The sequence below is a fragment of the Streptomyces djakartensis genome (assembly GCF_014651075.1).
Classification (GTDB): Bacteria; Actinomycetota; Actinomycetes; order Streptomycetales; family Streptomycetaceae; genus Streptomyces; species Streptomyces djakartensis.
In genome coordinates this window covers 114,547-304,555 of sequence record NZ_BMWE01000010.1, presented here as the reverse complement: position 1 = coordinate 304,555, position 190,009 = coordinate 114,547, and the positions used below count along the sequence as shown (strand labels likewise).

Here is a 190,009-nt window from a genome sequence, read left to right as displayed (position 1 = left end):
TTCGGTGGTTATAGCGTAGGGGAAACGCCCGGTTACATTCCGAACCCGGAAGCTAAGCCTTACAGCGCCGATGGTACTGCAGGGGGGACCCTGTGGGAGAGTAGGACGCCGCCGAACAAATATTGAAAAAGGCCCACACCTTAAAGGTGTGGGCCTTTTTGTTTTCTCCGACTACCGTGGCCCGCATGACCTATGTGATCCGGTCCGTCCGTGCTGATGAGTGGCCCGCGGCGAGGGAACTGCGGCTCGTGGCGCTGCAGGACCCGGTGGCGCACCTTGCCTTCCTGGAGACGTACGAGGAGGCGGTGGGCAGGCCGGATTCCTTCTGGCAGGAGCGGACGGCCGGTGCCGCGGAAGGGGCGGACGCGGCTCAGCAGATCATCGCCGAAGGGCCGGACGGGCAGTGGGTGGCGACGCTGACGGTGCTCGTGGAGGAGCCCGGGACGACGGACTGGGCCGGCTTTCCCGTGGAGCGGAAGCAGGGCCATCTGGTCGGCGTGTTCGTACGGCCCGAGGACCGGGGGAGCGGCCTGACCGAGGTGCTGTTCGACGCGGCACTGGAATGGGCGTGGGGGCGGGGTCTCGAGCGGGTGCGGCTCATCGTGCACGAGGAGAACGGGCGGGCGCAGCGGTTCTATCGGCGGGTGGGGTTTGTGCCCAGTGGAGTGATCGTGCCGCTCGGGGACTCCGGTGAGCGGGAGTTGGAGTTCGTGCTCGAGCGGGAGTGACGGCCGCGAGGGCCTAGACCGGCAGTTCGTCGTGCGGCCAGCGGGCGCGGCCCTGCTCGCGGGACCGGAGCAGGGCCAGGGTCGGCATGCCCCGGTCCGCTCCGGTGGCCAGCAGCTCCGGGAGCTGGGGAAGCGGGGCCACGGCCGCGACGTCGTCCAGGACGAGCGTCAGTGGTGGGTCGAGGCGACCGGCCGATGACCGTTCGGCCATGTGCCGGCCGCGCTCGACCACGCTGGAGACGAGGGCCGTCAGGAGGGGCATCGCGCCCGGGCTCGTCCTGGGGTCCTCGATGGATTCCCCCACTACGTAAAGCGTTCCCCCTTCGTGGAGGAAGGAATCCAAGGTGAGGGCATCAGTTCGGTTGGGAGTGCAGGCCTCGCGTACGTTGACCGTGGAGAGGGCCGCCAGGGCGCGGGTCGTCAGCTGCTGGGCCATGTCCCGGCGTTCGGGGTGGGCGGTGAGGGCTCCTTCGAGTTCGCCCGCGGAGCCGGGAGCCGCCTTGGGGTTCGTACGGAGGATGCGTACGGCGTCCTGGATCTGGGTTCCCTGGGACCAGCGGTGGACGTGGCGGATGGTGCGGCCGTCGACGGCCGCGGCGTGCAGGTAGCTTCGCAGGAGCAGCTGGGCCGTGTCGCTGAGGGCCTGGTCGAGTTTGGCGGTGGGGCGGACCGGGGTGAGGAGGGCTGCTGCCCTGGCGGTTGCCGTCTTCTTGTCCTCGCAGCCTTCGGTCGGCGACCAGTGGAGGCGGGACGGGGTGTCGCAGAGGTGGGTGGGGTCGAAGAGCAGGGCGGGGCCCAGTTTGGCTCTTCCGTCTTTGGTGTCCTGCCAGAGTGCCGGGTTCGAGGTGACGACGAGGGCCGGCCCCTCCGCGTCGCGTACGGCCTGGGCGGCCGTGCTCTGGCGGGTTTCCATGGGGGCCACCACGACCTTTTCCCGCCCGCCCGCCTGTTCCTGGCCCGACGGGGAAGCCGGGGCCGTGGGCTGGGGGGCTTGGCGGGGTGTCGGTACGTCGCGTGGCACGGCTGTGGACCCAGGGTCCGGTGCCGGTGTCGGGGCCTCGTGTGTGGTTCCGGCCGGTGACGTCGGCGGTTGCTCCTGCGCCGTGGCCTTTTCCGTCCGGCGTCCGGCGCGGACCGCTCGCCATCGGGCCAGTGTGCCCATCACGAACACCACCAGGACGACCAGGACCATCAGCTGCCCGATGAACAGGCCCCAGAACAGGCCGTAGCCGGAGAGTTCGCCGGCGGGTGTGTCGGGCCAGGCGCCGGGGATGTCGTGGGGCTGCGCCACGAGGCCCCGCATCGCCAGGGGGGTGCGGGTGAAGGTGACGCCGGACGGCCAGGAGCCGTGGGCGAACCAGGCGGCCAGGCCGGTGGCCGTCCACACCAGCAGGGTCATGCCGAGGAGGAACACGAGGAGGCCGACGAGCAGGCCGTCGGGGATGCCGCCCTGGTGGTCGCGATGGGTGCGGCGGTCGTCCGGTCTCACGCGTCTTCCTTCCCCTGCGCCTTACGCCACCGTCGACTCGGAGTCGCCCAGGTGGTGCTCCACGAAGGCCGCCGCTCGTTCCTCCGCCTCGATTTCGGCGGCGCGCAGGGCGTCGTCGGCGAGGTCGGCTGAGGACTCGGTCATCGCGCGGTCGGTGAAGACCAGGGGGCGTTCGGTCTCGGTGACCAGGTGTTTGACGACCTGGACGTTGCCGTTGACGTCCCACACGGCGATGCCGGGGGTGAGCGTCGGGATGATCTCGACCGCCCAGCGGGGCAGGCCCAGGACGCGGCCGGTCGCCCGTGCCTCGTCGGCTTTCTGGGCGTAGATCGTCCTCGTGGAGGCCATCTTCAGGATCGCGGCCGCCTCTTTCGCCGCCGCCCCGTCCACGACGTCCGACAGGTGGTGGACGACCGCCACGAACGACAGACCCAGTCGTCGGCCGAACTTCAGCAGGCGCTGGAACAGCTGGGCGACGAAGGGGCTGTTGATGATGTGCCAGGCCTCCTCGACCAGGAAGATGCGCTTCTTCCGGTCGGGGCGGATCCAGGTGTGCTCCAGCCACACGCCGACGATCGCCATGAGGATCGGCATGGCGATGGAGTTGCGGTCGATGTGGGACAGGTCGAAGACGATCAGCGGGGCGTCCAGGTCGATGCCGACCGTCGTCGGGCCGTCGAACATGCCGCGCAGGTCACCGTCGACGAGCCGGTCCAGGACCAGGGCGACGTCCAGGCCCCAGGCCCGTACGTCGTCTATGGCGACGTTCATGGCCTCGGCCGACTCGGGCTCGGGGTGGCGCAGTCGCTCGACGATGTCGGTGAGGACCGGCTGGCGTTCGACGATGGTCTCGTTGACGTGGGCGTGGGCGACCTTCAGGGCGAAGCCGGAGCGCTCGTCGAGGCCGTGGCCCATCGCGACCTCGATGATGGTCCGGAGCAGCGCCAGCTGGCCCGTGGTGGTGATCGCGGGGTCCAGCGGGTTGAGGCGGATCCCCATGTCCAGGGCGGCCGTCGGGTCCAGGCGGATGGGCGTGATGCCCAGCTCCTGGGCGACGAGGTTCCACTCGCCGACGCCGTCCTCGCCCTGGGCGTCCAGGACGACGACCTGGCGGTCGCGGAAGCGGAGCTGGCGCAGGACGTACGTCTTCTCCAGCGCCGACTTGCCGTTGCCGGACTCGCCGAGGACCAGCCAGTGGGGGGCGGGGAGCTGCTGGCCGTAGAGCTGGAAGGGGTCGTAGATGTAGCCCTTGCCGGAGTACACCTCGCGGCCGATGATGACGCCGGAGTCGCCGAGGCCCGGGGCGGCGGTCGGGAGGTAGACCGCCTGTGCCTGGCCCGTGGACGTGCGCACCGGGAGCCGGGTCGTCTCGACCTTTCCGAAGAGGAAGGACGTGAAGGCGTCGGTGAGGACGGACAGCGGGTCCCGCATCAGGTCCTACCTCCGAATGCCGGTGGCGAAGGGAAGGGTGTTCACGAAGGCGCGGTGGTGCTCACGGTCGCACCACTCCAGCTTGAGGTACGACTTGCCGGCCGAGGCCCTTATCGTCCGCTTGTCGCGGGCGAGGGCGTCGGGGGAGCGTGAGGAGACGGTGATGTAGCCGACGAGGTTGACGCCGGCGGCGCCGCTGGCGAGGTCCTCGCCGCGCTGGTCGAGCCGGGAGTTGGCGGCGACGTCGCGCGGGTCGACGGTGCGGTTCATCTTGGCGGCGCGGGACGCCTCGGCCTCGTCGTTGGTCTTCTCGGTCAGCATGCGCTCGATGGCGACCTCGGTGGGTTCGAGGTCCATGGTGACGGCCACCGTGCGGATGACGTCCGGGGTGTGGACGAGGAGCGGGGCGAGGAAGTTGACGCCGACGGGGGTCATCGGCCACTCCTTCACCCAGGCCGTGGCGTGGCACCAGGGGGCGCGGGTGGAGGACTCGCGGGTCTTGGCCTGGAGGTAGGTGGGCTCCATGGCGTCCAGCTCGGCCGGCCAGGCGTTGCGTTTCGTCATCGCCTGGATGTGGTCGATGGGGTGGTCCGGGTCGTACATGGAGTGGATCAGCGAGGACAGCCGGCCCTGACCGAGGGGCTGCCGGACGCGGATGTCGGCCTCCTGCAGGCGTGAGCAGATGTCGGTGAGCTCGCGGGCCATGACGACGGCGAGTCCGGCGTCCCGGTCGACCTTGCCGCCGTGGGCGCGGGCGGCGCGGGCCATGGCGTTCGCCTCGGCGGCGAGTTCGCGGGTGTAGTGCATGCAGGCGACGAGGTAGGCGCGGTGCTGCTCGCTGCTGGTGGACACCATCGACTGGAGCTGGTCGTAGGAGTGCTGCAGCCACGCCGGTGATTTGTCGTCGCCGCGTACGGCCACGTCCTTGGCGTGGGCGTCCGGGTCGGCGGGGAGGGTGCGGGCGAGCATCTGGAGGCGGGTGACGAAGCCGTCGCCGTTGGCCACGTGCTTGAGCAGGGTGCCGAAGCGGTCGACGAGGGCCTCCTGGTCCTCGCTGTCGCGCAGGCCGACGCCGGGGCCCTCGATCTCGATGGCGGCGGTGACGGTCTTGCGGTCGGCGTGCAGCAGTACGGCGATCTCGTCCGGGCCGAAGGGTGCGGACAGCCAGGTGATGCGGCCGATGCCCGGGGGCGGGCCGACCTCGATTTCCCTGCCGTCGAGGCGGGTGCCGGCCTCCACCGCGGTGGAGCGGTAGGTGGCGCCCTGCTTGAGGGTGCGCTTGTAGCTGCGGTTGATCTCGAACCACTTGTAGAAGGTGCGGTGCTTGTACGGCACGTACACGGCGGCCAGCGCCAGCATCGGGAACCCGGCGAGCAGCACGATGCGCAGGGACAGCACGGGGACGAGGAGCCCGCACATCATGCCGAGGAACGCGCCCACGACGATGAGGGCGATCTCGCCGCTCTCGCGGTTGCGGCCGATGATCGCGTTCGGCCGGGCGCGGCCGATCAGATACGTACGGCGGGGCGTGACCGGATGGGACACGTGGGACTCGGTCGTCAACGCCCTTCACCTCCCGTGCGGTTGGTACTGCTGTTGCGGGTGCTGCTGGCGTGCGGGGTGTTGACGGGGCTGCTCGAACGGGGTGCGGGTGCGGCGGAGGGGACAGATCCGCCGCCGCCGTTCGAGGTGCGCCCGCTGTGTGCGGCGACTCCGCCGGAGGCGGGGTTGCTGGGGCGGGGAGCGGAGGACTGGCTGCCTCCGCTGTTGTTGTCGGCGCGGGAACTGTGGGTCTTGATGCCCTGCGCGACGAGGGTGGCGGGGGAGCTGATGACCGCGGCGGCCTTGCTCTCGGCGCCTTGCATGAGGCGGTTGTTGCGGGAGCCGGCGATCTCGTCGCCGAAGCCGGGGACGAAGCGGTAGATCATCGCGCTGGCGAAGATGGCGAGCAGGATGATGGCGAGGCCGGAGACGACGGCGGAGAAGGCGTCGGGGCCGTCGCCGGTGGACAGGGCGCCCGCGAGGCCGAGGACGATGACGATCACCGGCTTGATGAGGATGACCGCGATCATGATGCCCGCCCAGCGGCGGACGTGGCCCCAGAGGTTCTTGTCGACGAGGCCGGCGTAGACGACGGTGCCGAGGAGGGCGCCGACGTAGAGGAGGGCGGCTCGGATGACGAGCTCCAGCCAGAGGACGCCGGCGGCGAGGATGCTGACCAGGGAGACGACGATCAGCATGATGGGGCCGCCGCCGATGTCCTCGCCTTTCTTGAGGGCCTCGGAGAAGGTGCCGAAGAACGCGTCGGTCTGGTCGCCGGTGGCCTTTGCCAGGACCTCGGTGACGCCGTCCGTCGCCGATACGACGGTGTAGAGGATCAGGGGGGTGAAGGCGGAGGCCAGGACGGTGAGCCAGAGGAAGCCGATGGCCTCGGAGAGGGCGGTGGTCAGGGGCACGCCGCGGACGGCTCGCTTGGCGACGGCGAGCAGCCAGAGCAGCAGCGTGAGGATCGTCGACGCGGCGAAGACGACGGCGTACTGCTGGAGGAACTTGGGGTTCGTGAAGTCGACGTTCGCGGTCTCCTTCACGGCGTCGCTGAGCTTGTCGACGGTCCAGGAGGCGGCTTCGGCGCAGCCCTTGGCGAGGGAGGAGAGGGGGTCGAGGGTGGAGGTGGGGTCGAGGGAGGGCCTGCCTCCGCCGGTACCGCTGCCGGTGTCTCCCTCGCACCTTTCCCTGACTTCGCCCCCTAGCAGGTCGCACGCGTTGTTGCTCGGCGACGGGGAGGGCGTGGGGGCGGCGAGGGCACGGGTGGCCAGCAGGACCGTGGCCGCCTGCAGTGCTGTGACCGCGGCGCCGAGCTTGAGTACGTGATGCCTAGCGGGCATAGGTGAAACCTCCGTACTCCTCGACGGCCTTGGTCATGTCCTCCGCGGTGGAGGCTCTTTGGTCCCGCCCGACCGGGACCGGACCGTCCTTCTGGGTGAAGTCGGTGACCTTCCAGTCCCCATCGACCCACTTCAACTGGTAGGTCGTCGTATACCAACTCTCGGTCACGGGGTTCTTGGAACCCTCGCCCGACAGACCGAAGAGGGATGTGTACCAGAGCTCGACGGCGGCGGTGCTGCCGCTGTAGGACGTGACTTTGGTACCGACGGGGATGACGCGCGAGACGAAGGTCTGACCGCTGGGCGCGACGCCGTCCTTGTTCAGGCCGATCTTCTCGAGGAAGCTCTCTCGGGAGTACACCTGGTCGAACGCCGGCAGCTGGGCGGCAGCGACGTCGGGTGCGTACACCGTGTTGACGATGGCATGCCGCTTCTGGGCGTCGTACATGTCAGCCGACCCGAGGGCGGTGCCGTAGTTGGTGGCTGCGGACTGGGCGCCCTGCTCGTTGTGGGCGTAGCCCGTGGGGATGTTGTCCGTCTTCGCCTGCACCGGCCGCTCCCCCGAAGGTGCTGTCGCCGCCGTCTCCGGTTTGTCGGCGCTGCTGTTGGAGGAGGAGTCGTCGTCACCCCGGTTCGCGAAGGCGATGGCTGCGATCAGGAGGACGACGACGCCGACCACCGAGACCAGGCTGCGGGAGGACGAGCGGGGGGCGCGGCGGGACGTGCCGTCGGTGTCGGGCAGGCGGGTGCGGGTCTGGCCCGTGCCGCCGTAGCCGCCGGACGGCTCGTGCTCGTCACCGAGACTCATGCCGCGTACGCCCCCTCGACGTCGTGCGGAGACACTTCGTACTCCTCGTACGACGGTAGCCGTGCTGGTTCCCGCGCGGGCGCGGTGTGGTGACTCGACATCAGGGAAACGCAACCTCAGCCGGTGGGCACGACGGGCGGGTGGGACAAGGGGGAGGAGCCGGGCGCGCCCGGCCGGTGCGGACGGCGCCCGGCCTACACGGCCATGCCGTACACGATGGTGAAGAGCGTGCCGAGGGAGCCGATGATGAAGACTCCTGTGAGGCCGGCGATGATGAGGCCTTTGCCCTGTTCCGCGCTGAAGGTGTCGCGCAGGGCGGTCGCGCCGATGCGCTGCTTGGCAGCGCCCCAGATGGCGATGCCGAGGCAGAGCAGGATGGCCACCGCCATCACGACCTCGATCATCACCTTGGCCTCGTTGCCCAGGCTGCCGAAGGGGCCCCAGTCCGGAGCGATCCCGCCGATGATGGTGTTGATGTCTCCCTTGTCGGCCGCAAAGAGCATGTAAGTCACCGCCCCTGTTGGGTAGTTCCGCACCCTCTGCGGTGGTGCAGAGGTCAGGCCTCATTCTCGCCGACGATGACGCTGTCGGATGTCGACTTGGCGTCATTGATTGGCGGGTTTCGTACGAATACCTTGCCACCGTTCCGCTCCGGCCCCTAAGGGAGGCGACGGACGGTGCGCGAAGGATCGTATGGTAACTCTGTGTATCACGGCAGGTCACGCCGGGCAATGAGGCCTGAGCGGAACCTGGTGTGTGGTTCCGTCGTTGTGCCCTCTGTGGCTTTTCTCACCTTTTCGGGCGTTTTCCGGCGGCCGGTCGGGTGAGGGGCCGCGCCGGTGTTCCCGGGTGAAGGCTACCTGGGATGGGGAACCGGCCCGCTGAGCCGGGTATCCCCGCAGCGGGATATCCCCTTGGCTCCCGGCCCGATTGCGGCGGGCCGGGAGCCGAGTAGGCGGGCAGCGGGGCGTGTGGCCCGGTCGCCTGCGGGGGGCTCAGTAGCGGTGCTTCTCGAGCACTCGGAAGCTTCCTACGAGCGCGAACGGCACCGTGGTCCCGTCGAGGACGATGGTGCCGGGGATCGCGTTGCTGGAGCTGTGGGGCCCGACGGTCGATACGGCGGCGCCGTTGTCGCAGGTGATCCCGTTGAAGAACTCGATGGTCCGGTTGCTCTCGTTCCGGACGTTGAAGGTGGTGGCGGGGCTGCTGATCACGGCGGTGCACCGACCAGGGTCGGCCGAGTAGGTCCGCTCGTTCACGTGGACCTGGCCGTTGTCGTTGTCGTGACCGTTGTCGTTGTGGTCGAAGTGCGTCTGGCCGTCACCGCCGAAGGGGGCAGAAGCCGCAGCATCCTGCATGGCCGGGGTGGACTGCGGGACGGAACTGGAAGCCGAGGCGTAGGTCACGCCGGTTGCGGCCAGGGCCGCGATGCCCACCGATGCCACGATCGCGACGGCGACACGCTTCCGCGTTCCACTTCTCCTTCTCTCAGCCATTCCTTTTCTCCATCTCTGAGGGATGTCAGCCGAGCAGCCGACCATGAATGAACATACTTGTGCCGATTTCTGTCGCAACCTCAGAAATGTCGGGGGGTGACGGGCGGGAGCCGATCGGGTGGCCGCAGTCCTGAGTGGCGTGCTGTGATGTCGAGTCAAATGGCTTGTGAGTCAAGGGAATTCGGCGGACGCACTGGGCCGGGCGGGAGTGGCCTGACGGACTTTCACTCCGCCGCTGGCGCGTCGTTCGTTGATAAGGCCTCAGGCATCGGCTACCGAGGGTCTCGCGGTGGGGCGTCGAGGGGGCGCGCCGTGCGTTTCGGCCGTTCTCCGTCTGCCCCGACTCTCCTCTTCGTGATCATTCCTGAGGCCGGGCGCCGCCTCTACACTGACGAAGCGTTGGACTCCGGGGCGGCGAGGGGCGGTTGACGGTGCGTAAGGCCTGGATCGTGGCGAGTGTTGCGATCAGCTCCGCGCTGGCCTTCGTGATGCTGCTCGTCGTGGGGGTCTACCTCGTCGCCGGGAACCTGGTCAACGGCATGGGCGGCGGAGCGAAAGCGCTGGCCAAGGGGTCGGTGCCCGCCGCGTACGCGGCCCTCGTGCAGAAGTGGGGCAACCTGTGTCCCGCCATCAGCCCGGCCCTGCTCGCCGCCCAGCTGTACCAGGAGAGCGGATTCAATCCGAGGGCCCAGAGCCATGCCGCGGCGCAGGGGATAGCGCAGTTCATCCCCGGCACGTGGGCCTCGCACGGCATCGACGGGGACGGGGACGGGGACCGGGACGTGTGGGATCCGAAGGACGCGATCCCCTCCGCCGCCTCGTACGACTGTGAGCTCGCCTCGTACGTGAAGCACGTTGGCGGAAATCAGACGGAGAACATGCTGGCCGCGTACAACGCGGGGGCGTACGCGGTGATCAAGTACAGCGGCGTGCCGCCGTACAGCGAGACGCGGAACTACGTGAAGAGGATCACCACCCTCTCGGAGAGTTTCGCGGCGCCCGTGGGGCGGGTCGATCCCTCCCAGCAGGCCGCCGGCGCCATCGAGTACGCGCAGTCGAAGCTCGGCACGCCCTACCTCTGGGGCGGTACCGGCACCGCTGAGCAGGGCGGACGGTTCGACTGCTCGGGGCTGACCCAGGCGGCGTACGCGAGCGTGGGCATCAAGCTGCCGCGTGTGGCCAACGACCAGTACAACGCCGGGCCGCATCCCTCGAGGGGCGAACTGCTGCCGGGAGACCTCGTGTTCTTCTCGGACGACCTCACCAATTCCCGGGCCATCCGGCATGTCGGCATTTATGTCGGTGGTGGGTACATGATCGACGCGCCGCGAACAGGCGCCGTGATCCGGTTCGACCCGATCGACACCCCCGACTACTTCGGGGCCACCCGGGTCACCGAAGATGGCGCGAAAGCGCTCCCCACGACGGTGTGAGCCGAGCGTGTGCCTACCCGCTGAGCTGCGAAGACGTATCTCTCTTCGATAACGTCTACGTGATCATTCGGTGGAGTGTGGAACGCATCAGCGGGGACCGTGCGTTCCTGGTGACGTAGCCGAGCGGACGTCAGTACGGAAGCGGGTCTACAGCCACGGGGGTGGCAGAAGCGGCGCACACACCGGTGCGCCATGAGAGACGACGAAGGGGCCGCAGCACCATGGCTGGACTCGCCGAATCCGGGTCGAACCCCGACGTCGACCTGCTGTACGACATCAATGGCCTGGCCAAGGACGCGCCGCCGTGGTTCGACCGGGTCATGGAGTTCGTGGGCGAGTACGGGCTGTTGCTCGCCATCGTCCTGCTCGTGCTGTGGTGCTGGTGGACCGTGCGGCGCCGTGGGGACGAGGACGCGGCGTCGTCCGTCGCGGCGCTGGTCTGGGCGCCGCTCGCGGCGGGCATCGCCGTGCTGGTCAACGTGCCGATACGGGGGTTCGTGGAGCGGCCCCGGCCGTTCCTGGACCACCAGGGGCTCGAAGTGCTCGTCAGTGGCAAGACCGACTACTCGTTCGTGAGCGACCACGCGACGCTCGTCATGGCGATGGCGGTCGGGCTGTTCGTGGCCAACCGGAAGTTCGGGTTGGTCGCGCTGGTCCTTGCGGTGTTCGGCGGGTTCATCCGGGTGTACATGGGTGTGCACTATCCGACGGATGTCGTGGGTGGGTTCGCGCTCGGTACGGCTGTGGCGCTGCTGCTGTCGCCGGTGGCCATGGCTCTGCTGACGCCGGTTGTGCGGGCGGTGGAGCGGTCGCCTCGGGTGGGGTGGGTCGTTCGGGCCGGAGGGCGGCGTGGAGGAGAGGGAGACGCGGTGATTCCTGGAGCTCGGAGTGAGCGGGCGCCGGAGGCGTCTGAGAGGGACCTTGCCGCTTAGCTGGTGCTGGGTTGTTGGTGCTGGGGGGTGGGTGCGCAGCTCGGCGGTGCGAGGTGCCGCTGCGCCCACCCTCCCCCAAGCTCTCGGCTTCGCTCGAGCAGGGGGACCCCCATCGCCCCAGCGGCACGACTGCCCGCAGCGGCGGCGGTCTCTACAGGGCCTGTGGGTAGGTGAAGAAGCGGTTCGGGTCGTACTGGTGCTTCAGTTTGGTCAGGCGGGTGGCGGCGTCGCCGTAGTACGCCTTGCGCCAGTCGGTCAGGGTGGGGTCCGTGTAGTTCTGGTAGGCCGCGCCCGAGGCGTAGGGGCGCATGGACTTGTGGGTCGAGGCCAGCCAGTCGCGGGCGGTGGAGCCCGTCGTGCCCGGGCGCCAGGCGGCGATGTACTGGGCCAGCATGCGGGAACGGCGGTGCACGAACGCCGTGGCGGTCGGGGCGACGCGGTTGACCGCTCCGCCCAGGGCGGTGAGCGCGATGCTGCCCGTGCCGCCGCGTACCGACTTGATCTGTGACAGCAGGGTGCGGATGCCGGCCGCGGAGAGGGAGCGGTCGTAGAAGTCCGACGCCGCGGCGTACGTCTCGCGGCCCAGCGCGCCCTTCGGGGAACGGCCCGGGGTCGAGCCGGGCAGGTGGCACTGGGCGTCCGTCGGGAACGACGAGCAGCCGGCGTACACCTCCATCGACTCCTCGTACGAGCGGCGCTTCAGGGAGACGCTGCTCGCCGGGGCGCCGACGCGGTCGGCGAGGCGGTCGACCGCGTTCTGGAGTTCGCCGTAGGTGCCGAGCGAGAAGGCCGCGACGGAGACGGTCGGGTTGGTGCCGGGAGCGCTCGCGAGGTGGAGGGACGACCAGATCTCGTCGGGCTGTGCCGGTCCCCACTCCTGCCAGGCCTTCAGCACCGCGGTCGCCTTCGACCAGGGCCAGGACAGGTACGCCGAGACGCCCTGGGGGGCCGGGTGGGTCTTGAAGCGCAGTTCCGTCACCACACCGAAGTTGCCGTTGCCGGCGCCGCGCAGGGCCCAGAAGAGGTCCTTGTTCTCGCGGGCGTCGGCGGTGAGCTGCTTGCCGTCCGCGGTGATCAGGGTGGCCTGGGTGAGACTGTCGCAGGTCAGGCCGTAGGCGCGGGAGACCACGCCGTGTCCGCCGCCGAGGGTGAGGCCGGAGACGCCGACGGTGGGGCAGGAACCGGCGGGGATGGTGACGCCCTTGGCCGCGAGGGCGCGGTAGACGTCGATGAGTTTGGAGCCGGCGCCGATCACCGCGGTGCTGCCGGTGGCCCGGACGCGGTTGAGCTTCGAGACGTCGATGATCAGACGGCCGTCGCCGGAGGACCAGCCGGCGTAGGAGTGGCCGCCGTTGCGGATGGCCACGCGCAGGGCGTGGGCGCGGGCGTAGGCCAGGGCCGTGCGGATGTCGTCCGAATGTGACACGTAGGCGACCGCCGCGGGCTTGAGGCCGTCGAAGCGGGTGTTGTACAGCTGGCGGGCTGTCTGCCAGGCGGCGTCGCCCGGGCGGACCAGGGGGCCGTCGAGGTCGCGGGCCAGGGCGGACCAGTTGGCGGCGGAGGCCTTCGTGTGCGCGACCGTGGCGGCTGTTCTGGTGGTGGGAGAGGTCCCCGAGCGGGTGTCCGACTGCGTGCAGGCGGTGGTGAAGGGGGTCGCGGCCGCGGCGATGCCCGCCGTGCCCGCGGTGAGGAATGTACGCCGTTCCATGGGGCCTCCCGGTGGTTCCGTCCTGGGAGACGGGATGGTGCGGGCAAGGGTTCCACGGGGCGGGCGGGGGTTCCATGGGGCGGCCTGACGAGCGGCGCGGGGTGACGGACCGGTGGTCAGCCCGCCCGGTGCTTCTCCGCGTCCGTGCGGGCCTGGCTTCTCGCCCGTCTCGCCGGGCCGCGCCAGCCGCAGGTGCACAGGGCCATGCAGAAGCGCCCCTTCTCCGCTGTCGTCGTGCGGTGTTCCGGCCCGTCGTGCTGCGCCACGCCGACAACGTTACCCAGCGCGGGTGAAGGCTTCGGCTCCGGCTCTCGCGGGCTCGCGTGACGGGCGCAGATACCGGTCGTTAACCGGGCAACAAGGGGGCCCGTGACGGACGTACCGGCTGGGGGGTAGGCAGGCGATGACTGGGCGGCAGCGGGAACGGCGGCGCGGGCGGACCGGTGCGGCGGTCGTCGCAGCCGGGGTCATGGCGGTGGTGGGGCTGGGAGCCGGCGGGTGTGCCGGGGGCGACGCCGTCGCCGGGGATTCCGGTCGTGGGGACGCCGTCGCCGTGCTGCGCCAGGCAGCCGACCGGCTGGTGGAGGCGGGGAGTTCGAAGGCCCGGACGTCGATGGAGATGGCCACCGGCGGGACCCGGGTGACCATCCGCGGCGCGGGGGTCTACGACTACCGCAAGCGGATGGGGAAGCTGCGGGTGCTGCTGCCGCAGGACCCCGCGGGCGCCACCGAGCACCGGCCCATCACCGAACTGCTCACCCCCGGGGCGCTCTTCATGAAGAACCGGGGTGCCGGAGTGCCGCCGGACAAGTGGGTGCGGGTGGAGACGCGGTCCCTTTCGGACGGCAACCTGGTCACCGGCGGGGCCACCGATCCGTTCGCGGCGGCCGAGGTGCTGCGCGGGACCCGGTCGGCGACGTTCGTCGGAAGGACCGAGGTGGCGGGCACCGGGGTGCGGCACTATCGGGGGACGGCCGATCTCCAAGCCGCCGCCAAGAGGGCCTCCGACGGCAACAAGCCCTCCCTGAACGCGGCGGCCAGGGGGTTCGCCACGGCCGAAGTGCCCTTCGACGTCTACCTCGACGACCAGGGCCGCATCCGCAAGCTGCGGCACCGGTTCAGTTTCGTGGGCGGCCAGCAGAAGAACCCGGTCGCCGTCGCCTCGACCACGCTGCTCTACCATTTCGGGGCCCCGGCGCGGGTACGGCTGCCGCACGACGACGACATCTACGCGGGCAGGATCGCCGAGGAGTGACCGGCGTGAACTAGCCCGTCCGTGCCATGCGCGGTGCGTTGGCGGCTCCCTACCCTAGGAAGTCGGTAACGGCAGAGATGAGGTGACGCACGTGGCTCCGGTCGGCGGTACGGCAGTTCAGGACCACGTGGCCCTCGCCGAGATCGAGCTGTGCGGAGAGCTGATCATCGCCGCCTCGGCCGCCCGGGAGCGGCTCAGCCTGGAGAGCATCGACGAGGTGCTGAAGGTGGCCGAGGAGCGGGACCCCTCCAGACGCTGAAGCTCCCGGCTCACGTCCGCAGCATGCGGGCGATGGCCTGGGTCGCCTCCTTGACCTTCGCGTCGATCTCGTCACCGCCCTTGAGGGCCCCCTGAGCGGAGCTCTCAATGGCTGCCGTCGCGACACAGTGCCGCAGGTGCTCCTCCAGCAGTTGCAGGGCGAAGGACTGCAGGGCCTTGGTGGAGGCGGAGACCTGCGTGAGTATGTCGATGCAGTAGACGTCCTCGTCGACCATGCGCTGCAGGCCGCGGATCTGGCCCTCGATGCGGCGCAGGCGCTTGAGGTGTTCGTCCTTCTGCTTGTGATACCCGTGTACGCCGTGGTCGTGGGCGGTCATGGTGTCCGTACGGGCATCCGCGGCATCTCCGGCGTTCGTTACGTCGGTCACGTCCGTCATCGCGTCCTCCTGGTGGGCAGTGAGCCGACATATACCCCTGCCGGGTATATGGTACCGAACTTTGCTGGGTATACGCCCCTTGGCCTGAGCCTTGCGTGACGGCCGGATCCAGTCCCTGGACCGCCCCCGTGCTCACCACCGTGAAGGATGGGTGACACTGGTGGGCGGCCCGATAGCCGTGGCCGGATGATGCGCCTAGCATCAGCCTGACCGAAACCGATGCACCCCGAGGACCCCACGTGCGCTTTCGTCTGACCCCCAGGGAGACGAGCTTCTACGACATGTTCGCCGCCTCCGCGGACAACATCGTCACAGGCTCGAAACTCCTGATGGAACTGCTCGGGGCGGACTCATCCGCCAGGGCCGAGATCGCAGAGCGTATGCGGGCAGCGGAACACGCAGGTGACGACGCCACGCATGCGATCTTCCACCAGCTGAACTCCTCGTTCATCACGCCGTTCGACCGCGAGGACATCTACTCCCTCGCCTCGTCCCTCGACGACATCATGGACTTCATGGAGGAGGCCGTCGACCTGGTCGTCCTCTACAACGTCGAGGAACTGCCCAAGGGCGTCGACCAGCAGATCGAGGTGCTGGCGCGCGCGGCGGAACTGACGGCCGAGGCGATGCCGCACCTGCGGACGATGGAGAACCTCACCGAGTACTGGATCGAGGTCAACCGCCTGGAGAACCAGGCCGACCAGATCCACCGCAAGCTGCTGGCGCACCTCTTCAACGGCAAGTACGACGCCATGGAGGTCCTCAAGCTCAAGCAGATCGTGGATGTGCTGGAGGAAGCGGCGGACGCGTTCGAGCACGTGGCGAACACGGTGGAGACCATCGCCGTCAAGGAGTCCTGAGCCCTACATGGACACCTTTGCTCTGGTCGTGACCATCGGGGTCGCGCTCTTCTTCACGTACACCAACGGATTCCACGACTCGGCGAACGCGATCGCCACGTCCGTTTCGACGCGGGCGCTGACGCCGAAGGCCGCGCTGGCCATGGCCGCGGTGATGAACCTCGCCGGCGCTTTCATGGGCTCCGGAGTCGCCAAGACGGTCAGCGAGGGGCTGATCCAGACACCCGTGGGGTCGAAGGGGATGGGGATCCTCTTCGCCGCTCTGGTGGGGGCGATCGTCTGGAACCTCATCACCTGGTACTTCGGGTTGCCCTCGTCCTCCTCGCACGCCCTGTTCGGCGGCATGGTGGGGGCGGCGCTGGCCGGTGGGACGACGGTCTACTGGCACGGGGTGCTGGAGAAGGTCGTCATCCCGATGTTCGTGTCGCCGTTCGTCGGTCTCATCGCCGGTTATCTGGTGATGACCGCGATCATGTGGATCTTCCGGAAGGCCAACCCGCACAAGGCAAAGCGCGGGTTCCGCATAGCCCAGACCGTGTCCGCGGCCGGAATGGCGCTGGGGCACGGTCTGCAGGACGCGCAGAAGACGATGGGCATCGTGGTGATGGCTCTGGTCATCGCGGATGTCGAGGACTACGGCGATCCGATTCCGGTGTGGGTGAAGATCGCCTGTGCGGTGATGCTGTCGCTGGGCACCTACGCCGGTGGCTGGCGGATCATGCGGACGCTGGGGCGGAAGATCATCGAGCTCGATCCGCCGCAGGGGTTCGCCGCGGAGACGACGGGGGCGACGATCATGTTCACGACGGCGTTCATCTTCAAGGCGCCGATCTCGACGACGCACGTCATCACGTCGGCGATCATGGGCGTGGGGGCCACCAAGCGTGTGAACGCGGTGCGGTGGGGTGTCGCCAAGAACATCATTCTGGGGTGGTTCATCACGATGCCGGCGGCGGCGACGGTGGCCGCTGTGTCGTTCTGGATCGTGAACCTGGCGTTTCTGTAGCTGAGCTGGGTTTGTGCTGAGGGCTGGGGGTTGCGCAGCCCGGCGTGGCGGGGTGCCGCTGCGCCCACCCGTGCCGCCCTTAGCGGCACGACTGCCCGCAGCTAGGCTGGATGCGATGCGAAAAGGCCCGCCCCTGGGAGAGGGGCGGGCCCTTTTTCGGCCTCGCGGTGGCACCGCCATGCAGCACCGCGAGGAGTCTCGCGTGCGGATCAGCCGAAGCGGCCGGAGATGTAGTCCTCCGTGGCCTGGACCGACGGGTTGGAGAAGATGCGCTCCGTGTCGTCGATCTCTATGAGCTTGCCGGGCTGGCCCACCGCCGAGAGGTTGAAGAACGCCGTGCGGTCGGAGACGCGGGCCGCCTGCTGCATGTTGTGCGTCACGATGACGATCGTGAAGCGCTCCTTCAGCTCACCGATCAGGTCCTCGATCGCCAGGGTGGAGATGGGGTCGAGCGCCGAGCAGGGCTCGTCCATCAGCAGGACGTTCGGCTCCACCGCGATCGCCCGCGCGATGCACAGCCGCTGCTGCTGACCACCGGAGAGGCCGGAACCCGGCTTGTTCAGGCGGTCCTTCACCTCGTTCCAGAGGTTCGCGCCCTTGAGCGACCGCTCGACGATGTCGGACAGCTCGCTCTTCTTGTAGTTGCCGTTCAGCCGGAGGCCCGCCGCCACGTTGTCGAAGATCGACATGGTGGGGAACGGGTTCGGCCGCTGGAACACCATGCCGACCTCGCGGCGCACCGACACCGGGTCGATGCCCGAGCCGTAGAGGTCCTCGTCGTCCAGCAGGACCTTGCCCTCGACCCGGCCGCCCGAGGTCACCTCGTGCATACGGTTCAGCGTGCGCAGGAACGTCGACTTGCCGCAGCCGGACGGGCCGATGAACGCCGTCACCGAGCGCGGCTCGACGGTCATCGAGATGTCCTCGATCGCCTTGTGGGAGCCGTAGTAGGCGGTCAGTCCGCTTACGTCGATTCGCTTGGCCATTACTACTTCACTTCCAAAAAGTCTGGGGGTCGCTGTGTGGCCCCGCGCGGGGGTAGCCGCAGATTGACGCTTCAGCGACCGGTCTTCGGGGCCTTCCAGCGGGCGATGCCGCGGGCCACCAGGTTGAGGACCATCACGAAGGCGATCAGGGTGAGTGATGCCGCCCAGGCGCGGTCGTACGCCGTCGCCTCGCCCGATCCGTACTGCTGGTAGATGTACAGCGGGAGCGACGCCTGCGCACCGTCGAAGGGGTTGGCGTTAATGAACTTGCTGCCGAAGACCAGCAGCAGCACGGGCGCGGTCTCACCGGCGATGCGGGCGATGGCCAGCATGATGCCGGTGGTGATGCCGCCGATCGAGGTCGGCAGGACCACCTTCAGGATGGTGCGCCACTTGGGCACGCCGAGCGCCAGGGACGCCTCACGCAGCTCGTTCGGGACGAGCTTGAGCATCTCCTCCGTGGACCGGACGACGACCGGCATCATCAGGATCGCCAGGGCCAGCGAGCCGGCGAAGCCGAAGGGCTCCATGTCGAACATCAGCATGATGCTGAGGATGAACAGGCCCGCGACGATGGACGGGATGCCCGTCATGACGTCGACGAAGAAGGTGACGGACCGAGCGAGGTTGCCGCGCCCGTACTCCACCAGGTAGATCGCGGTGAGTACGCCGATCGGCGCGGCGATCAGCGTGGCGAGGCCGACCTGCTGCAGCGTGCCGAGGATGGCGTGGTAGATGCCGCCGCCCGTCTCGGAGTCGGCGACCACGCCCATCGAGTGGGTCAGGAAGTAGACGTCGAGGACCTTCACGCCGCGCTGGACGGTCGACCACACCAGCGAGGCCAGCGGTACCACGGCGAGCAGGAACGCGACCCACACCAGCGAGGTGACCACGCGGTCCTTGGCCTGCCGGCGGTTCTCCACCCGGGCCGCGATGACGTACGTACCGAAGACGTGGAGGAGCGCGGCGATCAGCGCCCACTGGATGCTGCTGTGCAGGCCGGCCGCGGCACTGATGCCGAGTCCCAGCGCGACGGACCCGGCGGCGATGGCCCACGGGGCCCACTTGGGCAGGCGGGCGCCCCGCAGGGTGCTGGGGCGCTTCGGGGTGGTGGTTGCGGTGCTCATGCGTTGGCCCCCGAGTACTCCTTGCGGCGGGCGATGATCGCGCGGGCCGCGCCGTTGACCAGCAGGGTGATGACGAACAGGACCAGACCGGAGGCGATCAGCGCGTCACGGCCGAACTCGGTGGCCTCGCTGAACTTGCTGGCGATGTTCTGGGCGAAGGTGCCGCCGCCCGGGTCGAGCAGGCTGGTGTGGATCAGGAAGTCCGGGGAGAGCACGGTGGCGACGGCCATCGTCTCGCCGAGGGCACGGCCGAGGCCGAGCATCGAGGCGGAGATCACGCCGGAGCGGCCGAAGGGGAGGACCGACATGCGGATCACTTCCCAGCGGGTGGCGCCGAGCGCCAGGGCCGCCTCCTCGTGCATCTGCGGGACCTGGCGGAAGACCTCGCGGCTCACGTTGGTGATGATCGGCAGGATCATGATCGCGAGCAGGATGCCCACGGTGAGCATGGAGCGGGCGGCGCCGCCCTGCCAGGAGAAGATGCCGGTCCAGCCCAGGTAGTCGTTCAGCCAGCCGAAGAGGCCGTTCATGTGCGGAACGAGGATGAGGGCGCCCCAGAGGCCGTACACGATGGACGGCACGGCGGCGAGCAGGTCGATCACGTAGGCGATGGGGCCGCTCAGCCTGCGGGGGGCGTAGTGCGTGAGGAACAGGGCGATGGCGACGGCGACCGGGACCGCGATGATCATGGCGATGATCGAGGAGACGATCGTGCCGTAGGCCAGGACCGCGATACCGAAGACCGGCGGGTTGGCGCCGGTGTTCCACGCGAAGGTGGTCAGGAAGTTTCCGTCGTCCTTGCTGATGGCGAGGAAGGCGCGGTAGGTGAGGAAGCCCGCGATCGCGGCCATGATCACCAGCAGCAGGATGCCCGACCCGCGCGAGAGACCGAGGAAGATCCGGTCTCCGGGCCGGGTGGCCCCACGGGCGGCGCGCTTCTGCTCGGCCGGTGGCGTCTGGGGGGTGGGGGGAGGTGCGTCAGCTATCTGTGTGGTGTCCATCGGGTTCTCCGGTCTGCGGAACCACACGCGCTGTGCGGCTCCTGGCGGCGGTGCACCGGACGGTGCGGCCCGGTCCCCGGTGGGGGGCCGGGCCGCACGCTCAGGTCAGCTCAGGCTCTCGACGGTGGTCCGAACCTTGGCGATGATGTCCTCGGGCATGGGCGCGTAGTCGTTCTCGGCGAGGATCTTCTGGCCGTCCTCCGAGGCCGCGTAGCGCAGGAACGCCTTGACCGCGGGCAGGGTGTCGGCCTTGTTGCCCTTGTCGCAGACGATCTCGTAGGTCACGAGGACCATCGGGTAGGCGCCGTCGGCCTTGGTCCCGTAGTTCAGCTCCAGCGCGAGGTCCTTGCCGGTGCCGACGACCTTGGCGTCCGAGATGGCCTTGGTGGCGTTCTCGACGGTCGCCTCGACCGGCTGGGCGGCGCCGGTGTCGACGGCGACGGTCTTGATGCCGTCCTTGGCGTACGACAGCTCGAAGTAGCCGATCGCGCCCGGGGTCTGCTTGACCTGCGCGGCGACGCCGGAGGACTGCGGAGCGGACTGGCCGCCCTTGGCCTGCCAGGCCTTGCCGCCCTCGTACGGGAAGTCCTTCTTGGCGGTGGCGATCAGGTACTTGGTGAAGTTGTCCGTGGTGCCGGACTCGTCCGAGCGGTGGAACGCCTGGATCTTGAGGTTGGGCAGCTTCGCGTCGGGGTTCAGCTTCGCGATCGCCGGGTCGTTCCACTTGGTGATCTTGCTGTCGAAGATCTTGGCGATCGTGGAGGCGTCCAGGACGAGCTTGTCGACGCCCGGGACGTTGTAACCGACGGCGATCGGACCGCCGACCATCGGCAGGTCGATGCCCTGACCGCCGGAGCAGATCTTCTTCGAGGCCGCGACCTCGTCGGGCTTCAGGGCCGAGTCCGAACCGGCCCACGGGACCTGGCCCTGGGTGAACGCGGTGACACCCGCACCGGAACCGCCGGCCTTGTAGTTGATCTCCACCTTGCAGGCCGCCGAGAACTGCTTGACCCACGCGTCGACGGCGTTCTTCTGCGCCGAGGAGCCGTCGGCGAGCACCTGGCCCGAGGCGTCGTCGCACTTGACGTTGCTGGGCGCGGCGGCGCCGGACGAGCCGCTGCCGGGGTCACCGGTTTCGTCGGAGCCGCACGCCGTGAGGGCCAGGGCGCCGGAGACGGCGAGAGCACCGAGAGCGAGGGCCCGCCGGTTCATGCGCTGAAGCTTCACTTGAGTTCCTTCCAGGAGCCGCCGTCCTGATCGGCGGCGTGCGAGGTCTGGCTGCCACGGACGCGGGACTCGCGGCAGGCGCGGCTCGCGTCGTTAAGGCTGAAATTAGGCAGATCAGGTGAAGCGGCCGATGGGCGCAAATGAACGGGGGGTGAACCCCTGCCGTCGGTTTGGTTAGGTCACGGAATGCTCACGGGGAGAGCACGTGAGCATTCCGCTTTGCGCGCGGGGCGCGCCGCCGGGCGGCGGACGGCGTTATTCCGGTCTACCGGCGGGGTGTGGCCGGTTCAGTACGGCGAGCAGCGCGTCGACCAAGGGCCGGTCGTGCGGCTGGGTGAGGCGGGCGCGGGCAGCGACAGGAGTGAGCCACAGCACCCGGTCCACCTCGTCCGTGGGGGAGAACGCGCAGCCGGTCGCCTCGGCGGCCCAGTAGCGGACCTGCTTGGGGCGGCCGTTCGCCACGTAACGCAGGGTGTGCAGCTCGGGTCCCGGCACGGCCTGGCAGCCCGTCTCCTCCGCCACCTCGCGCAGGGCGCCGGCGAGCGCCTCCTCGTCGCGCTTCAGCTTGCCCTTCGGCCAGGACCAGTCGTCGTATTTCGGCCGGTGGACGAGGCAGAGCTCCAGCTCGCCGGTGACGGGGGAGCGGCGCCACAGGACGCAGCCGGCCGCCTGGACGGTGGTGTCGTCGGGGGAGTCGGCGTTCACGGAGTCGGGGTTCACGGAGTCGCGGTTCACCGGGTGCTCACCGCCTCCTGCTGCCAGGACTGGTGGAACGCGAAGCGCGCCGCCTCCACCTCGTGCCGCTGGTCGGCGTGGAGCACGCCCAGGGCGTACGCCGTGGCCGGGGCGATACGCGGGGTGCGGGCCGCCTGGGCGGCGGCCGCGGCGGCCTCGGAGGCGTCGCGGTGCTGGTTGAGGGCCCGGCCGGCGGAGCGCAGGCGCAGGTCGGCGGGGGCGTCGGGCTGGTTGAGGACGACCTCGCGGGCGTAGCGGTGCAGGCGCAGCAGGAGGCGGACCTGGTGCCACGGGGCGTCCTGCGGGTGCGGGACGGTGTCCGGGGACAGGCCGTGGACGAGGGCCGCGGCGTTGTAGGGGTGGCCGGCGGTGATCAGGGGGAGGGCGGTCACGGCGTCGGTGAGGCGGTCGTGGGCGGCGGCGGCCAGGGGGCGGAGGTCGGTGGTGGTGGCGCCCTTGGTGAGGGGGACCTCGCTGGCCAGGACGGCGACCTTGTCGGCGATGGCGTGGAAGCGGCTGGAGCCCATGGCTTGCAGGGCTGTGGAGTGGGCCCGGGTGCGGGCGAGTGTGAGCTGGCGGTCCAGGAGGGCCCCGGCTTTTGCTGCTCCCACTGTGAGGTTGCTGCGTTCCGGTGTCGAGGTCGGGGGGTTTCGCAGCCCGGCGTCGCGGGGTGCCGCTGCGCCCACCCGTGCCGCCCCAGCGGCACGACTGCCCGCAGCGGTGGCGGTCCGACTGTCCGCAGCGGTGGCGGTCCGACTGTCCGCGGCGGGGTCCGGCCCGGTTCCGGAGAGGCGGTGGAGGGCTGTCAGGAGGCGTTCCAGGCGGGCGGTGTAGGCGTGTTCCATGGCCAGGGTTCCGGAGACCCAGGCCAGTTCGGGGCGCATGGCCTCGCACCAGTCCGTGTCGAGGAGGGCCTGGAAGGTGTGCAGGCTGGAGCTGATGCGGCGGGCCGAGCGGCGCAGGGCCCGGGCCGCGTCGACGGACCCCTCCGAGCCGCTCGCGCCCGCACCGTTCTCCCGGTGCAGACGCAGCGCTCGGAGAAACTCGGTGGCCTGGGCCCTCAGGTAGCCCGCGAGGGCGTCCCCGGTGGGGGCGGGACCGGCCAGGGAATCCGCCGGGTCAAGGTGTCGCTGTGCCACGCCGGCGCCTCCGGGCGTCTATGAGCATCTCCTGGATGTTGCGCAGGGGCTGGCCGTCCGCGTCGGTGGAGTGCCGGGTCCAGTCGCCGTCCGGGCCGAGGTGCCAGGAGGCGGTGGAGTCGGACATGCCGGTCTCCAGCAGCCGGTTCAGAGCTGCCCGGTGGGCCGGGTCGGTGACCCGGACCAGGGCTTCTATCCGGCGGTCAAGGTTGCGGTGCATCATGTCGGCGCTGCCGATCCACACCTCGGGCTCGCCGCCGTTGCCGAAGGCGAACACCCGGGAGTGCTCGAGGAAACGGCCGAGGATCGAGCGGACCCTGATGTTCTCCGACAGGCCCGCCACGCCCGGGCGCACCGCGCAGATGCCGCGCACCCACACGTCCACCGGCACGCCGGCCTGGGCCGCGCGGTAGCAGGCGTCGATGACGGCCTCGTCGACCATCGAGTTGACCTTGATACGGACGTACGCGGGCCGTCCGGCGCGGTGGTGCTGGATCTCCTTCATGATCCGCGAGACCAGGCCGTCGCGCAGCGACTTGGGGGCGACCAGCAGACGGCGGTAGGTCTCCCGGCGGGAGTAGCCGGAGAGGCGGTTGAAGAGGTCCGAGAGGTCCGCGCCGACCTGCGGGTCGGCCGTGAGCAGGCCGAGGTCCTCGTAGAGGCGGGCCGTCTTCGGGTGGTAGTTGCCGGTGCCGACGTGGCTGTAGCGGCGGAGCGTCTCGCCCTCCTGGCGGACCACCAGCGACAGCTTGCAGTGGGTCTTCAGGCCGACCAGGCCGTAGACCACGTGGCAGCCGGACTCCTCCAGCTTGCGGGCCCACTTGATGTTGGCGTGCTCGTCGAAGCGGGCCTTGATCTCGACCAGGACCAGGACCTGCTTGCCGGACTCGGCGGCCTCGATGAGCGCGTCGACTATCGGGGAGTCGCCCGAGGTGCGGTACAGGGTCTGCTTGATGGCGAGGACGTCCGGGTCGCCGGCCGCCTGCTCCAGGAAGGCCTGCACGGAGGTGGAGAACGAGTCGTACGGGTGGTGCAGCAGCACGTCCCGCTCGCGCAGCGCGGCGAAGATGTCCGGCGGGGACGCCGACTCGACCTCGGCGAGGTCGCGGTGGGTGCCGGCGACGAACTTGCGGTACTTCAGCTCCGGCCGGTCCAGGGAGGCGATCCGGAACAGGCCCGTGAGGTCCAGCGGGCCCGGCAGCGGGTACACCTCGGCCTCGCTGATCTTCAGCTCGCGCACCAGCAGGTCCAGGACCTCGCGGTCGATGGACTCCTCGACCTCCAGACGCACCGGCGGCCCGAAGCGGCGCCGCATGAGCTCCTTCTCCAGGGCCTGGAGCAGGTTCTCCGCGTCGTCCTCCTCGACCTCCAGGTCCTCGTTGCGGGTGAGGCGGAAGGCGTGGTGCTCCAGCACCTCCATGCCCGGGAACAGCTCTTCCAGGTGGGCGGCGATGACGTCCTCGATGGGGACGTAGCGGCCCGGGGAGCTCTCCAGGAACCTCGACAGCAGCGGCGGCACCTTCACGCGGGCGAAGTGCTTGTGGCCCGTGACCGGGTTGCGCACGACGACGGCCAGGTTCAGCGACAGGCCGGAGATGTACGGGAAGGGGTGCGCCGGGTCGACCGCCAGCGGGGTCAGGACGGGGAAGATCTGGTGCCGGAACAGGGTGAAGAGGCGGGCCTGCTCCTTCTCCTGCAGCTCGCTCCAGCGGACCAGGTGGATGCCCTCCTCCGCGAGTGCGGGGGCGACGTCCTCGTGGTAGCAGGCGGCGTGCCGGGCCATCAGCTCACGGGAGCGGGCCCAGATCATCTCCAGCACCTCGCGGGGCTGCAGGCCGGAGGCGGAGCGGGTGGCCACGCCGGTGGCGATGCGGCGCTTCAGACCGGCCACCCGGACCATGAAGAACTCGTCCAGGTTGCTGGCGAAGATCGCCAGGAAGTTGGCCCGCTCCAGCAGCGGCGTGTTCGGGTCCTCGGCGAGTTCGAGCACGCGCTCGTTGAACGCGAGCCAGCTGCGCTCCCGGTCGAGGAAACGTCCCTGTGGCAGGGAGACGCCGTCGACCTGCGACTCCTCGTACGCGTCGAGGTCGGCGTCGATGTCGGGTTCCAGGTCGGAGACGGCCGCCGCCACGGTGTGCGGGCGGTGCGCCGCGATGGAGCCCACGGAGGGCTGCGCGTGCTGGACCTGTGCCTGGGTGTTCGGCTGGCTCATGGACCCATTGTTCCGCGCCGCGAGCATCACGGGCGCGTCGGAAAGCGCGAGCGGGAGCGGGGGCGCCACATGAGTGCTCCCGTTCCTCCCGTGCCCCTCTGGGGGCGGCGAAGGCTCTGGCGCGGCGGGATTCATTCACCGAGCGTCGCAAGCCCGTCTGAATCGATGGTTAAGGAGACATGACGTGTGGGATAGCGGGGGGCGGCTCGCGGGGGTCCGCGAGGTGCGGGACGGTTGCCCACAGGCTGTGGACGGCCCTCACCGGCCCGGGAGTTGCGGTCCGCGCGTCCATCCCCCCGTGGAAGGACGCGCGGACCGGTTCAGGGCCCGGACCGGTTCAGGGCAGGCGGCGGGCCAGGAGGGCGAAGGCGGTGGCCGTCGCGGCGGCCGCCACGGCCAGGAGGAGGCCGGTTTCCACGTACTGCAGGGGCCAGTAGTGGGACTGCGGGTGGAACGTGGCGCGGGTGATGTGGACGCCGTTCGGCGTGGCGGTGTCCCAGGAGACCTGGAAGGCCGAGCGGGGCAGTTCGATGCTGCCGGCCGCGACGCGGGTGACGGCGGGCCACAGCTCCTCCCGGTGGCGTTCCAGCAGGGTGTGGAGGAGCAGGGAGGCGGCGAGACCCATTCCGGCCGCCGGCAGGGCGCGGCGCCACACGAGGCCGGCGAGCGCGCCGAAGGCCAGGCCGGCAAGGGGGTAGGCCACGGCCACCGGGCCGGTCGAGACGAAGACGTCCGGGTAGTACCAGTCGCCTGCCAGGTCGGGGTCGCCGTCCCCGCGTGCCCAGACGTTCAACAGGACGGTCCCGCTCGTGCCCGCGGTGAGCAGCGCGGCGGGAACGGCCAGTTTCGCGGCCAGCCAGCGGGCCGGGCCGACCGACTGGGTCCACGCCAACTGCGCGGTGCCGTTCTCCAGTTCACGCCCGATGAGCGCGCCGCCGGCCCAGGCGGCGACGGGGAACACGGCGTAGGACAGCACGGTGGCGATCACGGCCAGGCCGTTCGCGTACGTCTCGTCGGCGGTGATCGCCTCGACCGCCGCGCAGGACGGCAGACGGTCGGTCGGGGGCGTGGCGCAGGCGCTGTCGCCGGCGCGGGCCTCGCCGCCGAGGCCGTGCAGCCAGACCAGGGCGACCGTCGTGGCGGCCAGGGCCAGGGCCGACAGGACGAGGGCCGGGCGATGCGTCCGCGCCACCGTCCGGAGCAGGCCGCCCGGGCGGGGAGCGGGCCGGGTCAGGGGTGTGGCCGCCGAGGCCAGGGCGCTCATACGGCGGCTCCCGTCCGGCGGCGCAGCAGCCGGAAGGCGGCCACGACGGCCAGGGCCGCGACGGCGAGGGCGATACCGGACTCCATGAGCTGGAGGGGCCAGAAGTGGGAGGACGGGTGGTAGACGGCGTAGTAGCCGGTGATGCCGGACTCGGCGGGACAGTCGAGTTCACCCCAGCACTCGGGGACGGGTACGCGGGCTCCGGTGGCGGTGAGGGCGCCTTCCTCGACGACGAGGCCGGGGGGGTTGGGAGTGCTGCCGGCCGACGTCACCGTCGCCGTCGTGGGCCACAGGCGCGGGCGCAGCTCGTCGAGCACCCACACGAGGGACACGACCGCCAGGACCGCCACGCCGAGGGCGGGCAGGGCCCGGCGCAGCAGCAGGCCCGCCAGGACGCCGAGGGCCAGGGCGGCGAGGGTGTGGGCGGTGGCGACCGGCCCGTTGATCTCGAAGACGCGGTCGTCATGCCACTCGTACCAGCCCATGAGGCGGTCCAGGGAGTTCTTCGGCGATGACCAGAGCATGCGGTGCAGCAGGGTGACCGCGAAGGTGCCGGCCACGAGGAGCACGGCCGGTACCGCGAGCTTGGCCGCCAGCCAGCGGGCCGGGCTGACCGACTGGGTCCAGGCCAGCTCGGCCGTGCCGTTCTCCATCTCACGCCCGGTCAGGGCACCGCCCGCCCAGGCGGCGGTGAGCACCGGCAGGAGGGTGACGAGTCCGGAGGCGATCGCCACGGCCAGCTGGTGACGGCCGACGGCGGAGCCGGAGAAGTGGCAGTCCGGGCCCGGCCCCGGCCGGTCGCAGCCCAGCGCCCGGTACTCGGCCAGGGCGGCGTCGGCGCCCGGGCCGGCCGCCCAGAGCAGCGCCCCCAGGCACACGGCCGTCAGCATCAGCCAGAACAGGAACGCCGAGCGGTGCACGCGGAGCAACGCCGGTACCAGGCCGTGCGGTGCCCGGGACTCCTTGACGGCGGCGGAGGCCCCGGCGGTCACGGCGCTCACGCGGCGGCCTCCTGCTCGGTGTCCAGCACGAGCGGCGGGGCCTCGGGGGAGCGCAGATGGGCGAGGACGAGTTCCTCCAGGGAGGGACGGTCGGTCCGCCGTCCCTCGCCGAGCGGGCCCGCGGGCCGGACCAGCGCGGTCAGCTGGCGGCCGGTGGTGCGGGACTCGACCACGGTGTGCGGCTCCAGGGTGTCGCCGGACCGGCCCGTGACCAGGGTGTGCGCGGCGAGCAGATCGTCCAGCGGTCCGGCGAGCCGGACCCGTCCGCCGCCGAGCAGCAGCAGGTGGTCGCAGGAGCCCTCCAGCTCCGCCACGACATGCGAGGACATGACAACCGTGGTGCCGTGGTCGGCGGCGTCGGCCATCAGGGTCGCCATCAGCTGGTGCCGGGCGAGGGGGTCCAGGTCGGCCATCGGTTCGTCCAGGAGCAGGAGTTCGGGGCGCTTGCCGAGGGCCAGGGCGAGCGCGACGCGGGTCCGCTGGCCGCCGGAGAGCGAGCGGATCCTCGCCCCCGGGTCCAGGTCGCCCTCCGCGATGATCCGCTCGGGGACCCGGGCGTCCCAGCGGCGGGGGTTGAGGTCGCGGCCTAGGCGCAGGGTGCCGGCGATGGTGAGCTGGGGGTGGAGGGGCTTGTTCTGGGCGACGTAGGCGAGGCGCTCGCGGGCCGCGGCCGGAGTGCGGCCGAGCACGGCGATCGAGCCCTCGGTCGGCCGGAGCAGTCCGGCCGCGAGGGCGAGGAGGGTGGACTTGCCGGCGCCGTTCGGGCCGGTGAGGGCGCACACGCGGCCCGCTGGGAGCCGGAAGGAACAGCCTTCCAGGGCCTGCCTGCGACGTCGCCCGAAACTCCTGCCCAGTGCCGCCGCCTCTATGGCGGTGTCGGTCATGCGTCCCCCTTGGATTGTGCGAAGTGTGCGTCGAGTACGGATGTGAAGAGGGCGTCCACGTCGTCGCGCTCCAGCCCGGCCGCGCGGGCCCGGGCCGCCCATGCCTCCAGCTCCGCGCGGAGCGGCGAGTCGGCGGGGGCGGTGCCCAGGGACCTGCGGACGAACGTGCCGAGCCCGCGCCGGGCCTCGACCAGGCCCTCTCGCTCCAGCTCCCGGTAGGCCTTGAGGACGGTGTTCGGGTTGATGGCGGTGGCCTCGACGACCTCGCGGGCCGTGGGCAGCTTGTCGCCCTCCTCGAGGAGGCCCAGGCGCAGGGCCTGCTTGGTCTGCTGGACGATCTGGACGTAGGTGGCCACGCCGCTGCGCCGGTCGATGCGGTACTCGACCACTGCTGCACCACCCTTTCACTAATTGAGTAGTGAAAGGGTGGTGCTAAGGGGTCGCAAAGTCAAGCTTGTTCTCGTGAACCGTTCGCACCGGGCGGTCCGATGAAAAGACGTGAGCGAAACGAGAAGCGACGGGGAGCTGCTGCGGGCCGTGGCCGCGGACGCCGACCGGCGCGCCTTCGAGGAGCTGTACCGGCGCTACGCGCCGTGGCTCCGGGCCCGGCTGCGGGGCCGGTGCGCCGACCTGGGCGTCGTCGACGACGTCGTGCAGGAGACGTTCCTCGCCGTGTGGCGCGGCAAGGCCCGCTACCGCGAGGAGGGCGATGTCGCCGGATGGCTGTGGCGCATCGGGTCACGGCGGCTGGTGGACGCGCTGCGCGGTGACGGGGCGCGGGGACGGCTGCGGCAGGCGCTGGCACGGCTGCGGCACCGGGACGAGGCGTCGGCGGAGGAACGCGTGCTCGCGGGGGTGGAGCACGGGGACCTCGCCGGCGCCCTGGTGCGGCTGTCACCGGAGCTGCGGGCGGTGCTGCAGGCGACCGTGATCGACGGGCTGACGACCCGGGAGGCGGCCGTACTCCTCGGCATTCCGCCGGGGACGGTCAAGACGCGGGCGATGCGGGCCCGGAAGCAGTTGCGGGAGGCGTTGGCATGAGTTGGCACGTGCCTGAAGAAGATCTGCGCGCTTACGCGCGGGGGGAGTTGGCCGCGCCCGCGCTGTGGTCGGCCGACTCCCACCTGACGTCGTGCGCCCGGTGCCGGGGTGTGCTCGCCGAGGTCGGTGATCCCGCCGTGCTCGACACCGGATGGGAGCGGCTCGACGCCGAGCTCGACGCGCCCCGGACGGGGGTGCTGGAGTCGCTGCTGGTGCGACTCGGCGTGGCCGGGCACACCGCGCGGCTGCTGGCCGCGACGCCCGTGCTGCGGCGCTCCTGGCTGGGGGCCGTCGCCGCCGTGCTGCTGCTGAGCGTCGGAGCGGCGCATGCCGTGCGGGGCGGGGACTTCCCGACGCTGTTCCTCGCCCTCGCCCCGCTGCTGCCGCTGGCCGGGGTGGCGCTGTCGTACGGGCCGGCGCTGGATCCGACGTACGAGATGGCCGTCGTGGCGCCGATGCACGGCTTCCGGCTGCTGATGATCCGGACGGTGGCGGTACTGGGCGTGGCGCTGGGGCTGAACGGGCTGGCGACGCTGGCGCTGCCCGGGTACGGGCTGCGGGCCCTGGCCTGGCTGCTGCCCGCGCTCGCACTGACCGCGACCGGGCTGGCGCTGACGCCCCGGCTGGGACCGGTGCTCGCACCGTCGCTGGTGGGCGGGGCGTGGATCGGCCTGCTGGTTGCGGCCGACGCGCTGCGGGCCGGGGCCGGGGCGCCGCTCGCGCCGTTCACCGTGGCCGGGCAGGGCGTGGCGGCGGCGGTCGCCGCGCTCGCCGCCGGGCTGCTCTTCCTCCTTCGTGACCGCTTCGACCTCTTCCAGGGACGTGCCGTATGACCACGACCGTGTCCGCCTCCGGGATCGGCCTCCGCTACGGCGGCACCCGTGCCCTCGACGACGTGTCGCTGCGGCTGACCACCGGCGTCACCGGGCTGCTCGGGCCCAACGGCGCGGGCAAGACCACCCTGCTGCGGGTCCTCGCCACGGCCCTGCCCGCCGACCGGGGCTCCTTCACCGTCCTCGGACACGACCCGGGCACCGCGAGGGGCAGGCAGGAGGTACGCCGCCGCCTGGGCTATCTGCCGCAGACACCGGGGTTCCACCCGGACTTCACGGCCTTCGAGTTCGTCGACTACGTGGCGATCCTGAAGGAGATGACCGGCCGGGCCGCCCGGCACCGGGAGGTGCGGCGGGTGCTCGACGAGGTGGGACTGGCCGAGGTGCGGGGGAAGCGGATCCGCAAGCTGTCCGGCGGGATGCGGCAGCGTGTCGCGCTGGGAGCCGCCCTCGTCGGCGACCCCGGCTTCCTGGTGCTCGACGAGCCGACCGTCGGGCTGGACCCCGAACAGCGCATGCGCTTCCGCGAGTTGATCGCCGGAGCCGGGGAGGGGCGTACGGTGCTGCTGTCCACCCACCAGACCGAGGACGTGGCGATGCTCTGCCACCGGGTGCTGGTCATGGCCGGCGGCCGGGTCCGCTTCGAGGGAACCCCGGCCGAGCTGACGGCCCGGGCCGCCGGGAGGGTGTGGAGCAGCACGGAACGCGACCCGGGCGCCAGGGCGGGATGGCGCACGGGGACCGGATCCTTCCGCAACGTCGGTGACCCCCCGGACGGCGCCGAACTGCTCGAACCCACCCTGGAGGACGGCTACCTGCTCACCCTCGACGGAGCCGGAACGGGTGCCGGAGCGATTGCCGGAGAGGGGGTGTCCGCGTGACCGCCGTGGTGGAGAAGCCGGTCCAGCCTTCCGCCCGGACCGAGCCGGGCGGGGCGTGGGCCGCCGTGCTCGCCCTGGCCCTGCTCGAGACGCGTCGGCTGCTGACCAGGCTGCCCGTGATCATCGCCTTTCTCGTCTACGTCGGCTGGACCGTGTGGCGCGACGGCAAGGCCTGGGGCGACTTTCCGGCCCTCCAGGACGCCGACCGCGCCACCCAGGGCGCGCCGACGCTGGTCGGCCTCGCCGTGCTGCTGTGCGTCAACCACGCCGCGCTGCGCTCGCGCCGCCACGGGACGGAGCGGCACTTCGCGGTGCTGGTGCTCCAGCCGTGGCGGCGCACGGTCGCCCACGCCCTGTCGGCCCTGGCCGTGGCCCTGCTGGTCGCCGTGTGCGTGGCCGCGCAGTTCGGCCGGGAGGCGCTCAGGCCCGGCGCGATCGGGCAGGGGTCGGTGGGCGAGCTGCTCGTCGGGCCGCTGACCGTGCTGTTGCTCGGCCTGGCCGGGCTGCTCATCGCAGGGCTGGTGAGGTCCGCCCTCGCCGCACCGCTGCTGGTCGTGTTCTCCCTCTTCCTGTTCCTCTTCTTCTGGGGCACGAGCGACGCCGCGAACCGCTGGCTGCTGCCGATCGTCACCGAGGCGAGCAGCAACACACTGCCGTCCGACCTGATGGGCCGGCCCGCCGCCTGGCACGCCCTGTACCTGGCCGGGCTGGCGCTGTGCGTGGGCCTGGTCGCGGTGCTGGTCGCCGGAGGCCGTAAGCCGCTGGTGTCGGCGGGCCTCGCCGGGGCGGTGGCGATGACCCTGGCGGGAGGCGTGGCCCAGACGCGCGGCGACTCACCCGAACTGGTCCGGGCCCGCGAACGGGCCACGGTGAACCCGGAGCAGGCGCAGTCCTGCGTCCGGCGGGACGGATCGACGTACTGCGCCTTCCCCGAGTGGGGACCACGGGTCGACGACTGGGCCCGGGTGGTGGACCGCGTCCGGTCCCTGGCCGGAGGCGGCGCGCACGAACGGGACGTCGCCGTACGCCAGCGGATCGAGGCCCGCTACGGCCTCAGCGGCGACGGTGCGCTGGCGCCGCTGGAGCGTCCGCACGAGGTGACCGTGGGCACCCGGTGGGGTGGCAACCGCGTCCCCGAGTTCTCCGCCGCCGTCGCCGGAGTGCTGGTCGCGGGGAGCGAGAAGGCGTCCACGTCGATGTGCGACGGGCGCATGGTCACCGTCATGTGGCTGACCGTGGGCTGGGAGTCCGACCCGCTGGCGGCACTGCGCCGGGTCCGCCTCGACGACAGCGTGACCGGCTCGGCCCTCGTGCTCCAGCCGACGGACGGTCTCTACATGACGGACGCCCAGACGGAGGTGCTGCGCGAACTGCTGGACCGGCCCCGTGGCGAGGTCACCGCGCGCGTCAAGGCCCACTGGGACGAGCTGACCGCACCGAAGGTGACGGCCGCCCGGGCGGCGGAGCTGCTGGGCGTCAAGGCACCCAAGGGGGACGACAAGTGCCTGGACTGAGGAGCGAGTTGGTCGTAGCCGTCAGCCGGACCCTGCCGTGGGGTGTGGTCGGGGCCGCCGGTGCGGCGGGGCTGCTGATCGCCGCGATGTCCCGGACAGCCGGCGAGGCTGGGGAGTGGCTCGCCCTGCCCCTGCTGCGCGCGGCGATTCTGGCCTTCGCGATGGGCCTGGTGTTCCTCCTCGACGACCCGGCCCGGCACACCACGTCGACCGTGCCGACCCCGCGCCCGGTCCGCACCGTGCTGCGGGTGGCCCTCGTCGTCCCGGCCGTGGCGGCCTGGTGGACGGTGGCCCTGCTGCTCGTGCCGCCGGGCATACGGCCGCCGGCCGCCGACCTGACCCTGGAAGCCGGGGCGGCGTTCGTGCTCGCCGTGGCCGGTGCGGTGGCCGCGGTGCGCTTCAGCGAGGAGCCCCGGCCCGGGCCGCGGGTGGCGGCGGGTCTGCTGACTGCTTCTCTCCTGGCCTTGTTGTTCTGGCCCGGGAAGTGGGCGCTGTTCGTGCCGGTGGAGGACGAGCGGTGGGCGGCGGCGCACGACCGGTGGGCGGTGGTGCTGGTGGCGGGCGTGGTCGTGGGAGTGCTGGGGGCGGTGGAGCCGGTGCGGAGGCGGGTGTGGGGGCGGGTGTGGGGTCGGGCGTGAGGCCGGGTGTGGGGTCGGGCGTGAGGTCGGGTGTGGGGTCGGGCGTGAGGTCGGGTGTGGGGTCGGGCGTGGGGGTGGTCCGGGGGCAAGCACCGGTTGGATCACTAGAGTGCCGCCGTGGACCTCAAAGCGGTGAAGGCATTCGTGGCGATCGCCGATGCCGGGCAGTTCCAGAAGGCCGCAGTCGATCTCTCCCTCACCCAGCAGGCCGTGTCCAAGCGGATCGCCGCGCTGGAGAAGGACCTCGGAGTGCGGCTTCTGGTCCGTACGCCGCGTGGAGCGGAGCTCACCATCGACGGACAGGCGCTCCTGCCCCACGCCCGGGCCCTGCTCCAGGCGGAGGAGCGGGCGGTGGCGGCCGTACGCCCCGGGGACCGTGCGCTGCGCGTGGACGTCGTGGGACGCAGGGCCGCCACGGCCGGCCTGGTACGGGACTTCCACCGCGCGCATCCGGAGATCGCGCTGGACGTCATCGCGCTGTTCGGCGCGGACGCGGCCGTGACGGCTGTGCGGGACGGGGCGGTCGACGCCACCTTCCGCGCGGTGACCATGCCGGGGCACCGGCTGCCCGACGACGTCTCGGCCGTCCCGGTGCTGGACGAACCACTCCGGCTCTGCGTCGGACCCGACCACGAGTTCGCCCGCGCCCCTTGGATCACTCCGGCGCAGCTGGCCGGGCAACGGATCTGGATGCCGGGCAACACGCCGGGGACGGAGTGGTCCGTCTACTACGACGACCTCGCCACGGCCTTCGGCCCGACCATCGACACCATCGGCCCGAACTTCGGCATCGAAGCCCTCCTGGACACCATCGCGGACTCCCCCACCCTCGCGACCTTCCTGAGTGAACGCACTCCCCTGGTCTGGCCTGCCGACCACGACCTGCGCCTCGTCCCCGTGATCGACCCGACCCCGGTCTACCCGCACTCACTGCTCTGGCGAACGGACAATCCGCATCCCGGCCTGGCGGCACTGCGCGACCACATGGTGGCTACGCGGCCACGGTTGGCGGAGGGGGAGGTGTGGAAGCCGAGTTGGGCGGGGTGAGGTCGGGTGGGGCGAGGTGAGGGGTCGGGTGGGGCGAGGTGAGCCGAGAGGAACTGTCGGGGCCGCCCGCTTCTTTGCCAGTGTCGTGCTTCCACGGCCTGCCTCAAGGGCGCTGCACTCCGCTGCGCTGCGTTCCGCGTCGCCTTCGGCGATGGCCCTGCGGGCCACCCTTGACCCAGTCCGCTCCAGCACGCGAGAGAAGCGAGCGGGCGGCCCGGGGAAAGCGGGGTCCCAGGTTCCTGCCCCCTTAGGTCGGCTGCGTGGCCGCCCGGCGATTGGGGGCGCGGTCGCACCTCGCCAGCACGCCGGGTGGGCTCAGCGGCCATCCGTGGGTGGGTGGTGTGGCGCTTCGGGGTGGGATCAGCGGCTATCGGTGGGTGGGCTTGGCTGCTGTCGGTGGGGCGGTGGGGGGGGCTTCGCGAGGTTCGTTGGTGATGTGGGGTGCTGATGGGTCGGGAAGTGGCATGAAGTGGGGGATTGGAGCATCTGGGTCACGGGGCTTCTCCCCGACCTGCGGTTTTGCACCAGTCCTTGGCACAAACGCTCCACTTGCTACTCCAGACCCCCGAAAGGGCCTCGGCCGTGCCGAGCCGACGCACCCACCGTCCGAACACGGTGGGCCGAACCCCCCACTCACGGTGCGCCGCTGAGCGCACCCGGCGTGCTGGCGAGGCGCGGTCGCGCCCCTCCTCGCCGAGCGGCTACGCAGCCGACCGAGGGGGGCGACGTGCCTTGGCCACCCGTTCCTCCCCGGGCCGCTCGCTCGCTTCTCTCCCGTGCTGGAGCGGACTGGGTCAAGGGTGGCCCGCAGGGCCATCGCCGAAGGCGACGCGAAGCGCCCTTGAGGCAGGCCGTGGAAGCACGACACTGGCAAAGAAGCGAGTGGCCCCGACAGTTACTTCGTGACGTGCATGAGGAACGACGCCCACGGGCCCGACCGGAACACGAGCACGGGGCCGTGCTGCAGCTTGCTGTCGCGGACGGGGACCAGGCCAGGGCAGTTGTCGGCGACCTCGACGCAGTTCGTGCCACCCCCATCGCTGTAGGACGACTTGCGCCATACGGCGGTGCTGAGGTCGAGGCTTCGGATCATGATCTGCACTCCTCCAAGAGGCGCTCGATGAACGCTGTCGACTCCTCCGGAGTCAGCGCCGCGTCCCTGACGAGATCGTAGGACCAGCGGAATGACAAGACCTTGTCCGGATCGTCGATCAACTCGCCGAAGCTGTTGCCCTCCACATAGGCAACAGGATCACCGACTCGTTGCCACAACAGTGTGAGGTGGCTGTTCATGAGGTCGTGCACACCCGCTGTGTAGGGCAGTACCTGTGGTGCGACGGAAGGCAGTTCGGCAGCGTCCAGCAAGCGTGACAACTGCGTACTTGTCTTTGACGACCTCCTTGCGCGCGTCCCGCCACAGGCGAACCAACAGGTCACCGGACTCGTAGTAGCTGTCCAGGACCTCCATCACCGTTCGTTTGGTCGCTGTCGTTTCGCGCTCACCAGGGCGGTCGAGTCGCTGGGGGACGTGCTGTGGATCGCGTGTGGGAGGGCGGCAACCTTTCCGCGCGGGGCGGCGACCAACCGTCGGATCATCCCCCCACACGGAACGGATTCGCCGCATGAGTGAGCTGCGCAGCAAGCCCCGGCATCGAAGAGGCCGCACGGCTCTGGTGGTCGGGGTCCCGCTGGCCCTGACGGCCGCCGGCACCCTCGCCTACGGCTCCACCGACCTCGGGATGCTCGGACAGGCCTCGGCCGCACAGGCCGCCGCTCCGGCCTGGGTCGCGGCCGCGGCGACCACCCTCACCGTCGCCCAGGACGGCAGCGGTCAGTACCGCACCGTGCAGGCCGCCGTGAACGCCGTACCGGCGAACAATGCGTCGCGGGTCGTGATCGCCGTGAAGCCGGGGACGTACCGGGAACTCGTCAAGGTGCCGTCCAGCAAGCCGCACGTCACCATCCAGGGCACGGGCGGGAGTCGTAAGGACACGACGATCGTCTACAACAACGCGTCCGGTACGCCGAAGCCGGGCGGTGGTACGTACGGCACCAGCGGAAGCGCGACCGTCGCCGTCGAGGCCGATGACTTCCAGGCGCGGAACCTGACCATCTCCAACGACTTCGACGAGAAGGCCAACCAGGGCATCAAGGACCAGCAGGCCGTGGCGCTCCGGACCGCGGCCGACAGGGTGTTCCTGGACGGGATCATCGTCAGTGGGGACCAGGACACGCTGCTGCTCGACACCGCCGGGAAGGGCCGGCTCGGCCGGGTCTACGTCGGCAACTCCTACGTGATCGGCAACGTCGACTTCATCTTCGGCCGGGCCACGGCCGTCGTCGACAAGTCCGTCATCACGCTGAAGAAGCGCTGGAACGGCACCTCGGCCGGGTACGTCACCGCACCGAGCACCGCGGCGAACCGCAAGGGCATCCTGATCGCCAACTCCACGGTGAACGGCGACGTGTCGGCCGGGAGCTTCTACCTCGGCCGGCCCTGGCACGCGGGCGGGGACGCGTCCCTCGATCCGCAGACCACCGTCCGCAACACCAACCTCAGCTCCGCGATCAAGTCCACGCCGTGGACCGACATGAGCGGCTTCTCCTGGAAGGACGACCGGTTCGCCGAGTACGGCAACTACGGCGCCGGTGCGGGCCCGGCGAGCAGTGACCGACCCCAGCTGAGCGACGCGCAGGCCGCGAACCAGGAGGTCGGGGACTGGCTCGAGGGTTGGACGCCTTCGGCGTCCTGACGGCTCCCTTCCGGGTTCGGCTGACGTCGGCGCCGAACCCGGAAGGGTCACCAACGCTGTCGTTACTGGTTCCAGGCGTAGTGCAGCCGGTCGAGGCCGCTCTGGTTGTTCACCGTCAGGCTCAGGTTGGTGCCCGTGCCCTGGAGCGTGGTGAGGGAGTAGGTGTCGCCGTTGCGCAGGCCGGGCCAGTAGACGGAGCCCAGGCCCAGCTCACGGATGGTGTCGGTGGCGGCCTGGATGTAGGCGACCTCGTTGGAGCCGTTGACGGGGCCGTTGTAGTCCAGGCCGGTGGTCATCGAGGCGCCGAACTCGTCGAGGACGGTGCGCGAGGCGCAGTCGCCGATGCGCTGCTTGAAGTCGGCCTTCCACTGGTCGACGCTGGTCCAGTCGGTGTGCCAGAAGCCGTAGTTGTGCAGGGCGAGGCGGGTGCCCTTGAGGCGCGGGTCGGCGCAGACGGGCTTGACGTCCTCGCTGTACTTGTAGCCGCCGATCAGGACCCGGTCGCGGGGTATGAAGCGGTGCTTGGTGACCCAGCGGGCGGCGACGTCGGTCCACTCCTGCGCGGTGTAGCCGAAGGGTTCGTTCATCGGCTCGAAGTACACCTTGGAGTTGCCGGCGTAGGCGGAGGTGAGCCGCGCCCACATCTGGTCCCAGGCGGCCTGGTCGTCGATCTTGCCGTCCTTGGCGTTGTCGGCCTCCCAGTAGCCCAGGATGACCTTGAAGCCCTTGGCGGTGGCGGCGTCGATCGCGCCCCGGTACGACTTCCAGAACGGGCCGTTCACGGAGGTCGGGTTGACCGGGAGGCGGACGGTGTTGGCGCCGAGCTTGCCGAAGCCGCTGATGATCGCCTTGGACTTGGCGTAGGTGGTGGCGTAGCTGTCGGAGGTGGACAGGCCCGAGGGCACGACCGCGTCGTGGGCGTAGTTGTCGCGCGGGTCGGCCCAGTTGACGCCCTTGAAGTCACTGACGGGCGGTGGTGTGGCGGTGTCGGAGGCGGCCGCGGGGGAGGCGAGCGCTCCGCCGAATGCCGTGACGCAGGCCAGCAGCGCCCCCACGCAAGCTGTCCCACGGTGGTTCTTTTGTGACACGACATCCCCTTCTGAGCAGTGCGAAGGTGAGCGGCCCGGAGATGGAACGCTCAGTGGGGCACGAAACTAGAAGGGGACTCGAACAGAGGTCAACACATCTGCACACCAAGTTTCATTCACGTCCCAGGCCCAGAGCCCAGTCCCAGGCCCAGAGCCCAGTCCCAGGGCTCAGCCGCCCACCGACAGCCCCGAGCCCGACACCCGGACCCGGATGCCGTCCTCCTCCACCCGTACGTCCTGCAGCCGCACGTCGCCCTGCTCCGGCTTCGGCAGTTCGAAGGCCAGCGCCAGCCGGTCGGCGAGGACCGGGCGGGTCAGGCGGGACAGCTCGTCGAGGAGGTCCGGGTCGAGACCCAGGCGGCGCATCACGTCGGGGTTGCTCAGGGCCAGGTCGATGAGGTTGAGGCGTTCGGCCTGGCGGGCGAAGCGCGGGGAGCCGGTCAGTTCGGTGAGTTTGCCGTCGTCGGCGAGGGCCTCGCTGACCGTTGTCTCGGGCACTCCCATCCGCTGCACGATGGCCGGTACGGACAGCAGTGCCCTGGCCTTCCGCGTCTCGCGGGCGAGGTCGGCGCTGGCCTTGGGCGTCAGGTGCAGGCCCTCGGAGGCGCGGGTGCCGGGCCGGTAGGTGGCGAGGTCGCCGATGTCGAGCCGCATGCCGCCGATCTCGGTGGCGATGCCCCGCTCGCCCTGCCGCTGGATCCGGGCCTCGGCGCGCAGCCGCAGGTCGTGCCCGGCGACCGGCAGGGTGCCGTCGGCCCGGACCCGGTCGTGGCGCTCGCCGGTGAACTTCACCTGGGAGGCGCCGAGTTCGCGGTTGAGGTCCTCGAAGGAGAGCAGGACGTCCCCGTCGAAGCGGGGGATGTCGGCGCCGCGCACGGACGTCAGGCCGTCGGCGTTCAGCCGGATGTCATGGGCGGTGGCCGACACCTTGGCGAGGGACACCCGGTCGGCGGCGACGTCGGGGACGGTCAGCTTCACCGAGTCCAGCCGCTTCTTGGCGAGCTGGGTGAGGAAGGGGAAGCCGCCGATCTCCACCTCGGGTGCCGCCGCCAGGTCGAGGCGGTCCTTGAGGGTGTCCGCGGCGCGGTGTTCGGCGTACAGCACGGCCCAGCGGTCGCCGAGGGCGAGGAAGGCGGCGAGCACGAGGAGGGCGACCACGGCCTTCACGGCGAGAGGCAGCCCGGCGAAACGGTTCTTCTTGCGCCGGCCGCCTCGGCGGTGGTCGGGCGGCGACCACTGGGGTTCCCGCGCGTCCCGCTGCTCGGCGTCCTCGCCGAGGAACTCCTCCAGAGGGGTCTCCTCCAGTGGGCCGTCGTCGAGGGCGCCGAGTTCGTCGTAGGGGCTGCGGGGCCCCTCGGAGCGGTCGTCAGGCTGGTGGTGCGTGTCTATGCGGTGGGGGGTACGCATCGATCCATCCGACCATGCGCACCGCCCACGCCCCAACTCGAACCACTGCTATGCGATTTACTTCACGATCGTGATCCGGTCCGCCTTCGGCGGCGCGATCGGGTTCGTGGCCGACGAGTTGGCCGTCAGGTACTGCTCCAGCGCGGTCAGGTCATCGGCGCCCACGACGTCGTCGGTGCCCTGGCCCAGCGTGGGGAAGCCGTCGCCGCCGCCCGCGAGGAAGCTGTTCGTCGCGACGCGGTAGGTGGCCCCCGGGTCGATGGCCGTGCCGTTGAGCCTGATGCTGTCCGTGACCACGCGGTCCGCGCCGGACTTGGTGAGGTCCAGCGTGTAGGTCAGGCCGGAGGAGACCTGGAGGACCTTCGGCGCCGCCGCGTTCGCGCCGGACACCTGCTCCTTCAGCACCTGGATCAGCTGGGCGCCCGTGAAGTTCTGGAGGTTCACGGTGTTGGCGAACGGCTGGACCGTGAAGCCCTCGGCGTACGTCACGACACCGTCGCCCTCACCGGCCTTGGCCGCGTACGTCAGCGGGGCCCGGATGCCTCCGGGGTTCATCAGCGCCAGGTCGGTCTCCGGGTCGAGCTGCTTGCCGTGGGCGAGCTGCGCGTCGGCGATGAGGTCGCCGAGCGGGGACTCGGTGCCGGTGTTGCCGATGTCGCCGGAGATGTGGCCGATCGCGCGGTTGCCGATGGGCGCGGCCAGGGTGTTCCACTTGCTGATCAGCTCGGTCATGTCGGGCGCCTTGGGGACGTCCCGGGTGACCACGTGGTTCGCCGACTTGACGGCCGTACGGGCGATGTCGCCGGTCAGGCGGTCGTACGTGAGCGTGGTGTCGGTGTAGAGGCGGCCGAAGGACGCGGCCGAGGTGACCATGCGGGGCTTGCCCGCCGGGTCGGGGATGGTGCACACGTACGCGCTGTGGGTGTGGCCGGTGACCAGCGCGTCCACCTGCGGCGTGATGTTCTTGGCGATGTCGACGATCGGGCCGGAGACGCCGTCGCCGGCGCCCGGGGCGTCACAGTCGTAGTTGTACGACGTCGACGCCGGGAAGCCGCCCTCGTGGATGAGCGCGACGATCGACTTCACGCCCTGCCGCTCCAGCACCTTGGCGTACTTGTTGATCGTCTCGACCTCGTCCTTGAAGGAGAGGCCCTTGACGCCGTCGGCGGAGACGATGTCCGGGGTGCCCTCCAGCGTCACGCCGATGAAGCCGACCTTGACGCCGTTCTTCTTCCACACCCAGTAGGGCTTGAGGATCGGCTTCTTCGTCTTCTCGTCGAGGACGTTGGCGGCCAGGTAGGGGAAGTCGGCGCCCTCGAACTCCTCGTCCGTGTAGCAGCCGTCCTTGGGGTGGCAGCCGCCGTTCTGGAGGCGGGCCAGCTCCTTGGCGCCCTCGTCGAACTCGTGGTTGCCGACGGAGGTGACGTCGAGGTCGAGCTTGTTCAGCGCCTCGATGGTCGGCTCGTCGTGGAAGAGGCCGGAGATCAGCGGGGAGGCGCCGACCATGTCGCCGCCGGCCGCGGTGATGGAGTACTTCTCGCCCTCGCGGGCCTGACGCAGATGCGTGGCGAGGTACTCCGCGCCGCCCGCGTCGATGGTCTTCGTCGTGCCGTCGTGCTGGAGTTCGGTGACCCGCCCGGAGGAGCCGGTGGGCGGCTCCAGGTTGCCGTGCAGGTCGTTGAAGGACAGCAGTTGGACGTCCTGGTAGCGGCCGGGCCACTGGCCGGGCTGGTTCTCACCGGCCGACGCCGACCCGGGCACCATCGCCGCGGCCAGCGCGCCGACGGCGGCGACCCCTGCGGTGAGGGCGACGAGGCGGGTGTTACGACGTCTGCGGCGCTCCTGGTGCGCCGGTGCCGCTGCGGGTGTGGTGGCTGGCATTCGCCCCCCTGGGTGTCTGCTGGACAGTGATGTCGTCCGGCGCAGCCTAGAGTCAACGCGCGTAGCGCGACAGGTGTTTCGTGGTTACATCCTGGTGTCGTCTTTGCCTCCGATTTGCCGGTGGCGCCCCGTACCCTCTTACGCATGACCAGCGACGACACCGTACGGCCCGGCCGCAGCCGCTCGATCGACACGTACGCCGCGCTCTCCGCGGAGCAGACCGAGGCCGTCCTCGGGCTCCTCGGCGAGGCCGCCGCCACCGACGGGCAGCAGGCGGTGTCCGAACAGGGCCGGTTGCAGCTGCGGGGCGGCGAACGCGAGGGCGTGTCCCATCTGCTGCTCACCGTCGACGGCGAACTCCTCGGCTACGCCCAGTTGGAGGACACGGACGTGGTGGAGCCGCCGGCGGCCGAGCTGGTCGTCCACCCGGCGCACCGCGGCCACGGGCACGGCCGGGCGCTCGGCTCGGCCCTGCTGGCCGCGTCCGGCAAGCGGCTGCGGGTCTGGGCGCACGGCGGCCATTCCGCCGCCCGGCATCTCGCCCAGGTCCTGGGGCTGACCCTGTTCCGTGAACTGCGTCAGATGCGCCGCCCGTTGACCGGCTTCGACGCGCCCGAGCCGGTCCTCCCCGAGGGTGTCACGGTCCGCACCTTCGTCCCCGGGCAGGACGACGCGGCCTGGCTCGCCGTGAACGCGGCCGCCTTCGCCCACCACCCCGAGCAGGGTTCCCTCACCCAGCGCGACCTCGACGACCGCAAGGCCGAGCCGTGGTTCGACCCGGCGGGGTTCTTCCTGGCCTTCCGCGGTGACGAACTCGTCGGCTTCCACTGGACGAAGGTCCACGCCCAGGAGGGCCTCGGCGAGGTCTACGTCCTGGGCGTCGGCCCCGGCGCCCAGGGCGGCGGTCTCGGCAAGGCCCTCACCACGATCGGACTGCGGCACCTGGCGGGGCAGGGGCTGCCGACGGCGATGCTGTACGTCGACGCCGACAACAAGGCGGCGGTGTCGGTGTACGAGCGGCTGGGGTTCGTCACCCACGAGGTGGATCTGATGTACCGGACGGAGACGTGACGGCGACCGGCCCCGCGTAGTGGCGGATGCCGTCCTATTCGCCGGTGAGGGCGGGGCTGTCGGGCGGCGGTACCGCCGCCCCCGGCAGCCGTACCGTCGCCACCGTGCCCCCGCCCTCGGCGCGGGACAGCGACACCTCACCCCCGGCCTGCTGCACCGTGCGCGCCACGATCGACAGGCCGAGTCCCGAGCCCGGCAACGCCCGCGCGCTCGGGGAGCGCCAGAAGCGGTCGAAGACGTGGGGGAGTTCCTCGGCGGCGATGCCCGGGCCGTGGTCGCGGACCGTGAGGGTGCCCTCGGTCAGGCGCACCTCGATCGTGCCGCCCTCCGGACTGAACTTCACCGCGTTGTCCAGGATGTTCACCACCGCCCGCTCCAGCGCGGAGGGCTCCGCCCGGACGAACCAGGGCCGCACGTCCGCCGTGATCGACAGCTCCGGGCCGCGCAGCCGGGCCCGCCGCAGCGCCGACTCGACGGTGTCGTGCCAGGCGACGATCTGGGCCCGGCCCGAGTGCTGGCCGATGTCCGGACGCGACAGCTCCTGGAGGTCGCCGATGAGCGCGGCCAGCTCCGTCATCTGCGCCTTCACCGACGCGAGCAGCGCCTTGCGGTCCCCCTCGGGGATGGGTCGGCCGGTTTCCTCGCTGCGGGTGAGGAGTTCGATGTTGGTGCGCAGTGAGGTGAGCGGCGTACGGAGTTCGTGGCCGGCGTCCGCGATGAGCTGTTGCTGGAGTTCGCGGGAGCTGGCGAGGGCCGAGGTCATGGAGTTGAAGGAGTGGGAGAGGCGGGCCACCTCGTCCTCGCTGTCGTCGTCCACCGGGATGCGGACGCCCAGGTCTTCCGTGCGGGCCACGTGTTCGACGGCTTCGGTGAGTTTGTCGATCGGGCGCAGACCGGCCCGGGCGACCGCCAGTCCGGCGGCTCCGGCGCCCAGCACCCCCACGCCCGAGACCAGCAGCAGGATCAGGGCGAGATCGTTCAGTGTGGCCTTGGTGTTCTTCAGCGGCACGGCGAGGATCAGCGCGGCGTTGGGCGCGTCGGGCTGCTCCGAGGCCAGGCGCAGGGTCACCACGCGAAGGGCGTTGCCGTGCTCGTCGGTGCCGTCGCGGACGATGCCGCGACCGACGGGGGAGTTCTCGATCACTTCCCTGTCGGCCCCGGTGACCTTGACCAGGCCCACGGAGCTGGAGTGGACGCAGATCTCCCCGTCCGCCTTGACGACCTCGAAGTAGGAGCTGTTCCGGAAGCTGATGCCGCCCTGAGGAGTTTGCGTGCAGTGGTCCACGGCCTCCTGAATGGCGATGTTCTGGCCCTCCTTCTGGAGCATCCTCTCCAGGTCGTTGTCCACCTGGTCGTACAGCTTCCCCTGCACGATGAACCAGCACGTCACCGACACCGCCGCGACCGCGAACGCCACCGCCGCCGCCACCAGCAGCGCCAGGCGCGAGCGGATCGGCAGGGAACGGAAGCGGCGGACGACCTTGTTCACTCCGCGCCGCCCTGCCGCAACACGTAGCCGACACCCCGCACCGTGTGGACGAGGCGCGGCTCACCGCCGGCCTCCGTCTTGCGGCGCAGGTACATGACGTACACGTCGAGGGAGTTCGACGACGGTTCGAAGTCGAATCCCCACACCGACTTGAGGATCTGCTCCCGCGTGAGCACCTGGCGCGGGTGTGCCATGAACATCTCCAGAAGTGTGAACTCCGTGCGGGTCAGCTCCACCCGGCGGCCGCCCCGCGTGACCTCGCGCGTCGCCAGGTCCATGCGCAGGTCGGCGAAGGTGAGGGCGTCCTCGTCGGCCGGGCTGCCCGCGCCCACGGCCGCCGCGTACGAACTGCGGCGCAGCAGGGCGCGGATACGGGCGAAGAGCTCGTCGAGTTCGAAGGGCTTGACCAGGTAGTCGTCGGCGCCCGCGTCGAGGCCCGTGACCCGGTCGCCGACCGTGTCGCGGGCCGTGAGCATCAGGATGGGCGTCGTGTCGCCGGTGGCGCGGATGCGGCGGGCGGCGGTCAGGCCGTCCATACGGGGCATCTGGATGTCGAGGACGACGAGGTCGGGCCGGTACGCCGCGGCCTTGTCCAGGGCGTCCGCGCCGTCGACGGCGACCTCCGTCCCGTACCCCTCGAAGGCGAGGCTGCGCTGGAGTGCTTCGCGTACCGCCGGCTCGTCGTCGACGATCAGGATGCGCTGGGGGTCACGGTCGCCGTCTGCGGGGCTCATGGGTCGGGGTTCCTCGGGTGTGATGGGGCGGGCCTGGAGTTCTGACGCCCTCAGCGTCGCATGTCGGCGGGGCGGGCCGGGAGGAGCCGATCGCCGCTGCGACCGGCGGCCCGCTCAGCCGGTGGAACCGGCCCGCAGCTTGGCGAGGTCGGCCTTGACGGTGTTGATCGGGATGGCGAAGCCCAGGCCGACGCTGCCCGCGTCGGAGGAGGACGAGGCCGCGCCCGTCGGCGAGTACATCGCGGAGTTGATGCCGATGATGTTGCCGTTCATGTCGATCAGCGCACCGCCGGAGTTGCCCGGGTTGAGGGACGCGTCGGTCTGGAGCGCCTTGTACGTGGTGGTGTCCGAGCCGGTGTCGCCGTTGAACTGCCGCCCGCCGAACTCGAACGGCCACTGGTCGCCCTGCCCCTGGCCCCACTGGTCCTGGCCCTGGCCCTGGCCCTGGTCCTCCTCCGTCGGGACCGTGACATCACGGTCGAGGGCCGAGATGATGCCGCTGGTGACGGTGCCGGACAGCCCCTCGGGTGAGCCGATCGCCACGACCTGGTCACCGACCTGGAGGCCGGAGGAGTCGCCGAGCGTCGCCGCCTTCAGGCCGGAGGCGTTCCGCAGCTTGATCAGCGCGAGGTCCTTCTTGCTGTCGGTGCCGACGACCTTCGCGGAGTACGACTTGCCGTCGTCGGTCGTCACCTTGATCTGCGAGGCGCCGGAGACGACGTGGTTGTTGGTGACGATCTCGCCGTCGCCCGTGATGATCACGCCGGAGCCGGTGGACGACCCGGCGCCCGAGTCGGCGCTGATCTCGACGATGCTCGGGCTGACCGCCCTGGCGACCCCGGCGACCTTGCCCTTCTGGCTGGAGGGCACCACGTTGGTGCTGGTGGAGCTGGAGGCGACGGGGTCGTTGCCGGTCAGCTCCTGGATGCCGTAGGCGGTGCCGCCGCCGATCGCCGCGGCGACGATCGCCACGGCGGCTATCAGGGCCATGGGTCCACGGCCGCGCTTCTTGTGAGCCTGTGCCGGGGTGTACGCCGGCGGGGGCGGCCACTCGGGGTTCACCGGGGCCTGCTGCTGACCCTCGTAAGGGTTCTGGTTCTCGCCACTGCGGTGGAAGCTCTCGGTCATGTGTCAGAGCTTGTCGCCCGACCATGAGAGCTTCCTGAGTGCATCCTGAGAAGCCCGACAGAACCTCGTATGCCCGATATAAAGACGCTTCAGCGGGCGTCGTACGGGCGCTTCGGGAGGCGCTACTCGCAGCCGCAGGAGTGCCGGACGACCAGTCGCGACGGGAACACCTTCAGCCGTTCCCGCCGCGCCCCCGCCACCCGCAGCCCGTCGTCGAGGACGAGGTCCACGGCCGCGCGGGCCATGGCCGGACGGTCGGAGGCGATCGTCGTCAGCGGCGGGTCGGTCAGCGCCGCCTCCTTGATGTCGTCGAAGCCGGCCACCGCCAGTTCGCCGGGGACGTCGATCCGCAGTTCGCGCGCCGCCCGCAGCAGGCCGATGGCCTGGTCGTCGGTGGAGCAGAAGATGGCCGGCGGGCGGTCGGGGCCGGAGAGGATCTTCAGGGCGGCCTGGTAGGCGTCGTAGCGGTTGTAGAGGGCCTCGAAGAGGCGGCCCTCCGTGGAGATGCCGGCCTCGTCCATCGCGCGCCGCCAGCCCTCGACGTGGTCGGAGACCGGGTCGCCGACCGCGGGGGTCTCCGCGATGCCGCCCATGCAGGCCACGTACGGGTGGCCGTGCTCCAGCAGGTGCCGCACGGCGAGCTGGGCGCCGCCCAGGTCGTCCGTGACCACGGCGACGTCGTCGATCGCCTCGGGCCGCTCGTGCAGCAGCACGACCCGGGCGTCCCAGGCCTCGATCTCGGCGGCGGCCAGGTCGTTGAGCGCGTGGCTGACGAGGATCAGGCCCGAGACCCGCATGCCGAGGAAGGCACGCAGATAGTGGACCTCTCGCTCGCCCACGTAGTCCGTGTTGCCGACGAGCACCATCTTCCCGCGCTCGGAGGCTGCCTGCTCGACCGCGTGCGCCATCTCCCCGAAGAAGGGCTGGCGGGCGTCCGGGATGATCAGACCTATGAGATCCGTGCGCCGGGACGCCATCGCCTGGGCGACCCGGTCGGGCCGGTACCCCAGCTCCTTGATCGCGGCGAGGACACGCTCGCGCGTGGCCGGGGCGACCGGCCGGGGTCCGTTGTTGATGACATAGCTGACCACGGCAGTGGAAGTCCCTGCCAGCCGCGCCACATCATCCCGAGTCACCTTGGCCACGCGCGGAGTCTACGCGGATATACCGGCCCTGGGCAGGGCGTAAAGGAGGTTCCTGGGATTACCCGACTGTTTCCGATCGTCGTCCGACCCCTCTGGCGGGATTTCCACGTCCCTTTACGCCTTGGCTTACGTCTCGGCTAGGCCTTGGCGCCGGATTTCGTGGTGTCCAGGGCGGCCGACTCGTCCGCGTCGTCCCGCTTCGCCGTGGCGGCGGCCTTGGCCTTCGCCTCCTCGGCGGCGCGCTCCATCTTCTCCGGCTTCTCCGGCGTAACGAATCGATAACCGACGTTCCGGACGGTGCCGATCAGCGATTCGTGCTCGGGTCCGAGCTTGGCGCGCAGGCGCCGTACGTGCACGTCGACCGTGCGGGTGCCGCCGAAGTAGTCGTAGCCCCAGACCTCCTGGAGCAGCTGGGCGCGCGTGAAGACGCGGCCGGGGTGCTGCGCCAGGTACTTCAGCAGCTCGAACTCCTTGAAGGTCAGGTCGAGGACCCGGCCCTTGAGCTTCGCGGAGTACGTCGCCTCGTCGACCGACAGGTCGCCGTTGCGGATCTCCATCGGGGAGTCGTCGCTGACGATCTGCTGCCGTCCCATGGCCAGCCGCAGCCGCGCCTCGACCTCCGCCGGGCCGGCGGTGTCGAGCAGGACGTCGTCGATGCCCCAGTCGGCGGTGACGGCGGCGAGACCGCCTTCCGTGACGATCAGGACGAGCGGACAGCCGGGCCCGGTGGAGCGCAGCAGCTGGCACAGGCTGCGGACCTGCGGCAGGTCGCGCCGGCCGTCGACGAGGATGACGTCGGCGCCCGGGGTGTCGACGAGCGCGGGGCCCTCCGCGGGGGCCACTCGCACGTTGTGCAGGAGCAGTCCGAGGGCGGGGAGCACCTCCGTCGACGGCTGGAGGGCGTTGGTCAGGAGCAGCAGAGAACTCATACGTCTGGTTCCTCCTCGGTCCCTGCGAGGACGTTTGTTGGTACAGCACTGGCTCTGCGATCCCGAAGGCCCCGTACACCTGCGGTTTCCCGCTTCGTATACAACGCTTCCGAAAGCACAAAAGGACCCGGGGGCTACGTTGCCCGAGTCCTCTGCCCAGCAGAATAGCCCACATGAGCTCTGGTTCGGCAGGTCATGTGGCGCGATCCACGGTTCGTCCGCACTCTGAGACGACCGGCAGAACGCCTTTGCGAACGCCTTCGCGGACTTTTCTGCGTGCCTCCGACGGCGTGACGATCGACGCCGTATACGACCCGGGTGCGGCCGTGTACGACGCCTCCCGGACACCTGGCGATCATCCCGTGTTCGTCGTCGCCCACGGCTTCACCGGCGCGGTGGACCGGCCGCACGTGCGGCGGGTGGCGCGGGCCTTCGCTCGGTACGGGGCCGTCGTCACCTTCTCCTTCCGGGGGCACGGGGCGTCCGGCGGACGGTCCACGGTCGGGGACCGCGAGGTGCTCGACCTGGCGGCGGCCGTGCGGTGGGCGCGGGAGCTGGGGCACGCGCGGGTGGCGACGGTGGGGTTCTCCATGGGGGGCTCGGTGGCGCTGCGGCACGCCGCTTTGTACGAGCGGGGCGGGGCGGACGGGGAGGGCGGCGAAGGCGGCGAGGGCGGCGAGGGTACGGACGCGGTGGTGTCCGTGAGTGCCCCCGCCCGCTGGTACTACCGGGGGACCGCCCCGATGCGGCGGCTGCACTGGCTGGTGACGCGGCCCGAGGGGCGGGTGGTGGGCCGGTACGGCTTCCGTACCCGGATCCACCACCGGGACTGGAACCCGGTGCCGCTCTCGCCGGTGGAGGCGGTGCCGAGGATCGCTCCGACGCCGCTGCTGATCGTGCACGGCGACGCCGACGGCTACTTTCCCCTCGACCATCCGCGCATGCTGGCCGCGGCCGCGGGTGACCAGGGCGAACTGTGGCTAGAGCCGGGCATGGGGCATGCCGAGAACGCGGCGAGCGACGATCTGCTGGGCCGGATCGGGGAGTGGGTCGTGGGCCGGGCGGGCTAGCCTTGCGGGGTTCACCGACAAGCGATTGAGGAAGCAGATGCCAAAGGTCACGGTGCGCTACTGGGCCGCCGCCAAGGCCGCGGCCGGGGTGGCCGAGGAGCCGTACGAGGCGGCCACGCTCGCCGAGGCGCTCGACGGGGTGCGCGAGCGGCACCCCGGTGAGCTGGAGCGCGTGCTGCGGCGATGCTCGTTCCTCGTGGACGGTGACCCCGTGGGCACCCGCGGACATGAGACGGTACGGCTGGCCGACGGCGGCACGGTCGAGGTGCTCCCGCCGTTCGCAGGAGGGTGACGATGACCGACCAGCCCGATCAGCCGTACGAGGGCTACGACCCGTACGGGCAGCAGCGACAGACGCCGCAGGCGTGGCCCTACCAGCAGGGGTATCAGGGGCAGCAGGGGCATCAGGGGTACGACGATCCGTACGCCGCCCAGCAGTACACGCAGCAGTGGCAGGGGCAGACCTGGGAGACGCAGACGCACGCGCAGGTGCCGGCGGCGGAGGAGACGGCGTATCTGCCGCCGCAGGGGTACGAGGTGCCGCCTCCCGCCGCTGCTGAGGTCGCCGGTGCTTCTGCCTCTGCTTCCTCTTCCGAGTACGGCCCCGCCACTCTCGCCGGGAACGCGCGTCTCACGGAGGCCCAGCGGGCGCGGGCGGAGGGGCGTTCGCCGATCATCGAGCCCGGGTTGCAGCCGGCCGCGCTGACGGCCCTGCTGGGGCTGCTGCTGGCGGGCGCGGCGGCGGTCGGGACGTACGCGCTCCTGGTGCCGCTCGTGGTGCTCCAGGCCGTCACCGCCGCGGGCTGGTTCCGGCTGAACGGGATGTGGCCGGCGCGGCAGGGCATCGCGCTGGGCTTCGCGGGGGCGCTGGTCGCGGACGTGGCACTGCTGGTGTCGGACCGCTCGACGTCCGCGATCCTGGGGACGCTCGGGGTGTGGGTGCTGCTGGCGCTGGTGCTGCAGCTGCGCTCGCACGCCGACCCGGACGAGCGGATGTACGGCCTGATGGCGACGGTCGCGGCGTCGGCGCTGGCGATCGTCGCGGGCGGGTACCTCGCGGCGGAGGCGGACGCGGTGACCGTGGGCGCGATCGGGGTGGCGGTCGCGATCCTGGCCCGTGCCGTGCCGCTGCCGACGACGGCGTCGGTGGTGGTGGCGCTGCTCGCGGGGGCCGGTGCGGGCGTCGCGGCCGGTGCGCTGACCGACGTGGGCACGTCGGGCGCCCTGCTCGGCGCGGGCGCCGCGGCGTGTGCCCTGATCGGGCACCGGGTCGCGAGCTACGACTATCCGTCGCGCTTCGTCCACTTCACCGCGGGCGTGGCCCTGCCGCTGGCGGCGGCTGCTCCGGTGGTCTACGTCCTGGGGCGGGCGCTGGTGTAAGCCCGGAACAGCTGCTCGCGGCGGCCCGGAAAAAAAGTCGAAGAAAGTTGTCGCCGGATGTCGAGGACCTGCTTCCCGCTCCGACTGAAGGGTGAGAGCGCGCCGAGGGGGCGGGCGATACGGGGAGGACACCCGAGATGAAGTACGTCGCGATGATCTACGGCAACCAGGCCAAGTGGGACTCCTTCCCGGCCGAGGCGTGGCCGGAGGCGATCGCCAAGCAGGAGGCGTTCAACAGGAAGTACCGGGACAGCGGCGAGCTGGTGGGCGCCTATGGCCTCGCGGATGCCGCCGCCGCCCAGCTGGTGCGCCGTGAGGACGGGGCCCCGGCCGTCACCGACGGGCCGTACCTCGAGACCAAGGAGTACATCGCCAGCTTCTACCTGCTGGACTGCGAGAGCCTGGAGCGGGCGCAGCAGATCGCCGCGGACATGCCGTTCGCCGATGTCGAGCCGGTGGAGCTGTGGCCGGTGCTGCACGAATCCGCGGCGGACATGTGAGCACCCCGAACCACGGGGCCGAGGACCTGCTGCGCGAGCTGGCGCCGCAGGTCCTCGGCGTGCTCGTCCGCCGGTACGGCGCCTTCGACGCGTGTGAGGACGCCGTCCAGGAGGCGCTGCTGGCCGCTGCCCTGCGGTGGCCCGGGGAGGGGGTGCCGGACAGTCCGCGCGGCTGGCTGGTGACCGTCGCGTCCCGCAAGCTGGTCGACCAGGTGCGCAGCGAGGCGGCACGTCGCCGCCGTGAGGACGCTCTCGCGCTGGCCACTCCGCAATCCGCGCTGCTGGCACATTCCGCCGACGCCGTGCCCGCCTCGGACCAGGACGACTCCCTGGCCCTGCTGTTCCTGTGCTGTCATCCCTCACTGTCCGCACCGAGCCAGATCGCGCTGACCCTGCGTGCGGTCGGCGGACTGACCACCGCGCAGATCGCCGCGGCCTTCCTGGTTCCCGAGGCGACGATGGCCCAGCGCATCAGCCGCGCCAAGCAGGCCATCAAGACGGCCGGCACCACCCTGTCCCTGCCGGAGGGCTCCGACGGTGTCGAGCGGCTGGCCGCCGTCCGCCACGTGCTCTACCTCACCTTCAACGAGGGTTACAGCACCACCGGCGGCACCGACCTGACCGCTCCGGAGCTGTCCGCCGAGGCGATCCGGCTCACCCGGCTGCTGCACCGCCTCGTGCCCGAGGACCCCGAGACCGCGGGGCTGCTCGCCCTGATGCTGCTGACCGAGGCACGCCGCCCGGCACGTACCGGACCCCACGGCGAGCTGGTGCCCCTGGCGGAACAGGACCGTGCCGACTGGGACCGGGCGCTCATCGCGGAAGGCGTGGACCTGATCAGCCGCACCCTGCCCCGCGGGCAGGTAGGGCCCTACCAGCTGCAAGCCGCCATAGCCGCCGTGCACGACGAGGCCGAGCACACCGACGCCACCGACTGGCCCCAGATCCTCGCCCTGTACGACCTTCTGGAGCGGTTCGGGCCGAACCCGGTGGTGAGCCTCAACCGCGTCGTCGCGGTCGCCATGGTCCAGGGCCCGGCCGCCGGCCTCGACCTGCTGGCGCGGCTGGAGAGCGACAAACGCCTGGCGCGCCACCACCGGCTGCTCGCCACCCGTGCCCACCTGCTGGAGATGCTCGGCCGGCACCAAGCCGCCGCGTGCGCCTACCGGGAGGCCGCCGGCCGCTCCGCCAGCGGCCCCGAGCGCCGCCACCTCACGCAGCGCGCCCAACGCCTTGAGAACCCGGCATGACCTTGGGTGCGACCCACTCGGCCCCGGCGACAGCGTCGAGCACTCGCCCTGTCACAGGTGATCGACAATCCCCGGCTCTCACTCCTCACGGAGTTACGCTCACGCAAGGGACGGCCACCGGGTCGTCGAAACTCCGGACCGGTGGGGGATACACCGCATGCGCGCACTGCGAATACTGCTGATCTTCGTCGTGATCCTGGGCGGACTGTTCGTGATCGCCGACCGCCTCGCCGTCAACTTCGCCGAGGACGAGGCCGCGGACCGCCTGAAGACCACCGAGAACCTCGCCACCACCCCGGACGTGTCCATCAAGGGCTTCCCGTTCCTCACCCAGGTCGTCGGCGGTTCCCTCGACGACATCGAGGTGGGCATCAGGAACTACGAGGCGGCCACGGGCAGCGGCGAAGGTGCCCGGAAGATCCGTATCGACGACCTCCGCGCCGACATGAAGGGCGTCGAGTTCTCCGGCGACTACAGCTCCGCGACGGCCACCAGCGCCACCGGCACGGCCACCATCGCCTACGACGAGCTGCTGAAGACGGCGAAGTCGGAGCCCACTCAGATCGCCCCGGGCGTCACCGCCAACGTCGTCGGCCTCTCCGACGGCGGCAACGGCAAGATCAAGGTCGCGGTCGAGGCGACCGTCCTCGGCACCAAGCTGCCGGAGCCCGTCTCCGCGCTCGGCTCGGTGACCGTCGTCGACGGCGACACGGTACGGGTGAAGGCGGACGGCCTGCCCAAGTTCGCCGGGGTGGACCTCGCCGAGAACCGGGTCCGGTCCATCACCGACTTCCAGCAGAAGATCGACGGCCTTCCCGGCGGCATCCAGCTCGACCGGGTCCAGGCCGCACCGGACGGTGTCGAGATCGCGGTGAAGGGTTCCAACGTCCGCCTGGCCGGGTAGGAACGCGCGAGGTGGTGGACCAGCAGTGTCCGGTGGGTGAGACGGTGGCGTCCGGGCCTCAGTTGTGACGGCCGAAACGTTGGGTCAGGGTTCTCTTCCTGAGGCTCCGCCACCCCTCTGAATCCCATATTGCGGATTATCTCGTCTCAGTATGCGACACGCCGGTGACACGCGCACCCTGCCGTCCTTACGATCGACGACATGAAGCGACAGGCGGATCTCACGAAGCGGCGGGCAGTAGACCTGTGCCGCGTCGCCGCCATGCTCTGTCGCACCTTCTGAGCGACCGCGTCGGCCGTGCCGCCGGCGCGCGCATCCCCGCCGCCCTGCATCAAGGGCACCCGTGCGCCGCCCTGTCATGGGCGCGTGCCCGCAGACCTCGTATGCCCCGCCGTAACTGCCCCGGAGGAGAAAGAGCATGAGCCGCAGCGACGTCCTGGTCGACGCCGACTGGCTCCAGGAGCACCTGGACGACCCGACCATCGCCATCGTCGAGGTGGACGAGGACACGTCCGCCTACGAGAAGAACCACATCAAGAACGCCATCCGGATCGACTGGACCCAGGACCTGCAGGACCCGGTCCGCCGTGACTTCGTCGACCAGGAGGGCTTCGAGAAGCTCCTGTCGGAGAAGGGCATCGCCAACGACCACACGGTGGTCCTGTACGGCGGCAACAACAACTGGTTCGCCTCGTACGCGTACTGGTACTTCAAGCTGTACGGCCACGAGAACGTCAAGCTCCTCGACGGCGGCCGCAAGAAGTGGGAGCTCGACGCCCGCGAGCTGGTCGCCGGCGACGAGGTGCCGGACCGCCCGAAGACGGACTACAAGGCCAAGGCCCAGGACACGTCCATCCGCGCCTTCCGCGATGACGTGGTGGCCGCCATCGGTTCGCAGAACCTGGTCGACGTGCGCTCGCCCGACGAGTTCTCCGGCAAGCTGCTCGCCCCGGCCCACCTGCCGCAGGAGCAGTCGCAGCGCCCCGGCCACGTGCCGAGCGCCCGCAACATCCCGTGGTCCAAGAACGCCAACGACGACGGCACCTTCAAGTCGGACGAGGAGCTCAAGGCCCTCTACGAGGAGGAGAGCGTCGACCTGGCGAAGGACACCATCGCCTACTGCCGCATCGGTGAGCGCTCCGCGCTGACCTGGTTCGTGCTGCACGAGCTGCTGGGTGTGGAGAACGTCAAGAACTACGACGGCTCCTGGACCGAGTACGGCTCCCTGGTGGGCGTGCCGATCGAGCTCGGCGCCAACAAGTAAGCAACCCGACCGACCTTTCCAGACTTCCTCAGGAGTACGACATGTGTGGTGCGAAGGCCGGCGGCCCCGACGCCTCGACGATCAAGCCCGGTGAGACCACGATCCAGGGCCAGGTGACCAAGGACGGCGAGCCCGTGGTCGGTTACGTCCGCCTGCTGGACTCGACCGGCGAGTTCACGGCCGAGGTGCCGACCTCGGCGACCGGACAGTTCCGCTTCTACGCGGCCGAGGGCACCTGGACCGTCCGCGCCCTCGTGCCCGGCGCCACCGCCGACCGCACGGTCGTCGCCCAGCAGGGCGGGCTGGCGGAGGTCGCGATCGCCGTCTGACGGCGAGAGGGCCAGTAGGGGCCGCACCCCCCGGGTTGGACGCCTGGGGTGCGGCCCTTCGCCGTTCCCGGACCTACGCTGGACGTATGTACGCACGGCGGCGGCGGAGCTACTTCGTGATGATGGGCTGCTGCATCGCGCTGTTCGTCCTGGCGTGGGGTGTCGTGCGGCTGTGGTCGGTCCCGGTGGCGGTGGGGATGTGTGTCGTCGCCATGGTCATCCCGCCCGTCGCGGCGATGGTCGCCAACCGGCGGGGGCCGGAGGACCGCTGGTGGGACGACCCGTCCGGGGATCCGCAGTCCGACGAGTGGTGGGACGAACTGGACGGCAAGAAGCGGCCGCGGTGAGCGTCGCGTCCTTTCGTCCGCGGGGTATCCGGGCCCCATGAGGCTGACAGCGGCGGTTCTGGACGCACCCGACGCCCGGGAGCTGGCCGCCTTCTATCTGCGGCTGCTGCCCGGCTGGCGTGTGTGGCGGGACGAGGACGGCCCTGACTGGGTGCACATCCGCCCGCCCGACGGCGGCACGGGGCTGTCCTTCCAGACCGAGCCCGCCTATCTGCCGCCCGTCTGGCCGAGCCGTGCGGACCGGCAGCGGATGATGGTCCACCTGGACATCGAGGTCGACGACCTGGCCGCGGAGACGGCCCGTGCCATCGCGGAGGGTGCGCGTCTCGCCGAGTTCCAGCCTCAGGCCGGCGTGCGGGTGCTGCTGGACCCGGCGGGGCACCCCTTCTGCCTTTACACGGGGACGTCTCAGTAGACGAGCGCCTGTGTCCCGTCCGCCAGCGCCTCCTGGACGAAGACCTGCGCACCGGCGATGCGGACGCCGTCGATGACGTCCTTCTCCGTGATCTCGCGGCGGGCCGCGCACTGGGTGCACAGGGTGATGCGGCCGGCCGCCAGGACCGAGTCCAGCAGGTCGGGAAGCGGGGCCGCGTGCGGCAGTTCGAACTCGGCTGCCCGGCCGGGCAGCGCGAACCAGGACGACTCACCGGTCAGCCACAGGGAGACGTCCACGCCGCTGGCGACCGCCACCGCCGCCACCGTGAACGCCTGCGAGCACCGCTCGGGGGCGTCGGCCCCCGCCGTCACCTTGATCACCAGCTTCTTCGCCATAGCCGGAATCGTAGTGCCGAAGGGGTCCGCGTAAGCTGGGCCAGGCCCTGCGCACACATCCGCACCCCGCTCAAGGAGCACCCCGTGGAGCTTTTCTTCGAAATCCTGTTGGTCCTGGTCGCCGTCGGCGTCATCGCCTTCGCCGGACTGACCGTGAAGAAGCTGTACCAGGGCCAGCGCTGACCCACGTCTAGGAAGTTCTGATGATCGAGATCCCGTCCGACCTCCACAAGGACCTCGTCCCGCTCGCCTTCCTGCTGGGCAACTGGGCCGGCGCCGGGGTGCACGACTTCCCCGGCTCCGAGAAGTGCAACTTCGGCCAGGAGGTCACCTTCACCCACGACGGCCGGGACTTCCTTGAGTACCACTCCCACTCCTGGGTGCTGGACAAGGACGGCAACAAGGTCCGGCCGCTGGAGTCCGAGCACGGCTTCTGGCGCATCGACGCCGACCGCAAGGTCGAGGTGACGATGACCCGCGACGACGGCGTCATCGAGATCTGGTACGGCGAGCTGGCCGACCAGAAGCCGCAGATCGACCTGGTGACGGACGCCGTGGCCCGGACGGCCGCGTCCCAGCCCTACAGCGGCGGCAAGCGGCTGTACGGCTACGTCAAGAGCGACCTGATGTGGGTCGGCGAGAAGCAGACCCCCGAGGTCGAGCTGCGCCCCTACATGTCGGCCCACCTGAAGAAGGTCGTGACGCCGGAGGAGGTCGAGCGCTGGGCCAAGGCCCTGCCCGACGACATGCCGGACGACGGCATCGCCTTCTTCAAGTAGTCCCCGCCCGCGCTCTTCAGGGCCCCGCCGATGCCGCGGGGCCCTGTCAGCTGGCGGCGATCGGCGCCACGCTCGCCGCCCTCGACGACAAGATCCAGGCACACACCGAGATCGCCCGCGCGACCCGCGAATACCGCAGCGAGCTCGCCGACGCCCAGATGAACGGTGTTCTGTCGGCCGAGCCGTGACCCGGCCCGCATCGGCCTAGACTGGACGCCGTGGTGAGCACCGACTGGAAGAGCGATCTGCGGCAGCGCGGCTACCGGCTGACCCCGCAGCGGCAACTCGTGCTCGAAGCCGTGGACACCCTGGAGCACGCGACCCCCGACGACATTCTCGCGGAAGTGAGGAAGACGGCGTCGGGGGTCAACATTTCCACGGTGTACCGGACGCTGGAGCTCCTGGAGGAGCTCGGGCTGGTCAGCCACGCGCACCTGGGGCACGGGGCGCCGACGTACCACCTCGCGGACCGGCACCACCACCTGCACCTGGTGTGCCGTGACTGCCAGAACGTCATCGAGGCGGACGTCTCCGTGGCCGCGGAGTTCACCGCCAAGCTGCGGCAGACGTTCGGGTTCGACACCGACATGAAGCACTTCGCGATCTTCGGCCGGTGCGAGGACTGCACGCTCAAGGCTTCAACTACCGAGTCGTAGGCTTAGGGATATGAAGAGCCCCCTGCTGACCCTGCCCGGCGCCGTCCCAGCCGAGGGCGCGGACGAAGGTGTCGCCGCCCACTACGGCGACCTGTTCCGCGAGCAGCGTGCCCTCGCCGACGGCACCGGCTTCGTGGACCTCTCGCACCGGGGGGTCGTCACCGTCACCGGCGAGGACCGGCTCGCCTGGCTGCATCTGCTGCTCACCCAGCACGTCAGCGAGCTCCCGGCGGGCCGGGCGACCGAGGCGCTGATCCTCTCCGCCAACGGCCACATCGAGCACGCGCTGTACCTCGTCGACGACGGCGAGACGGTCTGGGCCCATGTGGAGCCGGGCACCCAGGACGCGCTGGTCGCGTACCTGGAGTCGATGAAGTTCTTCTACCGGGTCGAGGTTCTCGACCGGACGGCCGACACCGCGGTGGTGCACCTGCCGGCCGGTTCGATCGCCGAGGTGCCGAAGGGCGTCGTCGTACGGGAGACGCCGTACGGCCGCGACCTGTTCCTGCCGCGCGCCGAGCTGGAGACGTACGCGGAGCAGGCGGGGCCGCCCGCCGGGATCCTGGCCTACGAGGCGCTGCGCGTCGAGCAGCACCGGCCCCGGCTCGGTTTCGAGACCGACCACCGGACGATTCCGCACGAGCTGGGCTGGATCGGCTCGGCGGTGCACCTGCAGAAGGGCTGCTACCGGGGGCAGGAGACGGTCGCCCGGGTGCAGAACCTGGGCAAGCCGCCGCGCCGGCTGGTCTTCCTGCACCTGGACGGCAGCGAGGTCCACCTGCCGGCCGCCGGCACCGAGCTCCGGCTCGCGGACGACGGCCCCGACGGCCGGAAGATCGGCTTCATCACGACCTCCGCACGCCACCACGAACTCGGGCCGGTCGCCCTGGCCCTGGTGAAGCGGAACGTGGCCGTGGACGCCCCGCTGATGGCCGGGGACACGGCCGCCGCCCAGGAAGTCGTCGTCGAGCCGTAAGGCCTGTTCTACGGCTTTGACGCTTGTAGACCTTTCGGGTCAGATTTCGATCTGCACGGTGAACGGGCCGTCGTTCGTCAGCGATACCCTCATCGCCGCGCCGAAGCGGCCCGTCGCCACCGTCGCCCCGAGGGAGCGCAGCTGGGCGACCACCTCGTCGACGAGGGGTTCGGCGACGTCACCGGGGGCGGCGGCGTTCCAGGTGGGGCGGCGGCCCTTGCGGGCGTCTCCGTAGAGGGTGAACTGGCTGATCACCAGGAGCGGGGCGTCGATGTCGCTGCAGGACTTCTCGTCGTGCAGCATGCGGATCGACCAGAGCTTGCGGGCCAGCTGGGCCGCCTTCTCCTTGGTGTCCTCATGGGTCACGCCGACCAGGACGCACAGCCCCTCGCCCTCGATCGCGCCCACCGTCTCGCCGTCCACGACGACGCTCGCGCCGTCCACCCTCTGCACCACTGCTCGCATACGTCCATCATGCAGGGCGGTGAACGCGAGGCCGCGGGCGGTTCGCCCGTGGCACGAACGGGTGGTTTGCATCGGACCTCAACGGGCCGCCCACGGACGTATTTTGCTGCCTATCCGCCCATCTGGGGTCTATCGGGGGCACTCGTTCCCATAGCGGCCACTTGGGGTGGCACGATGCTTTCACACACCGGTCGAGGGGACGGTTGAGGCACATGAGCACATCCAGCACCGGGCAGCAGTCGGGGGCTGTCTGGTCGACGTACACGGGGATCGCGGCGACGGAGTACCACCGGCCGCCCACCCAGCGCACCGACAGCCCGCCGCTGCCCTCGGACGCTCCCGAGCGGGAGCCGGCCGCGCTGAACCTGCCCGAGCTGCGTGCGCTGCGCCGCGACGCCCAGCGGGACGAGGCCGACCTCAGTTACGTCCGGCGGCTGCTCCAGGGGCGGATCGACATCCTGCGGGCCGAGCTGGCGCGACGTGCTCCGGCGGATCCGGTCCGCGTCGACGAGCCCGCGGACGCGTCAGTGGTCCAGCGGCTGGCGGAGATCCTTCAGGACGCTCCCGCCCGGAGCCGCTCCTCCGCACGTCATGTGACCCTGGGTACGCCGCAGGGCGAGGAGTACCGGCGGCTGGCCGCGGAGATGCTCGCCGACATCGAGCTGTCCGACCTCCCCTCGCGCTCGGACGCCGAGCTGACCGCGGCGATGGGGCGCCTCGTGCGCTGCGAGCAGCAGATCTCCCGGCGGCGGCAGCGGCTCCAGCGCACCGCTGACGAGTGCGGTGCGGAGATCGCGCGCCGGTACCGGGAAGGGGAGGCGCAGGTCGACGACCTGCTCGTGTGACCGCCTGGCGGGGATGAGAGGGGGTCCGGTCGGAGATTCACGCGACACCGACCGGGCCTCCGCCTACGTTGAGTCAATGACCCCCGCCCCCCGAGCCGACAGCGTCGACGTACGCCCGATCACCGAGGCCGAGCGGCTTCCGGGCGCCCGATGACCTGCTGCCGCACTTCCTGCCGGATCCGAGGGCGGCCAGGACGTACGAGAGTGGGGGGACGCTGGTGCTGGAGGTCGCCGGCGTGGACGGTGTGACCGGCGGGCGCTACCGGCTGGACGCCTCGGCCGGCGGGGCGCCCTGTGCGCCGACCACCGAGAGCGCGGACATCACGGTGGGGCTGGGCGACCTGGGGGCGCTGTGGCTCGGGGACGAGTCGGCGGTGCGGCTGGCGGCGCTGGGGCGGGTGCGGGAAGAACGAGCGGGCGCCGCCCGGAAGGCCGACGCCCTGCTGCGTACGTCCAGGCGGCCTTGGTGCCCGGACATGTTCTGAGCCGCTCCCTTCCGCCGGTGGGCAGGAACCCGCGTCCGCAGCGAGCTGTCGGGACTCCCGGCTCCCCTCCGGAGGGGAGCCCCGTGGCGGGTGGCCAACCCCGTGAAGACCTTCACCATGCTGCTTGAGTTGGCGACCAACTTCACTGTACTTATCTCCGCTTGGAGGCGTCTCATAACCACCTGACCCGTAACTCCCGGAAGATGGCGGTGAGTTGTACTGTTCACGTGGTGGCGTGATGACTCACAGGGCGGGCCCTGTCATCAGCAGCGCGAGCACGACCGCTCCGGCGGAGCTGACCGCCGGGCTCTTGGCCTTGATGCCCACGGTGAGAAGGATGAGGCCGACGATGCCGGCGGGGCCGTACTTCCACTCGACGACCTGCTCGAAGGCGACGACGAACGCGGCGGAGAGGAGAGCGAGGGCGGGCATGGGCGTTCCCCCTTCGGAAGCAAAACTTCCGCCAACTCTGGAAGTTGGCAGCCAACTCTGATTTAGTTGTCCCCACTTGGTGGGTGATAACAAACAACTTTCAAACAACTCTCGTCAGATGGATCAAAGTTGTAGCGTTTGGTCGTGACCCAGGGGAGCGTGGCGGAGAACGTGGCAGTGAACGGCAGCAGAAGGCTCTCGCCCCAGGAGATCGCCGACAGCCTGCGGGAACGCATCCGGGCCGGCGATCTCAAGCCCGGCGACCGTCTGCCCACCCAGGCCGAACTCGCGGAGGAGTTCGGAGTGGAACGCGGCACCGTCCGCCAGGCCCTGCGGGCCCTCCAGGAGGACGGCCTCCTCACCGACGTCAGCAAGGGCAGCCCGCCGAGGATCGCGGCTCCCGCCCCGGCGCGGCGCGGGCCGCAGCCGACGATGGTGGGTCTGGCGCCGCGGTTGACCGAGGCGTTCTCGGCGACGGACGTACGCGTCGACGTCGTCTGCCACACGTCCGAGACGCTGATGGTGGCGCTGGGCGAACCGGTGCGCCTCATCCACGAGGGCAGCATCCGCCCCGCCTCGATCGACCTGCGCATCCTGCTTCCCTCCCGGGACATCGAGCTCGCCTTCCCCCGCCTGGTCGAGGAGCAGGGCGCAGGAGACCCCGTCCACGAGCGGTGGCTGGAGATGCGCAACGCCCAGCTCCGTGTCCTCCAGCACAACCTCCAGGCCCTGCGCTCCACCCACGGCATGGACGTGCGGGTCCGCTTCCGCGCGCTGCCCTTCACGCCGCCCGTGAAGCTGTACCTCCTGAACGGGGAGGAGGCGCTGTTCGGCTACTACACGCTGGTCCGGCGCGAGGAGGAGTGGGGCAGCCGGACCCTCGACATGTACGACGCCCTCGGCTCCCAGTCCCTGCTGTTCTCGTTCGTGAAGCGGGTGGGGGACCGGGATGCGGTGTTCGTGGAGGAAACCCAGAAGTGGTTCGACGCCCTCTGGGAAACCATCACGACGGACCTGACACTTCCCTAGTGACTTCTGATACGACGCAGACCGAAGTGGCGGCATCCGGGATTGAGACCGACCCGGAGCGGCTGCTGGATTTGATCAGACCTGCCCGCGTGGTGCTCTGGGACTTCGACGGGCCGATCTGCCGGCTCTTCGCCGTCCGCAAGGCCGAGCAGGTGGCGGGTGAACTGGTGGAGTGGCTCGAGGCGCGGGGCCTGCACGGCCTGATGTCGGGGCCCGAGCGCGAGTCACTGGACCCGCATGTCGTGCTGCGTGCCGTCGACCGCCGGCAGCCGGGCAGCGACCTGGCCGCGGAACTGGAGGAGCGCCTCACCCAGGAGGAGTTGCGCGCCGCGGCCACGGCGTGGCCCACCGCCTACGCCGACCCCTTGATACGCACCTGGACGGCTGTCGGGTCCCGCCTGGCCATCGCCAGCAACAACTCCCCGCGGGTGATCCGTGAGTACCTCACGGGCCGGGGTCTCCTCTCCTGCTTCTCCCCCCACGTCTACGGCCGGACCGGGAACCTCCGGCAGCTCAAGCCGGATCCGCACTGCCTCAACCGCGCGCTGAACGCCATGGGCGCCGCCCCGGCCTCCGCCCTGATGATCGGCGACACGCCGTCCGACTTCCGGGCCGCACGGCTCGCGGGCGTGCCGTTCCTGGGCTTCGCGCGGGGCGACCGGCACGCCAAGCTGCTGCGGGAGGCCGGCGCCGGGGTCGTCGTGCAGTCGCTGGAGCCGCTGCTGGAGCTTCTGCGGGCCGGGGCGGGACCGCGGTTCAGCGGCCCGGGAACGTGACCGGTTCCATTCGGCTTGGGACGTTCTGAGTTCAACGGCACGTCGGGAAAGTCAAAGGCCCGAGCACTCAGAGTGAAGAGTGCTGTCCAAATAGTGACACGCGGTGAGTCACTCCAGTCGCCGTACTACTCTGTGCGCCCATGTCGTCCCCTCTGCCCCGCAGAGCGTTCCATTCGCTGGCACGCCGACTCGCGGAGGCGCGGCGCCGCAGCCCCGATGGGGAGGTGGTTTCCGGCCATCACAACACCAACCTCGTCATGCCCCTGGGGACTCCGCTGGCCCTCCTGCTGCGGCAGCGGTCCGGGGACGTTCTCGCCAAGTTCCGCACGCCCCTGCCGGCGATCGAGGTGGTGCCGCGGATCTGGCGACGGGAGTCCGAGCTGCTGCGGGTGCTCGACGGCCGGGTGCGTCATGTGCCGCGCTGCCTGGCGGACTTCGGGGAATGGTCCCTGCACGAGTACCTGCCGGGCCCCACCCTCGCCGAGGCGGCGCCCGCGGGACAGCGGATCGGACCGGGCCGGATGGCCCGGCTGGCCGGGTTCTTCGCGGAACTGGCCGGGGTGGCCGGCCGCGAGCTGCCGGCGCTGCCCGCGGACTGGCCGGACGACGGCGACAGCGAGGGCTTCCTGGGCTGGCTGGCCTGCTTCGCCGAGCAGCGGGTGCACCAGGCCAACCGGCCGCGGTTCGGCATGCTCTTCGACGCCGTCGGCATCCCCCGCGACGCCGTCGAACGGTTCGTCAGCACCCTGCCCACGGCGGCCCAGCGCCCCTTCGCCCTGCTGCACACGGACGTACACCGGGCCAACGTGCTGGTCCTGCCGGCGCCGGACGGCGAGCGGCTCGCGGTGATCGACTGGGAACTCGCCCTGTACGGAGACCCGTTGCACGACCTCGCGACGCACCTGGTCCGGACGGAGTACGACAAGGACGAGCGCGAGCTGATGATCGACCTGTGGACGCAGGCGATGCGCCGCGCGGGACACGGTGAGATGACCGCCGACCTGGACCGCGGCCTGCGCGCCTACCGCGACTTCGAGTACGTCCAGTCGCTGTACCCGGACGTGATGCGGGCCGCGCTCCACCTCCCCGAGCATCCCGGTGAGCGCGAACTGTCCGAGGCGGCCGGCCGGGTGTGCCGGGCGTTGCGGCGGGCCTGGCGGCCGCTGCGGCTGACGGGCGACCCGCGGGACGAGCAGGAGATCCGTGCGGCGCTGCGGCGGTGGCGTGCCGCGGACCGGGAGTGGCGCACCCGGCCGGTCGCGGACGCGCCGGGCGGCGCCGCGCCGGGCGGCGACCGGGGGCGGCCGGAGGGCATAACCCGGCTCGCCCGGACGCAGTGGCGGCGTACCCTGCGGCCACGTCCCGCGGCGGCGGAACCCAGGGAGCCGACAGGCGCGCGGAGCTGAGACGGGGCCGAGCGGGGAAGGCGGGCGGTACGGCATGGCTGTCACCATCGACGCGTTCACGGACGTACGCAGACTGCTGGCCGGTGCCCGTTGTGTGCTCTTCGACTTCGACGGGCCGATCTGCCGGCTCTTCCCCGAGGGCAGCTCCGCGCCGATCGCCGACCGACTCCGCAAGGAGGTGGACGCGTTCGGCGCCGGACACGTCCTCGACGAGGCCGAGCGCGCCGACAAGGATCCGCACGTGGTCCTGCGCGCGGTGCACGAGCGGGGCGGGCCCGGTCTGCGAGGACTGCTGAGCGTCCTGGAGGCACGGGTCACGGCGGGCGAGATCAGTGCCGCCGAACGCGTCGCCGCGCACGAGGAGTGGCACACCCCGTACGTGGACGCCCTCATCCACAGGCTGGCGCGGCGGCACGTCCCCCTGGCCGTGGTCACCAACAACTCCGCCCTCGCGGCCGAGGCGTACCTCGGCAGGCGCGGACTGCTCCGGTACTTCACCACGGTCCAGGGCCGCCGCCCGGGCGACCCGGGCCTGATGAAGCCCCACCCCGACGTCCTTCTCCGGGCCCTGCGCGTCCTGCGCCTCGGCCCCGAGGGCGCGGTGATGATCGGCGACACGGGCACGGACGTGGAGGCGGCGGCACGGGCGGGCGTGGCCTTCGTCGGCTACGGCCGCGACGAACGGAAGATCCGCGGGCTCAGCCGAGCCGGGGCCGGGGCGGTGGTCACCACGTACGGGCCGCTGGCCGAGGGTGAGTGGGAGGGCGGGCCGTAGGCTCGCCGCATGAGCGAGATCGGGCTGCGCGAGCGCAAGAGGCAGCGGATGTACCAGGTCGTGTCGGACGTCGCGATCCGGCTCTTCCTGGAGAAGGGGTTCGACGCGGTGTCCGTCGCCGAGGTGGCGGCGGCGGCCGAGATCTCCAAGCCGACGCTGTTCCGGTACTTCCCGGCCAAGGAGGACCTGGTGCTGCACCGGATCGCCGACCATGAGGGTGAGGCCGCGCGGGTGGTGACCCAGGCCAGGGGCGCGCCCGTGGAGGCGTTGCGGCGGCACTTCCTGGCGGGGCTGGAGCGGTGTGATCCGGTGACCGGCCTCAACGACGATCCCCGGGTGCTCGCCTTCCACGGCCTGCTCTACGAGACGCCCTCCCTGGTCGCCCGGGCGTACACGCACCAGGAACGGTCCGAGGCCGCGCTCGCCGAGGCGCTCGGGGGTGACCTCGACGCGCGGCTCGCGGCGGGGCAGATCATGGCCGTGCAGCGGATCCTGGCGATGGAGAACTGGCGGCGGATCGCCGCTGGTGAGCGGGCGGCGGACGTACGGGCGGACGCGGTGGCGGCGGCGGAGCGGGCCTTCGGGTGGCTGGCGGCCGGGCTGCCGCCGGGCCTGCGGGCCGGTACCCGGACCGGCTGATTCGCGACTGCTGACACAAGGTTGATACGGGGTAATAAATTTAACTCGGTTACGTTTTCGCGTACGCTCGCTGGAATGACGTCGACCGAACCTGCCCTCCAGCACGTACTCGACCGGGAACGCGCCCATCACGAGCGCTGCCGGGACGCCCTCGCCGCGATGGTCGCGGGCGCCGGTGAACAGGTCGTCACCGGTGAGGACGTCTCCGCGTCCGGTGCCGATGCCGAGGTCCTCGGCTACCGCCTGCGCAGCCGGGCCAAGGCGCTGCGGGAACTGCCCGAGGGGCCGTTGTTCTTCGGGGCACTGCGGGGCGAGGAGGGGGAGTTGCACATCGGGCGGCTGCGGGTCTCCGAGCACCCGGCCGAGCCGCCCCTCGTCGTCGACTGGCGCGCACCCGTCTCGCGGGCCTTCTACCAGGCCTCCGCGCGTGACCCGCAGGGCGTCGCCGTGCGCCGGCGGTTCGGGTGGGCGCCCGGCAGCCGGGGTGATTCCGCCGACCTCACCGGCCTGGAGGACGAGTACCTGGGCCGGGGGGAGGCCCGGGCCAGCGAGATCGTCGCCCGCGAGATCGAACGGCCCCGCGTGGGGCCCATGCGGGACATCGCCGCGACCATCCAGCCCGAACAGGACGACCTGGTACGAGGAGACCTGGCGATGTCGGTGTGCGTGCAGGGCGCGCCGGGCACCGGCAAGACCGCCGTGGGCCTGCACCGGGCCGCGTACCTCCTCTACACCCACCCGCAGCGCATCCGGCGCGGCGGTCTGCTGATCCTCGGCCCCAACCGCACGTTCCTGTCGTACATCGCGGAGGTCCTGCCCGCCCTCGGGGAGACGGGTGTGCGGCAGTCGACGCTCGCCGAGGAGATCGCCCGGTGGCCGGTCCGCGGTGCCGACGACGAGTCCGCCGCCGTCGTCAAACACGACGCCCGGATGGCGCGGGTGCTGCGGCGGGCGCTGTACGCGCGGGTGCGCACCGAGGGTGCCGGCCCGCTGGTCGTGCCGGACGGGTCGTACCGCTGGCGGGTGCCGGAGGCCCAACTCGCGAGGATCGTCGCGGATGTTCGTGAGGAGGAACCGCCGTACGGGGTCGGGCGGGAGCGGGTGCGGGCACGGATCGTGCGGTGTCTGCGGGAGCAGGCGGAGCGGCGGGCCGGGCCGCCCCCGAACGCCTGGGTGCGACGGGTCGAGCGGGCCCGGCCGGTGTCCGCGTACGTCGACGCCGTCTGGCCCCGGGTCCGGCCCGAGGAGGTCGTGGCCGGCCTGCTCGCCGACGAGGGGGCGCTGGCGGAGGCCGCCGACGGGCTGCTGGACCGTACTGAGCAGCGGGCGCTGCTGTGGCGGAAACCGCCCCGGTCGTGGAAGTCGGCGCGCTGGTCGGAGGCCGATCTGGTGCTCCTCGACGAGGCGGCCGGGCTGATCGAGCACCCGGCAGGGTACGGGCACGTCGTCGTCGACGAGGCCCAGGACCTGTCGCCGATGGAGTGCCGGGCCATCGCCCGCCGGGCCTCCTTCGGCTCACTGACGGTGCTCGGCGACCTGGCCCAGGGAACGACGCCGTGGGCGGCCCGGTCGTGGCCGGCGCTCCTCGCGCACCTCGGCAAGCCGGACGCGGCCATGGTCGCGCTGAGCACCGGCTTCCGCGTGCCGCAGGCGGTGGTCGGGCTGGCCAACCGGCTGCTGGAGCGGCTGGACGTGGACGTACCGGCGGCCCGTTCGCTGCGCGGGGGCGGGGAGTTGCGGGTGCGGGAGACGACCGCGGGCGGGGTGCCCGCGGCCGTCGTGGAGGCCGTACGGGAGGCCCTGGGGCGCGAGGGCTCGGTCGGGGTCGTCGCGGCGGACACGGACGTGCCCCGGGTGCGGGCGGCGCTGGAGGCGGCCGGCATCCAGGCGGCGGGCCCGCAGGAGCTCGGCGCGCGGCTGTCCCTGGTCCCGGCGAGCATGGTCAAGGGACTCGAGTACGACCATGTCGTGGCCGTCGAGCCGGCGGCCATCGCCGAGGCGGAGGAACGGGGCCTGCACCGGCTGTACGTGGTGCTGACCCGGGCGGTGTCGCGGCTGGAGGTGGTGCACGGGAGGCCGTTGCCGTTCTGACCGGTGCCCTGCCCGTCAGCTCCCGGCCCGTGGCGCGAAGGCCCCTCCCTCGCCGAAGGCCAGGTCGCCGAAGCGTTCGCCGATGCGGCGGTGCGTGGCGGCGTCCGGGTGGACGTTGTCGGGCAGCGGGAGTTCGGCCGCGTCGGACTCGCCGTACAGTTCGAGGCCGTCGAGGTAGTGGAGGTTCGGGTCGTCGGCGGCGCGCTGCCGCACGATCCGGGAGAGTTCCTCCCGGATGACGCCGAGCGTGAGCTTGCCGGTGGCCTTCTCCGCCGGGTCGCCCATGGCGGCGAAGAGCAGCCGGCCCTCGCCGAGGGCGCCGCGGTCCGGGGCGGTGGGCCCGGGCGTGTCCTCGTGGATCGCGCAGTGGATGGGGGAGACGAGCAGCAGGGGGGTGTCGGGGTGGCCCTCGCGGATCGTGTCGAGGAACCCGTGCACGGCCGGGGTGAAGGCGCGCAGCCGCATCGCGTCCTGGTTGACGATGTTGATGCCCATCTTGACGCTGATCAGGTCGGCCGGGGTGTCCCGCATGGCGCGCGCGGTGAACGGGTCGAGCATGGCGCTGCCGCCCAGTCCGAGGTTGACCAGCTCCACCTCGCCGCGGAACGCGGCGATCACGGGCCAGATGGCCGTGGGGCCCGCGGCGTCCGAGCCGTGGCTGATGGAGCTGCCGTGGTGCAGCCACACCCGGCGCCCCCGGTCCGGCACGGGTGCCACGGGAGCGTCCGTGCGCAGGGCGACCAGCTCGGTGGTCTCGTTGTGCGGCAGCCAGATCTCGACGTCCTTGTCACGGGCGGGCAGGCCGGTGAAGCGGACGGTGCCGACCGGGCCGGGCGTGACCTCCCCGTTGAAGGTGGCCAGGTCGACGGTGAGGACGTTGCCGCCGTTCCCGGCGGCCTGACCGGCCGGGAGGCCGTCGACGCGCAGGTCGTACAGGCCGTCCGGGCGCGGCGGGAAACCGGCGTAGTCGCGCTTGGTGCGCAGCGTGTCCAGTTCGACCGCGGTCGCGGCGGTGCGGAAGGCCAGGCGTACGCCGGAGGGCTGCGCCTCGGCCATCGCCAGCTGCGCGTTGGTGTTCTGCGCTCGGGCCCGGGCGGGGAGCCGGTGGGGGAGCAGACCGTGTTCGGTGCGCTCCACGTCGAGGGCGCCGCGCAGTAGCTCCGCCGTGAGGGGGGTGGTGATCCAGTCGTGCTCGGTGTGCATGGGGGTCAGCCTCGGGGGTCGGTCGGGGCCGCGGGCCAGTTCCGCAGCAGCGTGTCGAGGGCGTCGAGGATCCGGGCCCAGGTCTCCTCGGTGTCCGGTGCGCTGTGGCTGAAACCGCCGCCCAGCTCCAGGCTGACGTAGCCGTGGAAGACGCTGCCGAGCAGCCGGACCGCGTGGGTCTGGTCCGGTTCGGTCAGGTCGTAGCCGCGCAGCAGCGCCCGGGTCATCCGCGCGTGCCGGACACCGGCGCTCGCGGCCGCCGTCTCCGGGGCGAGCCGCAGCTGGGCCGCGGCGTAACGGCCGGGGTGTTCCCGGGCGTAGTCGCGGTAGACGTTCGCGAGCGCGGCCAGGGCGTCCTTGCCGGCCCGTCCGGCCAGGGCCTCGGCGGCCCGGTCGGCGAGTTCGGTGAGCGCGAGCAGGGCGATGCGGGTCCTGAGGTCCTGGGAGTTCTTCACGTGCGAGTACAGGCTCGCGACCCTGACGTCGAACCGGCGGGCCAGTGCCGAGACGGTGACCTGGTCGAAGCCGACCTCGTCGGCGAGCTCGGCGCCCGCCCGGGTGAGACGTTCCGCCGTCAGTCCGACGCGTGGCATCGAGCTTCTCACTTCTTCCATAAGGGTTTGTGTATCTGCCTAAATCTTATAGGTAACGATCTCGTACGGTCCGCCGGCGCGGGGCCGGTGGCCGACGTGGGGTGCGGTCCGGGCAAGGTGACGGCGTATCTGGCCGCCCTGGAAGTGCTCGTGTTCGGTGTGGACGTCTCGCCGCGGGTGATCGAGCTGGCGCGGGCGGCGTACCCGGAACTCCGCTTCACCGTCGGCTCGATGACCGAGCTGGAGATCGGCAGCGGCGAACTCGGCGGCATCCTGGCCTACTACGCCACCCACCACACTCCACCGGAGTGGCTGCCGACCGTGTTCGCCGAGTTCCACCGCGCCCTCGCCCCCCGGCGGCGTGCTGATGCTGGCCGGGCACGTGGGCAACGGCGAGCACGTGCGTCCGACCCGCGCCTACGGCGACCACCCGGTCTCCTTCGAGTCGTACCTGCTGCCGCCGGACCGGATCGCCGAACTCCTCGACCGGGCCGGGCTGGTCGTCATGACGCGGGTGGTGCCGAAGCCCGAGGAGGGAGCCAAGCGGCGGACGGGCACGTTTCTGGCGTGCAAGCCGAAGTAGGAGCGGTCGGCGCCCGATGGTTGGCCACCCCTGGTGCGGCCACACCCGCAGCCCGCCCACCGGCTCGGAGCCGTACGGGACGGGCGCCGCCAGGTCGTCGCCCTGCTCGTGGCCGACCACGGGCGGCGGGGGAAAGAGCCAGCCGGGCGCCCGCAGTACCATCGGCCAGGCCGCGTCCGGCCCGAGGCTGCTCGCCATGCCGTGAGCCCGGCACATCGCCGCACACCACTCGGCGTTGTCACGGGCGGCGGACGCGGACCAGGGCGTGCCGCGAAGTCGTCATGAGAGTGGATCAAATCGATGGCAGGTCCGGTCCGTCCATCGATTTGATGGTGGCCGGCCCCGAACACCGCCGGAAGGACACCAGCCTGTGCCCGTCTCCCCTGCCACCCCCGGCCCGGCCCTCGCGCTCCTGCGGGAGCTCGGCGCGGCGGACATCGCCCATCCCGGCGGCACCCTCCTCGCCCATCTCCAGCGCGTGCAGAGGCAACTCGCCGCATGGGGTGCCCGCCCAGCCCTCCAACTCGCGGGCCTGTGCCACGCGTTCTACGGAACCGACGGCTTCCCCGGCGCCCTGCTGCCCCTGGACCGCCGTGGTGAACTCGCGGCGGCGACAGGTCCCGAGGCCGAGTCCCTGGTGTACCTGTACGCGTCGTGTGATCGCCGGGCCACCTATCCGACGCTCGCGGACACCGACGGACCCTTCCACGACCGGTTCACCGGCCTGAGCCACACCCCGCAGCCGCAGTCGCGGCGGGACTTCGCCGAGTTGTCCGCGGCCAACGAGCTCGACCTCGCCCGCACCGACCCCGCCTTCCGCGACCGGTGGGGCCCCGAACTCCTCAGCCTCTTCACCCGCGTCCGCCCCCTGCTCAGCCAACCCGCCTGGTCCGACTGCCAGGAGGTGCTCGCCGCATGAAGCTGAGCGCGATAACCCTGGACTGCGCCGACCCGCTCGCCCTCGCGGCCTTCTACCAGCAGGCCACCGGGCTCGAACCGCATCCCAGGTCGAACGCCGACTTCGCCTCCCTGGGCGGCGGTGAGGGCGGGCTCGCCATCGGCTTCCAGCGGGTCGACGGCTACCGGGCGCCGAGCTGGCCCGACCAGGAGGTACCTCAGCAACTGCACTGCTGCTTCAGGGTCGTGGACCTGGACGAGGCCGAGGCGCGGCTGCTGGAGCTGGGTGCGCGCAGGCCGGAGTATCAGCCGAACGCGGACAGATGGCGGGTGCTCGTGGATCCGGCGGGCCATCCCTTCTGCATCGTCGCAACGCCCGGTCCGACGGTGTGAACGGAGCCGCTCCAGCCGGCGCAGATGTGGGCCCTCGCACGATGAACGCCCGATCCCGCCGGGCATCGCGCAAGGGCCCCTCGGTGCGTCAACCGGCGAGGAAACCGGTCAGTCGCCGCAGACCGCCGCGGCGTCGCCGCCCGCGCCCCCGTCGCCGCCGATCACGGTGAGGCTGGCCTCGTTCGACTGGGCGACCGCCCCTTCGCCGTCGACAACGGCTATGTTCACCTGGGCGAAGTCGCTGTCACTGATGGTGGCCGAGCCACCCTCGCCGCCTTCGCCACCGACGGCGGCGACGGAGCACTCGGTCGGGGTCGTCACGTTGGTGACTTCGGGCGTGTCGCCGGCCTGGGCGGTGCCCGCGCCCAGGACGCCGACCGAGCCGAGCATGGTGACCACGACGAACGCCTTCTGAAGCTTGCGCATTTGGTCTCCTACTTGTGCGATGAGGATCGGAGTGATCCACATACGGGGTTGCAAAGTCGACAATATGGGCGATTCGGGCGGTAGGTAATCGCAAGTACTCCATTCGGGCACCCCACGGCGGCAGGCCGCACGAACACCCTTGCCGGGCAGTCCAGTCGGCCCGGGTGTGACGCCGGAGCAGGCAGCGACAGTGGCCCGCAGGCTCAGGACGGCGGCGCGTAGCGGGCGGCGAGTGCGGTGGCGCGGTCGTGCAGGGAGGTGCGCAGCCACTGCGGGGTCAGGACTTCCGCGCGGGTGGCGTACTGCCACATGGCCCATTCGGCGTGCCGCGCGTCCTGGAAGATCACGCGCAGCCGCAACCAGCCGTCCGCGTCGGATTCCTCGGAGCAGACGGCCAGGGCGGTGTCGACCAGGTGCTCCCGCTGCGCCGGGGCCACCCGAACCAGCACGGTGACCTTGTCGCCGCCGGTCCGGAAGCGCGCGTTGCGTTCCTGCCAGGCTCGGTCCAGGTCGACGCTGTCCGGTCGCTGCGCGGGTTCGTCGAGTTCCTCGGCGGCCAGCACCCGGGACAGCCGGTAGGTGCGGTCCTCACCGGCGTTCTTGGCCAGCAGGTAAGCGTGTTCGCGAACGGTGACCAGGCCGACCGGGTCCACCGTGCGCCACTTGGGGGTCTGGTCCACGGCCGCGTAGTGGATGCGCAGCCGGTGTCCCGCGAACACCGCGCGCCGGACCTCCGCCACGACGGCGTCGGGCGCCTCCTCGACGGTCACGCGACGCGAGAGGAGGTCGGTCTCCGGGTCGATGAGTAATCGCTGCGCCGCGCCGGCCGCGGTGTCCCGTAGGCCCTCGGGCAGTGCGTCCACCACCTTGAGCATGGCGGAGGCGAGCGCCGAACCGAGGCCGAACAGCTGTGCGCCGCGCCGTGATCCGGCCACGAGCAGGGCGAGCGCCTCGTCGTGATTCAGTCCGGTGAGCGACGTCTGGAAATCGGGCAGCAGCGCGAAACCGCCGCGCCGGCCGCGCTCCGCGTAGACCGGGACGCCGGCCGCGGACAGCGCCTCGATGTCGCGCAGCACCGTGCGGGTGGACACCTCCAGCTCACGAGCGAGTGTCTCCGCGGTCATGCGACCGCGCTGACGCAGCAGGAGCACCAGGGAAACCAGCCGGTCGGCGCGCATGCGGAAACCCTAACGAAATACATGACTGAGGATGTCACGTTTTGCTGGGAGGCTCTTTCCCGCGACGTCGAAGCACGGCGGATGCCGAGTCGCTGAACGCATGCAATGTCGGTGAACCGAATGGAGCCAGTCGGTAATGGAACGCAACGCGGTCAACCCGGTGACGTGGTCGGTCGATATGGGCTTCAACCAGGGTGAGGTCGTCTCCGGGCACTCGCGGACCCTGTACATCTCGGGGCAGACCGCGATGAGCAAGGAGGGCAAGCCCGAGCACGACGGTGACATGGCGGCGCAGCTGGCGCTGAGCATCGACAACATCGAGGCGGTGCTCGCCGAGGCGGGCATGTCCCTTTCGAACCTCGTCCGGCTCAACGTCTACACGACCGACGTCGACCTGCTCTTCCAGCACTACGGTGTGCTGGCGGGCCGGCTGGGCGCCGCCGGTGTCGCGCCGACCACCACCATGCTCGGTGTGACGCGCCTGGCGATCCCCGGCCAGATGGTCGAGCTCGAGGGCACCGCCGTCGGGTGATGTGACCCCGCCTCGTCCGCTGCTCGGGCCCGGGAACCGGCACGAGCGGCGGGCATGCGGGCCGCGGGTCCCACGCGCTTTCAGGGCTGTCCCTCCTCGCCGCGGACGGCACGGCGGAGCCGGATGAGGCGCTCGTGCAGGGCGCGTTCCCCGCCGTGCCGCGTGGGGCGGTAGTAGTCCGTCCCCACCAGATCGTCCGGTGGGTACTGCTGATTCAGGACTCCCTCGGGGGTCCTGTGCGGGTACCGGTAGCCGATCGCGTTGCCCAGTTCCCTGGCGCCCGTGTAGCGGCCGTACCGCAGGTGGGCGGGGATCTCGCCGACGGCGCCCGCCCGGACGTCGGCCATGGCCTCGTCGATCCCGACGATCACCGAGTTCGACTTCGGCGCCATGGCCAGGTGCACGGTGGCCTGCGCCAGGGCGAGACGGGCCTCGGGCATGCCGATGAGCTGGACCGTCTGCGCCGCCGCCACGGCTGCCTGCAGTGCCGTGGGGTCGGCCAGCCCGACATCCTCACTGGCGTGCACCACCAGCCGCCGGGCGATGAACCGCGGATCCTCCCCGGCCACGAGCATGCGCGCCAGGTAGTGCAGGGCCGCGTCGGGATCCGAGCCGCGGATCGACTTGATGAACGCGCTGACGACGTCGTGGTGCTGGTCGCCCTGCCGGTCGTAGCGGACGGTCGTCTCGGCGACGGCCCGCTCCACCGCGGCCACGTCGATCACCGTGCCGCCGACGTCGGTCACCCCGTCGGCGCTCACCTCCAGCGCGGTCAGCGCACTCCGGCCGTCGCCCGCCGCGAGGCGTACGAGGGCGTCCTCGGCCTCGGCGGACAGGGTGACCGCACCACCGAGGCCGCGCTCCTCCTTCACGGCCCGGCGCAGCAACTCGCGGACCTCGTCCTCGGTCAGGGCTCGCAGCTGCAGCACCAGCAGGCGGGAGAGCAGCGGGGACACCACCGAGAACGACGGGTTCTCGGTGGTCGCCGCGACGAGCAGCACGAGCCTGTCCTCGACGGCGCCGAGGAGCGCGTCCTGCTGGGTTTTCGAGAAGCGGTGCACCTCGTCGACGAACAGCACGGTCTGCCGGTTCTGGCGGTCGTGGCGGCGGCGCGCGTCGTTCATCACGTCGCGCAGTTCCTTGACCCCGCTGGACAGCGCCGAGAGGGCGACGAAGTGCCGGGTGGCGATATGGGCGAGCAACCGCGCGAGGGTCGTCTTCCCGGTGCCGGGCGGCCCGTAGAGCAGCACCGACGCCGCCTCCCCGCCCTCCGCCAACCGCCGCAGAGGAGCGCCGGGGCGCAGCAGGTGTGCCTGGCCGACGACCTCGGCGAGTGTGCGCGGCCGCATCCGCACGGCCAGCGGCGCGCCGGCCCGTGCGGGCTCGGCGGGCACGGTGCCGGCGGGCACGGTGCCGGCGGGCACGGTGTCGTCCGAAGCCGGTAACGCGAACAGCCCGTCGTCCTCGGCGGCCATCACTGCACGCGTCCTTCATCGAGGGACGATGCTCTGCTGGACACGTGCGGCGGCCCTTCCTCGGTGGACAGGTCACTCATACGTTCGCGGCGGCTACACGTACAGGGTGCCCCGGGCGACGACCACGGCGGATCCCGCCACCTGGACCGAATCGATCCGTTCCGGCGTCCCCGTCGCACGAGCGCGCATCGTCGAAGGACGGCCCATCTCCACCCCCTGGCGGATCTCGATCCACTCCCCGAACGGGATCAGTCCGTGCCGCGCCAAGTGTACCGGGAGCGAGCCCGCGGCTGAGCCGGTCGCCGCGTCCTCCACCACGCCGTAGGCGGGCGAGAACATGCGCAGCCGCCACCGGGTCCCCGAGCCCGCGAAGCAGTTGGCGGCCATGTCGGGCAGCCTCGCGAGAATCCTCTGGTCCGGTTCCACGGCGGAGAGCGCGGCCACGCTGTCGAGGCCGACGAACACGTGCCGCGGCCCGTTGTCGTAGACCTCGACCGGCAGGGTGCTGCCGGTGGTCACCAGGTCGAGTCCGGCGAGCAGTTCGTCCGCGCGGTCGTAGGGCTCCCACGCCGGGAGCGGTTGCCACATGCCGGCCGCGACGGTCCGGCCGTCGTCGTCACGCTCCAGTTCGAACGCCACGGTGCCCCTGGCGGTCTCCATCCGGAGTTCCTTCGCCTTGTGCGACTCACCGAGCACCACGGCCGTGCCCAGGGTGGGATGTCCGGCGAAGGGCAGCTCGTTCACCGGCGTGAAGATGCGGACCCGCACGTCACCGTCGTCCTGCGCGGGAAGGACGAAGACGGTCTCGGACAGGTGCATCTCCCGCGCGATCTGCTGCATGCGCTCGGCGGAGAGGCCGGAGGCGTCCAGGAAGACCGCGGTCGGGTTTCCTTCCAGCGGGACGTCGGTGAAGACGTCGGCCACCACGTACTCGTACGTACCCATGGGTTCCGTTTCTCGAAGGGGGCGTCGGGAACCGTCCGCCGGCGCCCGGGAGGGGACCGTGCCGTCATCGCCGTCGGCTCGTCGTCCCGCGGGTCAGTGGGTGTCGAACAGAGCCTGGTACTGGGCGACCGCCTTCTCGGTGGCCGCGCGCTCGTCGAGGGTCGGGTTGAAGGGGTCCGCGGCCGGGGGCAGCGCGCCGAACTTGAGCAGTGCGGCCATGAGGAGCAGGCGCGCCTTGGTGGCCGTGAGGTTGTTGCCCGCGATGAACACCGGGTCGGTGCGGTACGCCATGCCCCCGGTGTTGCCGCGACCCGTGCGGACCACCGGCATGCCGGCGAAGACGGCGACGCCCAGCGCCGCGTTCCTCGTCGGGTCGGCCATCCCGAACGGCGACATGCCCTCGCACACGAAGCCGGACAGCGGCGCGCCCGCGAGGTTGGCGTCGATGCGGGCGAGGATCTCGACCTCCTCCTCGGCGACGGGCGGGTTGTCGGTGCCGGTTCCCGTCGCCGCGTACCGGCTGTACTTGGTGATGGAGACGTGCGGCATGGCGGTGGGTACGAGTCCGTCGGCGTCCTTCGTCGCGACGTCGACCGGGTGCACGCCCGACTTCAGGCTCCCGGCGACGCCGGCCACCCCTTCGGGGAGCACCGTCAGGCGCAGTTCCGAGCGGTGGGTGTGCCTGCGGGCGGGGAGGTAGGTGAGCTGCGGGGGGCCGTAGCCGCCGAGGTCGGCGACCACCCCTCCGTGGCCGCCGGTGACCTCGTATCCGCCCGGCCGGGCGTCGACCTTGGTCACGTCCCGGGCCGAGTAGACGAGTTCGTCCACGATCACGCAGGCACCGACGCGGTCCTCGCCCCGTTCGTCCAGGGCGACGCCGGACGCGATGAACTTCACGCCGTCCACCACGTTGCGGTCTCCGTCCGCGCTCAGGGACTGGTGGCGGCGCTGCGCCGCGTGTCCGACGAGCGGCACCTTGGTGTCGACCACCAGTCCGAGCCAGTACAAGGTCTCGTCGACGGTCGGGCTCCCCTCGAGCCACTGGACGCCGGCGAACTCCCCCGTGTCGAGGACGGCCTGGACCTGGTTGGTCGCCTGGGCGAGGTTCGCCAGGCCGGGCTCGCTCTGGAGGTGGTACGGGTAGTAGACGAAGAAGTCCCGCCCGAGGCGCTCGGAATCGGGGCCCGTGGTGTATCCGCCGGACGGAGCGGCGCGGAAGAACTCGAAATCGGCGAGGGACCGCAGCTCCACCGGAGTGCCGTGGTCGGCCAGGCCGAACCGCTCGATCTCCTCGTAGAGGCGGCGGGCGTCGGGGTAGAACGTCTGCCGGGCGGCTCCCGCCGGTGCGTAGGGTGCGGTCGAGGTCTCCTCCCAGGCGGATCCGTCCGCCTGCCTCCCCATGTAGGGGAGGGGGTAGAGACCGTCGGCGGGGTCGAGTTCGACGACGTACACGGGGGTGGCGTCGTCGGACGGCTGCCCGGCGTGGAACGTGCCGTCCCCGTCGAGCCAGCCGTCCGGCGGGGCGTACAGGTCTGCCGCGTCCCTTTCGAGCGGATGCGCGCTGAACGCCTCGACGTACATCGTCACGGGCGCCGCGAGCCGTTGGGGACGCAGGACGTCGAACCGGGCGGGGCGGAGCGGCAGACCGTGGCGTGCGCGGGCCTTGTTCGACGTGACCAGGTCCGGTGTGTTCAGGATCGTCGCGGTCGGTCCGGCGAACACCGCGATGCGCGGTCGCGGCGTGCCGGGCGGCGGCATGTCATCGATCACAGCGGCCTCAGATGTTCGACGGTGATGTGGTGCTGCTCGGCCAGTCGCCGGGCGACCAGCGACCGGTGGCACGCCTCGGGGTCGCGCTCGACGCAGAACAGCGTCGCGATGCCGCCGCTCGGCAGCGCCGCCACGATCGGATCGAGGTCGACCGGGTCGAGGATCTCGGCGGTGTAGCGGCGGGTGTACTCGGCGGCGAGCTCGCGGCGGGAGCGCTTGCCGACCCCTTGGCGGGCGTCTTCGGCGTACTGCAGGTGGCGCAGTTCGGTGGTCGGGGCGAGTTCGCGGTGGTGCCGGTACTCGATCCCGGCCTCGGCGAGGGCCGCCTGCAGCCTGAGTGAGTTCGCCCAGGCGTAGTCCGGTCCGCGGACCCCGCGGCGCTGCCGTACGTCGAGCAGCAGACGCACGTCCGCCTGCCGTAGTCGTTCGAGGAAGGAATCGCCGTCGAAGCCGTAGACGCCGATCGTTGCCAACTTGGCCACCGAAGATCTCCTGTCGCGCTGTCGCTGGTGCCCACCCGACGGTTGTGTCCGCCCCCGGGCCGTGGCGCCGCCCGGGAGGCGTCCTCTGTGTGTCTCTCGTGCCGCTACGAGGTGCGCGGCGCGGCGATCAGGGCGGTGGTCTCCATGGGGAGCTCCGCGGTCCCGGCGACCTCCAGGCCGGCGCGGTTCAGCAGCCGCGTGATCCGGTCGACGGTGCGGTGCTCACCGCCCGTCGTCATCAGCAGGTGCAGGTCCCACAGGGCGGGCAGCACCGTCGGGTTCTCGTCCTCGACGAACCGGTCGAGGACCAGCAGCCGCGAGGAGGAGTCCGCCATGGCGCGGCGGCAGTGCTCGAAGACACCGACGACGGCGTCGTCGTCGTGACCGGCCAGCACCCGGCAGAGGATGTAGACGTCCCCGCCCGGCGGGACGCCCTGGAACATGTCGCCACCGACCAGTTCGGCCCGGTCCGGGCCCACCGTGGCGGACAGGTGCTCACGCGCCTTGGGCATCATGTGCTCGCGGTCGAAGAGCGTGCCCTTCGCGTCCGGCGTGGCACCGAGAATCGTGGCGAGCAGGTGCCCGCCGCCGCCACCGACGTCCACGACCTTCTTGCCGGAGAAGTCGAAGACCTCCGGCACTCGGTGGAAGAACATGCTGGCGGCGTTCATGGTGCGCTGGAACCGGCGGGCGGTGGCCGCGTCCTTCCCCAGGTACTCGTAGAACGGCACGTCGTAGGCGATCTCGAATCCCGAGCTCCTCGTGCTGATGGCGTGGTGGGCGTGCCCCCACGCGGAGTAGAACTCCTCGCCGTACAGCAGGCACATGTCGCTCAGGGAGTGCGGGCCTTCGAGGAGGGCAGCGCTCACCCGGGTACCGCGGTAGCCGGTGGACGCACTGCCCTCGAATATCCCCATGGCCACCAGCAGGCGCATCAGACGGTGAATGCCCTGCTCGTCCGCCCCGGTGGCCTTGGCCAGTTCGCCGTCGGTGTCCCGGCCGGCCTCGACGTGGTCGGGCAGTCCCAGCTTCACCGCCGTGTAGAGCGCCTGCGCCTTCCATCCCCCCGTGATGATGTCGACCACGTCCCGAGTGGCCTGCACGTCGACTGTCATTGAGCCCTCACCATCCCGACCTCCGGGCCAACGCCGGTCGGCCCACTTCGCCGCGGTCCTCCACGGCACGTCATAGCGCTTCGTGACACGACTTGCCTCTCCGCCACCCTCCCGGCCCGCGGTGAGGCCTTCGACCTGGTCACGGCGGCGGGTGTCCGGGGGCGTACTGCCTCACGATCCACCGGCAGATCACCTCCACGACGTATGCGCGCTCGTCATCCCGGAGTGCGTGGCCGGCGGGGATGCCGTGCCAGCGCGCGAGGCACGTACGGCAGCACGTCGCGGTGGCGTGCTGGGCGACGAAGACGGGATGCCCCCGGTAGGGCGTCTGCCGGCCGTCGTTGCGCGGTTCGGCCGGTGCCAGCCTGCGACCGATCAGATCCTCGGCGTGCTTGGCCACGGTCCTCATCCCGCGCAGGTCGACCACCGCGCGGTCCCTTCCGCGCAGCCGGAACCTCGCGCGGAAGGGGTGCCGCCCGATCCGGTCCAGCCTGGCGTCCAGCTCGTCCGTCATCGGTTCCCGGCTCCTTCGAACGCAGTAGCCCCGTGGCCGGTCAGGACTGCCGCTGAGTGATGTTGAACATCCAGGTGATCCCGAACCGGTCCACGAGCGTGCCGGCCTCGTCGCCCCAGATCTGCTGCTTGAGGGGCATCGCCACGGTGCCCCCGACGGACAGTTTCCCGAAGATGTCGCGGAGGCCGGCGTCATCGCCGCCGAGGTAGAGCGCGACGTTGGTGCCCGGGTTGTAGGGGACCCGCTCCGGGACGTCCCACGCCATCACCGTGAAGCCGTCCGCCGTGCTGAGCGTGGCGTGCATGATCCTGTCCGCGTCGGGCGACTCCGACGAGCCGAAATCGGCGAAGGTGCCCAGCTCCAGCTTGCCACCGAGGACTTCGTGGTAGAACTCCATCGCCTGCCGGGCGTTGCCGTCGAAGGCGATGTACGGGTTGAGCTGAGATCCCACCTGATGCTCCTTGCTGCCAGTGCGACCGGTTCCTGGAAGGCGGGCGGAAGTCCCTAGGTGGGGATCCCGCCGCGATTGATCTTCGGCACCTCGATGCCCAGCGCACGCAGCTGCTGGAACGGGTTCATGAACTCGCGTTGCTGCTTGATCCTGCCGTCTTCCAGCAGGAACGAGTGGATGAAGTGGTTCCGGTAGTAGCCGGGCGGGTAGTCCGGGTAGAGGATCTGTCCCTCTCCGTCGCACTCGACCCAGAACCTGTTGGGGTCCTGTGTCTCGAAGATCTCGACGTTCTTCCACTCCCAGTCGGGGAACATGCGCAGCGACCACTCGCCGTGCGCCTTGAGCTTCTCGTGTCCCTGGGAGCTGACCGGGTGGCCCGTGTCGCTGGTCCACAGGCCGGCGCTGCCGTCCTCGGTGAAGAGCAGGTAGCGCGTCAGTCGGTTCTCGCCCTTGCGGCTCATGTAGTCCGCGACGACGGCACGGTGCCGAGCGCGCAGGTCGGCGTCGGCTCCGGGCTCCTTGGGCTGGGCGTCTTCCGTTCCCATCTCGTACTCCTCAATCGATTTCCCTGCGACATTCACGCGGTGTGCCCGGCCGGCCCCCGGCGCTGACCGGAGCCGGCCGGCGACCGTGTCAGAGCCGGAGCTCGGGCCGGTAGATGTCCAGCCAGGCGCTCAGGTCGAGTACGCGCTCCATGCCGTTGCGGACGTCGATGGGCATGGTGGCCGAGTCCCGCCGCGTGATGTCCTCCAGCCAGCTTCGATCGACCAGATCGAAGACCGGGTCGTCGGTGGTGAGCAGCTCCTTGGACTGCTGCAGCAGCGCGCTGGTGTAGTGCGGGTCCAGCGTGGCGGGGTAGGGAGCCTTCACCCGGTCCAGTACCGACCGCGGCAGCAGGTCCGCGGTCGCGGCGCGCAGCAGGCTCTTCTCCCTGCCGTCGAAGGTCTTCAGCGACCACGGGGTGTTGTAGACGTACTCGACGAGGCGGTGGTCGCAGAACGGGACCCGGACCTCCAGCCCGACGGCCATGCTGATCCGGTCCTTGCGTTCCAGGAGCATCCGGACGAAGCGGGTCAGGTGCAGGTAGCACATCACCCGCATCCGCATCTCGTGGTCGCTCTCGCCCTCTGCCCGCTCGACCTCGCCGACCGCGTCGGAGTACCGGTCGCGAATGTAGGTGGGCAGGTCGAGGGCCGCGGTGATGTCGGCGTTGAACCGATCGGACACCTGGGCCCGCGCGCCGCTGACGAAGACCGCCATCCAGGGGAAGGTCTGCGCGGCCTGGACCTCCGGCTGGTGGAACCACCGGTACCCACCGAAGACCTCGTCGGCGGACTCACCGGACAGGGCGACCGTGGAGTGCTCCCGGATGGCCTTGAACAGCAGGTACAGCGAGTTGTCCATGTCACCGAGGCTGAGCGGACTGTCCCGCGCGGTGATGACGGCCCGGCGCACGTCCGGGTCGGCGATCGCGGCGTGGTCGAGCACGATGGCCTCGTGCCGGGAGCCGACGTGCGCGGCCACCTCGAGCGCGTACGGGGCGTCCGTCGTGCCCCGCAGTTCGTCGGCGACGAAGTCGTTCTCCCGTCCGACGAAGTCCACCGCGAAGCTGCGCACCCGCTCGCCGGGCTCGCCGTGTTCCCCGGGCCGGCCCAGCTTGGCGGCGGCCAGCGCGGTGATCACGCTGGAGTCCAGGCCGCCGGAGAGCAGGGTGCAGCGCGGGACGTCGGAGACCAGCTGGCGGCTGACGATGTCCTCGAGCAGCTCGCGCACGGTGGCGACGGTCGTCTTCCGGTCGTCGGTGTGCGGACGGGTGGGCAGCGTCCAGTAGCGGTGCTCGCGCAGGCCGGAGCGGTCGACGGTGACCAGGCCGCCCGGGACCACCTCGTTCATCCCGCACCACACGGCGCTGCCCGGCGTCTGGGTGAAGCTGACCAGCTCGCGCAGTCCGGCGAGGTCGACGGCGCGGTCCGCCAGCGGGTTGGCCAGGATCGCCTTCGGCTCGGAGCCGAACAGCACCCCGTCGTCGGTGCTGGAGTAGTAGAGCGGCTTGACGCCCAGCCGGTCGCGGATCATCACGAGCTTCTCGACCCTGGAATCCCAGACGGCGAACGCGAACATGCCGTTGAGCCGTTCGGCGACCCCTTCGCCCCACTCCAGGTAGCCGTGGAGCACCACCTCGGTGTCGCTGCGGGTCTGGAACCGATGACCCCGGCGAATCAACTCGGCCCTGAGCTCGGTGTAGTTGTAGACCTCACCGGTGTAGGTGATCGTGACTGGGCCGTCGTCGGTGGGCACCACCATGGGCTGGGTGCCGCCTTCGAGGTCGATGACCGCCAGCCTTCGATGGCCGATCGCCGCATGCCGGTCGAGCCAGGCGCCGGCGGCGTCCGGTCCCCGGCAGGCCATGGTCCGCGTCATCGCGTCCAGCTGCGCGCGCTGCTGAGTCAGATCCCGGTCGAACGAGACCCAGCCCGTCATTCCACACATCGACTTGCCCTTCTTCCTGTCGAGTCCACGATCCAGAGCACGGTCAGGGTTGGAGCCGGCCCGTACGCCAGCCGGAACCGTCGCGCTCGTAACGCAGCCTCCGGTGCAACCGGTCCTCCGGGTCGGCCTGCCAGAACTCCACCGACGCCGGCTCCAGCAGATAGCCCAGCCAGCGGTCCGGGCGGGGCAGCGCCGAGCCGTCCCGGCCCAGCTCCCTGGCCTGCTTGCGCAGCGCGTCCTCGTCCAGCAGCGGCGCGCTCTGGTGCGCCGCCACGGACATCGGGTGCGTACTGGCGGGCCGGGCCGCCCACAGGGCCTCGGACTCCTCGTCGGGCAGCGGACCGGCCGGGCCGCTCACGCTCACCTGGCGGCCGGCCTCGCGCCAGTAGAACACCCCGGACGCCCAGCCCCTCCCGGCCAGGTCACGGCCCTTGCGGCTGTCGGAGTGGCTGGCGAACACCAGCCCCGTCGTGCGGATCCCGAGAACCTGGACGATCCGGTTGGAGGCGTGGCCGTGGGCGTCGACGGTGGCCAGCGCCAGCGCGCCCGGCTCGCGGACGGCGTCCGCGACGGCGCTGTCGAACCAGGCCTGGAGCAGCTCCATCGGTTCGGCGGGCGGGGCGGTGAACTCGTCGGCGGTCCGGGGCTCGGCCGACGCGCTCACGACGACTCCCCGATCGGCTCGAAGGCCAGTCCCCGTTCGGCCGGCCGGCCGGAGTGGACACCTTCGACGATGGCCTCGACGTCGGACATCAGCCGCACGGTCGGCGGGTATCCGATGAGTTCGGTGGCCCGGTTCGGCGGCAGCGGTGCCGTCAGGTCGGCGTCGGAGTCCCACAGCATCACGGCGCCCCAGCGGTTGGTCTCCCGGTCGGAGATCCAGAACTTCAACCGCATCCCGTGGATCCCCGTCCACGGGTCCACACCCTCTTCGCGCAGGTAGACGCGTAAGGAGTCGATGGTCTGGCCGGACCCGGTGAGGTCCCACCAGGAGATGGTGGCCTTCATACGTTCACTACCTCCGCGGTCTTCATCAGCGGTACGAGCAGCCCGGCCAGGACGCGCCCGCTGTCCTGGGTGAGCACGGACTCGAGGTGGAACTGCACCGAGCCGAAGTGCGGCCCGCGCAGGGCGTGCACCTCGTCCGTGCCGGCGTCGCGGCAGACCTCCACCTCGCCGACGCCGGGGCACTGGAGCCGGTCGGCTCGCGCGCGGGCCGAGTAGGAGTTGTAGAACCCCACTCGCTCGCGCGAGCCGAACAGGTCGATCTCACGCTGTGTGCCCTGGTTGGGCACCTCCCGGCGCCGCAGTTCGAGCCCGAGGTGCCGGCAGAGCAACTGATGGCTCAGGCAGACGGCCAGGAACGGGGTGCGCCGGGACAGCAACTCCTCGATGGCCGAGGTGAGCCGGGCCATCCTGGGGTGGTCGGTCTCCCGCGGGTCGCCGGGTCCGGGGCCCATGACGACGAGGTCGTGGTCGTCGAAGCGGTGGGACGCGTCGAAACCGCTCAGCTCCACGGTCAGGCCGATGGCGCGCAGCTGGTGGGCCAGCATGGCGCTGAAGGTGTCCTCGGCGTCGACGACCAGCGCCCGGCGGCCGTCCAGCACCGGATGGGGCCGTGTGCGCTGTTCGGCATCGCTGAGCCAGAAGTCCGCGATCGTCTCGTTGCGCCTTCCCAGAGCCTCCCGGATCAGCGGGTGTGCGTCGAGCCGCTCGTCGGCACCCAGCGCCGCGAGCACGCCCGCGGCCTTGGTGCGGGTCTCGGCGACCTCGGCGTCGGGATCGGAGTGCCGGACCAGGGTCGCGCCCACGCCGACCTCGACGTGACCGGTGCCGTCGGCGGCGGAGGTCCGGATGTCGGCGGTACGGATGAGGATGGCCGAGTCCAGGGTGCGTGCACCGGCGGCGTCGCGGCCGATGAGGGCCGCGACGCCCCCGTAGTATCCGCGGCCGCGGGGCTCGTGGCGGGCGATCACCCGGCAGGCGTTCTCGAGCGGGCTGCCGGTCACGGTAGGGGCGAACATCGTCTCCCGCAGGATGTCCCGGGGGTCGAGGTCGCTGCGCCCTTCGATGACGTACTCGGTGTGCGCCAGCCAGGCCATCTCCCGCAGGAAGGGCCCCCTCACGCGGCCGCCGCCCCGGCAGACCCGGGCCATCATCTTGAGTTCCTCGTCGAGGACCATGTACAGCTCGTCGGTCTCCTTGCCGTCGGTGAGGAACTCCATGACCTCCGACAGGACGGGCCCGGTGGCCGGGTAGCGGTAGGTGCCGCTGATCGGGGTCATCGCCGCGACGCCGTCGCGCAGGCTGACGTGGCGTTCCGGTGTGGCACCCACGAAGGTGCGTGGGCCGGTGTGCACGATGAAGGTCCAGTAGGCGCCGCTCTCCCTGGTGAGCAGCCGGCGGAACAGGCTCAGCGCGCTGCGTGTCGAGTAGCCGGTGATGCTGGTGAGGAACGAACGCCTGATGACGAAGTTCGAGCCCTCTCCGGTGCCTATCTCGTTGTCGAGCACGGCGCGGACCGTGTCCGCGTACGCCTCGTCGTCGGTGTCGAAGCGACCGCCGGTCAGGGAGATCGGCTCGTCCGGCAGGGCCCTCAGCGCGTCGGACGTGCGGACCTGCCCGTGGTCGGTCACCTCCATCGCGAGCAGCGGTGAGCCGTCCTCGGCGGCGGCGAAGCCTCGCTCGGTGATCTGCCGGTGGGGCACCAGGACCAGCGTCTCGTGCCGCGCCTCCCCGGGCCGCCCGGTCTGTCCGGCCACCGGGATGTCGGCGAGCCGGGCCGGGGTGCTGACCCGGCCCAGCAGGATCTCCACGTGCTCCGGGCCCACGGTCTCGGGGCGGTGCAGCAGGGCGAAAGCTCCCGCATCGGGGCCCAGCACGTGCTCGAGCAGCCGCGTCGAGTTCATCGGAAGACCTCCTCGGTGGTGGTGACCACCGAGCAGCGAGCGGCCGCGTAGTCGAGGGCCAGCCGGTGGTACTCGGCGGAGAAGTCGCCGACCGCGTCGGCGACCAGGAACGGCTGGATGTCGTTGGTGAAAGCCTCGATGGCCGTCACCAGTACACCGACGTGTGCGTAGACACCGCAGATGATCAGCTGGTCGCGGTTCTGCTCGCGCATCCGCGCCAGCAGATCCGAGCGGAAGAACGCGCTGTAGCGCCACTTGGTGAGCATCTGGTCCGCCGGCCGGGGCGTGAGCTCCGGGACGATGCGGCGGTCCGCGGGGTCGACCTTCATGCCCGGACCCCAGAAGTCCTTCAGCAGGCCGCGTTCCTCGTCCGTCATGCCACCGGGCTGCGCGCTGTAGAACACCGGGACGTCGAGCGCGGCGCAGCGCTCCCGCAGCAGCGCGCAGTTGCGCACCAGCGGGTCACGCACCGACGAGGGAAACGGCGCGAGGAAATAGCGCTGCATGTCATGTACGAGCAGCACCGCCCGGCGCGAGTCGGGTGTCCACCGCGCGGTGCTGACGGGCAGTTCGGCCGTCGTCGGCAGTGGGTAGGCTGGGATCGGCGCTAAGCCCGGCACGGTTCTCCCTCGGCCCGGTCCGTCGTCATCTGCGTCTGCCAGGCCGAGACCACGGACACCGCCTGGCGGGGGTTGAGTCGTGGGTCGCACAACGTCGTGTAGTTGCGGCCGATCCGGTCGGTGCCGTGGTCGGCGTAGACGCATTCGGTCACGTCATCGGGCGTGGTCTCCAGGTGTATGCCGCCCGGTATTCCGCCGGCCGTGCGCACGGCGGTCTGGAACGCCCTGACCTCCCGGATGATCGTCTCCACGACTCGGGTCTTGCGTCCTTCGGCGGTGCTCACGGTGTTGGCGTGCATGGGGTCGACCAGCCAGACCACCGGGTGCCCGGCGGCGCGCACGGCGTGGACCAGCGGCGGCAGGACATCCATCGCCGCGTCCGCCCCCATCCGGGCGATCAAGGTCAATCGGCCCGGTTCCCGGCCGGGATCGAGCCGCGCGCACAGTCCGAGCAGCTCGGCGACCGTCGTACGCGGCCCGATCTTGCACGCGACCGGGTTGACCACGTCCGCCAGCAGCGTGACGTGGGCCCCCTCGAGCTGGCGGGTCCGCTCGCCGATCCACGGCCAATGGGTGGAGGTGAGCGCGACCCGCCCCTCCCGGTCCCGGCGCAGCATCGGGATCTCGTAGTCGAGCAGCAGAGCCTCGTGGCTGGTCCACACGGCCGGCTCGACGCGGGCCCGTGCCGTCGGGGCGAGGTTGGCCATGACCTGGCTCGCCGCACGGTAGCCCGCCAGTAAGCGCCGGGGGTCAGGCCGCCGCATTTCCGGAACGGGCTCCGGGCCGTTCACCATGTGCCCCCGGTACACCGGGAGTTCGACGCCGCCGACCCACTCGGTGCGCGCCGACCGGGGTTTGGCGTACTGGCCTGCGATCCGGCCCACCCGCACCACCGGCTGATGAGTGATCGCGCTCATGACGCCGGCGAGCACGTTGAGGAGTCCCACTTTTCGCCCCACGTCACCCGCGGTGCATTCCGCCGGATCCTCCGCGCAGTCACCCGCCTGCACCACCTGTGCCCGCCCGGCGGCGACTCCTGCGAGCAACCCCCGCAGGCGGACCAGCGATTCGGCCTCCACGAGCGGGGGAAGGGCCGCCAGTTCCTCCCTGACCTGCTTGACCTGTACCGGATCCCCCCACTGAGGCTGCTGACGCGCAACCGGGGCCGGTGAAACGTCGAGCGAGGTGACGTTCAAGCTTCTCTCCAGACCTCGAACATGTCGGCAACTCGCTATCCGTGCGTGAAGCGACCGGCCATCGGTGGTCGATGGCCGGGTCGATCAGTGATGGGCCGCTGTCACGCCGCCGTGGGGCGGGTAAGGGTTGTCCTGGACATACAGCCACGTGCCGTTCGGCTGCTCCTGCACGGTGTCGCAGAAATTCCCAGTGAATTTCTCGCGACTTCCGTCCGCTGCGGTCTGTTCCAGAGAATAGTCGCCCATTATGGCCGCCGTGCGGTTGCGTATCTTGTCACCTGTGCGTTTCCCTCCCGCCATCACGGTCTGGCGAGGGTTGACAGTGAGCACCGGATCGGACTTGAACCACTCGACGTAGAAGGCTCGTATGTCCTTGTGACCCCGGATGATCGATCCGTCGTAATTGACGATCGCCGCTTCGGGCTCATGGAGCGCGATGATTCCGTCCACGTCCTTGGCCTTGATCCGCTCACCCAGGAGCTGCAGCAACTCCCCCGGTGTGCGGGGGGACTTCAGCGTTTCCTTGGCTTCGGTCGGGTTCGCGGCAGCGGCTGATGTGGTCGCATCCGCCGCTGTGTTCGTCATCTCGGTCTGGATGAAGGCAGGTCCTGCGATGCTCGCGGCCGTGAACGCGATGGCCGAGGTGGCGATCGACAGGGTGAGTTTGATTCGACTCATGGCATCTCCCCCGAATGGAGATGGCAGCAGGTCAATAGAACGCCTTTTCGGCGCCGGCCCCTCCGAATGGCCCCCGTTTGCCATCCCGCCCCGTTGATGACGTCATGCAACATTCCAGAACTGGCCCTGTCAACCCTTCTGAAAATACAGAGGGAGTCAATCCGCTTTTCCGTCCTCCCCAGGTGTTGAAGCGGAACACCGGCGGCATTAAGAGGAGCTGGGGATATCGCTGTTTCCGGAACATCATCCGGCAGGGGGCGCCAAGTGGCGGGGTCGAGGTGGCCGGCCGCCGGGAATCGCCGATTCCGGGGCTCCAGGGGTCAATTTGCGCCATGTCCGCAGCGGCGTCGTTGGCGGATCTCGAGTGGTTTGCGTCACATCAGCGGCATCTAGGGGGTGGTGTACTGCGGCCGCCCTCGTGGGCGCGACACACTCCTGCAAGCAGGTGCTTGCAATAGTTAGCGGGGTGCGGCACTGTGGAGGCATGGCAACCCTCAACGTCGGCAACCTCGGTGACTATCTGCGCGAGCAGCGGCGCAACGCCCAGCTGTCGCTGCGGCAGCTCGCCGACGCCGCCGGGGTGTCCAATCCGTACCTGAGCCAGATCGAGCGCGGGCTGCGCAAGCCGAGCGCGGAGGTGTTGCAGCAGGTCGCCAAGGCCCTGCGGATCTCCGCCGAGACGCTGTACGTCAGGGCCGGCATCCTCGACGCCGAGCGGGGCCGGGACGAGGTGGAGACGCGTGCCGTCATACTCGCCGACCCGACGCTCACCGAGCGGCAGAAGCAGGTGCTGCTCCAGATCTACGAGTCCTTCCGCAAGGAGAACGGGTTCGGGGACGGGTACGGCGACGGTGAGGTGGACGCCCCGGAAGGTGCCACCGGCAGCGTCGCCGGTGCCGAGATACGTCCGGTCCGCACGGCCGGCGACGGCCAGCCCGTCGAGCGCCGTGTCCGTGACGCCGACGGCGGTACGTCCGCCACCCGCCGCACCCGCAAGGGCGGCGGCCGCAGTGACACAGACCCGCAGCAGACGGCCGGCTGAGCCGGACCAGGGCACCGGCCGCGCTGCCGCGGATCACACAAAACCCTCAGCCGAAAAAGAACCCGGGAGGACCATCACCATGGCCATCACCGACGACCTGCGCAAGACCCTCAGCGACCCGACTCCGCTCTACTTCGCCGCAGGCACCGCCGACCTCGCCCTCCAGCAGGCCAAGAAGGTGCCGGGCCTGGTGGAGCAGCTGCGCAACGAGGCCCCGGCGCGGTTCGAGGCCGTGCGCAACACCGACCCCAGGGCCGTGCAGGAGAAGGCCTCCGCCCGCGTCAAGGAGACCCAGGAGACCCTGCAGACCAAGGTCACCGAGTTCATCGGCTCCATCGACGTCGACATCAAGAAGCTCGGCAGCACGATCGACGCGGACCTGAAGAAGATCGGCGAGAGCGCTCAGGACCTCGCGCTGCGCGGGGTCGGCGTGGCCGCCGAGTACGCCGTCAAGGCCCGGGAGACCTACGAGAAGGTCGCCGAGCACGGTGAGCAGGCCGTGCGGACCTGGCGCGGCGAGGCCGCCGAGAGCATCGAGGACGTCGCCGAGGGCGTCGAGGAGCTGGCCATCGCCGTCGAGCCGAAGGCCGAGCCGGCCCAGGTCAGGACGGAGCCCGTGAAGCCCGCCGCCGGCTCCGCGGCGGCGAAGCCCGCCGCCACGCAGGCCGCCCCGGCGAAGCCCGCCGCCACCCAGGCCGCGGCCGCGAAGAAGGCGCCCGCCAAGAAGGCCCCGGCGAGCAAGCCCGCGGGCGGCAAGACCACCGGCAGCCCCGCCACCGCGAAGAAGCCCACCCCGCCGGCGAAGTAGGACGGCGCAGGGCGAAGACGCGGTCGAACGGGCCGGGCACCCTGGGGGTGCCCGGCCCGTTGTACGGGTACGGTGACCGCGTAGGACGAGCCGAGTCAGGTGGTGGACGTTGTGCTGATGCAGGGCTTCGCAGGGTTGATGTGGCTTCTGAGCATGGCCCTGATCGTTTTCAGCGGCTTCGCGTTGATCGACGCGGCCGTCCGCCGCGAGGACGCGTACCGCGCGGCGGACAAGAAGACCAAGCCGTTCTGGCTGATCATCCTCGGGCTCGCCTTCGTGGTGAACCTGCTCTTCCCGATCCTGTCGTTCCTGCCGATCATCGGGCTCATCGCGACGATCGTCTACATGGTCGACGTACGTCCCGCCATCCGCGCGCTCCCCGGCGGAGGCCGCAGCCGGCGCGGCTCCAGCAGCGACGGGCCGTACGGGCCCTGGAACGGCGGCCGGTAAGCGCCGCCGCCCGCTCCGCCGGGCCGTGCGCCGGGAGGTGGCTACGGCACCCGGTCCAGCAGCAGTACCGCCACATCGTCCGTCAGCTCGCCACCGTTGAGGTTACGCACCTCGTTCACCGCCGCCCGCAGCAGCGCCTCGCCCCGCAGGCCCTCGGCGAACTGGCGGCGGACCATCTCCGTCATGCCCTCCTGGCCGAGCCGCTCGCGGCCCTGGCCGATGCGGCCCTCGATCAGGCCGTCGGTGTAGAGCATCAGGCTCCACTCGGCCCCCAGCTCCACCTGCATCCGCGGCCAGCGCGCGCCCGGCAGCAGTCCGAGGGCCGGACCGTTGTTGTCGTACGGCAGCAGACGGGCCGGTCTGCCCGGGCTGGCCAGCAGCGGCGACGGGTGCCCGGCAAGGCACAGGCCGGCGCGGCGGCCGTCCGGCGCGATGTCCACCGTGCACAGGGTCGCGAAGATCTCGTCGTCTGCCCGCTCGTGCTCCAGCACCTGCTGGAGCGTGTTCAGCAGCTGGTCGCCGCACAGGCCGGCCAGGGTCAGGGCGCGCCAGGCGATCCGCAGTTCCACACCGAGGGCGGCCTCGTCCGGGCCGTGCCCGCAGACGTCACCGATCATGGCGTGCACGGTGCCGTCCGGAGTGCGCACGACGTCGTAGAAGTCACCGCCGAGCAGGGCGCGTGAGCGGCCCGGGCGGTAGCGGGCGGCGAACCGGAGCGGGGAGCCGTCCAGCAGCGGGGTCGGCAGCAGACCGCGCTCCAGGCGGCGGTTCTCCTGGGCCCGCAGCCGCCCCTCGGCGAGGCGGCGCTCGGCGGACTCGGAGCGCTTGCGCTCCACCGCGTAGCGGATCGCGCGGCTCAGCAGCCGGCCGTCCAGCTCGTCGCGGAAGAGGTAGTCCTGGGCGCCCACCCGCACCGCCTCCGCGCCGCGCTCGGCGTCGCCCGAGGCGGTCAGCGCCAGCACGGCATGCCGCGGCGCGAGCTTCAGCACGTGCCTGAGCACGGCGAGCTCGTCATCGCTGTCGTCACGGCCCGGCGCCGGCAGCGCGAGGTCCAGCAGGATGCAGTGGACGTCGTCGGTCAGCAGCCGCCCGGCCTCGGTCAGATTGCGGGCCGTGCGGACGCGGATCGGCTTGCCCGCCTGGTCGAGCATGTCCGGCACGATCGGCGAACCGGCCGGGTCGTCCTCGATCAGCAGCAGCGTCAGGTTGGTGTGGGTGGTGTTGTTCTCCGCCTTGTCCGTGGTGTTCACGGCGGTGTCCGGCGTGCGCCGGGCCGTTGCCGAGGCGTCCGTGGCGGATTCCTCGGCCGGGCCGCCGCCGCTTGCGGAGGCGGCCTGCGCCTGACCACTCTCCGCGGCCGGGATCGCTCTCTGCCGCGGTATGGGTACGGGCATCGTCTTGGGTTCCTTCCCTCCCCCCGAGGGCACGGTGGGGCGAGGGACCTCGACCCACCGACGGGGACCATAGCGGGTGTCGGCGCCGCATTGGAATGGTGTGAGCCACGCCGCTGCGCCACCAGCCAGTGTCATATGCCGCGATATGTGCCCCAGTTGGACATGGTCCGGATGTCGCGGGGATGACGAACGTCACGCCCGCGCATGGTTTGCCGGGGGGTTCGGGGTGGGACGCGTCACGTGGTCCAGGTCACCGGCGAGTCTCGCCGCCCCGGGGCGTCATGACGCGCTGTCCGATATCCGGTGCCCGCTCAGCCGCGATCGGTGCCGGCGCCGGTGTCGGCACGGGCGTCGGCGTCCGGGCGCACCACCCCGAGGATGGGCATCGAACCGGCCCCCGCGAGTGTCACCGTGCGCCCGGGGCGTGGGGCGTGCACGATCGCCCCGTCCCCCACGTACATCGCGACATGACTGGCGTCGTCGAAGTAGATGACGAGGTCGCCGGGACGCATGTCCCGGACGTCGATGTGGCGCAGCCGCTTCCACTGCTCCTGCGAGGTGCGCGGGATGCCGCGCCCCGCGGAGATCCAGGCCTGTGAGGTGAGCCCGGAGCAGTCGTAGGTCTTCGGGCCCTCGGCGCCCCACTGGTACGGCTTGCCGATCTGCGCCGTGGCGTACGCGACCGCCTTCTTGCCCTGCCCGGACGCCTCTGAGGTGATCTCGTCGAGAATGCCGGAGCCGAGCCAGGCGGTCTGCGCCTTGTGCGCGGCCTCCTTCTCCAGCTCGGCGAGGCGCTCCTGCTCCTCTTCGCGCAGCTCGGACTCGAGCTTCTCGGCCTGCGCGATCTGTTTCTCGATCTTCTTCTGTGCGGCGGCCTTGGCCTTGCGGCCCGCCTCCAGCTTCCTCCACTGCGCGGAGGCGTCCTTCGCGTACTGCTCCAAGTCCTGTTGCGTGCGCGCCAGTTCGCCGAGCAGGCCCTTGGCCGCGTGCTGGCCCTGGCGCACCCGGCCCGCTCCGTCGAGGAACTCCTGCGGGTCGTCGCTCAGCATCAGATGCGCCTCGGGCGGCAGTCCGCCGCCGCGGTACTGGGCGGCGGCCGCGGCGCCCGCGCGGGCCTTCAGTTCGGCCATGCGCTTCTTGCCCTTGGCGATCTTCCTGGTCAGTTCGGCGACCTCGGCGGACTGCCGGTCGGCCTTCTCCTCGGCGGCGTTGTACTCGTCGGTGGCGCGGGCCGCCGCGCGGTAGAGCCGGTCGAGTTTCCGGCGTACGGCTTCGAGGTCCTTGCCGGGTGCGGGTGCCGGGCCCGCGCTCGGTGCGGGTGGCGTGGGGCTCGGGCTCGGACTCGCGAACGCCGTGCCCGGTGCGGCCAGCAGGGTGACCGCGCAGACGACCGTCATGGCCGTCACGATCAGGCCGCGCTTGCCCGTCCCCATATCTCAGCCCCCACCTGATTAATCATCAGTAACATCCGGCACGCCAGGGATGCTGCCACGTCGGCGCGCGAAACGACAGAGGTAGTGCTTCCCGTCGCCCGCGCACCGGCATGCCCCGGCATGACGATCTCCCCGCATGTGTGACGAACGACTCAAAGAGATCGTTCCCAGCGGGTCCAGGACTGCAGGGCCGGCAGTACCGCCAGTACCGCCAGTACCGCCAGTACCGTCAGGGCCGGACGCGCGGCGCCAGTGCCTCCCACCGCACCGTCACTTCGCCCTGCCGCCACCGCGCCGGCCCGTCCGTCACCGGCCAGTCGGCCGTCAGGTCCCGGACCGCACGGATCCAGCGCTGACGGGCCCCGTAGGAGGCGTAGGGCGCGGCAGCGGCCCAGGCGCGGTCGAAGTCGCGCAGGAAGGCGTGCACCGGCTCGCCCGGGACGTTGCGGTGGATCAGCGCCTTCGGCAGGCGTTCGGCCAGGTCCGAAGGGCGGTCCAGGGAGCCGAGCCGGGTCGCGAAGGTGACCGTGCGCGGGCCCTCGGGGCCGAGCGCGACCCACACGTGCCGGCGGCCGATCTCGTCGCAGGTCCCCTCCACCAGCAGCCCGCCGCGCGAGCCGGTCGCCGGGTCGGCCGGTGCGAGCCGGGCGCACAACCGCTCCCACACCGCCGCGACCGCGCCCTCCTCGTACTGCCGCAGCACGTTCGCCGCCCGGACGAGCAGCGGGCGCTGCGGGATGGGGATCTCGAAACCGCCGTGCCGGAAGACCAGCCCCGCCCGCTCGTACGGCAGCGCCGCGGCGACCCGGGCCGGCTCGATCTCGACGCCCACCACACGCGCGCGCGAGGCGACCGTACGGAGGCGGTGCAGCAGCTCCACGGCGGTCCAGGGCGCGGCGCCGTACCCGAGGTCGACCGCCACGGGGTCGGCGGCACGGCGGAGCTCCGCGCCGTGCGTGGCCGCGATCCAGCGGTCCATACGGCGCAGGCGGTTGGGGTTGGTCGTCCCGCGCGTCACCGTTCCCACGACGGCGCCCGCCCCGCTCGGGCGAAGCCGGGAGCGGGGGAGGGGCGCTGCGCGGGATGTCATGGATACGAGGGTAGGCGGCCCGCGGCGCCCCTCCCCGGCCTCGTCGCGGCCCGCGCCCGCAGGTCTCCCCATATCGAACGGCTGAGCGAGGGGCGGTAATGATTCGGTAAAAGTCGCGAAGGGGGAAATGGAGTGCCACGTTCCGGTGTTCCACCCCTGGAGGGCACGTGCGCCCTGCGGAAGGCATGCCCGAAGCGAGGAGGAACGCCACGTGAGCCACTACATCGGCAGGCTCGGGCGGCGCTCCGCGTCGGCTCCCGCGCGCCTGAGGCTGCACCGCAGGCCCCGCCGGGTGGCCATGCTCTCCGTGCACACCTCGCCGCTCCACCAGCCGGGCACCGGAGACGCCGGCGGCATGAACGTCTACATCGTGGAGCTCGCGCAGCGCCTCGCCGCGATCAACGTCGAGGTCGAGATCTTCACGCGCGCGACCGCCGCCGCCCTTCCGCCCACCGTCGAACTGGCCCCCGGCGTCCTCGTCCGGCACATCGACGCGGGACCCTACGAGGGCCTCAACAAGGAGGACCTCCCCGCCCAGCTCTGCGCCTTCACGCACGGCGTCATGCAGGCCTGGGCGGGCCACCGCCCCGGCCACTACGACCTGGTGCACTCCCACTACTGGCTCTCCGGCCACGTCGGCTGGCTCGCCGCCCAGCGCTGGGGCGTCCCCCTGGTGCACGCCATGCACACCATGGCCAAGGTCAAGAACGCCAACCTGGCCGCCGGCGACACCCCCGAACCGGCCGCCCGCGTCATCGGCGAGACCCAGATCGTCGCCGCGGCCGACCGCCTCATCGCCAACACCACCGAAGAGGCCGACGAACTCGTACGGCACTACGCGGCCGACACCGACAAGGTCGCCGTGGTCCACCCCGGCGTGAACCTCGACCGCTTCTCGCCCGCCGACGGCCGCGCCGCCGCCCGGGCCCGTCTCGGCCTGCCGGGGGACGCCCTCATCCCGCTCTTCGCGGGCCGCATCCAGCCCCTGAAGGCACCGGACGTGCTGCTGCGGGCCGTCGCCGTCCTCCTCGACGAGCGCCCCGAGCTGCGCTCGCGCATCCTCGTCCCCGTCGTCGGCGGCCCCAGCGGCAGCGGCCTCGCCAAGCCCGAGGGCCTGCAGAAGCTGGCCGCCCGGCTCGGCATCGCGGACGTCGTGCGGTTCCACCCGCCGGTCGGCCAGGACCAGCTCGCGGACTGGTTCCGCGCCGCCTCTCTCCTGGTCATGCCCTCCTACAGCGAGTCCTTCGGCCTGGTCGCCATAGAGGCACAGGCGGCCGGCACCCCGGTGCTGGCGGCATCGGTCGGCGGACTGCCGGTCGCCGTGCGCGACGGACACACCGGCTTCCTCGTGCAGGGCCACGACCCCGCCCACTACGCGCGGGTGCTGGGCCGCTTCGCCGACGACCCGCACCTGTCGCCCCGGCTCGGCGCGCAGGCCGCCCGGCACGCCCAGTCCTTCGGCTGGGACACCGCGGCCGCCGCCACGGCGGACGTCTACACGGCCGCGATGCAGGCGCACCGCCGTCGCGTACGCTCGCACCATGGGTGACGCGGCGAAGACGGAAGCGGAAAAGACGGCGGCACAGGTCATCGAAAGCGCGCTGAAGGACGCGGACCTGGAGTGGGAGAGCCCGGAGCCCGGCGCCTACGTCGCGCAGCTGCCCGGCACGCGCAAGCTCAAGACGACGGTCTCCCTGATCGTCGGCCGGCACTCCCTCTCGCTGAACGCCTTCGTCATCCGCCACCCCGACGAGAACGAGCAGGCCGTCCACCGCTGGCTCCTGGAGCGCAACCTCAAGCTGTACGGCGTGAGTTACGCCGTCGACCGGCACGGCGACGTCTACGTCACCAGCAGGCTTCCCCTGTCCGCCGTCACCGCGGACGAGATCGACCGCCTGCTCGGCCAGGTGCTGGAAGCCGCGGACGGCAGCTTCAACACCCTCCTGGAACTCGGCTTCGCCTCCGCGATCCGCAAGGAGTACGAGTGGCGGACCTCCCGGGGCGAGTCCACCCGCAACCTGGACGCCTTCGCCCACCTGACGCAACGCCCGGAGCGCTAGGGGGACACCCCCTCAGGGGTCCTTTCACTGTGCCCGCCCCGGAAAGCCCCTCGGTAACGCCCTGGCGGCACACCCACCAGCTTCCTGAAGTGCCGGGTGAGATGGGCCTGGTCGTAGAACCCGGTCGCCACCGCCACCTCGCTCGGTGACCGCCCGTCCAGCAGCAGCCGCCGGGCGCGGCCCACCCGCAGGGACGTCAGATACTGGTGCGGGGCGATGCCGTACGCGGCACTGAACGCCCGTACCAGGTGGGCGGGATGGGCTCCCACGAGTCCGGCCGCCTCCCGCAGCCCGACACCCTCGACGACCCGCTCGTCCAGCAACTCGCGCAACCGGCGCGCGAGTACGGGATCGGCCGGCCGAGGGGCCACGGAGTCACCCCGCAGATGCCCGCGCAACCGCTCTCCGACGAACAACAGCCTGCTCTCCGCCTCCAGCTCCTCACCGGGCCGCACCAGCGCGCGGTGCACCTGCCCCACGCGCCGCCGCAGCAGCGGATCACGCAGATCGGGCCGGTCGACGGCGGCCCCGATCAGCTCGTCACCGAGATACGTCCCGTCGAGATACAGCACCCGCTTGCCAAAGCCCTCCGGGGTGACGGGGGAGCCGTTGTGCGGCACGTGCGGCGGCAGCAGCGACACGGTGTCGTGCGGGGTGCCGTGCTCATGCCGGTCGAGGTCGTACCGCACGGCGCCGGTGTCGACGATCAGCAGCGTCCAGGCCTCGTGGACGTGCATCGGATACGCGTACCCGGTGAAACGGGCATGGAAGACCTCGACGACACCCGGGACCGCGGGCCGCCAGGCGGAGACGACCCGGGCGGGCTGTGAGGCCATGCAAAGAACGTACAAGACCCCGGCGAGGGCTGCCGGGCACGCTCGGATCATGAACACGCACACCGAACCGCCGGCGGCGGAACCGATCCGCTTCGACACGAAGATCGCCGTACTGCTGCGCGACGACCTCGAGCCCTGGCAACGCCTCAACGTGACGTCGTTCCTGGTCAGCGGCCTGGGAACGCAGATCCCCGAGGTGATCGGCGAACCGTACGAGGACGCGGACGGCGTGCCCTACCTGCCGATGTTCCGCCAGCCGGTCCTGGTCTTCGAGGCCGCGAAGGAGACCCTGACCACGGCCCACGCCCGCGCCCTGTCCCGGTCGCTGCCCCGCGCGCTCTTCACCTCCGATCTGTTCGCCACGGGCAACGACCGTGACAACCGCGCGGCCGTACGGGCGGTGCCCACGGCGGAGCTCGATCTGGCCGGCCTCGCGGTCTACGGCCCGAGGAACGCGGTGGACAAGGTGGTGAAGGGGGCGCGGATGCATCCCTGAGACCAAAGTCGGTGGCCTGTAGACCAACGGCTGATGACAGGGCGGACGGCCCTTCCCGAGACTCGTGCCATGGAGGAAGCCAGGAAGGTCCCCATGGGGAAGACGCCCGTTCCGCCTCCGCCGACGGACCGGGCCACAGAGCTCGCGGAACCGGCGTGGGCCATCGTGCTCTTCTGCGTGGCCTGTGGTGCCGTCGGCGGCGCGCTGCTGCCGCTCCTCGCCCGCTGGCTGCTCACCCTGCCGTGGGCGCCGCTCGAAGGGCCGGCCGAACTGCTGACGTCGGTCCCGGAACCCGCCCTCACCCTCGGCACGGTCGCCGTGGGCGCCCTCGGCGGCCTGTTGCTCGGTTTCACGGCGGTGCACGATTCGCTGTCGGTCGGCGTTTCCGCCACCCATGTGACCCTCACCATCAGGGACGGTTCCCAGCAGTTCGCCCGCGAGGAGATCTCCGTGCTGTTCCGGGACGGCAAGCACCTCGTCCTGCTCGGGCCCGGCAGCCTGGAACTGGCGAGGGAACGCTGCGGCCTGCCCTGGCAGCGCCTCGCGGAGGCCCTGGAGGCGCACGGCTACGCGTGGGTGGAGGAGGACCCGTACCGCGCCGAGTTCCGCCGCTGGGTCCCCGGCACCCCCGGACTGCCCGAGGGCGCTGACGCCCTGCTGAGCGCACGCGCACGGGCCCGGAAACACGACGACGCCGCGGACGCCCGGGAGTTGCGGGGCGAGCTGCTGCGGCTCGGGGTGGTCGTACGGGACGAGGAGAAGCGGCAGTACTGGCGTCTGGTGCGGCGGGACTGACGTTCCGGCGCGGAGCCCGCGCGGTCGGCACCGGCGGCTGGAATCCGGGCGGGTCCCCGCGACCGTGCCCCGGTCAGCGGGGCGCGGTCACGGGGCGCAGGCCTCGGCGATCGACAGGCTGTTCTCGTAGAGGTGGTGCCGGGTGATCCGCCCGTCCTCGACGGTGAGCCGCAGCGCGAACGGCCCCTCGAAGGACTTCCCCGTCGCCCGTACCGTCCCCGAGAGGTGCCCCATCAGGACGGCGTCAGCGCCGTCGACGAGGAAGGCGTCGACGGACGCACGGGCATCCTCCGGCACCGTGTACCGCATCAACTCGGCGCCTTGCGCGGCGCATTCGGCGGCGGTCGACCGGGGCCGGATCCACGGCACCCCGGGGTTCTCGGCGAGCACCCAGTCGACTTCGTCGGCGAAGAGCGCGGTGAGTCCCTCCGTGTCCCCGGCGAGCCGGAGTTCGAGGAACTTCTGAACGGTGGCGCGGGTGGCTTCCGCGGTGGTGGTCTGCGTCATGAGGCCCAGCTTGCCGTGACACGGCGGGAGCGTCGATTACTTCAGGGGTAAGGAAGCCCGCGCTTCTCCCTCTCTCCGCGCTTCGGTGCCCGTACTGTCGGATTCGTCACCGAGGAGGGCTTCTGATGCGCAGCGTGACCTATTCGATGGGCGTCTCGCTCGACGGCTACATCGTCGGGCCGGACGGCGACTTCGGCTGGACGGTGCCCGACGAGGACGTCTTCCGCTTCTGGATCGACGAGATCCGAGGGGTCGGTGTCCACCTGCTGGGCCGGCGGCTGTACGAGACGATGCTGTACTGGGAGACCGCCGAGCAGGATCAATCGCTCGACGACGCGGAGCTCGAGTGGGCAGCGCTGTGGAAGCCGCTCCCGAAGGTGGTCTTCTCGACCACGCTGTCGGCGGTGCGGGGTCATGCCCGTCTGGCCTCCGGCGGCCTCGCGGAGGAGATCGAGCGGTTGCGAGCCGAGCCGGGGGAGGGCGACATCGCGATCGGCGGCGCTACCCTCGCCGCCGAGGCGGCCGCGTCGGGCCTGATCGACGAGTACCGGGTCATGGTCCACCCGGTGCTCGTCGGCGGCGGCATCCCGTACTTTCCCCACCGCGAGCGCCGGGTGGATCTCGAACTCGTCGAGACCCGCACCTTCAACTCGGGAGTCGTCTACCTCCGCTACCGCGTGGCGCGCTAGCGGCTCGTTCCGCGCTCCCGCTCAGAACACGGTGTTGTCGTTCCCGGAGGTGGGCGGGACGAGCCGGAAGGACGTTCCCGCTGGGCTGCTCGGCCCGCACCCTCTCCCGCGCGACGCTCGCCGCCGCCGGTATCGGCGCCGAAGGAATTCATCGACCGCCGCGCCGGCCAGGAGGCCAAGCGCCTCCTGGCCGACAGCGACCGGAGCGCCGCCCGCATCGCCGGCCGCCTCGGCTTCTCCGGCGCGAACCACTTCAGCAGGTACTTCCACTACCGCACAGGTACTTCCACCAACCACCCCACCGGCCGGACCCCGATCACGTTCCGTGAGACGGTGGGCACCCCGCGAAGTGACCCGTCTCCCGCGGCGCCGGAAGGCCGGTCGCGGCGGCCGGCGCGGAGCCAGGGGCGTCAGTGATCCATGGGGCCGCTGTTCAGTCGCCGGCTCCGACGGCTCCCAGGCTCTGCGCGGTGGTGCGCCTCAGAGCGAGGGCCGCGATGTCGTCCTCGAGTCTTCCCTCGCTGTGCCGCAGCAGATCCCGGTGCAGCTGGTCGAGCAGCTCGCGGGGGTGCTCCCGGTCCCGCCGCCGCATCCAGTCCGGCAACGGGAAGAACCGGCCCGTGTGGTCCCGGGCCTCCGATACGCCGTCCGTGTAGAGCAGCAGCTCCTCACCCGGGGCGAAGGCGACCATGTCGACCCAGTAGCGGTCGCCGATGAGCGAGGCGAGATTGAGGGGCGGGGAGGGGATGGTCGGCTCCAGGACCCGGACCTTCCCGTCACGCGCGATCAGCGGCGGGGGATGCCCGCAGTTGAGAAGCAGCAGCCGGTCGCCGCCGTGCGGGATCTCGGCGAGGAGAGCGGTGGCGAAGTGCTCGGACTGGTCCTGGACGGGAAACGCGGCGCTGTGGCGTATGACGCTGGTCTCCAGGCGGTGGATGATGCCCTGCAGGTCGGGCTCGTCGTAGGCGGCCTCCCGGAAGCAGCTGATCACCGCCGCGGCCGCCCCCACGGCGGACAGGCCCTTGCCCCGTACGTCGCCGATGAGCAGCCGGACCCCGTGCGGTGTGCCGATCGCCTCGTAGAAGTCGCCACCGATCCTGGCCTGTTCCTGGGCCGCCAGATACAGCGATTCGATCTCGACGCCCCCGATGCGGCGCGGCAGCGGGCGCAGCAGCACCGTCTGGGCCGCGTCGGCGACGAGCCGGATCTGGAAGAGCGCCTCCTCCCGCTGAAGCCGGACATGACTTCCGTACGCGGCCGCCAAGGTGACCGCGATGATCGCGGCGGATGTGTAGGGCGTCCCCAGATCGGCGTAGAAGAAGCTGAGGACGATCATGAGCAGCAGGCAGAACGCCCCCAGCAACACCGTCGGGACCACGGGCCACATCGCGGCCGCGAGGGCGGGCGCGGCCGGCAGCAGGCGGCTGAAGGCGATCTCCCTGGGTGTGGAGAACGCCAGGGCGGCGATGACGACGGTCAGGACCAGGGGTGACAGCCGGGCAGCTTCCCATCGACCGCGGTAGGCGGGACGGCGGCGCCACAGCCGTTCAGACGTGACCACAAAATCATCATATCGACCATAGTGGCCATATCGGGTGCCGGGCCTGGAAGGATCGGGCCGCCCCTGGCCCCTCGGGATCACCGGTGTTACAAAGGTCACATGGCGAGTCTTTTCGCCCGTCTTCAACGCCTGTCGGTCAATCGCCTGATCAGCAAGAGCACGCGGAGCGTAGCCGGGCAGGTGATGGTCTTCCAGGTGGCACTGGTGGTGCTGCTCGTAGCCTGCGGCGTCATCGCTCTCATCCTGCAGTCGGAGCGTGACACCAGCGCCGAGGCCAAGCGTCGCTCCACGGCCGTGGCACAGACCTTCGCGCACTCGCCAGGCGTCCTCGCGGCATTGCGGACCCCGGACCCGAGCAGGATTCTCCAGCCGCTCACCGAGGCGGCACGCCGGGCCGCCGACGTGGACTTCATCGTGGTCATGGACACCAAGGGCATCCGGTACACGCACCCCCTGCCGGACCGCATCGGAAAGCGGTTCGTCGGCGAGATCGAGCCGTCGCTGGCCGGGAAGGTCTTCGTGGAGAGCGTCGACGGCCCGCTCGGCCGCGAGGTGCAGGCCACCGTCCCGATCAAGAACGTGGACAGCAAGGTGGTGGCCCTCGTCTCGGCCGGGATGAAGGTCAAGAACGTCGAAAGTCAGTTGACCAGGCAACTGCCGATCGTCCTGGGCGCCGGGGCCGGTGCGCTCGTGCTGTCCACGGGTGTGACAGCGCTGGTGGGAAGGCGGCTGCGGCGGCAGACGCACAGCCTCGCCCCGGACGAGATGGACCTGATGTACGAACACCACGACACAGTGCTCCACTCCGTTCGCGAAGGGGTGCTGATCGTGTCCGCCGACGGGCGGCTGATGCTGGCGAACGACGAGGCCAGACGACTGCTGGAACTGCCCCCGGACATCGAGGGGCGGCTCGTCTCGGAGCTGCCGGGCCTCGATCCCGAGATGAAGGCGCTGCTGGCCTCCGGGCGCGAGGCCACCGACGAGGTGCACCTCACGGGGGAGCGGCTGATCGCGGTCAACCAGCGACCCACGGGGCGCGCGGAAGGCCCCCAGGAAACGGTGGTGACGCTACGCGACTCCACCGAGCTGCAGGCGGTGACGGGCAGGGCGGAGGTGGCCCGGGAGCGGCTCAGGCTGCTGTACGACGCCGGACTCCACATCGGTACCACCCTGGACGTGCTGCGCACCGCCGACGAGCTGGCGCGCGTCCCCATTCCCCGCTTCGCGGACTTCGTCACCGTGGATCTGGCCGACGCCGTCCTGCACGGCGAGGAGCCGGCCCCCACGGCGACCCACATGCGGCGCGCGGCCGTCTCCGGCATCGCGGACAACCATCCGCTCTCCGAGCAGGGCCGGCTTTTCGACTACCTCCCCTCCACGCCGCAGGCGCGCGGCTACGGCAGCGGCCGCTCCCAGCTGGTGAGCGATCTGCCGTCCGCCACGGGCTGGCGCGTGCAGGACCCGGAGCGGGCCAAGGCGATCATCGACTACGGCATCCGCTCCCTCATCACCGCCCCCATCCAGGCCCGTGGCGTCGTGCTGGGCATGGCCAGCTTCTGGCGCACGGGGCAGCATGAGCGGTTCAACGACGAGGACGTGTCGCTGGCCGAGGAGCTGGTGGCCCGCGCCGCGATCAGCATCGACAACGCCCGCCGCTACACCCGGGAGCACGCCCTGGCGGTCACCCTGCAGCGCAGCCTGCTGCCGCAGGCCATGCCCGAGCAGAACGCCCTCGACATCGCCTACCGCTACCTCCCCGCACAGTCGGGCGTGGGCGGAGACTGGTTCGACGTCATTCCCATGCCGGGCAGCCGGGTGGCACTGGCCGTCGGCGATGTGGTCGGCCACGGCCTCCACGCCGCCGCCACGATGGGACGGCTGCGCACCGCGGTGCACAACTTCTCCGCCCTCGACCTGCCCCCCGACGAGCTGCTGAGCCATCTGGACGACCTGGTCGGCAGCATCGACCAGAACGAGACGGCCGAGAGCGCGGCGGGCGTCGTGGGCGCCACCTGCCTGTACGGGATCTACGACCCCGTGACGCGCCGCTACGTCATGGCGCGGGCGGGGCATCTGGCGCCCGCCCTGGTACGGCCCGACGGAACCGTCACTTTCCCGGACCTGCCCGCCGGCCCGCCCCTGGGCCTCGGCGGCATGCCCTTCCAGACCGCGGAGCTGTGCCTCGCCGAGGGAACCCAGCTCGTCCTGTACACCGACGGCCTCATCGAGGACCGCAGGCGCGACCTGGACGTGGGGATGGAGCTGCTGCGCGAGGCGCTCACCGGCCATCCCGGCCGGCCGCCCGAGGAGACCTGCCAGGACGTGCTGGACCGTGTGCTCCCCGGGCGCCCCAAGGACGACGTCGCCCTGCTCGTCGCCCGCACGCGGCAACTGCCGCCCGACCGGATCGCCGACTGGGACGTACCACCGGACCCCGCCGCCGTCTCGGGTATGCGCGACGCCGTGTCCCAGAAGCTCGAGGCATGGGGCCTGTCGGAGTTCGGCTTCACCATGGAGCTCATCCTGAGCGAGCTCATCACCAACGCCATCCGCTACGGCGCCGGGCCGATCCACGTGCGGCTGATCCGCGACCGTGCGCTGATCTGCGAGGTGGCCGACGGCAGCAGCACCTCACCGCATCTGCGGTACGCCGCGACGACGGACGAGGGCGGCCGGGGCCTGTTCCTGGTGTCGCAGATGGCTGAGCGCTGGGGCACCCGGTACACCCCGCAGGGCAAGGTGATCTGGGCCGAACAGGCCTTGCCGGAAGGCGCCCCGGACGCATGAAGAAGCCCCCTCCTTCCAGGCGACTTCGTCTGCGGCCATGACGAGTGCTGGGCCGGCTTCTACTCGTGAGGGTGTGACTGGATCACCCCAGGTCGAACGCGTTCGGCAGGCCGGCCTTGAAGCGGAAGTGGTCGTGGCGCTTGAGGCTCTCGAGCTCCGGCGGCCTGAACAGCGGGGTGACTGTGCAGCGCGGCGCACTCGAACCTGCCTGATCCAGAAGGGCATTGACCGCCTGACGGGCCGAGGCGTTCGCGCCCTCCATGGTGGCGAGGTCGATGTCCACGGCGACGTAATCCCCGGACAGGAAGAAGTTCGGGACCGTGGTCCTGGCCGAAGGGCGGTTGTGCAGCGTGCCCACGGGGTGGATCAGCAGCTCGTCCTGGTTGGTCGGGTGCGGGGTGCCGATCCCGTCCACTCCGGGGTCCAGGAACCACGAGTGCAGCGTGCCGTCGCGCAGCACTGTCTTGCCGGTGTCGTTGAGTGCGTCCTTGAGCTGTGCCCACACCTCGCGTGCGACCTCTTCGCGGGTGCACTGTTTGGCTGTTTTGCCGTACAGAACGCCGGGCTTGTCCCACTCGGAGATATCCACCGACAGACACTCCTTGGCCACGCCGTCGCCGTAGTCGGCGGCGAAGTCACGCCCTGGCCAGTGCCGGGCCTGGGCGATCGCAGTCAGCGACCATGGCGAGTCGATGCAGTTGAAGTGGCCCTGTACCACGGGCGGCGTCTCGGTCAGGTAGAACTGAAGGCCCGTCATCCAGTCCGTCCGCAGCTTGTCGCAGCGTGCCAACTGTGGGTCGGCGGCGCGTAATCCGGCACTCCAGGTGCGCCGCGCGTGCTCCACCGGCATGGCGGAGACATAGTGATCGGCGGTTATGGAGCGACGGACGCCGTCCGCATCCTCGATGACGGCCTCGGAGACCCGCCCGTCTCCGCCCAGCCTCACCTCGTGCACGGTCCAGCCGATACGGAACTTCACGCCCAGGGAAGTGAGATGAGCCACCCAGGGGTCGATCCAGGCCTCATTGGTGGGTGCGTTGAGGATCCGGTCGGGTGGGCCGTCCGCCCCCCGGCCGAGCGCGTTGAAAACGAAGGCCTCGCCGAGGGTGCCGACCGTGCGGGTGCTGGCCTCCTCGGCCTTGGTGGCGACGATGTTGCGGGTGACGCCGATCGCGAGGATGCGCTGGTACTCCTTGGACATCTGCCCGGCGCGTACGAAAGTCCACCAAGGGACGGCTTCCCAGGTGGAGTTGCGGCGCGCGTCGCAACTGGTCAGGAAGACGACGGCGCGGTTCACGAAGTACGCGATCTCATGGAGAGGAAGGTTGAATCCCGTCTCCAGAAGACCGGTGAGGGCGCGTCTGATGTCGTCGAGGGTGAGCTCGGCGGGCTTCTTCTCCCCGGGGATGGGTATCCGCAGATCCTCGCGGCCGTCGTTCCGCGCGAACATCATCTCCTTGGGTGCGATCAGGTTGTCCCAGACGCCGCCTGCGTTCCCGGGAAAGGGGATGCGCCGCATCGTGTCGGGGAGGTTGTGGTAGATCCCCGGGATGAAGCGGAACCCGTGCTCCGCGGGCAGTGGCTTGCGGTTTCCCTTCGCGCTGTCCGGTACGTCCATGGAGCGGGCCTTGCCGCCGAGCGCCCGGCGCTCGTAGACGGTCACCGCGAAGCCCCGCTCGGCGAGTTCATGCGCCGCGGTCAGCCCCGCGACGCCACCGCCGAGCACGGCGACGGCCTGCTGTCGCCCCTTTACCGGTGCCGCTGAAGCCGCCGCGCCGGTGCCCAGCGCCACCGCCCCGCCTGTGACCGCGGCCCCCACGACAAAGGTGCGTCGCGTGCTGCCCGTTCGCCCCATGACCGGTCTCCCTTACCGTCGGTAACGCCTGCGGCCCGGCGGGGGAGCCTAAGGGAGCACCGCTCGACGCGGAAGGCATGGGCGTGACTGACATGGGCATGCCCTCGAATATGGCGCGTTCGCGTTGGAAGTACGCACGACCTGTAGGGCCGCCCCGGACCGAGCCTCTGAGGTTCCTCAAGCCGCTTGGCAGGTAGAGAAATTGACCATCACGATGACTCGCATGACAGGAATTGCGGGACTGAACAAGAAGCACGACTTCGTGCTGCTCGTCCGGGATGCGGACGTGATCGCGTCGGCCCTGCGTCAGGCGCTGCTCGAAGCCTCACCCGAGGAACGCCCGGGCCTGGAGCTCGCCGCTTCACTCGTCGAGTCCACCGCCGCCGCCACCGAAACCCAGCTGCGTGCCCGCTGGGTGCGCTCCCGGCTGGCAGCCGTCGGCTTCACGGGGGACATAGCCTCAGTCGCGGCGGTGAAGGCGCTGCGCCAGGCGGAGCCGAAACTGAGCCTGCTGGCGGCGGTGGAACTGCAGAAGGAGGCAGCGGCCCACCCGGAGTGATCCCTGCCCAAGCCCGGGACCTGACGGCCCAGGCAGGGCCCAGGCGCATCGAAGAGCCCCCTCCTGGCAGGAAAACTGCAGGTAGGGGGCTCATTCGGGTGTGTCTGCTACTTCTTCTTGCCCTGGTTCTTGACCGCCTCGATGGCCGCCGCGGCCGCCTCGGGGTCCAGGTACGTGCCGCCCGGGTTCAGCGGCTTAAAGTCGGCGTCGAGCTGGTAGGACAGCGGGATGCCCGTCGGGATGTTGAGGCCCGCGATGTCCGCGTCGGAGATGCCGTCCAGGTGCTTGACCAGGGCGCGCAGCGAGTTGCCGTGGGCCGCGACCAGGACCGTCCTGCCCGTCAGCAGGTCCGGGACGATGCCGTCGAACCAGTACGGGAGCATGCGGACGACGACGTCCTTCAGGCACTCGGTGCGCGGGCGCAGCTCCGGCGGGAGGGTCGCGTAGCGCGGGTCGGAGAACTGGGAGTACTCGGCGTCGACGTCCAGCGGCGGCGGCGGGGTGTCGTACGAACGGCGCCACAGCATGAACTGCTCCTCGCCGAACTCGGCGAGCGTCTGGGCCTTGTCCTTGCCCTGGAGGGCGCCGTAGTGGCGCTCGTTGAGGCGCCAGCTGCGGTGGACCGGGATCCAGTGGCGGTCAGCGGCCTCCAGGGCCAGCTGGGCCGTGCGGATCGCGCGCTTCTGGAGGGAGGTGTGGACCACGTCGGGGAGGAGATCGGCGTCCTTCAGGAGCTCGCCACCGCGGACTGCCTCCTTCTCGCCCTTCTCGTTGAGGTTCACGTCCACCCAGCCGGTGAACAGGTTCTTCGCGTTCCACTCGCTCTCGCCGTGGCGGAGGAGGATCAGCTTGTACGGTGCGTCGGCCATGCCCCAGAGCGTAATCCACGCATTCGCCCGTTCGCGTGGCTGCCCGGCAGGCGGACGTTTGACGGGTCCTGTTAATCGAGTGGCCCCCGGCAAGCGCCGAATCGTAATGTGCGGCTACTGCCTGCGCCGCTTACATCGCTTCCGGGGGATTCCATGCCGTACGCCGTGCGTGCCCGACGTGCCGTCCAGGAGACCGTCTCAGGGCTTCCCCGTGAGTTCTGGTGGCTGTGGACCAGCACGCTGGTCAACCGGCTCGGCGCCTTCGTCGCCACCTTCATGGCGCTGTACCTGACACTCGATCGCGGCTACTCCGCCACGTACGCCGGTCTGGTCGCCGCCCTGCACGGCCTCGGTGGTGTCGTCTCCTCGCTGGGCGGCGGAGTGATGGCCGACCGGTTGGGCAGGCGGCCGACGCTGCTGATCGCGCAGGCGTCCACCGCCGTGTCCGTCGCGCTGCTCGGCTTCGTGCGGGACCCGGTCGCGATCGCCGGCGTCGCCTTCCTGGTCGGCGCGGCGAGCAACGCGTCGCGGCCGGCCGTGCAGGCGATGATGGCGGACATCGTGCGGCCCCAGGACCGTATCCGCGCCTTCTCCCTCAACTACTGGGCCATCAACCTCGGCTTCGCGGTCTCCTCCGTGGCCGCCGGGTTCATCGCCGAGGCCAGCTACGCCGCCGGGTTCCTGATCGAGGCGGGGATGACGATGGTCTGCGCGATCGTCGTCTTCCTGAAGCTGCCGGAGTCCAAGCCCGCCGAGGCCGCGAGCACGACCGCCCGGGACGACTCCGTCAGCCTCGGCACCGTGCTGCGCGACGGGCGCTTCATGAGCGTCGTCGGGCTGTCCTTCCTCGTCGCGCTGATCTTCCAGCAGGGGTCGGTGGGGCTGCCGGTGGCGATGGGCGAGGCTGGGTTCACGCCGGCCGAGTACGGCATGGCGATCGCCGTCAACGGCGTGCTGATCGTCGTCCTCCAGATCCCGGTCACGCGCTTCATCGAGCACCTGGATCCGCGGCGGCTGCTCGTCGTCTCGTCCGTCCTCGCGGGGTACGGCTTCGGGCTGACCGCCTTCGCCGGGTCGGTCGGCGTCATCGCCCTCACGGTGTGCGTGTGGACACTGGCGGAGATCGTCAACGCGCCGACGCAGACGGGCCTCGTCGTCCGGCTGTCCCCGCTGCACGGCCGTGGGCGCTACCAGGGCATGTACACCATGTCGTGGTCGGTCGCGGCCCTGGTCGCCCCGCTGCTGTCCGGGGTCGTCATCGACCGGTTGGGCGCGCGGTGGCTGTGGGGGCTGTGCGCGGTGGTGGGCACGGTGGCCGGACTCGGGTACGGGGTGCTGATGCGGCGGCTGCCGGATGAGGGGGCGGCGGTGGTCGAGCCCGACCTGGGCGTGCGGTCGCAGCCGGAGGTCGGCGCGGGCTGAGCCGAGCCGGAGGCGCGGCGGCCGCCGGTCGCGCCCGGCGTCAGTGGCGGGCGCGACCGGCGGCCGCGGGGCGTGGGTGACGTCCTCAGGCTCGGCGCTCGGCCTCGGCGTCGGCGACGGCGATCGTGATGCCGAGGGCCTTGGCGATGTTGCCCGCCGCCGTCATGACGCGGGCGGTGCCCACGATCGGGGCGATGGCGACGAGGACGTCCTGCACCTGCTCGGCGGTCAGACCGGCCTGGACGGCGGGGTCGATGTGGGCGATGTACGAGATCGGCGGGGCGTCCGAAGCGGCCAGGGCCGCGATACGGGTGAGCATGAACGTGTCCGGGGCCAACCCGCACCGTTCGACCGAGTCGACCGTCATCGCGGCGATGGTGTCCAGTACCGGGGTGTCGGATGCAGTGGCCATAACGAGGCGTCTCCTGTCGGTCGGGGGGAGAGTCGACGGGCGTCGCGGCGTGTGCGGTCCGTTCGACGCGGCGCCCTCGGCTCGACCGTAGGTTCGCTTGCCGGGGATCGCCCGCCGGGGGAACCGTCCGGGCGAACCGCGCACGCGTGGACAAGAACGTTGACCAGACCTCCTGGAGCACCGCTCCAGGAGGCAGTCCGAGCCGGGAATCTCCCTCCACTCAGGGAGACGGAAAATTCACTGCACGACCAGCGGCACCGGATGGATCTCGTCCGCCTTGTGTCCGGCGCGTTCGTGAATGCGCTGGACCGCCTCCGCCGAGGGGGCCTCCGACAGGCAGTAGACGAGGCCGGACTCCGGGTCCGCCCAGGCCCTCTCGAAGTGGACCCGCTCGTCTCCCTCTATGGCGAGGTCCGCGTTGTGGGCCTCACGCAGCTGCTCCTCCGTGATGCCCTTCATGCTGTGGTGGACGTCCATGAACTTGGCCATGACCCAGCGCCTCCTTCCCACTACGGCGCTGCATGCCTTCCGTACCTCCATGGTCCGCCCGTACGGGCACGGAGGCGACCACAGCACGGCGGGCAGGGCCCCGGCGGCGAAGCACCGGAGCCCTGCCACTGCCGAGGGTCGTGCGCGGGTGCCGGCGTCAGCCGCACTGGCAAGGGCTGCCCGACTGACACCCGCAGCCGCAGCCCGAGCCGCAGCCGCACGCGGCGATCAGGGGCAGGCTCCTGATCTCGGCGGGCTGCTCGGTCTCGGTCTGCCGCGTGGGGTCGGGCGTGAAGCTGGGGGAATCGGCCATGGGTCCCTCCTCGGGCTGGTGCCTGTGCCCATTGGACGCCCGTTCCGCTGGGCGCATCAACGGCGCACTGAGGCGCCCGCGCGCCCAGCGGAGTCCCGGCCGAATCCCACCCGGTCCGATCAGGCGTTCTCCGGCCCCGTCACCGCCTGGATCTCCGGCTGCACGTCCGCCTGGAGCTCGTCGGCGTGCTCGCCCGTCACCAGGTACACCACCCGCTTGGCGACGGAGACCGCGTGGTCGGCGAAGCGCTCGTAGTAGCGGCCCAGCAGCGTGACGTCCACGGCCGTCTCGATGCCGTGCTTCCAGCGGTCGTCCATCAGGTGCTGGAAGAGGGTGCGGTGCAGCAGGTCCATCTCGTCGTCGTCCTGCTCCAGCTGGAGCGCGAGGTCGACGTCCTTGGTGATGATCACTTCGGCGGCCTTGGCCATCAGGCGCTGGGCGAGCTGGCCCATCTCCAGGATGGTGGCGTGCAGGTCGCTCGGGACCGCGCGCTCCGGGTAGCGCAGGCGCGCGAGCTTCGCCACGTGCTGGGCGAGGTCACCGGAGCGCTCCAGGTCGGCCGACATGCGCAGCGACGTGACGACGATCCGCAGGTCCGTCGCCACCGGCTGCTGCCGCGCCAGCAGGGCTATGGCCCGGGCCTCCAGTTCGTGCTGGAGGTCGTCGACCCTCTGGTCGGCCTCGATGACGTTCTCGGCCAGCTTCAGGTCGGAGTCGAGGATGGCGGTCGTGGCGCGTCCGATCGCCGACCCGACCAGCCGGGCCATTTCCACCAGACTGTCGCTGATCGAGTCCAGTTCCTCGTGGTACGCGTCCCGCATCAGGTGTCCCTCTCGTGCGTTCATGTCGGGGGTTCAAGGGCCGGGTACCGCCGGGCGGCCGGCGGCACGCCCACCGGAGAACCAGCGGTACGACCGTCGTGTCACCAACGGTCCGCACCCCACGCTCCCACGTTCCGCCCCGTACGCGTCCGTTTCCGGCATCCCAAATGAACCAGTACTGGCTCCAAGGTGAACTCTGGGCGACGAGTGTTCGAGCTCGCCGTCCGACGGCTGTGGCGGGTGCCCGGCCCATGCCTAACCTGGGTGCATGGACGTGAACGCGGCGGTCGCCGCAGCGGCAGCGATCGCCGGGGTGCTCACCGGCGTCATCGCCATGCTGGCGTTCCGCTGGAGCGAGCGCGAGCAGAAACGCCCCACACGGGCCTCCCTGCACATGGATCCGGTGCTGCCACCGGGCGTGGACACCGTCCTGTCGGTCCTCAGGTCCTCCGCCGTCGTACTCGACGAGGCGGACGCCGTGGTCAAGGCCAGCTCGGCGGCGTACGCCCTCGGCCTGGTCCGCGGCGGCAAGCTCGCCGTCGAGCCGATGCTGCAGATGGCCCGGGACACCCGGCGCGACGGGGAGATACGCCAGGTCGAGCTGGACCTGCCACGGCGCGGCACCGGTCGCGGAGAGGCCCTGGCCGTCTCCGCGCGGGTCGCGCCGCTCGGCTCCCGGCTGGTGCTGCTGCTCGTGGAGGACCTGACCGAGGCCCGCCGCATAGAGGCGGTCCGCCGCGACTTCGTCGCCAACGTGAGCCATGAGCTGAAGACACCGGTCGGCGCCCTCTCGCTGCTCTCCGAGGCCGTCATGGACGCCTCCGACGACCCCGAGGCCGTGCAGCGGTTCGCCGGGCGCATGCAGATCGAGGCCACCCGGCTCACCAGCCTGGTGCAGGAGCTCATCGACCTGTCGCGGGTGCAGAACGACGACCCGCTGGAGGACGCCGAGCCCGTCCGGGTCGACGAACTGGTCGCCGAGGCCATCGACCGCTGCCGCCACCAGGCCGGTACCAAGCAGATCACCATGACCTCGAATGTGTGGACGCCCGAAGGGCCCGATCAGAGCCGTGGCGGGCGGCAGGCGGGCGGAACCGCCGGCCTGCACGTGTGGGGAAACCGCGGCCAGCTCGCCGCCGCGCTCGGCAACCTCGTCGAGAACGCGGTCAACTACTCGCCCGCCCGCACCCGCGTCGGCATAGCGGCCCGCAGGGTGAACGCCCCCGGCGGCGAACACATCGAGATCGCCGTCACCGACCAGGGCATCGGCATCTCCGACAAGGACAAGGAGCGCATCTTCGAGCGCTTCTACCGCGTCGACCCGGCCCGCTCCCGTGCCACCGGCGGTACGGGACTGGGACTGGCGATCGTGAAGCACGTGGCCGCCTCGCACGGCGGGGAGGTCACGGTGTGGAGCGCCGAAGGCCAGGGATCCACCTTCACCCTGCGGCTGCCGGAGGCCGGTGCGGCCCGCGACCGCGGACATCAGCAGCCCGCCCGGGACGAACGCGCAGGGAGCGCGGGCCTCGACGACGAGGCCGGGCGGTCCACCCCTCAATCCCCCGAATCGAACGCGTACGAAACGCTTCCCGCCCCGGAGGTCCTTCCGTGACCCGTGTGCTCGTCGTCGAGGACGAGGAGTCCTTCTCCGACGCCCTGTCGTACATGCTCCGCAAGGAGGGCTTCGAGGTCGCCGTCGCGACCACCGGGCCCGACGGACTCGACGAGTTCGAGCGCAACGGCGCCGACCTCGTCCTCCTCGACCTGATGCTGCCCGGCCTGCCGGGCACGGAGGTCTGCCGCCAGCTGCGCGGCCGCTCCAACGTCCCCGTCATCATGGTGACCGCCAAGGACAGCGAGATCGACAAGGTCGTCGGGCTGGAGATAGGCGCCGACGACTACGTCACCAAGCCGTTCTCCTCGCGCGAGCTGGTCGCCCGGATCCGGGCCGTGCTGCGTCGCCGCGGCGAGCCGGAGGAGGTGACCCCGGCGGCGCTGGAGGCCGGCCCGGTCCGGATGGACGTGGACCGGCACGTGGTCACCGTCGGCGGCACCAAGATCGACCTGCCGCTGAAGGAGTTCGACCTGCTGGAGATGCTGCTGCGCAACGCCGGCCGCGTCCTGACCCGCATGCAGCTCATCGACCGCGTCTGGGGTGCCGACTACGTCGGTGACACCAAGACCCTCGACGTCCACGTCAAGCGCCTGCGCGCCAAGATCGAGCCGGACCCGGGCGCCCCGCGCTACCTGGTGACGGTCCGCGGTCTCGGCTACAAGTTCGAGCCGTAGGCCGACGCCGCACGACGCGACGTACGACGGCGACGGGAAAGGGCGGGACCCCTCCGAGGGGGCCCCGCCCTTTCCCGTCGCTCGACGGCTCAGTGACCGGCGTCGCCCGGCGCGCTCGCGGAGGCCGCGTCGGTCGGCGTGGCCGACGACTCGTGGCCGCCCGGTGCCTCGCCGCCCTCTGGGCTCTCCGTGCCGGCCGGCGATTCAGAGGCGCCCTCGGCCGGGGAGCCGGACGGAGTGCCCGACGCGCCCGGCGCGGCCGGGACCTCGGCCGGGCCCCACTCCTTGAAGTAGTGCTCGGCGGGGACGACGAACGCCTTCAGGCTCACGTCACCGGTCTTGCTGAAGGTGAAGGTGACCTTCTGGGCGTTGCCGTCCTGGACGGCCTCGCGGCTGCTCGGCAGCATGGCCGTGGCGTTGTCCTTGCCGCCGAGGACCAGCGAACCGCCGGCCGGAATGCTCAGGCTGCCGCCCTCGGCGGGCTTGAGCTCGGCCTTCTTGCCCGTGCCGGGGAGGGTGATGGACTCCAGCGTCTCGGCGGTGCCGCCGGAGTTGAAGAAGGTGGCGGAGATCGCGGCCGGGCCGGTCGACTCGAGGTCGGGCTGCGTGATCACGACGGCGTTCTGGATCTTGATGTCGCCGACGCTCGTCGCCGCGTTGTCCGGCTTGATCTGCAGGGTCTGGGCGTCGTTGCCGGCACCGCACGCGGCGAGCGAGGCGATCGAGAACGCGATGGCGGCCGCGGCGAGGGCGCCGCGTCGAAGGCTGCTGCTCACGGCGGCGGCAACTCCTTGACTCGAGCGGAGCGGCCATGAAGCCGCCCTAAGTGTCTGTCAGCGTGCCTCAGGTTACCGAGCCGTCCCCGCACGGCCGCACCCGACCCCCCGGCACCTGGGATCCCACCCGTGTACAACTGCCCCGGCACCGCATTGGCGGGTGCCCGTGCGGCATTCGGATAAGAGCCGGGACGGCGGCGCAGATTTTCCGTGAAGGAATGCGCGGCCCCCCGGGAATTGATCACCGGGGGCTCCCGGCACCGTGTCGTGATCAATTCCGGATTCGGCCGGAAGCCGGACCGTGGCCGCCGAACGGAGTAGCGGAAGTCGATCACACGGAACCGGACATATGTGGATCTTTCGCCCGTTGGGCGGGGTCCCGGATGCGTGTAACGTACGCGTTTCTTTCGCCCCGGAGAGCCGCTCCGACCTGCGAATACCTTCTTCCACTCCCTGTCCGAAGCACGTTCCTGTCGGAGTTGTCAAGCCCCGAGATATGCCCTGACCTGCGAAAACGCCATTCAGAACCCGCAGTATCCGTGTTACCCTGGATAGCCACGGAAGGGGTACCTGTCACATGACGTTCAAGGTTGGCGACACCGTGGTCTATCCCCATCACGGGGCCGCGCTGATCGAGGCTATCGAAACTCGTCAGATCAAAGGCGTGGACAAGACCTACTTGGTGCTGAAGGTCGCCCAGGGCGACCTGACGGTGCGTGTGCCAGCGGACAATGCGGAGTTCGTCGGCGTGCGTGATGTGGTCGGTCAGGACGGGCTGGACCGGGTCTTCGAGGTGCTGCGCGCACCGTACGCCGAGGAGCCCACGAACTGGTCCCGTCGGTACAAGGCAAACCTGGAGAAGCTCGCGTCCGGTGATGTCATCAAGGTCGCGGAAGTAGTGCGTGACCTGTGGCGTCGTGAGCGTGAGCGCGGACTCTCCGCAGGTGAGAAGCGCATGCTCGCCAAGGCCCGCCAGATTTTGGTGAGCGAGCTCGCCCTCGCGGAAAACACCAACGAGGACAAGGCGGAGGCTCTGCTCGACGAGGTTCTCGCCTCCTGAGGCGAAAACCCGTCGCTCAGCACTCTGCTGATCAACGCTGATCAGCTCCGCACATCGAAATGCCGCGGTGCCCGATGACGATTCTTCTGTCGCCGGGCGCTGCGGCATGTTCGTACCCGGACGCCGAATGCGCCGTCCACGCCGGATGTGTTATCACTCACGATCCGGTACTTGGCGTGCCGGGCCCGGGCAGCCGGCTCGACCAGCGTCACGGAAGGGTCCGGTCGAGCGCGTCGCGCCCGGCACTCCTCCAGGCCATACCCACGCCAGGCCAGCACACAAACCTGACAGGAACCGATGTCTGACGATTCGCGTCCCTCGCCACCGGCCGGCCCCCCGGCGGCCCGCACGGCGGCGGTGATCCCGGCCGCAGGCCGTGGTGTACGGCTCGGCCCGGGCGCCCCCAAGGCGCTCCGCGCGCTGGGCGGCACCCCCATGCTCATCCACGCGGTCCGCGCCATGGCGGCCTCCCGTGCGGTCTCCCTGGTCGTCGTCGTGGCACCCCCGGAGGGCGCCGCCGAGGTCAGGTCCCTGCTCGACGCGCACGCGCTGCCCGAGCGGACCGACTTCGTCGTCGTACCGGGCGGGCAGAGCCGCCAGGAGTCCGTGAGGCTCGGCCTGGACGCGCTGCCGCCAGGCCACGACATCGTGCTGGTGCACGACGCGGCCCGGCCGCTGGTGCCGGTGGACACCGTCGACGCCGTGATCGAGGCCGTCCGCGAGGGCGCCCCCGCCGTGGTCCCGGCGCTGCCGCTCGCCGACACCGTCAAGCAGGTCGAGCCCGCCCGGGCGCCCGGCGAGCCCGAGCCGGTCGTCGCCACACCGGAGCGCGCGCGGCTGCGGGCGGTGCAGACGCCGCAGGGCTTCGACCGGGAGACACTGGTACGCGCACACCGGACGGTCACCGGGGACGTCACCGACGACGCCGGCATGGTCGAACAGCTCGGCCTCACGGTCGTCGCCGTCCCCGGCCACGAGGAGGCCTTCAAGGTCACCCGCCCGCTGGACCTGGTCCTCGCCGAGGCGGTCCTGGCCCGCAGGAGGCTCAACGATGGCTTCTGACGAGTTCCCGCTGCCCCAGGTCGGCATCGGCACCGACATCCACGCCTTCGAGGAAGGCCGCGAGCTGTGGTGCGCCGGCCTGAAGTGGGAGGGCGAGGGCCCGGGCCTGGCCGGCCACTCCGACGCGGACGTCGTCGCGCACGCCGCCTGCAACGCGCTCTTCTCCGCGGCCGGACTGGGTGACCTCGGACAGCACTTCGGCACGGGGCGGCCCGAATGGTCGGGCGCGTCCGGCGTCACGCTCCTGACGGAGGCCGCCCGCATCGTCCGCGAGGCCGGATTCCGCATCGGCAACATCGCCGTACAGGTGGTGGGCCCGAGGCCGAAGATCGGGAAACGCCGCGACGAGGCGCAGAAGCTCTTGTCGGAGGCGGCCGGAGCACCGGTGTCGGTATCGGGGGCGACCACGGACGGCCTGGGCTTCCCGGGCCGCGACGAGGGCCTCATGGCGGTGGCAACGGCCTTGGTCGTGAAGGTGCGGTGACCGGTCCGGCCTTTTCGGGGGCGCGGGGCCGTCTGTGACATGCGGCTCCGCCGCGCGGGCGCGATCAGCCCCCACAACCCGCACCCGACAACGCGGGCACTGCCCCACGCACCCCCCACCGCCTACTACCCTGGTCCCGTGACTATTCGCCTGTACGACACCAGCGCCCGGCAGATCCGTGACTTCACCCCGCTCATCCCGGGCTGTGTCTCGATCTACCTGTGCGGCGCCACCGTGCAGGCGGCCCCGCACATCGGGCACATCCGCTCCGGCCTGAACTTCGACATCCTGCGCCGCTGGTTCGAGTACCGCGGCTACGACGTCACGTTCGTGCGGAACGTCACGGACATCGACGACAAGATCATCGCCAAGTCGGCCGACCAGAACCGCCCCTGGTGGGCCATCGGCTACGAGAACGAGCGCGCGTTCAACGACGGCTACCACGCGCTCGGCTGCCTGCCGCCCACCTACGAGCCGCGTGCCACCGGGCACGTGACCGAGATGGTCGAGATGATGCGCGGCCTCATCGAGCGCGGGCACGCCTACGAGGCCGACGGCAACGTCTACTTCGACGTGCGCTCCTTGCCCGAGTACCTGCAGCTGTCCAACCAGGAGCTGGACAACCTCCAGCAGCCCTCCGGCGCCGGCGAGACCGGCAAGCGCGACCCCCGCGACTTCGCCATGTGGAAGGCGGCGAAGCCGGGGGAGCCCAGTTGGGAGACGCCGTGGGGCCGGGGCCGCCCCGGCTGGCACCTGGAGTGCTCGGCGATGGCGCACAAGTACCTGGGCACCGCCTTCGACATCCACGGCGGCGGCCTGGACCTGATCTTCCCGCACCACGAGAACGAGATCGCGCAGGCCAAGGCCTACGGCGACGACTTCGCCCAGTACTGGGTGCACAACGCCTGGGTCACCATGAGCGGCGAGAAGATGTCCAAGTCGCTCGGCAACTCGGTCCTGGTCAGCGAGATGGTCAAGCGCTGGCGGCCCATCGTGCTGCGCTACTACCTCGGCACCCCGCACTACCGCTCGATGATCGAGTACAGCGAGGAGGCCCTGCGCGAGGCCGAGTCGGCGTTCGCGCGGATCGAGGGCTTCGTGCAGCGCGTGGTCGAGAAGGCCGGCGCCGTCGAACCCGCCCCCGAGGTGCCGCTCGCCTTCGCCGAGGCCATGGACGACGACCTGGGCGTGCCGCAGGCGCTGGCCGTCGTGCACACCACGGTCCGGCAGGGCAACAGCGCGCTGGCCGCCGACGACAAGGAAGCCGCGGTGGCCCGGCTCGCCGAGGTCCGCGCCATGCTCGCGGTCCTGGGCCTGGACCCGCTCGACCCCCACTGGGCCGGGGAGAACGACCGCGGCGAGGACCTGCACGGCGTGGTCGACACGCTCGTGCGCATGGTCCTCGACCAGCGCGAGGCCGCCCGGGCCCGCAAGGACTGGCCGACCGCGGACGCCATCCGCGACCAGCTGAGCCAGTCCGGCCTGGTCATCGAGGACAGCCCGCAGGGCCCGCGCTGGAGTCTCGGCCCCCGCTGAGGCCGGTGCCACCGGTGATCGATTGTGCCGCCCGGGCCTTCGGGCGGCACACTGCATAGACGTACGTACGAACGCTCACACAGACAGGTAGGTCATGGCCGCAAACAACCGCCGCATGTCCGGCAAGAAGGGCGCGCAGGTCGGCAGTGGCGGCCAGCGGCGCCGGGGCCTGGAAGGCAAGGGCCCCACCCCGCCCGCCGAGATGCGCAAGGGGCACAAGAAGAACCGCGTCGCCAACGCCAAGGCCAAGCAGGCCGTGCGCCGACCCACGGCCCGCGGCCGCGGCGGCAAGGGCACGTCCGAGCTGGTCGTCGGACGCAACCCGGTGCTCGAGGCGCTGCGCGAGGGCGTCCCGGCCTCCACCCTCTACGTCCAGCAGTTCATCGACAACGACGAGCGGGTGCGCGAGGCCCTCCAGGTCGCCGCCGAGCGCGGCGGCATCAACCTCATGGAGGCCCCGCGTCCCGAGCTGGACCGCATGACCAACGGCCTCAACCACCAGGGCCTGGTCCTGCAGGTCCCGCCGTACGAGTACGCGCACCCCGAGGACCTGGCGTCCGCCGCCTACGACGACGGTGAGGACCCGCTGATCGTCGCCCTCGACGGCGTCACCGACCCGCGCAACCTCGGCGCTGTCGTCCGCTCCGTCTCCGCGTTCGGCGGCCACGGCGTGGTCGTCCCCGAGCGCCGTGCGGCGGGCATGACAGCCGGTGCCTGGAAGACGTCCGCCGGTACGGCGGCCCGCACCCCGGTGGCCCGCGCCACCAACCTCACCCGCGCCCTTGAGGCCTACAAGAAGGCCGGCATCGTGGTCGTCGGCCTGGCCGCGGACGGCGAGTCCGAGATCGGTGAGCTTCAGGCGCTGGACGGTCCGGTCGTCATCGTCGTCGGCAGTGAGGGCAAGGGGCTGTCCCGGCTGGTCGGGGAGACCTGCGACTTCCGGGTGCGGATCCCGATGCCGGGCGGCGCCGAGTCGCTCAACGCCGGTGTGGCGGCGGGCATCGTGCTGTACGAGGCGGCCCGCCGGCGCCGCTGAACAGGCGTCCTCCACCTCACCCTTACGGGCTAATTCCGAGGACGTCGGGGCGACAAGGGCAAGCTTGACGGGGTCCGGACACTTCCGGCGGGTCAAGGCAGTGTCCTATCCCGACGTCACTCGGTTAGATGAGTGTGGACACCAGAACACCCCGCACACCCACGGGGGACCGCTCGTCGGGACTCGACGACGCTCCCGCGCTGAGCATGGTGAAGGTGCCGAGCGACCCGGCGCAGGTCATCGTCAATCACGCGAGCTTCCGCGTGCAGTTGGGCGGCTCGACGCGTCGCGTCCAGTCCCCACGGGTCGCACGGCACATGACCGCCACCGAGGACACCGCCCGTATCCCCGCCGCCGCCGGGGGCGTGGCGGACGGGGCCGCCGCCCGTCGCCGTCCCGTCATCTGGAGCGGCAGATCCGCGCCCGACGACACCGGCGCCCACCGGCTGCTCCAAGCCGTGCGGCACGAGAGCGTCCGCCACCCCGACGATCCCGCCTCCGACGCCGGAGCCACCCAGGTCATCTCCCGCGTGGGCACCGCCCCGCAGGACGCCGGCTACGGCACCGGGTACGACCACGAGGGGTACGGCGGCCCCGGGTACCAGAGCGGCGGCTACGAGGACGACCTGGCCCAGACCGTCGAGACCCCCGTCGTCGGCCGTCAGCGCACCCACGAACAGGCCGACGGCACCCGCCTGTTGCCCCCCATGCGCACCGTCGGCAGCGCCTATGACGAAGCCGGCTACGACGAACCCGCCTACACGGAGGAGGACTTCGAGGACCTCACCGACGCGGCGGACGAGAGGGGCCGGCTCGCCCGACGCCATGGCGACGACCCGGCCCGGCACGCCTACTACCCGGGCCGCCGGATGAACCTCGGCGTCGTCCTGCTTCCGCTGCGCGTCTTCCTCGGCTGCATCTCCATCTACGCCGGCATGGGCAAGCTGTGCGACCCCGTCTACTTCGACGGCGGCGAGCGCGGCTCCATGGTCAAGTGGCTCAACACCCTGCACCCCTGGGAAGTCGCCGAGCCGCTGCGGCAGTTCGCGTTCGAGCACCCGATCGGCTCCGGGCTGGTGATCGCCTTCGCGCAGGTCGTCGTCGGCGTCCTGACGGTCCTCGGCTGCTGGCAGCGCGTCGCCGCCGCCTTCGGCGCCCTGCTCTCCGCCGCACTGCTGGTCACCGTCAGCTGGAAGAGCGTCCCCGCCTACGAGACGCCCGACATCATCTACCTCGCCGCGTGGTCCCCGCTGATCATCGCCGGCGCACCCGTCTACTCCATCGACGGCCGTCTGGCCGGCCGGGCCTGGCGCCGCCTCGGACCCCGCGCCGACATCTGGGACCTGCGCCGCTACGTGCTGCGCCGGGGCGCCCTCGTCACCGCCGTCGCCACCGGCCTCACGCTGCTCGTCGGCTCGCTGCTCGGCGGCGCCGTCCGTGATGCCGACCGGGTCGTCGTCCCCGGCCCCGGCGAGGCCCCGCGCAACGAGCTGCCCGGCTCGCCGCTCCCCGACAAGCCCGGCAAGCGCAAGGCGAAGCGCACCCCGTCGGCCTCCTCCCCGCCCACCCAGGACGCCACGACCGGCTCACCCGGTCCCAGCGAGGGCACCACGTCCCAGCCGGGCGCCACCCAGGACGCCGGTACCGTCACCGGCGGCCGGCCCAGCCAGACCCAGGGCAGCACGGGCCAGGCCCCGCCCCGGCAGTCCTCGCCGGCCCGCCAGGCCCCGAGCACCACGTCCGGTCCCACCTCCGGCGGCGCGGCAACGGGTGGCACGGGCTCGACCGGCGGCACGGGCGACGACTCCTCCGACTCCGGACGCCCGGGCCTGGTCGGCGGCCTCCTGGGCTAGCCGGCCGACCCGAGCGACAAAGGGGCCCCGCACCTTCGAGGTGCGGGGCCCCTCTGTCGGGGGTGGGGGAGCCGTCTCCTGAGGGGCGCGGGGCTGTATTCGATATGCGGCTCCGCCGCGCGGTCGCGACAAGCCACACACCACCCGCACCCGCACGACGCCACAAGCCCCCGAGCTCTCAGCGCAAGCCCCCGAGCTCTCGGCGCAGGCCCCCCGGCGCTCTCAACGCCCCGACGCCGCCAGTTCCTTCGCGGCCTCCGTCAGATCCTTCGCCGTGTCGATGGCCCGCCAGTACGCCCCCTGCGGAATGGTGAACCCGGCCAGCCGCTGTTCCCGGGCCAGCCGGGGAAACGTCGTGCGCTCGTGGTCTCCCCGGTCCGGCAGCAACTCCGTGAACTCGGGGGAGAACACATAGACACCCGCGTTGATCTCGAACGTCGACGGCGGGGCCTCGATGAAGTCGGTGATGTGCCCGAACCCGTCGGTCTTCACCGCTCCCCACGGCAGCCGCGGCCGCGCCAGCGCCACCGTCGCGATCGCGTCCCGTTCGGTGTGGAAGTCCGCCATGTCGCGCAGTGAGAACCGGGTCCAGATGTCACCGTTCGTGGCGTACCAGGGCCGGTCCGGGTGGGGCAGATGGGTGGCGGCGTACTTCAGGCCGCCGCCGCGGCCGAGGGGCTCGGACTCCACGACGGTGGTGACGGAGAGGGGCAGATCGGCCGTCTCCAGCCACTTCTGGAGCACCTCGGCGAGATGGCCGCAGGAGACCACCACGTCCGTCACGCCTTCGTCGGCGAGCCAGGAAAGCTGATGGCCGATGATCGGAGTCCCCGTCCCGGGGATCTCGACCATCGGCTTGGGCCGGTCGTCGGTGTACGGACGCAGCCGGGAGCCCTGGCCGCCGGCCAGTACCACGGCTTGCACAGGGCGGGACGCGGCGCTCGGATCGTTCATGGGACCGAACTGTACGGGGCGTCCCGCCCCGGCGTGCGGCGTCGGGCGTGCGCTCAGCTCCGGGTGGGGAACTCAGCTCTGCGCGGGCGCTCAGCCGTGCGCCGCCGCGACACCCGTGGCGAAGGCGGTGTCGCACACGGGGCGGGCGTAGGACTGGGCGCGCGTCGGGCCGTAGACCCGGACGGCGGCCTGGCCGAGGGCGCGGGCGATGGAGGTGCAGTGCTTGGCGAGGGACGGGCGGCCGTTGACCGCCTCCTGGAGGTGCGTGAGGGCGACGCCCGGGTTCTCCTCCTGGAGCTCGGTCAGCAGCTTGTCGCGCAGGACGTCCTGCGGGGCGCGCCTGGCGGCCCGCGGGGTGCCGGTGGACGTGGTGGTGTCCGCGGCGGTGAGCACCGGGTCGGAGGGGCTTCCCGACCAGTTGACTCGGGTGACCGCGAGGGTCCCGGAGAGCACCAGGACGACGGGCAGGACGAAAGCGAGGGTGCGGCCGATCCGGCGGGCGGGGCCCCGGCCGCGTCGCGTCTGTTGGGTGTTGGAGTGCTTCACGCGTGTGAGGGTAGCGCGCAGTAGTGGTTTGTAGACAATTAGTCACCGGTTCGGGGGATGAGGAACCACTCCTTTTTGGATAGGGCGTTGACGCCTGTGCTCGAAATGTCTGGTCTGCCGGGGTATTGGGTGACAACACGGAGGGCCCCGCGGCGTCGGCCGCGGGGCCCTCCTCGTCGAGCTGTGCCGAATCAGTCGGACAGGCGCTCGCCGGTCGACGTCGAGAACACGTGGGTCTCGCCGGAGCGGGGCACGATGTGCAGCTGGCTGCCCTTCTCCGGGACGTCACGGCCGCTGACGCGGACCACGAGGTCCTTGGACTCGTCGCCGACCCTGGCGGTGCCGTAGACGTAGGCGTCGGCACCGAGTTCCTCGACCACGTTGACGGTGACCGCGAGGCCCAGCTCGGCGTCCGGGCCGGCCACGTCGAAGTGCTCGGGGCGGACACCGACGGTGACCGTCTTGTCGGTGGTGGCGGTGAGCGCGTCACGCTGCACCGGCACGACCGACTTGCCGAACTTCACGCCGCCGTCGGTGACCGGCACCTCGACGAGGTTCATCGCCGGGGAGCCGATGAAGCCGGCCACGAAGAGGTTGGCAGGCTTGTCGTACATGTTGCGCGGGGTGTCGATCTGCTGGAGCAGACCGTCCTTGAGGACCGCCACACGGTCGCCCATCGTCATGGCCTCGACCTGGTCGTGGGTGACGTACACGGTGGTGATGCCGAGACGGCGCTGGAGCGAGGCGATCTGCGTACGGGTCGACACACGGAGCTTGGCGTCCAGGTTGGACAGCGGCTCGTCCATGAGGAACACCTGCGGCTCACGCACGATGGCGCGGCCCATGGCGACACGCTGGCGCTGACCGCCGGAGAGCGCCTTGGGCTTGCGGTCCAGGTACTCGGTGAGGTCGAGGATCTTCGCGGCCTCCTCGACCTTCTGCCGGATCTCCGCCTTGTTGACGCCGGCGATCTTGAGCGCGAAGCCCATGTTGTCGGCGACGGTCATGTGCGGGTAGAGCGCGTAGTTCTGGAACACCATGGCGATGTCCCGGTCCTTCGGCGGCAGGTGGGTGACGTCGCGGTCGCCGATGCGGATGGCGCCGGCGTTGACGTCCTCGAGCCCCGCGAGCATGCGGAGCGAGGTGGACTTGCCGCAGCCGGACGGGCCGACGAGGACGAGGAACTCGCCGTCCTCGATGTCGATGTCGAGCGCGTCAACAGCGGGCTTGTCGGAGCCCGGGTAGATCCGGGTCGCCTTGTCGAACGAGACAGTGGCCATGGTGAGTGAACCCCTTCTACCGGCAGGAACGTGCCGGACGATCCGAGTAGGAAGGTGGTGCCACGACGGTTTTCCGTTGTGGTGTAGTCCACACGTGTGAACTGGCTCAGGACGGTACCTGGCGTTCACCTGGTCTGTCAGTACCTCCGGGCCTGTGAACTTCGCGGAAATTCTCGGAGCCCTGGTAGCGGCCCGCCAGCGCCGCCACCGCCGCCATGACGGCCCGCCGCAGGTCAGGAGGACCGAGCACCTCCGCCTCCGCCCCCAGCCGGAGCAGGTCGCCGACCGCCACGGCCTCCCCCTCCACGGCCAGCTCCACCTCCACCCAGCCCTCCTCGTCCGGCGTGCCCGCCCCGCGCAGCGCCTCGGCCCCCGCCGCCCCGAACTGCATCGGCAGCAGCCGCTGGGCCCGCGGGGAGATCCGCAACCGTGCGACGCCCTGCCGCAGGGCGGCTTCCAGGCGCCGGGAGGACTCCTCCCAGTAGGCGGCCAGGTCGAACCCGGCCGGGCGGTCGAAGACCTCCCCGGTTCCCTCCACGGCCAGCAGACGCGACACCCGGTATGTGCGAACGGTCTCGTCGGCCAGGCCCACGAGGTACCAGATGCCGCCCTTCAGGACGAGCCCCAGCGGCCGCACCTCCCGGCGCACCTCGCCCCGCCACCGCCGGTAGTGCACCCGCAGCACCCGCTGTTCCCACACGGCCGCCGCGACCGCCTCCAGGCACGGCACCGGATCGGCCTCACGGAACCAGGCCGGCGCGTCCAGATGGAACCGCTCCTGCACCCGCCGCGCCTGCCCGGCGAGCTCCGCGGGCAGGGCCGCCTGCACCTTCAGCTGGGCACTCGCCAGCACCGCCCCCAGCCCGAGATCCCGCGCCGGGCCGGGCATCCCGGCGAGGAACAGCGAACCGGCCTCGGCGTCGGTCAGCCCCGTCAGCCGCGTCCGGTACCCGTCCACCAGCCGGTAACCGCCCTCCGGTCCCCGGTCGGCACACACCGGCACACCGGCCGCCCCGAGTGCCTCGACGTCCCGGTACACGGTCCGCACCGACACCTCCAGTTCCGCGGCGAGTTCGGACGCGGTCATGCGTCCGCGGTTCTGCAGCAGCAGGAGCAGGGAGAGGAGCCGGTCGGCGCGCATGGGGCCATTCTCTGGCTCATCCGCCGTACCTGACAGGAGATGTCAGGTACGGCGCCCAGAGTCTTCGACGAGCCGACGAGCCGACGAGCCGACGACCGCGACCAGCGGCACGACCGAGAGGACACACCCATGCCCGGAACACGGACCACGACCGGCCACTTCACCTTCGCCGACTGGCAGGAAAAGGTGATCGGCCCGGGCGAGGACGCGAACCCCCGCCTCGCCCACGCCTCCGTCCGCAACACCTTCAGCGGCGGAATCGAGGCGGCCGGGACGATCTGCGAGTACTCCATCGTCTACGTCACCGCGAAGACCGGCTCCTTCACCGGCATGGAGCTGATCACCGGCCGGCTGGACGGGCGGGAGGGCGGCTTCGCCGTCGAGGAGCGGGGCTGGTTCGGGGAGGACGGCACGGTGCACTGCACGTTCGAGGTCGTGGAGGACTCGGGCAGCGGGGACCTGGCGGGACTGCGGGGCAAGGGCGGGTTCACCGCGCGCCACGGGGAGACCTCTGTGGCCTACAGCTTCGAGTACGAGGTGGAGTGAGACCGGGCGGAGCGGAACTTCGCAGGTACTGCTCTGCGGGCCCGCCGTCGAGGTCGTCAAAGCCGAGGCTGCTTGGACGAAAGCCAGAACGGCGCGGTCCTTGAGACAGAGCCCGGACAGGCCCTCGCTGTCGAGGCGGAGCGTGCCGGGCATCAGGCCGCGGCACTGCCGGAGGGGCGCTGATCACGTCGCAGAACGGCCCTGGCTGCTTCGATCTCTTCCCGGGACAGCGGGTCGTTGTCGGTCTCGAAGTCGGCGACGATCTCACGAAGCTTGTCCATGGCCACGCGTTGCTCAAGGGCCTCGGCAACGTGGGTGGAGAAGCCGCCCGGGCCTACATGGGTACGTACGGTCTGAAGGCGGCGGGAACCGGGCGGACTGCGGGGCATGGGCTGGTAGGGAACTTCGTGGCCCGGGGTAACGGGCTCTGTGTACAGTGGTGCAGCCTTCGCGCGCGGCTTCGTAGTGCGCGGCGCCTCCTTAGCTCAGCTGGCCAGAGCAACGCACTTGTAATGCGTAGGTCGTCGGTTCGAATCCGACAGGGGGCTCTGAGATGAAGCGGCAGGTCACAGGCCGCTTACCTACTGCTCGTCCGGGGAGGACCCCGGGCGGGCAGTACGCATTCTGTACGCATGGTTTCCCCTACGCGGCTTCCGTGAGGGACGCACGGAGCTTGTCCAGTGCGCGCGCTCGCCCGACGTCCAGGCGCTCTGCCACCTCGTCCAGCCGGTCCGGGAACAGGTGGCCGTAGATGTTCAGCGTCATCGCCGCGTCCTTGTGCCCCAGCATCGTCTGCACGACCTTCACGTCTGCGCCGGCCGCGATGGCCAATGAGGCCGCGGTGTGGCGCAGCTTGTGCGGGGTGATGCCCATGCCCTCCAGGCCCGCCGCCTTCACCGCGGGGTCGAAGACCCTCGAGCGGAAGTTGGCGTAGCGCAGGGGGCCTCCCCCGGGTGCGACGAACAGCAGCTCGTCAGCCTTCCGGCCGTGGGCGAGGGCGCCCAGCTCGTCGGCGAACGACCGGGGGACAGGCACGGAGCGCTTCTCGTGGTTCTTCACCGGCCCCAGCGCCAGGACGCCGCCGACGTCGGTGTAGTTCTGCACGATCCGGATGCGCCGCTGGGCGACGGACAAGCGGCCGGCCTTCACCGCGGACGCTTCCGCCCACCGGATCCCGCAGTACCCCAGGGTCAGGATCAGCAGCCGGTACTCACCGGCCGCGGCCGCCAGCTGCTCCAGCTGCTCGAAGGTGAGGTAGACGTGCTCGTCCTCGTCGTCCGGCCGGGGAAGTTCGTGGTCGTGGCACGGGCTGACGCTGATCCGCTTCGAGAAGACGGCGTGCTTCATGACCATGGCCAGCACGCGGTAGGCCTTGATGATGCGGGCCGCGCCGATCGTCCGGCCGGACTTCCCCGGGCCGGTCTCCAGCTCGGTCACCCAGGCGTCGACGTCCTCCCACTGCACGGCCGCGACCTGCCAGTCACCCCAGCGCGGGATCACGTAGTTGTCGAGCAGGTCTCGGTAGTCCCGCTTCGTGGTCCGCCCGATCTTCCGCTTCGACGTGAACCACTCCTCGGCCACGACCTTCACGGCCGCCTTGCCTGACGCCGGGTCTCGGTAAGAGCCCTTGTCCAGCCGGGCCGCGAGCGCGTCGCGCTCGGCTTCGGCCTGGGGGAGCTTCCCGAACGTCTTCGCCTTGCCCTTGCCGTCCGGTCCGTACCAGCGCACCCGCCAGCGCCCAGGCGCCCGCCGCTTCGAGCCTTCCCGCTTCGCCGCCTGCCAGCACTCCAGCGCTTCCTGGTAGTCGGCGTGGTTCGCCCGATCCTCGATCCAGACCCTAGCCATCGTCCCCCCCGTCCTTCGGTGTCCCGTCCGCGTTGAAGCCGGTCAGACCCAAGATCTGCTCGTAGTCCTGGCGGGCCTGCTCCGCGTCCCACTGCGCGTAGGTCGCCGCCGGCATACCGCGCCACCCCTCGGGGAGCGCTGCGTAGGAGAACTGGAGCCAAGCTTTCTCCGGGTCGCCCTGCCCGGGCAGGGGGCGCATCCCGTGCGCCCACTCCCACGCCACTCGCGCCGGGACCTTTCCCGCGCCGGTGACGGGGACGGTCACGGGCTCCCCGTTGCTCTCGGCGATGCGAGCGGTCGGCGGGAGCAACAGGGCAGCAGGGTGTACACCCAGGGCGACGGCGAGCGCAGTCAAGTCGTCGACATCGACGCGCCGGACCTGCCGCGGCTCTTCACTCGCGCCATTCTCAATCTTGTTGAGGGCGTCGGCACTGAGCGGCCGGCCCATCTCCTTGAGCCGCGCTGACAGTGATCGCAGCGTCATCCGCTGCGCCTCCCGCAAGCGCTTCACATTGGCGGCCACAGTCCGCCCGGTCGATGCCAACTCAATGCGTCCCGTCGTCATGATCCGCACCCTATCCGTCGCTATTTTCTCGACAAACAAGGGATCTTGCGGATCGGCTTCATCCTGTTTACTCTCACATCATCACCGCAACACAGGGATGATGCAAGCCTTGTCGAGAAAAAGCAGACAGGATGCTGGGATGGCACAGCAGAAGCTGACACCGCGGGATCTGGCGGAAGAGCTGGGCGTAAGCACTCAGACGCTGGCTAACTGGCGCTGGACGGGCGTCGGGCCTCGCTACACCAAGTTGGGTGACGGCCGCACGTCGCCCGTCCGCTACCGACGTGCGGACGTCGACGCGTGGCTACAGGCCCGGGAGAACGGGGCCGCGGCATGACCACTGGAAAGACGAACGCCCCCGCGGCAACGGGGGCGAACGAAGACGGCCAGCTGAGGACCGGACCAGCAAGCAGAGTAGCGCGGCAGACAACCGGCGTCACCGGCGACTGGGCGAACGCCCTCGACGGCGCCCTCGACACCGCCGGCATGCTCGGCTTCCACGTCATCCCCCTGTCCGTGCGGAAGCTGCCCGCTATCCGCTCGCCCCACGACAAGGGGCACAGCTGCAAAGGCGAGTGCGGGCAGCTCGGGCACGGCATCCACGACGCCAGCAACGACCCCGACCGCATCCGGGCCATGTTCGACGTCGCCCGGCACGCCACCGGCTACGGCATCGCCTGCGGCCGGGCACCGCACCACCTGATCGGCCTGGACCTCGACCGGAAGAACGGCGTAGACGGCGTGTGGGAGTTGCGGAAGCTGGCCGCCCGGAACGGCATCGCGGTCCCGCGCACGGTCATCATCGCCACCCCGTCCGGCGGCTATCACGCCTGGTGGTCCGGCCCGGCCGACGTGAAGGTCCCCAACCGAGCCGGACACCTCGCCCCCGGCGTCGACGTCCGCGGCAGCGGCGGCTACCTGGTCGGCCCCGGGTCCCGCAGCGCGGCCGGCCTCTACACCCTCGCCTCCGACCCGAACGAGGTCGTGGTGGAGCCAATCCCGGGGCGGCTGCTGCAGCTGATGACGGCCGACACCACCCCGCCCCGGCCGGCCCGACCCTTCACCGGGCGCGTGACCGGCGGCCGGACCCTGGTCGGCCTGGTCCGCGTCGTCCTTGACGCACCCCAGGGGCAGCGCAACAGCCGCTTGTACTGGGCCGCCTGCCGGGCGTTCGAGCACGCGGGCGCTGGCCTCTTCCCCGCCGACTCCGCGCACGACGCGCTTACTCAGGCCGCCGCCGCGATCGACCTGCCCGACAACGAAGCCGCCGCCACCATCGCCTCAGCCCGGCGCGCCGTACTGGGAGCCACCACGTGACCGACAGCAAGGACAAGGCCCGCGAGATCGTCGAGAGCACGGGCACCGAGGTGGAGAAGGGCCGCGGGCCCTCCCAGGCGTCCCTCCTCGTCGCGCTGGCCCGCGAGCGGTACGAGCTGTTCATGTCGGAGGACGGCCGCCCCTACGGGGTGAAGGTCGACGGTGCGAACATCGCCCTGCCGCTGCGCGGGAAGGCCGGCCTGCGCTCGCAGCTGGCCCGCATCTTCACCGACGAGCACGACGGTTCGGTGCCCTCCCAGTCGGCGCTCGCCGACGCGATGACCGTGCTGGAAGGCGTCGCCCAGGACGCCGACCCGCGCGTGCCGCACGTCCGCGTGGCCCGTTCGGACGGCGGCATCGTCGTCGACCTGGGCGACGCTGACGGACGGTGCGTCATCATCCGCCCCACCGGGTGGGAGCGTGCCGCACGCTCACCCGTCCTGTTCCGCCGATCGGGTGCCATGAAGCCGCTGCCTGAACCGGTCCGTGACGGTGACGGCTTGGCCAAGCTGCGGGCGATGCTCAACACCGATGACGAGGGATTCCAGCTGCTCGTCGCGTGGCTCGTCGCCGCGTTCATCCCCGATCTGCCGCACCCGATCCTGACGTTCCGCGGCGAGCAGGGCACCGGCAAGTCGTACTCCGCGAAGATGGTCATCGGCATCGTCGACCCGTCCGGCGCACCGAAACGGACCGCCCCCCGGGACATCAAGTCGTGGGCCACGCAGGCGTTCAACTCCTGGGCCCTGTGCCTGGACAACGTCTCTGTGATCGCTGATTGGCTGTCCGACGCCCTGTGCCGCGCGGTCACCGGGGACGGCATCGTCGACCGCGCGCTCTACACCGACGATGACGTCGTCGTCCTCGAGTTCCGCCGTGTCCTGGCGATGACCACCATCGACGCGGGAGCGCTCGCCGGGGACCTCGCCGAGCGGCTGCTGACCATCGAACTGCACACAATCCCGGACCGTCGGCGCCGCGAGGAAGCCGAGTTGGACGCGGCCTACGCCGACGCGCACGCGTCGATCCTGGCCTCCCTGTTCGATCTGCTCGCCGACGTCCTGGCCGTCCTGCCCGACGTGCAGCTGGAGGAGCGGCCCCGCATGGCCGACTTCGCGCGCGTCCTGGCCGCGGTCGACAAGGTGAAGGGCTGGCACACCCTCGACAGCTACAAGGCCACCGCCCGCGACGCGGTCGCCGACGTCCTCGAGGGCGAGCCGTTCGCCCAGGCCGTCGTCGCGCTCGTCGACCGGGCCGGACCCGAGGGCGTCACCCTCACCGCCTCGGAACTGCTGGAGCGGGTGGCCGCCCCGGACAAGCTTCCGCGGAAGTGGCCGAAGGACCCGACTCGCGCGGGCGGCCAGCTCAAGCGGCTCGCCCCGGCGCTGCGGACCATCGGCATCGAGGTCGACGACAGCAAGCGCGGACCGAAGCCGAAGAAGCAGCGTCTCTACACCCTGACAGCCTCAGCAGAGAGAAGGTACGAAACAGCGTCCCCAGCGTCCCCCGGAGCGATCGGCACCACCCCTGAGCAGGGAGAACAGGGGGGACGCTACAGGGGGGACGCTAGCGGTCCCCCCAGCGCCCAGGGGGACGCTGGGGACGCTGCGGGGAACGCTGGACTCTTCCCAGCGTCCCCCCAGGGCACCGCCCTTGACCTGCACGGACACGGCAGGGGGGACGCTGGGACCGCTGGGGACGCTGAAATGCACCCACTCTCTAATGGCGTCCGCCCCAAGACGCCGTGCGCCCAGTGCTCCAGGCCCCAGTGGAACGCAGAAGGCTCGCCCTTCTGCCTGGACTGCCGCACCGCGGCGTAGGAGTCGCCAGATGCCTCGCCAGCAGCCGATCACCACGTACTGCCCTGCCTGCCGCCGCATCCGGGGAGTCCGCATCGTCGGGCACACCGAAGTCAGCGGCACACCCCTCGACCTCGCACGCTGCGCAGACACCAGCTGCGAACTCATCTGGGCCATGAGGCCCGCCACCCGGACCACCTGACGAGAGGTCACACCATGACGACGCACCAGAACCTCCCCGCCGATCTCACCCCCGAGCGGCGGGCCCACCTCCTCCGCAACCGGGCCGACAACTACAGCCCGAAACCGGAGTACGACCAGGCTCTCGAGCAGATGGCCAAGGACCCCGCCTACGCCGACAGCCTCACCCCCACCATGCGAATGTCGCTCGCCTACTACGCCGACGACAAGGCCGCCCACGAAGACCTCAACAGCTGAAGGGACCACCATGACCGACACCATCGCCACCCTCGAAGCCCGCGCGGAGAAGCTGCGCACCCAGGCCGCCAAGCCCGCCGCCGAACTCGACCAGGTCACCGCCGAGCTCGAGGCCGCACGCGCGGCCGAAGCCGAACGGCAGGCCGGCCGCGGCGCGGACTGGGACCGCGGACTCCTCGCCGCGTGGCAGGACCAGGACGAGCAGCTGCGCGCCGAAGAGCAGCGGGCCCGCGCCGACTTCCTGAAGGCCCTGCAGAACGACCCCGTATGGTCCGCCTGGACCCGCATGCGCGCCACCTGGCACCGCCGCAACGCCATCCGCTCCACCGCCGACGCGGTCCGGTACCGGGAGGACCCCCAGGGCTCCCAGGTCCCCCTCCTCAGCTACCGGGAACCCACGATCCTGTGGGACACCATCATCGGGGCCATCGAGGACCTGGGGCAGGACGCCGCCGCCGCAGAGACTCAGCGCCTGCACGACGAGCGCGAGGCATACGCCAGGGCGGATGACTGATGGCCACCGACGCGCTCGACCCGGGCGAGGACGGAACCTACCCGTACTTCCCGAGGGACAAGGCAGGCAGGCCGCTGTGGTCCGACAGCGCCATGACCGACGGCCAGGCCGTCGACGGCCAGGCGCCCATGCCGCGAGGACGGCGACTCAAGGCCGGACCGAACGGCGATGTCATCACCATCGACCTCACGCCGACCGGACCGGACGGACAGCCCATCGACCCGCCGGACCTTCCGCCGGCCGCATGACCAACCACCGCGGCGTCAAAGCCACCCCGTGACGAGCGGGGAGCCATGGCCGGAGAGCGGGGCCAAACCCTAGCGGGCCTCCTTCCCCGCACAGACCCGACCAGCGCCACCCACAGGCCCGCCGGCCACCTCGCAACCGGCGGGCCTTGGTCATGCCCGAGCAGCTGCACGGCGGCCACAGGAACGGCCCAATCAGCCGCCGCGAGCGTTGCCCTCCTCGACGGACGAGCGGCCCGCCCCTGGGGGGTGACTCCCCCCGGGGCCTGGAGGTCACCCGCCGGGGAGGGAAAATCCTGTGCCCGCGAATTCGGACGTTTTGATCAGGCCGCCGCGAGGATGCGGCGCCTACTCGCCAGTGTCGGGAGCGACGACAAACGTGCCCTTGTTCGGCAGGGTGACGACCAGGCCGCGATCGCGGAGTTCCTGTACGGCGCGGCGGGCGGTGCCCGGGGCTACTCCGTACTGGGCGCCCATGTCCCGCTCGTTCGGCAGGCGTGCGCCGTGCGGAAGTCGACCGGAGCGGATCTCGGATTCCACTTGGTTGGCGACGCGCACGTAGACGTAGACGAACGGGTCTTCGCTCATGCTCCGGAACGTAGGGCGCCACCCCACGACCGGCACCCGTAGGTGGCTCCATGTGGTCGTATGGGGTGCCCTGTAGTGGCCTGTAGCGGTACGGTCCGACCAGCGGAAAGCCCCCGCAGCCTGGCCGGGCTCGGGGGCGTGGACGACTGGTGAGGAGTCGACGTGAACGAGAGTACGCAGACCGAGGCCGCCGCGGGCACCCCCACGAGCTACGGCTTCTGCAGCTGGCACAACCGCTTCGCCGACGACGTTCGGCTCATCGACGTCATCGAGCAGGGCTCCGGGTCGGGGGGCGTGCAGTACGCGTGCGGGCCGTGCCGCGAGGAACACCGCCTGGTGCCGTTCGCCGACCGGCCGTGACCTGGAAGCCGAAGCCGCCTGACGCCACCGAGCTGACACGCGCTCAGTACGCCGGTTGGGCATGCTGCTGGTGCGGGGCCTCACTGGCGCAAGGCGGCCGGGCGGCCGGCCGGGCGCGGGGCCGGGTGGGTGCGCACGTCCTGGACGTGGACGTGTACGAGTGTGGGCCGCGCTGCCCCGCGCGGCCCTGTAGGCCCCGGCGGGGCAGCTGAAGCCCGCGCCGGACAGCGCAACGGCCCCCGTCCTCGAGGACGGGGGCCGTTGCCGTGCGCGGACTACACACAGGGGAAGTGCGAAGGCGGGTAGTGCCCGGCGCAGTTGGGGCAGTAGTCGAGCGGCGGCTGCTCGTAGCGCAGGACCGCGGCGAGGAGTCGACGGATCATCGCGGGTTCACCTCCTCGACGATGTGGATGTGGGTGTGGTTGGGCCGGTCGGGAGGCGCGGACTTGTAGATCAACATCCCCTTCTGAGTCTCAGAAGGGGTCACGTCGATAAGCTCGTGACCTGCGCATTCGCGGCAGGAGGGGCGCCCCTCCTGCGGTGGGGGAGTGGCGGACGAATCGGGCACCCGGCGACGGGCCGACCACCACACAGCCGCCACCGCGGCCACCCAGACGGCGAGCACGCCGGCCTCCACCGCGAGGGCGAACACGACGGCCAGGGCGCCGCCGCCGAGGGCGGCCAGAACGACGGCCCCGGCCACCCACGAGGGCTCTTCCTGCTCGAGGTGGTCCGCCATCACAGCGCCTCGTAGAGGTTGCCGCCGAGCCAGTTCGCTGCCTGGGCGAGGGGCACCGCGGCGAACCCGGCGACGCCGGCGGAAGTGCCGAGGGTGATGCCGCACCAGGCGCCGAGCTTCAGCGTCTTGGATGTGTCGCCGCTGGCTTTCTTCACGGCCGCGATGAACACGCACGTGGCGATGAGGACGAGGGCCGCGCCGGGGCCGGTCAGAGGGGTGAAGGTCTTCGCCCCGGCCAGTTGGCCGCCGGACTCGCCGACCCCCCAGACGAGGGCCGCGTCACCGAGCCAGTTGGAGATGCCGAGAACGGCGCTGGACGCGGTGCCAATGAGGCCGCCGATGCCGAGGGTGGTCAGGCAGCCGTAGGCCCAGGAGGCGAGGAAGGGCAGGAGCCGGGAGGCGTGCTTGACGATGTCCTTCATCAGGGGCTTGCGGCCGGGCCACCAGATCATGAGCTGGTAGCCGAGGATCATCAGGCCGACGGTCACGCCGCCGAACGTCACGTAGTTCATGGTGTCCTTCAGCGGTACACGGCCACGCCGAGCGCGGCGAGGGTGAGGATCAGGGCGCACGTGCCGCTCACGGGGGGCACGGTGCGGGTGTCGACCAGGGCGAGGCCGACGAGGGCCGCGAGCGCGGCGAGCGCGAAACAGGCGGCGAGGATCACGAGCCGTCCCGGGCGGTGCGCAGCAGGCGCCGGCCGTAGCCGTCGGAGATGCCGAGCCGGTTGCCGATCTCGGTTCCGGTGAGTTCCGGTTCGCTCTCCAGCCAGTGCCGCACGGTGGCCACGCGCGCCTCGAACGTCGTGTTCTGGCTGTCGATGGTCTCGATGTCGTCGGCGCCTGTTCCGGTCGGCGGAACTGCGGGCGGAACTGGTTCCGTTGCCGGTTCCGCCGGGGTCTCGCCGATGGCTTTGCGCACGGCCGCGAAGTGATCGCCGAGCAGGTCAGGGCCGGTTCCGCCCCCGGTTCCGCTGGTTCCGCCCGCGAGTTCCGCCAGGGGTTGCCAGGGGCCGAGGACGGGCCCGACGGGGGCCACGTTGACCGGCGCGGGCTCGCGCTCCACGGTGATCGGTTCCGCCGGTTCCGGGGTCGGTTCCGCCACGGCCGGGACGGGTTCCGCCGCCGGTTCCGCTCGCTGCTCGGACAGTCGGTGCACGCGCCACAGCACGAGCGGGGCGACCGCGGAAACGGCGACGACGAGCGTCACCGACACGGGCAGCAGGCCGACCTCGACGAGGTGGGAGGCCGCGTTCACGGCGATCAGGGACAGGACGACCGCGAGGACGTCGCGGCGTGCCCGGAGCGCGGCGAGGGCGTACACGTCCAGCGCGGCCGGGACGCCGGCGGCGACGTAGGTACCGAAGCCGCACGCGCGGGCCAGCTCGTACTCGGCGGAGGCGAGGACGGTGAGGACGGCCGCCGTGGCGACCCAGAGCAGCGGGTCACGCTTCACCGGCCCTCCTCCTCGAGGACGGCGTCCAGCTCGCGGCCCAGGGCGCGGAGGCGCGCGGCCACCTCGACGAGGGCGTCGGCCAGGTCCTCGACCTCGTCCGGCGTGTACGAGCCGGTGAGGTCCAGCTGCTCGACGTACAGGCAGGGCGCGGATGGGGCGTGCTGCGAGTAGGGCGCCTGGGCGAGCATCGCGCGGAACAGCGGGAAGCCGCCCACCTTGAGGACGTGTTCACGGCCCTTGTGGGTGATGTCGGCCTTGAACTCCGCGCGGTCGTCGCTGTGGCCGGCGCACCAGTCGGGTTCTTCGATCTCGAGCGGCTTGGTGACGAGGACGTTCACGGTCACCGTGCGGGGGTCGCTCATGCGGACCGCCTCCGGTACTCGTCACGAGCCGCGCCCAGCTGCACCTGGGCGACGCGCAGGCGCTCGAGCTGGCTCTGCAGCTGGCCGATGACCATGGCGAGCGTGTCGGGGTCCAGGCCCTCGATCCACTGCTCATCGACCACCTCGACGAGCAGGTGCGGAAGCCGCTCAGCGAGCGTCGGGGCGAACGGGTTCACCTGCAGCCGGAAGCCCAGGACGGACAGGTTCTCGGTGCGGCCCGACTCGCACAGCGAGCCCATGACGGGCAGGTGCAGCTCCGGGCCATCGGCCTGGCAGCTGATGTCTTCGGGGTGCGTCGGGGTGGCGATGTCCTGCGCGTGGTCGAGCGTGCAGCCCAGCATGCACGTGACGGTGGTGGGCTCGCCGGTCTCGCGGTTGGTGAAGGTCCACGTGCGCGGCTCGTCGGCCGGCAGCTGCGGGACCGCCCGGAGCGTGGCGGCAGCGCTGTGTACGGTGTTGCTCACGGTCTGACTCCTTGCTGGTGAAGGGTCCGGCCGTAGGCCCCGTGGTCGGTGGTAGGACACCGCCCGGGGCCGCCCCGTTCTCGTACACATTCCGTACACGTGAGAACGGGATCAGCCGGGAATACTTGGGATCTAGCGGGATGCCAAATCCGCAGGTCACCGGCCTATGAGGGTCTTACCGCTGGTCATCGTCAGAGCGCTATAGACCTTGTAATGCGTAGGTCGTCGGTTCGAATCCGACAGGGGGCTCTGGTGAACCCCAGGTCACATAGCCCGTGACCTGGGGTTTTCTGCTGTCCGGGGCGGCTGGCAGGACCGCGGCGCCGTTTTCGCCGTTCGAGGTCAGTCCGACCGTGAGTCCGAGGCGCCGGGCGATGGTGATCAGCCCGGGCAGGTCGGGGTGCAGCGTCGGCTCACCGCCCGTGAAGTGCACTTCGTTCGTCGGTAGGCTGCCTCGGACGGCTGCGAGGGCCGTAGCGAAGTCGGCGTCGGCGGCGATCCGGTCGGGCATGAAGCCGGCGCCGTTGGTGCGGAGGTGGATAGAGACGCGTCCGGTGCGGCCCGGTGTGGCGACGGGTGTTCCCTCGTTGCGGCAGAACGAGCAGGCGGCCGCACGCTTCGATGATCTTCACATGCAGGGTGCGGTCCGGTTTCACTTCCACCGGCACGTCGCTCAGGTCGTGCACGGTGCCCCCTTCTCCGGGCGGCCGGGGCACGGTGCCCCGGCCGGTGTCGCAGGCGCCGGCCTACTCGAAGCGCAGGTCGGTGATGGAGTCCAGGTCGATGCCGTAAAGGCCGTAGACCTTCGTGGTGTTGATCGATGTGAGCCGGTCGGAATCGATGCCCAGCGCGGCGGCGGCCGTCCACACCTGTGTCTCGTCGTCGGCCTCGATCTCCAGGTACGGCGGGATGCGGGGCCACTCGTCGATCTCGAGACGGACAGCGCCGAGGGTGTACGAGGTGCGCCGGTTCTCCTGGTAGCTGCGCGGTGTCAGGCCGGTGAGCCGCAGCAGCGCGGCCGTTTCCTCGAAGTTGTCGACGGTGACCTCGGTCTCGTGGGTCCCGTCGACGGCGTCAGTGGTGATCTGCTTTACGCACAGGGTGACTTCGGTTCCCGTGTCGCGTAGCCGCACCCAGCGGCCGGGGACGGCCGGGATGGTGTCGTACACGTACCGCCGCATGAGGCGTGTCCCGGTCGTGCAGGTGCCGCCGGCCTCGGTGATGAGCCGTGCGGCCTTCGCGAGGTCGATGTCGAGGGCCTTCGCTTCGAACTCAACACCTGACATGGGGTCTCCGATCGCTGGTCGCTGCTGGTGTCCAACGACCGTGCAGCGTAGAAGGCCGCAGCCCGACAACGGCCCTGGGCCATGGGCGGTCGGTTGGAGATCCAGGATGCGCGGTGGTTGCGCGGTGGCGCTCACGGATTGCGGCGGATTGCTGGACGAGGACGTCGGCTGCGGATTGCGCGCAACACGGAGAAGCCCCCAGGCGACCCGTCACGGGCCCGCTGGGGGCTTCCGTCCACGCCTTCGGGAAGGTCCACTCTGCAGGTGTCTCCTGCGCCTCCGGCGTGTACAGCACTTGCTCAGGCTGCTGCTGGAAACCCCGGGTCAGATGCGTTCTGACCTGCGGTTTCATCGTTCGGGGCGGGGCGGGGCGGGGCGGGGCGGGTCAGCCGGTGGTCAGGTCGAAGGACTCCCAGGGGCCGATCGCGGTGCGGTTGGCTGTCAGGGGGCCGGTTCCGTTGTTCGCGGCGCCGACGTACTGGTTGTTGGCCTGGGCGCGCAGGCTGACGGTGCCGTCGGAGTTGTTCACGCGCCGGAAGGTCTCCCAGGGCCCGACGGCGGTGCGGTTGGCGATGAGCGCGTCGGCACCGGCGTTCTCCGCGCAGACGTACCGGCCGTTGGCACGGGCCTTCAGCGCGACGTTGTTGTCGCCGAGGTCGACCAGGTCGAACCGTTCCCAGTCGCCGACGGTGGCGCGGTTGGCGACGAGCGGGTCGGCGCCGGCGTTCTCCGCGCACACGTACTGGCCGTTGCCCCGGGAGCGGAGGCTGACCGTCGGCCCGGTGGGGAGGGAGGTGAGGACGGCTTCCCAGGTCGTGGTGGTGGTGCCGGAGGTGGCGTCGGCGCGGAGGCGGTCGCGGGCGGCGGTGTCGGCGTAGAGGCTCCAGCGCATCCAGTCCACATACGTGGCGACCGTCTGGGTGTGGTTGTAGCCGCTCCATATGTACTGGTCGTGGCCCGTGCCGCGGTGGGTGAGGAACGCTTTGGGGGCGGGCAGTTCCGTGTAGGCCTGGCGCGCGGAGGAGTACTGGCAGACGGAGTCCTGATCGCCGTGGACGAACAGGACGTTGGCCCTGACCGTGGTGCCGGGGTTTCCCATGTCGACACAGGCGAAGGGGACGGCGGCGGCTATCCGGCTGTCCGGCCAGGCGGTGAGTAACCCGTGGGTGGTCATGCCGCCCAGCGAGTGTCCCGCGACGCCGACGCCGGTGGTGGTGTCGAGGTGCCCGGCGAACGGGTCGCCCGCCGTGGTGTTGAGGGCGAGGGTGTTGGTGATGACCTGGGACACGTCCTTGGACTGGTTTCCGTTGTAGACGTCCTGGATGTTGCCCTGGGTGCCGCTGGAGGTGGTGGGGAAGACGGGTGCGGGGACGACGAATCCGGCCTCGGCCAGCGGGCGGATCAGCGGTGCGTAGCTCTCCGGGTTGCCGCCGAGGCCGTGGCTGAACTCGCAGATGGGGAAGACACCGTCGGCGATGGGGGCGCCCACGACGGGATTGCCGCCAGGGTTGCCGGTGGCGGGGTAGAAGATCCGGGTGGTCAGCCGGCGGTTGCCGCGGCTCCAGGCGTACTCCCGCACTCCGATGGCGAAGCGCCGGGTCGGCGCGGCCGCCGGGGTGGACGGGAACGCCGGGGTGGACGAGAACGCCGGGGCGGACGGGAACGCCGTCGCCGCGGGGGCGCCGTACGCATGGACGGCGGCGACGGCTCCCGCTGCGCCCAGTCCCAGGAAGGTGCGTCGGTTCATGGCCATGCGGTGCTCCTTGTCGGACGGTGTCGGGGACAGGGGGCGTTGCGGCGGGTCGGGCAGGGGGCGGTCGAGGCCGGGAGGGCAGGGGGCGGGGTGCTGGCCTGCCCAAGACCCCGCGTGGCGATTGTTCGATATACCGTTCAACGGTCGTCGATCTGGACGGAGATTAGGTTTGGCGTAATGGGGTGTCAATCGCCGGATGTGGTGCCTTACGGTCGCACTTCGCGAGGTCTGAGGCGGCCTTCGAACGGGTCCTCCTTCCGTGCGGCGGAAGGGGGCGCGAAATACCAACGAAAGTCAAAGCGGGAATCGGCGATGCGGGTGATAGTTCCGGTTTGCCGTCGCTCCCGCAGGGGGTCACGTCCGAAACCCAACGAAACCGATCTTCCCGCTCGGTGTCCGGAAAGCTCGGTGGCCGGAAACGGGCTCGCATGGCCCAACCCCTGGCCAAGTCGTTCTGGCCAGGGGTTTCGGGGCGGGTGATCAGTGCTGGGGATGCGGCTGGGAGCGGAACAGCGGCCGCCGTCCGGCAGGGGTGCCCGACGTGAGACGGCCGGCTTCGACGCGCATCCTGACGGCTTGGAACACCTCGATCACGCCGAGGACGATGGCCATGACCCCCACCGCCAGGGTGAGCGCGCCGATCGAGGCGAACGGCGAGACGATCAGCACGATGCCGGCGAGCATGCCGATGATCCCGGTGAACAGCATCCAGCCCCGGGCCGGCGCCTCCGGGGAGGACACCGCCGTGGCCGTCACCATGGTGCCGCGCAGCAGCCAGCTGAAGCCGATCCACAGGGCGAGCAGCAGGATCGACTGCATCGTGCCGCGGAAGCAGATCAGCCCGAGCAGGACGGACAGCGTGCCCGCGAGGAAGTGCAGCGCACGAAGATGCCGGGGGACGTGCGCGCCGAAGGCGGCGGCCAGTTGGAAGACGCCGAGGACCAGCAGGTAGACGCCGAAGAGTACGCCGACGACCCGGAGCGTCTCCTCCGGCCAGGCGAGGACCACGACGCCGAGGGCCAGGGAGGCCAGGCCCGTGACGAGGAGGATCTGCCAGCCCAGGTTCGCCAACGCCGCCAGGCCGCCGGCGGAGGTGTCCTGTGGCTCGGCGCCGTACGGGGACCCGGTGCGGGCGCCTGTCGGGGAATCGGAGGAGGATGTCATACCGCCTCACCCTTCCGGGAGGAGCCGGGATCGGTTCCCTTCCATCGTCACCCCGCCCGGTACCGCCTCGCCCGGTGAGCGAGTGCGCCTCGAAGAAGTCCAGGTCAACCGCCGTGGCCGCGCAGGCGGCGAGCTGTTTCGAGCTGGCCGTCGTCCAGGGGGCGGCCGTCCTCGATGTCCCACAGGGCGTTCTGCAGGACGCGGCCGAGGGTCCAGGCGCGGGCGCGGGGGCGGTCCAGGGCGAGGACGCCGGTCATGGCGTCGAAGCGCCAGAGGACGTCGTCGGGGTCGAAGTGGTTGTCGAGGGCCGGCCACAGTTCGAAGCCGGGGTCGCCGGCCAGGGGCTTGGGGTCGATCGCGAGCCAGGGGGCGCGGTCGGAGGCCAGGACGTTCTCGAAGTGGAGGTCCCAGTGGAGGAGGCGGTCGCCGGGCTCGTCCGCGACTTCGCGTACGGCGGCGGCGCAGTCGGCGACGAGGCGGCGGGCCCCGGGGTCGGGGATCCGGGCGAGTGCCCACGGGGTCTGGTCGAGCATGGCCCGGGCGATGTCGCCGAGGTGGCGCAGGCCGGGCGGGGCGGGGAAGGAGGTGAGGTGGGCGAGGAGTTCCGCGATGGTGACGACGGCCCGGTGGCGGTCCGGTTCCCGGGACAGTGTGCGGGTTTCGTCGAGGCGCTCCAGCAGCATCGTGCCGGTGGGCCCGTCGTGGTCGAGGAGACGGACGGCTCCGTCGCCGTCCCAGGCCCGCAGGGCGACCGGTTCGCCCTCGCTCTCCTCGTCGAGGATCTGGAGCTTGAGGACCGCGGGGGTGCCGTCGGCGCGCCGGACCGGGAGGGCCAGGGCGCAGACGCCGTGCATGGACGGCCCGTCCGTTCTCAGTTCCCAGCGGTCGAGGAAGCGGGCCGTCAGGTCCGGCAGCCCGGCGATGAAGGCGCGGCCCGCCTCCCCGTTGTACTTCTCCTGTGATGCCGCCAGTTCCCGGGGGATGTCGATCACTCTCGGCACGGTAGCCGGGGTGTGCCGGGCGGGGCATGCGGTTTTCACGGCTCCAGGACGACCTTGCCCGTCGTGCCCCGGGTCTCCAGCGCCCGGTGCGCTGCCGCGGCCTCGCTGAGCGGGAAGCGCTGCACGGCCGGGGTGAGGCGACCGGCGGCGGCCTCGGTCAGGGCGCGCAGTTCCAGGGTGCGTACGGGATTGGGGCCGCCGGCCTTCTGGAGCATGAGCGGGCCGAGGACCTGCTCGGAGAGGCCTTCGACGAGGTAGGGCTCGCCGTCGTGGATGCCCTCGCCGGACCAGCCGAAGACGATGTGCCGGCCGCCGGGTGCGAGGAGGGCGACGGCCTCGCGGGCCACGTCGCCGCCGACGCCGTCGAAGACCACGGTCGCCCCCCGGCCGCCGAGGTGGGCGCGGACCTTCGCGGGCCAGGCCGGGTCCTTGTAGTCGACGGCGAGATCGGCACCGTTCGCCTGCACCCGGGCGACCTTCTCCGGCCCGCCCGCGAGGCCGACGACGGTCGCGCCGGCGTTCTTGGCGTACTGCACGAGCAGCGTGCCGACGCCTCCGGCGGCGGCCGGGACGACGGCCACCGAGTCGGGGCCGAGGTCGGCGTACTGGAGGATGCCCATCGTCGTACGGCCCGTGCCGATCATGGCGACGGCCTCGGCGAAGTCCAGGTTCTCCGGGATCTCGTGCAGCCGCTCGGCGTCGGTGACGGCCAGTTCGGCGTAGCCGCCGGGGACGAAGCCGAGGTGGGCGACGACCCGCTTGCCGAGCCATGAGTCCGCGACGCCCTCGCCCAGGGCCTCGACGACTCCGGCGACCTCCCGGCCGGGGATCGTCGGCAGCGGCGTCGGCTCGGGCGCCGGTCCCTGTACGCCCTCGCGCAGGGCGGTGTCCAGGAGGTGGACGCCCGCGGCCCGTACGGCGATGAGGACCTGGCCGGGGCCCGGCCGGGGGTCCTCGACCTGCTCGTAGGTGAGGTTCTCGGCCGGGCCGAAGGCGTGCAGGCGGATGGCGCGCATGACAGCTCCTCACAGGTTCGACTGGTGTGCCCCAGCCGGTTCGACTGATGCGCCAAGCCTCCAACCTCAAGCATGCTTGAGGTCAAGTCCCGTTCGTCGAAGGGCAGGACGACCCTGGTTGTCAGTGGTGGCGTGCAGCATAGGGGCATGGCGAGGAGAGCGGCGGGCGGTAAGGGCGTGAAGGGCGCGCGGCGACCGGAGGTGCGGCTGCCCGTGCCGGCGCCGTACGGGGGCGGTGGGCTGGAGCCGGACGGAGACTACGACGGGCTGGAGTTCCGGGACGCGGACCTCGGCGGGCAGGACGGCTCGGGCGCCCGGTTCATGGACTGCTCGCTGGTGGGCTGTGCGCTGGACGAGACCCGGCTGCACCACGCCCGCGTCCTGGACTCGGCCCTGACCGGCGTCCGGGGCCTCGGTACGGACCTCGCCGAGGCGACCCTGCGGGACGTGGAGCTGACCGACGCCCGCCTGGGCGGGCCGCAGCTGCACGGGGCGGTGCTGGAGCGGGTGCTGATCCGCGGCGGCAAGATCGACTTCCTGAACCTGCGCACGGCCCGGCTCAGGGACGTGGTCTTCGAGGGCTGTGTGCTGGTCGAGCCGGACTTCGGGGGAGCCCGGCTGGAGCGCGTGGAGTTCGTGGACTGCGTACTGAAGGGCGCCGACTTCCATGCGGCGACCCTCACCGACGTCGACCTGCGCGGGGCCGCGTCGCTGGAGATCAGCGCAGGGCTGGACCGGCTGTCGGGGGCGGTGATCAGCACGGCGCAACTGCTGGATCTGGCACCGGTGCTGGCGGTGGAGTGGGGGATCAGGGTGGAGGACTGAGAGCGGGCCGGCGCCCGGGTGCTTCAGGGGACCCTGGGAAAGCGCGCCTGCAACGTCCAGATCGCCGGGTTCTCCGCCAGGTCGTCGTGCAGGTCCGTGAGGTCGGCGATCAGATCGTGCAGGAAGTCCCGGGCCTCGCGGCGCAGTTCGGCGTGGGAGAAGGTCAGGGGGGCCTCCTCGGCCGGCATCCAGTCGGCCTCGATGTCCACCCATCCGAAGCGGCGCTCGAAGAGCATCCGGTCCGTGGATTCCGTGAAGTCCAGCTCCGCCCGCTGCGGCCGGGACGCCCGGGAGCCCGCCGGGTCCCGGTCGATCCGCTCCACGATGTCGCACAGCGCCCACGCGAAGTCGAGCACCGGCACCCATCCCCAGGCTGTGGACACCTCACGGTCCGCCTCGGTGTCCGCCAGGTAGACGTCACCGCAGAACAGGTCGTGCCGCAGGGCGTGGACGTCCGCACGGCGGTAGTCGGTCTGGGGCGGGTCGGGGAAGCGGTTGGAGAGGGCATAGCCGATGTCGAGCACGCAGGTGATGGTGTCATGCGGCCGTAGGATCGCGAGCGTGGCCCGACCCGCACGCCTTCTCCCCGCGCTGACCGCCGTCCCCCTCACCCTCACCCTCGCCGCCCTCACCGCGTGCGGCGCCGGTGTCCACGGCGTCCCGGGCGGCTCCGGCGTGCGGGACCCGTACTTCCCGAAGGCCGGCAACGGCGGCTACGACGTCAGCCACTACGGCCTGCGCCTCGCCTACACCCCGGACGCACACCACCTCACCGGCACGGCCACCCTCACCGCGCGGGCGACGAAGGGCCTGTCCGCCTTCAACCTCGATCTGCGCGGCCTGAAGGTCGAAGCGGTCACCGTCGGCGGCGTGGCGGCCCGCTGGAACCGGGCCGGGCAGGAGCTCACCGTCCGGCCGCGCGACGACATCCGCCAGGGCGAGAGGTTCCGTGTCACGGTCCGCTACTCCGGCGCCCCGGAGACCGTCACCGACCCGGACGGCTCCGAGGAGGGCTGGCTGCGCACCACCGACGGGGTGCTCGCGCTCGGCGAGCCGACCGGTTCGATGACGTGGTTCCCCGGCAATCACCACCCGTCCGACAAGGCGGCGTACGACCTCACAGTGACCGTGCCGCGGGGGCTGCAGGCCGTGTCCAACGGGGAGTTGCGGAGCGAGACGACCGCCAACGGCCGTACGACCTTCCGCTGGCACACCGCCGAGCCCATGGCGAGCTACCTCGCCACGCTCGCGATCGGGGACTTCGACATCAGCCGCTCCAGGACGGGCGACGGCCTGCCCCTGTACACGGCCGTCGACCCGGCGGAGACGGAGGCGAGCCGCCCGGTGCTCGGGCGGATCCCCGAGGTGCTGCGCTGGGCGGAGCGGAGGTTCGGCCCGTATCCCTTCTCCGCCGGCGGGGCGATCGTCGACCGCGCGCCCGAGGTCGGTTACGCCCTGGAGACGCAGAGCCGGCCCGTCTTCCCGGACGCCCCCGACATGACGTTCCTCGTCCACGAGTTCGCCCACCAGTGGTACGGCGACTCCGTCACCCCGCGAAGCTGGCGGGACATGTGGCTCAACGAGGGCTTCGCCACGTACGCGGAGTGGCTGTGGGAGGAGGACCACGGCGGCGAGAGCACGCAGGAGACCTTCGACGCGCTGTACTCCGGCGACTACTTCGACACCGAGGAGGACGGCGAGGCGATCTGGGAGTTCCCGCCCGCGGAGCCGCCGGACGCCGCGCGGATCTCCGAGCCGCCGGTGTACTTGCGCGGCGCGATGGTGCTGCAGCAGGTCCGTCAGGCCGTCGGGGACGACGGGTTCTGGCGGATCCTCCGAGGGTGGGCGGCCGAGTACCGGCACGGCAACGCCGGAACGGACGACTTCACCAGGTTCGTCGAGAAGCAGGCACCGGGCGTGGACTTCGACGGGATCTGGGAGGACTGGCTGTACGGCGAGGGCAAGCCGGAGCGGGGCTGAGGGGGAACGTCGCCGGCGTGTACCGGTGTCGTCGGCTGCCGGTGGTCCGTGGCCGGTCGCGCAGTTCCCCGCGCCCCTGGGCATGCCCCTGAGGGCGTTGGAGCCCCCGGCCCGTTGTCGCGGCCGGGGGCTCCACGCGTGGACGGAGGGTGTCCGTCAGACGTTCACGCCGAAGTCCTGGGCGATGCCGACCAGGCCCGAGGCGTAGCCCTGGCCGACCGCGCGGAACTTCCACTCGGCGCCGTTGCGGTAGAGCTCGCCGAAGACCATGGCCGTCTCCGTCGCCGCGTCCTCCGACAGGTCGTAGCGGGCGATCTCAGCGCCGCCGGCCTGGTTGACGATGCGGATGTAGGCGTTGCGGACCTGGCCGAAGTTCTGCGAGCGGCTCTCCGCGTCGTAGATCGAGACCGGGAAGACGATCTTGTCGATGTCGGCCGGGAGGGCCGCCAGGTTGACGTTGATCGCCTCGTCGTCGCCGGCGCCCTCGCCCGTGCGGTTGTCGCCGGTGTGGACGATCGAGTTGTCCGGGGTCTGCTTGTTGTTGAAGAAGACGAAGTGGGCGTCCGAGTAGACCTTGCCCTGGTTGTTCACCGCGATCGCGGACGCGTCGAGGTCGAAGTCCGTGCCGGTGGTGGTGCGGACGTCCCAGCCGAGGCCCACGGTGACGGCGGTCAGGCCCGGAGCCTCCTTGGTGAGCGAGACGTTGCCACCCTTGGACAGGCTTACAGCCATTGTTGGGAGTCCCTTCCCTCGAATACGTACGGCAAGAAGCTACAGCTATCCCTATGAACGTCGGGGAGCGTACGAGAGGTTCCTGCCCGCTTTGCTTTCTTTACCTTGGATATTCGGGTGACGTGGACCGGGCGGGGGCGGGAACATGAACGGCATGTCCGGTCCCCACGTCATCCGCGGCTCCGTCTCCCTGCCCGAGGCCGAGCTCATGTGGCGTTTCTCGCGGTCGTCCGGGCCGGGCGGGCAGCACGTCAACACCAGTGACTCGCAGGTCGAGCTGAGCTTCGACCTGGCGAAGACCCAGGCGCTGCCCGAGGTGTGGAAGCGGCGGGCGCTGGAGCGGCTCGCCGGGCGCCTGGTGGACGGGGTCGTCACCGTGCGGTCCTCCGAGCACCGCTCCCAGTGGCGCAACCGCGAGGCCGCCGCCGTACGGCTCGCCGCGCTCCTGGCCGAGGCCACCGCGCCCCCGCCCAAGCCCCGCAAGCCGACCCGCGTCCCGCGCGGCATCAACGAGCGCCGCCTGCGGGAGAAGAAGCAGCGCTCGCAGACCAAGCGGGGGCGCTCCGCGCGGGACTGGAGCTGACGCCCCGACGGGCGAGCCCCTACTGGTCCAGCTCCAGCACGCCCACCGTCTGGCCCCCGCTGTTCTCCCCGTCCGCACGGAAGCCGAGCCGCAGGTAGAAGCCCTCGGGGCCGTTCGGCCCCGGGTGCCACGTGACGTAGTACCTCTCGGTGCCGCGCCGGCGCAGCTCGGCGGCGACGGAGTCGACGGCGAAGCGGCCGCACCCCCTGCCCTGCTCACCGGCCGCGATGTTCAGCCGCCACAGGCCGGAACGAATGTCGCTGCCGTCCCCGTACCAGTCGATCCCGAGGCAGGCCATGACGAAGCCGACCGGGCGGTCGCCGTCCACGATCAGGCGGGGCCAGGCGACGCCGGGGTGGACGTAGGCCTCGGCGAGCGACTTCACGACCGGGGCGACCGCATGCTCCTGGTCGGGGCGGACGCGGATGCCGAGGGCGGCGTCGAGGTTCGCCGGAGTGATCTCTTCGAGGCGCGGGCCGGTCGTCGTCATGCGCGCACCCTAGTGCCGCGGCACGCACCGGACGCCGCTCCTTGACGGGCGAACGTTGCCTGCCGCGGCACTAGACAGGCGGCCCGCCCCCGGCGAACGGTTTCTTCAGCCCAACTGCCGGTACCGGCCCCGGAAGTACGTCAGCGGGCCGCCGTCCGCGCTCGGCACCCGGGCCGTCAGGACGCGGCCGATCACCAGCGTGTGGTCGCCGGCCGGCACCCGCTGCTCGGTGCGGCACTCCAGGACGGCCAGGGCGCCGCCGACGAGGGGGGCGCCCGAGTGCTCGCCCCGGGTGTACGGGATGTCGGCGAAGAGCAGACGGTCGCTGACGCGGCCCTTCATGGCGAAGCGGCCCGCGATGTGCCGCTGGCTCTCGGACAGCACCGAGACCGCCCACAGGTCCTGCTCGGCGAGCAGCTCGTCCATGCGGGAGCCCTCGCGCAGGCTCACCAGCACCAGAGGGGGGTCCAGGGACACCGACATGAAGGCCGTGGCCGTCATGCCCACGTCCTCGCTGTCCGGTGCGCCGGGGTCGTCCGGGTCGAGCGGCGGCTCCTGCGCGGTCACCAGGACCACGCCCGAGGCCAGCCGGGACATGGCGGCGCGGAACTCGTCGTTGCTCACCCCCTCAGCATGCCCGGAGGCGGGCGACGGAATGATCGGGGACGTGACAGGGGGAGTGTTCGGCACACCGGAAACGCTAATCTCCGTCCCGCGCGCCCCGCATCGGGCTCCCGGCCGAAACGGGCGAAGCACGGTCCTAGGACCCGCGACCGACCTCTCGCGTAGTTGTGCGCAACACCACAAAAGGCACTCGCCGCCCGCACCGGGAAAACGCAGAAACTCCACGCAGTTGTTCAGGTTTGCCTGTGACTTGAGTCACAAGGGGCGGGAATTGTTGACCCTGTGTACCGAGTGAGCAGCGCGCTGTGATTCAGTGGCGGGGAAGCTGCCAGGACGATACGCCGATGAGAACCCTTGATTCTTGATTCGCTGCGAGGTACTCGGGGGGAGGGCGAGCATGGAGACAGAGTCGGAGCCATACGTCCGTCTTGCGTCCCTGCGACAACTGCACCAGGTCATGGCCGACATGAACACGGCCCGCAGCCTGGCGGACACACTGCAGACCGTCGCGGAGGGCGTGGTCGCCGCCCTCGGGTACGAGCTGGCGTGCGTGAACCTGGTACGGCCGGACGGCGATCTCGTGGTCGCCGCCTTCGCCGGGAACCCCGCCGCCGAGGCCCTCATCACCGGCCGCGTCGGCTCGCGCGAGTCCTGGGACCGCCGCCTGAGCATGGGCGAGCACTGGGGTGACCTGGTGTTCATACCGCACACCGAGGGCTGGGTCCTCGACGACGACGACGTCCCGCAGTGGTACACCGACGGCCCCGCCCCCCGCTTCGAGGACGAGTGGCACCCGGCCGACCGGCTCTTCGCGCCCATGTACGCGCCCGCCCCGAAGGGCAGCGGGACGTGCGGCGAGCTGATCGGCGTGCTGTCCGTGGACCGGCCGCGCAACGGCCGCCGCCCCGGCGCCTGGGGCCGCGAGGCGCTCCAGATGTACGCCTTCCAGGCCGCCATCGCGATCAGCAACGCCCGGCTGCGCGCCAACATGCAGCGCGCCCTGGTCCGGCTGGAGCGCGAGCAGCAGGCGCTGCGGGCCAGCGAGGAGAGCTTCCGGCAGGCCTTCGAGTACGCCCCGTCCGGCATGGCCATCGCCGAGATGGGAGGCGACCAGCACGGCAGGATCCTGCGCACCAACGACGCCCTGTGCCGGCTGCTGGGCCGCCCCGCCTCCGCGATGCGCCGCTATTCGTTCTCCGACCTGGTCCACCCCGAGGACATCGGCACGCTGCTGCGGACCTCCGCGGAGGGCGGCCGGGCCGAGCTCCGCCTCGGCCGCCGCGACGGCACGTACGTCTGGGTCAGCCTGCGCAACAGCGTCGTCGCGGACGCCGCCGACGGGCCGCGGTTCCTGCTCACCCACGTCGAGGACATCGAGGAGCGCAAGCGCCGCGAGCTCCAGCTCGCCCACCGCGCCTCGCACGACTCGCTCACCGGCCTGCCGAACTCCGCCGAGCTGCGCTCCCGGCTGTCCGCCCGGCTGTGCCGGCGCACCGCGCCGCTGCAGCCCGCCGCCGAGTCCCACGACGCCGCCTACGGCCACCCCGCCTTCGACGCGGTCGGCCAGGGCTTCGACTTCGGTTCCGGCGCCGAGCCGTACGACGCCTACGACCACCATGTGCACACCGTCGCCCCGGACGGCGACCACGACGACGGCACCAAGGGTCTCGCCGTGCTCTTCTGCGACCTCGACGGATTCAAGTCGATCAACGACCGGTTCGGGCACAACGCGGGTGACGCGGTCCTCATCGAGGTCGCCCGCCGGCTGAGCAACGGTGTCCGGGACGGCGACACCGTCGCCCGGCTCGGGGGTGACGAATTCGTCATCCTCGCCGACGGGCTCGGCCGCGCCGACGCACAGGACCTCGCGGTCCGCCTCCGCAACGAGATCATCCAGCCGATCCGCGCCGAGGGCCGGGCCGTCCGGGTGGGCGCCAGCTTCGGCATCGGATGGGCACACTGTGGAATGACGGCGGACGAAGTGTTGAAATCCGCTGACGAGCGGATGTACGTCGAGAAACGATCTCGTCCCAAACAACACAGACGCGCTGGGTGAACCCCAGGTCAGCGAGTGCATGCGGTCCGAGTCACCCGTTTGGGTCACTGGGAGCGGGTAGGCTCGCGTTCTCGACCGTACTTCTGCTGCACCGCACTTGACTGAGGAGACCTAGGGATGACGCCCGGCAACAACGGCGCGAGCACGCCCGAGGACGACGACCCGTTCGGCTACCTCTACGCCGACGGGCAGGCCAACGGGGCCCAGCCGCCGTCCAGTGGCTACGGCTACCCGAACTCGGTCAACCGGGTGCGTGCGGTCGGCACACGCCAGTACGGCCAGCAGGCGACCCAGCAGGCGCAGACGGCGGCCTACGGCCAGCCGAACGCGCACTACGCGGCGCCGGAGACGCTTCCCGGGGGTGCTCCCGCCGCCCAGCATCAGACGCCGGCGGGCGGTGGCGGCGGCCGGGGCGGCCGCGGTCCCAACACCAAGGGCCTGCTGATCGGCGCGATCGCGGTGGTCGCCGCGGTCGTGATCGGCATCGGCGTGGCCATGGTCGGCGGCGACAAGGACAAGGACCAGCCCGACAACCAGGCGAACCCGGGACCGACCCAGTCCCAGGCCTCGAAGCCGAGCCCCTCCAAGAGCAGCGGTGGCGCCGCGAAGGAGGAGGAGCTGCCGGCGGCCGACGCCAAGACCCTCAGGCTCTCGCCCGGCATGGCGACCGCCACGGACGTCAAGGGGGCCCAGGCCGAGGGCGGTGTCTACGTCACAGGGTTCAACCAGCCCGGTGCCTCGGTCACCTGGAGCGTCGACGGCATCCCGAAGGCGGGCAAGTACACCGTGTACGTCGGCTACAGCGTGCCCGGCAAGGACCAGAACGCCACCCTCACGGTCAACGGCACGCCTTCCGAGCGGCCGGTCGACCTGAAGAACTGGACGCACGCCCCCGAGGGTGACTTCGAGAAGGGCTGGACGAAGACGTACAACTACGTCCAGCTCAACAAGGGCACCAACACGATCAAGGTCTCCTGCGAGCAGGGCAACCAGTGCGACGCCCTCCTCGACCGCATGTGGCTGGTGAAGGGCTGGGTCGACAGCAAGAGCTGACCCTGCCGGCGTCTGCGGGGCGCGAGGGCTTTCAGGCCGCCGACGCCTCGCCGGTCACCGCCACCCGCCCCAGCAGCTCCTGGTAGTGGCTCGGGTCGAACTCCCCGGCCACCGGTGCTGCCACCGTCGCCGCCGCGAGGGCCGTCGCCCGGGCCAGGCGGTCCGGCCAGGGGAGCTGTTCGATCAGGCCCGAGAGCAGGCCCGCGACCGCCGAGTCGCCGGCTCCTGCCGGGTTGCCTCGCACAGGGGCCGGGGGAGTGGCGTGCCAGCGGCCGAACCGGGTGACGGCCAGGAGGCCGTCGGGGCCGAGGGACGCGACCACCGCGCCCGCGCCCCGGCGGCGGGCGTCCTGGGTGGCGCGCAGGGGGTCGTGGGAACCGGTCAGTTCCGCCAGTTCGTCGGCGTTGGGCTTGATGATGTCGGGGCGGGCCGCGACGCCCCGGCGCAGGGGTTCGCCGCTGGTGTCGAGGAGGACCGGGATCCCGGAGGAGCGGGCCGTCCGGATCAGGCCCGCGTACGCGCCGACCGGGACGCCCGGCGGCAGGCTGCCGCACAGGGCCACCGCCGAGGCGGAGGGGAGCAGGCCCGCGTAGGCCTCCTGGAAGGCCGACCATTCGGCGGACGTGACCGTCGGGCCCGGCTCGTTGAGCTGGGTCGTGTCGCCGGTCCGGTCGTCGACCACGGCTATCGTGCGGCGGGTCGCGCCCGCGACCGGCACCAGCGCGTCGACCACTCCCGGCACGGATGCCAGCTTCTCCCGCACGACCCGCCCCGTCGCACCGCCCGTGAAGCCGGTCACCGTCACCTCGTGCCCGAGGGCGGCCAGGACCCGGGCCACGTTGACGCCCTTGCCGCCGGGGCGTTCGGTCACCTCGGAGACGCGGTGGGTGGTGTGCGGCCTGAGGGACCGTATGCGATAGGTGATGTCGAGAGCGGTGTTCAGCGTGACCGTGAGGATCACCTGGGCCGACCTCCCCCCGGGACGCGCTTGTTGCCGTGAACGTTCCCTGATCATGCCAAAGAGACGGCGGCCGGCCCAGTCCTGGAGTCGGCCACCGTCACTCGACTGCGGGACGGATCAGCCCAGTTGGGGACCGACCACCCATTCGCCGCGGCGCATCACGCCCTTCAGGTCGAAATCGGCGTCCAGCAGGACCAGGTCCGCGTCCCTGCCGGGTTCCAGGGAGCCGATCCGGTCGGACATGCCGAGCAGGCGGGCGGGGGTCGCCGAGAGTGCCCGCACCGTGTCCTCGACGGACAGGCCGTCGACCGTGACCGCCCGCTTGAAGGCGCGGTCCAGGGTGAGGGTCGAGCCGGCGATCGTGCCGTCCGACGCCAGCCGGGCCACGCCGTCCGCGACCTCCACCTCCAGCGTGCCCAGCCAGTAGCGGCCGTCGCCGAAACCGGCCGCGTCCATCGCGTCGGTGATGAACGCGACCCGGTCGGCGCCCGCGTGGTGGAACGCCAGCTGGAGGGCGGCGGGGTGCAGGTGTGTACCGTCGTTGACCAGCTCGACCGTGATCCGGTCGTCCTCCAGGAGCGCCGCGATGGGACCGGGGGAGCGGTGGCCGAGCGGTGGCATCGCGTTGAAGAGGTGGGTGGCGACCGTGGCGCCCGCGTCGATGGCCGAGAGGGTCTGCTCGTAGGTGGCGTCCGTGTGGCCGATCGCCGCGATCACGCCGCGCTCGGCCAGGAGGCGCACGGAGTCCAGGCCGCCGGGCAGCTCCGTGGCCAGCGTGAGCATCTTCGCCTGGCCCCGGGCCGCGTCGAGCAGTTCGCGGACGTCCGCGGGGTGCGGGTCGCGCAGCAGTTCCTCGGCGTGGGCGCCCTTGCGGCAGGGGGAGATGAACGGGCCCTCGAAGTGGATGCCGGCGATCTCGCCCTGCTCGGCCAGTTCGCTCAGCAGGCCCGCGCGCCGGGTGAGGAAGTCCATGTCACCGGTGACGGTGGAGGCGAGCAGGGTGGTCGTGCCGTGCTCGCGGTGTGAGTGGATGCCCTTGAGGACGTCGTCGACCGACCCGGAGGTGAAGGAGGCTCCGCCTCCGCCGTGGTTGTGGAGGTCGACGAAGCCGGGGACGACGTAGTGGCCGGTCACGTCGATGAAGTGGGCGTTCTCCGGGGCCGTGTGGCCGATGCGGGTGCCGTCGATGACCAACTGCCCGTTGTGGACCGTTTCCGTGGGGAGGACCACTGTCGCACCGGTCAGCACCGTGGGCTGTCCGGCCGTCGGGGGGTGCGGGTGCGCGGGGGCTGATCGCGCAGTTCCCCGCGCCCCTGGGGTATCGGTCATCAGGCAGTTACCTCCATGCGGTCGGTTCGGTCAAGGAGATCCCAGGCCAGGAGCCCGGCGCCCAGACATCCGGCCGCGTCCCCCAGCGCCGCGGGGACGATCGTCGGCTGTTTCTGGAAGGTGACGCGGCGGCCGATGGCTTCGCGCAGGGGTGTGAAGAGGGTTTCGCCCGCCTCCGCCAGGCCTCCGCCGATGATCAGGGTGCGCGGGTCCAGCAGGGTCAGGGCCGTGACCAGGCCGTCGGCCAGGGCGTCCACGGCGTCCTGCCAGACCGCCCGGGCCTTCGGGTCGCCGGAGTCGACGGCCTTCGCGCAGTCCGCCGCGTCCGCGCCCGGGCCACCGGAGGCCGCCGCCCAGGCCTCGCTCACGGCCGCCGCCGACGCGAAGCGCTCCAGGCAGCCGCGCTGGCCGCACGGGCAGGCGGCTCCGCCGGGGCGTACGACGATGTGGCCGATCTCGCCCGCGAAGCCGTGCGCGCCCGCCTCGACCCGGCCGTCGACGCCGATGGCGCCCGCGATGCCGGTGCCCAGCGCCACGAACAGGAACCGGTCGGCGCCCCGGCCCGCGCCCACCCGGCCCTCGGCCAGGCCGCCGGTGCGTACGTCGTGGCCGAGCGCCACCGGGACGCCCAGCCGCTCCGCGAGGAGTTCGCGCAGGGGCACGTCGCGCCAGCCGAGGTTCGCCGCGTAGACGGCGGTGCCGCGCGCCTCGTCGACGATGCCGGGCACGGCCACCCCGGCGGCGGACGCGGGCGTGCCGAAGTGCTCGGAGCCGTACGCGCGCAGCTCGGCGGCGAAGTCGAGGATGCTCGCGACGACGGCCCGCGGGCCCTGCTCGCGGCCGGTGACCCGGCGGGCCCGGTGCAGCACCTGGCCGTCCGGTCCGGCCAGGGCGGCCTTCATTCCGGTGCCGCCCACGTCGAGGGCGATGACATGTCTCACGGAGAACAGTGTGACCCGGGGACCCGCGAGAGGTCTAGTCCACTCACGTGGTGTAGACCTTATTCCGAATATCGAAAAATTTCGGTGGCGGCCACGTCACCGGTGTGGGCGGCGACGCCAGGGTTGGGGAAGAGCAGCGGTGCAGCGGCGGCGGATGGCAGGAACGATCGCGGTGGTGTCCGCACTGGGCATGACGGCGGTCCTCGGCGGCTGCGGAATGTCGGGCGGCTCGGCCGACGTGACCCTGAAGCTGGTCGCGGCCGACTACGGCGACAGTGCCGCCAACAGCTCGCGGAAGTACTGGGACAAGCTGGTGGAGGAGTACGAGGCCGACCACCCAGGTGTGAAGATCGACGTCAGCGTCTACTCCTGGAACGATGTCGACCGCAAGGTCAGGGAGATGGTCGCCGCCGGTGACCCGCCGGACATGGCGCAGATCGGCGCGTACGCCGACTACGCGGACCGCAACCAGCTCTACAAGGCCGACGACCTGCTCTCCATACCCGTGCAGGCCGACTTCGTCGGGCAGCTGGCCACCGCGGGACAGGTCAGGGGCGTGCAGTACGGCATGCCGTTCGCCTCCTCCACCCGCGTGCTCTTCTACAACAAGAGCCTCTTCGCCAAGGCCGGCATCACCCCGCCCGAGACCTGGGACGACCTGGCCGAGGACGCCGAGGCGCTCAAGGCCGAGGGGGTGAAGTACCCCTACGCGCTCCCCCTCGGCCCGGAGGAGGCGCAGGCCGAGACCCTGCAGTGGATGCTCAGCGGCGGGGGCGCCTACACCGACACCGTGGGCAGCTACGGCATCGACTCCCCGGAGAACGTCGACACCTTCTCCTGGCTCAAGGACGAACTGGTCGGCAAGGGACTGACCGGGCCGGTCGCGCCCGGCGAGCTCAACCGGGCCGACGCGTTCGCCGCCTTCGCGAAGGGTGAGGTCGGCATGCTCAACGGCCACCCGTCCCTGGCGAAGATCGCCGCCAGGAAGGGCGCCAAGTACGGCATCGTGCCGACGCCGGGCAAGGAGGGGACGACCAGGTCCACGCTCGGTGTCGCGGACTGGATGACGGCCTTCCGCAAGAACGGCCATCGCGACCAGGTCGGAGACTTCCTCGACTTCGTCTACAGCGAGCGGAACGTGCTGGCCTTCTCCCGCGAGTACGACCTGCTGCCGGTCACCAGCTCCGCGTCCGAGACCATGGCCACCTCCGGCCGGGACCGGCACCTCAAGACGTTCCTGGACGAGCTGCCGGCCTCCGAGCTCTACCCGGTCGGCAAGACCTCCTGGGCGGGCGTCAGCGCCCAGGTGAAGCAGCAGATCGGCAAGGCGGTCGCCCCCGGCGTCAGCCCCTCCGGCGTCCTTGGCCGGCTCCAGGCGGCGGCGAGCCGGGCGGAGAGCGCGGAGTAGGGCCGCTGTCGGTGGCGGGCGTTACGGTGCCGGACATGGACGAGGAGTACGACCCGACGCGGCTCGGGCGCAGGGAGCGGGACATCCTCGCGCTCGAACGCCGCGGTTTCCCCGGCCCCGGAGCGAAGGAACGTGCCGTCCGGGAGGAGCTGGGCCTCGCCCCCGTGCGCTACTACCAGCTCCTCAACGCCCTGCTGGACGACCCGCGGGCCCTGGCCCACGACCCGGTGACGGTGAACCGGCTGCGGCGGATACGGGAGACGCGGCGGGCGGAACGCTGAGGGGGCCTGGGCCGTCCGGCGGGTGCGGGTGCGTGGGGGTTGTTCGCGCCCCGCGGCGGAGCCGCATATCGGCACCGCCCCGCGCCCCCTGAGGTGAGTGCGGTCACCGTTCCTGACGAGGGTCCTGGGCGTCCGGCCGTCGCGGGTGCGGGCGCGTCGTGGCTGGTCGCGCAGTTCCCCGCGCCCCCTGGGGTGAGTGCGGTCGTCGTTCGTGACGACCGTCAGGTGGACCTTCAGCCGAGGCGGGCCGCCAGGGTGCCGAGGAGGCGTACGACGCCCTCGGGGCCGTCCACCACCAGGTCCGCCCGTTCCCTCAGCTCGGTCACCTCGGCGCTGCCGCTGCACACCAGCAGGCCCGGGGTGCCGTCCGCGCGCAGCTTGTCGACGGCGGAGTAGGCGGGCAGGTCGCCCAGGTCGTCGCCGGCGAAGAGGACGGACCCGGCGCCGATCTCCCGGGCGAACCCGGTGAGCGCGACGCCCTTGTCCATGCCGGGCGGGCGCAGTTCCAGGACCATGCGGCCGGGCTCGACGATCAGGCCGTGCCGGTGCGCGAGGCCGGCGAGCGGTTCGCGCAGGGAGTCGAGGGCGGCCTGCGGATCGGCGGCCCGGCGGGTGTGCACGGCCACCGCCCGGCCCTTCTCCTCGATCCAGGTGCCCTGCGACGCGCCGAGCCGGTCGAGGAGCTCGGGCAGCTCGGTACGGGCCGCGGCCACGCCCGGGTGCGGGGCGGGGGCGCTGACCTCGCCGCTGCGGGCGTCCCACCGCTCGGCGCCGTAGTGCCCGAGCACGACGAGGTGCTCAAGGCCGGGGGCGTCCGCGAAACCGCCGTTGCGCACGGCGACCTCGGCGGGCCGCCCGGTGATCACCGCAACGGCGGCCACCTTCGGCGCGAGCGCGGCCAGCGCGGTCAGCGCCTCGGGGTGCGCCCGGGCCTGCTCGGGGTCGGCCACGATCGGCGCGAGCGTCCCGTCGAAGTCCAGCGCGATCAGGGCCTTGCCGGGCCGGGCGAGGATGGCGTCGAGGCCGTCCCGGCCGGGGGCCGTGGTCGGCGTCGGCAGCGCGGAGCCGGTGGAGCCGGTCATCACTGATCAGCCCTCAGCGCCTCGAGCTGGTCCAGGAACCACCGCGTCGGCGGCAGCGCCGTCCCCGCCGCCGCCAGGCGCTTGCTCCGCTCGGCCCGCTCCTCCGGGCGCATCGACAGCGCCTCGTGCAGCGCGGCCGCCGTGCCCGTGATGTCGTACGGGTTCACCGTGATCGCGTCCTCGCCGAGCTCCTCGTACGCCCCGGCCTCCCGCGACAGCACCAGCGCGCAGCCCGCGTCGGAGACCAGCGGGACCTCCTTGGCGACGAGGTTCATGCCGTCGCGGATGGGGTTGACGAGCGCCACGTCGGCCAGCCGGTACGCGGCCAGCGAGCGGGCGAAGTCGTCCTTGAGGTTCAGGAGGATCGGGGTCCACCCCGGTGTCCCGTACTCGGCGTTGATCTCGTCCGCCAGCCGCCGCACCTCGGCCGTGTAGTCCCGGTACACCGCCAGGTCCTGCCGGGACGGATACGCGAAGGCGACGTGCACCACGCGCTCGCGCCACTCGGCGTGGGTCTGAAGCAGCCGGCGGTAGGCCAGCAGGCCGCGCACGATGTTCTTCGACAGCTCGGTGCGGTCGACCCGGACGATGGTGCGGCGGGCACCGCCGTCCGGAGCCGGGCCGATCTCCTCCCGCAGCGCCGCCATCCGCTCCTCGACGTCCCGCTCGTGCGACCGCCTGCGCAGGAAGTCCGCGTCGGCCCCCAGTCCGTGGACGCCGATCCGGGTGCCCCCGAGCCCGCCCGCGAACCGCTCGGCGCACGCCGTGAACGCGTCCGCCCAGCGCTGCGTGAGGAAGCCCAGCCGGTCCGCGCCCAGCATGCCGCTCAGCACCTGCCCGGCCACGTCGTCCGGCAGCATCCGGAAGTACTCGGGCGGCGCCCACGGCGTGTGCGAGAAGTGGCCGATGCGCAGGTCCGGCCGCAGCTCGCGGAGCATGCCCGGGACCAGCGTCAGGTGGTAGTCCTGCACCACGACCGCCGCGCCCCGCGCCGCCTCCGCGGCCAGCGCCTCGGCGAAAGCGCGGTTGTACGTCTCGTACGACGCCCACTGCCGCCGGAACTCCGCGTCGAAGACCGGCTCCAGCGGCGTCTGGTACAGCATGTGGTGCACGAACCACAGCACCGAGTTCGCGATGCCGTTGTAGGCGTCCGCGTGCACGTCCGCCGGGATGTCCAGCATCCGCACGCCGTCCTCACCGACGCCCCGCCGGACCGCCTCCCGGTCGCCGTCGGACAGCGCCGAGCACACCCACAGCGTGTCCGCGTCCGAGCCGATCGCGGACAGTCCGGAGACCAGCCCGCCGCCGCCGCGCTTGGCGTTCAGCGAACCGTCCTCGCCGACCGTGTAGGAGACCGGGCCACGGTTGGAGGCCACCAGAACCCGTGCAGAACCGTACGTCGCACCCATAGGCCTCAACCTAGCCCGGCCTGTAAACGCTCAAACGTACGGACCTGCCTCGTCCGGCCGAAAACCAGCCCGGTCAGGCCGCTCTCCGCGCCTGGTACTCGGCGATCTCCGCCATCGGCGGGCGCTCCTCGGTGTCGACGGAGTAGGTGCGCGGCTCGAAGCCGTCCGGGCCCCGCTCGAACTGCGTCAGGGAAGGCCGGACCAGATGCCCGCGGGCCAGCCGCAGCTGGGCCGTGCGGTAGATCGCGGCGGCCATCCGGCCCAGCGCCTGCCCGTCCTGGTGCCGGTGCTTGCGCACCCCGACGTCCACCTGGGCGAGGGCGTCCAGACCCACCAGGTGCAGGGCGTCGACCAGCATGCCCAGCTCGACGCCGTACCCGACGGGGAACGGCAGCTGCTCCAGCAGCGAGCGGCGGGCCGCGTACTCGCCGCCGAGCGGCTGCACGAACCCGGCCAGCTGCGGCCAGTGCAGGTTGAGCAGCGGCCTGGCCATCAGCTCCGTGACCCGGCCGCCCTGCCCGGCCGCGCCTTGCAGGGGGCGGTCGTACATGCCCTTCACCAGGTCGACGTCCGGGTCGGTGAGCAGCGGGCCGACGATCCCGGAGACGAACTCGGACGAGAAGTCCTTGAGGTCGGCGTCGACGAAGCAGACGACGTCCCCGCGGGTGACGAGAAGTGAACGCCACAGCACCTCGCCCTTGCCGGGCACGGCCGGCAGGCGCGGGAGTATCGCGTCCCGGTGCACCACCGTCGCGCCCGCGGCGGCGGCGACCTCCGAGGTGCGGTCGGTCGACCCCGAGTCGACGACGACCAGCTCGTCGACGAGCGGGACCTGCCGCATCAGGTCGTGTCGGATGACGGCGACGATGTCGCCGACCGTCTCCTCCTCGTTGAGGGCGGGCAGCACGACGCTCACCGTCTGGCCGGTGCGCTGCTTGGCGGCCAGTATCCGGTGGAGCGGGCGATCGGATGCGGACCAGGAACGGGTGCCCAGCCAGCGCTCGACTTCTTCCAGCACCGTGGCGGCTCCTTAGCGTTCTCTCGGCGGGGACGGACTGTGAGCCGTCTCGCGGTTCGGACGACTATCTCAACTGTCCTGGTCGTCGGTTACAGTCTTGAACAAGGCGGATGACCATCGCATGTCCGGGGTCAGCCGCCGTTCACAACCACATACAGCTCATCCAGAGGGGCAGAGGGAAACGGCCCGATGAAGCCCCGGCAACCCTCCAGTCGGTACTCGTAGGTCACTGTCGACCCCATGCGCGAGGCTCCCGGCTCGGGAAGGTGCCAAATCCGTCTCACGGCGAGATGCGTCGTGAGGAAGATGAGGAGAAAGGGCCTCGCCTCACATGGCTGTGCAGACTGTTGCAAGCACCACCGAATCCACCGTGGACCTCGGCCCCGCCGCCGCCCTGAGCTGCCGCGAGTGCGGTCACCGCGTGCCTCTCGGCCCGGTCTTCGCGTGCGAGGAGTGTTTCGGCCCGCTGGAGATCGCCTACGACTTCTCGGCCTACGACACCGAGGAGCTGCGTAAGCGCATCGAGTCGGGCCCCTCGAACATCTGGCGCTACGCCCCCCTGCTGCCCGTCCCCGCGGACGTGGCGACCAAGCCGAACATCAACCCCGGCTGGACCCAGCTCGTCAAGGCCGACAACCTCGCCCGTGAGCTCGGCGTCGACGAGGGCAAGCTGTTCGTCAAGGACGACTCCGGCAACCCGACGCACTCCTTCAAGGACCGGGTCGTCGCCCAGGCGCTGGAGGCGGCGCGCGCCTTCGGTTTCACCACCCTCTCCTGCTCCTCGACCGGCAACCTCGCCGGTGCGGTGGGTGCGGCCGCGGCCCGGGCCGGCTTCCGGTCCTGCGTGTTCATCCCGCACGACCTGGAGCAGGGCAAGGTCGTCATGGCCGCGGTCTACGGCGGCGAGCTCGTCGGCATCGAGGGCAACTACGACGACGTGAACCGTTTCTGCTCCGAGCTGATCGGCGACCCGGCCGGTGAGGGCTGGGGCTTCGTCAACGTCAACCTGCGGCCCTACTACGCGGAGGGTTCCAAGACCCTCGCGTACGAGATCTGCGAGCAGCTGGGCTGGCGGCTCCCGGACCAGCTGGTCGTGCCGATCGCCTCGGGGTCGCAGCTCACGAAGATCGACAAGGGTCTGCAGGAGCTGATCAAGCTCGGTCTGGTTGAGGACAAGCCGTACAAGATCTTCGGTGCCCAGGCCGAGGGCTGCTCGCCGGTGTCGACGGCGTTCAAGGCCGGACACGACGTCGTCCGCCCGCAGAAGCCGGACACCATCGCCAAGTCGCTGGCGATCGGCAACCCGGCGGACGGGCCGTACGTGCTGGACATCGCGCGGCGTACGGGTGGTTTCGTGGAGGACGTGACGGACGAGCAGGTCGTCGACGCGATCAAGGTCCTTGCCAGGACCGAGGGGATCTTCGCGGAGACCGCCGGCGGGGTGACGGTGGGTGTGACGCGCAAGCTGATCGAGAACGGGGTGCTCGACCCGGCGAAGAGCACGGTGGTGCTGAATACCGGGGATGGTCTGAAGACGCTGGACGCGGTGGCGGGCACGGGGCTGACTGCGACCATTCGGCCCAACCTGGACTCGTTCCGGGATGCCGGACTCGCCTGATCGTTGTTCGCTGCGGGCCGGTGGGGGCTGGTCGCGCAGTTCCCCGCGCCCCTGAGGGCGCGCCCCTTCCGTAGCTTCAATAAAACCGGAGGTCATGTTCCGATGAGCGTCACCGTTCGCATCCCCACCATCCTGCGTACCTACACCGGCGGTCAGGCCGAGGTGTCCGCCGAAGGGGCGACCCTCGGGGAGGTCATCGCCGATCTGGAGAAGAACCACACGGGGATCGCCGCCCGGGTGCTGGACGACCAGGGCAAGCTGCGCCGGTTCGTCAACGTGTACGTCAACGACGACGACGTGCGGTTCGAGCAGGGGCTGGAGACGGCGACGCCGGACGGTGCCGGCGTGTCGATCATCCCCGCCGTCGCCGGTGGCTGAACCGGTCGGCCGACCCGTTTGTTACCTTCGGTAACTGCGGTGACTGAGAGTTCATTGAATTGCCCCCTCCGTGAGAGAAGCGGAGGGGGCAATTCAGTGTGATTGAGCGCGGTACAGTTGGGGAACGCGCTCCCGGTCCGCTGATCGAGAGCCCTTAATTTCTGCCGCGGACCCGACCAGATGTAGCCAAAGTGTGTCGGTCTTTCGCGGCTTTTGTTCCCTTTGTGTGGCCCGACTTGCCCTGAAGTCTGGCGAATTCTCCCCACATTCCGGATGCTGTGCGTCCGGAATTCTCGTCCGATTGACCTGTTGCAGACGGCAGTTGGACAGATACATTCAGCCGCGGTCGACGCGTTCCGGCGCACGCCCCCAACCGTGGGGGGTGAGGTCTGACCCGGGTCCGCGAAGTGTGGATCTGTGCAAGGGCCAGTAATAGGGGAGTTAGGCATGGCTCAGGGCACCGTCAAGTGGTTCAACGCGGAGAAGGGGTACGGCTTCATCGCGGTCGACGGTGGTGCGGATGTTTTCGTCCACTACAGCGCGATCCAGATGGACGGCTACCGCACCCTGGAAGAGGGCCAGCGGGTCGAGTTCGAGATCTCGCAGGGCCAGAAGGGTCCGCAGGCCGACATGGTTCGCGTCTCTGCCTGAACGCGCACCACGACCAACGCTCAGGCGACCGGTCTTCTCAGAAGGGCCCGCACCCCCCGGGGTGCGGGCCCTTCGGCCTGTTCGAAGAGGGTGCCGGGCGGTTTCGCGGGTGGCTGACGCCCCCGCCCGATCCCCGGGAGGCGCTTGCACTCGCCATGCCCGAGTGCTAATCATTGCGTTAGCACTCTGAAGGTGAGAGTGACAACGTAAGGACCGGGTCGGTGAGGCCCGCAGGCCGGGTGGGAAGGAACCACGAGGCAAGCGAGCCGTCCGTCGCGGGCGCGGGCGCGGTCCGAAGTAATCACCCCCAGTCCTGGAGGGACCACTTCACATGGCCAAGATCATCGCGTTCGACGAGGAGGCGCGGCGCGGCCTCGAGCGCGGCATGAACCAGCTCGCGGACGCCGTGAAGGTGACGCTCGGCCCCAAGGGCCGCAACGTCGTCCTCGAGAAGAAGTGGGGCGCCCCCACGATCACCAACGATGGTGTCTCCATCGCCAAGGAGATCGAGCTCGAGGACCCGTACGAGAAGATCGGCGCCGAGCTGGTCAAGGAAGTCGCCAAGAAGACGGACGACGTCGCCGGTGACGGTACGACCACCGCGACCGTCCTCGCCCAGGCCCTGGTCAAGGAAGGCCTGCGCAACGTCGCCGCCGGCGCCAACCCGATGGCCCTGAAGCGCGGTATCGAGCGCGCCGTCGAGGCCGTCTCCGCCGCCCTGCTGGAGCAGGCGAAGGACGTCGAGACCAAGGAGCAGATCGCCTCCACGGCCTCCATCTCCGCCGCCGACACCCAGATCGGCGAGCTCATCGCCGAGGCCATGGACAAGGTCGGCAAGGAAGGCGTCATCACCGTCGAGGAGTCCCAGACCTTCGGTCTGGAGCTGGAGCTCACCGAGGGTATGCGCTTCGACAAGGGCTACATCTCGGCGTACTTCGCCACCGACATGGAGCGTATGGAGGCCGTCCTCGACGACCCGTACATCCTGATCGCGAACTCCAAGATCTCGAACGTCAAGGACCTGCTCCCGCTCCTGGAGAAGGTCATGCAGTCGGGCAAGCCGCTGCTGATCATCGCCGAGGACGTCGAGGGCGAGGCCCTGTCGACCCTGGTCGTCAACAAGATCCGCGGCACCTTCAAGTCCGTCGCCGTCAAGGCCCCGGGCTTCGGCGACCGCCGCAAGGCGATGCTGCAGGACATCGGCATCCTCACCGGCGGCGAGGTGATCTCCGAGGAGGTCGGCCTCAAGCTGGAGAACGCCACCCTTGACCTGCTGGGCAAGGCCCGCAAGGTGGTCATCACCAAGGACGAGACCACCATCGTCGACGGTGCCGGCTCCGCCGACCAGGTCCAGGGCCGCGTCAACCAGATCCGCGCCGAGATCGAGAACAGCGACTCGGACTACGACCGCGAGAAGCTGCAGGAGCGCCTGGCGAAGCTCGCCGGCGGTGTCGCGGTCATCAAGGCCGGTGCCGCCACCGAGGTGGAGCTCAAGGAGCGCAAGCACCGCATCGAGGACGCCGTGCGCAACGCCAAGGCGGCCGTCGAGGAGGGCATCGTCGCCGGTGGTGGCGTGGCCCTGCTGCAGGCCTCCCAGGTCTTCGAGAAGCTGGAGCTCGACGGTGACGAGGCGACCGGCGCCAACGCCGTGAAGCTCGCGCTGGAGGCCCCGCTGAAGCAGATCGCCGTCAACGGTGGTCTCGAGGGCGGCGTCGTCGTGGAGAAGGTCCGCAACCTCCAGGTCGGCCACGGCCTGAACGCCGCGACCGGTGAGTACGTCGACATGATCGCCGAGGGCATCATCGACCCGGCGAAGGTGACGCGTTCCGCGCTGCAGAACGCCGCCTCCATCGCCGCGCTGTTCCTCACCACCGAGGCCGTCATCGCCGACAAGCCGGAGAAGGCCGCGGCCCCGGCCGGCGGCGGCATGCCGGGCGGTGACATGGACTTCTGATCGACCCGGTCGATCAACGTCCTTGCCGAGGGCGGCACTTCCTGTTCCGACAGGGGGTGCCGCCCTCGGGCGTGTGTGCGGGATCACAGTTGGGCCGGGATGCCGCGGCCGGGGCGGACTGTTGGAATGTGCGTCCTATGCGCATGCACATACTGACCGGTACCCCCTGAGGAGTCCTACGTGACCGTCGCCGCCTCCGCCGCCTCCCGCGCCGCCGAAATCCTGTCCCGGCCCGTCACGCTGGGCGGCCTGACCGTCCCGAACCGGATCGTGATGGCTCCCATGACCCGCATGTTCTCCCCGGGCGGCATCCCCGGCGAGGACGTGCTGTCGTACTACGCGCGCCGCGCCGCCGCCGGAGTCGGCCTGATCGTCACCGAGGGCACCTACGTCGGCCACGACTCCGCCGGGCAGAGCGACCGCGTCCCCCGGTTCCACGGCGAGGAGCAGCTCGCGGGCTGGGCCAAGGTCGCCGAGGCGGTGCACGCCGCGGGCGGCACCATCGTGCCGCAGCTGTGGCACATCGGCATGGTCCGCAACCAGGGCGAGCCGCCCGTCGCCGACGCCCCCGCCGTCGGCCCCTCCGGACTGCGCATCGGCGCCGACGAGCCCACCGGCAAGGCCATGACGCAGGCCGACATCGACGCCGTCATCGGCGCGTTCGCCGAGGCCGCCGCCGCCGCCGAGCGCATCGGCTTCGACGGCGTCGAACTCCACGGCGCGCACGGCTACCTGCTCGACCAGTTCCTCTGGGAGGGCACCAACCGCCGCACCGACGCCTACGGCGGCGACCGGGTCGCCCGCGCCAGGTTCTCGGCGGAGATCGTCGCCGCCGTCCGCGAGGCCGTCTCCCCCGACTTCCCCGTCATCTTCCGCTACTCCCAGTGGAAGCAGGACGCCTACGACGCCCGCCTCGCAGAGACCCCCGAGGAGCTGGAGTCCATCCTGACCCCGCTCGCGGCGGCCGGCGTCGACGCCTTCCACGCCTCCACCCGCCGCTACTGGGTCCCCGAGTTCGACGACTCCGACCTCAACCTGGCCGGCTGGACCAAGAAGCTCACCGGCAAGCCCGCCATCACCGTCGGCTCGGTCGGCCTGAACGGTGACTTCATCAAGGCCTTCCAGGGCCAGGGCGCCGAGGTCGGCGACCTCGACAACCTCCTGGACCGCTTCGAGCGCGACGAGTTCGACATGGTCGCCGTCGGCCGCGCCCTGCTGCAGGACCCGCTGTGGGCGCGGAAGGTGCTCGACGGCCGCTTCGAGGACCTGGCGCCGTACGACGCGGCGGCGCTGAAGTCCCTCAGCTGAAACCGGTTTCGGGACCGTGACTCTAGATCCGCTTGCATCACTCAAGGACACTGACCGGGCGTCTGTTCACCGACATCGCGTTGTGAGGAGATCCAGATGACGACGACCGAGCCCAGCCCGCCGAGGGGCGGCGCCTTTGAGGGAGCCGCGCCGGTGGTCCGAACGACCGCCGGTGCGGTCCGGGGCCGGAGGGAGGAGGGGCTCGCCGTCTTCCGTGGCATCCCGTTCGCCGCACCGCCGGTGGGCGAGGCCCGCTTCCAGGCCCCGCGGCCCGCCCACACCTGGGACGGCATACGGGACGCGTACGCCTTCGGCCCGCCGCCCCCGCAGGACCTGGCCCTGATGGGCGGACCGGGCCTGATCAATGTGCCCCAGGGCGACGACTGGCTCACGGTCAACGTCTGGACTCCCGAAGCCGACCCGGCCGCCCGCCGCCCGGTGATGGTGTGGATCTACGGCGGCGCCTACAAGCTCGGCCACTCCGGCAGCCCCGGCTACGACGCCCGGCGCATCGCCGCCGACGGCGACCTGGTGGTCGTCACCCTCAACTACCGCGTCGGCATCGAGGGCTTCGCCCACATCGAGGGGGCGCCCGCCAACCGCGGACTGCTCGACCAGGTGGCCGCGCTGGAGTGGGTCCGGGACAACATCGAGGCCTTCGGCGGCGACCCCGGGCAGGTCACGGTCTTCGGCGAGTCCGCGGGCGCGGGGTCCATCGCCTCACTGCTCGCCATGCCGCGCGCGGCCGGACTGTTCGGGCGGGCGATCGCGCAGAGCGTGCCGGGGACATTCTTCTCCGACGCGCTGGCCAGGGACATCGGCACCGCCATCGCCGCCGAGGTGGGACTGCGTCCCACGGTCGCCGACCTGTCGACGGTGGACCCGCGCCGCCTGCCCGCGGCGGGCGAGACGCTGAGCACGAAGATGCTCCAGTACCTCGACCGCTGGGGCCAAGTGGCACCGACCTCCACCCCGTTCTCGCCGGTGGTCGACGGCGAGGTGCTGCCGACGACGCCGTGGCAGGCACTGAGGTCCGGTGCCGCGAAGGACATCGACCTGCTGGTGGGCCACAACCGGGACGAGTACCGCCTCTTCATCGCCATAGCCGGTCAACTGGGCCGGATCCCCGAGGAGAAGGCGGCCTCGGCCCTGCGTCTCTTCGCTCCCGGCCCCGACGGCGAACAGGCCTACCGCACGGCCTTCCCCGACGCCTCCCCGAGCGAGCTGTACGAACGCGTCCAGACGGACTGGCTGTTCAGCATGCCCTCCCTGCACCTGGCGCAGGCGCAGCACGCGGGCGGCGGACGCGCCCACCTCTACGAACTGACCTGGCCGGCCCCCGGCAACGGCGGCGCGCTGGGCGCCTGCCACGGCCTGGACATCCCCCTGCTTTTCGGAACGTTCGGGGCGGACCTCGGGGCGCTGCTGTTCGCCGGCGCCGAGCCGTCCCCCGAGGCCCAGGCCCTGTCGTCCCGCTTCCGCTCGTCCTGGACGGCGTTCGCGCGGACCGGCGACCCGGGCTGGCCGGCGTATGACCCTGCGGAGCGGCTGGTGCAGGTGCTGGACGCGGAGCCGGTGGTCACGGCCTACCCGGAGGAGGCGTCGCGGCGGCTGTGGGACGGGTACGACTTCTCGCCGCTGCCGCTGCGGTGAACCGCTAGAGGTTGCCCATCGGCTCGATGTCGACGCGCACCGGCGTCCCCCACACCCGCAGCACCTCGTAGTCGGTGAACTCGTGCACCAGCCGGTACGCCATGGCGGCCCGGGGCGCACGCCGCTGCGCGGCGATGAACAGCTCCGCCTCGCGGCGGTCCCGGCGCGGCGTGCCGCACAGTTGCCAGGACTGGCCGTTCCACAGCTCCGGCAGCCAGCGCTGCTGGGGCTGGGGGCGGTCGCCGCGCACGCCGTAACGGGACTGCACGGGGTGTTCGGTGGGCTGCTGGGGGTTCGGGGCGGGCCCGTTGAACTCGTCCCGGCGGGCGGCCCGGCGCCGCGTCTCGCACAGCAGGCAGAGGTCGGGCGCGCCCTTGTCGACGGGGCCGTTCGGATGCTCGGGGCAGCGGGTGGTGGGCTTGGCCGCCGTGACGCTCTCCTCCAGCAGCTCCAGGGCCCGCCGCACGTCCGCCTTGACCTCGTGCAGCTTGGCGTCCGGGGTGTCGGATCCGAGGGCTTCCCCGTGCTCGCCGAGGAGTCGGAGGGCGCGGCCTAGGGCGGTGAGCTGGGCGTGGTTCATGGTGCCATTGTCGTCAGTCGGCGTAGTCCTTGAGCTTCTCGGTGTCCAGGGTGATGTTCACGGGGGCGGGGAGCTCGACGGTGGCGCCCCAGGGATGCGGGGAGACCTGCTGGTAGCGGCCGTCCTTGGGTTCGCTGAAGACCGTGACGGTGTGGTTGTCGCGGTCGATCAGGAGGTAGACGGGGATCTCGGCCCCGGCGTAGCCGACCGGCTTGTCGATGCGGTCGCGCTGATCGGTGTCGCGGTCGTGGGAGGTGATCTCCACGGCCATCAGAGCACCGTCGGGGTCGGACCACTCGCCATCGCCCCGGAAGTGGTCGACCGGCACGAGAGTCCCGTCCGTACGAGCGCGGCCCTTGCGGTAGGTCTCGGCCTTGACACCCGACTCGGGTACGAGATCCAGGTCAGGACGGTGCTGCATGCACTGGCGCAGCAGCCACATGAAGATCGAGCGGTGGTTGCCGTCCGGCACAGCCTTGACCTCTACCTTTCCATTGATGTACTCCAGCCGCACCGTCTCGGGTGCTGCCGCGGCAAGCTCCTCGAACTCGTCCACGTCGAGCGGGCCGTGTCGGATGCACAACCGTCCACCCAAGAACTCCAGCCTGTTCCGGATCTCCCTCGGAGCCCTGCGAACGAGTTCGTCGAAGTCTTCGACGTCCATCTGAGGGCGGTCAGCGGTCTCTGGGGTCATGGCGTCGCCTCCTTTCCTCCATCGTGCCCCCGGTCGGTGGCGTCGGACCGTAGGAGCTGTCATGTGGATGCCTTCTCTCGGCGTCGTTGGGACATCGCGGCGCGGATCTGGGCCGCGCGGTCGTGAACCGTGGGGGCGGACAGGGGTGCGGGGGGTTGCGCGGGGGTGCGTTCGCCCCGGCAGGCGCTGCAACGACCTCCTGGCAATGACTCCGGGCGCCCCGGCGTACCGCAGTTCGCGCACTCCAGGACGCGCAGGGGCGGGCGTGGGGTGGGTCGAGGCGGGAGTTTGCTGGTCAGGCGGTTGCGGACCAGGGCGGCTGGGTGGTGGACGGGCGTCGGCAGGCCGGCCGTGAGCGCACGCACCACGTCGTCCTCCGAGGCGCCCCGCTCGAACCAGTCCGTCACCAGCGGGGCGAGCGTCGCGCAGTCGGCCTGGGAGAGGGACAGGGCGGGTGCCGTGCGGCCGAGGGCGGCCAGGAGGATGTGGGCGCGGGAGCGGGTGGGACGCTGCTGCGTTGACCTTGGTACGTCGCCGCGAGTGAAGGCCGCCCACCAGTCGTCGTCGCGGGCGGTGCGGGACCACCACGAACGGGTGATCCAGCGGGAGCTGCCGTCGTCCGCCGTCACGCACTCGCGACCTCGGCGCAGGTGGCCTGCCTCCTGGAGGCGGTTGAGGGCGGTGCCGAGGGCGCACTGTCCGTACGGGAGCTGCTTGGCCAGCGTCTTCACGGAGATGTCGGCGCCGTCGGGGAGCCGGTCGAGGTAGGCGGCGATGGCTGCTTCGCGGGGTGGGAGCGCCGTGAAGTCGTGGTCGCTGCGGGGGAGTTGGTCGGGGGCGGAACGCTTGCCGTATCCAGGGTTCGCCATCGGGTGCGCGGACGGGGAGGCAGCACTAAGCTGAGACTCAGCCATGGGATCGAACCTGTTCTTCGATGCCGTTGGTTAAGCCCCCGCAGGTGTTGGCGCACCGGGCGGGGGCTGTTGCGTATGTGGGAACGCTAGAGGTTGGTCACCGTCCGTGGCAAGCCGAACGCGTCAAGTCAACACGCGGGGCGGGAGGGCGGGTTGAGGCCCTCCACCCATTCCTTGAAAAGGGGGCTCGAAGCCCGGATCCCGAAGCTCAGGCCGTCTCGTCCTTGAGGTTCGCGACGAACGTGGCCCAGGCCGTGGCCCGGAACACGAGCTTCGGGCCGTGGGGAATCTTGGAGTCACGGACGGGAGCAACGGCGGGGAAGTCGTGCGTGAGTTCCAAGCAGTTGTCGCCACTGCCGCCGCTGTAGCTGGACTTGTGCCAGGTGGCCGCGCACAGGTCGGAATCAGGGATGTTCCTCATGCTTGTAATCCTGGGCCATTGCTTCGAGCAGTGCTAGGGACTTCTCCGGCGAGAGTGCGGAGGCCGCGAGGAACTCGTAGTAGAACCGATACTCCGCGACGGTGGCGGGGTCGTCCTCCAGGCGCCCGGTGCCCACCCCTTCCAGGTACACCAGCGGTGGCGCGTCGTCGAAGTCCATCAGCTTGACGCATCCCTGCATGGCCGGGTGCGCCCCCGCGTCGAACGGCAGCACCTGCACGATGGACCGGCTACGACGGGCCAGGTCGGCGATGTGTCGCAGGGCCTCGGCCATGACATCCGCCCCACCTGTCACCCGCCGCAACGCCGACTCGTCAATCACGGCCCACAACAACGGCTTTGTTGGATCGTCGAGGATGCGGGTCCGCTCCATGCGGGCGGCCACCCTCTTTTCGATCTCCTCGTCCGGTGCCGTCGGTTGATATGCGCGGCACACAGCCCGGGCGTAGGCGGGGGTCTGGAGCAGCCCGGGAATCAGCATCGACGCGAACTCCCTGATGGCCACCGCCCGGCACTCTGCCTCCGCTGCCTCCGCAAAGTGCTCCGGATACTTCGACTTCGCCGTCACCCCGCAGTTCCGCTGAAAAAAGTCCCCCGTCCCCAGCACCTCGTCCAGCAACCGCGCGTACTCCCGCTGCATCCGCCGCGTCCCCGCCTCCAGCTGCCCGATGAACGACCCGCTCACGAACAGCCGCTGCCCCACTTCCTCCTGGCTGAGGCCGGCCTTCTCACGGGCGTGGCGGAGCTCGGCGCCCAGGAGGGCCCGAGGGGAGGAGGACGGGTCGAGATCCCTGGGGCCGGGCATGGGCAACTCCCTGTCGCACACATGGGGTTGTTGGAACGTCGCGTATGGCCAGGTTAGGCACCCAGCGGCCACGCTGTGTGGTGAATCACAAACTCAGCGTGGAGGTAGGGAAAGGTGCGCTCGACCGATGAAGTCGTGGAGTCGCTGCGGGAAGCCCTCAAGGGAGTCGGTGTCGTGCTGCCGTCCCTGTGCGTCGACCCGGTCACGGCCGCGAGTGACGAGCCGTTCGCCCTGGTCGACCTGGGGCGGTGCAACGTACGGACGGCCGAGCATCTGACCGACGTACTGCGCTCGCTGCCCGTGGGGGAGGCCCTGCGGGCGCGGGTGAGGCAGGTCAACCGGGATGTGAGGTCGAGGTGAGACGAGCCCTCGGCTGATCGGCGTAGATCAAGTATCCCGCCTCGGAGGCCCCCGTGTCACCGTCCTCCGGAATGATCTTTTCGGGCTGAATGCGGCTTTAGGGTTCTGTCAAGCAGCCTGAACAGCAAGGGAGTTGTCCATGACCCGCGACCTGACGGCCCTCTCGGAGGAACTCACCGCCATGGCCGCCGCCGACCACGAGATGGCCGTCAGGGGAGCCGCCAACAGTGACGACCCGGCCGAGCAGCTCGCGTGGCGGCGGCTCACCGCGCGGCACGGGGACCGGCTGAACGAGATCATGGACGAGGTCGGCTGGCCCACCGCCGCCCTGGTCGGTGCGGACGCCGCGCGGGCCGCCTGGCTCATCGCCCAGCACGCCGACCGGCAACTGGACGTGCAGCGGCGGGCGCTGCGGTTGCTGGAGGGGGCCGTGGAGGCGGGGGCGGCCGGGGCCCGGGAGCTGGCGTTCCTGCGCGACCGGATGCTCGTGAACGAGGGGCGGGAGCAGGTCTACGGCACCCAGATCGCCGGTGTCCGGGAGGACGGCTCGCCGATCCCCTGGCCCTGCGTCGAGCCCGAGCGCGTCGACGAGCTGCGCGCGGGTGTCGGGATCGAGCCGTTCGCCGACTACGTGGCGCGGTGGGCCTAGAGGGGCCCGGTCACGGCCGGATCCGGGACGCCAGCCCCTCGAAGTAGCCGCGGTGCACCGAGACCAGGTCCACCCGCTCGGGGTCGAGCAGCCACAGCAGGTGGGCGCCTTCGAGGAACGCGGCCGTCTCGGCCGCCAGGGCGTCGGGGTCGAGGCCCGCGCGGGCCGAACCGTCGGCCATGGCGCGCGTGAAGAGGTCGGCCAGGTGCGCTCGCAGTGCCCGGCCGCGGTCGCGGAACCAGGTGTGGAGTACGGAACCGGGGTCCAGGTTCTCCGCCGTCAGGGTGGTGTGCAGGGCGGCCAGTGCCCGTTCGGTGGCGGCGGTGTGCTCGGCGTCCCGGATGAACCAGTCGAACGCCTCGTCCAGGGTGGGTTGGGCTGCCTCGGTGATGGACAGCCGTTCCAGGGCGCGCCGGTCGGCTTCCTCCAGGACGGCTCGTACGAGAGCGTCCTTGCTGCCGAAGTGGTGGATGAGCGCGGACGGGGTGACGCCGGCGCGTTCGGCGATCGCGGCGACTCCGGTGCCGCGCACCCCCTGACGCGCGAACAGCTCGATCGCCGCATCGACCATGGCGCGGCGGCGCTCCACGCCACGCTTCTGCACCTGCCCCTTGACACCCGCCATGGGGTCAGCGTGCCCGGGCGGGGCTCCCGGCGTCCAACCCGCACCGACCCGGAAAGCAGGTGCGTGACCCGCCCGAACCCATTAACCTGAACGACCATGCAGGAAAATAAAGAAGAGATCGAGTACCTGGTGGGCCGTGAGCGGATGGTCCGTGCGGGCGGCATCGACCTGTGGGCGGAGGAGTTCGGAGACCCGGACCACCCGGCGGTGCTGCTGGTGATGGGTGCGCAGGCGCAGGGTGTTCAGTGGAACGACGGGATCGTCCGCCGCCTGGTGGGCGGGGGTCGCCGGGTCATCCGTTACGACCACCGGGACACCGGACGCTCCTCCACGGTCGACTTCGCCGACCAGCCGTACACCGTCGCCGACATGGCCTCCGACGCGCTCGCGGTCCTGGACGGGTTCGGGGTGGAGCGTGCTCACGTGGTGGGTGCCTCCCTCGGGGGTGTCATCGGCCAGCGGCTGGCCGTCACCCACCCGCACCGGGTGCTGACCCTGACGAGTCTGTCGTCCCAGCCTCTCGGCACGGACACCGCTGCGGCGGTGCAGCGCGCGATGGAAGGGGCTCCCGCGCTCGACGGCGAACTGCCTCCGCCGAAGCCCGAGCTGCTGGCCGCGCTCGTCTCGGCGTTCCCCGAACCGGGTGCGGGCCTGGAGGGATACCTGGCCGCCCGGCTGCCGCTGTGGCGTGTGCTGCACGGGCCGGTGCTGCCGTTCCACGAGGACGAGTACCGCGCGATGGAGCGCCGGGTGTACGAGAGGGCGCGTGATCTGCGGGCCGGGCTCAACCACACGCTCGCCGGGGCCGCCCCGGTGGGCTCCACGGCGGAGCTGGCCTCCGTCACGGCACCGACGCTGGTACTGCACGGCACCGAGGACCCGATGTTCCCGCCCGCGCACGCCGAAGCCACCGCCACCGCCGTCCCGGGCGCCCGTCTGGTCATGATCGAGGGCATGGGCCACACCCTGCCCGCGGCGCTGGACGACCGCCTGGCCGAGGAGATCCTGCGCCATACGGGGAAGGCGCCGGGCGCGACCGCCTGACGGCAGAAGGGCCCTACGGGCGTGCCGCCAGAGCCGCCCGCAGATGTCCGCCGGACTCCGCCAGGAGCCGGGCCGCCGTCGGTCCGTCCACGTCGGCCAGGAGGGCGAGGATCGCGTTCTTCACCTCGCCGCCGGTGGCGGTGAGGGCGTCCTCGATCTCCTTGTCGTCGGCGCCGGTGGCGAGGGCGACGATGCGGTGGGAGCGGGCGCGGAGTTTGGCGTTGGAGGCGCGGACGTCGACCATGAGGTTTCCGAAGGTCTTGCCCAGGCGGATCATCGTGATCGTCGAGAGCATGTTGAGGACGAGCTTCTGCGCCGTGCCGGCCTTCAGACGGGTGGAGCCGGTGAGCAGTTCGGGGCCGACGACGATCTCGATGCCGTGATCGGCGGCGGCGGTGAGCGGGCTGCCGGCGTTGCAGGCGAGGCCGAGGGTGAGGGAGCCGCGGGTGCGGGCGTACTCGACGGCGCCGACGGCGTAGGGCGTGCGGCCGGAGGCGGAGATGCCGACCACCGTGTCGTCGGGGGTCAAGGCGAGGCGCTCCAGGTCGGCCCGGGCCAGTTCCCGGGAGTCCTCCGCGCCCTCGACGGAGGTCACCATGGCGTCCGGTCCGCCCGCGATCAGGCCGACCACCCTGGACGGGTCGGTGTTGAACGTGGGAGGGCACTCGGAGGCGTCCAGGACGCCCAGCCGGCCCGCCGTGCCCGCGCCCGCGTAGACCAGGCGGCCGCCCCGGGCCATCCGGTCGGCCACGGCGTCGATCGCGGCGGCGATCTCCGGCAGTCGCGCCGCGACCGCCCCGGCGACGGTGGCGTCCTCGCCGTTCATCAGCCGCGCGATGTCGAGCGTGGGCAGCCGGTCGATGTCGGCGAGTTCCGGCCGGAACGCCTCGGTGGTCAGGGCCTCCAGCTCGGCTCTGAGCTCACGGGGTTCACGGGGGTCGGAGGCGGATGTCATGGACGGCTCTTTCCGTGTCTTTCCGGGCTGGGCGTGGCGGCGGCCTCAGGAGCGGTGCCGGTGGGCCAGCGCCTCGTACGACGCCGAGAGCGCCGGCGCCGCCGTCTCGTACGTCCGCTGCGCCACCCCCACGAAGAGGCAGTCCACCACAAGGAGCTGCCCGGTCCGGGACGACATCGCCGCGGGACGCAGCTCGCTCTCCCGCGCGGTGGACGTGGTGAGGACGTGGTCGGCGTACTGGGTGACCGGGCCGCCGGGGCGGCCGGTGATCGCCACCGTCGTCGCGCCGCGCTCGAAGGCGACCCGCAGCGGCTCGATGACGTCCCCGGTCGAACCGGAGTGCGTGATGGCGATGGCGACGTCTCCCGCGCGCAGTTGCACGGCGTTGGTGACGGCGAGGTGCGGGTCGCTGTGGGCGTGCGCCATCAGCCCTATGCGCAGCAGCTTCTGTGTCAGGTCCTGGGCGACCAGTCCGGACGCCCCGACGCCGTACACGTCGGTGCGGCGGGCGCCGGTCAGCGCGGTGACGGCGGCGCCGAGTTGGACGGTGTCGAGGCCGGCGGCCGTGTCGGCGAGGGTCTGCTGCTCGTCGTGGGCGAGCTTCGCGACCACGTCGGCGATCGGGTCGTCCACCGCGATGTCCGTCGTGATGGCCGGGGCGCGGCCGGACTGCTGCTGCGCGGCGAGGCCGGCGAGGGCCAGGCGCAGGTCCCGGTAACCCGGATAGCCCAGCAGCCGCGCGGTGCGTACGACGGTCGCCTCGCTGGTGCCGGTGAGTTCGGCGAGGCCGGTGACCGTGAGGGCCGCGCAGCCGGCCGGGTCGGCCGCCACGGCCTCGGCGACGCGCTGCATGGAGCGCGTCATCGACGGGCCCAGCGTGCGGACCTTGGCCGCGAGGGCGGCGGGGGCGGGTGGCGTGCCGAGCGTGCCCGGCACGGCCCCGGGGCCGCCTGAGAAAGTTTCCTTCACGTCACGGGTCACCGTTGAAAGATATTTTCGGCTCGGCGTCTCGGTCAAGAGTGCGCACAATGGGGGGCATGGACCCCATCAGCCCCCTGGAGCAGGCCCTGCACGCCGCGCGCGCCCTCGTGCTGGCCGACCTCATGGCGGGACGCGTCGCCGAGGCGGACGTCGTGTCGCTGGTCGAGCAGTCCGTCGTGGAGCGGCGCTGGTGGGTCGAGCAGTGGCCGGAGGGCGCCGCCTACGTGGCCGGTCTGGTCGCGCAGGACGTGCAGGACGCCCTGCTGGAGCGCCACGGCCGCTGGCCGCTGTGCCCGGTCTGCGGCACCGGTGACCCGCACGCCCTGGACGTGCAGCCGGAGTTGGGGCCCGACCCGCACTGGGTGTGCAGCGAGGCGGGCGTGAAGGTGGCGGCGGTGGGGTCGCTGGGCGAGGCGATCGGCGGGGCGGGGGCCTCATGAGGCCGGTCCGCGTGAGGTCCATGTGAGGTCCTCGTGACGATCTACATCGATCCGCCCGCCTGGCCCGGGCACGGCCGCATGTGGTCCCACCTGATCAGCGACGTCTCCTACGACGAACTGCACACCTTCGCCGCACGCCTCGGCGTGCCCCGGCGGGCCTTCGAACGCGACCACTACGACATCCCCGAACACCGGTACGCGGACGCGGTGGACGCCGGGGCCGTGGAGGTCAGCAGCCGCGAGGTGGTGCGGCTGCTGCACGGGGCGGGGCTGCGGCGGCCGAAGGGGCGGGCTCAGGCGCCTGGTTCGCGCAGCTCGTAGGTGATCTGGTCGACGTCCTGCGCGACGGCCTCGAACCCGGCGCGGGCGAGGACGCCCCGCGAGGGCGCGTTGTCCCGCTCGACATTGGCGACCACGGTCCGTACCTCGTCCCGGCCCAGTGCCCACGCCGACAGGGCGCGCAGCGCCTCCGTGGCGTACCCGTGTCCCCGGGCCGCCTCGACGAGGTCGTAGCCGATCTCGACCCGCCCCGCCTCGTCGGGGACGGAGTGGAACCCCATGGCGCCGAGCGCCCGCCCGTCCTCGCGGCGGACCAGCACGTAGGTGCCCCACTCGGGGCGGTGGACGCCGTCCTCGTACTGCTTGAACACCAGGCCGGCGCCGATCCGGGTGCCTTCCAGGGGGCCGCCCTCGATCCACTCGAAGCCGCCGTCGCCCACCGTGGCCAGGTCGTTCGCCGCCGCCGGGGTGAGGCCCTCCAGGGTGAGCCGCTCGGTGGGGATCACCATGTTGTTGCTCCACAGCCACTGAGTGACCGGGGCGCGTCCGGGCAGGTCTCCGCGACCGGTGGCCCACAGCAGGGTCCGCCACGGGTCCGGGCCGGGCCGCACGTGCGGGAAGATCCGGGTGAGGGCGAAGTCGCACAGCTCCGGGTCCGGTTCGTACGCGAGGCCCAGTCCCGCGGCGATGTCATGGGTGTGCAGCAGCACCTCGGCCACGCCCATCGCGGCGAAGCCCTCGGGGTTCGCGCTGCGGAAGGGGAACGGGTGGAAGGCCCGGACCTCGCGGGGGGTGGTGCGGATGGCGGCGGTGAGCAGGGCACCGGTCGTCTCGATCACCCGCAGGACACTGTCGTTGCCGGTGCCCTCCTCCAGGCCGAACGCGAAGGGGATGCGCTCGTCGGCCGCGCGTCCGGCCAGCTGGCCGGCGTACCGGAGCAGCGCCACGGCGACGTGCACCGCCGTGTCTCGGCAGTTCCACTCCAGTCCCTGCGCCGGCACCGCCTCCCAGTCCCGGTCCACGGCCGCCCCCAGCGCCGCCACGGAACCCGCCACGGCTTCCTGCACGCGTTCCCCGCCCATGTCTCCCATACGGGGCAGGCTATGCGGCGAGGTCCGGTCAGAGCGACAGCATTTCCAGCTCGGCGGTGAGGTTGTAGCGGGCGGTGGCCTCCCACTTCGCGGCTCCGTGCGGGGTCCTGAACAGCCTTGGCATGTCCAGGAGTTGACGCAGGACGGCGGCCCGGCCCGTGCGGAAGGCGTCGCTGGGGACGAAGTGGTACTCCTCGCGGACGGCCGCGGTGTAGGCGGCGTACGCCGACGGGGGCGAGGCGAGGACGGCCAGGTCGGCGTCGCACAGCACCTGGCCGTCGGGGTCGTCGTCGGCGGGGTCGTGGGTGACGGTGAGGCGGACCAGCCGGGCCACGTCGGCCGTCTTCGCGGCTGGGACGCCGGCCTCCGGGAGGGCGCGTTCGGCGAGGCGGGCCGAGCGTTCCTCGTTCTCCGAACGCTCGGGCAGATAGACCGCGTCGTGGAACCAGGCGGCCAGCCGGACCACGTCCGGGTCCCGCGCGTACTCCACAAGTACGTCGATGTGGTCGAGGACCGCCGTGAGGTGCTCGACCGTGTGGTAGCGGCGCTGCGGCTCCCGCCAGCGGGTGAGCAGGTCGTCGGCGTACGGCATCGGATCCGGGCCGGCGGCCGGGCCCCTGGCCGACTCCAGGGTCCTGGCGAAGCGGGTGCGGAGGGCGTCGAGATCGGCCATGGGGTCATTCTCCCGCCGACCCCCTTGTGGCACCTAGCGTGGGGTGCATGACGACTCCTGCTGATGTGCACGACGTACGGGACCCCGAGCAGCCCGGCCGGCTGCTCACGATCGAGCGTGACGCGCTGATCCCGCTGCTGCGGGGCAGGGCCGAGGAGGACTTCGCGCGGCCCGTCGCCGCGTGCCCGGGCTGGACGGTCCGCCACGTGCTGGCGCACTGCTCGGCCGCACTCATGCGGGTGGTGGAGGGCAGGTTCGAGCCGGGCGTGTTCTCGCCCGAGTCGAACGACCGCGACATCGCCGAACGCGACGGGTGGAGCAACGCCGAGATCGTCGACGAGCTGTGGCGGGGCATGACCGAGGCCGGTCCGGTGATCGCCGACGCCGGAGGGAAGCTGGACGGGCTCGCCCTGGGGGAGTGGGTGCACGCCGGGGACGTGCGCGAGGCACTCGGGGAGCCGGACGCGTACGGCGGTGACGGGCTGCCGGACGCGCTCGCGCTGCTCGCCCGCATCACCCGTGAGCGCGGGCACGTGCCGCTGCACGCCGACCTCGACGACCAGGACGAACCGCTGCGGCTGGGGGAGAGCGGCGGGGAGCGGCCCCCGGGGCGCTTCATCGGGGACGGGCCGACCCTGGTGCGGCTGTGCACCGGCCGGCCGGTCGACGGTGCGCCGTCCTTCGAGTTGGCCGGGGTGGAGGTCAAGGAGCTCAACATCTTCGGGTGAGCCGTGTCCCCCGGGGGCTTGGGATCCGGCGGGAGTGGGCAGCGTAGTCTGTGATTGGACTAGACCTGTTGCCGAGCGCCGGCGCCGAGCCGGCAAAGGGGCCCCATGAGCGAGCGTGCAGTCCTGGAGGTGATCGCCCTCGACGTCGAGGACGCGGTCGCCGCCCAGGCGGGAGGCGCGGACCGGCTCGAGCTGGTCACCGACATGGCGGCCGACGGGCTCACCCCGTCGGCCGCGACCGTCACCGGCGTCCGCCGGGCCGTCGACATCCCGCTGCGGGTGATGCTGCGGCTCGCCGACGGCTTCGCGGCCGGGGACGTCGGCCGGCTGGTCCGCGTGGCCGCCGAGCTGCGGCAGGCCGGGGCCGAGGAGTTCGTACTCGGGTTCCTCGACGCGGAAGGCGGGGTGGACCTGGCGGCCGTGGAGCGGGTCGTGGCAGCGCTGGACGGCCGCCCCTGGACCTTCCACCGGGCCATCGACCGGGCCGCGGACCGGGATGCCCTGCGCAAACAGCTCGACGGGATGCCGGGGCTGGACACGTACCTGACCGCCGGATCGGCGGACGGGGTCGACGACGGGCTCTCGGTACTGCTCGCGGAGGCGGCCCGGCAGGGGGAGCCGGGATACGAGCAGCGTCTCCTGGTCGGGGGCGGGCTCCGGCTCGACCACGTGCCGGCACTGCTGAAGGCCGGGGTCGGCGGCTTCCACATCGGCGGGGCCGCCCGGCCGGAGGGCTGGGAGGCGCCGGTGTCGGCGGACGCCGTCACGCGCTGGCGGACCGCCCTGGACGCCGCCTGACCGTCCCCCGCTGAGCCGGGTTGACTGGGTCGGCGACCACAACTGTCGTCTGAGTCTCAGCGACACGCGGGGCGTACGGCGTGTCGCTGAGACTGAGCGGACTCTTGTCGCCCGCTGGTCCCCGGGGGCCTCGGTGACCGGTCGCCTCGGTACGGGGAAGCAGGGAATGGGGCCGCGCGTTGTGACGTTGCATGAGCCTGCGCTTCTCACTGATGGGTCCGGTACGAGCCTGGCGCGACGAGGAGGAGGTCGGACTGGGGCCGCGCCAGCAGCGGGCGGTCCTGGCGGCGTTGCTGCTGAACAACGGCATCCGGCTGAGCAACGAACAGTTGATCGGCATGGTCTGGGACGAACCGACGCCGAGTGCGCTGATGGCGTTGCGGACGTACGTGTACAAGATCCGCAAGACGCTTCCGGAACTCCACCTGAAGTCCATGGACGGCGGATACACGGTCCGCGCGGAGATCGTCGACGACTGCCGCGGCGAGCCCTTGGAAGGCCTCCGGAGCGCCTACTTCGACGCGCAACGGGTGCGGCTCGGCGACTACCGGCTCAAGGTGCGGGAGGACTGCCTCGAACGCGAACTCGACGTGCTGGAGCTGCAGAAGCACGTCGCCGCCCACCCGCTCAGGGAACGACCGCGCGCCCTGTTGATGCGCGCGCTGTACCTGGAGGGCAGGCAGGGCGAAGCACTTGACCACTTCCACCGGGCGCGCGCGCTCCTCAACGAGGAACTCGGACTCGAACCGGGGCCGGAGCTGCGCGAGGTCCACGCGCGGATCCTCAACGGCGATCTCAGCGCGCCGCGCAGACCGGAGCAACTGCTGCCGGACCTGGTCGACTTCACCGGCCGCGCCGAGGAGATCGCGCAGGCTCTGCGGACGCTGCCCGGCACCGTGGGCATCACCGGTATGCGGGGCAGCGGCAAGACCGCGCTGGCCACCCGGATCGGCCACCTCGTCAAGGGCCGCTTCCCGGACGGACAGATCTTCGTCAGGGGCCGGGACGTCGCCGGCGAGCTGTTGCGCGCGGTCGGCGTGGAGAACCCCGTCGGCGACAGGGCCGCGCTGTGGCGGGAGAAGGCGCGCGGCAAGCGGTTCCTGGTCGTGGTCGACGACGTGCAGGACGCGGCGACGGTACGCGATCTCGCCACGCCCGGCTCGGCGATGATCCTCACCAGCGTCCGCCGGATGGACGAGCTGCCCGGGGTGACCTGGCTGAAGACCGCCGGGCTGGCCGAGCGGGAGGCGCGGGACTTCTTCCGCAAGGTCCTCGGCCCGGCGCGGGTGGACGCGGAACCCGAGCAGGCCGGGGTGCTGCTGGAACGCCTCTCGCGACTGCCGGGCCCGATCAGGGTGATCGGCGGCAGGCTCAGCTCACGTCCGCACTGGACGATCGGGATGGTGCTGCAGCAGATGGAACGGGAGGGCAAGCTCGCCGGAGTGATCCCGTCCGACTGCGTCGCGATGCTGGCCCCGTTGATCGCGGCCGAGGAGCGGCTGAGCGATCCGGAACGGCACATGCTCATGTGCTTCGCACGCCAGGACGCCGAGGTGATCGACAGTCAGAGGGCGGCGGACCTGTCCGGCGCCGACCCCGGTGAGATCGAAATGGTGCTGGAGTCGCTCGCGGGCGTGCACCTGATCGAGCCGCTCGTACTCGGCCGCTACCGGCTGCCGCGGTTCGTGCGCTTCTACTTCAGGCTGCGCACACCGGCCCTGACGGGTTGACTCATCGCGACGTCTCCGATTCGGCGTCTCGCACCTGACCAGGCCGTATATCCGGAAATTATGCCCTGACGATGTGTCGCGGCCAGATTTGCAGGCATGTCAACCAACGAACTCCAGGGCAAGAAGGCACTCGTCACCGGCGCCACGTCGGGTATCGGCCGCGCGATCGCGGTCAAGCTCGCGGAGGCGGGTGCCACCGTCTATGTGACCGGGCGCAGGGCCGAGCTCGGCAAGGAGACCGTCGAACTGATCGAGCGGGCAGGCGGAACGGGCCACTTCGTCGTCGCGGACGTCGCGGACATCGACGACGTCCGGCGGCTCGCCAAGGAGGCCGGCGAGGTGGACGTGCTCGTGAACAACGCCGGCATCTTCCCGTTCTCGACGACCCCCGAGCAGCCGCTCGACAGCTACGAGCGGGTGTTCGGCGTCAACGTTCGCGCGACCTACTTCCTGACGGCCGCGCTCGTGCCGGCCATGGTGGCGAAGGGGAAGGGCGCGATCGTCAACGTGTCGTCGATCGCCGGGCAGATCGGCACCCCGGTCGGCTCCGTCTACAACGCCACCAAGGCCGCGATGGACGCGCTGACCCGGTCCTGGGCCGTCGAGTTCGGCGGGGCGGGCGTGCGCGTCAACTCCGTGGCGCCCGGCCCGATCCGCACCGACACGGCCGTCGAGACGGTGGGCGAGATGTTCGAGGAGTTCAGCCGGAGCGCACCGCTCACCCGCGCCGGCGAGCCCGAGGAGATCGCCGAGGCCGTGCTGTTCCTGGCCTCCGACCGGGCCAGTTACATCACCGGCGCGGTGCTCACCGCCGACGGCGGCCTGGTCGCGACCTGAGCCGGCACGGTGCGCGGGGCGTCATCTGCCCGACGCTTCAGCCTCGGGCAGGTGACGCCAACTGCGGCGGCAGCCCGGCCGCGTGCGTGACGATCAGCCCCGACACCGCTCGCGTCAGCGACACATACAGGCGCCGGAGCCCCGTCCGTTCGTCCGGCTCGCCGTCGACCACGGCCTGCGGCTCGTCCAGGACCACGTAGTCGTACTCCAGACCCTTCGCGAGCGACGCGGGGACCAGGGTCAGGCGGGACTCCTGCGTCGTCTCCTCGCCGGGACCGAGGTACGCGATCCCGGCCTCCGTCAGGGCGCGGGCCAGTTCCGGGACCCGCGCGTCCGCCGCGATCAGGCCCGTCGAGCCCTCGTGGCGCAGCGACTCGCGGCAGGCCTCGACCACGTCCGGGGTGCCGGAGACCGGACGTACCTCGAAGCGGCCCGGGTTCTCGCGGATCGACACCACCGGGGCGAGACCCGGGGCGATGTGCGGCAGCAGCCGGGAGGCGTAGGCGATGACGTCCGTCGGCACGCGGAAACCGGCTGTCAGTTCCTCGATCACGGCGTCCCGCTTGCCCAGGTGGGTCAGCGCCTCCTCCCAACTTCGCGTCGCCCACGGTGTGGTGCCCTGTGCCAGGTCACCGAGGACGGTCGCGCTGCCGGTGGTGCAGCGGCGGCCGACTGCCCGGTACTGCATGGGGGACAGGTCCTGCGCCTCGTCGAGGACGACGTGTCCGAGGGAGTGGGTGCGCTGGATCAGGTCGGTGGCCTCGTCGACCAGGACGGCGTCGGCGGCCGACCACTTGGCCGACCTGACGCTGCGCGCCGGCTTCGCCCAGAGGATCGCCTTCTGTTCGTCCTCATCGAGGATGCCCTCCGCGTGCACCGCGAGGAACTCCGCGTCCGACAGCAGCCGCAGCACCAGTTTCGCCGGGTCGACGGCCGGCCAGACCGCCTTCACCGCAGCCTTGGCCGCGCTGCACCGGGCGACCGCGTCCTGCACCCGGTCGTCCGGGGCCTCTCCGGAGCGCTCCATCTGCACCAGCACGGCGTGCGCGATGCGCTGCGGCAGGGCCTCGCGGGCGGCGCCGTAGCGGATGTCGCGGCCGAGCAACTCCTCGACGATGTCCTGCAGTTCGTACGCCGGGACGCGCCAGCGGCGGGAACCGCGCACCACCACGACCGGTTCGCTGGGCATCGTGACGTGTGCGTAGAGGGCCCTGCGCAGGACCTGCGCCATGCGCGCGTCACCCTTGACGACAGCGGCCGCCGCGTCGTCGGTGCCCCTGATCTCGACGTGTGCCACGAGGTCGTCGACCGTGGCCTGCCGGACGGCCAACTCACCGAGTGCGGGCAGGACTTGCTCGATGTAGTGCAGGAAGGAACGGTTGGGGCCGATGACGAGGGTGCCGGTGCGGGCCAGTCGCTCGCGATGGGCGTAGAGGAGGAAGGCGACCCGGTGCAGGCCGACGGCGGTCTTCCCGGTGCCCGGGCCGCCCTGCACGCACACCGTGCCGGCGAGGCCGGAGCGCACGATCTCGTCCTGCTCGGGCTGGATCGTCGCGACGATGTCCCGCATCGGGCCGACGCGCGGACGCTCGATCTCCTGCTGGAGGAGTCTGCTGGTCTTCGCCGCCTCGGCCGGGTCCGACAGGTGCTCGTCCTCGTACGCCGTGAGGTCACCGCCGGTGTAGCCGAAGCGGCGGCGCAGCGCGATGTCCATCGGGTCCTTCTTGGACGCCCGGTAGAACGGCTGCGAGACCGGTGCGCGCCAGTCGATCACCATGGGGTCGCCGTCGGCGTCGTGCACATGCCGACGCCCGATGTGCAGTGTCTGATAGGCAGCCTCCGGCTGCGGGCGCTCCCCTTCCGCTCCCTCCGCCTGGTCACCGCCCGGAGCGTGCAGATAGTCCAACCGGCCGAAGAACAGCGGCGTGTCACTGAGGTCGGCCAAGGCCTTGATGCGCTCCTCGATCTGGTGAGCCAGCACCTCGGCGTTGACCCAGTTCGCGGTGACGTCGCTGATGTCGAGGGCCTCGACGTCCTCACGCATGGCACGCAGGGCCGAACGGGACGCGGAGAGGTGGGAGCGCTCACGCGCGAGCGGGTCGTCGACGGGCGTGGACAAGGGAGTGCCTCCGAGGGATACCTGCTGAGGTGACGGCGGTGGGAAGCCGGCCGGTTTCCGTCCGGTCGGCGGCACTCCGCGAGGGAGGCGGGCAAGAGCGGAGATCTTAGAGGAGCGGGGGCGGCGGCCGCGAACGGTTTTCGCGCCGCTGCCCGCTTGTCCCCCTAGCTGCCCGCTCGTCCCCCTAGGGGGAAGGCTCGCCCCGCGGGCGTACGAGGGCCGTCGGAAAGTTCGGTCCCGAGACCGACGCGGGCTTTACGGGCGAAAACGCACCATGGAGACATGAGCGCAGCAACCGTTTCCCCAGCCCCGGGCCCGGGCCGTCCGCCCGGCGCCACCGCGGTGACGGGCAGCCACCCGCACCGCCTCGGCGATGCCCTGCGTGCCGTCAGGGTCTTCGCGGGCGCCGCCTTCGACGTGATCATCCTCGGTCAGTACGGAGAGGAAGTCGGCGTGGTCCGCCGCAAGTGATCAGCTCTCCGCCAGCAGTTCGTCCGCGTCCATGATCCGGTACGCGTACCCCTGCTCGGCCAGGAAGCGCTGCCGGTGGGCGGCGAAGTCCTGGTCGATGGTGTCCCGGGCGACCACGGAGTAGAAGTGGGCCTGGTGGCCGTCGGACTTGGGGCGGAGCACGCGGCCGAGGCGCTGGGCCTCCTCCTGGCGTGAGCCGAACGTCCCGGACACCTGGATGGCGACCGTCGCCTCGGGCAGGTCGATCGAGAAGTTCGCGACCTTGGACACCACGAGCACACTGATCTCGCCCTCCCGGAAGGCGTCGAACAGCTTCTCCCGCTGCGCGTTCGACGTCTCGCCCTTGATCACGGGCGCGCCCAGATGCTCACCCAGCTCGTCGAGCTGGTCGATGTACTGGCCGATGACGAGGATCTGCTGCCCGGCGAAGCGGCGGACGATCGCCTCGGTGACCTTCCGCTTGGTGTCGGTCGTCGCACAGAAGCGGTACTTCTCCTCCGTCTCGGCCGTGGCGTACGCGAGCCGCTCCGAGTCCGTCAGGTTGACCCGGACCTCCACGCAGTCGGCGGGCGCGATGTAGCCCTGCGCCTCGATCTCCTTCCAGGGCGCGTCGAACCGCTTGGGCCCGATCAGGGAGAACACGTCCGACTCACGGCCGTCCTCGCGGACCAGGGTGGCCGTCAGGCCGAGCCGCCGCCGCGCCTGGAGGTCCGCCGTGAACTTGAAGACCGGCGCCGGAAGCAGGTGCACCTCGTCGTAGACGATCAGCCCCCAGTCCCGCGAGTCGAACAGCTCCAGGTGCGGGTAGACGCCCTTCCGCCTGGTCGTCAGCACCTGGTAGGTGGCGATCGTGACGGGCCGGATCTCCTTGCGCGTCCCGCTGTACTCGCCGATCTCGTCCTCGGTGAGCGACGTCCGCCTCACCAGCTCGTGCTTCCACTGCCGCGCCGAGACGGTGTTCGTGACCAGGATCAGCGTGGTCGACTTCGCCTGGGCCATCGACCCGGCGCCCACCAGCGTCTTCCCGGCACCGCAGGGCAGGACGACGACGCCCGACCCGCCGTGCCAGAAGTTCTCCACCGCCTGCTTCTGGTACGGCCTGAGCGCCCAGCCGTCCTCGGCCAGCTCGATCGGGTGGGCCTCGCCGTCGACGTACCCGGCGAGGTCCTCGGCCGGCCAGCCCAGCTTCAGCAGGGTCTGCTTGATCTGCCCGCGCTCGGAGGGGTGCACGGCGACCGTGTCCGGATCGATCCGGGTGCCGACCAGGGGGGCGATCCGCTTCGACCGCAGGACCTCCTCCAGCACCGGACGGTCCGTGGTCGTCAGCACCAGTCCGTGCGCCGGGTGCTTGGACAGGGTGAGGCGGCCGTAGCGGTCCATCGTCTCGGCGATGTCGACGAGCAGCGCGTGCGGCACCGGATACCGGCTGTACTGCACCAGCGCGTCCACGACCTGCTCGGCGTCGTGACCCGCCGCCCGGGCGTTCCACAGGCCCAGCGGGGTCACCCGGTAGGTGTGGATGTGCTCCGGCGCCCGCTCCAGCTCCGCGAACGGGGCGATGGCCCGACGGCAGTCGTCGGCCTGCTCGTGGTCGACCTCCAGGAGGAGGGTCTTGTCGGACTGGACGATCAGCGGACCATTCACGCGCGGCACCCTTTCCTACGGCCGGACGGCTCGGACGGTTCGAACGACTCGGCCAATCGTCCAGTGTGCCTGATCGTCCGCGCCGGGTGCTGTGATCCGCGCGGCCCCGGGATCTGTTCCGGGTGGTGGCGGGCGGCCGTCAGTCCGCGTCGCCGGCCAGCTCCGCGACCCCGGTGATCCGGTGCAGCGGATACGTGCGGACCTCGTCCGCGGTGTGGTCGTACGCGGTGACGAAGCCGCCCTCGACGCGGACCGGGGCGATGACCCGCTGGCTGGCGGTGCCCTCGGCGTTGACGTAGCCGATCCACAGGGCCTCGCCGGTCAGGACGGCGGCCTGCATCGTGGCGAGGGTCTCGGCGGAACCGGTGCGGGGCAGCTCACCGTTCACCGCCGGGGCCGAGCCGGGCTTGCGCGGAGTGGTGGAGGCCAGGTCACCGGCCCGCACGGCACGCAGCGCCGCCGAGAGGAGGGTGTCGTCCGGGACCGGCGGACCGTCCGGCACCGGCTCGGGCGCCGTGCGGGGCGGGGTGCGGTGGGAGAGGGCGCGGGTGATCAGCACATCGCCCTCGGCGGACTCGGCGGCCGGCGCGAACCCCATCGCGCGCAGCCCTTCGAGCAGCCCCGCCGGGTCGGCCTGCGCCGCCAGCACGGTCGGAGCGATCCGGCGCAGCCCCAGGGCGGCGGCCCGCTTGTCGGCGAGGATCTCGCTCAGCATGGCGTCGTCGTCACAGCGCACATACGCGCCGGCCGCGCCCACGCGCAGCCGGCCGTGCCTGCGGGCCACGTCGTCGATCAGGTACGCGAGCGGCTGCGGCACCGGCGTACGGGAGTGCGCGGCGAGGAAGGAGTGCAGGTCGGAGGCGGCCTGCCCGGCGTCGAGCGCGCGCCGCACCGAGCCGGGCGTGAACCGGTAGACGGTGGCCCCGCCCTTGGACTCGACGTCCGCGACGACCCCGAGCATGTCGGCGAGGTGCTTCTGCAGCGGGCCGGGCGCGACCGCCGTCAGGTCGGCCTGGAGCAGGACGTGGTCCAGCGGTTCGGGCAGCAGGGGCGCGAGGAGCCGGGCCGCGGCGGCGGAGGCGACGGCCTGCTCGGCGGCGGAGAGGGGGGTGACGGGGTGGCCGCGGTGATGGACGGGGAGCTTGTCCCCGGGGCCCGAGGGTGCGTGCGCGGCGGCCTGTGCCGCGGTGCCGTCGCCCGGGGTATCGGCCCAGGGGCCGTCTCCGGACGGCGTCCCCGCCCGGTCGCCACCGGGAGCCCGCGCCACCCGCGTCTTTCCGGCGGTGGGCGTCGCCCGCGCGCCCAGCAGCACCCGGCCGTGCGAGGACAGCGCGCCCCTGCCCGTGACGCCCAGCAGCTCCGCCTCGGACAGCGCCCACCGGGCGAGCCGGGTGCGCAGGTCGCCCTCGTGCCGGTCGCCGCGCAGGGGACGCTCCCAGCGCAGCCGGGCAAGCACCGACTCGGGCTCCGGCGCCGCGCCCTCCGGCAGACCGGCCAGCAGCGCCAGCACCCGGTGCCGTACCTCGGGCGCCGCCGAACGGTCCAGACCCGGCCCGAGCGCCGACAACGTACGGTCCTTCGCGTCCCGTCCGCCCACCAGCCCGGCCGTCCGGGTCGCCGCGAGCCACGCCGTGGCCAGCCGCGACCAGCGCTCGGCGGCCGGCAGCTCCAGCCACTCGTCGTACACCGGGGTCGCCGCGTACCGCTCGTCGGCCTCCCCGTCCGAGGCGAGCAGACCGGCCGCGTACGCCAGTTCCACCCAGAACGCGGCGACCGGCTCGGGCACGTCCAGGGCGACGGCGGTCCGCTTCAGGTCCCGCACGCTGAGCCCACCCGCCCGCAGCACCGCGGGCCCGCCTTCGTCCCAGTCCTTCAGCAGCTCCTCGACGGTCGCGAGCGCGGTGTACGCCTGTCCGGCCGCGGTGCTGTCCACAACCTGTGGACGGTGGGCGGCCTTGACCTCGACCACCGGCGGTACCGGCTCGGGCGTCCGGTGCGCCAGTCCTTTCCGCAGGTGCAGGGCGACCTCGCGCGGCAGCACGACCGTCCCCGGCGCCGTCGGCAGCAGCAGCCCCCGGTCCAGCAGCCACCGCAGCCGGGGCGCCGGGTCGGGCGTGACCTGCCCGTACGGCGGCCCCCACACCAGCCGCTCCAGCACCTCCAGGGAGTCGGCGGGCGCCCCGGCGAGCAGCGCGGCCATCCGCCTCCGGTCCGTGAACAGGCCGGTGAGGGCGGTCACCGCGGACACCGAGTCGTGCGTCGAGGGCAGCCCGGCGGTGGTGACGATCTCCTGGATCCGTCCGGGGGACATCCCGGCGGTGGCCTCCTGGACCGTCGGGCCAAGACCCGTCGGCGAGGGGTGCTGAGGCGTGGGGGCCAGCAGCTCACGAGCCGTCCGGACCAGCCGCAGCCGGTCGTCGCCGCCCCAGACCAGGGCCTGCTCGCGCAGGGTGTCCAGGGCGTGCGGCAGGGCCGCGACGACAGCCGGGTCGGACTCGTCCCCGGCCATGAGCCCGAGCAGCTCGTCGTACGTCGCCGGGTCGGCCGCCACGGCCAGGGCCTCCGCCGTCTGGAGCGCGAACCGGTCCAGCCGCTCCAGGGCCCGTACGACCGAGGCCCGGGTGCCGGCGCGGGTCGCGAGCTGCGTGAGGTCGGTCGGCACGGGCGTGATGAGATCCGGCCGACCGCGCAGGAGTCGGCCCAGCGACGCGTCGTCCCGCCCGCGGAGCGCTTCCGCGAGGGAACGGGGGGCCGGGCGCCTGTCCTCGGTGCTCATCCGCTCAACGTTAGCGGGTCGCCTCCGGGGCCGACCCGCTGGTGCGCGGGCTGTGTGCGGCCGGGCCTGGCCGGCGTTTGGGCCACCCGCTCGTCCTCGCGGTACCGTCGTGCGACGGCGTCAGCCAAGGCACCTGCCCCGGAGGGGACTTCGTGGGGATTGAGAGCGACCAGGTCGTTTACGAGTATCTGAGCCGCGTCGGTGACGTGGCGCAGCAGCGGCAGTTGTCGTCGGCCACCCGCATGCGTCTGGTCGCGGACCTGCGCAACGAGATCGACAAACGCCGCGCCAAGGTCACCGTCGACTCGCCCGCCGCGGTCCGCCGCATCCTGTCCCGCCTCGGCAGCCCCGACGAGGTCGTCTCGGCGGCCGCGGGCGGCACCGGGACCGGCGGTCCGTCGGAGGCCCCCACGGCCGTCCCCGCGCAGCGCGACCGTGAGCCCGGCGAACCCCAGGAGCACGGTGAGCGCCCCCGGGGAGGGTTGCGGCGCGTCGTGCCGCGCCCCCGTCCGGAGCGACCCGCCGGGGAACCACGCCCCGCCGCCTCCGACGGCCCGGCCCCGCCGCACCTGGCCGCCGGGCACGAGCTCGGGGACAGTGCCGTCCAGCCGGACTGGTGGCGGGTGGACAGCAGCCCGTTCGGCGTGGGCGACGAGGTGCCGGGCTTCGTGGGCGGCGTGGAGCTGCCGGACCTGCTGAAGCCGCCGCAGCAGCGGAAGACGCAGCCGGCGAAGGACCCAGCCCCTCCCGCTGAGGCGGTCGAGGCGGTCGAGGTGACGGAAGAGGCCGCCACCGCCAAGGCCCGGCGCCGCCTCCCGGCCCTCCCGGCCGGGGGCTGGAGCAACCCCCTCCTGCTGATCGCCGCGGGCCTCCTCGTCGCGGGCGCGGTCCTCGGCAACTGGTTCGTACTGATCCTCGGCTGGCTCATCGCGTACGCGTCCCGCCGCCTCACCCAGGCGGAGACCAAGTGGGCGGTCGTGATCCTGCCGGGCCTCGCCGTGGCGGGCGGCCTGCTCTGGCTCTGGGGCAGGACGGACGGCCGCTGGGGCGCCCCCATCGCCGAGGGCCACATGAACGACGCGGTGGCGGAGACCTGGCCGTGGGTGGTGAGGGCCGCGGCGGTGGCATCGGCCTTGTTCCTGCTCTGGCGCTCCCAGCGCCGGCGGTAGGCGGGCACCTGGCTGCGGGCGGCTGTACTGCGGGCAGATCCCAGCCCGGGGCGTGGGTGCTGGGCCCGGGCGTTGGGCAGCCCGGCGGTGCGGGGTGCCGCTGCGTCTACCCGTGCCGCCCCTGGCGGCACGTATGCCCGCGGCTGAGCGGGACGCGGCTGAGCGGGACGTTCCTGCTCTGGCGTTCCCAGCGCCGGAGGTAGGCGGGCACCTGGCTGCGGGCGGGTGTACTGCGGGCAGGTCCCAGCCCGGGGCGTGGGTGCTGGGCCCGGGGCGTTGGGCAGCCCGGCGGTGCGGGGTGCCGCTGCGCCCACCCGTGCCGCCCCTGGCGGCACGTATGCCCGCGGCTGAGCGGGACGCGGCTGAGCGGGACGGCTCCGGGCACAATGGCCCACATGGCGATCACCGTCGGCTTCGACCTGGACATGACCCTCATCGACTCCCGCCCCGGCATCCGCGCCTGCTACCAGGCCCTCTCCGAGCGGACGGGCACGTACATCGACGCCGACCTGGCGGTCACGCGGCTCGGGCCGCCGCTGGCCGAGGAGCTGATCAACTGGTTCCCGGCCGAGGAGGTCGCGACCGTGGCCGACGTGTACCGGGAGATGTACCCCGCCATCGCCATCGCGGCGACCCCGGCCCTGCCCGGCGCCCGGGAGGCCGTAGCGGCCGTCCGGGAGGCCGGCGGACGCGCGATAGTCGTCACGGCCAAGTACGAGCCCAACGCCAAACTGCACCTCGCGCACCTCGGCATCGAGCCCGACGCGGTCATCGGCGACCTGTGGGCCGAGCAGAAGGCCGAGGCGCTGCGCGAGCACGACGCGGGCGTCTACGTCGGCGACCACGTCGGAGACGTACGCGGCGCCCGGACGGCCGGCGCCCTGTCCGTCGCGGTCGCCACCGGCCCCTGCCCCCCGGAGGAACTGCGCGCGGCGGGCGCGGACGTCGTTCTCACGGACCTGACCGAATTCCCCGGATGGTTTTCGGACTACCGGCGCGCCTGACGCCGGCCCGCTGCGACGGAACGCAGTACTCCCGCACCGGCCATCAGGAATCCGACTGCCATGAGCATGCTCAATCCGAACATGTACGTCGGAAAGGGCGTCGTCCCGAGGAACAGCGGGGCGACCGTGACCAGTGTGGCCACCGCACCGATGAAGAAGACGATGGCACCGGCACGGACCAGGCGGTCACCGGGAGCGGCGGAATTCGTTTGGGTTTTGTCACGCA

General features: G+C 71.2%; 199 protein-coding genes, 1 tRNA gene, 1 rRNA gene, 6 pseudogenes and 1 riboswitch (1 of these 208 cut by a window edge). Of the genes and pseudogenes, 97 read left to right on the top strand and 110 right to left on the bottom strand.

The annotated features are described in order from the left end of the window. Positions 1-117 (top strand): 5S ribosomal RNA (gene rrf / locus IE212_RS19690). 68 nt (positions 118-185) lie between these two features. After that, entirely contained in the window at positions 186-728 is a 543-nt protein-coding gene (locus IE212_RS19685; RefSeq protein WP_190199180.1) for a GNAT family N-acetyltransferase, read from the top strand. Between the two features lie 13 nt (positions 729-741). Here the strand turns inward: IE212_RS19685 and IE212_RS19680 are convergent, their stop codons facing one another. The 7 genes from IE212_RS19680 to IE212_RS19650 all read right to left on the bottom strand — a co-directional run bounded on the left by IE212_RS19680 (position 742) and on the right by IE212_RS19650 (position 8,837). After that, complete coding sequence (locus IE212_RS19680) at positions 742-2,217, bottom strand: type IV secretory system conjugative DNA transfer family protein (RefSeq protein WP_190199179.1); 1,476 nt, start codon at positions 2,215-2,217, stop codon at positions 742-744. 21 nt (positions 2,218-2,238) lie between these two features. Further along, a complete protein-coding gene (locus IE212_RS19675; RefSeq protein ID WP_190199178.1) occupies positions 2,239-3,648 on the bottom strand; it encodes an ATP-binding protein in 1,410 nt (469 codons plus the stop codon). 6 nt (positions 3,649-3,654) lie between these two features. Then, positions 3,655-5,211 carry an SCO6880 family protein gene (locus tag IE212_RS19670; RefSeq protein ID WP_190199177.1) on the bottom strand — a complete coding sequence of 519 codons (1,557 nt, stop codon included), beginning with the start codon at positions 5,209-5,211 and terminating at the stop codon, positions 3,655-3,657. Further along, positions 5,208-6,533, bottom strand: a complete 1,326-nt coding sequence (locus IE212_RS19665) for a hypothetical protein (RefSeq protein WP_190199176.1) — start codon at positions 6,531-6,533, stop codon at positions 5,208-5,210. Before IE212_RS19665 ends, IE212_RS19670 begins: the two co-directional genes overlap by 4 nt. Next, positions 6,523-7,341, bottom strand: a complete 819-nt coding sequence (locus IE212_RS19660) for a DUF8175 domain-containg protein (RefSeq protein ID WP_190199175.1) — start codon at positions 7,339-7,341, stop codon at positions 6,523-6,525. The genes IE212_RS19665 and IE212_RS19660 overlap by 11 nt, the downstream gene beginning before the upstream one ends. 194 nt (positions 7,342-7,535) lie before the next feature. Next, positions 7,536-7,844, bottom strand: coding sequence for a DUF8827 family protein (locus IE212_RS19655; protein ID WP_003991275.1), 309 nt, complete (start codon positions 7,842-7,844; stop codon positions 7,536-7,538). Positions 7,845-8,336: 492 nt separating this feature from the next. Next, positions 8,337-8,837 (bottom strand): hypothetical protein, encoded by a 501-nt coding sequence (locus IE212_RS19650; RefSeq protein WP_190199174.1) that lies wholly within the window; start codon positions 8,835-8,837, stop codon positions 8,337-8,339. 431 nt (positions 8,838-9,268) lie between these two features. On the opposite strand from IE212_RS19650, the gene IE212_RS19645 reads away from it, so the two are divergent. Together IE212_RS19645 and IE212_RS19640 are read left to right on the top strand one after the other, a co-directional pair. Further along, positions 9,269-10,270: a bifunctional lytic transglycosylase/C40 family peptidase gene (locus IE212_RS19645; protein ID WP_190199173.1), complete on the top strand. Its 1,002-nt coding sequence runs from the start codon at positions 9,269-9,271 to the stop codon at positions 10,268-10,270. Between the two features lie 221 nt (positions 10,271-10,491). After that, positions 10,492-11,202, top strand: coding sequence for a phosphatase PAP2 family protein (locus tag IE212_RS19640; RefSeq protein ID WP_190199172.1), 711 nt, complete (start codon positions 10,492-10,494; stop codon positions 11,200-11,202). A gap of 151 nt (positions 11,203-11,353) precedes the next feature. On the opposite strand, the gene IE212_RS19635 is transcribed toward IE212_RS19640, so the two are convergent. Then, the gene (locus IE212_RS19635; RefSeq protein WP_190199171.1) at positions 11,354-12,910 is read right to left on the bottom strand and encodes an FAD-binding oxidoreductase; all 1,557 of its coding nucleotides are present in this window, start codon (positions 12,908-12,910) and stop codon (positions 11,354-11,356) included. Positions 12,911-13,026: 116 nt separating this feature from the next. Next, positions 13,027-13,176, bottom strand: coding sequence for a hypothetical protein (locus IE212_RS19630; protein ID WP_190199170.1), 150 nt, complete (start codon positions 13,174-13,176; stop codon positions 13,027-13,029). Between the two features lie 137 nt (positions 13,177-13,313). On the opposite strand from IE212_RS19630, the gene IE212_RS19625 reads away from it, so the two are divergent. Together IE212_RS19625 and IE212_RS19620 are read left to right on the top strand one after the other, a co-directional pair. Then, positions 13,314-14,165 (top strand): SCO4651 family lipoprotein, encoded by an 852-nt coding sequence (locus tag IE212_RS19625; RefSeq protein ID WP_190199169.1) that lies wholly within the window; start codon positions 13,314-13,316, stop codon positions 14,163-14,165. A gap of 91 nt (positions 14,166-14,256) precedes the next feature. Beyond that, a complete protein-coding gene (locus tag IE212_RS19620; protein ID WP_190199206.1) occupies positions 14,257-14,424 on the top strand; it encodes a hypothetical protein in 168 nt (55 codons plus the stop codon). A gap of 10 nt (positions 14,425-14,434) precedes the next feature. On the opposite strand, the gene IE212_RS19615 is transcribed toward IE212_RS19620, so the two are convergent. After that, complete coding sequence (locus IE212_RS19615; protein ID WP_190199168.1) at positions 14,435-14,821, bottom strand: metal-sensitive transcriptional regulator; 387 nt, start codon at positions 14,819-14,821, stop codon at positions 14,435-14,437. A 239-nt stretch (positions 14,822-15,060) separates the two neighbouring features. Here IE212_RS19615 and IE212_RS19610 point away from each other — a divergent pair, with 239 nt between their 5' ends. Together IE212_RS19610 and IE212_RS19605 are read left to right on the top strand one after the other, a co-directional pair. Next, positions 15,061-15,681 (top strand): DUF47 domain-containing protein, encoded by a 621-nt coding sequence (locus tag IE212_RS19610; protein WP_142162335.1) that lies wholly within the window; start codon positions 15,061-15,063, stop codon positions 15,679-15,681. Positions 15,682-15,688: 7 nt separating this feature from the next. Further along, on the top strand, positions 15,689-16,687 hold the full coding sequence (locus IE212_RS19605) for an inorganic phosphate transporter (RefSeq protein WP_190199167.1): 999 nt from the start codon (positions 15,689-15,691) through the stop codon (positions 16,685-16,687). Positions 16,688-16,896: 209 nt separating this feature from the next. Here the strand turns inward: IE212_RS19605 and pstB are convergent, their stop codons facing one another. From pstB to IE212_RS19550, 11 genes are all read right to left on the bottom strand, one after another. After that, positions 16,897-17,673 carry a phosphate ABC transporter ATP-binding protein PstB gene (pstB, locus tag IE212_RS19600; protein WP_184985392.1) on the bottom strand — a complete coding sequence of 259 codons (777 nt, stop codon included), beginning with the start codon at positions 17,671-17,673 and terminating at the stop codon, positions 16,897-16,899. A gap of 71 nt (positions 17,674-17,744) precedes the next feature. Beyond that, the gene (gene pstA / locus IE212_RS19595; RefSeq protein WP_190199166.1) at positions 17,745-18,800 is read right to left on the bottom strand and encodes a phosphate ABC transporter permease PstA; all 1,056 of its coding nucleotides are present in this window, start codon (positions 18,798-18,800) and stop codon (positions 17,745-17,747) included. Further along, positions 18,797-19,801: a phosphate ABC transporter permease subunit PstC gene (gene pstC / locus IE212_RS19590; RefSeq protein ID WP_190199165.1), complete on the bottom strand. Its 1,005-nt coding sequence runs from the start codon at positions 19,799-19,801 to the stop codon at positions 18,797-18,799. Before pstC ends, pstA begins: the two co-directional genes overlap by 4 nt. Before the next feature lie 105 nt (positions 19,802-19,906). Beyond that, the gene (gene pstS, locus IE212_RS19585; protein ID WP_190199164.1) at positions 19,907-21,028 is read right to left on the bottom strand and encodes a phosphate ABC transporter substrate-binding protein PstS; all 1,122 of its coding nucleotides are present in this window, start codon (positions 21,026-21,028) and stop codon (positions 19,907-19,909) included. A gap of 255 nt (positions 21,029-21,283) precedes the next feature. Beyond that, positions 21,284-21,763 (bottom strand): NUDIX hydrolase, encoded by a 480-nt coding sequence (locus IE212_RS19580; RefSeq protein WP_229864449.1) that lies wholly within the window; start codon positions 21,761-21,763, stop codon positions 21,284-21,286. Then, complete coding sequence (locus tag IE212_RS19575) at positions 21,760-22,902, bottom strand: CHAD domain-containing protein (RefSeq protein WP_190199163.1); 1,143 nt, start codon at positions 22,900-22,902, stop codon at positions 21,760-21,762. Before IE212_RS19575 ends, IE212_RS19580 begins: the two co-directional genes overlap by 4 nt. Then, positions 22,883-25,114 (bottom strand): RNA degradosome polyphosphate kinase, encoded by a 2,232-nt coding sequence (locus IE212_RS19570; protein WP_229864447.1) that lies wholly within the window; start codon positions 25,112-25,114, stop codon positions 22,883-22,885. Before IE212_RS19570 ends, IE212_RS19575 begins: the two co-directional genes overlap by 20 nt. A 337-nt stretch (positions 25,115-25,451) precedes the next feature. Further along, positions 25,452-26,378: an ABC-2 membrane transporter-related protein gene (locus IE212_RS19565; RefSeq protein ID WP_190199161.1), complete on the bottom strand. Its 927-nt coding sequence runs from the start codon at positions 26,376-26,378 to the stop codon at positions 25,452-25,454. Next, complete coding sequence (locus tag IE212_RS19560; RefSeq protein ID WP_190199160.1) at positions 26,375-27,379, bottom strand: ABC-2 membrane transporter-related protein; 1,005 nt, start codon at positions 27,377-27,379, stop codon at positions 26,375-26,377. Before IE212_RS19560 ends, IE212_RS19565 begins: the two co-directional genes overlap by 4 nt. Further along, entirely contained in the window at positions 27,376-28,263 is an 888-nt protein-coding gene (locus tag IE212_RS19555) for an ABC transporter ATP-binding protein (protein WP_190199159.1), read from the bottom strand. The genes IE212_RS19560 and IE212_RS19555 overlap by 4 nt, the downstream gene beginning before the upstream one ends. After that, positions 28,260-28,652 (bottom strand): GntR family transcriptional regulator, encoded by a 393-nt coding sequence (locus IE212_RS19550; RefSeq protein WP_190199158.1) that lies wholly within the window; start codon positions 28,650-28,652, stop codon positions 28,260-28,262. Before IE212_RS19550 ends, IE212_RS19555 begins: the two co-directional genes overlap by 4 nt. Before the next feature lie 109 nt (positions 28,653-28,761). Between IE212_RS19550 and IE212_RS19545 the strand changes: the two genes are divergently transcribed. From IE212_RS19545 to IE212_RS19520, 6 genes are all read left to right on the top strand, one after another. Beyond that, complete coding sequence (locus IE212_RS19545) at positions 28,762-29,304, top strand: RNA polymerase sigma factor (protein WP_114253888.1); 543 nt, start codon at positions 28,762-28,764, stop codon at positions 29,302-29,304. Further along, the gene (locus IE212_RS19540; protein ID WP_190199157.1) at positions 29,301-30,137 is read left to right on the top strand and encodes a zf-HC2 domain-containing protein; all 837 of its coding nucleotides are present in this window, start codon (positions 29,301-29,303) and stop codon (positions 30,135-30,137) included. Before IE212_RS19545 ends, IE212_RS19540 begins: the two co-directional genes overlap by 4 nt. Beyond that, the gene (locus IE212_RS19535; protein WP_190199156.1) at positions 30,134-31,018 is read left to right on the top strand and encodes an ABC transporter ATP-binding protein; all 885 of its coding nucleotides are present in this window, start codon (positions 30,134-30,136) and stop codon (positions 31,016-31,018) included. The genes IE212_RS19540 and IE212_RS19535 overlap by 4 nt, the downstream gene beginning before the upstream one ends. Then, positions 31,015-32,532 (top strand): ABC transporter permease, encoded by a 1,518-nt coding sequence (locus IE212_RS19530; protein WP_190199155.1) that lies wholly within the window; start codon positions 31,015-31,017, stop codon positions 32,530-32,532. The genes IE212_RS19535 and IE212_RS19530 overlap by 4 nt, the downstream gene beginning before the upstream one ends. Continuing rightward, positions 32,520-33,170, top strand: a complete 651-nt coding sequence (locus IE212_RS19525; protein ID WP_229864446.1) for an ABC transporter — start codon at positions 32,520-32,522, stop codon at positions 33,168-33,170. The genes IE212_RS19530 and IE212_RS19525 overlap by 13 nt, the downstream gene beginning before the upstream one ends. Positions 33,171-33,287: 117 nt before the next feature. Further along, positions 33,288-34,217, top strand: coding sequence for a LysR family transcriptional regulator (locus IE212_RS19520; protein WP_190199154.1), 930 nt, complete (start codon positions 33,288-33,290; stop codon positions 34,215-34,217). 895 nt (positions 34,218-35,112) lie between these two features. On the opposite strand, the gene IE212_RS19515 is transcribed toward IE212_RS19520, so the two are convergent. After that, the gene (locus tag IE212_RS19515) at positions 35,113-35,310 is read right to left on the bottom strand and encodes a DUF397 domain-containing protein (RefSeq protein WP_190199153.1); all 198 of its coding nucleotides are present in this window, start codon (positions 35,308-35,310) and stop codon (positions 35,113-35,115) included. Next, on the bottom strand, positions 35,307-35,654 hold the full coding sequence (locus tag IE212_RS19510) for a Scr1 family TA system antitoxin-like transcriptional regulator (protein ID WP_229864444.1): 348 nt from the start codon (positions 35,652-35,654) through the stop codon (positions 35,307-35,309). Before IE212_RS19510 ends, IE212_RS19515 begins: the two co-directional genes overlap by 4 nt. A gap of 347 nt (positions 35,655-36,001) precedes the next feature. Here IE212_RS19510 and IE212_RS19505 point away from each other — a divergent pair. After that, positions 36,002-36,970: pseudogene (locus tag IE212_RS19505) on the top strand (pectinesterase family protein); the annotation flags it as partial. Positions 36,971-37,032: 62 nt separating this feature from the next. Here IE212_RS19505 and IE212_RS19500 read toward each other — a convergent pair. The 3 genes from IE212_RS19500 to IE212_RS19490 all read right to left on the bottom strand — a co-directional run bounded on the left by IE212_RS19500 (position 37,033) and on the right by IE212_RS19490 (position 41,346). Continuing rightward, positions 37,033-38,058, bottom strand: a complete 1,026-nt coding sequence (locus IE212_RS19500) for a glycoside hydrolase family 5 protein (RefSeq protein WP_190199151.1) — start codon at positions 38,056-38,058, stop codon at positions 37,033-37,035. A gap of 168 nt (positions 38,059-38,226) precedes the next feature. Then, the gene (locus IE212_RS19495; protein ID WP_190199150.1) at positions 38,227-39,465 is read right to left on the bottom strand and encodes an LmeA family phospholipid-binding protein; all 1,239 of its coding nucleotides are present in this window, start codon (positions 39,463-39,465) and stop codon (positions 38,227-38,229) included. 57 nt (positions 39,466-39,522) lie between these two features. After that, positions 39,523-41,346, bottom strand: a complete 1,824-nt coding sequence (locus tag IE212_RS19490) for a bifunctional metallophosphatase/5'-nucleotidase (RefSeq protein ID WP_190199149.1) — start codon at positions 41,344-41,346, stop codon at positions 39,523-39,525. Between the two features lie 144 nt (positions 41,347-41,490). Between IE212_RS19490 and mshD the strand changes: the two genes are divergently transcribed. Beyond that, positions 41,491-42,417: a mycothiol synthase gene (mshD, locus tag IE212_RS19485; protein ID WP_190199148.1), complete on the top strand. Its 927-nt coding sequence runs from the start codon at positions 41,491-41,493 to the stop codon at positions 42,415-42,417. Between the two features lie 34 nt (positions 42,418-42,451). Here the strand turns inward: mshD and IE212_RS19480 are convergent, their stop codons facing one another. The 5 genes from IE212_RS19480 to IE212_RS19460 form a co-directional block, all read right to left on the bottom strand. Then, the gene (locus tag IE212_RS19480; protein WP_190199147.1) at positions 42,452-43,906 is read right to left on the bottom strand and encodes a sensor histidine kinase; all 1,455 of its coding nucleotides are present in this window, start codon (positions 43,904-43,906) and stop codon (positions 42,452-42,454) included. Further along, positions 43,903-44,640, bottom strand: coding sequence for a response regulator transcription factor (locus IE212_RS19475; RefSeq protein ID WP_190199146.1), 738 nt, complete (start codon positions 44,638-44,640; stop codon positions 43,903-43,905). Before IE212_RS19475 ends, IE212_RS19480 begins: the two co-directional genes overlap by 4 nt. A 114-nt stretch (positions 44,641-44,754) precedes the next feature. Then, a complete protein-coding gene (locus IE212_RS19470) occupies positions 44,755-45,768 on the bottom strand; it encodes a S1C family serine protease (protein WP_190199145.1) in 1,014 nt (337 codons plus the stop codon). Between the two features lie 122 nt (positions 45,769-45,890). Next, positions 45,891-46,913: a LacI family DNA-binding transcriptional regulator gene (locus IE212_RS19465; protein WP_190199144.1), complete on the bottom strand. Its 1,023-nt coding sequence runs from the start codon at positions 46,911-46,913 to the stop codon at positions 45,891-45,893. Positions 46,914-47,050: 137 nt separating this feature from the next. Beyond that, on the bottom strand, positions 47,051-47,842 hold the full coding sequence (locus IE212_RS19460; protein ID WP_190199143.1) for a response regulator transcription factor: 792 nt from the start codon (positions 47,840-47,842) through the stop codon (positions 47,051-47,053). Positions 47,843-48,015: 173 nt separating this feature from the next. Here IE212_RS19460 and IE212_RS19455 point away from each other — a divergent pair, with 173 nt between their 5' ends. The 11 genes from IE212_RS19455 to IE212_RS19410 all read left to right on the top strand — a co-directional run bounded on the left by IE212_RS19455 (position 48,016) and on the right by IE212_RS19410 (position 55,301). Then, positions 48,016-48,912 carry an alpha/beta hydrolase gene (locus IE212_RS19455; protein ID WP_190199142.1) on the top strand — a complete coding sequence of 299 codons (897 nt, stop codon included), beginning with the start codon at positions 48,016-48,018 and terminating at the stop codon, positions 48,910-48,912. A 37-nt stretch (positions 48,913-48,949) separates the two neighbouring features. Continuing rightward, positions 48,950-49,204 carry a MoaD/ThiS family protein gene (locus tag IE212_RS19450; protein WP_010036212.1) on the top strand — a complete coding sequence of 85 codons (255 nt, stop codon included), beginning with the start codon at positions 48,950-48,952 and terminating at the stop codon, positions 49,202-49,204. Between the two features lie 2 nt (positions 49,205-49,206). Beyond that, positions 49,207-50,292: a hypothetical protein gene (locus tag IE212_RS19445; protein ID WP_190199141.1), complete on the top strand. Its 1,086-nt coding sequence runs from the start codon at positions 49,207-49,209 to the stop codon at positions 50,290-50,292. Positions 50,293-50,429: 137 nt separating this feature from the next. Then, entirely contained in the window at positions 50,430-50,792 is a 363-nt protein-coding gene (locus IE212_RS19440) for a YciI family protein (protein ID WP_190199140.1), read from the top strand. After that, positions 50,789-52,042 carry an RNA polymerase sigma factor gene (locus IE212_RS19435; protein ID WP_190199139.1) on the top strand — a complete coding sequence of 418 codons (1,254 nt, stop codon included), beginning with the start codon at positions 50,789-50,791 and terminating at the stop codon, positions 52,040-52,042. The genes IE212_RS19440 and IE212_RS19435 overlap by 4 nt, the downstream gene beginning before the upstream one ends. A gap of 157 nt (positions 52,043-52,199) precedes the next feature. Further along, positions 52,200-52,946 carry an LmeA family phospholipid-binding protein gene (locus tag IE212_RS19430; RefSeq protein ID WP_190199138.1) on the top strand — a complete coding sequence of 249 codons (747 nt, stop codon included), beginning with the start codon at positions 52,200-52,202 and terminating at the stop codon, positions 52,944-52,946. A 201-nt stretch (positions 52,947-53,147) separates the two neighbouring features. Then, positions 53,148-53,228, top strand: coding sequence for a putative leader peptide (locus tag IE212_RS35640; RefSeq protein ID WP_350310325.1), 81 nt, complete (start codon positions 53,148-53,150; stop codon positions 53,226-53,228). A gap of 136 nt (positions 53,229-53,364) precedes the next feature. Next, a complete protein-coding gene (locus tag IE212_RS19425) occupies positions 53,365-54,210 on the top strand; it encodes a sulfurtransferase (RefSeq protein ID WP_190199137.1) in 846 nt (281 codons plus the stop codon). A gap of 41 nt (positions 54,211-54,251) precedes the next feature. After that, entirely contained in the window at positions 54,252-54,539 is a 288-nt protein-coding gene (locus IE212_RS19420; RefSeq protein ID WP_003991226.1) for a DUF1416 domain-containing protein, read from the top strand. Between the two features lie 86 nt (positions 54,540-54,625). Beyond that, a complete protein-coding gene (locus IE212_RS19415; protein ID WP_190199136.1) occupies positions 54,626-54,886 on the top strand; it encodes a DUF3099 domain-containing protein in 261 nt (86 codons plus the stop codon). 37 nt (positions 54,887-54,923) lie between these two features. After that, the gene (locus tag IE212_RS19410; RefSeq protein ID WP_190199135.1) at positions 54,924-55,301 is read left to right on the top strand and encodes a VOC family protein; all 378 of its coding nucleotides are present in this window, start codon (positions 54,924-54,926) and stop codon (positions 55,299-55,301) included. Here the strand turns inward: IE212_RS19410 and IE212_RS19405 are convergent. Beyond that, the gene (locus tag IE212_RS19405; RefSeq protein ID WP_030242974.1) at positions 55,295-55,657 is read right to left on the bottom strand and encodes a DsrE family protein; all 363 of its coding nucleotides are present in this window, start codon (positions 55,655-55,657) and stop codon (positions 55,295-55,297) included. The two genes, IE212_RS19410 and IE212_RS19405, sit on opposite strands and share 7 nt — an antisense overlap. Before the next feature lie 203 nt (positions 55,658-55,860). Here IE212_RS19405 and IE212_RS19400 point away from each other — a divergent pair, with 203 nt between their 5' ends. The 3 genes from IE212_RS19400 to ygfZ all read left to right on the top strand — a co-directional run bounded on the left by IE212_RS19400 (position 55,861) and on the right by ygfZ (position 58,068). Beyond that, a complete protein-coding gene (locus IE212_RS19400; protein ID WP_030242977.1) occupies positions 55,861-56,436 on the top strand; it encodes a heme-binding beta-barrel domain-containing protein in 576 nt (191 codons plus the stop codon). A 218-nt stretch (positions 56,437-56,654) separates the two neighbouring features. Then, positions 56,655-57,092: a Fur family transcriptional regulator gene (locus IE212_RS19395; RefSeq protein WP_190199134.1), complete on the top strand. Its 438-nt coding sequence runs from the start codon at positions 56,655-56,657 to the stop codon at positions 57,090-57,092. A gap of 10 nt (positions 57,093-57,102) precedes the next feature. Further along, the gene (ygfZ, locus tag IE212_RS19390) at positions 57,103-58,068 is read left to right on the top strand and encodes a CAF17-like 4Fe-4S cluster assembly/insertion protein YgfZ (RefSeq protein WP_190199133.1); all 966 of its coding nucleotides are present in this window, start codon (positions 57,103-57,105) and stop codon (positions 58,066-58,068) included. 39 nt (positions 58,069-58,107) lie between these two features. Here ygfZ and dtd read toward each other — a convergent pair whose 3' ends face one another. Then, positions 58,108-58,533 (bottom strand): D-aminoacyl-tRNA deacylase, encoded by a 426-nt coding sequence (gene dtd, locus IE212_RS19385; protein WP_030242984.1) that lies wholly within the window; start codon positions 58,531-58,533, stop codon positions 58,108-58,110. A 212-nt stretch (positions 58,534-58,745) separates the two neighbouring features. Here dtd and IE212_RS19380 point away from each other — a divergent pair, with 212 nt between their 5' ends. Next, complete coding sequence (locus IE212_RS19380; protein ID WP_190199132.1) at positions 58,746-59,378, top strand: RsiG family protein; 633 nt, start codon at positions 58,746-58,748, stop codon at positions 59,376-59,378. 131 nt (positions 59,379-59,509) lie between these two features. Next, positions 59,510-59,863: pseudogene (locus IE212_RS19375) on the top strand (sterol carrier protein domain-containing protein); the annotation flags it as partial. 243 nt (positions 59,864-60,106) lie between these two features. Here the strand turns inward: IE212_RS19375 and IE212_RS19370 are convergent. Beyond that, positions 60,107-60,295: a hypothetical protein gene (locus tag IE212_RS19370; protein ID WP_190199131.1), complete on the bottom strand. Its 189-nt coding sequence runs from the start codon at positions 60,293-60,295 to the stop codon at positions 60,107-60,109. 138 nt (positions 60,296-60,433) lie between these two features. Between IE212_RS19370 and IE212_RS19365 the strand changes: the two genes are divergently transcribed. The 6 genes from IE212_RS19365 (at position 60,434) to IE212_RS19340 (ending at position 67,011) form a co-directional block, all read left to right on the top strand. Then, on the top strand, positions 60,434-61,324 hold the full coding sequence (locus IE212_RS19365) for a winged helix-turn-helix domain-containing protein (protein WP_229864443.1): 891 nt from the start codon (positions 60,434-60,436) through the stop codon (positions 61,322-61,324). Further along, complete coding sequence (locus IE212_RS19360) at positions 61,324-62,100, top strand: HAD family hydrolase (RefSeq protein ID WP_229864441.1); 777 nt, start codon at positions 61,324-61,326, stop codon at positions 62,098-62,100. The genes IE212_RS19365 and IE212_RS19360 overlap by 1 nt, the downstream gene beginning before the upstream one ends. A 257-nt stretch (positions 62,101-62,357) precedes the next feature. Continuing rightward, positions 62,358-63,506: a phosphotransferase family protein gene (locus tag IE212_RS19355; protein ID WP_229864439.1), complete on the top strand. Its 1,149-nt coding sequence runs from the start codon at positions 62,358-62,360 to the stop codon at positions 63,504-63,506. Positions 63,507-63,540: 34 nt separating this feature from the next. Continuing rightward, positions 63,541-64,281 carry an HAD family hydrolase gene (locus tag IE212_RS19350; protein ID WP_190199128.1) on the top strand — a complete coding sequence of 247 codons (741 nt, stop codon included), beginning with the start codon at positions 63,541-63,543 and terminating at the stop codon, positions 64,279-64,281. A 9-nt stretch (positions 64,282-64,290) separates the two neighbouring features. After that, positions 64,291-64,920, top strand: a complete 630-nt coding sequence (locus tag IE212_RS19345; protein ID WP_190199127.1) for a TetR family transcriptional regulator — start codon at positions 64,291-64,293, stop codon at positions 64,918-64,920. 75 nt (positions 64,921-64,995) lie between these two features. Next, entirely contained in the window at positions 64,996-67,011 is a 2,016-nt protein-coding gene (locus IE212_RS19340; protein WP_190199126.1) for a HelD family protein, read from the top strand. A gap of 15 nt (positions 67,012-67,026) precedes the next feature. Here the strand turns inward: IE212_RS19340 and IE212_RS19335 are convergent, their stop codons facing one another. After that, positions 67,027-68,214, bottom strand: a complete 1,188-nt coding sequence (locus IE212_RS19335) for a GDSL-type esterase/lipase family protein (protein WP_190199125.1) — start codon at positions 68,212-68,214, stop codon at positions 67,027-67,029. Between the two features lie 5 nt (positions 68,215-68,219). Continuing rightward, positions 68,220-68,807 (bottom strand): TetR/AcrR family transcriptional regulator, encoded by a 588-nt coding sequence (locus IE212_RS19330; RefSeq protein ID WP_190199124.1) that lies wholly within the window; start codon positions 68,805-68,807, stop codon positions 68,220-68,222. Positions 68,808-68,864: 57 nt separating this feature from the next. On the opposite strand from IE212_RS19330, the pseudogene IE212_RS19325 reads away from it, so the two are divergent. From IE212_RS19325 to IE212_RS19315, 3 genes and pseudogenes are all read left to right on the top strand, one after another. After that, a pseudogene (locus IE212_RS19325) lies at positions 68,865-69,390 on the top strand (class I SAM-dependent methyltransferase); the annotation flags it as partial. Positions 69,391-69,760: 370 nt separating this feature from the next. Then, complete coding sequence (locus IE212_RS19320; protein ID WP_190199123.1) at positions 69,761-70,309, top strand: DUF6817 domain-containing protein; 549 nt, start codon at positions 69,761-69,763, stop codon at positions 70,307-70,309. Beyond that, entirely contained in the window at positions 70,306-70,680 is a 375-nt protein-coding gene (locus IE212_RS19315) for a VOC family protein (protein ID WP_190199122.1), read from the top strand. The genes IE212_RS19320 and IE212_RS19315 overlap by 4 nt, the downstream gene beginning before the upstream one ends. Positions 70,681-70,788: 108 nt before the next feature. Here IE212_RS19315 and IE212_RS19310 read toward each other — a convergent pair whose 3' ends face one another. After that, positions 70,789-71,106 carry a hypothetical protein gene (locus IE212_RS19310; RefSeq protein WP_190199121.1) on the bottom strand — a complete coding sequence of 106 codons (318 nt, stop codon included), beginning with the start codon at positions 71,104-71,106 and terminating at the stop codon, positions 70,789-70,791. A gap of 203 nt (positions 71,107-71,309) precedes the next feature. Further along, the gene (locus IE212_RS19305) at positions 71,310-72,284 is read right to left on the bottom strand and encodes a helix-turn-helix transcriptional regulator (RefSeq protein ID WP_190199120.1); all 975 of its coding nucleotides are present in this window, start codon (positions 72,282-72,284) and stop codon (positions 71,310-71,312) included. 136 nt (positions 72,285-72,420) lie between these two features. Here IE212_RS19305 and IE212_RS19300 point away from each other — a divergent pair, with 136 nt between their 5' ends. Further along, positions 72,421-72,816, top strand: coding sequence for a RidA family protein (locus IE212_RS19300; protein WP_190199119.1), 396 nt, complete (start codon positions 72,421-72,423; stop codon positions 72,814-72,816). A gap of 80 nt (positions 72,817-72,896) precedes the next feature. Here the strand turns inward: IE212_RS19300 and IE212_RS19295 are convergent, their stop codons facing one another. The 15 genes from IE212_RS19295 to IE212_RS19225 form a co-directional block, all read right to left on the bottom strand. Further along, on the bottom strand, positions 72,897-74,291 hold the full coding sequence (locus IE212_RS19295; RefSeq protein ID WP_190199118.1) for a replication-associated recombination protein A: 1,395 nt from the start codon (positions 74,289-74,291) through the stop codon (positions 72,897-72,899). Between the two features lie 93 nt (positions 74,292-74,384). Beyond that, a complete protein-coding gene (locus IE212_RS19290) occupies positions 74,385-75,236 on the bottom strand; it encodes a PhzF family phenazine biosynthesis protein (RefSeq protein WP_190199117.1) in 852 nt (283 codons plus the stop codon). 93 nt (positions 75,237-75,329) lie between these two features. Further along, positions 75,330-76,994, bottom strand: a complete 1,665-nt coding sequence (locus IE212_RS19285; protein WP_229864437.1) for an asparaginase domain-containing protein — start codon at positions 76,992-76,994, stop codon at positions 75,330-75,332. An 8-nt stretch (positions 76,995-77,002) separates the two neighbouring features. Next, the gene (locus tag IE212_RS19280; protein ID WP_190199116.1) at positions 77,003-77,488 is read right to left on the bottom strand and encodes a DUF488 domain-containing protein; all 486 of its coding nucleotides are present in this window, start codon (positions 77,486-77,488) and stop codon (positions 77,003-77,005) included. A 104-nt stretch (positions 77,489-77,592) separates the two neighbouring features. Next, positions 77,593-78,603 (bottom strand): methyltransferase, encoded by a 1,011-nt coding sequence (locus IE212_RS19275; protein ID WP_190199115.1) that lies wholly within the window; start codon positions 78,601-78,603, stop codon positions 77,593-77,595. Between the two features lie 139 nt (positions 78,604-78,742). Beyond that, positions 78,743-79,117: a DUF4186 domain-containing protein gene (locus IE212_RS19270; RefSeq protein WP_190199114.1), complete on the bottom strand. Its 375-nt coding sequence runs from the start codon at positions 79,115-79,117 to the stop codon at positions 78,743-78,745. A 40-nt stretch (positions 79,118-79,157) separates the two neighbouring features. Continuing rightward, positions 79,158-79,568, bottom strand: a complete 411-nt coding sequence (locus IE212_RS19265; protein WP_190199113.1) for a VOC family protein — start codon at positions 79,566-79,568, stop codon at positions 79,158-79,160. A 53-nt stretch (positions 79,569-79,621) separates the two neighbouring features. After that, the gene (locus IE212_RS19260; protein ID WP_190199112.1) at positions 79,622-80,113 is read right to left on the bottom strand and encodes a PhzA/PhzB family protein; all 492 of its coding nucleotides are present in this window, start codon (positions 80,111-80,113) and stop codon (positions 79,622-79,624) included. A gap of 88 nt (positions 80,114-80,201) precedes the next feature. Further along, the gene (gene asnB, locus IE212_RS19255; RefSeq protein WP_190199111.1) at positions 80,202-82,058 is read right to left on the bottom strand and encodes an asparagine synthase (glutamine-hydrolyzing); all 1,857 of its coding nucleotides are present in this window, start codon (positions 82,056-82,058) and stop codon (positions 80,202-80,204) included. A gap of 43 nt (positions 82,059-82,101) precedes the next feature. Further along, complete coding sequence (gene phzG / locus IE212_RS19250) at positions 82,102-82,722, bottom strand: phenazine biosynthesis FMN-dependent oxidase PhzG (protein ID WP_229864436.1); 621 nt, start codon at positions 82,720-82,722, stop codon at positions 82,102-82,104. After that, positions 82,719-83,066 carry a hypothetical protein gene (locus IE212_RS19245; RefSeq protein ID WP_190199110.1) on the bottom strand — a complete coding sequence of 116 codons (348 nt, stop codon included), beginning with the start codon at positions 83,064-83,066 and terminating at the stop codon, positions 82,719-82,721. The genes phzG and IE212_RS19245 overlap by 4 nt, the downstream gene beginning before the upstream one ends. Next, positions 83,063-84,967 carry an anthranilate synthase family protein gene (locus IE212_RS19240; RefSeq protein ID WP_190199109.1) on the bottom strand — a complete coding sequence of 635 codons (1,905 nt, stop codon included), beginning with the start codon at positions 84,965-84,967 and terminating at the stop codon, positions 83,063-83,065. Before IE212_RS19240 ends, IE212_RS19245 begins: the two co-directional genes overlap by 4 nt. Then, positions 84,964-85,587 carry an isochorismatase family protein gene (locus IE212_RS19235; RefSeq protein ID WP_190199108.1) on the bottom strand — a complete coding sequence of 208 codons (624 nt, stop codon included), beginning with the start codon at positions 85,585-85,587 and terminating at the stop codon, positions 84,964-84,966. The genes IE212_RS19240 and IE212_RS19235 overlap by 4 nt, the downstream gene beginning before the upstream one ends. Beyond that, positions 85,575-86,783: a 3-deoxy-7-phosphoheptulonate synthase gene (locus IE212_RS19230; protein WP_190199107.1), complete on the bottom strand. Its 1,209-nt coding sequence runs from the start codon at positions 86,781-86,783 to the stop codon at positions 85,575-85,577. The genes IE212_RS19235 and IE212_RS19230 overlap by 13 nt, the downstream gene beginning before the upstream one ends. 84 nt (positions 86,784-86,867) lie before the next feature. Continuing rightward, on the bottom strand, positions 86,868-87,461 hold the full coding sequence (locus IE212_RS19225) for a YybH family protein (RefSeq protein WP_190199106.1): 594 nt from the start codon (positions 87,459-87,461) through the stop codon (positions 86,868-86,870). 484 nt (positions 87,462-87,945) lie between these two features. Here IE212_RS19225 and IE212_RS19220 point away from each other — a divergent pair, with 484 nt between their 5' ends. The 3 genes from IE212_RS19220 to IE212_RS19210 all read left to right on the top strand — a co-directional run bounded on the left by IE212_RS19220 (position 87,946) and on the right by IE212_RS19210 (position 89,761). Then, on the top strand, positions 87,946-88,503 hold the full coding sequence (locus tag IE212_RS19220) for a helix-turn-helix domain-containing protein (protein ID WP_190199105.1): 558 nt from the start codon (positions 87,946-87,948) through the stop codon (positions 88,501-88,503). A 79-nt stretch (positions 88,504-88,582) separates the two neighbouring features. Then, positions 88,583-89,311, top strand: coding sequence for a hypothetical protein (locus IE212_RS19215; protein WP_190199104.1), 729 nt, complete (start codon positions 88,583-88,585; stop codon positions 89,309-89,311). A gap of 117 nt (positions 89,312-89,428) precedes the next feature. Continuing rightward, the gene (locus tag IE212_RS19210; protein WP_190053800.1) at positions 89,429-89,761 is read left to right on the top strand and encodes a DUF2516 family protein; all 333 of its coding nucleotides are present in this window, start codon (positions 89,429-89,431) and stop codon (positions 89,759-89,761) included. A gap of 41 nt (positions 89,762-89,802) precedes the next feature. On the opposite strand, the gene IE212_RS19205 is transcribed toward IE212_RS19210, so the two are convergent. From IE212_RS19205 to IE212_RS19195, 3 genes are all read right to left on the bottom strand, one after another. Then, positions 89,803-91,155, bottom strand: a complete 1,353-nt coding sequence (locus tag IE212_RS19205) for a PP2C family protein-serine/threonine phosphatase (protein ID WP_190199103.1) — start codon at positions 91,153-91,155, stop codon at positions 89,803-89,805. A 311-nt stretch (positions 91,156-91,466) separates the two neighbouring features. Then, positions 91,467-92,588, bottom strand: a complete 1,122-nt coding sequence (locus IE212_RS19200) for a C40 family peptidase (protein ID WP_190199102.1) — start codon at positions 92,586-92,588, stop codon at positions 91,467-91,469. A gap of 229 nt (positions 92,589-92,817) precedes the next feature. After that, positions 92,818-93,678, bottom strand: a complete 861-nt coding sequence (locus IE212_RS19195) for a class I SAM-dependent methyltransferase (protein WP_373301408.1) — start codon at positions 93,676-93,678, stop codon at positions 92,818-92,820. 211 nt (positions 93,679-93,889) lie between these two features. Here IE212_RS19195 and mshA point away from each other — a divergent pair, with 211 nt between their 5' ends. Both mshA and IE212_RS19185 read left to right on the top strand, forming a co-directional pair. Continuing rightward, positions 93,890-95,227, top strand: a complete 1,338-nt coding sequence (gene mshA / locus IE212_RS19190) for a D-inositol-3-phosphate glycosyltransferase (protein ID WP_190199101.1) — start codon at positions 93,890-93,892, stop codon at positions 95,225-95,227. After that, positions 95,220-95,738, top strand: coding sequence for a type III secretion system chaperone family protein (locus IE212_RS19185; RefSeq protein WP_190199100.1), 519 nt, complete (start codon positions 95,220-95,222; stop codon positions 95,736-95,738). The genes mshA and IE212_RS19185 overlap by 8 nt, the downstream gene beginning before the upstream one ends. Here IE212_RS19185 and IE212_RS19180 read toward each other — a convergent pair. Beyond that, a complete protein-coding gene (locus tag IE212_RS19180; RefSeq protein WP_190199099.1) occupies positions 95,735-96,574 on the bottom strand; it encodes a helix-turn-helix domain-containing protein in 840 nt (279 codons plus the stop codon). The genes IE212_RS19185 and IE212_RS19180 overlap by 4 nt on opposite strands. 49 nt (positions 96,575-96,623) lie before the next feature. On the opposite strand from IE212_RS19180, the gene IE212_RS19175 reads away from it, so the two are divergent. Together IE212_RS19175 and IE212_RS19170 are read left to right on the top strand one after the other, a co-directional pair. Next, on the top strand, positions 96,624-97,070 hold the full coding sequence (locus tag IE212_RS19175) for a DUF2000 domain-containing protein (RefSeq protein WP_190199098.1): 447 nt from the start codon (positions 96,624-96,626) through the stop codon (positions 97,068-97,070). 69 nt (positions 97,071-97,139) lie between these two features. Next, a complete protein-coding gene (locus tag IE212_RS19170) occupies positions 97,140-97,865 on the top strand; it encodes a YqeB family protein (RefSeq protein WP_229864434.1) in 726 nt (241 codons plus the stop codon). An 87-nt stretch (positions 97,866-97,952) separates the two neighbouring features. Here IE212_RS19170 and IE212_RS19165 read toward each other — a convergent pair whose 3' ends face one another. Further along, positions 97,953-98,372 (bottom strand): nuclear transport factor 2 family protein, encoded by a 420-nt coding sequence (locus tag IE212_RS19165; RefSeq protein ID WP_190199097.1) that lies wholly within the window; start codon positions 98,370-98,372, stop codon positions 97,953-97,955. Between the two features lie 125 nt (positions 98,373-98,497). On the opposite strand from IE212_RS19165, the gene IE212_RS19160 reads away from it, so the two are divergent. Beyond that, positions 98,498-99,061, top strand: a complete 564-nt coding sequence (locus tag IE212_RS19160) for a dihydrofolate reductase family protein (RefSeq protein WP_190199096.1) — start codon at positions 98,498-98,500, stop codon at positions 99,059-99,061. 150 nt (positions 99,062-99,211) lie between these two features. Next, on the top strand, positions 99,212-99,478 hold the full coding sequence (locus tag IE212_RS19155; protein ID WP_373301410.1) for a helix-turn-helix domain-containing protein: 267 nt from the start codon (positions 99,212-99,214) through the stop codon (positions 99,476-99,478). 16 nt (positions 99,479-99,494) lie between these two features. Here the strand turns inward: IE212_RS19155 and IE212_RS19150 are convergent, their stop codons facing one another. Beyond that, positions 99,495-100,547, bottom strand: coding sequence for a PP2C family protein-serine/threonine phosphatase (locus IE212_RS19150; RefSeq protein WP_190199197.1), 1,053 nt, complete (start codon positions 100,545-100,547; stop codon positions 99,495-99,497). A gap of 174 nt (positions 100,548-100,721) precedes the next feature. Here IE212_RS19150 and IE212_RS19145 point away from each other — a divergent pair, with 174 nt between their 5' ends. Then, positions 100,722-103,409, top strand: coding sequence for a SpoIIE family protein phosphatase (locus IE212_RS19145; RefSeq protein WP_190199095.1), 2,688 nt, complete (start codon positions 100,722-100,724; stop codon positions 103,407-103,409). Positions 103,410-103,491: 82 nt separating this feature from the next. Here the strand turns inward: IE212_RS19145 and IE212_RS19140 are convergent, their stop codons facing one another. Further along, entirely contained in the window at positions 103,492-105,264 is a 1,773-nt protein-coding gene (locus IE212_RS19140; protein WP_190199094.1) for a hydroxysqualene dehydroxylase, read from the bottom strand. Between the two features lie 223 nt (positions 105,265-105,487). Between IE212_RS19140 and IE212_RS19135 the strand changes: the two genes are divergently transcribed. Then, on the top strand, positions 105,488-105,823 hold the full coding sequence (locus tag IE212_RS19135) for a hypothetical protein (RefSeq protein WP_190199093.1): 336 nt from the start codon (positions 105,488-105,490) through the stop codon (positions 105,821-105,823). A 107-nt stretch (positions 105,824-105,930) separates the two neighbouring features. Here IE212_RS19135 and IE212_RS19130 read toward each other — a convergent pair whose 3' ends face one another. Then, positions 105,931-106,692, bottom strand: coding sequence for a phosphoglyceromutase (locus tag IE212_RS19130; protein ID WP_190199092.1), 762 nt, complete (start codon positions 106,690-106,692; stop codon positions 105,931-105,933). Between the two features lie 153 nt (positions 106,693-106,845). Between IE212_RS19130 and IE212_RS19125 the strand changes: the two genes are divergently transcribed. Continuing rightward, complete coding sequence (locus IE212_RS19125; RefSeq protein ID WP_190199091.1) at positions 106,846-108,114, top strand: MDR family MFS transporter; 1,269 nt, start codon at positions 106,846-106,848, stop codon at positions 108,112-108,114. Between the two features lie 85 nt (positions 108,115-108,199). On the opposite strand, the gene IE212_RS19120 is transcribed toward IE212_RS19125, so the two are convergent. From IE212_RS19120 to phoU, 3 genes are all read right to left on the bottom strand, one after another. Next, positions 108,200-108,526: a carboxymuconolactone decarboxylase family protein gene (locus tag IE212_RS19120; RefSeq protein WP_190199090.1), complete on the bottom strand. Its 327-nt coding sequence runs from the start codon at positions 108,524-108,526 to the stop codon at positions 108,200-108,202. 237 nt (positions 108,527-108,763) lie between these two features. Beyond that, a complete protein-coding gene (locus IE212_RS19115; RefSeq protein WP_190199089.1) occupies positions 108,764-109,015 on the bottom strand; it encodes an SCO4226 family nickel-binding protein in 252 nt (83 codons plus the stop codon). A 432-nt stretch (positions 109,016-109,447) separates the two neighbouring features. Beyond that, positions 109,448-110,149, bottom strand: coding sequence for a phosphate signaling complex protein PhoU (phoU, locus tag IE212_RS19110; RefSeq protein ID WP_190199196.1), 702 nt, complete (start codon positions 110,147-110,149; stop codon positions 109,448-109,450). A gap of 268 nt (positions 110,150-110,417) precedes the next feature. Here phoU and phoR point away from each other — a divergent pair, with 268 nt between their 5' ends. Beyond that, complete coding sequence (gene phoR / locus IE212_RS19105) at positions 110,418-111,761, top strand: two-component system sensor histidine kinase PhoR (protein ID WP_190199088.1); 1,344 nt, start codon at positions 110,418-110,420, stop codon at positions 111,759-111,761. A gap of 5 nt (positions 111,762-111,766) precedes the next feature. Continuing rightward, positions 111,767-112,438: a two-component system response regulator PhoP gene (phoP, locus tag IE212_RS19100; RefSeq protein ID WP_020271862.1), complete on the top strand. Its 672-nt coding sequence runs from the start codon at positions 111,767-111,769 to the stop codon at positions 112,436-112,438. Between the two features lie 89 nt (positions 112,439-112,527). On the opposite strand, the gene IE212_RS19095 is transcribed toward phoP, so the two are convergent. Further along, entirely contained in the window at positions 112,528-113,214 is a 687-nt protein-coding gene (locus IE212_RS19095; protein WP_190199087.1) for a copper chaperone PCu(A)C domain-containing protein, read from the bottom strand. 577 nt (positions 113,215-113,791) lie between these two features. On the opposite strand from IE212_RS19095, the gene IE212_RS19090 reads away from it, so the two are divergent. The 6 genes from IE212_RS19090 to IE212_RS19065 all read left to right on the top strand — a co-directional run bounded on the left by IE212_RS19090 (position 113,792) and on the right by IE212_RS19065 (position 120,245). Continuing rightward, complete coding sequence (locus tag IE212_RS19090; RefSeq protein ID WP_003953493.1) at positions 113,792-114,274, top strand: CarD family transcriptional regulator; 483 nt, start codon at positions 113,792-113,794, stop codon at positions 114,272-114,274. A 297-nt stretch (positions 114,275-114,571) separates the two neighbouring features. After that, positions 114,572-115,336 carry a 2-C-methyl-D-erythritol 4-phosphate cytidylyltransferase gene (ispD, locus tag IE212_RS19085; protein ID WP_190199086.1) on the top strand — a complete coding sequence of 255 codons (765 nt, stop codon included), beginning with the start codon at positions 114,572-114,574 and terminating at the stop codon, positions 115,334-115,336. Beyond that, positions 115,326-115,820 carry a 2-C-methyl-D-erythritol 2,4-cyclodiphosphate synthase gene (gene ispF / locus IE212_RS19080; protein ID WP_190199085.1) on the top strand — a complete coding sequence of 165 codons (495 nt, stop codon included), beginning with the start codon at positions 115,326-115,328 and terminating at the stop codon, positions 115,818-115,820. The genes ispD and ispF overlap by 11 nt, the downstream gene beginning before the upstream one ends. A gap of 138 nt (positions 115,821-115,958) precedes the next feature. Next, positions 115,959-117,356 carry a cysteine--tRNA ligase gene (cysS, locus tag IE212_RS19075; protein ID WP_190199084.1) on the top strand — a complete coding sequence of 466 codons (1,398 nt, stop codon included), beginning with the start codon at positions 115,959-115,961 and terminating at the stop codon, positions 117,354-117,356. A gap of 94 nt (positions 117,357-117,450) precedes the next feature. Beyond that, a complete protein-coding gene (rlmB, locus tag IE212_RS19070) occupies positions 117,451-118,392 on the top strand; it encodes a 23S rRNA (guanosine(2251)-2'-O)-methyltransferase RlmB (RefSeq protein ID WP_190199083.1) in 942 nt (313 codons plus the stop codon). 128 nt (positions 118,393-118,520) lie between these two features. Continuing rightward, positions 118,521-120,245, top strand: a complete 1,725-nt coding sequence (locus IE212_RS19065) for a DoxX family membrane protein (RefSeq protein ID WP_190199082.1) — start codon at positions 118,521-118,523, stop codon at positions 120,243-120,245. A 222-nt stretch (positions 120,246-120,467) separates the two neighbouring features. Here IE212_RS19065 and IE212_RS19060 read toward each other — a convergent pair whose 3' ends face one another. From IE212_RS19060 to IE212_RS19045, 4 genes are all read right to left on the bottom strand, one after another. Further along, complete coding sequence (locus IE212_RS19060; RefSeq protein ID WP_190199081.1) at positions 120,468-121,199, bottom strand: nucleotidyltransferase family protein; 732 nt, start codon at positions 121,197-121,199, stop codon at positions 120,468-120,470. Between the two features lie 90 nt (positions 121,200-121,289). Then, the gene (locus IE212_RS19055; RefSeq protein WP_190199080.1) at positions 121,290-121,745 is read right to left on the bottom strand and encodes a hypothetical protein; all 456 of its coding nucleotides are present in this window, start codon (positions 121,743-121,745) and stop codon (positions 121,290-121,292) included. A 191-nt stretch (positions 121,746-121,936) separates the two neighbouring features. Then, positions 121,937-123,025 (bottom strand): ABC transporter ATP-binding protein, encoded by a 1,089-nt coding sequence (locus tag IE212_RS19050; protein ID WP_190199079.1) that lies wholly within the window; start codon positions 123,023-123,025, stop codon positions 121,937-121,939. A 106-nt stretch (positions 123,026-123,131) separates the two neighbouring features. Continuing rightward, positions 123,132-124,166 (bottom strand): helix-turn-helix transcriptional regulator, encoded by a 1,035-nt coding sequence (locus IE212_RS19045; RefSeq protein ID WP_190199078.1) that lies wholly within the window; start codon positions 124,164-124,166, stop codon positions 123,132-123,134. 129 nt (positions 124,167-124,295) lie between these two features. Here IE212_RS19045 and IE212_RS19040 point away from each other — a divergent pair, with 129 nt between their 5' ends. Further along, positions 124,296-124,712, top strand: a complete 417-nt coding sequence (locus IE212_RS19040; protein ID WP_190199077.1) for a DUF3224 domain-containing protein — start codon at positions 124,296-124,298, stop codon at positions 124,710-124,712. Positions 124,713-124,775: 63 nt separating this feature from the next. On the opposite strand, the pseudogene IE212_RS35545 reads toward IE212_RS19040, so the two are convergent. Both IE212_RS35545 and IE212_RS35425 read right to left on the bottom strand, forming a co-directional pair. Continuing rightward, a pseudogene (locus IE212_RS35545) lies at positions 124,776-124,865 on the bottom strand (DNA-binding protein); the annotation flags it as partial. Then, positions 124,865-124,993 carry a hypothetical protein gene (locus IE212_RS35425; protein ID WP_268250729.1) on the bottom strand — a complete coding sequence of 43 codons (129 nt, stop codon included), beginning with the start codon at positions 124,991-124,993 and terminating at the stop codon, positions 124,865-124,867. The pseudogene IE212_RS35545 and the gene IE212_RS35425, both read right to left, overlap by 1 nt. 193 nt (positions 124,994-125,186) lie before the next feature. Between IE212_RS35425 and IE212_RS19030 the strand changes: the two genes are divergently transcribed. Beyond that, a tRNA-Thr gene (locus tag IE212_RS19030) sits at positions 125,187-125,260 on the top strand. Between the two features lie 94 nt (positions 125,261-125,354). Here the strand turns inward: IE212_RS19030 and IE212_RS19025 are convergent. Together IE212_RS19025 and IE212_RS19020 are read right to left on the bottom strand one after the other, a co-directional pair. Further along, positions 125,355-126,557: a tyrosine-type recombinase/integrase gene (locus tag IE212_RS19025; protein WP_190199075.1), complete on the bottom strand. Its 1,203-nt coding sequence runs from the start codon at positions 126,555-126,557 to the stop codon at positions 125,355-125,357. Further along, positions 126,550-127,122, bottom strand: coding sequence for a helix-turn-helix domain-containing protein (locus IE212_RS19020; RefSeq protein WP_190199074.1), 573 nt, complete (start codon positions 127,120-127,122; stop codon positions 126,550-126,552). Before IE212_RS19020 ends, IE212_RS19025 begins: the two co-directional genes overlap by 8 nt. A gap of 139 nt (positions 127,123-127,261) precedes the next feature. On the opposite strand from IE212_RS19020, the gene IE212_RS19015 reads away from it, so the two are divergent. Genes IE212_RS19015 through IE212_RS18985 form a run of 7 tightly spaced genes read left to right on the top strand, consistent with a single transcriptional unit; the run spans position 127,262 to position 131,438 of the window. Beyond that, entirely contained in the window at positions 127,262-127,459 is a 198-nt protein-coding gene (locus IE212_RS19015) for a helix-turn-helix transcriptional regulator (protein WP_190199073.1), read from the top strand. Continuing rightward, positions 127,456-128,439, top strand: a complete 984-nt coding sequence (locus IE212_RS19010) for a bifunctional DNA primase/polymerase (RefSeq protein WP_190199072.1) — start codon at positions 127,456-127,458, stop codon at positions 128,437-128,439. The genes IE212_RS19015 and IE212_RS19010 overlap by 4 nt, the downstream gene beginning before the upstream one ends. After that, positions 128,436-130,259, top strand: a complete 1,824-nt coding sequence (locus IE212_RS19005; RefSeq protein ID WP_190199071.1) for an AICE element replication initiation protein — start codon at positions 128,436-128,438, stop codon at positions 130,257-130,259. Before IE212_RS19010 ends, IE212_RS19005 begins: the two co-directional genes overlap by 4 nt. Before the next feature lie 10 nt (positions 130,260-130,269). Next, on the top strand, positions 130,270-130,440 hold the full coding sequence (locus IE212_RS19000) for a hypothetical protein (RefSeq protein ID WP_190199070.1): 171 nt from the start codon (positions 130,270-130,272) through the stop codon (positions 130,438-130,440). A gap of 14 nt (positions 130,441-130,454) precedes the next feature. Continuing rightward, positions 130,455-130,676, top strand: coding sequence for a hypothetical protein (locus IE212_RS18995; RefSeq protein ID WP_190199069.1), 222 nt, complete (start codon positions 130,455-130,457; stop codon positions 130,674-130,676). A gap of 10 nt (positions 130,677-130,686) precedes the next feature. Continuing rightward, on the top strand, positions 130,687-131,190 hold the full coding sequence (locus IE212_RS18990; RefSeq protein WP_190199068.1) for a hypothetical protein: 504 nt from the start codon (positions 130,687-130,689) through the stop codon (positions 131,188-131,190). After that, on the top strand, positions 131,190-131,438 hold the full coding sequence (locus IE212_RS18985) for a hypothetical protein (RefSeq protein WP_190199067.1): 249 nt from the start codon (positions 131,190-131,192) through the stop codon (positions 131,436-131,438). Before IE212_RS18990 ends, IE212_RS18985 begins: the two co-directional genes overlap by 1 nt. A gap of 345 nt (positions 131,439-131,783) precedes the next feature. Here the strand turns inward: IE212_RS18985 and IE212_RS18980 are convergent, their stop codons facing one another. Next, positions 131,784-132,023, bottom strand: a complete 240-nt coding sequence (locus IE212_RS18980) for a GntR family transcriptional regulator (RefSeq protein ID WP_190199066.1) — start codon at positions 132,021-132,023, stop codon at positions 131,784-131,786. A 162-nt stretch (positions 132,024-132,185) separates the two neighbouring features. Between IE212_RS18980 and IE212_RS18975 the strand changes: the two genes are divergently transcribed. Next, entirely contained in the window at positions 132,186-132,383 is a 198-nt protein-coding gene (locus tag IE212_RS18975) for a hypothetical protein (protein WP_190199065.1), read from the top strand. A gap of 379 nt (positions 132,384-132,762) precedes the next feature. Here IE212_RS18975 and IE212_RS18970 read toward each other — a convergent pair whose 3' ends face one another. The 12 genes and pseudogenes from IE212_RS18970 to IE212_RS18915 all read right to left on the bottom strand — a co-directional run bounded on the left by IE212_RS18970 (position 132,763) and on the right by IE212_RS18915 (position 141,644). Then, positions 132,763-133,122 carry a hypothetical protein gene (locus tag IE212_RS18970; protein WP_190199064.1) on the bottom strand — a complete coding sequence of 120 codons (360 nt, stop codon included), beginning with the start codon at positions 133,120-133,122 and terminating at the stop codon, positions 132,763-132,765. Next, positions 133,122-133,634 carry a hypothetical protein gene (locus IE212_RS18965; RefSeq protein ID WP_190199063.1) on the bottom strand — a complete coding sequence of 171 codons (513 nt, stop codon included), beginning with the start codon at positions 133,632-133,634 and terminating at the stop codon, positions 133,122-133,124. Before IE212_RS18965 ends, IE212_RS18970 begins: the two co-directional genes overlap by 1 nt. A gap of 8 nt (positions 133,635-133,642) precedes the next feature. Beyond that, positions 133,643-133,789 (bottom strand): hypothetical protein, encoded by a 147-nt coding sequence (locus IE212_RS18960; RefSeq protein WP_190199062.1) that lies wholly within the window; start codon positions 133,787-133,789, stop codon positions 133,643-133,645. Continuing rightward, positions 133,786-134,577 carry a hypothetical protein gene (locus IE212_RS18955; RefSeq protein WP_190199061.1) on the bottom strand — a complete coding sequence of 264 codons (792 nt, stop codon included), beginning with the start codon at positions 134,575-134,577 and terminating at the stop codon, positions 133,786-133,788. Before IE212_RS18955 ends, IE212_RS18960 begins: the two co-directional genes overlap by 4 nt. Continuing rightward, positions 134,574-134,939, bottom strand: a complete 366-nt coding sequence (locus IE212_RS18950) for a DUF6907 domain-containing protein (RefSeq protein ID WP_190199060.1) — start codon at positions 134,937-134,939, stop codon at positions 134,574-134,576. Before IE212_RS18950 ends, IE212_RS18955 begins: the two co-directional genes overlap by 4 nt. Further along, complete coding sequence (locus IE212_RS18945) at positions 134,936-135,424, bottom strand: DUF6907 domain-containing protein (RefSeq protein WP_190199059.1); 489 nt, start codon at positions 135,422-135,424, stop codon at positions 134,936-134,938. Before IE212_RS18945 ends, IE212_RS18950 begins: the two co-directional genes overlap by 4 nt. Positions 135,425-135,671: 247 nt before the next feature. Next, positions 135,672-136,110, bottom strand: a pseudogene (locus IE212_RS18940) (radical SAM protein); the annotation flags it as partial. A 60-nt stretch (positions 136,111-136,170) separates the two neighbouring features. Next, a complete protein-coding gene (locus tag IE212_RS18935) occupies positions 136,171-136,710 on the bottom strand; it encodes a class IV adenylate cyclase (RefSeq protein ID WP_190199058.1) in 540 nt (179 codons plus the stop codon). Positions 136,711-137,095: 385 nt separating this feature from the next. Beyond that, complete coding sequence (locus IE212_RS18930; RefSeq protein WP_190199057.1) at positions 137,096-138,463, bottom strand: poly(ethylene terephthalate) hydrolase family protein; 1,368 nt, start codon at positions 138,461-138,463, stop codon at positions 137,096-137,098. A gap of 480 nt (positions 138,464-138,943) precedes the next feature. Then, on the bottom strand, positions 138,944-139,627 hold the full coding sequence (locus tag IE212_RS18925; protein ID WP_190199056.1) for an HdeD family acid-resistance protein: 684 nt from the start codon (positions 139,625-139,627) through the stop codon (positions 138,944-138,946). A 104-nt stretch (positions 139,628-139,731) separates the two neighbouring features. Next, a complete protein-coding gene (locus IE212_RS18920; RefSeq protein ID WP_373301407.1) occupies positions 139,732-140,628 on the bottom strand; it encodes an aminoglycoside phosphotransferase family protein in 897 nt (298 codons plus the stop codon). Between the two features lie 35 nt (positions 140,629-140,663). Continuing rightward, positions 140,664-141,644, bottom strand: a complete 981-nt coding sequence (locus IE212_RS18915) for a zinc-binding dehydrogenase (RefSeq protein ID WP_190199054.1) — start codon at positions 141,642-141,644, stop codon at positions 140,664-140,666. A gap of 147 nt (positions 141,645-141,791) precedes the next feature. On the opposite strand from IE212_RS18915, the gene IE212_RS18910 reads away from it, so the two are divergent. Next, a complete protein-coding gene (locus IE212_RS18910; protein WP_190199053.1) occupies positions 141,792-142,469 on the top strand; it encodes a pentapeptide repeat-containing protein in 678 nt (225 codons plus the stop codon). A gap of 23 nt (positions 142,470-142,492) precedes the next feature. Here the strand turns inward: IE212_RS18910 and IE212_RS18905 are convergent, their stop codons facing one another. Then, entirely contained in the window at positions 142,493-142,993 is a 501-nt protein-coding gene (locus tag IE212_RS18905) for a hypothetical protein (RefSeq protein ID WP_190199052.1), read from the bottom strand. A gap of 7 nt (positions 142,994-143,000) precedes the next feature. Here IE212_RS18905 and IE212_RS18900 point away from each other — a divergent pair, with 7 nt between their 5' ends. Next, positions 143,001-144,449 carry a M1 family metallopeptidase gene (locus IE212_RS18900; RefSeq protein WP_190199195.1) on the top strand — a complete coding sequence of 483 codons (1,449 nt, stop codon included), beginning with the start codon at positions 143,001-143,003 and terminating at the stop codon, positions 144,447-144,449. Positions 144,450-144,605: 156 nt separating this feature from the next. Here the strand turns inward: IE212_RS18900 and IE212_RS18895 are convergent, their stop codons facing one another. Beyond that, positions 144,606-145,181 carry a TerD family protein gene (locus IE212_RS18895; RefSeq protein ID WP_190199051.1) on the bottom strand — a complete coding sequence of 192 codons (576 nt, stop codon included), beginning with the start codon at positions 145,179-145,181 and terminating at the stop codon, positions 144,606-144,608. A 145-nt stretch (positions 145,182-145,326) separates the two neighbouring features. Here IE212_RS18895 and arfB point away from each other — a divergent pair, with 145 nt between their 5' ends. Beyond that, on the top strand, positions 145,327-145,764 hold the full coding sequence (gene arfB, locus IE212_RS18890) for an alternative ribosome rescue aminoacyl-tRNA hydrolase ArfB (protein ID WP_190199050.1): 438 nt from the start codon (positions 145,327-145,329) through the stop codon (positions 145,762-145,764). Between the two features lie 19 nt (positions 145,765-145,783). On the opposite strand, the gene IE212_RS18885 is transcribed toward arfB, so the two are convergent. Beyond that, on the bottom strand, positions 145,784-146,254 hold the full coding sequence (locus IE212_RS18885; protein ID WP_190199049.1) for a GNAT family N-acetyltransferase: 471 nt from the start codon (positions 146,252-146,254) through the stop codon (positions 145,784-145,786). A 105-nt stretch (positions 146,255-146,359) separates the two neighbouring features. Beyond that, on the bottom strand, positions 146,360-146,944 hold the full coding sequence (locus IE212_RS18880) for a flavin reductase family protein (protein ID WP_190199048.1): 585 nt from the start codon (positions 146,942-146,944) through the stop codon (positions 146,360-146,362). A gap of 331 nt (positions 146,945-147,275) precedes the next feature. Here IE212_RS18880 and cdgB point away from each other — a divergent pair, with 331 nt between their 5' ends. Both cdgB and IE212_RS18870 read left to right on the top strand, forming a co-directional pair. Continuing rightward, on the top strand, positions 147,276-148,934 hold the full coding sequence (gene cdgB, locus IE212_RS18875) for a diguanylate cyclase CdgB (protein ID WP_190199047.1): 1,659 nt from the start codon (positions 147,276-147,278) through the stop codon (positions 148,932-148,934). Positions 148,935-149,051: 117 nt separating this feature from the next. Then, positions 149,052-149,987 carry a CBM35 domain-containing protein gene (locus tag IE212_RS18870; protein WP_190199046.1) on the top strand — a complete coding sequence of 312 codons (936 nt, stop codon included), beginning with the start codon at positions 149,052-149,054 and terminating at the stop codon, positions 149,985-149,987. 31 nt (positions 149,988-150,018) lie between these two features. On the opposite strand, the gene IE212_RS18865 is transcribed toward IE212_RS18870, so the two are convergent. From IE212_RS18865 to IE212_RS18855, 3 genes are all read right to left on the bottom strand, one after another. After that, complete coding sequence (locus tag IE212_RS18865; protein ID WP_190199045.1) at positions 150,019-150,948, bottom strand: 1-phosphofructokinase family hexose kinase; 930 nt, start codon at positions 150,946-150,948, stop codon at positions 150,019-150,021. A 117-nt stretch (positions 150,949-151,065) separates the two neighbouring features. After that, positions 151,066-152,196 carry an N-acetylglucosamine-6-phosphate deacetylase gene (gene nagA / locus IE212_RS18860; protein WP_190199194.1) on the bottom strand — a complete coding sequence of 377 codons (1,131 nt, stop codon included), beginning with the start codon at positions 152,194-152,196 and terminating at the stop codon, positions 151,066-151,068. Between the two features lie 80 nt (positions 152,197-152,276). Then, positions 152,277-153,218: an ROK family protein gene (locus tag IE212_RS18855; RefSeq protein WP_190199044.1), complete on the bottom strand. Its 942-nt coding sequence runs from the start codon at positions 153,216-153,218 to the stop codon at positions 152,277-152,279. A 154-nt stretch (positions 153,219-153,372) separates the two neighbouring features. Between IE212_RS18855 and IE212_RS18850 the strand changes: the two genes are divergently transcribed. Together IE212_RS18850 and IE212_RS18845 are read left to right on the top strand one after the other, a co-directional pair. Further along, positions 153,373-154,626, top strand: coding sequence for an ABC transporter substrate-binding protein (locus IE212_RS18850; protein ID WP_190199043.1), 1,254 nt, complete (start codon positions 153,373-153,375; stop codon positions 154,624-154,626). Positions 154,627-154,661: 35 nt separating this feature from the next. After that, positions 154,662-154,907 carry a DUF3263 domain-containing protein gene (locus tag IE212_RS18845; RefSeq protein ID WP_190199042.1) on the top strand — a complete coding sequence of 82 codons (246 nt, stop codon included), beginning with the start codon at positions 154,662-154,664 and terminating at the stop codon, positions 154,905-154,907. A 233-nt stretch (positions 154,908-155,140) separates the two neighbouring features. On the opposite strand, the gene otsB is transcribed toward IE212_RS18845, so the two are convergent. From otsB to IE212_RS18830, 3 genes are all read right to left on the bottom strand, one after another. Next, complete coding sequence (gene otsB / locus IE212_RS18840) at positions 155,141-155,989, bottom strand: trehalose-phosphatase (protein WP_190199041.1); 849 nt, start codon at positions 155,987-155,989, stop codon at positions 155,141-155,143. After that, a complete protein-coding gene (locus IE212_RS18835) occupies positions 155,989-157,398 on the bottom strand; it encodes an alpha,alpha-trehalose-phosphate synthase (UDP-forming) (RefSeq protein WP_190199040.1) in 1,410 nt (469 codons plus the stop codon). The genes otsB and IE212_RS18835 overlap by 1 nt, the downstream gene beginning before the upstream one ends. 73 nt (positions 157,399-157,471) lie before the next feature. Continuing rightward, positions 157,472-158,416: a glucosyl-3-phosphoglycerate synthase gene (locus tag IE212_RS18830; RefSeq protein WP_190199039.1), complete on the bottom strand. Its 945-nt coding sequence runs from the start codon at positions 158,414-158,416 to the stop codon at positions 157,472-157,474. A gap of 156 nt (positions 158,417-158,572) precedes the next feature. Beyond that, positions 158,573-158,729, top strand: a riboswitch (SAM riboswitch). Between the two features lie 18 nt (positions 158,730-158,747). Here IE212_RS18830 and thrC point away from each other — a divergent pair. From thrC to IE212_RS18800, 6 genes are all read left to right on the top strand, one after another. Beyond that, the gene (thrC, locus tag IE212_RS18825; RefSeq protein ID WP_190199038.1) at positions 158,748-160,034 is read left to right on the top strand and encodes a threonine synthase; all 1,287 of its coding nucleotides are present in this window, start codon (positions 158,748-158,750) and stop codon (positions 160,032-160,034) included. A 102-nt stretch (positions 160,035-160,136) separates the two neighbouring features. Beyond that, positions 160,137-160,412 carry a ubiquitin-like small modifier protein 1 gene (locus IE212_RS18820; protein WP_141312348.1) on the top strand — a complete coding sequence of 92 codons (276 nt, stop codon included), beginning with the start codon at positions 160,137-160,139 and terminating at the stop codon, positions 160,410-160,412. A 447-nt stretch (positions 160,413-160,859) separates the two neighbouring features. Then, complete coding sequence (locus tag IE212_RS18815; protein ID WP_010035953.1) at positions 160,860-161,063, top strand: cold-shock protein; 204 nt, start codon at positions 160,860-160,862, stop codon at positions 161,061-161,063. Positions 161,064-161,394: 331 nt separating this feature from the next. After that, entirely contained in the window at positions 161,395-163,017 is a 1,623-nt protein-coding gene (groL, locus tag IE212_RS18810) for a chaperonin GroEL (RefSeq protein WP_010035948.1), read from the top strand. A 180-nt stretch (positions 163,018-163,197) separates the two neighbouring features. Next, positions 163,198-164,325, top strand: coding sequence for an NADH:flavin oxidoreductase (locus IE212_RS18805; protein WP_190199037.1), 1,128 nt, complete (start codon positions 163,198-163,200; stop codon positions 164,323-164,325). 96 nt (positions 164,326-164,421) lie between these two features. Beyond that, positions 164,422-165,978, top strand: coding sequence for a carboxylesterase/lipase family protein (locus IE212_RS18800; protein WP_190199036.1), 1,557 nt, complete (start codon positions 164,422-164,424; stop codon positions 165,976-165,978). 4 nt (positions 165,979-165,982) lie between these two features. Here the strand turns inward: IE212_RS18800 and IE212_RS18795 are convergent, their stop codons facing one another. The 5 genes from IE212_RS18795 to IE212_RS18775 form a co-directional block, all read right to left on the bottom strand. Next, the gene (locus tag IE212_RS18795) at positions 165,983-166,558 is read right to left on the bottom strand and encodes a hypothetical protein (protein ID WP_190199035.1); all 576 of its coding nucleotides are present in this window, start codon (positions 166,556-166,558) and stop codon (positions 165,983-165,985) included. A 13-nt stretch (positions 166,559-166,571) separates the two neighbouring features. Next, the gene (locus IE212_RS18790; protein WP_229864431.1) at positions 166,572-167,252 is read right to left on the bottom strand and encodes a Uma2 family endonuclease; all 681 of its coding nucleotides are present in this window, start codon (positions 167,250-167,252) and stop codon (positions 166,572-166,574) included. A gap of 59 nt (positions 167,253-167,311) precedes the next feature. Continuing rightward, entirely contained in the window at positions 167,312-168,166 is an 855-nt protein-coding gene (locus IE212_RS18785) for a hypothetical protein (protein ID WP_190199034.1), read from the bottom strand. Between the two features lie 208 nt (positions 168,167-168,374). Beyond that, positions 168,375-168,587, bottom strand: coding sequence for a DUF397 domain-containing protein (locus IE212_RS18780; protein ID WP_190199033.1), 213 nt, complete (start codon positions 168,585-168,587; stop codon positions 168,375-168,377). Then, positions 168,571-169,410, bottom strand: a complete 840-nt coding sequence (locus IE212_RS18775) for a helix-turn-helix domain-containing protein (RefSeq protein WP_190199032.1) — start codon at positions 169,408-169,410, stop codon at positions 168,571-168,573. Before IE212_RS18775 ends, IE212_RS18780 begins: the two co-directional genes overlap by 17 nt. Before the next feature lie 114 nt (positions 169,411-169,524). Between IE212_RS18775 and IE212_RS18770 the strand changes: the two are divergent. After that, positions 169,525-169,716: pseudogene (locus tag IE212_RS18770) on the top strand (hypothetical protein); the annotation flags it as partial. Positions 169,717-169,909: 193 nt separating this feature from the next. Next, positions 169,910-170,419 (top strand): DUF6624 domain-containing protein, encoded by a 510-nt coding sequence (locus IE212_RS18765; protein WP_190199031.1) that lies wholly within the window; start codon positions 169,910-169,912, stop codon positions 170,417-170,419. 10 nt (positions 170,420-170,429) lie between these two features. Here the strand turns inward: IE212_RS18765 and IE212_RS18760 are convergent, their stop codons facing one another. Further along, on the bottom strand, positions 170,430-171,044 hold the full coding sequence (locus tag IE212_RS18760) for a TetR/AcrR family transcriptional regulator (protein ID WP_190199030.1): 615 nt from the start codon (positions 171,042-171,044) through the stop codon (positions 170,430-170,432). A 96-nt stretch (positions 171,045-171,140) separates the two neighbouring features. On the opposite strand from IE212_RS18760, the gene IE212_RS18755 reads away from it, so the two are divergent. Beyond that, a complete protein-coding gene (locus IE212_RS18755) occupies positions 171,141-172,088 on the top strand; it encodes an alpha/beta fold hydrolase (protein WP_190199029.1) in 948 nt (315 codons plus the stop codon). Positions 172,089-172,101: 13 nt separating this feature from the next. Here IE212_RS18755 and murQ read toward each other — a convergent pair whose 3' ends face one another. Both murQ and IE212_RS18745 read right to left on the bottom strand, forming a co-directional pair. Beyond that, positions 172,102-173,043 carry an N-acetylmuramic acid 6-phosphate etherase gene (gene murQ / locus IE212_RS18750; protein ID WP_190199028.1) on the bottom strand — a complete coding sequence of 314 codons (942 nt, stop codon included), beginning with the start codon at positions 173,041-173,043 and terminating at the stop codon, positions 172,102-172,104. A gap of 45 nt (positions 173,044-173,088) precedes the next feature. Then, the gene (locus IE212_RS18745; protein WP_190199027.1) at positions 173,089-174,024 is read right to left on the bottom strand and encodes a MurR/RpiR family transcriptional regulator; all 936 of its coding nucleotides are present in this window, start codon (positions 174,022-174,024) and stop codon (positions 173,089-173,091) included. 56 nt (positions 174,025-174,080) lie between these two features. On the opposite strand from IE212_RS18745, the gene IE212_RS18740 reads away from it, so the two are divergent. Then, a complete protein-coding gene (locus tag IE212_RS18740) occupies positions 174,081-174,464 on the top strand; it encodes a DUF8819 family protein (RefSeq protein WP_190199026.1) in 384 nt (127 codons plus the stop codon). 33 nt (positions 174,465-174,497) lie between these two features. Further along, the gene (locus IE212_RS18735; protein ID WP_190199025.1) at positions 174,498-174,785 is read left to right on the top strand and encodes a DUF4031 domain-containing protein; all 288 of its coding nucleotides are present in this window, start codon (positions 174,498-174,500) and stop codon (positions 174,783-174,785) included. On the opposite strand, the gene IE212_RS18730 is transcribed toward IE212_RS18735, so the two are convergent. Then, entirely contained in the window at positions 174,758-175,834 is a 1,077-nt protein-coding gene (locus tag IE212_RS18730; protein WP_190199024.1) for a GNAT family N-acetyltransferase, read from the bottom strand. The two genes, IE212_RS18735 and IE212_RS18730, sit on opposite strands and share 28 nt — an antisense overlap. 28 nt (positions 175,835-175,862) lie before the next feature. Continuing rightward, complete coding sequence (locus IE212_RS18725; protein WP_190199023.1) at positions 175,863-176,507, bottom strand: HD domain-containing protein; 645 nt, start codon at positions 176,505-176,507, stop codon at positions 175,863-175,865. A 47-nt stretch (positions 176,508-176,554) separates the two neighbouring features. Between IE212_RS18725 and IE212_RS18720 the strand changes: the two genes are divergently transcribed. From IE212_RS18720 to IE212_RS18705, 4 genes are all read left to right on the top strand, one after another. Continuing rightward, positions 176,555-177,235 carry a maleylpyruvate isomerase family mycothiol-dependent enzyme gene (locus IE212_RS18720; RefSeq protein ID WP_190199022.1) on the top strand — a complete coding sequence of 227 codons (681 nt, stop codon included), beginning with the start codon at positions 176,555-176,557 and terminating at the stop codon, positions 177,233-177,235. A gap of 105 nt (positions 177,236-177,340) precedes the next feature. Then, entirely contained in the window at positions 177,341-178,033 is a 693-nt protein-coding gene (locus IE212_RS18715) for a copper homeostasis protein CutC (protein ID WP_190199021.1), read from the top strand. Positions 178,034-178,245: 212 nt separating this feature from the next. Next, the gene (locus IE212_RS18710; protein ID WP_190199020.1) at positions 178,246-179,763 is read left to right on the top strand and encodes an AfsR/SARP family transcriptional regulator; all 1,518 of its coding nucleotides are present in this window, start codon (positions 178,246-178,248) and stop codon (positions 179,761-179,763) included. 96 nt (positions 179,764-179,859) lie between these two features. Beyond that, complete coding sequence (locus tag IE212_RS18705) at positions 179,860-180,600, top strand: SDR family NAD(P)-dependent oxidoreductase (RefSeq protein WP_190199019.1); 741 nt, start codon at positions 179,860-179,862, stop codon at positions 180,598-180,600. A 37-nt stretch (positions 180,601-180,637) separates the two neighbouring features. On the opposite strand, the gene IE212_RS18700 is transcribed toward IE212_RS18705, so the two are convergent. Next, a complete protein-coding gene (locus IE212_RS18700; RefSeq protein ID WP_190199018.1) occupies positions 180,638-182,719 on the bottom strand; it encodes a HelD family protein in 2,082 nt (693 codons plus the stop codon). A gap of 282 nt (positions 182,720-183,001) precedes the next feature. On the opposite strand from IE212_RS18700, the gene IE212_RS18695 reads away from it, so the two are divergent. Next, entirely contained in the window at positions 183,002-183,190 is a 189-nt protein-coding gene (locus IE212_RS18695) for a hypothetical protein (RefSeq protein ID WP_190199017.1), read from the top strand. Here the strand turns inward: IE212_RS18695 and IE212_RS18690 are convergent, their stop codons facing one another. Next, positions 183,191-184,834 carry a DNA repair helicase XPB gene (locus IE212_RS18690; RefSeq protein ID WP_190199016.1) on the bottom strand — a complete coding sequence of 548 codons (1,644 nt, stop codon included), beginning with the start codon at positions 184,832-184,834 and terminating at the stop codon, positions 183,191-183,193. It abuts the gene before it with no gap. A gap of 139 nt (positions 184,835-184,973) precedes the next feature. Then, positions 184,974-187,610 (bottom strand): helicase-associated domain-containing protein, encoded by a 2,637-nt coding sequence (locus tag IE212_RS18685; protein WP_190199015.1) that lies wholly within the window; start codon positions 187,608-187,610, stop codon positions 184,974-184,976. A gap of 152 nt (positions 187,611-187,762) precedes the next feature. Between IE212_RS18685 and IE212_RS18680 the strand changes: the two genes are divergently transcribed. Both IE212_RS18680 and IE212_RS18675 read left to right on the top strand, forming a co-directional pair. Next, positions 187,763-188,779 carry a hypothetical protein gene (locus IE212_RS18680; RefSeq protein ID WP_190199014.1) on the top strand — a complete coding sequence of 339 codons (1,017 nt, stop codon included), beginning with the start codon at positions 187,763-187,765 and terminating at the stop codon, positions 188,777-188,779. Between the two features lie 386 nt (positions 188,780-189,165). Then, positions 189,166-189,783 carry an HAD family hydrolase gene (locus IE212_RS18675; protein WP_190199013.1) on the top strand — a complete coding sequence of 206 codons (618 nt, stop codon included), beginning with the start codon at positions 189,166-189,168 and terminating at the stop codon, positions 189,781-189,783. On the opposite strand, the gene IE212_RS18670 is transcribed toward IE212_RS18675, so the two are convergent. After that, a protein-coding gene (locus IE212_RS18670; protein WP_190199012.1) for a hypothetical protein crosses the window boundary here: on the bottom strand, positions 189,768-190,009 show its 3' portion. 1 nt of this gene lie beyond the right edge of the window; the window shows 242 of its 243 coding nt (coding positions 2-243); its start codon straddles the right edge of the window (only 2 of its three bases are visible, at positions 190,008-190,009); it ends in the stop codon at positions 189,768-189,770. The genes IE212_RS18675 and IE212_RS18670 overlap by 16 nt on opposite strands.

Bases quoted from the DNA above. Each gene is read 5' to 3' on its own strand.
- IE212_RS19415 (WP_190199136.1), top strand. From the start codon at position 54,626: ATGTACGCACGGCGGCGGCGGAGCTACTTCGTGATGATGGGCTGCTGC.
- phoR (WP_190199088.1), top strand. From the start codon at position 110,418: ATGGACGTGAACGCGGCGGTCGCCGCAGCGGCAGCGATCGCCGGGGTG.
- IE212_RS18820 (WP_141312348.1), top strand. From the start codon at position 160,137: ATGAGCGTCACCGTTCGCATCCCCACCATCCTGCGTACCTACACCGGC.
- ygfZ (WP_190199133.1), top strand. From the start codon at position 57,103: ATGAAGAGCCCCCTGCTGACCCTGCCCGGCGCCGTCCCAGCCGAGGGC.
- IE212_RS18785 (WP_190199034.1), bottom strand. From the start codon at position 168,166: ATGGCTGAGTCTCAGCTTAGTGCTGCCTCCCCGTCCGCGCACCCGATG.
- IE212_RS19260 (WP_190199112.1), bottom strand. From the start codon at position 80,113: ATGGGAACGGAAGACGCCCAGCCCAAGGAGCCCGGAGCCGACGCCGAC.
- IE212_RS19340 (WP_190199126.1), top strand. From the start codon at position 64,996: ATGACGTCGACCGAACCTGCCCTCCAGCACGTACTCGACCGGGAACGC.
- IE212_RS19565 (WP_190199161.1), bottom strand. From the start codon at position 26,378: ATGAGCGCCCTGGCCTCGGCGGCCACACCCCTGACCCGGCCCGCTCCC.
- IE212_RS19195 (WP_373301408.1), bottom strand. From the start codon at position 93,678: ATGACATCCCGCGCAGCGCCCCTCCCCCGCTCCCGGCTTCGCCCGAGC.
- IE212_RS19515 (WP_190199153.1), bottom strand. From the start codon at position 35,310: ATGATCCGAAGCCTCGACCTCAGCACCGCCGTATGGCGCAAGTCGTCC.
- IE212_RS19270 (WP_190199114.1), bottom strand. From the start codon at position 79,117: ATGACGGACGAGCTGGACGCCAGGCTGGACCGGATCGGGCGGCACCCC.
- IE212_RS18900 (WP_190199195.1), top strand. From the start codon at position 143,001: ATGGTGTCATGCGGCCGTAGGATCGCGAGCGTGGCCCGACCCGCACGC.
- IE212_RS18675 (WP_190199013.1), top strand. From the start codon at position 189,166: ATGGCCCACATGGCGATCACCGTCGGCTTCGACCTGGACATGACCCTC.
- IE212_RS19660 (WP_190199175.1), bottom strand. From the start codon at position 7,341: ATGAGTCTCGGTGACGAGCACGAGCCGTCCGGCGGCTACGGCGGCACG.
- IE212_RS18965 (WP_190199063.1), bottom strand. From the start codon at position 133,634: ATGAACTACGTGACGTTCGGCGGCGTGACCGTCGGCCTGATGATCCTC.
- IE212_RS19310 (WP_190199121.1), bottom strand. From the start codon at position 71,106: ATGCGCAAGCTTCAGAAGGCGTTCGTCGTGGTCACCATGCTCGGCTCG.
- IE212_RS19460 (WP_190199143.1), bottom strand. From the start codon at position 47,842: ATGAGTTCTCTGCTGCTCCTGACCAACGCCCTCCAGCCGTCGACGGAG.
- dtd (WP_030242984.1), bottom strand. From the start codon at position 58,533: ATGCGAGCAGTGGTGCAGAGGGTGGACGGCGCGAGCGTCGTCGTGGAC.
- IE212_RS19345 (WP_190199127.1), top strand. From the start codon at position 64,291: ATGAGCGAGATCGGGCTGCGCGAGCGCAAGAGGCAGCGGATGTACCAG.
- IE212_RS18910 (WP_190199053.1), top strand. From the start codon at position 141,792: ATGGCGAGGAGAGCGGCGGGCGGTAAGGGCGTGAAGGGCGCGCGGCGA.
- IE212_RS19370 (WP_190199131.1), bottom strand. From the start codon at position 60,295: ATGCCCGCCCTCGCTCTCCTCTCCGCCGCGTTCGTCGTCGCCTTCGAG.
- IE212_RS19295 (WP_190199118.1), bottom strand. From the start codon at position 74,291: ATGGCCGCCGAGGACGACGGGCTGTTCGCGTTACCGGCTTCGGACGAC.
- IE212_RS19010 (WP_190199072.1), top strand. From the start codon at position 127,456: ATGACCACTGGAAAGACGAACGCCCCCGCGGCAACGGGGGCGAACGAA.
- phoU (WP_190199196.1), bottom strand. From the start codon at position 110,149: ATGCGGGACGCGTACCACGAGGAACTGGACTCGATCAGCGACAGTCTG.
- IE212_RS19130 (WP_190199092.1), bottom strand. From the start codon at position 106,692: ATGGCCGACGCACCGTACAAGCTGATCCTCCTCCGCCACGGCGAGAGC.
- IE212_RS19570 (WP_229864447.1), bottom strand. From the start codon at position 25,114: ATGAGCCAGCCGAACACCCAGGCACAGGTCCAGCACGCGCAGCCCTCC.
- IE212_RS18885 (WP_190199049.1), bottom strand. From the start codon at position 146,254: ATGACGACGACCGGCCCGCGCCTCGAAGAGATCACTCCGGCGAACCTC.
- IE212_RS19685 (WP_190199180.1), top strand. From the start codon at position 186: ATGACCTATGTGATCCGGTCCGTCCGTGCTGATGAGTGGCCCGCGGCG.
- IE212_RS19180 (WP_190199099.1), bottom strand. From the start codon at position 96,574: ATGGCCTCACAGCCCGCCCGGGTCGTCTCCGCCTGGCGGCCCGCGGTC.
- IE212_RS18995 (WP_190199069.1), top strand. From the start codon at position 130,455: ATGACGACGCACCAGAACCTCCCCGCCGATCTCACCCCCGAGCGGCGG.
- IE212_RS18765 (WP_190199031.1), top strand. From the start codon at position 169,910: ATGACCCGCGACCTGACGGCCCTCTCGGAGGAACTCACCGCCATGGCC.
- IE212_RS18845 (WP_190199042.1), top strand. From the start codon at position 154,662: ATGGACGAGGAGTACGACCCGACGCGGCTCGGGCGCAGGGAGCGGGAC.
- IE212_RS19490 (WP_190199149.1), bottom strand. From the start codon at position 41,346: ATGCCAGCCACCACACCCGCAGCGGCACCGGCGCACCAGGAGCGCCGC.
- IE212_RS19355 (WP_229864439.1), top strand. From the start codon at position 62,358: ATGCCCCTGGGGACTCCGCTGGCCCTCCTGCTGCGGCAGCGGTCCGGG.
- IE212_RS19025 (WP_190199075.1), bottom strand. From the start codon at position 126,557: ATGGCTAGGGTCTGGATCGAGGATCGGGCGAACCACGCCGACTACCAG.
- IE212_RS18980 (WP_190199066.1), bottom strand. From the start codon at position 132,023: ATGAGCGAAGACCCGTTCGTCTACGTCTACGTGCGCGTCGCCAACCAA.
- IE212_RS19215 (WP_190199104.1), top strand. From the start codon at position 88,583: ATGGCCATCACCGACGACCTGCGCAAGACCCTCAGCGACCCGACTCCG.
- IE212_RS19165 (WP_190199097.1), bottom strand. From the start codon at position 98,372: ATGACGCAGACCACCACCGCGGAAGCCACCCGCGCCACCGTTCAGAAG.
- IE212_RS19450 (WP_010036212.1), top strand. From the start codon at position 48,950: ATGCCAAAGGTCACGGTGCGCTACTGGGCCGCCGCCAAGGCCGCGGCC.
- IE212_RS19220 (WP_190199105.1), top strand. From the start codon at position 87,946: ATGGCAACCCTCAACGTCGGCAACCTCGGTGACTATCTGCGCGAGCAG.
- IE212_RS19245 (WP_190199110.1), bottom strand. From the start codon at position 83,066: ATGAAGGCCACCATCTCCTGGTGGGACCTCACCGGGTCCGGCCAGACC.
- IE212_RS18780 (WP_190199033.1), bottom strand. From the start codon at position 168,587: ATGAGGAACATCCCTGATTCCGACCTGTGCGCGGCCACCTGGCACAAG.
- IE212_RS19420 (WP_003991226.1), top strand. From the start codon at position 54,252: ATGTGTGGTGCGAAGGCCGGCGGCCCCGACGCCTCGACGATCAAGCCC.
- IE212_RS19470 (WP_190199145.1), bottom strand. From the start codon at position 45,768: ATGACCGAGAGCTTCCACCGCAGTGGCGAGAACCAGAACCCTTACGAG.
- pstA (WP_190199166.1), bottom strand. From the start codon at position 18,800: ATGAGCACCGCAACCACCACCCCGAAGCGCCCCAGCACCCTGCGGGGC.
- IE212_RS19650 (WP_190199174.1), bottom strand. From the start codon at position 8,837: ATGGCTGAGAGAAGGAGAAGTGGAACGCGGAAGCGTGTCGCCGTCGCG.
- IE212_RS19440 (WP_190199140.1), top strand. From the start codon at position 50,430: ATGAAGTACGTCGCGATGATCTACGGCAACCAGGCCAAGTGGGACTCC.
- IE212_RS19625 (WP_190199169.1), top strand. From the start codon at position 13,314: ATGACTGGGCGGCAGCGGGAACGGCGGCGCGGGCGGACCGGTGCGGCG.
- pstC (WP_190199165.1), bottom strand. From the start codon at position 19,801: ATGGACACCACACAGATAGCTGACGCACCTCCCCCCACCCCCCAGACG.
- IE212_RS18775 (WP_190199032.1), bottom strand. From the start codon at position 169,410: ATGCCCGGCCCCAGGGATCTCGACCCGTCCTCCTCCCCTCGGGCCCTC.
- IE212_RS19020 (WP_190199074.1), bottom strand. From the start codon at position 127,122: ATGACGACGGGACGCATTGAGTTGGCATCGACCGGGCGGACTGTGGCC.
- IE212_RS18870 (WP_190199046.1), top strand. From the start codon at position 149,052: ATGACGCCCGGCAACAACGGCGCGAGCACGCCCGAGGACGACGACCCG.
- IE212_RS19285 (WP_229864437.1), bottom strand. From the start codon at position 76,994: ATGCCGCCGCCCGGCACGCCGCGACCGCGCATCGCGGTGTTCGCCGGA.
- asnB (WP_190199111.1), bottom strand. From the start codon at position 82,058: ATGTGTGGAATGACGGGCTGGGTCTCGTTCGACCGGGATCTGACTCAG.
- IE212_RS18705 (WP_190199019.1), top strand. From the start codon at position 179,860: ATGTCAACCAACGAACTCCAGGGCAAGAAGGCACTCGTCACCGGCGCC.
- IE212_RS18710 (WP_190199020.1), top strand. From the start codon at position 178,246: ATGGGTCCGGTACGAGCCTGGCGCGACGAGGAGGAGGTCGGACTGGGG.
- cdgB (WP_190199047.1), top strand. From the start codon at position 147,276: ATGGAGACAGAGTCGGAGCCATACGTCCGTCTTGCGTCCCTGCGACAA.
- IE212_RS18935 (WP_190199058.1), bottom strand. From the start codon at position 136,710: ATGTCAGGTGTTGAGTTCGAAGCGAAGGCCCTCGACATCGACCTCGCG.
- IE212_RS19430 (WP_190199138.1), top strand. From the start codon at position 52,200: ATGCGCGCACTGCGAATACTGCTGATCTTCGTCGTGATCCTGGGCGGA.
- IE212_RS18715 (WP_190199021.1), top strand. From the start codon at position 177,341: ATGAGCGAGCGTGCAGTCCTGGAGGTGATCGCCCTCGACGTCGAGGAC.
- IE212_RS19350 (WP_190199128.1), top strand. From the start codon at position 63,541: ATGGCTGTCACCATCGACGCGTTCACGGACGTACGCAGACTGCTGGCC.
- IE212_RS19225 (WP_190199106.1), bottom strand. From the start codon at position 87,461: ATGAGTCGAATCAAACTCACCCTGTCGATCGCCACCTCGGCCATCGCG.
- IE212_RS19145 (WP_190199095.1), top strand. From the start codon at position 100,722: ATGGCGAGTCTTTTCGCCCGTCTTCAACGCCTGTCGGTCAATCGCCTG.
- IE212_RS19445 (WP_190199141.1), top strand. From the start codon at position 49,207: ATGACCGACCAGCCCGATCAGCCGTACGAGGGCTACGACCCGTACGGG.
- IE212_RS19275 (WP_190199115.1), bottom strand. From the start codon at position 78,603: ATGACAGTCGACGTGCAGGCCACTCGGGACGTGGTCGACATCATCACG.
- IE212_RS19015 (WP_190199073.1), top strand. From the start codon at position 127,262: ATGGCACAGCAGAAGCTGACACCGCGGGATCTGGCGGAAGAGCTGGGC.
- IE212_RS19000 (WP_190199070.1), top strand. From the start codon at position 130,270: ATGCCTCGCCAGCAGCCGATCACCACGTACTGCCCTGCCTGCCGCCGC.
- IE212_RS18815 (WP_010035953.1), top strand. From the start codon at position 160,860: ATGGCTCAGGGCACCGTCAAGTGGTTCAACGCGGAGAAGGGGTACGGC.
- IE212_RS18925 (WP_190199056.1), bottom strand. From the start codon at position 139,627: ATGACATCCTCCTCCGATTCCCCGACAGGCGCCCGCACCGGGTCCCCG.
- IE212_RS19160 (WP_190199096.1), top strand. From the start codon at position 98,498: ATGCGCAGCGTGACCTATTCGATGGGCGTCTCGCTCGACGGCTACATC.
- IE212_RS19380 (WP_190199132.1), top strand. From the start codon at position 58,746: ATGAGCACATCCAGCACCGGGCAGCAGTCGGGGGCTGTCTGGTCGACG.
- IE212_RS19210 (WP_190053800.1), top strand. From the start codon at position 89,429: ATGCAGGGCTTCGCAGGGTTGATGTGGCTTCTGAGCATGGCCCTGATC.
- IE212_RS18790 (WP_229864431.1), bottom strand. From the start codon at position 167,252: ATGACCCCAGAGACCGCTGACCGCCCTCAGATGGACGTCGAAGACTTC.
- IE212_RS19400 (WP_030242977.1), top strand. From the start codon at position 55,861: ATGATCGAGATCCCGTCCGACCTCCACAAGGACCTCGTCCCGCTCGCC.
- IE212_RS19065 (WP_190199082.1), top strand. From the start codon at position 118,521: ATGAGTGTGGACACCAGAACACCCCGCACACCCACGGGGGACCGCTCG.
- IE212_RS19665 (WP_190199176.1), bottom strand. From the start codon at position 6,533: ATGCCCGCTAGGCATCACGTACTCAAGCTCGGCGCCGCGGTCACAGCA.
- IE212_RS19640 (WP_190199172.1), top strand. From the start codon at position 10,492: ATGGCTGGACTCGCCGAATCCGGGTCGAACCCCGACGTCGACCTGCTG.
- pstB (WP_184985392.1), bottom strand. From the start codon at position 17,673: ATGGCCAAGCGAATCGACGTAAGCGGACTGACCGCCTACTACGGCTCC.
- IE212_RS19605 (WP_190199167.1), top strand. From the start codon at position 15,689: ATGGACACCTTTGCTCTGGTCGTGACCATCGGGGTCGCGCTCTTCTTC.
- IE212_RS19175 (WP_190199098.1), top strand. From the start codon at position 96,624: ATGAACACGCACACCGAACCGCCGGCGGCGGAACCGATCCGCTTCGAC.
- IE212_RS18835 (WP_190199040.1), bottom strand. From the start codon at position 157,398: ATGGGTGCGACGTACGGTTCTGCACGGGTTCTGGTGGCCTCCAACCGT.
- IE212_RS18730 (WP_190199024.1), bottom strand. From the start codon at position 175,834: ATGGGAGACATGGGCGGGGAACGCGTGCAGGAAGCCGTGGCGGGTTCC.
- IE212_RS19330 (WP_190199124.1), bottom strand. From the start codon at position 68,807: ATGCCACGCGTCGGACTGACGGCGGAACGTCTCACCCGGGCGGGCGCC.
- IE212_RS19555 (WP_190199159.1), bottom strand. From the start codon at position 28,263: ATGACCGACACCGCCATAGAGGCGGCGGCACTGGGCAGGAGTTTCGGG.
- IE212_RS19205 (WP_190199103.1), bottom strand. From the start codon at position 91,155: ATGCCCGTACCCATACCGCGGCAGAGAGCGATCCCGGCCGCGGAGAGT.
- IE212_RS19410 (WP_190199135.1), top strand. From the start codon at position 54,924: ATGAGGCTGACAGCGGCGGTTCTGGACGCACCCGACGCCCGGGAGCTG.
- IE212_RS19405 (WP_030242974.1), bottom strand. From the start codon at position 55,657: ATGGCGAAGAAGCTGGTGATCAAGGTGACGGCGGGGGCCGACGCCCCC.
- murQ (WP_190199028.1), bottom strand. From the start codon at position 173,043: ATGACATCCGCCTCCGACCCCCGTGAACCCCGTGAGCTCAGAGCCGAG.
- IE212_RS18915 (WP_190199054.1), bottom strand. From the start codon at position 141,644: ATGCGCGCCATCCGCCTGCACGCCTTCGGCCCGGCCGAGAACCTCACC.
- IE212_RS18720 (WP_190199022.1), top strand. From the start codon at position 176,555: ATGACGACTCCTGCTGATGTGCACGACGTACGGGACCCCGAGCAGCCC.
- IE212_RS19675 (WP_190199178.1), bottom strand. From the start codon at position 3,648: ATGCGGGACCCGCTGTCCGTCCTCACCGACGCCTTCACGTCCTTCCTC.
- IE212_RS18725 (WP_190199023.1), bottom strand. From the start codon at position 176,507: ATGGCCGATCTCGACGCCCTCCGCACCCGCTTCGCCAGGACCCTGGAG.
- IE212_RS19540 (WP_190199157.1), top strand. From the start codon at position 29,301: ATGAGTTGGCACGTGCCTGAAGAAGATCTGCGCGCTTACGCGCGGGGG.
- IE212_RS19635 (WP_190199171.1), bottom strand. From the start codon at position 12,910: ATGGAACGGCGTACATTCCTCACCGCGGGCACGGCGGGCATCGCCGCG.
- thrC (WP_190199038.1), top strand. From the start codon at position 158,748: ATGGCTGTGCAGACTGTTGCAAGCACCACCGAATCCACCGTGGACCTC.
- IE212_RS19125 (WP_190199091.1), top strand. From the start codon at position 106,846: ATGCCGTACGCCGTGCGTGCCCGACGTGCCGTCCAGGAGACCGTCTCA.
- IE212_RS19135 (WP_190199093.1), top strand. From the start codon at position 105,488: ATGACAGGAATTGCGGGACTGAACAAGAAGCACGACTTCGTGCTGCTC.
- IE212_RS19140 (WP_190199094.1), bottom strand. From the start codon at position 105,264: ATGGGGCGAACGGGCAGCACGCGACGCACCTTTGTCGTGGGGGCCGCG.
- IE212_RS19240 (WP_190199109.1), bottom strand. From the start codon at position 84,967: ATGAACTCGACGCGGCTGCTCGAGCACGTGCTGGGCCCCGATGCGGGA.
- IE212_RS19040 (WP_190199077.1), top strand. From the start codon at position 124,296: ATGCCCGGAACACGGACCACGACCGGCCACTTCACCTTCGCCGACTGG.
- IE212_RS19090 (WP_003953493.1), top strand. From the start codon at position 113,792: ATGACGTTCAAGGTTGGCGACACCGTGGTCTATCCCCATCACGGGGCC.
- IE212_RS19115 (WP_190199089.1), bottom strand. From the start codon at position 109,015: ATGGCCAAGTTCATGGACGTCCACCACAGCATGAAGGGCATCACGGAG.
- IE212_RS19535 (WP_190199156.1), top strand. From the start codon at position 30,134: ATGACCACGACCGTGTCCGCCTCCGGGATCGGCCTCCGCTACGGCGGC.
- IE212_RS18930 (WP_190199057.1), bottom strand. From the start codon at position 138,463: ATGGCCATGAACCGACGCACCTTCCTGGGACTGGGCGCAGCGGGAGCC.
- IE212_RS19475 (WP_190199146.1), bottom strand. From the start codon at position 44,640: ATGAGCCCCGCAGACGGCGACCGTGACCCCCAGCGCATCCTGATCGTC.
- IE212_RS19305 (WP_190199120.1), bottom strand. From the start codon at position 72,284: ATGCGCGCCGACCGGCTGGTTTCCCTGGTGCTCCTGCTGCGTCAGCGC.
- IE212_RS18895 (WP_190199051.1), bottom strand. From the start codon at position 145,181: ATGGCTGTAAGCCTGTCCAAGGGTGGCAACGTCTCGCTCACCAAGGAG.
- IE212_RS18695 (WP_190199017.1), top strand. From the start codon at position 183,002: ATGAGCGCAGCAACCGTTTCCCCAGCCCCGGGCCCGGGCCGTCCGCCC.
- IE212_RS19455 (WP_190199142.1), top strand. From the start codon at position 48,016: ATGAGCTCTGGTTCGGCAGGTCATGTGGCGCGATCCACGGTTCGTCCG.
- rlmB (WP_190199083.1), top strand. From the start codon at position 117,451: ATGGCCGCAAACAACCGCCGCATGTCCGGCAAGAAGGGCGCGCAGGTC.
- IE212_RS19335 (WP_190199125.1), bottom strand. From the start codon at position 68,214: ATGCACACCGAGCACGACTGGATCACCACCCCCCTCACGGCGGAGCTA.
- IE212_RS19425 (WP_190199137.1), top strand. From the start codon at position 53,365: ATGAGCCGCAGCGACGTCCTGGTCGACGCCGACTGGCTCCAGGAGCAC.
- IE212_RS18990 (WP_190199068.1), top strand. From the start codon at position 130,687: ATGACCGACACCATCGCCACCCTCGAAGCCCGCGCGGAGAAGCTGCGC.
- IE212_RS18755 (WP_190199029.1), top strand. From the start codon at position 171,141: ATGCAGGAAAATAAAGAAGAGATCGAGTACCTGGTGGGCCGTGAGCGG.
- IE212_RS18800 (WP_190199036.1), top strand. From the start codon at position 164,422: ATGACGACGACCGAGCCCAGCCCGCCGAGGGGCGGCGCCTTTGAGGGA.
- IE212_RS19300 (WP_190199119.1), top strand. From the start codon at position 72,421: ATGGAACGCAACGCGGTCAACCCGGTGACGTGGTCGGTCGATATGGGC.
- IE212_RS18760 (WP_190199030.1), bottom strand. From the start codon at position 171,044: ATGGCGGGTGTCAAGGGGCAGGTGCAGAAGCGTGGCGTGGAGCGCCGC.
- IE212_RS19495 (WP_190199150.1), bottom strand. From the start codon at position 39,465: ATGCGTACCCCCCACCGCATAGACACGCACCACCAGCCTGACGACCGC.
- IE212_RS18850 (WP_190199043.1), top strand. From the start codon at position 153,373: ATGGCAGGAACGATCGCGGTGGTGTCCGCACTGGGCATGACGGCGGTC.
- IE212_RS19655 (WP_003991275.1), bottom strand. From the start codon at position 7,844: ATGCTCTTTGCGGCCGACAAGGGAGACATCAACACCATCATCGGCGGG.
- IE212_RS18950 (WP_190199060.1), bottom strand. From the start codon at position 134,939: ATGAGCGACCCCCGCACGGTGACCGTGAACGTCCTCGTCACCAAGCCG.
- IE212_RS18970 (WP_190199064.1), bottom strand. From the start codon at position 133,122: ATGGCGGACCACCTCGAGCAGGAAGAGCCCTCGTGGGTGGCCGGGGCC.
- mshD (WP_190199148.1), top strand. From the start codon at position 41,491: ATGACCAGCGACGACACCGTACGGCCCGGCCGCAGCCGCTCGATCGAC.
- IE212_RS35640 (WP_350310325.1), top strand. From the start codon at position 53,148: ATGAAGCGACAGGCGGATCTCACGAAGCGGCGGGCAGTAGACCTGTGC.
- IE212_RS19200 (WP_190199102.1), bottom strand. From the start codon at position 92,588: ATGGGGACGGGCAAGCGCGGCCTGATCGTGACGGCCATGACGGTCGTC.
- IE212_RS18685 (WP_190199015.1), bottom strand. From the start codon at position 187,610: ATGAGCACCGAGGACAGGCGCCCGGCCCCCCGTTCCCTCGCGGAAGCG.
- ispF (WP_190199085.1), top strand. From the start codon at position 115,326: ATGGCTTCTGACGAGTTCCCGCTGCCCCAGGTCGGCATCGGCACCGAC.
- IE212_RS18740 (WP_190199026.1), top strand. From the start codon at position 174,081: ATGGACCCCATCAGCCCCCTGGAGCAGGCCCTGCACGCCGCGCGCGCC.
- IE212_RS18795 (WP_190199035.1), bottom strand. From the start codon at position 166,558: ATGAACCACGCCCAGCTCACCGCCCTAGGCCGCGCCCTCCGACTCCTC.
- IE212_RS19170 (WP_229864434.1), top strand. From the start codon at position 97,140: ATGGAGGAAGCCAGGAAGGTCCCCATGGGGAAGACGCCCGTTCCGCCT.
- IE212_RS19045 (WP_190199078.1), bottom strand. From the start codon at position 124,166: ATGCGCGCCGACCGGCTCCTCTCCCTGCTCCTGCTGCTGCAGAACCGC.
- IE212_RS18985 (WP_190199067.1), top strand. From the start codon at position 131,190: ATGGCCACCGACGCGCTCGACCCGGGCGAGGACGGAACCTACCCGTAC.
- IE212_RS19120 (WP_190199090.1), bottom strand. From the start codon at position 108,526: ATGGCCACTGCATCCGACACCCCGGTACTGGACACCATCGCCGCGATG.
- IE212_RS19290 (WP_190199117.1), bottom strand. From the start codon at position 75,236: ATGGGTACGTACGAGTACGTGGTGGCCGACGTCTTCACCGACGTCCCG.
- IE212_RS19315 (WP_190199122.1), top strand. From the start codon at position 70,306: ATGAAGCTGAGCGCGATAACCCTGGACTGCGCCGACCCGCTCGCCCTC.
- arfB (WP_190199050.1), top strand. From the start codon at position 145,327: ATGAACGGCATGTCCGGTCCCCACGTCATCCGCGGCTCCGTCTCCCTG.
- groL (WP_010035948.1), top strand. From the start codon at position 161,395: ATGGCCAAGATCATCGCGTTCGACGAGGAGGCGCGGCGCGGCCTCGAG.
- IE212_RS35425 (WP_268250729.1), bottom strand. From the start codon at position 124,993: ATGGACAAGCTTCGTGAGATCGTCGCCGACTTCGAGACCGACAACGAC.
- otsB (WP_190199041.1), bottom strand. From the start codon at position 155,989: ATGACCGGCTCCACCGGCTCCGCGCTGCCGACGCCGACCACGGCCCCC.
- IE212_RS19050 (WP_190199079.1), bottom strand. From the start codon at position 123,025: ATGGCCACTGTCTCGTTCGACAAGGCGACCCGGATCTACCCGGGCTCC.
- ispD (WP_190199086.1), top strand. From the start codon at position 114,572: ATGTCTGACGATTCGCGTCCCTCGCCACCGGCCGGCCCCCCGGCGGCC.
- IE212_RS19060 (WP_190199081.1), bottom strand. From the start codon at position 121,199: ATGAACGATCCGAGCGCCGCGTCCCGCCCTGTGCAAGCCGTGGTACTG.
- IE212_RS19185 (WP_190199100.1), top strand. From the start codon at position 95,220: ATGGGTGACGCGGCGAAGACGGAAGCGGAAAAGACGGCGGCACAGGTC.
- IE212_RS19615 (WP_190199168.1), bottom strand. From the start codon at position 14,821: ATGACGGACGTGACCGACGTAACGAACGCCGGAGATGCCGCGGATGCC.